This is a genomic window from Pedobacter sp. Bi27 (assembly GCF_918698255.1).
Taxonomy (GTDB): Bacteria; Bacteroidota; Bacteroidia; order Sphingobacteriales; family Sphingobacteriaceae; genus Pedobacter.
Genome location: NZ_CAKKMW010000004.1, coordinates 461,374 through 692,059 on the forward strand (window position 1 = coordinate 461,374; position 230,686 = coordinate 692,059).

Annotated in this window: 201 protein-coding genes, 1 other RNA gene and 1 pseudogene (1 of these 203 cut by a window edge); 87 read left to right on the plus strand and 116 right to left on the minus strand. The window is 37.8% G+C overall.

Annotated elements, in window-relative coordinates:
- Positions 1 to 41: 41 nt before the first annotated feature.
- A complete protein-coding gene (locus tag LQ227_RS15815; RefSeq protein WP_230141314.1) occupies positions 42 to 377 on the minus strand; it encodes a Rieske 2Fe-2S domain-containing protein in 336 nt (111 codons plus the stop codon).
- A gap of 107 nt (positions 378 to 484) precedes the next feature.
- Here LQ227_RS15815 and LQ227_RS15820 point away from each other — a divergent pair, with 107 nt between their 5' ends.
- The 4 genes from LQ227_RS15820 to LQ227_RS15835 are packed head-to-tail and all read left to right on the plus strand — an operon-like array spanning position 485 to position 3,774.
- On the plus strand, positions 485 to 1,108 hold the full coding sequence (locus LQ227_RS15820) for a 7-carboxy-7-deazaguanine synthase QueE (RefSeq protein ID WP_057934199.1): 624 nt from the start codon (positions 485 to 487) through the stop codon (positions 1,106 to 1,108).
- 37 nt (positions 1,109 to 1,145) lie between these two features.
- On the plus strand, positions 1,146 to 3,032 hold the full coding sequence (locus LQ227_RS15825) for an OmpA family protein (protein WP_230149953.1): 1,887 nt from the start codon (positions 1,146 to 1,148) through the stop codon (positions 3,030 to 3,032).
- Between the two features lie 12 nt (positions 3,033 to 3,044).
- Positions 3,045 to 3,335: a hypothetical protein gene (locus tag LQ227_RS15830; protein ID WP_230141319.1), complete on the plus strand. Its 291-nt coding sequence runs from the start codon at positions 3,045 to 3,047 to the stop codon at positions 3,333 to 3,335.
- 22 nt (positions 3,336 to 3,357) lie between these two features.
- The gene (locus LQ227_RS15835) at positions 3,358 to 3,774 is read left to right on the plus strand and encodes a DUF6526 family protein (protein WP_230141321.1); all 417 of its coding nucleotides are present in this window, start codon (positions 3,358 to 3,360) and stop codon (positions 3,772 to 3,774) included.
- Between the two features lie 179 nt (positions 3,775 to 3,953).
- Here LQ227_RS15835 and LQ227_RS15840 read toward each other — a convergent pair whose 3' ends face one another.
- From LQ227_RS15840 to recQ, 3 genes are all read right to left on the minus strand, one after another.
- The gene (locus LQ227_RS15840) at positions 3,954 to 4,670 is read right to left on the minus strand and encodes a YqjF family protein (RefSeq protein ID WP_230149954.1); all 717 of its coding nucleotides are present in this window, start codon (positions 4,668 to 4,670) and stop codon (positions 3,954 to 3,956) included.
- Between the two features lie 2 nt (positions 4,671 to 4,672).
- The gene (gene kdsA, locus LQ227_RS15845; protein WP_025146274.1) at positions 4,673 to 5,485 is read right to left on the minus strand and encodes a 3-deoxy-8-phosphooctulonate synthase; all 813 of its coding nucleotides are present in this window, start codon (positions 5,483 to 5,485) and stop codon (positions 4,673 to 4,675) included.
- Positions 5,486 to 5,553: 68 nt separating this feature from the next.
- Positions 5,554 to 7,743 carry a DNA helicase RecQ gene (recQ, locus tag LQ227_RS15850; protein WP_230141326.1) on the minus strand — a complete coding sequence of 730 codons (2,190 nt, stop codon included), beginning with the start codon at positions 7,741 to 7,743 and terminating at the stop codon, positions 5,554 to 5,556.
- A gap of 91 nt (positions 7,744 to 7,834) precedes the next feature.
- On the opposite strand from recQ, the gene LQ227_RS15855 reads away from it, so the two are divergent.
- Both LQ227_RS15855 and LQ227_RS15860 read left to right on the plus strand, forming a co-directional pair.
- Entirely contained in the window at positions 7,835 to 8,803 is a 969-nt protein-coding gene (locus tag LQ227_RS15855; RefSeq protein ID WP_230141328.1) for an SIS domain-containing protein, read from the plus strand.
- A gap of 14 nt (positions 8,804 to 8,817) precedes the next feature.
- Entirely contained in the window at positions 8,818 to 9,909 is a 1,092-nt protein-coding gene (locus tag LQ227_RS15860; RefSeq protein WP_230141329.1) for a mannose-1-phosphate guanylyltransferase, read from the plus strand.
- Between the two features lie 162 nt (positions 9,910 to 10,071).
- On the opposite strand, the gene rlmB is transcribed toward LQ227_RS15860, so the two are convergent.
- A complete protein-coding gene (gene rlmB, locus LQ227_RS15865; protein WP_230141339.1) occupies positions 10,072 to 10,839 on the minus strand; it encodes a 23S rRNA (guanosine(2251)-2'-O)-methyltransferase RlmB in 768 nt (255 codons plus the stop codon).
- A 200-nt stretch (positions 10,840 to 11,039) separates the two neighbouring features.
- Here rlmB and dnaB point away from each other — a divergent pair, with 200 nt between their 5' ends.
- The gene (gene dnaB / locus LQ227_RS15870) at positions 11,040 to 12,602 is read left to right on the plus strand and encodes a replicative DNA helicase (RefSeq protein WP_108198750.1); all 1,563 of its coding nucleotides are present in this window, start codon (positions 11,040 to 11,042) and stop codon (positions 12,600 to 12,602) included.
- 513 nt (positions 12,603 to 13,115) lie between these two features.
- Here dnaB and chrA read toward each other — a convergent pair.
- Complete coding sequence (gene chrA, locus LQ227_RS15875; protein WP_230141342.1) at positions 13,116 to 14,333, minus strand: chromate efflux transporter; 1,218 nt, start codon at positions 14,331 to 14,333, stop codon at positions 13,116 to 13,118.
- Positions 14,334 to 14,369: 36 nt separating this feature from the next.
- Complete coding sequence (locus LQ227_RS15880; protein ID WP_108198752.1) at positions 14,370 to 14,705, minus strand: tetratricopeptide repeat protein; 336 nt, start codon at positions 14,703 to 14,705, stop codon at positions 14,370 to 14,372.
- Positions 14,706 to 14,836: 131 nt separating this feature from the next.
- Here LQ227_RS15880 and LQ227_RS15885 point away from each other — a divergent pair, with 131 nt between their 5' ends.
- From LQ227_RS15885 to LQ227_RS15905, 5 genes are all read left to right on the plus strand, one after another.
- Entirely contained in the window at positions 14,837 to 15,574 is a 738-nt protein-coding gene (locus LQ227_RS15885) for an electron transfer flavoprotein subunit beta/FixA family protein (protein ID WP_230141344.1), read from the plus strand.
- 61 nt (positions 15,575 to 15,635) lie between these two features.
- Entirely contained in the window at positions 15,636 to 16,604 is a 969-nt protein-coding gene (locus tag LQ227_RS15890; protein WP_230149956.1) for an electron transfer flavoprotein subunit alpha/FixB family protein, read from the plus strand.
- 56 nt (positions 16,605 to 16,660) lie between these two features.
- Positions 16,661 to 17,275: a bifunctional nuclease family protein gene (locus LQ227_RS15895; protein WP_230141347.1), complete on the plus strand. Its 615-nt coding sequence runs from the start codon at positions 16,661 to 16,663 to the stop codon at positions 17,273 to 17,275.
- 186 nt (positions 17,276 to 17,461) lie between these two features.
- Positions 17,462 to 18,841 (plus strand): nucleoside permease, encoded by a 1,380-nt coding sequence (locus LQ227_RS15900; protein ID WP_131031974.1) that lies wholly within the window; start codon positions 17,462 to 17,464, stop codon positions 18,839 to 18,841.
- A gap of 14 nt (positions 18,842 to 18,855) precedes the next feature.
- Positions 18,856 to 19,974, plus strand: a complete 1,119-nt coding sequence (locus tag LQ227_RS15905; RefSeq protein ID WP_230141355.1) for a DUF3667 domain-containing protein — start codon at positions 18,856 to 18,858, stop codon at positions 19,972 to 19,974.
- Positions 19,975 to 20,172: 198 nt separating this feature from the next.
- Here LQ227_RS15905 and LQ227_RS15910 read toward each other — a convergent pair whose 3' ends face one another.
- The 8 genes from LQ227_RS15910 to LQ227_RS15945 all read right to left on the minus strand — a co-directional run bounded on the left by LQ227_RS15910 (position 20,173) and on the right by LQ227_RS15945 (position 26,832).
- A complete protein-coding gene (locus LQ227_RS15910; protein ID WP_057934373.1) occupies positions 20,173 to 21,462 on the minus strand; it encodes a citrate synthase in 1,290 nt (429 codons plus the stop codon).
- 132 nt (positions 21,463 to 21,594) lie between these two features.
- Positions 21,595 to 22,125, minus strand: a complete 531-nt coding sequence (locus tag LQ227_RS15915) for a DUF3347 domain-containing protein (RefSeq protein WP_230141357.1) — start codon at positions 22,123 to 22,125, stop codon at positions 21,595 to 21,597.
- 95 nt (positions 22,126 to 22,220) lie between these two features.
- Positions 22,221 to 22,772 carry a hypothetical protein gene (locus LQ227_RS15920; RefSeq protein ID WP_230141359.1) on the minus strand — a complete coding sequence of 184 codons (552 nt, stop codon included), beginning with the start codon at positions 22,770 to 22,772 and terminating at the stop codon, positions 22,221 to 22,223.
- 148 nt (positions 22,773 to 22,920) lie between these two features.
- A complete protein-coding gene (locus tag LQ227_RS15925; protein ID WP_230141361.1) occupies positions 22,921 to 23,538 on the minus strand; it encodes a hypothetical protein in 618 nt (205 codons plus the stop codon).
- Between the two features lie 18 nt (positions 23,539 to 23,556).
- Positions 23,557 to 24,486, minus strand: a complete 930-nt coding sequence (gene miaA / locus LQ227_RS15930) for a tRNA (adenosine(37)-N6)-dimethylallyltransferase MiaA (protein ID WP_230149958.1) — start codon at positions 24,484 to 24,486, stop codon at positions 23,557 to 23,559.
- Positions 24,486 to 25,268 (minus strand): hypothetical protein, encoded by a 783-nt coding sequence (locus LQ227_RS15935; RefSeq protein ID WP_230149961.1) that lies wholly within the window; start codon positions 25,266 to 25,268, stop codon positions 24,486 to 24,488. Before LQ227_RS15935 ends, miaA begins: the two co-directional genes overlap by 1 nt.
- 54 nt (positions 25,269 to 25,322) lie before the next feature.
- A complete protein-coding gene (locus LQ227_RS15940; protein ID WP_230141372.1) occupies positions 25,323 to 25,685 on the minus strand; it encodes a hypothetical protein in 363 nt (120 codons plus the stop codon).
- 52 nt (positions 25,686 to 25,737) lie between these two features.
- A complete protein-coding gene (locus tag LQ227_RS15945) occupies positions 25,738 to 26,832 on the minus strand; it encodes an MBL fold metallo-hydrolase (RefSeq protein ID WP_230149963.1) in 1,095 nt (364 codons plus the stop codon).
- Positions 26,833 to 27,392: 560 nt separating this feature from the next.
- On the opposite strand from LQ227_RS15945, the gene LQ227_RS15950 reads away from it, so the two are divergent.
- The gene (locus LQ227_RS15950; RefSeq protein ID WP_029275179.1) at positions 27,393 to 28,409 is read left to right on the plus strand and encodes a LacI family DNA-binding transcriptional regulator; all 1,017 of its coding nucleotides are present in this window, start codon (positions 27,393 to 27,395) and stop codon (positions 28,407 to 28,409) included.
- Between the two features lie 21 nt (positions 28,410 to 28,430).
- Here LQ227_RS15950 and LQ227_RS15955 read toward each other — a convergent pair whose 3' ends face one another.
- Positions 28,431 to 29,366, minus strand: coding sequence for a helix-turn-helix transcriptional regulator (locus tag LQ227_RS15955; RefSeq protein ID WP_230141376.1), 936 nt, complete (start codon positions 29,364 to 29,366; stop codon positions 28,431 to 28,433).
- A gap of 297 nt (positions 29,367 to 29,663) precedes the next feature.
- Between LQ227_RS15955 and LQ227_RS15960 the strand changes: the two genes are divergently transcribed.
- Together LQ227_RS15960 and LQ227_RS15965 are read left to right on the plus strand one after the other, a co-directional pair.
- Positions 29,664 to 31,736, plus strand: a complete 2,073-nt coding sequence (locus tag LQ227_RS15960) for a TonB-dependent siderophore receptor (RefSeq protein WP_230149964.1) — start codon at positions 29,664 to 29,666, stop codon at positions 31,734 to 31,736.
- Between the two features lie 26 nt (positions 31,737 to 31,762).
- Positions 31,763 to 32,830, plus strand: a complete 1,068-nt coding sequence (locus LQ227_RS15965; RefSeq protein WP_230141379.1) for an HmuY family protein — start codon at positions 31,763 to 31,765, stop codon at positions 32,828 to 32,830.
- Positions 32,831 to 33,027: 197 nt separating this feature from the next.
- Here LQ227_RS15965 and LQ227_RS15970 read toward each other — a convergent pair whose 3' ends face one another.
- The 4 genes from LQ227_RS15970 to LQ227_RS15985 all read right to left on the minus strand — a co-directional run bounded on the left by LQ227_RS15970 (position 33,028) and on the right by LQ227_RS15985 (position 36,679).
- Entirely contained in the window at positions 33,028 to 33,207 is a 180-nt protein-coding gene (locus LQ227_RS15970; RefSeq protein ID WP_010602585.1) for a hypothetical protein, read from the minus strand.
- A 182-nt stretch (positions 33,208 to 33,389) separates the two neighbouring features.
- A complete protein-coding gene (locus tag LQ227_RS15975; RefSeq protein WP_230141381.1) occupies positions 33,390 to 33,974 on the minus strand; it encodes a biliverdin-producing heme oxygenase in 585 nt (194 codons plus the stop codon).
- Positions 33,975 to 34,044: 70 nt separating this feature from the next.
- Positions 34,045 to 34,464 (minus strand): response regulator, encoded by a 420-nt coding sequence (locus LQ227_RS15980; protein WP_230141383.1) that lies wholly within the window; start codon positions 34,462 to 34,464, stop codon positions 34,045 to 34,047.
- A 1-nt stretch (position 34,465) separates the two neighbouring features.
- Complete coding sequence (locus LQ227_RS15985; protein WP_230141385.1) at positions 34,466 to 36,679, minus strand: ATP-binding protein; 2,214 nt, start codon at positions 36,677 to 36,679, stop codon at positions 34,466 to 34,468.
- A 144-nt stretch (positions 36,680 to 36,823) separates the two neighbouring features.
- Between LQ227_RS15985 and LQ227_RS15990 the strand changes: the two genes are divergently transcribed.
- Positions 36,824 to 37,192 carry a response regulator transcription factor gene (locus tag LQ227_RS15990; protein WP_029275186.1) on the plus strand — a complete coding sequence of 123 codons (369 nt, stop codon included), beginning with the start codon at positions 36,824 to 36,826 and terminating at the stop codon, positions 37,190 to 37,192.
- A 5-nt stretch (positions 37,193 to 37,197) separates the two neighbouring features.
- Here the strand turns inward: LQ227_RS15990 and LQ227_RS15995 are convergent, their stop codons facing one another.
- Genes LQ227_RS15995 through LQ227_RS16005 form a run of 3 tightly spaced genes read right to left on the minus strand, consistent with a single transcriptional unit; the run spans position 37,198 to position 38,562 of the window.
- Positions 37,198 to 38,004 (minus strand): mechanosensitive ion channel family protein, encoded by an 807-nt coding sequence (locus tag LQ227_RS15995; protein WP_230141387.1) that lies wholly within the window; start codon positions 38,002 to 38,004, stop codon positions 37,198 to 37,200.
- 24 nt (positions 38,005 to 38,028) lie between these two features.
- Positions 38,029 to 38,184: a hypothetical protein gene (locus LQ227_RS16000; protein ID WP_230141390.1), complete on the minus strand. Its 156-nt coding sequence runs from the start codon at positions 38,182 to 38,184 to the stop codon at positions 38,029 to 38,031.
- Positions 38,185 to 38,193: 9 nt separating this feature from the next.
- Positions 38,194 to 38,562 (minus strand): STAS/SEC14 domain-containing protein, encoded by a 369-nt coding sequence (locus LQ227_RS16005; RefSeq protein WP_215128884.1) that lies wholly within the window; start codon positions 38,560 to 38,562, stop codon positions 38,194 to 38,196.
- Positions 38,563 to 38,702: 140 nt separating this feature from the next.
- On the opposite strand from LQ227_RS16005, the gene LQ227_RS16010 reads away from it, so the two are divergent.
- Positions 38,703 to 39,821, plus strand: coding sequence for an alpha/beta hydrolase (locus tag LQ227_RS16010; RefSeq protein ID WP_230141393.1), 1,119 nt, complete (start codon positions 38,703 to 38,705; stop codon positions 39,819 to 39,821).
- 173 nt (positions 39,822 to 39,994) lie between these two features.
- Here LQ227_RS16010 and LQ227_RS16015 read toward each other — a convergent pair whose 3' ends face one another.
- Complete coding sequence (locus LQ227_RS16015) at positions 39,995 to 40,765, minus strand: Ku protein (RefSeq protein ID WP_230141395.1); 771 nt, start codon at positions 40,763 to 40,765, stop codon at positions 39,995 to 39,997.
- 129 nt (positions 40,766 to 40,894) lie between these two features.
- Between LQ227_RS16015 and LQ227_RS16020 the strand changes: the two genes are divergently transcribed.
- A complete protein-coding gene (locus LQ227_RS16020; RefSeq protein ID WP_230149966.1) occupies positions 40,895 to 43,165 on the plus strand; it encodes a glycosyltransferase in 2,271 nt (756 codons plus the stop codon).
- Positions 43,166 to 43,516: 351 nt separating this feature from the next.
- Here the strand turns inward: LQ227_RS16020 and LQ227_RS16025 are convergent, their stop codons facing one another.
- Positions 43,517 to 44,983 carry a glycoside hydrolase family 130 protein gene (locus LQ227_RS16025; RefSeq protein WP_230141398.1) on the minus strand — a complete coding sequence of 489 codons (1,467 nt, stop codon included), beginning with the start codon at positions 44,981 to 44,983 and terminating at the stop codon, positions 43,517 to 43,519.
- Positions 44,984 to 45,138: 155 nt separating this feature from the next.
- Here LQ227_RS16025 and LQ227_RS16030 point away from each other — a divergent pair, with 155 nt between their 5' ends.
- On the plus strand, positions 45,139 to 46,230 hold the full coding sequence (locus LQ227_RS16030; RefSeq protein WP_230141400.1) for a sensor histidine kinase KdpD: 1,092 nt from the start codon (positions 45,139 to 45,141) through the stop codon (positions 46,228 to 46,230).
- On the opposite strand, the gene LQ227_RS16035 is transcribed toward LQ227_RS16030, so the two are convergent.
- Positions 46,216 to 47,319, minus strand: a complete 1,104-nt coding sequence (locus LQ227_RS16035) for a metallophosphoesterase (protein ID WP_230149968.1) — start codon at positions 47,317 to 47,319, stop codon at positions 46,216 to 46,218. The two genes, LQ227_RS16030 and LQ227_RS16035, sit on opposite strands and share 15 nt — an antisense overlap.
- Positions 47,320 to 47,579: 260 nt before the next feature.
- Between LQ227_RS16035 and LQ227_RS16040 the strand changes: the two genes are divergently transcribed.
- Complete coding sequence (locus tag LQ227_RS16040) at positions 47,580 to 48,782, plus strand: DUF763 domain-containing protein (protein WP_230141419.1); 1,203 nt, start codon at positions 47,580 to 47,582, stop codon at positions 48,780 to 48,782.
- A 181-nt stretch (positions 48,783 to 48,963) separates the two neighbouring features.
- On the opposite strand, the gene LQ227_RS16045 is transcribed toward LQ227_RS16040, so the two are convergent.
- A complete protein-coding gene (locus LQ227_RS16045) occupies positions 48,964 to 50,259 on the minus strand; it encodes a DEAD/DEAH box helicase (protein ID WP_230141422.1) in 1,296 nt (431 codons plus the stop codon).
- A gap of 348 nt (positions 50,260 to 50,607) precedes the next feature.
- Here LQ227_RS16045 and LQ227_RS16050 point away from each other — a divergent pair, with 348 nt between their 5' ends.
- Positions 50,608 to 50,769, plus strand: a complete 162-nt coding sequence (locus LQ227_RS16050) for a hypothetical protein (protein ID WP_157280218.1) — start codon at positions 50,608 to 50,610, stop codon at positions 50,767 to 50,769.
- A gap of 931 nt (positions 50,770 to 51,700) precedes the next feature.
- The gene (locus tag LQ227_RS16055; protein WP_230141427.1) at positions 51,701 to 52,723 is read left to right on the plus strand and encodes an LD-carboxypeptidase; all 1,023 of its coding nucleotides are present in this window, start codon (positions 51,701 to 51,703) and stop codon (positions 52,721 to 52,723) included.
- A 164-nt stretch (positions 52,724 to 52,887) separates the two neighbouring features.
- Here the strand turns inward: LQ227_RS16055 and LQ227_RS16060 are convergent, their stop codons facing one another.
- Positions 52,888 to 54,204, minus strand: a complete 1,317-nt coding sequence (locus tag LQ227_RS16060; protein ID WP_215128917.1) for a nicotinamide mononucleotide adenylyltransferase — start codon at positions 54,202 to 54,204, stop codon at positions 52,888 to 52,890.
- Between the two features lie 406 nt (positions 54,205 to 54,610).
- Positions 54,611 to 55,045, minus strand: a complete 435-nt coding sequence (locus tag LQ227_RS16065; protein WP_215128919.1) for an Hsp20/alpha crystallin family protein — start codon at positions 55,043 to 55,045, stop codon at positions 54,611 to 54,613.
- Between the two features lie 76 nt (positions 55,046 to 55,121).
- On the opposite strand from LQ227_RS16065, the gene LQ227_RS16070 reads away from it, so the two are divergent.
- The gene (locus LQ227_RS16070) at positions 55,122 to 55,604 is read left to right on the plus strand and encodes a thioesterase family protein (RefSeq protein WP_230141429.1); all 483 of its coding nucleotides are present in this window, start codon (positions 55,122 to 55,124) and stop codon (positions 55,602 to 55,604) included.
- 150 nt (positions 55,605 to 55,754) lie between these two features.
- On the opposite strand, the gene LQ227_RS16075 is transcribed toward LQ227_RS16070, so the two are convergent.
- Together LQ227_RS16075 and folB are read right to left on the minus strand one after the other, a co-directional pair.
- Positions 55,755 to 57,170: an FAD-binding oxidoreductase gene (locus LQ227_RS16075; RefSeq protein ID WP_230149969.1), complete on the minus strand. Its 1,416-nt coding sequence runs from the start codon at positions 57,168 to 57,170 to the stop codon at positions 55,755 to 55,757.
- Position 57,171: 1 nt separating this feature from the next.
- The gene (gene folB / locus LQ227_RS16080) at positions 57,172 to 57,540 is read right to left on the minus strand and encodes a dihydroneopterin aldolase (protein WP_230141442.1); all 369 of its coding nucleotides are present in this window, start codon (positions 57,538 to 57,540) and stop codon (positions 57,172 to 57,174) included.
- A 113-nt stretch (positions 57,541 to 57,653) separates the two neighbouring features.
- Between folB and LQ227_RS16085 the strand changes: the two genes are divergently transcribed.
- From LQ227_RS16085 to LQ227_RS16100, 4 genes are all read left to right on the plus strand, one after another.
- The gene (locus tag LQ227_RS16085) at positions 57,654 to 58,844 is read left to right on the plus strand and encodes an acyl-CoA dehydrogenase family protein (RefSeq protein ID WP_230141445.1); all 1,191 of its coding nucleotides are present in this window, start codon (positions 57,654 to 57,656) and stop codon (positions 58,842 to 58,844) included.
- A 269-nt stretch (positions 58,845 to 59,113) separates the two neighbouring features.
- The gene (locus LQ227_RS16090) at positions 59,114 to 59,494 is read left to right on the plus strand and encodes an SRPBCC domain-containing protein (protein ID WP_230141447.1); all 381 of its coding nucleotides are present in this window, start codon (positions 59,114 to 59,116) and stop codon (positions 59,492 to 59,494) included.
- A 19-nt stretch (positions 59,495 to 59,513) separates the two neighbouring features.
- The gene (locus tag LQ227_RS16095; protein WP_230141449.1) at positions 59,514 to 60,329 is read left to right on the plus strand and encodes a hypothetical protein; all 816 of its coding nucleotides are present in this window, start codon (positions 59,514 to 59,516) and stop codon (positions 60,327 to 60,329) included.
- Positions 60,330 to 60,374: 45 nt separating this feature from the next.
- Positions 60,375 to 60,587: a hypothetical protein gene (locus LQ227_RS16100; protein ID WP_138821201.1), complete on the plus strand. Its 213-nt coding sequence runs from the start codon at positions 60,375 to 60,377 to the stop codon at positions 60,585 to 60,587.
- A gap of 64 nt (positions 60,588 to 60,651) precedes the next feature.
- On the opposite strand, the gene lysA is transcribed toward LQ227_RS16100, so the two are convergent.
- Together lysA and LQ227_RS16110 are read right to left on the minus strand one after the other, a co-directional pair.
- A complete protein-coding gene (lysA, locus tag LQ227_RS16105) occupies positions 60,652 to 61,821 on the minus strand; it encodes a diaminopimelate decarboxylase (protein WP_230141451.1) in 1,170 nt (389 codons plus the stop codon).
- 318 nt (positions 61,822 to 62,139) lie between these two features.
- Entirely contained in the window at positions 62,140 to 63,453 is a 1,314-nt protein-coding gene (locus LQ227_RS16110; protein WP_230141453.1) for an aspartate kinase, read from the minus strand.
- Between the two features lie 269 nt (positions 63,454 to 63,722).
- Between LQ227_RS16110 and LQ227_RS16115 the strand changes: the two genes are divergently transcribed.
- A complete protein-coding gene (locus tag LQ227_RS16115; RefSeq protein ID WP_230141454.1) occupies positions 63,723 to 65,459 on the plus strand; it encodes a phospho-sugar mutase in 1,737 nt (578 codons plus the stop codon).
- Positions 65,460 to 65,582: 123 nt separating this feature from the next.
- Here the strand turns inward: LQ227_RS16115 and LQ227_RS16120 are convergent, their stop codons facing one another.
- On the minus strand, positions 65,583 to 66,314 hold the full coding sequence (locus LQ227_RS16120) for a hypothetical protein (protein ID WP_230141456.1): 732 nt from the start codon (positions 66,312 to 66,314) through the stop codon (positions 65,583 to 65,585).
- Between the two features lie 206 nt (positions 66,315 to 66,520).
- Between LQ227_RS16120 and LQ227_RS16125 the strand changes: the two genes are divergently transcribed.
- From LQ227_RS16125 to rnpB, 11 genes are all read left to right on the plus strand, one after another.
- Positions 66,521 to 66,730: a hypothetical protein gene (locus tag LQ227_RS16125; protein WP_230146627.1), complete on the plus strand. Its 210-nt coding sequence runs from the start codon at positions 66,521 to 66,523 to the stop codon at positions 66,728 to 66,730.
- Positions 66,718 to 67,104 carry a type II toxin-antitoxin system VapC family toxin gene (locus tag LQ227_RS16130; protein WP_230141460.1) on the plus strand — a complete coding sequence of 129 codons (387 nt, stop codon included), beginning with the start codon at positions 66,718 to 66,720 and terminating at the stop codon, positions 67,102 to 67,104. The genes LQ227_RS16125 and LQ227_RS16130 overlap by 13 nt, the downstream gene beginning before the upstream one ends.
- A gap of 86 nt (positions 67,105 to 67,190) precedes the next feature.
- Positions 67,191 to 67,562 (plus strand): hypothetical protein, encoded by a 372-nt coding sequence (locus tag LQ227_RS16135; protein WP_230141463.1) that lies wholly within the window; start codon positions 67,191 to 67,193, stop codon positions 67,560 to 67,562.
- A 206-nt stretch (positions 67,563 to 67,768) separates the two neighbouring features.
- Positions 67,769 to 68,539: an MbnP family protein gene (locus LQ227_RS16140; RefSeq protein WP_230141465.1), complete on the plus strand. Its 771-nt coding sequence runs from the start codon at positions 67,769 to 67,771 to the stop codon at positions 68,537 to 68,539.
- Between the two features lie 27 nt (positions 68,540 to 68,566).
- Positions 68,567 to 69,577, plus strand: a complete 1,011-nt coding sequence (locus LQ227_RS16145) for a cytochrome-c peroxidase (protein ID WP_230146628.1) — start codon at positions 68,567 to 68,569, stop codon at positions 69,575 to 69,577.
- Positions 69,540 to 70,517, plus strand: coding sequence for a transporter (locus LQ227_RS16150; protein ID WP_230141468.1), 978 nt, complete (start codon positions 69,540 to 69,542; stop codon positions 70,515 to 70,517). The genes LQ227_RS16145 and LQ227_RS16150 overlap by 38 nt, the downstream gene beginning before the upstream one ends.
- Before the next feature lie 10 nt (positions 70,518 to 70,527).
- A complete protein-coding gene (locus LQ227_RS16155) occupies positions 70,528 to 70,959 on the plus strand; it encodes a hypothetical protein (protein ID WP_230141470.1) in 432 nt (143 codons plus the stop codon).
- 108 nt (positions 70,960 to 71,067) lie between these two features.
- Positions 71,068 to 71,340, plus strand: coding sequence for a YHS domain-containing protein (locus LQ227_RS16160; RefSeq protein ID WP_230141472.1), 273 nt, complete (start codon positions 71,068 to 71,070; stop codon positions 71,338 to 71,340).
- 133 nt (positions 71,341 to 71,473) lie between these two features.
- Positions 71,474 to 72,124 carry an SCO family protein gene (locus LQ227_RS16165; protein WP_230141475.1) on the plus strand — a complete coding sequence of 217 codons (651 nt, stop codon included), beginning with the start codon at positions 71,474 to 71,476 and terminating at the stop codon, positions 72,122 to 72,124.
- A 169-nt stretch (positions 72,125 to 72,293) separates the two neighbouring features.
- Positions 72,294 to 72,716 (plus strand): cytochrome c, encoded by a 423-nt coding sequence (locus LQ227_RS16170; RefSeq protein ID WP_230141477.1) that lies wholly within the window; start codon positions 72,294 to 72,296, stop codon positions 72,714 to 72,716.
- A gap of 181 nt (positions 72,717 to 72,897) precedes the next feature.
- An RNA gene (rnpB, locus tag LQ227_RS16175) (RNase P RNA component class A) lies at positions 72,898 to 73,279 on the plus strand.
- Here rnpB and LQ227_RS16180 read toward each other — a convergent pair.
- Positions 73,279 to 74,157 (minus strand): polyphosphate kinase 2 family protein, encoded by an 879-nt coding sequence (locus LQ227_RS16180; RefSeq protein WP_230149970.1) that lies wholly within the window; start codon positions 74,155 to 74,157, stop codon positions 73,279 to 73,281. The two genes, rnpB and LQ227_RS16180, sit on opposite strands and share 1 nt — an antisense overlap.
- A gap of 144 nt (positions 74,158 to 74,301) precedes the next feature.
- On the opposite strand from LQ227_RS16180, the gene LQ227_RS16185 reads away from it, so the two are divergent.
- From LQ227_RS16185 to blaB3PEDO, 3 genes are all read left to right on the plus strand, one after another.
- Positions 74,302 to 76,758 carry a transglycosylase domain-containing protein gene (locus LQ227_RS16185; protein ID WP_230141481.1) on the plus strand — a complete coding sequence of 819 codons (2,457 nt, stop codon included), beginning with the start codon at positions 74,302 to 74,304 and terminating at the stop codon, positions 76,756 to 76,758.
- Between the two features lie 172 nt (positions 76,759 to 76,930).
- On the plus strand, positions 76,931 to 80,104 hold the full coding sequence (locus LQ227_RS16190) for a peptidase MA family metallohydrolase (RefSeq protein WP_230141482.1): 3,174 nt from the start codon (positions 76,931 to 76,933) through the stop codon (positions 80,102 to 80,104).
- 25 nt (positions 80,105 to 80,129) lie between these two features.
- Positions 80,130 to 80,987 (plus strand): PEDO-2 family subclass B3 metallo-beta-lactamase, encoded by an 858-nt coding sequence (gene blaB3PEDO, locus LQ227_RS16195; protein ID WP_230141490.1) that lies wholly within the window; start codon positions 80,130 to 80,132, stop codon positions 80,985 to 80,987.
- 93 nt (positions 80,988 to 81,080) lie between these two features.
- Here the strand turns inward: blaB3PEDO and LQ227_RS16200 are convergent, their stop codons facing one another.
- On the minus strand, positions 81,081 to 81,431 hold the full coding sequence (locus LQ227_RS16200; protein WP_029275228.1) for a GIY-YIG nuclease family protein: 351 nt from the start codon (positions 81,429 to 81,431) through the stop codon (positions 81,081 to 81,083).
- Between the two features lie 133 nt (positions 81,432 to 81,564).
- Between LQ227_RS16200 and LQ227_RS16205 the strand changes: the two genes are divergently transcribed.
- From LQ227_RS16205 to bioD, 4 genes are all read left to right on the plus strand, one after another.
- Positions 81,565 to 82,341 carry a LexA family transcriptional regulator gene (locus LQ227_RS16205; protein WP_086546492.1) on the plus strand — a complete coding sequence of 259 codons (777 nt, stop codon included), beginning with the start codon at positions 81,565 to 81,567 and terminating at the stop codon, positions 82,339 to 82,341.
- A 78-nt stretch (positions 82,342 to 82,419) separates the two neighbouring features.
- A complete protein-coding gene (locus LQ227_RS16210) occupies positions 82,420 to 82,872 on the plus strand; it encodes a DUF4890 domain-containing protein (protein WP_230141494.1) in 453 nt (150 codons plus the stop codon).
- 74 nt (positions 82,873 to 82,946) lie between these two features.
- Positions 82,947 to 84,068, plus strand: a complete 1,122-nt coding sequence (locus tag LQ227_RS16215) for a pyridoxal phosphate-dependent aminotransferase family protein (RefSeq protein WP_230141496.1) — start codon at positions 82,947 to 82,949, stop codon at positions 84,066 to 84,068.
- Positions 84,069 to 84,677 carry a dethiobiotin synthase gene (gene bioD / locus LQ227_RS16220; protein ID WP_230141497.1) on the plus strand — a complete coding sequence of 203 codons (609 nt, stop codon included), beginning with the start codon at positions 84,069 to 84,071 and terminating at the stop codon, positions 84,675 to 84,677.
- A gap of 377 nt (positions 84,678 to 85,054) precedes the next feature.
- Here the strand turns inward: bioD and LQ227_RS16225 are convergent, their stop codons facing one another.
- The 7 genes from LQ227_RS16225 to LQ227_RS16255 all read right to left on the minus strand — a co-directional run bounded on the left by LQ227_RS16225 (position 85,055) and on the right by LQ227_RS16255 (position 96,614).
- A complete protein-coding gene (locus LQ227_RS16225; RefSeq protein WP_230141499.1) occupies positions 85,055 to 85,750 on the minus strand; it encodes a GDSL-type esterase/lipase family protein in 696 nt (231 codons plus the stop codon).
- A 27-nt stretch (positions 85,751 to 85,777) separates the two neighbouring features.
- Positions 85,778 to 86,677 (minus strand): glycerophosphodiester phosphodiesterase family protein, encoded by a 900-nt coding sequence (locus LQ227_RS16230; protein ID WP_230149971.1) that lies wholly within the window; start codon positions 86,675 to 86,677, stop codon positions 85,778 to 85,780.
- 154 nt (positions 86,678 to 86,831) lie between these two features.
- On the minus strand, positions 86,832 to 88,241 hold the full coding sequence (locus tag LQ227_RS16235; protein WP_230141503.1) for a calcineurin-like phosphoesterase family protein: 1,410 nt from the start codon (positions 88,239 to 88,241) through the stop codon (positions 86,832 to 86,834).
- A gap of 73 nt (positions 88,242 to 88,314) precedes the next feature.
- Positions 88,315 to 89,904 carry a DUF5689 domain-containing protein gene (locus LQ227_RS16240; protein WP_230141504.1) on the minus strand — a complete coding sequence of 530 codons (1,590 nt, stop codon included), beginning with the start codon at positions 89,902 to 89,904 and terminating at the stop codon, positions 88,315 to 88,317.
- A 103-nt stretch (positions 89,905 to 90,007) separates the two neighbouring features.
- Positions 90,008 to 91,579, minus strand: a complete 1,572-nt coding sequence (locus LQ227_RS16245; protein ID WP_230141506.1) for a SusD/RagB family nutrient-binding outer membrane lipoprotein — start codon at positions 91,577 to 91,579, stop codon at positions 90,008 to 90,010.
- An 11-nt stretch (positions 91,580 to 91,590) separates the two neighbouring features.
- Positions 91,591 to 94,746, minus strand: coding sequence for a SusC/RagA family TonB-linked outer membrane protein (locus tag LQ227_RS16250; RefSeq protein WP_230141509.1), 3,156 nt, complete (start codon positions 94,744 to 94,746; stop codon positions 91,591 to 91,593).
- Between the two features lie 647 nt (positions 94,747 to 95,393).
- Positions 95,394 to 96,614 (minus strand): sterol desaturase family protein, encoded by a 1,221-nt coding sequence (locus LQ227_RS16255; RefSeq protein WP_230149972.1) that lies wholly within the window; start codon positions 96,612 to 96,614, stop codon positions 95,394 to 95,396.
- Between the two features lie 163 nt (positions 96,615 to 96,777).
- On the opposite strand from LQ227_RS16255, the gene LQ227_RS16260 reads away from it, so the two are divergent.
- The 5 genes from LQ227_RS16260 (at position 96,778) to LQ227_RS16280 (ending at position 101,787) form a co-directional block, all read left to right on the plus strand.
- Positions 96,778 to 97,536 carry an ROK family protein gene (locus tag LQ227_RS16260; RefSeq protein WP_230141513.1) on the plus strand — a complete coding sequence of 253 codons (759 nt, stop codon included), beginning with the start codon at positions 96,778 to 96,780 and terminating at the stop codon, positions 97,534 to 97,536.
- 85 nt (positions 97,537 to 97,621) lie between these two features.
- Positions 97,622 to 99,037, plus strand: coding sequence for an NADP-dependent phosphogluconate dehydrogenase (gndA, locus tag LQ227_RS16265; RefSeq protein ID WP_230141514.1), 1,416 nt, complete (start codon positions 97,622 to 97,624; stop codon positions 99,035 to 99,037).
- A gap of 29 nt (positions 99,038 to 99,066) precedes the next feature.
- The gene (gene zwf / locus LQ227_RS16270; RefSeq protein ID WP_029275241.1) at positions 99,067 to 100,581 is read left to right on the plus strand and encodes a glucose-6-phosphate dehydrogenase; all 1,515 of its coding nucleotides are present in this window, start codon (positions 99,067 to 99,069) and stop codon (positions 100,579 to 100,581) included.
- A gap of 105 nt (positions 100,582 to 100,686) precedes the next feature.
- Positions 100,687 to 101,412, plus strand: coding sequence for a 6-phosphogluconolactonase (pgl, locus tag LQ227_RS16275; RefSeq protein ID WP_230141516.1), 726 nt, complete (start codon positions 100,687 to 100,689; stop codon positions 101,410 to 101,412).
- A gap of 9 nt (positions 101,413 to 101,421) precedes the next feature.
- Positions 101,422 to 101,787 carry a DUF5655 domain-containing protein gene (locus LQ227_RS16280; protein WP_230141518.1) on the plus strand — a complete coding sequence of 122 codons (366 nt, stop codon included), beginning with the start codon at positions 101,422 to 101,424 and terminating at the stop codon, positions 101,785 to 101,787.
- 225 nt (positions 101,788 to 102,012) lie between these two features.
- On the opposite strand, the gene LQ227_RS16285 is transcribed toward LQ227_RS16280, so the two are convergent.
- The 3 genes from LQ227_RS16285 to LQ227_RS16295 all read right to left on the minus strand — a co-directional run bounded on the left by LQ227_RS16285 (position 102,013) and on the right by LQ227_RS16295 (position 105,684).
- Complete coding sequence (locus LQ227_RS16285) at positions 102,013 to 102,894, minus strand: exopolyphosphatase (RefSeq protein ID WP_230141522.1); 882 nt, start codon at positions 102,892 to 102,894, stop codon at positions 102,013 to 102,015.
- Entirely contained in the window at positions 102,894 to 104,954 is a 2,061-nt protein-coding gene (gene ppk1 / locus LQ227_RS16290; protein WP_230141524.1) for a polyphosphate kinase 1, read from the minus strand. The genes LQ227_RS16285 and ppk1 overlap by 1 nt, the downstream gene beginning before the upstream one ends.
- 100 nt (positions 104,955 to 105,054) lie before the next feature.
- Complete coding sequence (locus LQ227_RS16295) at positions 105,055 to 105,684, minus strand: hypothetical protein (RefSeq protein WP_230141526.1); 630 nt, start codon at positions 105,682 to 105,684, stop codon at positions 105,055 to 105,057.
- Positions 105,685 to 105,760: 76 nt separating this feature from the next.
- On the opposite strand from LQ227_RS16295, the gene LQ227_RS16300 reads away from it, so the two are divergent.
- From LQ227_RS16300 to LQ227_RS16315, 4 genes are all read left to right on the plus strand, one after another.
- Complete coding sequence (locus tag LQ227_RS16300; RefSeq protein WP_029275247.1) at positions 105,761 to 106,252, plus strand: YajQ family cyclic di-GMP-binding protein; 492 nt, start codon at positions 105,761 to 105,763, stop codon at positions 106,250 to 106,252.
- Positions 106,253 to 106,379: 127 nt separating this feature from the next.
- Positions 106,380 to 106,820, plus strand: coding sequence for a GNAT family N-acetyltransferase (locus LQ227_RS16305; protein WP_230141528.1), 441 nt, complete (start codon positions 106,380 to 106,382; stop codon positions 106,818 to 106,820).
- 69 nt (positions 106,821 to 106,889) lie between these two features.
- Positions 106,890 to 107,486 carry a DUF4142 domain-containing protein gene (locus LQ227_RS16310; RefSeq protein WP_230149973.1) on the plus strand — a complete coding sequence of 199 codons (597 nt, stop codon included), beginning with the start codon at positions 106,890 to 106,892 and terminating at the stop codon, positions 107,484 to 107,486.
- A 155-nt stretch (positions 107,487 to 107,641) separates the two neighbouring features.
- Positions 107,642 to 109,255 carry a S8 family peptidase gene (locus LQ227_RS16315; RefSeq protein WP_230149974.1) on the plus strand — a complete coding sequence of 538 codons (1,614 nt, stop codon included), beginning with the start codon at positions 107,642 to 107,644 and terminating at the stop codon, positions 109,253 to 109,255.
- A gap of 143 nt (positions 109,256 to 109,398) precedes the next feature.
- Here the strand turns inward: LQ227_RS16315 and LQ227_RS16320 are convergent, their stop codons facing one another.
- From LQ227_RS16320 to LQ227_RS16330, 3 genes are read right to left on the minus strand one after another with little or no spacing between them, the layout of a single operon-like run.
- Entirely contained in the window at positions 109,399 to 111,522 is a 2,124-nt protein-coding gene (locus LQ227_RS16320; RefSeq protein ID WP_230149975.1) for a xanthine dehydrogenase family protein molybdopterin-binding subunit, read from the minus strand.
- A gap of 2 nt (positions 111,523 to 111,524) precedes the next feature.
- Positions 111,525 to 112,508, minus strand: coding sequence for a xanthine dehydrogenase family protein subunit M (locus LQ227_RS16325; RefSeq protein WP_230149976.1), 984 nt, complete (start codon positions 112,506 to 112,508; stop codon positions 111,525 to 111,527).
- Positions 112,505 to 113,128 (minus strand): (2Fe-2S)-binding protein, encoded by a 624-nt coding sequence (locus LQ227_RS16330; RefSeq protein WP_230149977.1) that lies wholly within the window; start codon positions 113,126 to 113,128, stop codon positions 112,505 to 112,507. Before LQ227_RS16330 ends, LQ227_RS16325 begins: the two co-directional genes overlap by 4 nt.
- Before the next feature lie 173 nt (positions 113,129 to 113,301).
- On the opposite strand from LQ227_RS16330, the gene LQ227_RS16335 reads away from it, so the two are divergent.
- Positions 113,302 to 113,952, plus strand: coding sequence for a YceH family protein (locus LQ227_RS16335; RefSeq protein ID WP_230149978.1), 651 nt, complete (start codon positions 113,302 to 113,304; stop codon positions 113,950 to 113,952).
- A gap of 263 nt (positions 113,953 to 114,215) precedes the next feature.
- On the opposite strand, the gene fabF is transcribed toward LQ227_RS16335, so the two are convergent.
- The 5 genes from fabF to LQ227_RS16360 are packed head-to-tail and all read right to left on the minus strand — an operon-like array spanning position 114,216 to position 117,605.
- Positions 114,216 to 115,466 carry a beta-ketoacyl-ACP synthase II gene (fabF, locus tag LQ227_RS16340; RefSeq protein WP_230149979.1) on the minus strand — a complete coding sequence of 417 codons (1,251 nt, stop codon included), beginning with the start codon at positions 115,464 to 115,466 and terminating at the stop codon, positions 114,216 to 114,218.
- An 11-nt stretch (positions 115,467 to 115,477) separates the two neighbouring features.
- Positions 115,478 to 115,696 carry a DUF2798 domain-containing protein gene (locus tag LQ227_RS16345; RefSeq protein ID WP_029275254.1) on the minus strand — a complete coding sequence of 73 codons (219 nt, stop codon included), beginning with the start codon at positions 115,694 to 115,696 and terminating at the stop codon, positions 115,478 to 115,480.
- Between the two features lie 13 nt (positions 115,697 to 115,709).
- Positions 115,710 to 116,480: an SDR family oxidoreductase gene (locus LQ227_RS16350; protein ID WP_230149981.1), complete on the minus strand. Its 771-nt coding sequence runs from the start codon at positions 116,478 to 116,480 to the stop codon at positions 115,710 to 115,712.
- 13 nt (positions 116,481 to 116,493) lie between these two features.
- Entirely contained in the window at positions 116,494 to 116,979 is a 486-nt protein-coding gene (locus tag LQ227_RS16355) for a PaaI family thioesterase (RefSeq protein ID WP_230141561.1), read from the minus strand.
- A 38-nt stretch (positions 116,980 to 117,017) separates the two neighbouring features.
- A complete protein-coding gene (locus LQ227_RS16360) occupies positions 117,018 to 117,605 on the minus strand; it encodes a TetR/AcrR family transcriptional regulator (RefSeq protein ID WP_230141563.1) in 588 nt (195 codons plus the stop codon).
- Positions 117,606 to 117,730: 125 nt separating this feature from the next.
- Between LQ227_RS16360 and LQ227_RS16365 the strand changes: the two genes are divergently transcribed.
- From LQ227_RS16365 to LQ227_RS16375, 3 genes are all read left to right on the plus strand, one after another.
- Positions 117,731 to 118,642 (plus strand): AraC family transcriptional regulator, encoded by a 912-nt coding sequence (locus LQ227_RS16365; protein WP_230141565.1) that lies wholly within the window; start codon positions 117,731 to 117,733, stop codon positions 118,640 to 118,642.
- A gap of 82 nt (positions 118,643 to 118,724) precedes the next feature.
- Complete coding sequence (locus LQ227_RS16370) at positions 118,725 to 119,567, plus strand: SDR family NAD(P)-dependent oxidoreductase (protein ID WP_230141567.1); 843 nt, start codon at positions 118,725 to 118,727, stop codon at positions 119,565 to 119,567.
- A gap of 16 nt (positions 119,568 to 119,583) precedes the next feature.
- On the plus strand, positions 119,584 to 120,435 hold the full coding sequence (locus tag LQ227_RS16375; protein WP_230141568.1) for an SDR family NAD(P)-dependent oxidoreductase: 852 nt from the start codon (positions 119,584 to 119,586) through the stop codon (positions 120,433 to 120,435).
- A gap of 227 nt (positions 120,436 to 120,662) precedes the next feature.
- On the opposite strand, the gene arsB is transcribed toward LQ227_RS16375, so the two are convergent.
- The 6 genes from arsB to LQ227_RS16405 form a co-directional block, all read right to left on the minus strand.
- Positions 120,663 to 121,727 carry an ACR3 family arsenite efflux transporter gene (gene arsB / locus LQ227_RS16380; protein WP_230141570.1) on the minus strand — a complete coding sequence of 355 codons (1,065 nt, stop codon included), beginning with the start codon at positions 121,725 to 121,727 and terminating at the stop codon, positions 120,663 to 120,665.
- 1 nt (position 121,728) lies between these two features.
- Complete coding sequence (locus tag LQ227_RS16385) at positions 121,729 to 122,148, minus strand: arsenate reductase ArsC (RefSeq protein WP_230141572.1); 420 nt, start codon at positions 122,146 to 122,148, stop codon at positions 121,729 to 121,731.
- Positions 122,149 to 122,167: 19 nt separating this feature from the next.
- A complete protein-coding gene (locus LQ227_RS16390) occupies positions 122,168 to 122,734 on the minus strand; it encodes a DUF6428 family protein (protein ID WP_230141574.1) in 567 nt (188 codons plus the stop codon).
- Positions 122,735 to 122,771: 37 nt separating this feature from the next.
- Positions 122,772 to 123,101: a helix-turn-helix transcriptional regulator gene (locus LQ227_RS16395; RefSeq protein WP_230141576.1), complete on the minus strand. Its 330-nt coding sequence runs from the start codon at positions 123,099 to 123,101 to the stop codon at positions 122,772 to 122,774.
- 222 nt (positions 123,102 to 123,323) lie between these two features.
- On the minus strand, positions 123,324 to 124,730 hold the full coding sequence (locus LQ227_RS16400) for a DUF6794 domain-containing protein (protein WP_230141578.1): 1,407 nt from the start codon (positions 124,728 to 124,730) through the stop codon (positions 123,324 to 123,326).
- Between the two features lie 151 nt (positions 124,731 to 124,881).
- Positions 124,882 to 127,167, minus strand: a complete 2,286-nt coding sequence (locus LQ227_RS16405; RefSeq protein ID WP_230141580.1) for a GH92 family glycosyl hydrolase — start codon at positions 127,165 to 127,167, stop codon at positions 124,882 to 124,884.
- A gap of 474 nt (positions 127,168 to 127,641) precedes the next feature.
- Here LQ227_RS16405 and mnmA point away from each other — a divergent pair, with 474 nt between their 5' ends.
- Positions 127,642 to 128,733, plus strand: a complete 1,092-nt coding sequence (gene mnmA / locus LQ227_RS16410; protein ID WP_131031545.1) for a tRNA 2-thiouridine(34) synthase MnmA — start codon at positions 127,642 to 127,644, stop codon at positions 128,731 to 128,733.
- Between the two features lie 228 nt (positions 128,734 to 128,961).
- Here the strand turns inward: mnmA and LQ227_RS16415 are convergent, their stop codons facing one another.
- A complete protein-coding gene (locus LQ227_RS16415; RefSeq protein WP_230141584.1) occupies positions 128,962 to 129,276 on the minus strand; it encodes a hypothetical protein in 315 nt (104 codons plus the stop codon).
- Between the two features lie 284 nt (positions 129,277 to 129,560).
- On the opposite strand from LQ227_RS16415, the gene LQ227_RS16420 reads away from it, so the two are divergent.
- A complete protein-coding gene (locus LQ227_RS16420) occupies positions 129,561 to 129,923 on the plus strand; it encodes a response regulator transcription factor (protein WP_230149983.1) in 363 nt (120 codons plus the stop codon).
- Between the two features lie 96 nt (positions 129,924 to 130,019).
- On the opposite strand, the gene LQ227_RS16425 is transcribed toward LQ227_RS16420, so the two are convergent.
- The 13 genes from LQ227_RS16425 to LQ227_RS16485 form a co-directional block, all read right to left on the minus strand.
- A complete protein-coding gene (locus LQ227_RS16425; RefSeq protein WP_230141597.1) occupies positions 130,020 to 130,616 on the minus strand; it encodes an FMN-dependent NADH-azoreductase in 597 nt (198 codons plus the stop codon).
- A 163-nt stretch (positions 130,617 to 130,779) separates the two neighbouring features.
- A complete protein-coding gene (locus tag LQ227_RS16430) occupies positions 130,780 to 132,729 on the minus strand; it encodes a glycoside hydrolase family 97 protein (protein WP_230141600.1) in 1,950 nt (649 codons plus the stop codon).
- A gap of 62 nt (positions 132,730 to 132,791) precedes the next feature.
- Positions 132,792 to 134,444 (minus strand): FAD-dependent oxidoreductase, encoded by a 1,653-nt coding sequence (locus tag LQ227_RS16435; protein WP_230141609.1) that lies wholly within the window; start codon positions 134,442 to 134,444, stop codon positions 132,792 to 132,794.
- Between the two features lies 1 nt (position 134,445).
- Positions 134,446 to 135,195, minus strand: coding sequence for an SGNH/GDSL hydrolase family protein (locus LQ227_RS16440; protein WP_230149985.1), 750 nt, complete (start codon positions 135,193 to 135,195; stop codon positions 134,446 to 134,448).
- Between the two features lie 62 nt (positions 135,196 to 135,257).
- Complete coding sequence (locus tag LQ227_RS16445) at positions 135,258 to 136,382, minus strand: glycoside hydrolase family 105 protein (RefSeq protein WP_230141614.1); 1,125 nt, start codon at positions 136,380 to 136,382, stop codon at positions 135,258 to 135,260.
- Between the two features lie 20 nt (positions 136,383 to 136,402).
- A complete protein-coding gene (locus LQ227_RS16450) occupies positions 136,403 to 137,977 on the minus strand; it encodes a glycoside hydrolase family 28 protein (RefSeq protein WP_230149987.1) in 1,575 nt (524 codons plus the stop codon).
- Positions 137,978 to 137,984: 7 nt separating this feature from the next.
- Complete coding sequence (locus tag LQ227_RS16455) at positions 137,985 to 139,136, minus strand: glycoside hydrolase family 76 protein (protein ID WP_230149988.1); 1,152 nt, start codon at positions 139,134 to 139,136, stop codon at positions 137,985 to 137,987.
- Positions 139,137 to 139,184: 48 nt separating this feature from the next.
- Positions 139,185 to 140,318, minus strand: a complete 1,134-nt coding sequence (locus LQ227_RS16460) for a SusE domain-containing protein (protein ID WP_230149990.1) — start codon at positions 140,316 to 140,318, stop codon at positions 139,185 to 139,187.
- 19 nt (positions 140,319 to 140,337) lie between these two features.
- On the minus strand, positions 140,338 to 142,146 hold the full coding sequence (locus LQ227_RS16465) for a RagB/SusD family nutrient uptake outer membrane protein (RefSeq protein ID WP_230149992.1): 1,809 nt from the start codon (positions 142,144 to 142,146) through the stop codon (positions 140,338 to 140,340).
- A gap of 18 nt (positions 142,147 to 142,164) precedes the next feature.
- Positions 142,165 to 145,470 (minus strand): TonB-dependent receptor, encoded by a 3,306-nt coding sequence (locus tag LQ227_RS16470; RefSeq protein ID WP_230149994.1) that lies wholly within the window; start codon positions 145,468 to 145,470, stop codon positions 142,165 to 142,167.
- Between the two features lie 193 nt (positions 145,471 to 145,663).
- Positions 145,664 to 146,800 (minus strand): FecR family protein, encoded by a 1,137-nt coding sequence (locus LQ227_RS16475; protein ID WP_230149996.1) that lies wholly within the window; start codon positions 146,798 to 146,800, stop codon positions 145,664 to 145,666.
- Positions 146,801 to 146,874: 74 nt separating this feature from the next.
- Positions 146,875 to 147,453 carry an RNA polymerase sigma-70 factor gene (locus tag LQ227_RS16480; RefSeq protein ID WP_230149997.1) on the minus strand — a complete coding sequence of 193 codons (579 nt, stop codon included), beginning with the start codon at positions 147,451 to 147,453 and terminating at the stop codon, positions 146,875 to 146,877.
- A gap of 113 nt (positions 147,454 to 147,566) precedes the next feature.
- The gene (locus tag LQ227_RS16485) at positions 147,567 to 148,250 is read right to left on the minus strand and encodes a DUF4142 domain-containing protein (RefSeq protein WP_230141638.1); all 684 of its coding nucleotides are present in this window, start codon (positions 148,248 to 148,250) and stop codon (positions 147,567 to 147,569) included.
- Positions 148,251 to 148,417: 167 nt separating this feature from the next.
- Here LQ227_RS16485 and LQ227_RS16490 point away from each other — a divergent pair, with 167 nt between their 5' ends.
- On the plus strand, positions 148,418 to 148,729 hold the full coding sequence (locus LQ227_RS16490; protein WP_230141640.1) for a hypothetical protein: 312 nt from the start codon (positions 148,418 to 148,420) through the stop codon (positions 148,727 to 148,729).
- 51 nt (positions 148,730 to 148,780) lie between these two features.
- Here the strand turns inward: LQ227_RS16490 and LQ227_RS16495 are convergent, their stop codons facing one another.
- On the minus strand, positions 148,781 to 149,605 hold the full coding sequence (locus tag LQ227_RS16495) for an ion transporter (RefSeq protein ID WP_230149998.1): 825 nt from the start codon (positions 149,603 to 149,605) through the stop codon (positions 148,781 to 148,783).
- A gap of 34 nt (positions 149,606 to 149,639) precedes the next feature.
- Positions 149,640 to 150,491 (minus strand): SDR family oxidoreductase, encoded by an 852-nt coding sequence (locus tag LQ227_RS16500; RefSeq protein WP_230141644.1) that lies wholly within the window; start codon positions 150,489 to 150,491, stop codon positions 149,640 to 149,642.
- A gap of 194 nt (positions 150,492 to 150,685) precedes the next feature.
- Here LQ227_RS16500 and LQ227_RS16505 point away from each other — a divergent pair, with 194 nt between their 5' ends.
- The 3 genes from LQ227_RS16505 to LQ227_RS16515 all read left to right on the plus strand — a co-directional run bounded on the left by LQ227_RS16505 (position 150,686) and on the right by LQ227_RS16515 (position 153,176).
- Positions 150,686 to 152,035 (plus strand): alpha-L-fucosidase, encoded by a 1,350-nt coding sequence (locus LQ227_RS16505; protein WP_230149999.1) that lies wholly within the window; start codon positions 150,686 to 150,688, stop codon positions 152,033 to 152,035.
- Between the two features lie 127 nt (positions 152,036 to 152,162).
- A complete protein-coding gene (locus LQ227_RS16510) occupies positions 152,163 to 152,414 on the plus strand; it encodes a hypothetical protein (RefSeq protein ID WP_230150000.1) in 252 nt (83 codons plus the stop codon).
- Positions 152,415 to 152,456: 42 nt separating this feature from the next.
- Positions 152,457 to 153,176: a hypothetical protein gene (locus LQ227_RS16515; protein WP_230150001.1), complete on the plus strand. Its 720-nt coding sequence runs from the start codon at positions 152,457 to 152,459 to the stop codon at positions 153,174 to 153,176.
- Positions 153,177 to 153,765: 589 nt separating this feature from the next.
- Here LQ227_RS16515 and cobA read toward each other — a convergent pair.
- Complete coding sequence (gene cobA / locus LQ227_RS16520; protein ID WP_230150002.1) at positions 153,766 to 154,530, minus strand: uroporphyrinogen-III C-methyltransferase; 765 nt, start codon at positions 154,528 to 154,530, stop codon at positions 153,766 to 153,768.
- Between the two features lie 251 nt (positions 154,531 to 154,781).
- Between cobA and nirB the strand changes: the two genes are divergently transcribed.
- The 7 genes from nirB (at position 154,782) to LQ227_RS16555 (ending at position 165,318) form a co-directional block, all read left to right on the plus strand.
- Positions 154,782 to 157,295 (plus strand): nitrite reductase large subunit NirB, encoded by a 2,514-nt coding sequence (nirB, locus tag LQ227_RS16525; RefSeq protein WP_230150003.1) that lies wholly within the window; start codon positions 154,782 to 154,784, stop codon positions 157,293 to 157,295.
- A 35-nt stretch (positions 157,296 to 157,330) separates the two neighbouring features.
- Positions 157,331 to 157,678, plus strand: coding sequence for a nitrite reductase small subunit NirD (gene nirD / locus LQ227_RS16530; RefSeq protein ID WP_029276048.1), 348 nt, complete (start codon positions 157,331 to 157,333; stop codon positions 157,676 to 157,678).
- A 51-nt stretch (positions 157,679 to 157,729) separates the two neighbouring features.
- Positions 157,730 to 158,125 (plus strand): hypothetical protein, encoded by a 396-nt coding sequence (locus tag LQ227_RS16535; protein WP_230150005.1) that lies wholly within the window; start codon positions 157,730 to 157,732, stop codon positions 158,123 to 158,125.
- Between the two features lie 38 nt (positions 158,126 to 158,163).
- Positions 158,164 to 159,531, plus strand: coding sequence for an MFS transporter (locus LQ227_RS16540; RefSeq protein ID WP_230141665.1), 1,368 nt, complete (start codon positions 158,164 to 158,166; stop codon positions 159,529 to 159,531).
- 42 nt (positions 159,532 to 159,573) lie between these two features.
- Positions 159,574 to 163,125 (plus strand): nitrate reductase, encoded by a 3,552-nt coding sequence (locus LQ227_RS16545; RefSeq protein ID WP_230150006.1) that lies wholly within the window; start codon positions 159,574 to 159,576, stop codon positions 163,123 to 163,125.
- Between the two features lie 204 nt (positions 163,126 to 163,329).
- On the plus strand, positions 163,330 to 163,833 hold the full coding sequence (locus LQ227_RS16550; protein WP_230141676.1) for a nitrate reductase associated protein: 504 nt from the start codon (positions 163,330 to 163,332) through the stop codon (positions 163,831 to 163,833).
- A 3-nt stretch (positions 163,834 to 163,836) separates the two neighbouring features.
- The gene (locus LQ227_RS16555; protein ID WP_230150008.1) at positions 163,837 to 165,318 is read left to right on the plus strand and encodes a rubredoxin; all 1,482 of its coding nucleotides are present in this window, start codon (positions 163,837 to 163,839) and stop codon (positions 165,316 to 165,318) included.
- Here LQ227_RS16555 and LQ227_RS16560 read toward each other — a convergent pair.
- Both LQ227_RS16560 and LQ227_RS16565 read right to left on the minus strand, forming a co-directional pair.
- The gene (locus LQ227_RS16560) at positions 165,313 to 165,897 is read right to left on the minus strand and encodes a molybdenum cofactor guanylyltransferase (RefSeq protein ID WP_230150010.1); all 585 of its coding nucleotides are present in this window, start codon (positions 165,895 to 165,897) and stop codon (positions 165,313 to 165,315) included. The two genes, LQ227_RS16555 and LQ227_RS16560, sit on opposite strands and share 6 nt — an antisense overlap.
- Before the next feature lie 315 nt (positions 165,898 to 166,212).
- Positions 166,213 to 166,857, minus strand: coding sequence for a Crp/Fnr family transcriptional regulator (locus LQ227_RS16565; RefSeq protein ID WP_230150013.1), 645 nt, complete (start codon positions 166,855 to 166,857; stop codon positions 166,213 to 166,215).
- A gap of 237 nt (positions 166,858 to 167,094) precedes the next feature.
- Here LQ227_RS16565 and LQ227_RS16570 point away from each other — a divergent pair, with 237 nt between their 5' ends.
- Complete coding sequence (locus LQ227_RS16570; protein ID WP_029276036.1) at positions 167,095 to 167,295, plus strand: hypothetical protein; 201 nt, start codon at positions 167,095 to 167,097, stop codon at positions 167,293 to 167,295.
- 60 nt (positions 167,296 to 167,355) lie between these two features.
- On the opposite strand, the gene LQ227_RS16575 is transcribed toward LQ227_RS16570, so the two are convergent.
- The 3 genes from LQ227_RS16575 to LQ227_RS16585 are packed head-to-tail and all read right to left on the minus strand — an operon-like array spanning position 167,356 to position 172,335.
- Entirely contained in the window at positions 167,356 to 168,663 is a 1,308-nt protein-coding gene (locus LQ227_RS16575; protein ID WP_230141685.1) for a PepSY domain-containing protein, read from the minus strand.
- 36 nt (positions 168,664 to 168,699) lie between these two features.
- Entirely contained in the window at positions 168,700 to 169,947 is a 1,248-nt protein-coding gene (locus LQ227_RS16580; RefSeq protein WP_230141688.1) for a DUF4374 domain-containing protein, read from the minus strand.
- Positions 169,948 to 169,977: 30 nt separating this feature from the next.
- Positions 169,978 to 172,335 (minus strand): TonB-dependent receptor, encoded by a 2,358-nt coding sequence (locus LQ227_RS16585; protein ID WP_230141690.1) that lies wholly within the window; start codon positions 172,333 to 172,335, stop codon positions 169,978 to 169,980.
- 271 nt (positions 172,336 to 172,606) lie between these two features.
- Between LQ227_RS16585 and LQ227_RS16590 the strand changes: the two genes are divergently transcribed.
- On the plus strand, positions 172,607 to 173,188 hold the full coding sequence (locus tag LQ227_RS16590; RefSeq protein ID WP_230141692.1) for a DUF4142 domain-containing protein: 582 nt from the start codon (positions 172,607 to 172,609) through the stop codon (positions 173,186 to 173,188).
- Positions 173,189 to 173,303: 115 nt separating this feature from the next.
- On the opposite strand, the gene LQ227_RS16595 is transcribed toward LQ227_RS16590, so the two are convergent.
- A complete protein-coding gene (locus LQ227_RS16595) occupies positions 173,304 to 173,981 on the minus strand; it encodes a competence protein (RefSeq protein WP_230141695.1) in 678 nt (225 codons plus the stop codon).
- Positions 173,982 to 174,153: 172 nt separating this feature from the next.
- On the opposite strand from LQ227_RS16595, the gene LQ227_RS16600 reads away from it, so the two are divergent.
- From LQ227_RS16600 to LQ227_RS16610, 3 genes are all read left to right on the plus strand, one after another.
- Complete coding sequence (locus tag LQ227_RS16600) at positions 174,154 to 174,372, plus strand: hypothetical protein (protein ID WP_029276033.1); 219 nt, start codon at positions 174,154 to 174,156, stop codon at positions 174,370 to 174,372.
- A gap of 285 nt (positions 174,373 to 174,657) precedes the next feature.
- Positions 174,658 to 176,745, plus strand: coding sequence for a phosphate acetyltransferase (gene pta / locus LQ227_RS16605; RefSeq protein WP_230141702.1), 2,088 nt, complete (start codon positions 174,658 to 174,660; stop codon positions 176,743 to 176,745).
- 1 nt (position 176,746) lies between these two features.
- A complete protein-coding gene (locus LQ227_RS16610; RefSeq protein ID WP_230141705.1) occupies positions 176,747 to 177,943 on the plus strand; it encodes an acetate/propionate family kinase in 1,197 nt (398 codons plus the stop codon).
- Positions 177,944 to 178,088: 145 nt separating this feature from the next.
- Here the strand turns inward: LQ227_RS16610 and LQ227_RS16615 are convergent, their stop codons facing one another.
- Positions 178,089 to 178,472: a VOC family protein gene (locus LQ227_RS16615; protein WP_230141713.1), complete on the minus strand. Its 384-nt coding sequence runs from the start codon at positions 178,470 to 178,472 to the stop codon at positions 178,089 to 178,091.
- Positions 178,473 to 178,585: 113 nt separating this feature from the next.
- Entirely contained in the window at positions 178,586 to 179,062 is a 477-nt protein-coding gene (locus tag LQ227_RS16620) for a DinB family protein (RefSeq protein WP_230141715.1), read from the minus strand.
- A gap of 114 nt (positions 179,063 to 179,176) precedes the next feature.
- Between LQ227_RS16620 and LQ227_RS16625 the strand changes: the two genes are divergently transcribed.
- Positions 179,177 to 180,250: an aminotransferase class V-fold PLP-dependent enzyme gene (locus LQ227_RS16625; RefSeq protein WP_230141717.1), complete on the plus strand. Its 1,074-nt coding sequence runs from the start codon at positions 179,177 to 179,179 to the stop codon at positions 180,248 to 180,250.
- On the opposite strand, the gene LQ227_RS16630 is transcribed toward LQ227_RS16625, so the two are convergent.
- From LQ227_RS16630 to LQ227_RS16655, 6 genes and pseudogenes are all read right to left on the minus strand, one after another.
- Positions 180,247 to 181,221: an L-histidine N(alpha)-methyltransferase gene (locus tag LQ227_RS16630; RefSeq protein ID WP_230141720.1), complete on the minus strand. Its 975-nt coding sequence runs from the start codon at positions 181,219 to 181,221 to the stop codon at positions 180,247 to 180,249. The genes LQ227_RS16625 and LQ227_RS16630 overlap by 4 nt on opposite strands.
- Before the next feature lie 7 nt (positions 181,222 to 181,228).
- Positions 181,229 to 182,380 carry an ergothioneine biosynthesis protein EgtB gene (gene egtB, locus LQ227_RS16635; RefSeq protein ID WP_230141722.1) on the minus strand — a complete coding sequence of 384 codons (1,152 nt, stop codon included), beginning with the start codon at positions 182,378 to 182,380 and terminating at the stop codon, positions 181,229 to 181,231.
- Positions 182,380 to 183,951, minus strand: coding sequence for an ABC transporter permease/substrate-binding protein (locus LQ227_RS16640; RefSeq protein ID WP_230141723.1), 1,572 nt, complete (start codon positions 183,949 to 183,951; stop codon positions 182,380 to 182,382). Before LQ227_RS16640 ends, egtB begins: the two co-directional genes overlap by 1 nt.
- A complete protein-coding gene (locus LQ227_RS16645) occupies positions 183,944 to 184,903 on the minus strand; it encodes an ABC transporter ATP-binding protein (RefSeq protein WP_230141725.1) in 960 nt (319 codons plus the stop codon). Before LQ227_RS16645 ends, LQ227_RS16640 begins: the two co-directional genes overlap by 8 nt.
- Positions 184,900 to 185,289: a hypothetical protein gene (locus LQ227_RS16650; RefSeq protein ID WP_371824744.1), complete on the minus strand. Its 390-nt coding sequence runs from the start codon at positions 185,287 to 185,289 to the stop codon at positions 184,900 to 184,902. The genes LQ227_RS16645 and LQ227_RS16650 overlap by 4 nt, the downstream gene beginning before the upstream one ends.
- A gap of 90 nt (positions 185,290 to 185,379) precedes the next feature.
- Positions 185,380 to 186,330: pseudogene (locus LQ227_RS16655) on the minus strand (FAD-dependent oxidoreductase); the annotation flags it as partial.
- Positions 186,331 to 186,485: 155 nt separating this feature from the next.
- Here LQ227_RS16655 and LQ227_RS25590 point away from each other — a divergent pair.
- A complete protein-coding gene (locus tag LQ227_RS25590; protein WP_256449172.1) occupies positions 186,486 to 186,620 on the plus strand; it encodes a hypothetical protein in 135 nt (44 codons plus the stop codon).
- A 278-nt stretch (positions 186,621 to 186,898) separates the two neighbouring features.
- Here LQ227_RS25590 and LQ227_RS16660 read toward each other — a convergent pair whose 3' ends face one another.
- The 9 genes from LQ227_RS16660 to LQ227_RS16700 all read right to left on the minus strand — a co-directional run bounded on the left by LQ227_RS16660 (position 186,899) and on the right by LQ227_RS16700 (position 198,211).
- Positions 186,899 to 189,460, minus strand: coding sequence for a M1 family aminopeptidase (locus LQ227_RS16660; protein ID WP_230141729.1), 2,562 nt, complete (start codon positions 189,458 to 189,460; stop codon positions 186,899 to 186,901).
- An 11-nt stretch (positions 189,461 to 189,471) separates the two neighbouring features.
- Complete coding sequence (locus LQ227_RS16665) at positions 189,472 to 190,656, minus strand: NRAMP family divalent metal transporter (RefSeq protein WP_230141731.1); 1,185 nt, start codon at positions 190,654 to 190,656, stop codon at positions 189,472 to 189,474.
- A complete protein-coding gene (locus LQ227_RS16670) occupies positions 190,653 to 191,408 on the minus strand; it encodes a 5-oxoprolinase subunit PxpA (protein WP_305800153.1) in 756 nt (251 codons plus the stop codon). The genes LQ227_RS16665 and LQ227_RS16670 overlap by 4 nt, the downstream gene beginning before the upstream one ends.
- Before the next feature lie 2 nt (positions 191,409 to 191,410).
- Positions 191,411 to 192,409, minus strand: coding sequence for a biotin-dependent carboxyltransferase family protein (locus LQ227_RS16675; protein ID WP_230150016.1), 999 nt, complete (start codon positions 192,407 to 192,409; stop codon positions 191,411 to 191,413).
- Between the two features lie 2 nt (positions 192,410 to 192,411).
- Complete coding sequence (gene pxpB, locus LQ227_RS16680) at positions 192,412 to 193,152, minus strand: 5-oxoprolinase subunit PxpB (protein WP_230150019.1); 741 nt, start codon at positions 193,150 to 193,152, stop codon at positions 192,412 to 192,414.
- A gap of 191 nt (positions 193,153 to 193,343) precedes the next feature.
- Positions 193,344 to 194,117, minus strand: coding sequence for a GDSL-type esterase/lipase family protein (locus LQ227_RS16685; RefSeq protein WP_230141740.1), 774 nt, complete (start codon positions 194,115 to 194,117; stop codon positions 193,344 to 193,346).
- 50 nt (positions 194,118 to 194,167) lie between these two features.
- Complete coding sequence (locus LQ227_RS16690; protein WP_230141742.1) at positions 194,168 to 195,451, minus strand: ATP-binding protein; 1,284 nt, start codon at positions 195,449 to 195,451, stop codon at positions 194,168 to 194,170.
- Between the two features lie 95 nt (positions 195,452 to 195,546).
- Positions 195,547 to 196,440, minus strand: coding sequence for a FimB/Mfa2 family fimbrial subunit (locus LQ227_RS16695; protein ID WP_230141744.1), 894 nt, complete (start codon positions 196,438 to 196,440; stop codon positions 195,547 to 195,549).
- Positions 196,441 to 196,594: 154 nt separating this feature from the next.
- Positions 196,595 to 198,211 (minus strand): Na+/H+ antiporter, encoded by a 1,617-nt coding sequence (locus LQ227_RS16700; RefSeq protein WP_230150021.1) that lies wholly within the window; start codon positions 198,209 to 198,211, stop codon positions 196,595 to 196,597.
- A 155-nt stretch (positions 198,212 to 198,366) separates the two neighbouring features.
- Between LQ227_RS16700 and LQ227_RS16705 the strand changes: the two genes are divergently transcribed.
- The 3 genes from LQ227_RS16705 to LQ227_RS16715 all read left to right on the plus strand — a co-directional run bounded on the left by LQ227_RS16705 (position 198,367) and on the right by LQ227_RS16715 (position 201,228).
- A complete protein-coding gene (locus LQ227_RS16705; RefSeq protein ID WP_230141749.1) occupies positions 198,367 to 199,953 on the plus strand; it encodes a 7TM diverse intracellular signaling domain-containing protein in 1,587 nt (528 codons plus the stop codon).
- Between the two features lie 551 nt (positions 199,954 to 200,504).
- Entirely contained in the window at positions 200,505 to 200,822 is a 318-nt protein-coding gene (locus tag LQ227_RS16710; protein WP_230141751.1) for a hypothetical protein, read from the plus strand.
- Positions 200,823 to 200,838: 16 nt separating this feature from the next.
- Complete coding sequence (locus tag LQ227_RS16715) at positions 200,839 to 201,228, plus strand: response regulator transcription factor (RefSeq protein ID WP_230141752.1); 390 nt, start codon at positions 200,839 to 200,841, stop codon at positions 201,226 to 201,228.
- Positions 201,229 to 201,238: 10 nt separating this feature from the next.
- Here LQ227_RS16715 and cysM read toward each other — a convergent pair whose 3' ends face one another.
- From cysM to LQ227_RS16735, 4 genes are all read right to left on the minus strand, one after another.
- Positions 201,239 to 202,111: a cysteine synthase CysM gene (gene cysM, locus LQ227_RS16720; protein ID WP_230141760.1), complete on the minus strand. Its 873-nt coding sequence runs from the start codon at positions 202,109 to 202,111 to the stop codon at positions 201,239 to 201,241.
- An 11-nt stretch (positions 202,112 to 202,122) separates the two neighbouring features.
- The gene (gene epsC / locus LQ227_RS16725; protein WP_230141762.1) at positions 202,123 to 202,935 is read right to left on the minus strand and encodes a serine O-acetyltransferase EpsC; all 813 of its coding nucleotides are present in this window, start codon (positions 202,933 to 202,935) and stop codon (positions 202,123 to 202,125) included.
- A gap of 222 nt (positions 202,936 to 203,157) precedes the next feature.
- The gene (locus LQ227_RS16730) at positions 203,158 to 205,038 is read right to left on the minus strand and encodes a heparinase II/III family protein (RefSeq protein WP_230150023.1); all 1,881 of its coding nucleotides are present in this window, start codon (positions 205,036 to 205,038) and stop codon (positions 203,158 to 203,160) included.
- A gap of 38 nt (positions 205,039 to 205,076) precedes the next feature.
- Complete coding sequence (locus LQ227_RS16735; RefSeq protein ID WP_230150025.1) at positions 205,077 to 207,683, minus strand: c-type cytochrome; 2,607 nt, start codon at positions 207,681 to 207,683, stop codon at positions 205,077 to 205,079.
- 427 nt (positions 207,684 to 208,110) lie between these two features.
- Between LQ227_RS16735 and LQ227_RS16740 the strand changes: the two genes are divergently transcribed.
- The 4 genes from LQ227_RS16740 to LQ227_RS16755 all read left to right on the plus strand — a co-directional run bounded on the left by LQ227_RS16740 (position 208,111) and on the right by LQ227_RS16755 (position 211,339).
- Positions 208,111 to 208,281, plus strand: a complete 171-nt coding sequence (locus LQ227_RS16740) for a hypothetical protein (RefSeq protein WP_230141769.1) — start codon at positions 208,111 to 208,113, stop codon at positions 208,279 to 208,281.
- A 335-nt stretch (positions 208,282 to 208,616) separates the two neighbouring features.
- The gene (locus LQ227_RS16745; RefSeq protein ID WP_230150027.1) at positions 208,617 to 209,702 is read left to right on the plus strand and encodes an acyl-CoA desaturase; all 1,086 of its coding nucleotides are present in this window, start codon (positions 208,617 to 208,619) and stop codon (positions 209,700 to 209,702) included.
- A gap of 254 nt (positions 209,703 to 209,956) precedes the next feature.
- A complete protein-coding gene (locus LQ227_RS16750; RefSeq protein ID WP_230141773.1) occupies positions 209,957 to 210,544 on the plus strand; it encodes a GDSL-type esterase/lipase family protein in 588 nt (195 codons plus the stop codon).
- A 66-nt stretch (positions 210,545 to 210,610) separates the two neighbouring features.
- The gene (locus LQ227_RS16755; RefSeq protein ID WP_230150029.1) at positions 210,611 to 211,339 is read left to right on the plus strand and encodes an esterase family protein; all 729 of its coding nucleotides are present in this window, start codon (positions 210,611 to 210,613) and stop codon (positions 211,337 to 211,339) included.
- A 21-nt stretch (positions 211,340 to 211,360) separates the two neighbouring features.
- On the opposite strand, the gene LQ227_RS16760 is transcribed toward LQ227_RS16755, so the two are convergent.
- Positions 211,361 to 211,885: a hypothetical protein gene (locus LQ227_RS16760; RefSeq protein ID WP_230150031.1), complete on the minus strand. Its 525-nt coding sequence runs from the start codon at positions 211,883 to 211,885 to the stop codon at positions 211,361 to 211,363.
- Between the two features lie 211 nt (positions 211,886 to 212,096).
- Here LQ227_RS16760 and LQ227_RS16765 point away from each other — a divergent pair, with 211 nt between their 5' ends.
- A complete protein-coding gene (locus tag LQ227_RS16765; RefSeq protein WP_029280385.1) occupies positions 212,097 to 212,879 on the plus strand; it encodes an HAD-IIA family hydrolase in 783 nt (260 codons plus the stop codon).
- Positions 212,880 to 213,103: 224 nt separating this feature from the next.
- Here LQ227_RS16765 and LQ227_RS16770 read toward each other — a convergent pair whose 3' ends face one another.
- The 11 genes from LQ227_RS16770 to LQ227_RS16820 all read right to left on the minus strand — a co-directional run.
- A complete protein-coding gene (locus tag LQ227_RS16770; RefSeq protein WP_230150033.1) occupies positions 213,104 to 213,379 on the minus strand; it encodes a hypothetical protein in 276 nt (91 codons plus the stop codon).
- Positions 213,380 to 214,088: 709 nt separating this feature from the next.
- A complete protein-coding gene (locus LQ227_RS16775) occupies positions 214,089 to 215,591 on the minus strand; it encodes an alpha-L-fucosidase (protein WP_230150035.1) in 1,503 nt (500 codons plus the stop codon).
- Between the two features lie 24 nt (positions 215,592 to 215,615).
- Positions 215,616 to 217,205: a beta-N-acetylhexosaminidase gene (locus LQ227_RS16780; protein ID WP_230150038.1), complete on the minus strand. Its 1,590-nt coding sequence runs from the start codon at positions 217,203 to 217,205 to the stop codon at positions 215,616 to 215,618.
- Positions 217,205 to 218,602, minus strand: coding sequence for an alpha-L-fucosidase (locus tag LQ227_RS16785; protein ID WP_230150040.1), 1,398 nt, complete (start codon positions 218,600 to 218,602; stop codon positions 217,205 to 217,207). Before LQ227_RS16785 ends, LQ227_RS16780 begins: the two co-directional genes overlap by 1 nt.
- Positions 218,603 to 218,654: 52 nt before the next feature.
- Entirely contained in the window at positions 218,655 to 220,085 is a 1,431-nt protein-coding gene (locus LQ227_RS16790; protein WP_230150042.1) for a beta/gamma crystallin family protein, read from the minus strand.
- Between the two features lie 217 nt (positions 220,086 to 220,302).
- Complete coding sequence (locus tag LQ227_RS16795) at positions 220,303 to 220,617, minus strand: hypothetical protein (RefSeq protein WP_230141796.1); 315 nt, start codon at positions 220,615 to 220,617, stop codon at positions 220,303 to 220,305.
- Positions 220,618 to 220,763: 146 nt separating this feature from the next.
- Positions 220,764 to 222,554 carry a RagB/SusD family nutrient uptake outer membrane protein gene (locus LQ227_RS16800; protein ID WP_230150044.1) on the minus strand — a complete coding sequence of 597 codons (1,791 nt, stop codon included), beginning with the start codon at positions 222,552 to 222,554 and terminating at the stop codon, positions 220,764 to 220,766.
- 18 nt (positions 222,555 to 222,572) lie between these two features.
- Positions 222,573 to 225,698, minus strand: coding sequence for a TonB-dependent receptor (locus LQ227_RS16805; RefSeq protein WP_230141801.1), 3,126 nt, complete (start codon positions 225,696 to 225,698; stop codon positions 222,573 to 222,575).
- 15 nt (positions 225,699 to 225,713) lie between these two features.
- Positions 225,714 to 227,462 (minus strand): RagB/SusD family nutrient uptake outer membrane protein, encoded by a 1,749-nt coding sequence (locus tag LQ227_RS16810; protein ID WP_230150046.1) that lies wholly within the window; start codon positions 227,460 to 227,462, stop codon positions 225,714 to 225,716.
- Positions 227,463 to 227,473: 11 nt separating this feature from the next.
- A complete protein-coding gene (locus LQ227_RS16815; RefSeq protein ID WP_230150048.1) occupies positions 227,474 to 230,308 on the minus strand; it encodes a SusC/RagA family TonB-linked outer membrane protein in 2,835 nt (944 codons plus the stop codon).
- A gap of 23 nt (positions 230,309 to 230,331) precedes the next feature.
- Positions 230,332 to 230,686 carry the 3' portion of a CHRD domain-containing protein gene (locus LQ227_RS16820; protein WP_230150050.1) on the minus strand. Its footprint extends 113 nt past the window's final position, so only the last 355 of its 468 coding nucleotides appear in the window; the start codon falls outside the window, past its right edge; it ends in the stop codon at positions 230,332 to 230,334.

A 230,686-nucleotide genomic window follows, 5' to 3' on the forward strand; every position in this document is an offset into this window, starting at 1 on the left:
TATAATACATCTGTGTTCATCCTTTTATCTGTGGTTAAAAATCAACTCCAAAGTTTACTCCACCAGCTTTCTTCAAAACCGATATAGAGGCCATCCTCGCGCAACTCAGTTGGATAGATATTGATATAATCACCTTGCCCCTCTGCTCCCCTTCCCGTGGTTAAACTGTATTCGTACCGATGGATCGGACAAACCAGATGCCCGTTTTTACACCAGCCGCCACTAAAATGCCCCCCAGCATGCGGACAATGCGATTGGGTTGCGGTAATTTTCTCTTCATTGTTAATCAAACAAATCTGTTTTCCCGCAACTTCTATTGTTTTAATTGTATCAGGACGGGGAATTTGATTATTATTTAGCGCCTTAAACCACTTCATCCAGCTAAAATACAGCAAATAAATATCAGTCTTATTTCATCTTTACATTAAATTTCAAAAGAGGAACAGCATCACCATATTTTTTTAGGATATTTGCATCCTCAAAAATGAAACAAGACATACCAGAAGACGGCACATTACTTCCTTTAATGGAAGAATTTTATACCATACAGGGCGAAGGATTTAATACTGGTAAAGCAGCTTATTTTATCCGTTTAGGGGGCTGCGATGTAGGCTGCCATTGGTGCGATGTGAAAGAAAGCTGGGATGCCGAAATGCATCCACTTACGGCTTCTGATGTAATTGTTGAAAACGCCGATAAGTTTCCGGGTAAGGCTGTTGTAATTACCGGTGGCGAGCCCTTGATTTATAACCTCGATTATTTAACCAACAAACTAAAAGAAAGAGGCATTCTTACCTTTATCGAAACATCTGGTGCCTATCCACTTTCTGGAAATTGGGACTGGATCTGTTTATCACCAAAGAAATTTAAAGCACCAAGACCGGATATTACACCTTTTGCGCACGAATTAAAAGTGATCGTTTTTAATAAAAGTGATTTTAAATGGGCTGAAGAATACGCGGCTATGGTGTCTCCCACCTGTAAATTATATCTACAGCCAGAATGGTCTAAATCAAAAGAAATTACACCATTGATTATTGATTATGTAATGGCAAACCCAAAATGGGAAATTTCTTTGCAAACGCACAAATTTTTAAATATTCCTTAAAAACAATACATTAGCTTTATAACCAAATGTTAATGTAATGAAATTTCGCTTAGTCCTCTTCTTTAGCATACTGAGTATTTATTGTTTTGGGCAAAGTTCCCCGAATAAAAAAGCACAGTTTTTTTTTGAAAAATCCGGTCCATTTATTGATAAATTAGATTATGCTGCTGCCGAACAGATATTAAAAAGTGCTGTTGAAGCTGATCCGTTATTTCAGAATGCCTATATTGTGCTTGCTGGCGTTTATAAAGCACAAAAAAAGTATACTGAAGCCAAAGGTGCTTACGAAAAAGCCATATTGATCAATAAAACTGTAGCTCCGGCTGTAATTTATGGCTTGGCTGAAACCGAATTCGCAACTCAGGATTATTTAAAGTCGAAACAGCATTTTAGTGAATTTTTGATATTAGATTCTTTATCTGATAGAGCAAGAAGAGCAAAGAAATATCTTTTAGATTGTGATTTTGCTGCCATAGCAATCAAGAAACCCGTAAAATATAGTCCAACAAATTTAGGTGAAGGTGTAAATACAACAGATGCTGAGTACTTTCCTGCAATAACAGCTGATGGTGAAACTTTGGTTTTTACGCGTCAGCTAAATGGTAATGAAGATTTCTGGACATCACAGCTTAAAAGCAGTAAATGGGATGCTGCTACTCCTTTATCCAGCAAAATAAATACTACCCGATACAATGAAGGGGCCCAAACCATTTCACCTGATGGGAAGTACCTTTTTTTTACGGGATGCAACCGACCAGATGGCCTGGGTAGGTGTGATATTTATGTTTCACACCGCGAGGGAAAAGATTGGGGCGAACCTTACAACGTTGGGAAACCCGTTAATTCAGAATATTGGGAATCACAACCGGCAATCAGTCCTGATGGAAGAACTTTGTATTTTATAAGCAACAGACCCGGTGGATCTGGAGGTTATGATATCTGGAAAAGCAGCATTACCGATGAAGCCAAATGGGGACCGGCCATTAACATTGGACCTGATATCAACACGGCTTATGATGAAAATACACCGTTTTTGCATGCTGATGGAAGAACTTTGTATTTTTCTTCTGATGGTTGGCCAGGTTTTGGAAACAAAGATATTTATTATAGCAGAATGGATAATGATGGCAAGTGGCAAAAGCCAATTAATATCGGTTATCCAATCAATTCTTTCGAAGATGAAAGTGGCTTGGTCGTAAGTGCCGATGGAAATTTCGGCTTGTTTTCTTCAAATTTAAAAGGAGGTTTTGGCTTACAGGATATTTATAGTTTTGGAATTCCTGAAGTAGCTAAACCGCTGAAGGTTTCTTATGTGAAAGGAATTGTAAGGGACCGGGATACTAAAAAAACGATAGAAAGTAATGTTCAGGTGGTTGATCTGAAAAGCAATAAAACTGTTTTCGACGATTATACTGATCCAGAAACTGGTCAGTTTTTAGCGGTAATGCCTGTTGGGAGCAATTATTTGTTCAATGTAAATGCCGAAGGCTATATGTTTTACTCCGAAAACTTTGAGCTCAAGGCAGGAGATATCTATAAACCTTACCAGATTGAGGTTTACATCGAAAAAATAAAGCAAGGTGGAAATGTAACCTTAAGAAACATTTTCTTCGATACCAATAAGTTTAATCTTTTGCCCGCCTCTATCCGTGAACTGGATCTACTTATCGATTTTTTGCAAGAAAACGAAAACGTACAGATTGAGATTCAAGGTCATACCGATAATGTTGGCGATGATAAGTTGAATGAAAAGTTGTCTTTTAACCGTGCCAATGCAGTTTACGAGTACCTGATCAAAAATAGTATTGATGCCAAAAGGCTTACCTTTAAGGGCTTTGGAGCAAGTAAACCGATCGCTGATAATAAAACTGAATCAGGTAGGAAAAACAATCGTAGAACATCGTTTGTAATTACTAAAATATAATTGGCAGATTTTATGGAAATAGAAATTGATGACTACGATGTAGAAATTATTATGTTAGCGCAATACAAGCACCTCAATGTTATACTGGAAAGCTGCTATTGTACTGGATGTAAAAAGGTGTCTACCATCACGAATTATAAACCTTATTTAAATAAATTGAATGATATTATTTTAAAAGGCTTTTGTCTTAAATGTGGTGGGCCGGTAAATCGCTATATCGAAACTGGAGAAAATATTCAGAGCGCAGCGGTTGCGATGCACATTAAAAATGTGCTTCAAATTTCAAGGAATAAAAAGAAGTAATACAACTTAATCAAAAATAAAAATGTCTCAGCATTACGGAAACCATAAGAGATTTTATCCACCTTTTCATTTTTTCACAATACCATTAGCGGTTTTAGGATTAGGTTTTGCCATTTATTGTTGCATAGCCATACCTACTATAATTACGGGCTTGCTTGTGCTTGCATTTTTCCTGATTGGCATTATAGCTGTAATGGCACGGATGTTTGCACTTAAGGCACAGGACAGAGCTGCTAGGGCTGAAGAAAAATTACGTTATTATATCCTTGCGGGTAAAGCACTTCCGAGTGAGCTGAGAATGGGGCAAATTATGGCTTTGCGTTTTGCTGGTGATGAAGAATATTTAGCTTTGGTTGATAAAACCGTGGTTGATAAGTTATCTCCTGATGAGATCAAAAAAGCCATTAAAAATTGGCGCGGAGATTACCATAGGATATAATGGTAAATTTGTTGTTCTGAACTTAGTCAAGAAAGCACAGGACTGGAAAGGCTCAATAAAAGATCGTCATCTCGACTGAAGTGCAATCCCGAACTTGGGAGAGAGATCTTTCAGCAAAATTATTAATTGAATTAAAAAGATCTCTCCACTGCGGTCGAGATGACGATTTAGCTTGGCAATTAAAATTGCTTCCCTTTTAGTACCCTTATTTCAGATCCTTCAGCCAAGAATACAGAATCAGGCTTAGCATCATTTAAAAAAGAAAAATCATTTCCGTAGTTAATTCCAAAATCGGCATTAATTTTATAATCTTTTACAGGATAAGCTTGCCAACGTGGATGTTCTACACCATATTCTGATGTTTTATTGGTGCTGATTTTAGTATAACCCCAATAATGTTCTGTAATAAATTCTTCTTCGCTACCAATCTGTATTTCTTCTGCCTTTGAAGAAGCTATAACCGAAAAATTATGCCAGGTTCGGTTCTTCCAGTGATAATCTACCTCAAGCTGATGTTTTTGTTCAATCCAAACATGTTTCATCGGAAATGTTTGGTAATTCTCCTTATAAATGGTGTTGGCTACAAAGGTGATGGCAGGCTTTGGTACAAATTCTTTAATAAATACCACTCCTCTTTTCCACGTATCTCCATCCTTAAATTTAACATAAAACCTTAAATTAACCTCTTCAAAATTAGTGTGAAAAGGAATATTAAAGCCCCGTAGCCTAACATCAACAAACATAAAGCCAACTAAACTCACATAATACTTGCCCTGCCAATCATCCAGTACAGTATGTGCGGGCAAGTATTCCGAAAGTATTTCTTTATCCACAGCATACTGTGCCAAAGCCAGTTTGCGCCATTCGGCAGTGAGAAATACTTTCGGGCTAGTCAAAATTAAAGTATAGCTTGTCTGATTCTTATCAGTTTGGTCAATGTTTCTTCCAATAGGTCTAAATGTAACATATTGGCACCATCCGATTTTGCATTTGCAGGATCAGGGTGTGTTTCAATAAATAAGCCATCTGCTCCTACTGCAATTGCTGCTTTAGCAATAGTCGAAATCAATTCTGGCTTACCGCCGGTAACACCACTACTTTGATTAGGTTGTTGTAGAGAATGTGTGCAATCCATTACTACCGGAACACCGAAACTCTGCATTTCGGGTAAACCACGGTAATCAACAATCAGGTCCTGATAACCAAAAGTATTGCCTCTATCTGTTAAAATCACTTTGTTGTTTCCGGCTTCTTTTACCTTCTCAACGGCAAATTTCATAGAACCTGCAGAAAGGAACTGACCTTTTTTAACGTTTACTACTTTTCCGGTTTCGGCGGCAGCAATTAATAAATCAGTTTGGCGACATAAAAATGCAGGGATCTGCAGTACATCTACATAAGCAGCTGCCATTGCGGCCTCGCCACTTTCATGGATATCGGTAACTGTTGGCACACCAAATTCCCTACCAATCCTTTCTAAAATGCGCAAAGCTTTTTCATCGCCAATGCCTGTAAAAGAACTTCCTTTGCTCCTATTTGCTTTTCGGTACGAACCTTTAAAAATATATGGAATCTGAAGTTTATCAGTAATTGTAATAATCTTTTCGGCAATTCTCATGGCAATATCCTCGCCTTCAATAGCGCACGGACCAGCCATTAAAAAGAAATTTCCCGAATCTGTATTTTTTAATTTATCTAAATAGTTAAGCATAGTTGAGATGTGGGATGTGAGACATAAGATCTGAGTTTATCTCAAATCTAGCATCTCACATCTAATTTTTAATTTCCTAATTCTGACATGAATTTAATCCGCATCAATTGAATTTCTTCGCGGGTATAATCGGTTTCGCCTAATTCGTTAAGTGCTTCATCGATAGAATCGCTTTCGGCTGCTCTGAAATAATCAAATACTTCACCCTGTCTATCATCATCAATTACTTCATCAATGAAATAATTCAGGTTAAGTTTAGTACCAGAGTTTACAATCGATTCTACTTCTTTCAGAATTTCTTCGTAAGTGATGCCTTTCGAATCGGCAATATCTTCCAAACCAATCTGTCTGTCGATATTTTGAATGATCGAAACCTTCATCTGCGATTTATTGGCCTGAGTTTTAATAATCAAATCGATTGGACGTTCGATATCGTTATCCTCGACATATTTTTTGATCAATTCGATAAAAGGTGTCCCGAATTTCATTGCTTTACCCGAACCTACACCAGAAATCTGGCGAAGCTCTTCCGTCGTAATCGGGTAATGTGTACACATTTCCTCTAAAGAGGGATCCTGGAAAACTACGAATGGCGGAACACTTTTCTGCTTCGCAATTTTTTTACGTAGTTCTTTAAGCAATGATAAAAGATGGGTATCTAAAGCACCTGTACCTTGTTTTACATCATCGTCATCGTCATCAGCACCATTCTCTATTGGTTCGTTTAGTATGAATTTAAGGCTATAAGGGTTGATAATAAAATCTCTTCCCTGTTTGGTTAACTTTAATAAACCGTAATTGTCAATGTCTTTAAAAAGGTAATTATTTAAAACAGCCTGGCGGATAATCGATTTCCACATCAGCTCGCCTTCTTCTTTACCGATTCCAAATTCAGGAATCTTGCTGTGTTCGTAAGCAATGGTTTGAGCGGTTTCTAAACCTAAAAATACATTTAACAAATGTGCGTCGTCAAATTTTTCGCCTGATTTTTCGATAAATTTTAAAACGGTCAACAACTGACTTTCTGCATCAAATTGCTTTTTAGGCTTTTTACAGTTATCACACATGCAGTTACAGCCCGTTTCGTTAAAGTTTTCACCGAAATAATGAAGGATCTGCTTACGTCGGCATACGCCAGATTCAGCATAATCGATCACTTCTTTTAATATCTGCGTGCCAATTTCACGTTCCGAAACTGGTTTATCTTTCATAAATTTAGCCAGCTTGTCTACGTCTTTTTGAGCGTAGAAAGCAATACATACGCCTTCGCCACCATCACGCCCGGCCCTGCCAGTTTCCTGGTAATAACCCTCCATACTTTTAGGCACGTCATGGTGAATCACAAAGCGAACATCTGGTTTATCGATCCCCATACCAAAGGCAATGGTTGCAACAATAACCTCAGCATCTTCCATCAAAAATTTATCCTGCGTTTCGGCCCTAACCTTTGGGTCTAACCCCGCATGATACGGCAGGGCACTGATTCCGTTTAGATTTAATGCTTCTGCCACTTCTTCAACCTTTTTACGGCTAAGGCAGTAAATAATCCCAGATTTGCCCGGATTAGATTTGATATATTTAATAATTTCTTTGGTAATGTCTCTTTTAGGGCGGATTTCGTAAAATAAGTTGGGCCTGTTAAATGACGATTTAAACAATGTTGCTTCCGTCATTCCAAGATTCTTCATAATATCCTGCTGTACTTTTGGCGTAGCAGTTGCTGTTAATGCAATAATTGGAATATTATTTCCTAATCCGGCAATAACCTGTTTAATCTTACGGTATTCTGGCCTGAAATCGTGTCCCCATTCAGAGATACAATGTGCTTCATCCACGGCAACGAAAGAGATTTTAATCAGATTTAAAAATTCAATATTATCCTGCTTCGCCAGAGACTCTGGCGCAACATACAATAACTTAGTCTGACCACTTAAAAGATCAGATTTAACTTGAGTAATTTCAGATTTATTTAGGGATGAATTAAGAAAGTGAGCAATACTGTCATTTCCACCAAAAGCCCTTAATTGGTCAACCTGGTTTTTCATCAATGCAATTAGTGGAGAGATTACAATTGCTGTTCCCTCGCTCATTAAAGCAGGTAACTGATAGCAAATAGACTTCCCTCCGCCTGTTGGCATAATAACAAATGTGTTATTGCCTTCTAAAATATTTGTAATGATCGACTCCTGATCACCTTTGAAATTGTCAAACCCGAAGAAATTTTGTAGGTTATCAAATAACGACTTTTTCACGTCCATTTTGTGTAATAAAATATGCGATGCTATTTTTGTATCCAAAATAACATAATTTTACAAGAATTTCAAGTATTAACAGACAATTATTTTCTCTTTGAAAAGTAAAAAATCAATAATCCAATCCGCTGTAAGCACATTAGAGCTTGAGGCAGCAGCAATACTAAATGTTGCAAAGAATATTAACAGCGATTTTGAAAAAGTCGTATCAAGCATTTTACATGGCAAAGGGCGGGTAATTGTCACGGGTATAGGAAAGAGTGCAATCATTGCACAAAAAATGGTCGCAACTTTTAATTCAACAGGTACCCCTGCTATTTTTATGCATGCCGCAGATGCTATTCATGGCGATCTGGGGATGATCCAGGTAGACGATATTGTAATCTGCCTCTCTAAAAGTGGAAACACACCAGAAATAAAAGTGCTTACCCCCTTGTTAAAAACATCTGGCAATCTGCTCATCGGGATGGTTGGTGAATTGAATTCTTTTTTAGCCGAACAGGCCGATCTGATTTTGAACACTTCTTTCGAAAAAGAAGCCTGTCCACATAATTTGGCACCCACTACCAGTACAACGGCGCAGTTGGCATTGGGCGATGCCCTAGCTATTTGTTTATTGGAGTGCAGAGATTTTAATGAATCCGACTTTGCGAAATATCATCCAGGCGGATCATTAGGTAAAAAACTCTATTTAAAAGCCCGGGATTTGGCTTTGTCTAATGAGAAACCTTCCATACATCCATCCGCATCGGTTAAAGATGTGTTAATAGAAATTAGTAAAAACCGTTTGGGTGCAGTTGTTGTTGTTGATAGCGATGATAAAGTACTTGGCATTATTACCGATGGCGATATAAGACGGATGTTAGAAAATAACAATTCTATTGCAAACTTAAAAGCCGAAGATATCATGGGTAGAACACCAAAGAGCATACAATTTGATGCTTTAGCAGTTGATGCCTTAGCTATTATTAAGCAAAACAATATAACGCAGTTGTTAGTTCTAGAACAAAATACTTACTTTGGCATTATCCACTTACACGATCTTCTAAATGAAGGTATCGTGTAATTTTAATTTATAAGATGAATAAAAACTATTATGCATTGATTATGGCCGGTGGCGTCGGAAGTCGCTTTTGGCCAGTAAGCAGAACAGAATACCCAAAACAGTTTATCGATTTTTTCGGTGTAGGAAAAACTTTGATACAGAGCACCTATGATCGATTTTTAAAAATTTGTCTTCCTGAAAATATTTTTATTGTTACTAACGAAATTTATTCGGATTTAGTAAAAGAGCAGTTACCTCAGCTTAGCGCAAATCAGATCTTAGCCGAACCATTGTTAAGAAATACAGCACCTTGTGTTGCTTATGGAAGTTTAAAAATAGCCGAATTAAATCCCGATGCCACCATCGTTGTTGCCCCTTCTGATCATACCATTGCCAATATTGATGGTTTTATACAGTCTATTGAGCAATCATTGGATGCGGCTTCGAAAAACGATTGTTTAATCACATTAGGGATTAAACCAAACCGTCCAGATACCGGCTATGGTTATATTCAACATACTGATTACGTGCTTAATACGGATACCGACCTGCATAAGGTTAAAACATTTACTGAAAAGCCAAACTTAGAATTAGCAAAATCATTTATACAAAGCGGCGATTTCTTATGGAATGCCGGGATATTTATCTGGTCGGCTAAAGCGATTTTAAGTGCTTTCGAAAAACATCTGCCAGATATGTATGAAATATTTAATATCGGCAGGTCTGAATTGAATACTGAAGGAGAAAAGGCCTTTATCAATAATGCTTATTTCCAGTGCACCAATATTTCAATAGATTTTGGGATTATGGAAAAAGCAGAAAATGTTTACGTGCTTCCATCTGATTTCGGCTGGTCTGATTTAGGAACCTGGGCCTCTATTTATGAGATGGCAGAGAAAGATTATGTGGGTAATGCCGTTATCCCTTCACAACAGGTACTGATGTTTGATTCATCAAACTGTATGGTAAATGTTCCAGAAGATAAATTGGTTATCCTACAGGGGCTGCACGATTACATTGTAGTGGAAAATAATAATATGCTGATGATCTGCCCAAGAAATGAAGAGCAAAAGGTTAAAGAATTTGTGGCTGAAGTTAAATCGAGATTTGGAAATAAATTCATTTAATAGATACATGAAATGTAAAATGGATGATGTAGCATAGTCTTCATCATCCATTTTATATTTTCCGTCTTACCCCTTGTGTAAGATCCTGAAACAAGTTCAGGAAGACGCCACCATGGGACGTACTAATTGTTATTCATTTTCTCTTCCTCTTTATATCTGGCTTTAGATCGTTCGCTGTCTAACCGCCTCATATAATATTACGCCAGCAGCTACTGAAACATTTAACGATTCGATTTTTCCGGCCATGGGTATTTTAGCCAGGTGATCGGCTACCCTTAAAAGATCATTAGAAATTCCTTCGTCTTCAGATCCCATTACAATTGCCGTAGGCATAGTATAATCTGGTGCGTAAATAAAGTCACTGGTTTTTTCGGTGCAGGCTACAATTTGCAAACCACTTTCTTGTAGAAATAAACAGGTTTTATGTAGGTTAGCATGGCGACAAATCGGAATGCTGAATAAGGCGCCAGCAGAGGTTTTAATGGCATCAGCATTGATTTGTGCTGCATTTTTTAAGGGAACAACAATAGCATGAACACCTACGCAGGCGGCCGTACGGGCAATAGCCCCCATATTGCGAACATCGGTCACGCTATCTAAAACCAAAATTAATGGCACCTCACCTCTTTCGAAAACGGTTGGTATAATGTCTTCAATATTTTGATAAGTAATCGGCGAAATAACCGCAATTACCCCTTGATGGTTTTTTTGCGACATCCGGTTCAGTTTTTCAATAGGAACCGAGTTTAGAGGAATCAAAGTATCTTTTAAAAGGGCTTTTAATTCTAAAAAAAGATCGCCGCCCAGACTGCGCTGCTGATAAATGGTCTCAATGTCTCTTCCTGCTTTAACGGCCTCTATTACGGCTCTGATGCCGAATACAAACTCATTATTCTCTTTTGCGCGTTGCGGTCTTCTAAAATTATCCATGTTTTGAAATTGTTAGGCAAAAGTATTCAAATAAAATGTTTTAGGCCTAAACAATGTGCGCCTTATTAACATTTAATTGTTTAAAAATTTATACGGCATCATAAATCCAATAAAATTTAATCTGATTATGCTTCAATTTGTTAACAAACAGCTAGTAACTAATTCGAACAACCGCATCAAAATTTCATTACTTTTGTGGAATGAGTATCGATAACGAACAAGGCGGAAAGAACAGTATGACTGCTAGAAAAAGCAGGTTAAGTAATACGATAAGTTCACAGGGGAAAATTCCCCCTCAGGCATTAGATCTTGAGGAAGCAGTTCTTGGCGCATTAATGCTCGAAAAAGATGCACTTTCTGCTGTAATTGATGTTTTGAAACCAGAGGTTTTTTATAATATTGCGCACCAGAAAATTTTTGAAGCGATTCATATTCTATTTCAAAAATCGCGACCAGTTGATATTTTAACAGTAACAGCAGAACTGCGAACATTAGGCTCTTTAGAAATGGTTGGTGGCGCCTACTACATTACCAACTTAACCAATAGAGTTGCCTCAGCAGCGAATATAGAGTTTCACGCCCGTATTATTTCTCAGAAATATATTCAGCGTGAACTGATCAGAATCTCAACCGAAATCATTACAAATGCCTATGAAGATACCACTGATATTTTCGATCTCTTAGATCAGGCAGAAAAAGGACTTTTCGAAATTGCCCAGAATAACCTGCGTAGAGATACACAGAAAATGGACGATATCATTAAACAATCGTTAGCCACACTTGAAGAGCTTCGTACCAAAACTGATGGTTTAACTGGTGTGCCAACTGGTTTTACCGGACTAGATAGAATAACTGGTGGTTGGCAAAAGCAGGATTTAGTAATTATTGCTGCACGTCCGGCGATGGGAAAAACGGCTTTCGTACTAACCTGTGCAAGAAATGCCACTGTCGATTTTGCAAAGCCAACGGTAGTATTCTCGCTAGAGATGTCGTCAGTTCAGCTGGTTAATCGTTTGATTTCAGGAGAAGCAGAGATTGAACAGGAAAAAATCAGGAAAGGAAATTTACAGGAATGGGAATGGCAGCAGTTACACAGTAAAATTGGCCGTTTAACCGAAGCCCCCCTATTAATTGATGATACACCTGCACTAAATATTTTTGAATTCAGGGCAAAATGCAGAAGATTAAAATCACAATACGATATTCAATTGGTAATTGTCGATTACTTGCAGTTAATGCATGGTAAAGGCGAAGGAAAAGGCGGTGGTAACCGTGAGCAGGAAATTGGTAGTATTTCGAGAGCGCTAAAATCAGTTGCAAAAGAACTTGATGTTCCGGTGCTCGCACTATCGCAGTTAAGTCGTGCGGTAGAGAGTAGACCAGGTTTACAGGGAAAACGCCCAATGTTATCCGATTTACGTGAGTCGGGTTCAATTGAGCAGGATGCAGATATGGTATTGTTCTTGTACCGTCCTGAATACTATGGTATTACCGAGGATGAACAAGGAAGATCGCAAGCGGGTATTGGTGAGGTTATCATTGCAAAACACCGTAACGGTGAAACCGGAATTGTACCACTTAAATTCGTGGGTAAATTTGTGAAGTTTACGGATTTGGAAGAAGACTTCAATGCGCCGCCAAGTTCGTTTGCGGCTGATCCTTCAGCTGGAATGTACCCATCACAGGATTTTGAAAAACAAAGCAACGTGATTATCCGTCCTTCAAAAATGGACGATTATAATGATGATGATCCACCGTTTTAGGAAATCCCACACGACCTAAAATGCTCCAAAATCTTCATGTGATACATATGATTTTTGTGAGATAATTATTCCTCTTGAGGCGGCGGACTTCAATAGAATGATCGTCATTGCGAGGAACGAAGCAATCTTAATGCGCAGGCTAGTAGCGATCGTTGTAAGATTGCTTCGTCGGCTGAAAAAGCCTTCTCACAATGACGATAATCTGAGAAGATTTAATCTTTTAAACTCACCTGTCATTAATACAAAAGAGAGTCTCTGCTTCATTTGGAACTGAAAATTATACACTCGCACGGAAAACTGACGTAGTAGCAGGAAACCAGCCAGTCTAAACCCGATAGAACGAATGCTCCCGATCCTTCATCGGAGCAGCAGTGATAGCGGGACTACATTACCCTACAGCGTGCCGTAATTGCTTTCCAATTATATCTAGGCCTTTAACAGTCGCTATCAATAGGCTAAAAACTTACTATTAATGCGTTTCTAAACCAAATGGTCATCTGTTATTCTAATTTACTAAAATAAATATCCAATTAATATACCTGCCAATACAATAACAGGTGGACTAACTTTAGTAAAATTTAACAACAAAAATGTAGCGACCATAATCCCTAAAAATATCCAGTTAAAGCCCATTGGTATTAAGAGTAGCACAAAAGCGGCGATAATAAATCCAACGCTAACCGCATTGATTCCTGAAAGGCTATGACGGATCCGTGAGATCTTTTTCAGATCGTCCCAAAACGGTACAATAAATAAAACGAGGATTAGTCCGGGTAAGTTGATGCCGATCACCCCAATCAATCCTCCTAAAATTTGGCCCCATAACCCGTAACCAAAATTCTTCATGCTTAATGCGCCTAAGTAGCTCGTAAAAGAAAATGTTGGACCAGGTAAGGCCTGCTGTAATGCAAAACCTGATAAAAATCCAGATGAAGGCAAATAATGTTTCATCTCTACAAACTCGGTAAACATCAAAGGAACAAGCACTTGTCCGCCTCCAAAAACCAATATTCCGTTACGGTAAAAGTTTTCGAGCAAACGAATCGGTAAACTAAAGGGCGATGTTCTGTTTATAATTGCACCTACCAAGGCAAATAAAAGTAAAGCACCTAGAAAGTAGACCAGTTTTTTAGGATTGATATTTGAAAAAAGTTTAACCCTTAACTCTGCTTCCTCTTTTGGGGTTTCGATGGCTGAAGAGATCATTCCGCCTATCAATATCGACAATGGAAACACATAAGCATTTCTTAAAACTAATGTAGCAATAACCGAGGCAATGGCAAGGAATATAGAAACCTGAGAGGATAAAACCTTTTTACCAAGTTTCCATGCACCATAAGCCACAATACCCAATGCAATTGGCTGGATATATTCTAAAATATCGTTAAATTTTTGTTTTTGATCTAGTAAAGCATAACTAATTGCAGCAAAGGTCATTATGGTTGCTGTAGGTAAAATCCAGATCAGGAAAGTAATAATGGCCAGTTTAAGTTTTCCAACTTTCCAGGCTATCCCAACCAGGGTTTGGGTGGATGCGGGTCCGGGGAGTACCTGTGCCAGTGCATTTAACTCTAAAAGTTCTTCTTCAGAGATAAACTTAGTGCTCTGAACAAAGTATTTAAGCAACAAAGCAAGGTGTGCTTGTGCGCCTCCAAAAGAAGTAAATGTAAAAAAGATTACGTTTCTAATAAATAACCACTGTTTTTTTGCAGCTATAGGATTTGTTTGCATTAGCTCAGAACTGAAAATTGATAACTGTTAACTGAACTAGTCGTCTTCATAATCTAATCCGGCAGCTGTATTATATGCGCCCTGTAGTTCAGAAAAAGCGTGCATGTCTCTTTTGTTGCGTGCTACTTGCATTCCCTTCTGATAAATGGCTATTGCTTTCTCTTTTTGATCATCTTTTTCAAGCAATTTCCCCAAATGGTAATAAGTGCCAACATAATCGGGGTGTTTATCGGTTAACTGAAGGTAAAAAGAATAAGCTTTTTCCTTATCATTTTGTGCGTTATACTCTGTGGCTAAGGCATATAGTATGAAAGGATCGTTAGGATCGCTTTCTAAAAATTCCAATAACTTACTTAAACGGGTTGATGACATTTTATTTCCTTGCTTTTTTAATTAAATTTGCAGAAAGACCTTATATAATAAACATATAACATATGAAATTATCATGAGCTAAAAATTTCGGCTTGCGATAGCTTCATAGCAATAAAAACCACTATTAACATATGAAAATATTAGTTTGTATCAGTAATGTGCCAGACACAACGACAAAAATAACTTTTACTAATGATAATACCGAATTCAATACGTCAGGAGTGCAATATATTGTTAATCCATACGATGAAATCGCTTTATCAAGGGCAATTGAGCTAACCGAAGGTGGTAAAGGAACGGTAACGGTTATTAATGTAGGCGAAGCAGGCAACGATCCAACCATTAGAAAAGCGCTTGCAATTGGTGCAGATGATGCAGTTAGAGTTAATGCGGCACCGAGAGATGCCTATTTTGTGGCAAAACAGATTGCGGAATATGCAAAAGATAAAGATTTCAATATTATTCTAACCGGCCGTGAATCTATCGATTATAACGGTAATCAGGTTGCTGCTATGGTTGGCGAATTTTTAGACATTCCATCTGTATCAATTATAAAAAAATTAGATGTTGATGGTGATACAGCAACGATTGAAAGAGAAATTGAGGGCGGTAAAGAAGTGCTAACCGTTTCAGGTAAATTTATTGCAAGTTGTGCTGAAGGCGTAGCAGAGCCAAAAATCCCGAATATGCGTGGTATCATGAGTGCCAGAACAAAACCATTGGCTGTAGTAGATGCAGTTGCTATCGAAGAGGTAACCAAGGTTACAAAATATGAAACCCCTGCTCCTCGCGGAACGGTTAAGTTAATTCCTGCCGACCAAACGGAATCGTTAATTGGCTTACTTCATAGTGAAGCTAAAGTAATCTAGTTTTAAGTCATAATAAATCAAATCGTTTACACCATCCTGTTAAGGATAAAGAAATAAATATATGTCAGTATTAGTATATGTAGAACAAGCTGAGGGGAAATTTAAGAAATCTGTATTTGAAGCCGTATCTTATGCCAAAGCCATTGCCGATCAACAATCAACTAATTTAACCGCAATTTCTATTGGCGATGTAGCCGACAGCGAATTAAAGGAATTAGGTAAATACGGTGCATCAAAAGTACTAAACGTAAGTGCCGATCAGTTAAAAACCTTTGTAAATCAAGCCTATGCAAGTGTTATCGCTGCAGCAGCAGAAAAAGAAGGTGCTGATATTGTAGTTTTATCTAACTCTTTCTCTGGTAAAGGTTTAGCACCTCGTATTGCAGTAAAACTTAAAGCAGGTTTAGCTGATGGTGCAGTAGAATTACCGAGTACTGATGGTAAATTTTCGGTTAAGAAAACGGCTTTCTCAGGTAAAGCATTCGCCATTACCGAATTAACATCGGCCAATAAAGTAATTGCTTTAAATCCGAATGCTTTTGGCGTTAAAGAGAACGCTACAGATGCGACAATAGCGGCCTTTACTGCTGATGTTAAACAATCAGACTTAGGAACTGTTATTAAAGAGATTGTTAGGGCAACTGATAAAGTTTCATTACCTGATGCAGAATTGGTAGTTTCGGCTGGACGAGGTTTAAAAGGGCCAGAAAACTGGGGAATGATCGAAGAATTGGCTGGTTTGTTGGGTGCTGCTACAGCATGCTCTAAACCGGTATCGGATGCAGACTGGAGACCACATTCAGAGCACGTTGGTCAAACTGGTATTGCCATTAGTCCTAACCTTTATATTGCTATCGGTATTTCTGGTGCTATCCAACATTTGGCTGGTGTTAGTTCATCAAAAGTGATTGTAGTAATCAACAAAGATCCGGAAGCGCCTTTCTTCAAAGTGGCTGATTATGGTATTGTTGGCGATGCTTTTGAAGTTGTACCAAAGTTAATTGAAGCATTAAAAGCACATAAAGCATAAAAATAAACCTTTAAACCTCGCAGGTTTTAAATGCCTGTGAGGTTTGGAAAACAAATATGAAAAAAGTTAAATTAGATATTGTAGGTTTATCTTACAGCCAGACGCAATCTGGTGCTTATGCCCTTGTTTTAGGAGAAGTAAATGGACGCCGCCGCTTACCGATAATTATTGGTGCATTTGAAGCACAGGCCATTGCGATAGAAATTGAGAAAATGACTCCTAGTAGGCCATTAACACATGATTTATTTAAATCAATGGCTGACACTTTTCATATCAATATCCAGGAAATTATCATCTACAATCTGGTTGATGGTGTTTTTTACGCAAAGTTGATCTGCAGTGATGGTAAAAACACACATGAAGTTGATGCCAGAACATCTGATGCCATTGCTTTGGCCGTTCGCTTTAACGCCATGATTTATACCTACGAATTTATTTTGGCTTCTGCCGGAATCGTAATAGAAGGGAATGATTTTCTTTTTCTCGAAAATATGGATTCTATTGCAAAAGAGCCCGAAGCGGATAGCTTGCCTACCTCAACTACCCAACAAGGTTTTGGTGATTTAACATTAGAAGAACTTCAACAAAAATTACAGGAAGCCATTGCCGAAGAAGCCTATGAAAAGGCCGCAAGATTAAGAGATGAATTGAATAAACGCGGAACATCATAGAATTGTATCATAAAAAATGTTTCTACGTTCAAAAAATGTCTAAATTTTTTCTCAAATTCCCTCTATAAAAAGCTAAATTCTAAAATGAGCCAAATTGTTTAAAATAATTTAGGTTCATTTTGAATTATCATTCAAAATAGTTCTATATTCAGCTTTTACTTTCAATAATCAAACTAAACTATTATTATGAACGTTAAGTTTCGCTTAACTATAATGAGTTTCATGCAATTCTTTGTATGGGCTGCCTGGTTAATTACGATTGCAAATTATTGGTTCGGAACCAAACAATGGGACGGTGCAGATTTTGGAGTAATTTTCTCTACAATGGGCATTGCATCGCTATTTATGCCAACCATAACAGGCATTCTTGCAGATAAATGGATCAATGCAGAAAAGTTATATGCTATTTTACATATCCTGTACGCAGCCACCATGTTCTATCTGCCTCAAGTAGAAGATCCGCACACTTTCTTTTGGGTAATATTGGTGTCTATGTGTTTTTATATGCCAACCATTGCATTAAGTAACTCAATTAGCTACACAACATTAAAAAACGGCAACTTCGATGTGGTAAAAAACTTTCCCCCCATCCGTGTTTGGGGAACAGTTGGTTTTATTGCCGCCATGTGGCTTACCAATTTAACCGGGAATAAAGCAAGTGCAAATCAATTTTACATTGCTGGTATAAGTGCTTTATTTTTAGGTATATACTCTTTCACTTTACCTGCCTGTAAACCTTTAAATTTAATTAGTGAGAAAAAAACATTCGCACAGAAACTGGGCTTAGAATCATTCAAGCTGTTTGCTGATTATAAAATGGCATTGTTTTTCATCTTCTCTATGTTTTTAGGGGCTGCACTGCAATTAACCAATGCTTATGGCGATGTTTTTCTGGATGAATTTAAATTATTCCCTGTATTTGCCGAATCTTTTGTAATCCGCTATTCCACGATCATTTTATCCATCTCTCAAATATCAGAAACACTATTTATTCTTGCTATTCCATTCTTTTTGAAAAGATTTGGGATTAAATGGGTAATTGCAATTGCCATGTTTGCCTGGGTACTACGTTTCGGGTTATTTGCCTTTGGCGATCCTTCTACCAATTTATGGATGATCATTACCTCTTGTATTGTATACGGCATGGCATTCGATTTCTTTAATATTTCCGGTTCACTGTTCGTAGAAACATCAACCACACCAAAAACACGTTCATCTGCTCAAGGTTTATTTATGATGATGACTAACGGTTTTGGAGCTGTGTTTGGAAGTTTAGTGTCAGGTTGGATGATCAATAAATATTTTACTACCTATTATAGCAGCATTGATTCATTATCTAAATATGTAAAGAGCGAAGCAGACAATAAACATCTCCTTCAATTTTTGAAAAATAAAGGAATCAGTGTATTAGAAAATGGAAATTTAAGCAGGGCATTAGATGTGAAAGACTGGCACAACATCTGGTTATCTTTCACCATTTATGTGCTGGTTATTGCCATAGTTTTTGTAGTCATATTTAAACACAAACATACACGAGCAGAAGTAGAAGCCATTAACCATTTATAATTTCGATTTATCCCATGTCAGCTGGTAAATATAGAAAAGAACACAATTGCTTAAACTGTGGCGCTCATGTTGAGAAACATTATTGTAGCGATTGCGGTCAACCAAATTTAGAGTTAAAAGAAAGTTTCTGGGCTTTTATTAGTCATAGCATAGCCCATTATTTTCACTTCGACAATAAATTCTTTCAAACCCTCTCTCCTCTTTTAACAAAGCCCGGGCAGGTTACACTCGATTATTTAGCTGGTAAAAGAGCAAGGTATATTAATCCGGTGAGTATGTACATCTTCGTATCCATCGTATATTTTTTGGTTGTGTATTCGCCAAAACATGTAAAAAAAGATACTCATGACTCAACTAAAACCGAAAAACGAAGAGATGAAAGTGTTACCGACAGTGTAAATAAGGCGCTAAAGCTTTCAGGAATACCTAAAAACATTGCAAATAAGGCAACAACATCGATCAATAAAGCAATCAAGAAAAAAGAATTTATCAAACTTGGTTTTGCTGATCAGGAAAAGGAACTGAACAGGCTTAGAACTGAAAATGCTAAACTAGCGTCTGATTCTATTGCCGACATGATCGAAGATTATAACGATATCCATATCGAAAGAAACGATAGCACTTATGCTGCCTACTTAGGAAGGCAAAAGAAATTGCCACCCGCGGAGCAAGACAATTGGTATGAGCGGATGATCAAAAAAAGGGCAATTAATATCGGAGAAAAATCGGAAGTAATTCAAGAAACGCTAGAGCATAACCGACCAAAACAATACTTTTTGTTAATGCCTTTATTGGCACTTTTTATTATGTGGAATTTCAGGAAAAATCATATTTATTATTTAAATCACCTGATTTTTGCCATCCATGGAATGACTGCATATTTTATTGTGCAAATTTTTACTGATCCAATAATTAAGCATGTTTTTGATAAGAAAGGCATTATTACCACTATTATTGAACTAGGTGTTATAGTTTGGATCTGTTGGTATATGTACAGCGCTTTAAAAGTATTTTATCAAAGAAAACCTTGGAGTATAGTTTTTAAAATGTTCTGTATTTTTGTGATGTATTGGATAGCATTTAGTGTATCTGAAGTGATCATGGTAAACCTGATCTATTACGTAGCTACTTAAATTATGTCATAATTTCGACCGCGCATCGTTAAAAAAGTGCCGTCATCTCGACTGGAACGCAGTGAATGGAGAGATCTATCTCTGCAGATCTCTCGACTACGCTACACTTCGCTCGAGATGACGGTTAGTGGATAAAAGCAACGTCCATAAAAAAAACCACCCGATATTATCGGGTGGTTTTTTTTATGCTTAATGAAATTATTTTCTATCCTTAAGCTCAACAAATTCTCTATCTGTTTCACCTACATAAATCTGGCGAGGGCGACCTATCGGCTCTTTATTCTCGTGCATTTCTTTCCATTGTGCAATCCATCCTGGTAAACGGCCTAAAGCAAATAGAACGGTAAACATTTCAGATGGGAAGCCTAATGCGCGGTAAATAATACCTGAATAGAAATCTACATTTGGATATAACTTACGGTCAATGAAGTATTGATCAGTTAAAGCCGCTTCTTCTAATTTCTTAGCAATTTCTAAAATCGGATCATCAATACCTAGGTTTTCCAGAATATCATCACAAGCTTTTTTAATGATTTTAGCTCTTGGATCGAAGTTTTTGTAAACCCTATGTCCAAAGCCCATCATACGGAATGGATCGTTTTTGTCTTTCGCTTTTGCGATCCACTTCTCTGTATCACCTCCGTCGGCTTTAATCAACTCAAGCATATCGATCACAGCCTGGTTAGCACCACCATGTAGTGGGCCCCAAAGTGCAGCAATACCAGCAGCAATGGAAGCATATAAATTACAATCAGATGAACCTACGATACGAACGGTAGATGCGGAACAGTTTTGCTCGTGATCTGCATGCAGAATAAGCAATTTATTCATCGCATTAACCACAATCGGATTTACATCATAATCCTCTGTACGTTGTCCAAACGTCATCCAAAGGAAATTGGTTACATAATCATATTTATTTTTTGGATAAATAAGCGGATGACCTAATGATTTTTTATAAACGAAAGAAACAATGGTTGGGAATTTAGCCAAAAGTTTGATGATGGTTAAATCTTGTTCTTCTGCGGTTTGATTTGGTTTTAAACACTCAGGATAGAATGTAGACAATGAGAAGATCAGGGAACCTAATTGACCCATTGGATGAGATCTTGATGGGTAGCCATCAAAAAATTTCTTCATGTCCTCATGGATCAAAGTATGCTTGCTTATGTCAGCCTGTAGATCTTCAAGTTGTTTTTGTGTTGGCAGATCTCCATAAATGATCAGATAAATAACCTCTAAAAAACTCGATTTTGCGGCAAGCTCTTCGATTGAATAACCTCTATATTTTAAAATGCCTTTTTCACCATCTAAAAAAGTGATTTTACTCTTGGTAGAACCAGTATTTTTAAAACCAGTATCTAAAGTAACAAAACCTGTTAGATCTCTTAATTTTGAAATATCAATGGCCTTTTCATCTTCTGTTCCTGTAATTACTGGCAATTCTACTGTCTTACCATCAACTTTGATCTCTGCAATATCTGACATATTATTGTATTGTGTTTATAGCTTCTAAATTATATAAAATTAATATACATGCATAACAAATCTGTTAAATTAATATGAATAATTAGTCAAAATGACGTAACAATCGTGCTTAATTAAACAGGATCTGAAATCTTATTTTGCTTTGATTTCTTCGGCAACTCTTCCACACTCCAGCATTTCTTTGCCGTAATAAGGGTTTTTAATTTCCTTTTCGGTTGATAACCAGTCACCTCCATCTCCTTTATTCGCCATAGGGCAATGCTGAACATAAATTGTGCCTTTTTCTATTTCCGCATTTTTTAATAACGCAATTATATCTGCGCTTAAAACCGTGAAATCTTTTCTTTGCGAAACAAGATTATTGCTTGCCGCGATTTTGCCAGCAACAGCAGCAGTTGGCTCACAACCTTTATAAGCAGCTAAACTACTTTGTAACTGTGCTGCAGATTTTTGTGCATTAGCTGAATCTGATTTTACCAATGCATTTTTTAAATCTACATATTGGTTAAAGATTTCAGATTTCTGCCTGTCTTTTATAGAAACCTCATTTCTAACCGATGCTGAATCTGTTTTTGTTGAATCTTTAGTTTCTGTAGATTTTTTTTCTGCCTGGTTACAGGCCATTAAAGCGGTAAGTATTACTAATCCGAATATTCTTTTCATTGTATTTGGTTTTCGGCTCAAAATAGCAATTAAAATGGTAAATAAATAAAAAAGTCCCGATTTTCATCGGGACTTTAAATTAAATGATGTTCTAATTATAATTTGAAATTATATCCTAATCTCAGGTTAAATTGACCGGTTTTCATGAAATAGAGATCAGAAGCGCTATTGTTTACATAACCTTCGTATTTTATGCCCAGATCTAAACCATTTTTCCATTCGTAACCTAAACCACCTGTATAAATAAAGTTCATGTTAGCGCCATCTTTTATGGCCAAACCTGAACCTAACTCAGTACTTAAATACATTCTCTCGATCGGAAACACTCTAACGCCTCCTAATAAAGGGATAAATTCGAATTTTAGCGGGCTTCCCTTCCATTTTAATCTGGTATAACCACCCGAAGCAGTAAGGGCCACATAGGGGCTTAAATCATACTGAAGTCTTACATCTGCACCATAACCATAATCCATTTCAGACTTGTCTGGAAATAATCCACCGTTTACGCCTACGCCAATTTTAAAAGCCATGCCGCTTCCTGACGTCATTGGTTCAGAAGAACCCATCGTTTGTGCTTTTAGATTTGATGTGGTTAAAATTGCAAGGGCCGTTAATGTCGTTGCAAAAAGTTTAGTAACTGTTTTCATTTTAGATATTTTAAGTTATTAATTAAGGGTTTAGTTTATATACGTTAAAATACCAAAGGTGGATTTTCAAATTTTCATTTTTTTCAGAATGTTATGAAATAAAAAAGCCCCCTAAAAAAGGAGGCTTTCAATATTATCTGTGGTTAGCTTATAGGTTAAATCCGTATGCTAAACGTAGGCCAACATAACCGGTACTGTTACCATCTTTAGCTAAGCCTTCGTATTTCACACCTAAGTCTAATCCGTTACTCCATGCATAACCCAGAGCTGGTGAATACACAAATGATGTTCCGCTACCTTCGTTCGTACCGAAACCAGCACCAAGCTCTGCTAAACCATAAATACCAGAACCTGAATCATTAAAGAAATATTTAACACCAGCTTTTACAGGAATGTATCCAAAATCTGGAACATCTACGCCAGTATTGCCAATTTCTTTACCTAAGAAACGGGTATAACCAGCAGTAACAGGAATCGATAATTGTTTATCGATATCAAATTGATAACGTAAATCTGCACCAAGCGCCACGCTATATGCATCGCTTGTTGGTATACCGCCAAAAATTCCTATTCCTAATTTTTGAGAAGATTGCGCGTTAGCATTTGTAGTAAAGAATAAAGCCACGACAGCTGCTGAAGTAGCAATGATTTTAGTAATTGTTTTCATTTTAAGATATTGTTTTTGAGTTAAACTAATATGTTGCAATAAATACAAAGGTTGTGCCAAAAGGGCTTTTTTAATGCCATTTAGCCCTAAATCCAACATTCAAATGACCAATAAAAGTTAATTTTCGCTAAGTGAAACTTTTTCAATTACCAACTGTTGTAATAGGTTTGTAGGTGCTGATGCATCGAGCCAAATAACCTCAACATTGTCTTTTTCCATTTTCCTAAAAAAGGTGTTTTGCCGTTTTGCATATTGGCAAATGGCGATACCAAGTTTTAGTTTCAGTTCATCAAAAGTGAATAAGCCATCCAGGTAATTAACAATGAATTTATATTCTAACCCATAGAATACCAACATTTCTTTACTAATACCTTCTTTAAGCAATTGTACTACTTCCTCAATTAAGCCTGCCTTAAATCTTTGATCGAGCCTTGCCAGGATTTTGGCACGTGTTGTTTCGACTTCATTCTTTAATCCAAAAATAATAGGTTTGAGCGCAGGCCGATCGATTACTTCTAGTTGATTGTGTTGGAGGTAATGGGATATTTCCAGTGCCCTGATCAATCTCTTTTTTGAGGATAAGTCAACATGATCAATATTCTTGTTATTATCACTTTGTAATTTTAAAATCAACTCTTCTTTTGATAATAAATTTAGTTGATCTCTTAATTCTTGATTTATGGGAATAGCAGTAAAAGTTTGATTTTGCAAAAGGCTATGGATATACATTCCTGTTCCGCCACAGAGAATGGGTATTTTGTTTTTTTCTGTTATAGATGCAAATGCCTTATAGAAATCGTTTTTAAAGGCATCTACATGATAACGTTCACCAGGTTCTAAAATATCGATTAAATGATAAGGAATTGTTTTACCATTAATTTGATATTCCTGCAAATCTTTACCAGTACCAATATCCATCCGTTTAAATATCTGACGGCTATCGGCACTAATAATTTCGCCATTTAACGCATCAGCAACACTTACAGCAAGTTTCGTTTTGCCCGATGCCGTTGCCCCCAAAATGATGATGAGATTATGCTGATCCATTAAAATTTGAGGATAAACTTTAAACTTCCTGTATTAAACACTTCCTGTGCCAAAACCTGATTATTCTTTTTAAGCTGACGATTTAGATTTTTATCCAGAACATAAGTCTGTGACTCCAAAATTGACGTTTGCTTAAAACCCAATTTAATATAGGCTTCTCCTGCCGACCAATCACGATCTGCATAAGTCATCAGATCATTAGGTTTATACGTTTCAGCGAAAAAAGCAATCAACTTGCTAAGCCCTCCAGTAATAGAATAGCCAGCTTTAACGGCAAACCTGATCAATTCAGCTGATTTATAATTTTCAGTATGGTTCATTTTGCGTAGTGCCGAAAAAGTAGCAACTGCTACAAGGACTTCTTTTTCGAACAAACCAATTTTATAACGGCTACTTACTGAGCCCTGCAAGTGATTTTCAATTAAAAAAGAATCAGCCACGGGTTTAGTAATTTTGAATACTTTGGTTTTTCTACCGTGAATACGGATATTTTTTCCAAGCAAAGATTTAATTCTCGCTAAAACCTGATCTGGTTTTGATTGCCACAGATCTTCCCAAAGATGAATGAGTTTAATGCCTTCCTGCTGATATTTTTCCTGTAGCCCAATGAGATGTTGTGGGGTAAATTTATTGTTTAAACTTACCAGATGAATGATCAATTGAGGATCAATCTGTAATAATCGAAATTCATGTTCTATAAAAAAAAGGCACCAAATTTTGTTATTATCAAGTGCTAAGCTTAATTGATGATGCCAGTTAACGTCAGAAGTTAAATTATTCAATCAGTAGAAGGTTTTTTAGAAAAATTATCTACCGCAAATTTAACCATCAGATTGTTAAATCCATTCTTTTTCTTTAAAGTTAGTATGGATAATTTCTACCAGCGTTTCTACTTCTTTTAATTTAGAATCATCAAGTGCTGAAATTTTAAAACCTGCTTTATTTTTACCAAAATCGCTTAAATTATGATTTGTAGTAGAAAATTCATCTGTATTGATTTTAACTTCTACGGCATCCCCATTGATATAAACGCCAGAAAAAAATCGTTCGGTCACTTTTTCACCGTTTAATTCAATGTTTTTTTCACTATAAAGATCATACCCGTTTTCCGAATTTTCGTGTACCGTATATCCACGGGTGGCATAGGGCTGTATTCCGGCTCTAATGGTCTGGAAAATTTCAACAAGATCAGTTTTCATAATTGTATTTGATTTTAGAATTAAACACCATAGTACAATTATTGTTTAGTTTTTATTCGTCAAGCCACCAGTTTTCCGTCGGTAAATATTCATTTAAAATTATTGTTTCACCCAATTTTGGGGTAACCAAAGGAAACTGCTTTGCGGCTGCAGCTAAAACCACTCTTTTAACAGGCTCGTTCCAGGGGTGCATGGCTAAGCTAAATTTACCCCAATGCACCGGCATTAAAACTTTTGCTTTTAAATCGATAGCGGCCTGTACTGTTTCTTCGGGAAACATATGGATGTACGGCCAATAGGCATTGTACTGTCCACATTCGAGCAAGGCTAAATCAAAAGGGCCAAACTCCTCACCTATTTTGGCGAAGTGTGTATCATAGCCAGAATCGCCTCCCAAAAATAATTGGTAGTTTTCAGTTTTCAATACAAAGGCCGACCAAAGGGTTTGATTTCTTTTAAATTTTCTTCCGGTAAAATGTCTTGCCGGAACCGCTGTTAACTTCAGGCTATTAAATAATGTTAACGATTCGTTCCAGCACAATTCATTGATCTTATCAGCTTTAATCCCCCATTTTTCTAAGTGTTCTCCTACTCCCAACGAAGTAACTATGGTTTTAACTTGTGGTGCAATTTTTAAAATACTATTGTAATCGAGATGATCGTAATGATCGTGTGTGATGAGCAGGATATCGATATTCTTAAATTCTTCAGCTTTTACAACATCTGTACCTAAAAAAGCCTTACTCCCAATAAATGAAAATGGAGATGGGGTTTTGCTAAAAACTGGATCAACAAGAATTCTTAAACCCTCTACTTTGATGAGGTAAGATGAATGTCCAAACCATATAATTTCAGGAGCAACGCTTTTAGGGCTTCCATTTAGGTTAGGTGTAATAAAATGAAGCACTTTATCTGGAGCTTTATTGGGATGTTTTTCGAAAAAAAATGCCTTTAAAACCTTAAAAAAGCTAACGCCTTCGGGCTGCATTAATGTTATCGACTGATTTTGCAATGCACCATCACGATAGTTAGCCAAATGGTGGATTTTTTCCAATCGTAATCCCTTGGGTAAACGGCCAAAAACAGGAAGGTTCGTTATAATGAAGAGCGCGATTAAGATGAAAAGTAAAATGTATACAGCTATCATTTTTAAAATAATAAAACCAAAGTAGGAATATGATTTTAAAAAAGAAGGCTGAGTGAAATATATGACGAATGGATTACTTCTTAAGGATTTAAGTAGCAATGCCAGAACTGACTGCGCTATTAAAAACTTTAAAATAATTAGAATAAGGCACTACCTTATTTATAACATGCGTAAATTTTATACCTTTGAATAAGGGTTAAACATATAGCTTAGATAACTTTTGTGCCTGCTTGCAGGAAAATAACCCAATTTGGCGGGAAGTGGTACGAACACTTCTCGTCTTTTTTGTTTAAATACCCCTCCAAATTGAGGGGTACTATTGTTAATCGTTGGGATATAATTTATAACTGTATATCAATTTTGTTTTTTAAGGGACTAAAATTGCTTTCTATTTATAATTTTTCTATTATTATTTTTCAGAACGTATGGTCTTTAGCTTTTCCGAAAGTATTGATATTTATATAGCAGAGGAAAGAAATGAGAAAAAAAAACAGCGCAAACGTTTGATTAATTTTGTATTATTACATATTGAAGAAATTTAATGTAGTTTAGCACTCAGAATGCAGTCGAAACCAACAACCATCAAAGAAATAGCCAGAATCTTAAACATTTCTCCATCCAGTGTTTCCAGGGGATTGCACGATCATCCGAGCATTGGAGCGGTAACCAGAGAGAAAATTAAGCAGTTGGCAAAGTCTCTAAACTATGAGCCTAATAATGCGGCAATTCTTTTTCAAAAAGGAAAAACATATACTATTGGCGTAATTTTACCTGAGCTATCTGAACACTTTTTCTCTATTGCTATTTCTGCAATTGAAGATGAAGCCATTAAGAAAAACTATACGGTTATTTTTGCGCAGTCGCACGATAATTATGATCAGGAAGTAAAGCTCGTTGAAAAAATGAAAAATCAACGGGTAGATGGTTTATTGGTATCCATCAGTAAAGACACTTCAAAGTTTGATCATTTCGAAAAACTCAATTCATTCAATATACCTGTCGTATTTTTTGACCGGATACCTCCTTTTAAAAACGTGCATTATGTGGCGTGTAGCTTAGAAAGTGCAACAATTAAAGCAGTGAACTATCTTTTGAAAAAAGGGCATAGAAGTATTGGGATGATTAATGGGCCAAGTACCTTGTACGCAAGTGAGGAACGTAAAGATGGCTATATGCAGGCGATTACTTTTAACCGCTTAAAATTTGATCCATCGTTAGTGGTGAACTGTGATTTAACTGAGGAAGGTACCATCGATGCTGCCAATCAATTTTTGAATCATAAGCGTAAACCTACAGCAATTGTGGCCTTTAACGATTATGTAGCACTTTTCCTGATTAAATATTTCAAAAAACTGAATGTAATTAATGATTTCGACATAGTGAGTTATGCAAATCTGCCTATTATCAGCTACTTGGATAATTCGCCGGTAGCTTCAGTTGAGCAATACCCCTATTTACAAGGACAAAAAGCAGCTAATATTTTGTTAGATCTTATTCATAGTCCTAATTCTGAGAACCAAGCCTACTACAACACCATTGTAGAGTCTGATTTGATTGTAAACGAGGTAAAAGAATAAACAAACGTTTGCGCTAAATTTCTAGCTTTTGTTTAAACTTCCAGGTAAAACATTAAACTGTTTTTTAAAAGCAGTGATAAAATGTTGTGCATTTTTATAACCTACAAGAAAGGCAACTTCATTCACCGTTTTCTTTTCCTTGGATAGAAAATAGTGCGCTTTTTCCATCCTGATTTTATATAAATAGCCAAACACTGTATGTCCGGTAAGTTCTTTAAATCCTCTTTTAAGTTTATAGTCATTAATCCCAGCCTTACGCGAAAGTTCCATTAATGAATTAGGCCTTTGCAGATCATGCTCTACCAATTGTTTGGCCAACAGAATCTTTTCTATATCCTCCTTTTTTAAAACGTGTGTTTGTTTCTCTGGTTTTTGATTAACATAAGCAATAATCAACTCAAAGATCCTGGCTTCAAGGAACAGACGTTTTACCCTACCCTCGTGTTTAGGATAAATTATCTGCTGCAATATCGACCCGATTTCCGGACTGATCGACTTTTGGGTTCCGGTTTTAAGATCGCTACCAAGTTCTCCTCCTGTTACCTGCTTAAAATAATCTTCTGTGAGCTGTATATAAAGGCATCTGGTTTTCTCTGTGATATTAAATTTGATCGAATTAACGCCAACTGCATTAAAATCCTGCTCGTTTTTAGCTAATGATAATAAATTATCGTGCTGATGATTAAAATAATAGTTAATCGTACCGCTCAGACAAAATAAAAAGCCAATATGTTGCTGAGAAGATTCAAAGCAAAAATTCTCTTCCTGATTCGGATGGATCTCAATAATGCCAATGTGGATCCCCCTAAACCACATTTCCTTTATTTGGTACTTTACATCGTTCTCATCTAATGTTATAACTGCCTCATCTATGTCGTTTATGCTTTCAAAATTATCAGGATAGGCATTCTTGTAAATGATATTTCCTTTAGGATAGCTTGAGAGTTTAATTGTCATCTGTATAAAAGTTATTAATTTATTGCTCATTGTTTTCAATGGCATTTTTCACTTGCATTTATTTTCTCAATGGTGTTCAAGAGAACGCTTCGCTTAGTTAATGAGCTTGCAAAAGCTCGTTTTTTTTTAAAAGGTGCTGAAGCGATCATGATATTTCATCCCGTTGTGTGATTTGAAAAATCATGATGGCTCCATATTCACTTAATCCGTTTGGCGGTATTAATTATCCGTTTAGCGTTATCTGTTTTTTCTGATTATCTACAAATTTGCATAATTATTTATAATTAGTCTAAATAAATGAATATATATTTATCAATTGCTTTATCACTTTGTGGATTTGTTACTGTGGCTCAAGAAATTAAAGTTGATACTACAAAGGCAAATGATTTAAAAGATGTAGTGGTTACAGGGCAATACGGGCCGCAAACCCTGAAGAACTCCGTATACAATGTAAAAACAATAAGTGCAGATCGGATTAAGCTAAGAGCTGCCACCAATGTGCAGCAGATTTTAAATACCGAACTCGGTTTCCGTTTTAGCAACGATTTAACTTTAGGTACAACAGACGTTTCTTTAATGGGAATGACTGGCCGGAATATTAAAATTTTATTGGATGGTGTACCGATGGTAGACCGATCTGATGCCCGCGAAAGTTTAAACCAAATCGATATTAACACCATTGAAAGGATAGAAATTGTAGAAGGTCCGATGTCTGTTGTTTATGGCACCGATGCGCTGGCAGGAGTAATTAATATTATAACCAAAAATCCCGGAAAGCAATTGTTAAGCGTTAATGCACGTGTACAGGAAGAAAGCGCAGGAAAAGAATATAACCTACTCAATGGTGCAGGCCAGCATAATCAGAATTTAAGTATTAGTTGGCAGCAAAAAGGCTGGAGTGTTTTGCTTTGTGCATCGCATAACGATTTCGGTGGCTGGAATATGGCTCCTAAAACAGCATTTTTAGAAGAGTTTAACAACTATAAAAATCAATGGAAACCTAAGGAGCAATGGCTTGGTAATACTAAAATTGGGTACAGAAATCAAAACTTTAGTATATGGTATCGCCTAGACGGGCTAAACGAGGATATTGATTCTCGTTTTGGAATAAATCCATCGAGTTTCGAAGGGAAGCTGTCTACCTATACCACCAAACGTTATACGCAACAATTGCAGTCTGAATGGAGGATAAACAATAAATTACAGATAACGGCCATAGGAGGATATACCGATTTACAACGATCAACCCACACCGTTATCCATAATTTTACAAACAACACGGAACGATTAAGTGACGATAAGGGCGAACAGGATATAGCAAAATTCAACTCAGCTATTTTTAGGGCCACTGCAATTTACACCTTAAATAAATCAGTTTCATTTCAGCCAGGTATCGAATACAATAGAGATGCTGCTAGCGGGCAAAGGATTAACGGTGCGCCTGTAATTAATGATTATGCCGCCTTTATTTCTGCCGAAATTAAACTTGCTAGTGGAATAAGTGTAAGACCAGGATTGAGGTTTATTAAAAACTCCATTTACGATGCCCCTCCTGTAATTCCATCATTAAATACAAAATTTACTTTAACCAAAGATTTAGATCTTCGATTGGCTTACGCTAAAGGTTTTCGTTCTCCGGCACTGAGGGAACTATATTACGATTTTGTAGATGCGAGTCATAATATTTTGGGTAACCCCAATTTAAAAGCCGAAGAATCGAACAGTTTTAATGGCTCTTTGGCCTGGGCAGGCATACATCAAAAAGATCTGCAGTTCCGTTCTACGCTATCGGGTTTCTATAATTTGTTTAAAAACAGGATTAATTTTGCCCAGTCACCAACAGATAACTCCATAACCTCGCTATTTAATGTAGATAAGTATAAAACAACAGGTGCTACGTTAGACAATACATTGATTTATAAAGATATTCGGGCTACACTTGGCGTATCGTATATCGGCCGATATAATGATTTAAGCGTGAGCAATCCAGACTTGGAGACTCCTGAATTTGCATGGGCTACTGAAGTAAACTCCAATATAACTTATACGCTTCCGAAAATTAATGGGAGTATCAGCCTCTTTTATAAATATACGGGGAGCTTACCAAACTATAAACTTACAGCCGAAAACGATCCCAACTCAGTAAAACTGACGAAAATTGGCGATTTCCATACCGCAGATTTAATGCTGAACAAAAATCTATTTAAATCTTTAACCATTAATGCAGGTATTAAAAACCTATTTAATGTTACACAATTGAGCAACACTTCAACTGCAACTGGTGGAGCACATAGCACAGGTGGCGATGTTCCATATAGTTATGGCCGATCGTATGTGCTTGGGCTGACCTATAACTGGAATAAACTATAACAATAAACAACATTAATTATAATAACATGAATAAACTGAACTCATTAATCGCTATCGCGTTTTTAGCTGCAACACTTACGGCCTGTAAAAAGAATACAGAAGAGCCTATTTTTGTTGCTCCACCATCTAATGGAAGTACTTTAACACTTAACGGATTAATAGGTGCTGAAGCTGGAAGTGCTGCAGGAAATAGTGTTTATGTAGATTTCAGTACTGATAAACAAACTTCGATAGAACGGGATAGCTGGGATTTAGGCTTTTATTCTGGAACTGATTTTAAAGTAATCTTAAATTCGAGCAATGGAGCTTCTGCTTTAGTAATCAATAAAACAGATTTAAATACCGTGACAATCGCCGATTTTGATCCTAATGCATTAAAAGTTGGTCAAGGCCTGGGTAATTTTTCAATAGTTGATGATGGCAGGGAAGCTAATATCTTAAATAAAACTGCTATTGCAGCTATCTCTTCAACTGATGCTGAAAATAAGGTATATATCATCAATAGAAAAGGTGGTGCAGCAACCGTGCTTGCTAACGAAGAACTTTATAAAATCAGGATAATCAGAAAAGGTGCAACTGGCTACACTTTACAATATGCTAAAGTAACCGAAACTACATTTAAAACATTAGATGTGATTAAAAATGCTGAAGCCAATTTCCAATTCGCCTCCTTAGTTAAAGGAACAACTGTTACTGCCGAGCCTGCAAAAGCAAACTGGGATATTGTTTGGGGTTACAGTATGTATTGGACAAGCACGGTCCCATACGCCTTTTCAGACATGGTTTTCATTAACAATATAGCTGGGGCATCTGCGGCTTCTGTTGCGGTTACCGATACAAAAAATTATATAACATTTTCAGAATCTGACATTGCAAGTATAACTTTTTTAACTAATAGGGATGTGATTGGATCAAAATGGAGGACCTCGCCTAATTCACAAGGTGTAGGAGGTGCTGTTGAATCAAAAGTTTTTTATGTGATTAAAGATGGCTCCGGAAATGTGTACAAATTAAAATTTGTAAGCTATATTTCCGCAGATGGTGGTACACGCGGTAAACCAGTAATTGAATATAAATTGGTAAAAAAGGGATAATTTAAGCTAAGGCTTACTAAAAAAATATGTTTTGTTAGTTGGATATAGGCTCTCCGCGATGGGGAGCCTTATCTTTTTATAGGTGGCCAGACTTACGAAGTCTATAGGCCACTTGCAGATAGACTTCGTAAGTCTACCCAAAACGCAAAAAGGGCCCTGGCATACCAGAACCCTTTTTGTTTCTTACTCGCGAAATATTATTTTCCAGAGTTTTTCTTGTCAGTTACTTCTGCACGGATTTCTTGTGCTAAAACTTTAAGATCTTGCATTGCTTTACGCACACGAGTACCAGCAGCTGCATTGCCAGCATTATAAAATTTTTCTACATCTGCTTCAATAGCAGCAACAGCAGCTTTAACTTTTGAGAATTTTTCCATCGCTAATTGATGTTTTTAAGGTTTAAAAAATTTATTTTTTCAATAATACATATTTACCTTGAATTAACAACAGAAAGCAAATATTTATTTGAAAGAAGTTTTGCACATTTACACAATCAAAAAAATGCCCTGGCACTATTATAGAGGTATTTTTTTGGATTTTGAGATCAAAATCTGGCAACTTAATTCAGTTGTTTCGATAAGTTGATCAGGTTATTGAAGGTTAAATTGGCGCTATTTATACAGCGTTTATAATCTGCCTCAGCAACCGTCTGGTTTATTACAGAGACAAATATTTTCCATTTCGTACTCAGCTCATCGCCATAAACACCATAATAATTTAGGCCTCCTTCCTGGTCTTTAAAATTTGGATTGGCTAAAATATGCCTTTTAATTACGTTTCCGCCCAATGTAGCCCCTTCTAGCACATACAACGCACCTAAAACTTCGGCAGTATTTTTTTCTGGAACAAACAATTCAAAATCTAAACCTGGCAATGTTAAACTATCTATATTCCAATATTTTAAATCTTCTTCTAAAGCAGTGAGTTTCAATCTGCTTTTCATTTCCAATTGTTCGGCAATAGCTGCATCCAGCATATTCGCGAGCGTATTCTCTAATTTTTGGTGAATAATATAATTAATGGTTAACAGCTTTTTATACTGATCAATGCTTAAAGAATTGTTCATAATCTCGTTCACAAACATTAAGGATTCTAATGTTCTATGGTTTTCTGCTGTTTCAGCTCTCAATAAATTGGCAATCATATATGGATTTTAATTATTAAAAGAAAAGATCCGGTTAATACCCGAATCTCTCCATATGGTTTTATAAAATTTAATTTAACCTCAAATGTTGGTTAAACCAAAAATCGTGTACAGAATGTACACATTTAAGCAAGCTCTCGTAACCATCAGGTTTGGTAAGATAGGCGTTGGCACCAAACTCAATTGATGCTTTTACATCATCAGGATTATCAGATGTAGAGAACAAGATTACAGGTATCGTTTTGAGATAAGGAATATCCCGTATAAATTTTAACAGATCTAGTCCCGATAAGCCGGGCAAATTCAAATCAAGCAAAATTAATTTTGGTTTGGTTTTACTTTCAGCAAAATGCTGAAGTTTTTGTAATGCCTCTGTCCCATCTTCAATTATAGTTAAATTAAGTGTATCCTTAACCTCTTGTACAGCACTTTGCATAAAAAATGCATAGTCTATATCATCCTCAACATAAAATATATCTGGTGTTTTCATCTTATCTGTTTTTAAAAGCTACAAAAAAGGTAGATCCTACATTTAACTTACTCTCAAACCAAACCCTGCCATTGTGTTTTTCTACAACCCTTTTTACAATTGCTAGTCCCACTCCTGTTCCTTCTATTTCCTTAACATTATCCATGCGCTTAAAAAGCTCAAAAACCCTATCGTAATAACGGTTGTCGATTCCTATTCCATTATCTTTAACAGCGTAGATAGTCTCCCCTCCATCAATATACGCAGAAACCTCTACCTTCGGTTTGTCCACCATGGCAGAGTATTTTACCGCGTTACCAATCAAGTTTGTGAAAACCTGCGCTATCATGGTCTTATCTCCTTTTATATTTGGGAGTTCCCCCAAAACTAATTCGGTACGGTCTGCTTTAAAGGCCGACCACACTTCGCTTCTTATTTCTTTTAACAGCGATGCTACATCAACTGTTTCAAAATTTATTTCAGAACGGCCAACTCTTGCTAAATTTAGGATCTCTTTAATTAAGAAATTCATTTTATCAGCGCCTATTAAAATTCTACTCAACATTTTTTGGCCATTTTCATCAATGCTCTTATTTTTAAGCATAAGCTCAGCGTAAGTTTTTATCGAAGTTAATGGTGTTCTTAAATCGTGCGAAATCGTATAGCTAAAAGTATCTAATTCTTCGTAAGCGGCCTGTAGCTTTTCGTTAAGTAGCCTAATTTCGTTCGCCTTTTTATTGATGTCGGTAATTATAATTTCTCGGATCCTTAAAACCGAGGCAATTTCCTCAGCCATCCATTTTTCAGATGTATTATTTACAACCTGCGACCAAATTTCGAAAGATTTACGGGGAGATAGGCTCAATAAGCCATTTTCTGAAGGAACTACAGCTTTTTCAGGATTTCCAGCCCAATTTACAGTGGCAATGATTTCGGGTTTAAACCAGATGATCATTTCACCCATTTCTTTATTTAGCATACATGAAAGAATTCCAGCGGATATTGACTTGTATTTTTTAGCTGGAGAATGGATTTCAGGCAATCGATGGGTATAATATATCGATTCATCATTGGTTGTTTTTAACCATTCAACAAGTTCTTTTATTTCCTCTTCTGATGGTACATTTCCGATAGTTTTAAGCTCATTTTCGAAAATAATGGCCACTCCCGAAGCTTTGGTTGCATCTAAAATGGTTCTTTTATGGGAAGTTACGGCCTCAATTAAATATTTATCACGGTTTAAATGTTCTAAAAGAACATTCGCGGTACTTTTAAATTGTTCAATAATGGCTGCATCTTCTTCTTCCTGGCGGTATTCTAAAGCTGAAGAAAGAATCTGCCCGATTAATTTAGCGCCTTCTCTGGCTTTATAGTCTATAAACTTAGGACTATAGTTATGGCAGGCAATTAACCCCCATAATTCGCCATGAGCGATTAAGGATATGCTAAAACTCGAATGAACACCCATATTCTTCAGATATTGAATATGTATGGGCGATACGGCGCGTAAGCCACCATTGGTTAAATCGAGTGCCTCGTTTTCTTTAAAAGTTAGAATTGGCGAGTCAGTCATGTTTACATTGGCAATTAACCTGGTCAGATTGAGTTTATAAAGCACCCGAGCCTGTTTAGGAATATCAGATGCGGGGTAATGCAATCCAAAAAATGGTTCTAAATCTGGTTCTTTTTCTTCAGCTACAACTTCGCCATGACCATCCTCTAAAAATTTATAGATCATAATCCGATCGTAATTGATCAGTTTTTTTACCTCTTGAGCAGCACCTTTTAACAGCGCTGAAATGCTTTTCCCCTGAAGCATAGAGGAGGCAGAACGACCTATAGAACTTTGAATATCGAATTGTAAGGTTACCGGCTCAAATTCCAAAAGCCAATCACTTTCTGATGAAGAAATAATCAGATAAAAAGAAAGGCCATTAATTTCAACAGGATAGGGACTAATTGCATCAAAGCTTTTACGGATGATACCTAATTTAAGTAATTCTTCGATATTAAATGCTGGATCTTGTTGTTTGATAAATTGGTTTAAGACCGAAAGTTGTTTGTTTAATAGGCTCTTAGCTTCTTCCGCTAAAAAAACTTCTACATTTTCGCTAATATAGGTAATGGATAGGCTGTTCTTATCAACCGCTAATAGAAAGCCATGCGATTGAATTTTACCAGGAATATGAATGGGTTCTTTATCGCAATTGCTTAGGTCTACAGAAAATTTAGTCATATGTATTTTGATGTTGCGGCGTATTTAATTTCACGAATTAACAAATATTAAGCCTCTTTTTAGAATGTCTCTATTTTGCTAAATTCGGTTTTGAGATTTATTTTTTATTATATATTTGTTTGAAATTTAAAATCCATCTCAACCTTGGCAAAGAAGAATATTTTGGTTATCGAAGATAATCATGCAATCCTTGATGTTATAACCCTTATTTTAGAAAGCGAAGCTTTTAACGTTGAAGGACTAAACAAAGGTGCTGATTTTATTAACCATGTTCAGAAATTCAATCCAGATGTAATAATCATGGATATTATGCTCCCTGACACTGACGGAAGGCTGCTTTTAAAAGAACTTAAAGATACCGCAGCTACACAGCATATTCCCGTTTTAATGATTTCTGCCCGTTATAATGCTAACAATTATACTTTAGATGGAATAGAAGCAGATGACTTTATGGCCAAACCATTTAATATCGACGAATTGATGGATAAGATTTATGCATTATTAAGAAAGTAATTTTTTTATTCGGGCATACCAGGTAATTTTATTCCTCCCAGTTTTAAGTTTTTCATCAGCACTTCCAGAAAAGAAAGTTTAGTATCAGTAAAACCGTGTGCTTTAACCCAAACATTTAAACTTACTTTAAATCCACTATCTTCTAAAGCAGACACACCAATTCTTCTTTCTGGTGTTTTGAGACAATCTTTAAATTCATCGACAGTTTTATTGAAAACAGTTACGATCTGTTCATAATCGATACCATAGCTAAACTTCATTTCAATGTCCAACCTCCTGCTGCCTTCTCTGCTGATATTGATAATCACTTCATTTGATAATTTGCCATTTGGAATAACTACGGTTCTGTTATCGAATGTTTTAACAATAGTATAAAATATCTGGATAGATGTTACTGTCCCTTCCTGACTTTGTGCAATAATATTATCGCCCACAACGAAAGGTTTCAACAGTAAAATCAATACACCACTGGCAAAATTTTGCAGTGTACCGGATAAAGCCAGGCCTGCCGCAACTCCAATACCACCAATAAGTACCGTTAAAAAAGTAAGCTGAATGCCAATAATCTGCATTACGGTAAGTACCAATAAAACCCTTAAGGTAATGAGTATTAAACTGGTTAAAAATGGACGCAGTGACGGATTTATATCTTTACGGTGCATACCACCCTGCATCCATTTCCCTAGTAGCTTAATTAGCCATAAGCCTAAAATAAGCAGCACTATACCTAAAATTACCGATGGTCCTTTATCAATTATCCAATCGTAGGCTTTATTATAAAAATGCTCGATGTTATTGGCATCAATCTTCATAAACAAGGATTTTGCTTCTAATTATTAAGGTTTTTTATGTTTAACGGGCGCATCTTTAGTTACATTTACTTTCTTGGCATCTTTGGCTGATGTTACTTTATCATCAGCACCTTTAGCTTTTGCATTTTTCGGTGCGGTAGCCTTGCTACTTTCTGCCGGTGTTTTAGAATTTTTCATCATTTTTAATCGTTAGTCTTCAGCATTCAGCCAGGCCTTAGCTTCTTCTATCTCTTCTGGTTTAAAACCTTTTGATTTACCTGGCGTAGCCACCGTGAAAACATCAGTAAACCACTCTACTCCTTTTTCGGCGCTTACCACGGCTATTTTTTTCCATTTGGTAAAATTTTTCAAACCTGCTTTAACATCTTGTACCCAGGCACCAGCTGTAAAATTTTTCACATCAGTTTCTAAAACGAGCAGATACCTGATTTCCTTAAATCGCTCAGCGGTTCTTTTCAAACCGGCTAATAAAACATTCTTTACATCATCGCTTGTCACTTCTCCGGTAGCCCTTACGCCAAAAATATGATCTGGTAGTCCTGTTATTTCTGTTAGCATAATTATTTCATTTATTTAAGAACACACTAATTCATCAAGATGTTTGCCATTTAAATAAATTCTGAAAAGTTGAGTGCCAACAAAAACACTATCCTATTGATACTGTTATACAAACAACTTTTATAAAATAAAACAATCCTATGAAAACTAACTGGTTAAAACCTGCTTCATTTATTTGTGCTGTGGCTGTTTGTATTGCTGCTTGTACAGGCGGAACAAAAACGACTACAATTACAAATTCGACCATAACCGACTCTTCAGTAACTGCAGCATTAAAACCTGCAGGGCCTGCTCCTGAATGGGGAAAAACAATAAAACCAGAAATGCAGGCTGTAATAGAAAAATTAAATAGTTATGGAGATAAGCCTTTAGAAACTTTAAGTGCTGCCGATGCACGTAAAAATCATACACCAACTGATGCGGTAATGGATTTGGCAAAACAAAACAATATTACCATACCAACTACTAAGGTAGATACTATAGGGAAAGATATTGATGTTAGCGGAGGCAAAATCCATCTGCGTATTTATACGCCAAAAGCAGGCAACGGACCTTATCCGTTAATTGTTTATTACCATGGCGGTGGTTTCGTTATTGCCAATTTAGATGTTTATAATGCATCTGCACAGGCATTAGCAGAGCAGGTTGGTGCAGTTGTGGTTTCTGTTGCTTACCGCTTAGCACCCGAAAACAAGTTCCCTACTGCGCATAACGATGCTTTTACAGCTTATGAATGGGCTGTTAAAAATGCAGTAAATTTAAAAGCCGATCCGGCTAAGATTGCAATTGTTGGTGAAAGTGCGGGTGGAAATTTAGCAGCAAATGTATCTATTATGGCGAGGGACAAACACATTATGCTTCCTGTGCACCAGGTTTTGATTTATCCCATTGCTCAGGCAGATATGAACACCGAATCTTATAAAATGTATGAAAAAGCAAAACCGCTAAACAAAGCAATGATGGGGTGGTTTACAGAGAAATATCTGACTACAATGATTGAAGCACAGGACCCTAAAATATCATTGGTTAATGCCAATTTAAATGGGCTTCCATCAACAACTATTATTACAGCCGAAATAGATCCCTTACATGATGATGGTGTAATACTCGCTGATAAATTGAAAGCCGCTGGGATAAAAGTTGACAGTAAAAATTATGAGGGTGTAACACATGAATTTTTTGGTATGGCGCTGCTTGTACCAGAAGCGAAGGCTGCTCAGGCTTATGCCGCACATCAATTGAAGGCTGCCTTTAAATAAGCGTTTTAACCACAGATGAGCACAGGTAAACACGGATCTTGATATCTGTGTCCATCCTTCATATCTGTGGTTAAATTATTTTTAGAATTTGCCTAACTACTACATTGCCTCAAGCCCAAATGCATTTCTGATTGTAGTGCAACCCTAAACCCTTTACGCTAACCGATACCTAACTATGCGCCTTTCTTTGAGCCCAAACTCTGCATCAATTGATCATACAGGTCATCGCTTGTCGCTTTTTGTGGTTTCATCTTTTTAACCGTTGCGCGTTTGCCTTTAGACTTTGCTTTAATAATCTTCAAGAGTTCGCTACTGTAATCATCTTTAAAGGCGCTCAAGTCGAATTTAGAACTGTATTGTTTAATCAAGGCCAAGCCCACATCCATTTCTTTTTTGGTGATGGTAATATCATCAACCTTGTTAATTTCTGATAAACTCCTTATTTCCTGCTCAAACCTGATTTTAGTAATCACAATTACATGTTCCATGGGATGGATAACACAAAGATTTTCTGTATTCCGTAGTACAAATCTGGCCACTCCAGCCTTACCTGATTTTTCTAAGGCCTTTAGCAATAATCCATAAGCTTTTTTACCCTGCTTTTCAGGCTCGGTATAATAAGAAGTTTCATAATAAATAGGATTAATATCTTTTATATCAACAAAATTCTCTAATTCAATAATTTTAGTTTTTTCAGGCGCAGCCTCTTCAAAATCGTGCTTATCTAAAACAATGTATCTGTCTTTTAAGAAATAGCCTCTAACAATCTTCTCATAAGGCACTTCTTTATGGGTATTTTCATTCACCCTTAAAAATTTAATCTTTGCATGATCGCGTTCATCAAGCATATCTAAATCGATATTACTATTCTGGACAGCAGAAAACAACTTAATTGGAATGTTTACCAAACCAAATCCAATAGAACCTTTCCATATTGATCTCATAGTTAAATATTTACTTACTAACAAGCGTCTAAATCAGATTGTTTTGGCTTTATTAAGCGTAAATTGAGGAAATCACAAACTATTTAGATAATACAATGTTATTTAAGTATCAAACCTATTTGAATACATATGAAAATCGCCTACATTTCAACCTATCCTCCTCGTGAATGCGGTTTAGCTACATTTAATCAAAATTTGGTTAATGCCTTAAGTTTAAATCCTGCTTATAATTCACACAAAAGCTTTGTTGTTGCATTAAATGAATCGGATGATGTTAATGAACACGATTACCCAAGAGAAGTGAAATTCGTCATCCGTCAGCAAAATCAAAAAGATTATATTGATGCTGCAGATTTCATTAATAACAGTGATGTAGATAGTTGTATTATTGAACATGAATTCGGTATATATGGTGGCAACAGCGGCGTATTCTTATTGTCCCTAATCAATAGATTAAAAAAGCCATTCATTACCATTTTGCATACGGTTTTAAAAGAACCGAACTTCATGCAACAGACCATTATTAAAGAGATTGCAGTTAAATCTTCTAAAATAGTGGTGATGAGCAAAAAAGCAGTCATGTTTTTGACCAGTATTTACCAAATTCCAAAAGATTCAATTAAGTTAATAGAGCATGGTGTTCCAGACCTAGAACCTATACCCAATAACAAAATTGCACAAAGTGAGCTTTTTACCAATCGAAAAGTGCTTTTTACATTTGGCTTAATTAGCAGAAATAAAGGCTTAGAAACCGTAATTAAAGCTTTACCAGAAATTGTCGCTCAACATCCAGATGTTTTATATGTTATTCTGGGCAATACTCATCCTGGCGTTGTAAAACATAATGGCGAAGAATATCGCGATAGTTTGAAAGCGCTGGCAAAAGATTTAGGCGTAGAAAACAATATAACTTTTGTTAATAAATTTGTTTCTGAAGAAGAATTGCACCAGTATTTAACGGCCTGTTCTTTATACATCACGCCTTATTTGAACGAAGCACAGATTACCAGTGGTACTTTATCATATGCCATTGGTGCCGGTGCAGCGGTAGTTTCTACCCCATATTGGCATGCACAAGAACTTTTAGCTGACAATAGAGGCAAATTATTTGATTTTAAAAATAATGCGCAACTGGCAACCATTGTAAACGAACTTTTAAGCGATAAAGATAAATACCAGAAACTGAAGCAAAATGCCTACGAATATGGATTGAACCTTCGTTGGCCAGCCATTGGAAATGTTTATCTTAACGTATTAAATGAAGCTTTGGCTGTAGGAAAAAAGCCAGAAAGAGTTACCCCTCCTATTATTGATGTAGAAGGTATGCCGGCACTTAATTTAAACCATATTTCATTGCTTACAGATGATACCGGAATCATTCAACATGCCCGTTTTGGTATTCCAAATTTGAAGGAAGGCTATTGCATTGATGATAATGCCAGAGCGCTGATTATGGCATTAATGGCTATTGAGCGGGATAAAAACCCTAGAGCTTTAAAATTCATGCCGGTTTATCTCAGCTTTATCCAGTATATGCAAACAGATGATGGTAATTTTAGGAATTTCTTAAGTTTTAACCGTAATTATTTAGATGAAATAGGCTCAGAAGATTCGTTTGGCCGTACCATCTGGTCATTGGGTTATTTAGTTTGCAGTGCACCCAACAATTCTTATCGTGAATTTGGTAGGGAATTATTGTTCCATGCTATTCCACATTTTAAAGAATTAAAATATCTCCGTGGAAAAGCCAATACGATTATTGGTCTATCTTATTATCTGTGTGCACACCCTGGTGATGAGTTGATCACAAAAGAAATCAATATGTTGGCCAATTCGTTAACGGCATCATATCAAGACAATAAAGATGGCGATTGGCATTGGTTTGAAGATATTCTTACCTACGATAATGCAATCCTTCCATTGGCTTTGCTTCATCATTACGAAGCTACGGGGAATGCAACATCCTATAAAATTGCGATGGAGAGTATTGAGTTTTTGAATAGTTTCTCTTTCGAAAATGGATATCTAAATCCGGTTGGAAATGCAGGATGGATGAAAAAACATGGAAAAAATCCTATCTATGACCAACAGGCTATAGAAACGATGGCAATGGTTTTACTCTATGCTAAAACATTCGAGGTAACCAAAGATGACAAATATTTAAATTTAATGCATATCAGTTATGAGTGGTTTTTAGGAAGAAACAGCCTGCATATTCCTTTATACGATTTTGAAACACATGGATGTGCAGATGGACTACAGTTTAACAGTGTAAACAGGAATCAAGGTGCTGAGAGTACATTGGCCTATTTCATCTCCCATTTGGCTATATTAAAGGCGGCAGAAGCGGAATATGAAACACTGTCGTCTCCCCTGATGGAGGCAGATAAATGTAGCTAAAAATTAATTTGTCTTGGAAATATAAAAAGGCTGATTCACTTCTGAATCAGCCTTTTTATATTAATCGTCATTTGCGAGAAGGAACGACGAAGCAATCTTATTTTAGGAGAATAATATCTTCATTTCGACTGAAGCTTACCGATTTAAGTATTTGTTTTTATTTACGAATGGTATGCTTGCTTGTTTTACAGGTTTCATCGGTAGCGTATGCAGAACCCGAAGGCGCTGCGAAGCAAAATCTTTAAACTTTTCGGTAACCTAGTCCAAAGATCTCTCCACTCCGCCTTGCTTCGGTCGAGATGACGATTTTTCTACTGGGGTCTGTCAATCGTAGCTGTTGAAAGATCCGTTTTAATTATTCTCCAGTAATTTAGTCAGCAACAACTCCAGATTTACGGTTGCAAATGAAGAACTATAATCAGATAAACCATAAGGAATAATTAATTCGCCATTACTGATAATCGATCCACAGGAATATACCACATTGGGCACATAACCTTCACGTTCATCATTATTGGGAATAATCAATGGTTCTTTTAAATGGCCTATTTCTATACTTGGGTTTTCAAGATCCAATAAACTTGCCCCAATGCAGTACCGCCGCATTGGCCCCACCCCATGTGTAATGATAAGCCATCCTTTTTCCGTTTCTATCGGAGAACCACAATTGCCAATCTGTACCAGCTCCCAATCATACCGTGGTTGTTTTAAGAGAACCGGGTTTTCCCAAACATTAACTTTATCAGAAAACATCAGGTAGTTATTCCAGCCATCTATCCGGCTCATCATGACGTATTTCCCTCTAATTTTTCGTGGGAATAATGCCAGGTTCTTATTTTGTGCCCCATCTCCATAAAGTGGAATCACTTTGAACTCGTAAAAATCTTCCGTTTGTACTAGTTTAGGAATAATTAATGACCCATCAAATGCAGTATAAGTGGCATAATATAATACTTTACCATCGTCTTTAATAAATTTAACAAAGCGGGCGTCTTCAATCCCCTTACGTTCAAATTCTGAAATAGGAAAAATTACACGATCAGAAATATCGGTATCTTTTGAAAAAGTTATGGTATGATAAGTATCTGATAACCAAAGTATTTTATCATATTCGATTAAACGTGTTGGATTTTCTTTATGTAAACTTTTAGAATCTTTAATGATATTACTCAAACTGGTATATTCAAATTTATCATCCAGTTTTGATTCAATTTCTTCTAATACGGAAGGATCAATCTGCGCGTAGGCTGCTTTTTTTAAGAATAGTTTTTTTACGTAAATGGCATTCTTCACCACCTCAGCCTCATCAACATAATTTCCAACAGGTAAAACCTGGATATTATTGTCTTTATCAATTAAAGCTCGGCGGAAAACAATAGAAGAAATGTGACCTTCTCCGACAGCCCTAAAACTGATAATTACCCGTTTTTCGCCTTCTACAAGATCGGTTTGATCGGGATCGTCTACAATACTGGGATTGAAAAAAGCGGCAGATTCTATTGAATATTCATGTGTAAAGTAAGCACCGATCAGCAATCTGGTGTATTCATCAATATCTTCGAATTCGGTACCTAAGACCGCAAACTGTTTTTTTAATTTTTTACAGTGCCTGGTCAGGATTTTGGTAATATTCCGGTGTCTTTTAGAATATTCCTGTAAGATAGGCGATATCAACGAAAAAACTTTTTCATCAGAAAACTCTAAAACCTTCCTGATTACTTCTAATGCTCTCTCCTCTCCGTTAAAAAAAAAACGGGCAATAACTCTTTTAGTATCCGGGTTAACCTTAACAGGTTTACGTTCTATGTATAATCTCATTATTTATGCTGTTTTGTAGTAATTTAAAGCCTTCGTCACCATTTCTTCCAACTTTATATTAACGAAATTTACGACTTAATTGTTTATATTATCTACAGTATTTGCACATAATTTTTACCTTTAGTTATTCACCCTTAATGGTAATTAAACATTAAATGCATTACGAAAAAGCAGATAACATGATTCCATCAGATGAAACCTTGCGTTTAGGAAAATTAAGATACTACGAGATTTTAAGTACACCTGCAGAAAGTGCTTTTGATCAGATTGCACAATTGGCTGCTGAAATATTTGATGTTCCGAACGCAGGTATCACTTTTCAGACGGATGGGGAGATTTTTATGAAAGCTCAAGTGGGATCATCAATCGGGTTACCTATAAAAAGTGAAGCATTTACTTTTTTTGCCTCTACTCCAATCAGCTCGCCTGAAGGTTATCATATCGGCCTGATTTACGTTGCTGATACTAAATTTAAAACAGCCGAAGAACAACAGCTAAAAATGCTGAAGCATTTAGCGGGTATGGTAATGGAGAAACTGGAGTCTAGAATTGCAGCTAGAAAAGCTTTCAGGGCCTACGATGATCGTTTACATGTGCTTATTCATGATCTTAAAAACCCGATGACGACCATTTCACTTCAATCTGAATTGCTGGGACGAATTCCTGGGATTGATGACAAAGCAGCATTAATTGCCGGTAAGATTAATGCGCAATCGAAAAGAATGATTGATAATCTGAACGATATTTTAAGCGTTGCACGGAAAGAAGCGCACTCATTTAAGCCCCAAAAAACGAAAGTTGACCTTAAAGAAGTGCTCGACGAAGTAAAGTTTAATATGGATTTAACACTTAAACAGAAAAAACAAACCCTTTTGATCGATATTGAAGTTCCGGTAGAAATCTTTGGCGATGCGGATAAACTCAAGCTAGTTTTTAGTGAATTACTGGACAATGCCATTAAGTTTTCTCCAAAAGGAAAGGAAATTAAAATATCACATCAAACTGCAGAAAATGAAGTAACCATTGCAATAAAAGATAACGGTGTGGGTTTAATAGAAGAAGATCTTGATAAAATTTTCTTAAAATTCGCAACATTAACGGCTCTGGCTACAGATCATGAAAACACTTATGGTTTGGGGCTAATCACTGCAAATGCCTTAGTAGATATACATAAGGGAAAGTTGTGGGTAGAAAGCGAAGGGAAAGATTTAGGTACAACTTTTTACGTAACGCTACCCATTAAATAAATTTAAATCTAATAAATCACTGAGTTTCATTTCTTCAAGCAAAATTCTTTCAGGAATAGCATTTCTATGGTACGACCATTTTATTAATCTTATAAAGCCATTTTCGATTTCTATACCAGTCATGTCGCCATCACTAAAACAACAACATCCGCTATTAAAGTAACCCGGTTTATATTTGCCAAAACGTGGCGTTTTATCTCCTTTTTTTATCAGTTTATAAAGTTCTGCATTTAAAACAGCAAGATCATCAGCATTCTTTTCTTTTTTTGCTTTTTTAAGTTTTAAATAAATCCGTTCCAGGTGTGTTAATGATGCGAAAACTGGCTGATGTGTATGTCCGGTAATTAAAGCCAGGTTCTTTTTTGTAGCAACCCAGCTGTACATGAGTGCGTTATGCGCTGTTTTAAGTTGGTTGCTGTAGGCTGGTGTATTCGGGTTAATTTGAAGGTATGATTGCAGTGGTGCCCATATTGTACTCACAAACCATTTGCTAAACCAGTTTCCGTCACTCTGTAAATCGCCCTGATGGCCGTGGGTTAAGAAAATATCAAGCTTACTTTCCCCCACTGTCATCCGTAATATTGCACCTTCGTAAATATGGATTTTAGTTCCGTAAATTCTATTGAGGTTAAATCCCGCTAAAGGATCATTATCCCAGTACAAATCATGGTTACCAAATATTTTAGTGAAATGGTTTTTTGAAATAAAAGCTTTTTCGGCTTCGAAAGTAGCCTTATTGTGTTTAATTACAGATTCTAGCAAATTCTCCCAAAGTTCTTCGCTATCGCCCAAATTAATATAATGAAAATCTTGTTGGTTATAGTATTCGAGCGCCTTTAAATAATTCTTTTCAGCTAAAGTAAAATCATCGGCATAATCGCGTGCGCCCTTATGCTGGTCAGATAAAACGATAAATTTATCAGTATTGGTAACATCAAAAATAAGTCCACGCTTACCGGGTGTTGTGTTGATGGTTTTGTACAATTTATTTAAAGCCGCATGGATACGTTTACGGTTGGGCCTTGACCCAAACTTATTCGACATGCGAATAATCCAGGCACTAAGTAAACGTTGTAAGAATTTCCGCATGTATAAAATGAGCCTTCGCTATTGAATAGTTTCTCAAAATAACAAAAAATATCACCAATCGTTTTTTCTGAAAAGCAATAGTTGTAATTCTTAGGTTAGGTTCAGCCTTGCTTTCCGTTTTATGCCGATGAAAAATCGGCATGCTCACTCCAATTAAGTTTAGTTTACACCGGTTAATCGCTTTTATTAAAGTCAGGTCCTTTCTATCGCCAATAAAATAAAGTCTTTTTTTAAATAATATTTTACTAATTTTGTTAGTATTGAAAAGATCAGGAAGCGCAGATTTACCCCTACATTATGGCCATGTACCACCATGGCTGGCGCAGCGTATGGCAACACTTGGCCTGGCTATAACGGAAGCGATATTATTAGAATGTGGTAAAGCAGAAGTAATACGCCGCTTAAGCAATCCTTTTTGGTTTCAGAGTTTAGGTGCTGTAATGGGTATGGACTGGCATTCGTCTGGAATTACGACATCAGTAATGGGCGCTTTAAAGAAATCGATTAATCCCTTATCGAAAGAGTTGGGCATTTACATTTGCGGAGGCAAAGGAAAACACAGCAGAGAAACGCCAAATGAACTTTTAAAAATTGCCGACAAAACGGGTTTAAATGGGACGGCGTTGGTTCGGGCAAGTAAACTCAGTGCAAAAGTAGACAATACAGCCATTCAAGACGGTTTTCAATTGTATCTTCATAGTTTTATTTTAAGCAGCGAAGGCGATTGGGCAGTGGTGCAACAAGGCATGAGCGATAGTAGCTCGACAGCAAGAAGATACCACTGGCATTCTGAAAACCTAAAATCTTTTGTCGAAGAACCACATACCGGCATCTGTGGTATTAATCAAGGCAAGATCTTAAATCTAACGGCTAATGATGCTGATCAAACGAGGCAGAGTATGATGAGCATTACAACTGAATCACCAGTGAGAATGCTTAATGAAATACAAAAACTGGTCTTGCCCGATCATCATGACGTAAAATCAAAAGATGTAGATTTAAAACGTTTAGGAAGTATTCTATGGCTTGCACAGGAAAAGCAGCCAAGAGATTTTGAGGAACTATTATTACTCGAAGGCATGGGGCCAAGAACCTTACAATCGATGGCTTTAGTGAGTGAGGTGATTTATGGTACACCTTCCCGATTTAGCGACCCTGCCCGTTATTCTTTTGCACATGGCGGTAAAGATGGACATCCCTTCCCTGTTCCGGTAAATGTTTATGATGAGACCATAAGTGTTTTTCAGAAAGCCATTGAAAAAGCGAAGATTGGAAATACAGATAAACAGCAAGCCATTAAATCATTGCATCAAATTGCACGAAATGCAGAAAAAGACTTTGTTCCTAATATGGATTTTGAAAAGGTAATTCAAAAAGAACGTGCCGAAAGCTGGAAATATGGCGGCAGAACAGTTTTTGGGAAAGAAAAGCCACCAAAGAACGAGCAGTTGAAGTTATTTTAAATCGGATTTGTTTTGCCACGGAAATATGGCACGCACGGATCTATTTCCAGATTACAGAATGATGTAGCTTATAGGTGCAACCTGAAAATAAATCTCAGGTTGGAGAATGCACATTTTCTTTTAAGTTGCACCTATACGGCTTTTATTAGCAGATCTGATATAACAAGGCTAGCATATGTTATTAAGATAATCCTTTCTTATTCTTATAGGTCATTTTGGCTTTTGTGCCTGCACTATAATTGTAATTTTTTAAGTTACTGGCCTTTTTTTCGTGAAAAGCTGCACCACGGTCAGCATCCTCATCTTCTTCAGTTTTCTTTTTCTTTGGTTTAGCGGCTGCATCAACTACTTTCAAATCTTCCGGTAATTCCATTACCTCCAGTTTTTGCCCAATGGCCTGTTCAATTTTTTTCACCTCAATCAATTCGATATCAGTAGAAAAAGTAATTGCGACAACATCTTCATCACCATGTTTAACAATGCGCTGAATTAACGTTTCTTTCTGCTCTGGCAATTCAAAATGCAGGATAAAAGGAATTCCCTCAATATTAAGTTCGCCTAAATTCTCATTGGCAACAATTAAAACTCTTGCATCAGGGTTATCTTTAAAGTCTTCAATATCGTCATAACCTTTATCATCAAAAAACAGCGAGCGATAGATACTGATCTCGCCTTCTTTATGCTGATTAAAGTTTTTATAAACTGTTTGTGCGGTTAAACGTGTATTTACAAAAACCACAACTTTATCAAAAACCTCGGTATCGTTTAATAATAAGGTTAACAGGTTAAGCTTTGTTCTGAAATTAGGCACCTGATAAAGCATCTGCTGATAAACTTCTGCCTGCTTTTCGCCTATTTCATCTACCTCGATGGTTGTGGTAGAATCTTTCATGAAAGGAGAAATCATCAGATTTAATTTCTCATGTATTACTTCGGTAAACACCACATGTTGAGATTTATAGGCACTGTTTGCCAATTCTACAACGGGTAACTGCAGGCCTTTTTTAACAATAAGCTCTGCATTATCTACAATAAACAACTGTATTTTATTAGTATTTAGTGCTAGTTTTAAATATAAAGCACGAGCCCGATCGGGTACAGCAACAATAATATCGCAACCATCCGTTATTTCGTTCATCTGTGTATCAACAGCGCCACGGCTATCAATTCCCAAAATCCTGAAGGTATTGTTGCGGTTCAATAATTTAAATTGTTTCAGAACATGGTCAACATGTTCTGCATCAGGTACTAAAATTAAAGCCCTTGGTGCTTCCTCAAACGCGTATTTCAACTTCATTAAAGTAGCTAAAACATAAGTTGTTGTTTTTCCCGAACCCTCTGGTCCCACCGCTATAACATCTTGTCCACCTAAAATGCGCGACATTGTTCTGGCTTGGATTTCTTTTGGCGTTAAAAATCCTGCATCAGTCATGGCCGCTACAAGTGGTTTGCTAAGTTTTAATTTATCTAAAGACACAATTACTATTTTAATGTTTGAACTGCAAATATCCTTAAAATAATTAGCTTTTCTGAAATTGAATTTAATCGCTTGGAAATGAATGTTGCAAGTTCTTGCCTACTACAGTTCTACTGCCCACTATTAGCTGAAGAAAACAAGGCCTGTTTCTATTCAGTTTATTTAATTCAGGGCAGTACCTCCAATAAAACCGTGGCTCTTATAAAAATTATTTTACTGAAAATGAAACAGTTGTAATATTTCTTAAAATAAAAACTACTAAATCTATAGATATTATATACTTATTTCTATATTTGCTCAACATTAATCATTAACAAAAATATGTTGAACAATTAAAACACTAAAATCATGTCGATTTATTTTCAATACCCAGCTATAGATGAATATCCGAAACTGATTTATCCGTTACAAAAAGAAACAGATGAACCAGTGCTTGCAAAGGATGAAGATAGTTTAAATAAAGAACAGATTTTAGAACTAAGAGATTATTTGGCATTAAAGCAATTATAAAACAGGGCCAGTTGACCGATTGGAAGGTTGGAGTTTCATAAACTCTCTACAATGGTTCGAATCCATTACTAGGCCGCAAAGTGTATCTCATAGCACTTTACCCTGATTCTGCTCAATCAGGCAAGATTTGGTTATCTTATATTTGTTTTGTTGTTAGCAAAGGCTATCCGCGATGGGTAGCCTTTACCTCTTTACGTAAATGCTGTCATCCTGAGGGTTAATTAATTGTTTAAAATCAATATGAGTGACGTACAATTATTTTTTCTTGGCCTACGGCGCAGCCTTGCCTCGGCTCGCCGCCGCCGAAGGGCTCTTTCTTTTTGGCATCAAAAAGAAACAAAAAATGCCGGCTGAAAATTTTTCTTTCTAAGCGAGTACGTTGGCTTGGACAGTGCAGCCCGAAAAATTTGTTAGGCCGGATTTAAGTAGAACGGGGATACCGTGCTATGGCCTAGCTGGATGGAAATGTGAAAGAAATTAAAATGTTGATTAATAGCAACTTGTAGAATAACGTCAATGGTAGCAGCGAAGGTTCTTGATCAAATATCCTGTCTTTTTGATTATTTAGAAGCGCAGTTTCAGTGCTCATCGTACAGTTCTGCTCCTGTTGTGCACTCCAATCTTTTTGGAAAGCTTTCGAAAATACAATATAACGAATCCAAAAAGTATTTCCGTTTCCATCAGGGCTATTTAGCAGATATGGTAATTTAAAATTTAATTCGTAGTCGAATATGATATGATTTATTTTTTTTAAAAAATCTCAAAACTTTTTATTTCATTCTGGGTTATTTATATAATTCACATTATACTAATCTTTTACAGATTAATTTGTTTGGTTTAAAAAAGGGATTTATGGATATAAATCCCTTTTCTTTTATGCGAATATTTTAAATCCTATATTAGCCCAATCAACATCACATCCATATTTTAGATGAACAGAAAACATTTCCTTTCTTCATTTATTGCGACTGCAACTGTACTTCCAGCATTTAAAACACTCGCCAATACCGTTGAAAATGAAAGTTCATCATTTAAGATCCCTCCTTATTTAAAACCAGGCGATACCATCGGGATTACGAGTCCTGCGGGATATATTACACAAGAACAGATCCAGCCTTCAATTTTACAGATGCAAAGCTGGGGTTTTACGGTAAAAGTTGGTGATACCATTGGCAAACGCGATTTTACCTACGGCGGAACAGATGAGGAGAGACTAGCTGATTTTCAGCAAATGCTAGATGATCCAGCAATTAAAGCGATTATGTGCGCCCGTGGTGGTTATGGTTTTGTACGGATAATCGATAAACTCGATTTCTCTTTGTTCAAAAGAAATCCAAAATGGATTATTGGCTTTAGTGATATCACCGTTTTGCATTGCCATTTGGCCAGAAATTATGGTATTGCCTCTATCCATTCCAAAATGTGCAATAGTTTTCCTGATGACTGGAGTAAAGCCGAACCTATGCAGATTGAAACGATTTTATCTATTAAAAACGCTTTAATTGGTGAGCAAATGGGTTATACTGCTCCTATCAATATGAATAACAAACAAGGAAAAGTTGATGGCATTTTAGTGGGCGGAAACCTGAGTATTATCGAAACTTTGGCAGGTAGCTGTTCGGATTTAGACACAAAAGGTAAAATCCTTTTTATTGAAGATACTGGCGAATACCTTTATCGTATTGATAGAATGTTGTGGAATCTAAAACGCAGCGGCAAACTTAAAAACCTTAAGGGATTAATTGTTGGGGGCTTTAAAGTTAAACCTGATGATGTCGGCGAAGAATTCGGCAAAACCATTTATGATATTGTTTTGGAAAAAATAAAGGAATACAATTACCCTATAGCTTTCGATTTCCCCGTGGGGCACCAACGAAATAATTTTGCTTTAAAATGTGGTGTAAACCATACCTTAATCGTAAACGAAACCGGATCAACGCTTATAAGTATTTAATTTTTAATATTTTAAGAGAAATAATTTTAAGAAAATTGCAAGCTTACACTGCTTTAAAACTTAGACCTGCTTAAAATATCTCAAGTGGTTCAATCGATAAAATATTACGCTTGCTTGCCGATAACTTATCAATCACCTATGGCACCTGGGATCATCTTAGACGGTTACACAGTCTTCACTTCATCCTCACTATAATCCTTAATATCAGTAATATATCCATTTATCAAAAGGAAATCGAATAAAGGTTTTGCTTCTGGCGTAACTGGCATATTTTCCGTTGTAATTACCTGATTGGTCTTTTTATCCAGGAAAGGATAAGCAAATAACCGCACATTGGTGTTAAACATATCGTTCACATAGCTCAATAACTGACCTGAATAATTTTCTCCGGTAAAATTTTTAGAATTGAATACAAATTTTAAGTTGTTGATGTTTGTTGCCAAGCCAACACTTTTAGGTTTGCACCTTGCCAAATATTTCGCCAGGCGGTTGTGGCGGGTAAAGTTAGATACGATTACGATGTTACCCGTATCGCACATTTCCTGTGCTCTTTTAGCCACTGTTTCCAAATCGATATCATCAGGAGTCTCTTGTCCATCCGTTAAAACGTTGGTTAACAAAACCTCTATCATTACCGCTAGGTTCCCTTCCTCCACCTTGTTTGTACGTTTAAACTGATCGGTAGCTTTATTAAACAGATTAAAGTTAGGCAGTGATTTCTGACCATATTTGGTCCTTAAAATCATAATATCCTTTTTATACAAAAGATCTTTGGCCTGACGGGGATGTGCATCGGCATCGAAAATTGCTGCTGCCGAGAAATCCTTCATAATCATATACAGATTAAGCAGGATATTATCTACACCTGGAAAAGCTGGCCCTTTTACCGAAATCAAGTCGATTTCTACAGATCCGATGGTTAAGTTATCAGCTAAAGATTCTACCATCAATTTTGGATCCTGATAGTGGTAAAATGCAGCATAAAGCAGGTTAACACCAATTATCCCTAAAACACGCTGTTGCATGTTTACATCTGTATCCAGCAAACGTACGTGGAAAAATATTTCATTTGGTAAACCACCTGGCTCGCTTTGGAAACGAATACCAACCCAGCCATGAGGCTCGTTGGTGCGTTTATAATTCAGGGTAGTAACGGTATCAGCGAAGGCAAAAAACGTACGGCTTTCGTATTTTTCGCCAGATAAACGCTCATTAAGTAAACCGAATTCGTGATCGAGCATCTGCAAGAGGCGATTCTGACTTACATAACGGCCATTGGTTTCTGCTCCATAAATAGCGTCGCTAAAAGTCATGTCGTAAGCCGACATCGTTTTGGCAACTGTTCCAGATGCTGCGCCAGCATTAAAAAAGTTTCTCGAAACTTCCTGTCCTGCTCCTATCTCGGCAAAGGTGCCGTAAATTCTCGGGTCAAGGTTTATTTTAAGTGCTTTACGCTTTGTATCCAGAATTTCTCTCTCCATGCCGCAAAAGTACGAAAAATGAGATTAAGGTGATTTTAAGAATGTAACTTAAAATCAATCTAAATACCTAAGCGGCGGCAAGGCCTTAAGTCAACGTCATTTCGATCCGATTAGCTATCGGATGAAGCGCAGTCCCGAATTTTCGTGAGAGAAATCTAATATCTTTATTCAACTAAACAGATTTCTCCTCCAAAGGAGTTCCTTTGGAACACTACGGTCGAAATGACGACCACACTAAAAAATAAGGTTAATGCCATCCAGCATTAACCTTATAAAACCTAAACTTAAACTATTATGAAACCTGCATCAGTATCAATCACAATCCCTCAAACTCAGCTGATGCAAGATTCATAACCTTTGAAAAAACTAAACTATTATGAAAAATCCTCTCTCGAGAATATCTTTATTACGATACTACAATTTCTTTATGTTGTAATTTAGCATCGTCTTTTTTGCTGATATTGATCGATAAAATACCGTCTTTGTATTCAGCAGTAATATTATCACCATCGGCACTATCAGGTAAATTAAATGATCTAGCAAATGAGCTATAATCAAATTCTTTACGTGTAAAATCTTTAGCTACCTGGGTTTCGTCTTTTTTAACTTCTGCCCAAACAGAAAGCGTGTCTTTTTTTAAATTGATCTGAAAATCTTCTTTCTTTAAACCTGGAGCAGCCAACTCAATTACATACGCAGTTTCATTTTCGTAAATATTCACATTTGGTGATTTATCAACCATTTTGTTTTTAGTTACTGCATCACTAAACAATGAATCAAAAACATTGTTAAAGTAAGGAGCTGTGTTACGGGTTCTGTTGTTAAAATTTACTAGTGTCATATCGCTTATTCTTTATTTTTTTAATTTTTAAATTGATAATACACCATATTCAACTTACATACCAAAGCAAAAATTTATGATATTCAAGACATTTTGGCAAAATAAATTCAAATCAAAAGACAAATTGGCAGAAATAAAGGATTTTTCAGACAAATTCAACTACAAAACCAATATCCATTTGCGCTTTATTGATTTCGATATGATGGGTCATGTAAACAATTCAATTTACTTTACCTATTTAGAAATTGCCAGAACAAAGTATTGGGAAGAAATTATAAAATGGGATTGGAAGAAAACCGGGATCGTAATCGCCCATGCTGAACTGGATTACATTTTACCTATCGTAATGAACGATAAAATCGCTATCCATGTAAAAACATCGAGGATCGGCACTACAAGTTTCGACCTGGAATACCAGATCGTTAAGATAAAAGGAGCAGAAGAGATCATCTGCAGTAAAGGAAAAACGGTTTGCATTGCGGTTGATTACGCCACAAGCAGACCAACTGCTATCCCAGAAGAGGAAAAGCAAAAAATGCTGGGTTTTGAACAGCTGTAAAAAAACGCAGATCGTCATCTCGACTGAAGCGCAGCGGAATGGAGAGATCTAAATTAAAAGTACTCCTGAAAGAGATTTTGCTTCGCAGAGCCTTCGGGTTCTAGACTGCGTTGCACTCCGCTCGAAATGACGATAATTTTTTAGCGTTTCCTAATAACTAGAACCATCAGGCATAATTTTGCCAGGATTTAATATCCCATTTGGATCGAAAACTTTTTTAATACCCCGCATTAAATTAAGATGAATTTCAGAATACTTGATCGGCATAAATTCCTTTTGCACCAAACCAATTCCATGTTCACCAGATAACGTGCCACCTAAAGCAGTTGTTAATTCGAATATTTCGGCAATACCAAATTTGAGTTTGTTTTTCCAGTCTTCATCGCTCATTCCAGCTTTAATGATATTTACGTGCAGATTTCCATCACCGGCATGACCATAACAAACACTTTCGAAACCGTATTTAGCGCCAATTTCTTTGATACCATTGATTAATTTAGGTAAAGCCGCACGCGGAACAACGGTATCTTCTTCTTTGTATACGGAATTGGATTTTACTGATTCGGCCATCGTTCTTCTCATCCTCCATAGTTCTTCTTTTTGAGAAGCAGTATCTGCAAACAAAACTTCCGTACAGTGATGCGCTTCTAAAACAACATTGGTTTTCTCGCAGTTTTTAAAGATATCATCCAAATCATCTCCATCAAACTCAATCATCAATAACGCAGCAACATCATCTTTTAAATCGAACTTAATATCATCAAATTTAATTACCCATTCCACCCCTTTCCGCTCCATAAACTCTAAAGCCGATGGCGTTACCCCTGCCCTAAAAATTGCAGAAACCGCTGCGCATGCATCTTCATTCGTGCTAAATGAGCCCATCATTAAAACCGATTGACTAGGTTTAGGCAATAATTTGGTAACGATTTTAGTTACCACTGCCAAGGTACCTTCCGAACCGATCATCAGCTGGGTTAAATTATAACCTGATGCATATTTCAAAGTATTTGCACCTGTCCAAATGATATCACCGTTAGGCAAAACCAATTCGAGATTGAGAATGTATTCACGTATCGTTCCATACTTCACTACTCTTGGTCCACCAGAACCATGAGCTACATTCCCACCAATAAAACAAGATCCTTTACTACTTGGATCAACTGGGTACAGAAGTCCTTTTTCAGCAACAGCATTGATGAATTCTTCGGTAATTACGCCCGGTTCAACAGTTGCCTGTAAGTTTTCGGTATCAATATCTAAGATAGCTTTAAATTTTTCCATTGATAAAGAAACACCACCATAAATAGGCAGAGCGGCGCCGCTTAAACCAGTACCACCACCACGTGGCGTTACCGGAACATGATGCGCATTACAGATTTTAAGTAAAGCGGAGACTTCTTCTGGAGAAGTTGGTTTCACCACAATTTCAGGCTGATAGCGTAAGTCTTCCGTTTCATCGTGACTGTAATTATCTAAACTTTCTACATCAGTAAAAACTTTATCTACTCCTATTGCAGCCTTAATTTCTGCTAAAATTTCGGGATTGATCTTCGTAAAATTCATTTTATTTTGCTGATATATAAGATAATTTAACAAAAGAATGCCCAATTTGACCAGGCATAGGTGGATTTAGTTTTTTCATACTCACGTTAACCATTTCAACAAAAGGATACAATTCGATAACTTTCGAAATGATATTCTTCAAAACCGTTTCTAAAAGCTTTTGTGTATGCTTCATTTCTTCCATGATGATGTGATTCAGGTCTTCATAATTAACCGTCTGTGCCAGTTCATCATCAAAACCCTGCGGCGTAAATTCTGTTACTAAATCTACAACAAAATGATTTCCAATAAGTTGCTCCTCTGGATAATAACCATGTAGGGCAAAGCATTTAACATCTTTTAAGGCTACGGTTTGTTTAAAATGGCTCATGTATGTTCTGTAAGCTGCAAAATTAAATTTTTATTCATGAATATAATGCCCATTGCCGTAAATTGTTACCTTTGAAATGAACGCGATTTCTTAACCAGATAACACGAAATTACATGAGCAAATCAGCAAAAAAGGACCTTTACGAGGCACCAGACTATTATTTATTGGACGAATTGTTAACCGATGAGCATAAATTAATTCGTGCAACGGCCAGAGATTGGGTAAAAAAAGAAGTAAGTCCGATTATTGAAGATTATGCGCAAAAAGCAGAATTTCCAAAACACCTCATTAAAGGTTTGGCTGATATTGGTGCTTTCGGACCAACTATCCCTGTTGAATATGGTGGTGCTGGTTTAGATTATACCGCTTATGGGATTTTGATGCAGGAAATTGAACGCGGTGATTCTGGTATCCGTTCTACAGCTTCTGTGCAGGGTTCGTTGGTGATGTACCCTATTTATGCTTATGGTACTGAAGAACAACGTAAAAAATACCTACCAAAACTGGCGAGTGGCGAAATGATGGGCTGTTTTGGATTAACAGAACCTGATCACGGCTCTAACCCGGGCGGAATGGTAACCAACATCAAAGACGCAGGGAGCCACTACGTTTTAAACGGTGCCAAAATGTGGATCAGTAATGCACCTTTTGCAGACATTGCTGTGGTTTGGGCGAAAGACGAATCTGGAAAAATAAGAGGATTAGTTGTGGAACGCGGAATGGAAGGATTTTCTACCCCTGAAACACATAACAAATGGAGTTTACGTGCTTCAGCTACAGGCGAACTTGTTTTTGATAATGTAAAAGTGCCAAAAGAGAATATTTTTCCCGAAATCAGCGGATTAAAAGGTCCATTGGGTTGTTTAAACCAAGCTCGTTATGGCATTGCATGGGGCGCTTTGGGTGCAGCAATGGACTGTTATGATACCGCTTTGCGTTACTCAAAAGAGCGTGTACAATTTGGAAAACCTATTGGTGGTTTCCAATTACAGCAAAAGAAACTGGCAGAAATGGTAACCGAAATTACCAAGGGCCAGCTGTTGGTTTGGCGTTTGGGCGTATTAAAAAGTGAAAACAGGGCTTCTGCAGAACAAATATCGATGGCCAAGAGAAACAGTGTAGAAATTGCACTGGACATAGCCCGTAATGCCCGCCAAATGCTTGGCGGAATGGGAATTACCGGAGAATACTCCATTATGCGCCACATGATGAACTTAGAATCGGTAGTAACTTACGAAGGTACACACGATATACATTTACTGATCACCGGAATGGATGTAACCGGATTAAACGCATTTAAATAGATTCCTATATGTTTCAAAAGAACGTTCTCAAAATTTTCTTTCTGTTTGCGCTTATTGCTTTATTTTTAGATTCATCAGCACAGCGCAAAAATTTTTCGACATCTAAAACCGAGCCTACATGGCTTCGGAAAGTAGTAACGGTAAATAAAAACCTATCCAAAAACATTTATGGAATATGGCTTTAATACAATATTTATCTAAAAATTTCCACAACAATCATATTCCAAATAATACTTCTAATTTTGAGGCTCAACATAGAATAGAAGAAAATGAAAGATTTTAAAAAATATACCTATATACCTGCCCCACCTGAAGAAGTTTATTTAGCCCTTACGAAAGAAACCAGCATTAAACTATGGACTGGTGCTGAAGTAGAGTTTGAAGAATTGCCAGAAACAGAATTTTCTTTCTGGGATGGAGATATTACGGGCAAAAACATTGAATTTGTTTACGGTAAACAGATTGTTCAACAATGGTATTTTGGAGAAGAAAACGAACCTTCTATCGTAACCATAAAACTTCACGAAGATAAAAAAGGAACTTCACTGGAATTTAAACAAACCAATATCCCTGATGAAGATTATAAAGATTTTACCGAAGGTATTCAAGAATATTTCCTGGGAGGTTTGGTAGATTTCTTTGACGAATAAATCAACTTAACTTAAAAAAATGAAAACTAAAATTAATGCTCTCTTTTCTTTTTTGCTTGTGGTTACTTTAACCAGCTCTTGCAGAACGTACCTTACACCTGCCTTGCCAGGAAATAATATGGGCTATCTGCCTCGTCCGATGGAAGCCGACAGTGTTAAATCTTTAACACATGCATCAGCAAGTTTTGCCGGGGCCTCTTCTCCAGGAAATGGTAGCGTCTCATTTGAATTGGGTATGTTGAATATTAACCGTGCCCATACGTTTAAAGGATTTAACATTGCATACGGTGTTTTTGGTTATTTAGGGAGCGCAGAAAATACCTACCAAGATGATGCTAATAATGCCAAAGCAGATTACCCACCTTCTTTTAACAAAAAAATGTATGGCTTTGGCTTGAGAACTTCTATAGGCTTCCATAGCACGTCTGCTAATGGAAATACAGATTTTAGATTTATAAATTGGGAAAACGCTTTAAGTACCGAAAGTGGAGCGTATGCTGATTTTAGAGAAGAAGTTTATAATGGTAAAGTTTACAATTATGCAGGTGTTTCAAATAGGAAAAGATTTTGGACCACTGGTTTATCGACAGAAGTGATCTTTAGAGGAATGCGTAATCATGACATTAAACACGCTTTTAGGCTTTTCATTGGCGGAACACCAGGACTAGCTAACAGTTTTAAGTACGGAGATTTCGCAGACATTGATAAAATAATTAAAAGTTCCGGAGCATGGAATCTTAGCTACTTTTTAAATGTAAAAAAAATCACACTTTCATTTGAAATAGCCGAAAATATAAATTTAGCAAGTAAGATTTCTTTAGGTTATAAGTTCTAATAAAACTTATCGCAGCTATTACTGTTCTGATATAAATATAATATTATGAACAGAACATTAGGAATTATATTAATCGTTGTGGGTATTGCTATGCTCATCTGGACTGGCTTCTCTTACACTAAAAAAGAAAAAATTGTTGATGCAGGTCCCATTCAAATATCTGCCGATAAAGAAAAATCCGTCAATTGGCCTCCTTATGCAGGTGGCATTATTCTGGTGGCTGGTGTGATTGTATTCGTAGCGTCGAAGAAAAAATAATTGATTTGTCATTCTGAGCCTGTCGAAGAACTTTGAAGCATTTCGACAGGCTGAATGTGACAATTTATATCTCTGAACTATAAACCGATCTTATCGCATCCCTTAAGTTATACTTCGAAGCCATCACCTCTCCATAGGCACCAGCACTACGGATGGCAAAAATATCGCCCCTGAACGATTCAGGTTGCTCTACTTCTTTACCAAAACAATCGGTACTTTCACAGATTGGGCCTACAATATCGTATTTAACGACTTCGGACTTCGAACCCGTTACTCCAGACTGACTAAGATTTTCGATTTTGTGATAGGCTTGATATAAGGCTGGGCGCATCAATTCAGTCATACCGGCATCTAAAACCACGAAATTTTTCTTCTTTCCGTTTTTGATGTAAAGTACACGGGTAATCAATGAAGCCGATTGACCAACCAATGCCCTACCCAATTCAAAATGTACTTCCTGGCCAGGTTTAACAGTCAAAAATTCATTGAAAATCTTAAAATAAGATTCAAAGTCAGGAATCTGATTATCGGGATTGTAATAATCGATGCCTAAGCCGCCACCAACATTTAATACTTTTAGGTTAAAACCTTTATCTTCAAACCAGGCTGCAAATTCGTTTACACGCACACAAAGGTTTTTGTACACATCCAAATTGGTAATCTGCGAACCAATATGAAAATGGATACCGATAAATTTCAGGTTTGGAGATGCTTTTAAAGTTTCCGCGCACTCTGGCAAATCCCAGGAGTTGATCCCAAATTTATTTTCGTCTAAACCAGTGGTAATGTTGTGGTGTGTATGTGCATCCACATTAGGATTGATGCGGATAGCCACCTGAGCTGTTTTACCTTTTTTACCGGCAAGTTCATTCAGCACCTCTAATTCCTGGATAGATTCTACATTAAAGCAGAAAATGTCAAGATCAAGGGCTTCGTTGATTTCTTTATCCGATTTACCTACTCCGGCAAAAACGATTTTTTTGTGATCAAAACCTACTTCAACTGCTCTTCTCACCTCTCCTGCACTCACGCAATCTGCACCGAAACCAATTTCTTTAATCTGGTTTAACAGCACAGAATTAAAATTTGCCTTTAGTGCATAGTGAATGTGAAATTGGTACGGAGCCGCTGCATCTGCACAGGTGCGCAAGGTTTTTTGCAACAGATCGGTATCATAGTAGTAAAAAGGCGTTTCTATATTGTTAAACTTTGATATATCTTTATCGGCGAACATGTTCAAATTCCTTATTATAATTTTAATTTTATTCTTTGGGCTAATTTATTTGGGTAACTACCTGGATTTAAAGCATGGAAGAATTACCCAGAAACAATACAACGGAAAAGTCCGGTTTTTTATCGTGTTACTCTTCATTGTACTGTTCCTCTTATTTATCAAAAAATGAAGATAGCAGCCGCCATATTTATTATTCTCATTCTTTCTGCAGGATTGTATAACTCTTACAAAAAACATAAAAACGGGTTACTACCGGCAAGTTTCTTGGCTTTTCACTTCCTTATAGGCTTTCTAGTGGCGGTAGGTGCTTTTTTCCTCTTATTCGAATAGTCTATTGTGCAGGCTTCTTAAAGCTTCGGTTTTATACTCACTTAATATTAAAAGCGAAACGTTGTAGTTGCTTCCACCGTAAGAAATCATACGGATCGGAATGTGTTTTAAACCTTCTAAAACCCTGCTGGCGAAACCATGCTTCTCCGAACCGAAATCGCCCACTACACATACAATGCTGTGGTTGGTATCTACCTCTACCGTTCCGAAACTTTCCAATTCTTCGATAATCTGCGGCAAATGAGCTGTTTCATCAATTGTTAACGATACGGCAACCTCAGAAGTAGTAATCATATCGATAGGTGTTTTATACCGTTCAAAAACTTCAAAAACCCTGCGTAAGAAACCATAAGCCAACAACATACGGCTCGACTGGATACGGATTGCCGTGATGCCATCTTTGGCTGCTATTGATTTAATTTTTCCTTTTTCGCTATCGTGGGTAATCAAAGTACCTGCAGCTGAAGGTTCCATCGTGTTTAACAAACGAACCGGAATTTTATATTTCTGTGCTGGGAAAACTGATTGAGGGTGCAAAATCTTTGCGCCAAAATAAGCCAACTCAGCTGCTTCATCAAAAGATAACTGTGCAATTGGTTTAGTGCCTTTAACAATACGTGGATCGTTGTTGTGCATGCCGTCAATATCCGTCCAGATTTGAACTTCTTCCGCCATAATTGCTGCACCTAATAATGATGCAGTATAATCACTACCACCGCGACGTAGATTATCTACCTCGCCAAAACTGTTGCGGCAGATGTATCCTTGCGTAATGAACAGTTTATTGTCTTTATGCTGCTCCAAAAGGGGCATTAAATGTTTCGTTGTAAAAGGAATGTCAGGCTCATTATCTTCATCCGTTTTCATGAAATCTAAAGCCGGCAATAATACCGAGGGTACGCCGATAGACTTTAAATAAATATGGTATAAAGTTGTAGATAACAATTCTCCTTGAGCCAACACTACTTTCTCCTCAATAGGAGTAAAAATATCGTTCGCTAAGCCAGCTAAGAAACCAAAGTGATAATCGATCACTTCATTTCCCTGCTCTTGAAACTCGGAAGCAGGCAACAATTCAACAACAAAAGCTTTATATTTCTGGTATAAATTCTCGACGCACTCGCTTCCCTTCTTCTTATCTCCAGCTAAAAAATAATTTGCAATTTCCACTAAACTATTTGTAGTACCAGACACGGCTGATAATACTACAATCTGCTCTTCATTTGGATTAACGATATCCAACAACTTCGTCATGCGCTCAGGACTACCTACTGAAGTACCCCCAAATTTTAATATTTTCATTTAATGCTTATTGTTTTTAACGGTAATGAAGCTATCATAATTTATTTATTTACTTTTGGCTATGGAAAATTATGATGGTTTCACTTTTTAATACCAGAATATGTAATTTTCTTTATTATTGTATCGGGGCGTGAAATTAAACAAAAGCAGCTTAAAATCAACACCCTCAACAAAATAAAATTTGGACGGGCTGAAATAAATGCGTTTCAACCAAACATCATTCAATAAAATTTGTTCAACACCAGATATTAAATTTAAAAAACAGCTCAATGCAGGCAATTGACCAATCAACACAAGCCACAATTAATCAGTGGTTAAGTGGAAATTATGATGAAAATACCAAGGCAGAAATACAGGCCCTTGTGGATAAAGATGCAACTACCGAATTAACAGATGCATTTTATAGAAGTTTAGAATTTGGAACTGGTGGCCTACGTGGTATTATGGGTGCAGGTTCTAACCGGATCAACAAATACACTATTGGAACGGCTACGCAAGGATTGGCCAATTATTTAAACAACAAGTACCCTCACGAAAAAATCAAGGTTGCCATTGCACACGATAGTCGCAATAACTCTGATTATTTCGCTAAAATTACAGCAGATGTTTTTTCCGCAAACGGGATCCATGTTTATTTCTTCTCTGCATTAAGACCAACTCCAGAACTTTCTTTTGCTGTGCGCCATTTTGGTTGCAAAAGCGGTGTAATGCTAACGGCCTCGCATAATCCTAAAGAATATAACGGTTATAAGGCCTATGGTGCAGATGGTGGTCAATTTACTTCTCCTGATGATAAATTGGTGATCGATGAAGTAAATAAAATTAAAAGTATCGACGAAGTTAAATTCGACCGTGTTGAGGCGAATATCGAACTCATTGGAGAAGATGTAGACGAACTGTATTTAGACGGAATCACTGCACTTTCTATTTCTCCTGAAGCGATAAAAAGACAGCACGATTTAAAAATTGTATATTCTCCTATCCACGGAACTGGAATTACCCTGGTACCAAAAGCTTTGGCTCAGTTTGGTTTTACAAATGTAACCCTGGTTGAAGAACAAAGCACACCAGATGGAAATTTCCCAACAGTAGTGTATCCTAACCCAGAGGAAAAAGACGCATTGACTTTAGCAATGAACAAAGCAAAGGAAATTGATGCTGATTTAGTTTTGGCTACCGATCCTGATGCTGACCGCGTAGGTATTGCGGTAAAAGACAACAATGGCGAATGGGTATTGCTTAACGGTAACCAAACGGGCAGTTTATTAATCAATTACCTGTTATCAGCCTGGCAAGACAGCGGCAAATTAGATGGCAATCAGTTTATTGTGAAAACCATTGTAACCTCTAACCTGATCGAAGAAATTGCCAAAAAGAAAAATGTAACTTACTACAACACCTTAACCGGGTTTAAATACATCGGTCAGTTAATGACGGAATTAGAAGGTAAAAAATACTTTATCGGTGGTGGTGAAGAAAGTTATGGCTATTTAATCGGCGATTTAGTACGTGATAAAGATGCTGTAGTTTCTGCGGCTTTTATCTCTGAAATGACCGCTTATTATAAAGATAAAGGTGCAAGTTTATACAATGCATTGCTAGATATGTATGTAGAATATGGCCTTTACAAAGAAGATCTGGTTTCGATAACCAAAAAAGGCAAATCAGGTGCTGAAGAAATTAAAGCCATGATGGTTAAATTCAGGGAAAACCCTCCCGCAACATTGGGCGATTCGAAAGTTTCAGTACTTAAAGATTACGAATTAAGTCAGGAAACTGATTTGGCAACCGGAAAAGTAACTAAACTGGATTATCCTACTTCTGATGTTTTACAGTTTATTACCGAAGATGGCAGTATTGTTTCAGCCCGCCCGAGTGGAACGGAACCGAAAATTAAATTCTACTGCAGCGTAAATGCACCTTTAGCAGATAGAAAAGATTTTGACAAGGTTAATGCACAACTTGGAGAAAAAATCAAAGCGGTAATGACTGATTTGCAGGCTTAATTTTAACCACAGATAATAAGGATTAACACAGATGAATAGCTTTCATCTGTGTTTTTTTGTTTTTAACCATATTAGTGTTTAGCCAAGCCTGTCAGCTGTTCAGGCGGGGAAATTTGTGAATGATTAATCAATCAGTTGCTGTACATTTTTCTTAGAAATATAAATAATAGCAGCCTCACTTTTCTCAGCAGATAAGTATTTACCAGTTTTTTTATCATGAATGCCTCTTCCGGCTGAAACATAGAGTTTACCTGATTTATCTACATGCACATTATTGATCTGGTTCTCAAACGGAACCTTCAATATTTCTGAAAATCCGTTTTTAAAAACCTCAATATCACTTTTTAATACATAGCTCGACATAGAACTTCCAACTATGGGCTCTAAATTCTCTTTGAGTTTAACTTTCACTTGATCATCCAGGTAAACAGTGGCAAATTCCTGGAATCGTTGTTCTGAAATATTAAATTTGCTGCACCAATCCCACGTAAAACCTTTATCTAGACTAAAGTATTGGCTAAAAGTGGCCAACTGCAAATTTTCTTTAGTCCGTAAACTGTTTGACTGCAATGCGAAAATAGTATCCTTAACAGCGAGAAAACCATATATAGGCTGATGATTTACTTTGGTTTTTTGCCAGGTCTTGCCTTTATCCGTAGTTTGATAAATTTCTGTTAGGGTTGATACCATTAAAGTGTCATCAATACTGCCATAAACGGCATGGGCTTCTCTCCCATTTGCAATTTCAATTCTTGTCCAATTTGGATTGTTAAAAGTAGGTGGTACCTCTGGTACCTCTTTTTTGGCACATGAGGATAATACCATCATCAATGCGATAGTTTTAAATAATTTCATAGGTTTCATTTTTTGTGTAATGCAAGATAAATAAAAATCTGATTAACTAAAAACACAGGTGAAATTATAGGATTTAGTTGCTGAAGACGAGCGAATAATAAATTTTCTGTATCCTTTGTGATTCTGTGGCAAAAACAAAACATCAGATGCAAAATTCATCAATAAAAATAGATTGCGTATATTTACATATATTAAAGAATGGACTTATGACTGAGATAATTTTAAAAGATAATGTAGAACAAAGTAAAATTGACGCGTTGTTAGCTTTTCTAAAATCATCGGACATTGATGTTGAATTAAGAACCGTATCGCCAAAGAAATCAACTAAAACAATGAAATTTTCTTTATCTAAAGGCATTTGGAGTGACTATAATATTAACTCAACGGAACTTAGAGATAAAGCTTGGAAAAGGTAATGGTTTTATGTGATACAAACATTTTTATCGAAATTTACAAGGGCAATGATTTAATCATTGAAGCCTTTGAAAAAATTGGCCAAGATAATGTTGCTATTTCTGATGTTACTTGCGCAGAATTACTTTATGGAGCAAGAAATAAAAGAGAATTGAATCTAATCAGAAAAGATATAGATAAATTAATTGTTCTACCAATTTCTTCACCAATATCTAATCAAGCAGTAAGGCTGGTTGAGCAGTTTTCTTTGTCACATAACCTTAATCTTCCCGATGCTTTAATTGCATCTACATCGATATTTCATGATCTGGAACTTTACACATTAAATCTTAAGGATTTTAAATTTCTGGAAAATTTCAAACTGTACAAAGCTTAAACCTGCCCCTAAAAGTAAGAAATTGTGTCTTTCTTATTTTTTCTTTGCTGCAACCAATTTCTTTAATACTTTTGCAGCGCAATACCATGTTCAAAAAAATCTTAATATATCTTATCATTACATGTACCGTTTCTAACGGCGCCATGCAATTGGTAATCTATTCTGGTTATAAAATGAACAAAGAATACATTACAAGTGTATTTTGTATCAATAAAGAACATCCAGAATTACATTGTGATGGACAGTGCTTCCTGGCTAAAAAACTAAAAGAGCTTGAGGGTAAAAACAAACAGGCTCAGGAAAACTTGAAAAGAGTTGTAGAGGCCGAACCCAGATTTCAGACTATTGCATTGAATCACACTCTTCCTTATTTCATCATCACTTCAGAAAATCTTTATATCGAAAAACCGGTTAAGGATCTTTCCATTTCTATTTTTCATCCACCGAAAGCAGTTTAAGTCTTTTTTTATGGTTTTTTATGCGAAAGCTTATGCTATTGCAAAGTATGGCTATCTGTCATTTTGAGCGAAGCGAAGAATCTCATTTATAACAACCACAAGGCCTGCCATTTTCTGTAATGTCAATTTCTGCTTAAGTGCCAGAGATTCTTCATTGCATTCAGAATGACAGCAAATTAATTTTTACTTATCTAATTTTTCTTAAAATGAAATTATCACAATACTTTCTGGCATTGTTATGCCCTATTATATTATTATCTTCTTGTAAAAAAAATACCGACGAAGTTGCCGCAGATACCAAATCTACTTTTTCTATTGAATTCGAAAATCAGGTAAACGGAAGTCCCTTGGTTTTAAACACTACAACTTACAAAAATGCCAAAGGCGAAGATTTTAAGATCAATGTATTTAAATACTATGTAAGTAACATCAAATTAAGCAAAGCTGACGGAACCACTTATCTCATTCCTGAAAGTTATTTCTTAATCGATGCTTCGAAAGCAGAATCGACAAATATTACGCTAAAAGATGTACCAACGGGTGATTATATCAAAATAGAATACACCATTGGTGTAGATTATGCCCGTAATTTTGCCGGTGCACAAACTGGTGCGCTAGATCCGATCAACGGCATGTTCTGGACCTGGAACAGCGGTTACATATTCGTTAAACTAGAGGGAACTTCACCGCAATCAACAGCAACCGGAAATGCAATTACCTTTCACATTGGTGGAGTTACCGATCCAAACAATACCATTAGAACTTTTACCACGGAGATTAATGCGGCAAATCCACTTCGAATTAGAACCGATGGCAAACCGAATATGCACTTTATTGTAAATGCAGCTGCATTATTTACAGGTAAAACCGATGTGAGTTTTGCTACTTTGAATATGACAATGGGTGGAGCAAATTCTGTAATTGTAGCCAACAACTATGCAAATGGCTTATTTCGTTTAGATCACATCCATAATTAAATGTTAAGGAAAATAACCGTCTTCGTAATGCTTTTTTTAAGCATTGCGTTGATGTATGCCTGTAGCAAAAATGAAGATGAAGTAACGCCTGAGGAAAAGAAAATTACCTTTTCGGTTCCGGCCAACTTCCCTGCTCCGGTATACAGTTTCGAAGACAATAAATTAAGCAATGCAGGTTTTGCGCTTGGTAAGAAATTATTTTACGAAGCCCGCTTATCTGCAGATAAAAGTGTTTCATGCGGAAGCTGTCATCAGCAATTTGCTGCTTTTACACAACTTGATCATAAAGTAAGTCATGGTGTAAATAATTGCCAGGGAAAACGGAATACGCCTCCACTTTTTAATCTGGCCTGGCAAAAAGCGTTCTTTTGGGATGGCGGTGTAAAAAACATCGAAACGTCGCCACTAAACGCCATTACCGATGCATGCGAAATGGGTACTGATATACAAACAATCGTTGCGTTCCTGAAAAAAACGGCTCCATATCCCGATTTATTTAAACAGGCCTTTGGTTCAACAGAAATCAATTCGCAACTGATTTTAAAGTCGATTACACAATTTACGGCAGTACTGGTTTCAGGAAATTCGAAATACGATAAAGTAATGCGCAAAGAGAATGCTGTTTCCTTTACCTCTGCAGAATTGGCGGGTTACAATCTGTTCAAAGAAAAATGTACATCCTGCCATGCAGAACCATTTTTTACTGATTTTTCTTACAGAAGTAACGGATTAGATCTGGTAAGTATCGATGAAGGGCGTTCACACATTACGGGGGTAGCTTCAGATTTAGGAAAGTTCCGTGTGCCTACCTTACGCAATATCGAATATACGAGTCCATATATGCACGATGGTCGCTTTTATAGCTTAGATGAGGTCTTGGAACATTATAACTCTGGCGTAAAAGCCTCAGCAAATCTCGACGTTCAACTAAAAAATGGCATCCCTTTAAATACCACAGAAAAAGAGCAGATCAAGGCCTTTTTAAAAACATTAACAGACAATGAATTTATCAAAAACACACTATACAGCGAGTCGTAAATTATTGATTTTAATTTTCGTACTCATGAGCAGTCAGGTTTTCGCCTGCGATATCTGCGGTTGTTTTATGGGCATCACCCCCTACTACAACCGCAATAGCATCAGCGTTTTATACCGTTACCGTTCGTTTAGCGGCTATGAAGGGCAATCGCATTCATTATTCCCGAATGGAGGAAATTTCTTTATCCCAGCGCGAAGTCAAGATTCACCAATAACCAATCATGCTGGCAATGCAAATGATTATGAACTTTACCGTTCTTTAGAGGTTAGAGGTAAATATTTTATCAACAGTAAACTGGAAATCAATGCCATTTTACCTTATGTTTCCAATAGCGAGCGTTATAATGGATATACCTCCTCTATTTCGAGCGTGGGCGATATTAATTTGTATGCAGGTTACCATCTCGTGCAAAAGCTTGAAGATAATTTTAAACAACAGTTGATTGCCGGGGCCGGTATAAAATTGCCAACAGGTAAAAACGATTTTAAAAACACAGCTGGCATCCGTTATTCCTCATTGATGCAAGCCGGAACAGGAAGTACCGATGGTTTTGTATACCTAAACTACATGGTAGGCTTAGGAAAATTTGGGGCAAGCCTAAATACCTCTTACAAGGTTAATGGAACCAACAGCCGCGATGAAGGTATTGCTAATAGCACGACCAGTTTCCTTAATATTTTTTATACCCAAAGAGTTGGCAAAGATATTCAGGTTATGCCATCAGCACAGTTTTTTTATGAATATTCTGGCGGAGAAAAATACCAAGGACAAAAAACCGGCGAACACGTCATGAATAACCTGATGGGCGGTGCGGGTATAGATGTTTTTTATAAAAATGTAGCACTAAACGCTGGAGTACAAAAAAACATTTGGGAAGCTGAAACCGATCACCCAATGAGTGCCGGAAAGGTTTATATTGGAATTACTTATAATTTTTAAATCACAGCATATGAACAGATTAAACATTTTGTTGTTAAGCATAGCAACAGCATTTCTTTTTTCCTGTAAAACGGAACCTGATTCGAAAGCGATACGCCAGGAAGTACTTAACATCCACGATAAATTAATGATTGATGGGGAAAAAGTAGTAAAGAACAAAATGAAATTAGATAAACTATTGGTTTCAGATCAGATTAACCTTGCTCAGGATTCGGTACTACAAAAACAAAAAATAAGCGATTTAATTATACGGTTAAATGCAGCTGATGAAAAAATGATGGATTGGATGCACTTCTTTAAAGACGATTTTAAAGGAAAAACCGAACAGGAAGATCTTGATTATTATAAATCCGAAATGGTGAAAATTAGAGCTGTGGAAGATGGTTATATCAAGGTTACCAGAGAATCAGATTCGTTGATAAACGGATATCAAGTTAAATAAAACAGTCAGGAAGTCAGATGTCAGGAGTCCGAAGATGCAGAGCTTAACAATTTAAGTATCTAAACCTCGGTCTTCGAACATCCGGCCCTCGACATTAAACAATTCAAAATGAAAAAATTAAATTTCGCAATAATCCTAATTGGATTAATAACCTTGTCATTAAAATCAAATGCGACACCAATAATCAACGGATCAAAAACAAGGCCTATCGATTCTGCAAAGAAAGCAATGGTAGATCCGGTTTGTAAAATGAAAGTAAAAGCTCAGACAGCTAAAACTGCGGTTTATAATAAGGTTACCTATAGTTTCTGTTCCGAAAACTGTAAGCAAAAATTTGTGGCCGAACCAGCAAAGTATATAAAAAATAAGTCGAGAGACTAATATTCGTCAACCTGTCCCGATTTTTCGTATCGGGATCAGGATCTTGATTCTGGGTAGTAGATGCTGAAATAAATTCAGCATGACGATAACCCAAACAAATTACCTTGTATATTTACACTTTTAATATAAAATCATGAATAAAATTACTGCTTACATCGCAACCTGCCTGCTAGTTGTTTCCATATTTACCGCTTGTAAACAAGAAAGAAAACTTCCCTTTTATGGCGAACGTCATGCCGAAACCGTTAGAGATGCAGCAGGTATAGAGAAAATTGATACCGTTTACCAAACTATTCCAAACTGGTCTTTCTTAAACCAGGATAGCATAGTAACAACGAACAAGGCAACAGATGGTAAAATCTACATTGCTGATTTTTTCTTTACTTCTTGTACCACCATCTGTCCCACCATGCACCGCAACTTAATGTCGGTTTACAATGAATTTAAAACCAATCCAGATGTGATGTTTGTATCACATACCATTGATTTTAAATACGACAGACCAAATGTTTTGAAAAAATATGCTCAAAAACTAGGTGTAGACGGACCAAAATGGCAGTTTCTTTATGGAAGTAAAGACAGCGTATATACCCTGGCAGAAAAGAACTATTTAGTGGCTGTTGGCGAAGATAGTACCGCTAAAGATGGGTATATACATCAAGGATATTTGGTTTTAATCGATAAAGACAGACGGATCCGCGGTGCTTATGATGGTACTAAAAAAGAGCAGGTAGAACAATTGAAAAATGATATTCCGGTTTTATTGGCCGAGTACAAAAAATAAAAATTATTAGTCACGGAGACACGGATCTATACGGAATAAAAAGAATTTGTCTCCATGATTTGCTCTATAGCCAAACTAGTTTTACCACAGATATATAGGATAAAGACAGATAAATAACTAAATCTGTGTTTATCTTTCCTTATCTGTGGTTAATATTAACAAAACATCAATGCGCAAGTACATCATCAACTCCATCTTTTCCCTTTTCATTATAGGCATCATTGTATCTTGCCAAAATCAGGAAACAATCGATCTGCAGAACTACATGTCGAACGGAAAAGATATTTATAAAACCAAGTGCCAGAATTGTCACGGCGAAAATGGCGAAGGATTGGGTGAGCTTGCACCTCCATTAACCGATTCGGTATTTTTAAAAACAAACAAATACCGTTTAGCTTGTTTTATCAAAAACGGTGCGAATGAATCTTTGATCGTCCACGGAAAAGAATACAAAGAAAAAATGCCTGCTTTCCCTGAACTGGCTGATATTGATGTAGCGCAGGTAATGGTTTATGTCACCAATTCGTTTGGCAATAAGCAGGGTTTTGTGCCTTACTCGGAGGTTTCAAAAGATTTGCAGAATTGTAAATAGGCAGATTCTAATTATTTTCTATTTCGGCAATTTTTCATTTTACTGCGTACATCACCCTGAATTTATTTCAGGATCTTAAATATTAATACAGATGCTGAAATAAATTCAGCATGACGATAGCCAGAGATAAATCTTCGTGTTCTTTGTGCCTTTGTGGTCAAAAAACCCCATCTTTGCGCAAAATGCAGGTTGTTCTATCGCTGTCTCGGGTAAAATCGAGAGAGAGGAAAGTCCGGGCAACGCAGGGCATCTCGCTTTCTAACGGAAAGGGGTTCAGGAATGAAAACCTGAATTACGGATTAGTGCAACAGAAAATATACCGCTCTGGCTTATGTCGGAGTAAGGGTGAAAACGTGCGGTAAGAGCGCACGAGCATTACAGGCAACTGTAGTGGTTTGTAAACCCCGAGAGTTGAAAGACCAAATAGGCTAACGTATGTAGGGCTGCCCGTCCGATGTTAGTGGGTAGGTCGTTAGAGATAAACGGCAACGTTTATAGTGGATAAATGATAGGAATCCTGAGCAATCAGGAAACAGAACCCGGCTTATAGACCTGCATTTTTTTATTCACTTAATAAAATACTTTTTGTTTCGTCGAGTTTGGCCACTTCTGCTTCGCCCAAAACAGGAAACTTCAGATCCAGACTTTTTAATTTGTCTTCAATAATTTCACTTATTGCCAATCGGGCAAACCATTTTTTATCGGCAGGTATGATATGCCAAGGCGATTCTACTGTGCTTGTTTCGTTAATCGCGTCCTGATAGGCTTCCATATACTTATCCCATAACGCCCTTTCTTTAATATCGCCCGAAGAGAATTTCCAATTTTTAATAGGATCATCAATACGTTCTAAAAAGCGTTGTTTTTGTTCATCTCTGCTCACATTTAAAAAAAACTTTAAAATTACCGTTCCATTGGCCGTTAAATGCTCTTCAAAATTTCTGATACTCTTATAACGCTGCTGCCAAAAGCTTTTATTGATCTTTTTTACATCGTTAAAACCTGGGATGTTTTCGCTCAAAACATATTCGGGATGCACCTTACAAACCAAAACGTTTTCATAATGCGAACGGTTATGAATACCTATCCTGCCACGTTCTGGCAAAGCTTTATAATGTCTCCACAAAAAATCATGCTCATATTCTTCTGACGTTGGCACTTTAAAAGTATAAACCTGGCATCCCTGTGGATTTAGTCCGCTCATTACATGTTCGATTGCACTGTCTTTCCCTGCGGCATCCATTGCCTGAAAAATAATCAGAACGGAATGTTTTCCCGATGCATATAGTTTCTCCTGTAGATGATTAAGTTCTATTTTCGAATTCACCAATGCATCTTTAGCTTTTTCTTTATTATAACCGCCAATAAAATCAGTTTTGTGGTTTTTTAAAGAAAATTTCTTATCGCCTTGTACAATTAATCCTTTAAATTCGTTTTTCATAATCATGTATTGGTTTTAGATAAATCGATGCATCAATAATTTAAATATAGAACTAAAAAATAAGTAAATTAAATACGTTAATTTGCATATAGAGTTTTTTATATTTAACGCCACAGCTTTTACCTAAAGATCATCTTATCCAATATGTTTAAAGAGATAAAAAACAAGTACTTACGTTATTCTACAATATTTTTATTTTTTATAATAATTTTCTTTTCTGCCCTTCAATTAAACTTTTTGTGGCTATTTGGCTACTCACCAAGTATTCGAGATATTAAAGCGCCTACCCTTCGTGTAGGTTCGGAACTTTACACTGCCGATGGAAAACTGATTGGCAGATACTTTAAAGAAAACAGAACGCCTGTAAATTATAATGAAATTGCGCCAAGCGTAGTGCAGGCTTTGGTCGCTACCGAAGATGTTCGTTTCTACAAACATTGGGGTATCGATGTGCAAGCAGTTGGCCGTGCAGTTGTTGGTTTAGGAAAAGATGGCGGGGCCAGTACCATTACCCAACAATTGGCAAAAAACCTTTACCGTACGCGTTATAATAAATCGCAGGGATTATTGATCAAAATACCTTTGGTAAGAACTTTAATTGTAAAATTAAAGGAATGGATGACGGCTGTAAAGCTTGAAGCCAATTACTCTAAAAATGATATCATCACCATGTACCTGAATACCGTTTCTTTCGGTAACAATACTTATGGGATAAAAACAGCCAGCCGGATTTACTTTGATAAGGAAGCAAAAGATTTAGCCACTACAGATGCAGCCATGCTTGTGGGTATGCTAAAGGGCACAACATTATATAATCCAACCAAAAACCCGGCAAAAGCATTAGAAAGAAGAAATGTGGTGCTTGCACAAATGAACAAGTACAAGTACCTAAGCAAAGATAGTTTGACAGAATTATCAAAGGAGCCGATTAAACTAAAAGAAGGCAAAATGCAGGATGGCAGCGATGGTGACTCCTATTTAAGGGCTGCTGTGGCAAAATACTTGGAAAAATGGTGTACTGATAATGGTTACGACCTTTATGAAGATGGATTAAAAATTTACACTACTATAGATTCTAAACTTCAAAAATATGCTGAGGAAGCAGTTGCCGATCAGATGAGGATTTTGCAGCGCAGGTTCTATAATGTTTGGGGCAACGAAGATCCTTGGTACGATTCTGAAAAACAAAAGGTTAATTATCCCGATCGGGCGATGAAAAACTTGCCGATTTACGCACTTTTACAAAAGAAATTCCCTAACAATCCAGATTCTGTTACCGCTTATTTTAATAAAAAGAAGAGGATGCAGATCTTCACTTACAAAGGCGATCGTGATACTTCATTCTCTACTTTGGATTCTATCCGTTATTATGGTAAAATCATGAATACCGGAATGATGACCATGGAACCCGCAAGTGGTAAAATTAAAGTTTGGGTTGGTGGTATCGACCATAAATTTTTCAAATACGATCACGTTAATCAATCTAAACGCCAGGCAGGTTCTACTTTTAAACCTTTTGCTTATTTAACGGCATTAGAACAAGGCATGAGTCCATGTGATAAATTTACAGATAAACCTGTTAAAATTGCTTATCAGGACAAAGGTGAAACGAAATATTGGGAGCCAAAAAACGCTGATTACAGTGTTTCGTACCGCGAAATGAGTTTAAGGTGGGCAATGGCGAAATCAGTAAATACCATTACCGCTCAGGTAACCGAAAAGGTGGGCTGGGATAATGTTGTAAAATATGCGCACGAGTGCGGAATTGATAGCCATCTGGAATCTGTTCCGTCTGTAAGTTTGGGTTCAAACGATGTTACCGTTTATGAAATGGTAAAGGCTTATGCCACCTTCATGAATAAAGGCATCAAAACTGATCCCATTTTAGTTGAGAAAATTACCGATCAGGATAACAATGTAATTGATGAGTTTAAACCTAAAACAAAAAGGGTTTTAACAGAAGAAATTGCCTGGTTAATGACTTATATGTTCCGTGGCGGCATGGAAGAGCCGGAAGGTACATCGCAGGCATTATGGGAATGGCCGGATCTATTTAGAAAGAACAATCAAATTGGCGGTAAAACAGGTACATCTTCTGATTATGTAGACGCCTGGTATATGGGTTTAACCAAAGATCTGGTAACTGGTGTTTGGGTAGGTTGTGATGAAAGAACAGCACACTTTAAAAACGGCGAACAAGGAGAAGGCTCAAGAACGGCACTACCCATTTTCGCTAAGTTTATGGAGAAAGTTTACCTCGATCCAAAATCCGGATATACCTATGGTCCATTCCCTAAAGCAACAGTTGATATTACGAGAACCTACAACTGCCCCAGCCCACGGATTATAAGAGATACCACATCAACCGATAGCTTAGCAGTAGATTCAACAGATTTTACTGTTCCTGAAACACCAGAAACGGTTATTCCTGTAACCATTGAACCTGAAGTAAAAAAAGAAGAAAAGAAAGTTGAACCTGTTCAAACTCCTCCAGCAGCTACTGTTCCTTTAACCAGAAAGGAAGAAAGAGAACTGAGAAGAAAACAACGTCAGGAAGAAAAAGAAAAGAAAAAGACCGAGAATGAGAACAATCAACCTTAGTTTTTATTGCGATAAATAACCAGATACCTCAACTATCTGCGCTTTTGACTAGAAAAAAATCTAAAAAGTGTTAAAATTTTAATACTGTTTTAAACAATTGCTATTTTTATTTCCCAAATCTCGTACAATTTCATTTTCGCAAATTATTGAACTTCATTAAAAAACCACACATATGAAAATAGGCTCTACTTTATTAAAGCGATATTCTTCTTTATTGCTTCTGCTTATTCTTTCTTTTTCTGTTAAGGCCCAATATTTCGGACAAAACAAGGTAAGGTATAAAAAACTCGACTTTAAAGTTTTGCAAACACCCCATTTTGAGATTTATTATTATATCAAAAACGAGAAACTTTTAAAACGGTTTTCGCAAGACGCCGAAACCTGGTACAAAATGCATCAGGAAGTTTTTAGAGATACTTTTTTAAAGAAAAATCCTATTATTCTGTATAATAACCATCCTGATTTCCAGCAAACAACAGCCCTTAACGGAGAAATTGGAATTGGTACAGGTGGCGTTACAGAGGCACTAAAAAACAGGGTGATTATGCCTGTTATGGAGCTAAATAGCCAAACAAGACACGTTTTAGGTCATGAGCTAGTTCATGCTTTTCAATACCACCTTTTGCTCGAAAAAGATTCGATTAGCTTAGAAAATGTTGGGCAAACACCATTATGGATGGTTGAAGGTATGGCTGAATACTTGTCAATCGGAAAAAAGGATGCATTTACTTCCATGTGGATGCGCGATGCCATGTTGAACCGTGATATCCCTTCATTGAAAGATTTAACCAACTCTAATAAATATTTCCCTTACCGTTATGGCCAGGCATTTTGGACTTATATAGGTTCTCAGTATGGCGATACCACCATCGTTCCGTTGTTTAAGAATACTGCAAAATATGGTTATGAAAATGCCATCAGGTATACTTTTGGCTATGATGACAAAACACTGTCGGGTTTATGGAAAAATTCTATCGATGCGCATTATAAACCAATGTTAAAAGCAGATAGTTCGCAGATCAAAATTACGGGTACAAAAATCATCGATAATAAAAACGCAGGCAATATGAACGTTGCCCCTGCCCTTAGTCCAGATGGAAAATATTTGGCTTTCATGTCAGAAAAAGACCTTTTTGGCATTGATTTATTTCTTGCAGATGCCAAAACCGGCAGAATTATCAGGAAGCTGAGCAGTCAGATTTCTAACGGCCATATTGATGATTTCAACTTTATAGAGTCAGCTGGAGCATGGTCGCCTGATAGTAAACAGTTTGCCTTCAGTATATTCAGCCATGGTAAAAACCAGATGATGATTATCAATGTTTCAAACGGAACTACGGTTTCTCAAACAGCTATGGATCAGGTGCAACAATTTGGTAATTTAACCTGGTCGCCAAATGGAAAAGATGTGGCTTTTTCGGGCATGGTTGAAGGACAAAGCGATATCTTCTCTTACAATTTAGACACCAAAACAATTACTCAAATTACTAACGATGTATATTCTGATTATGCACCCAGTTACTCTCCAGATGGTAAAAAATTGGTGTTTTCATCAGATAGAGCGGCAATTCAGGCGAATGTAGTTAATGCAGTATTGCCTATAAACCTAGCTGTTTACGATATCGCTTCTAAAACGGTGAGCAATTTAAATGTTTTTCCAGGAGCAAATAACCTAAATGCACAGTTCTCTTCAAACAGTCAAAATATCTATTTCCTTTCTAACAGAGATGGATTTAGGAATTTATATAAATACAATTTCGCAGATAATACAGTAGATCAGCTAACTGATTATTTTACAGGAATTAGCGGGATTACCGAGTTTTCGCCTGCAATTTCAGTGTCTACAACTGATGATATTGTATACAGCTATTATCGCTACCAACGTTATACTTTGTATAATGCGAAGTTAAGCAGCTTTAAACCGAAACGAATTGGTAATCAGGAAGAAAATTTTGATGCTGCTATCCTTCCTCCGATGGAAAACATCGGTGTAAACATCATCAATTCTAATTTAAATAATTTTGATCGTTTCGAAAAAACCATAGCCGATTCGATGAAAACGGTACCATACAAACCGAAATTCAGGTTAGATTATTTAGCAAATAGTGGCGTTGGTGTTTCTACCAGCCGTTTCGGAACCGGTGTTTCAGGTGGCATTGTGGGTATGTTTAGCGATATATTAGGCACTAATCAAATCATAGCAAATCTATCCGTAAATGGAGAAATTTACGATTTTGGTGGACTAGTAGGTTACATTAATCAAAAAAGCAGAATAAACTGGGGTGCAGCTGTTTCCCATATCCCTTATGTATCAGGGTTTAGGTCTTACGGATACGAAAATATCCCTACAGGTGATAACCAAACTGTTAATGCCTTAGCAGACAGAACAGATATTATTAGAACTTTCGAAGATCAGATCCAGGTTTTTGGGGCTTATCCATTCAGTAAAATACATAGGTTTGAATTGGGTGGTGCATTTTCGCATTATAGTTATAGAGTTGATCGATATAGCAATTATTACAATTCGGCGGGTTACTACATTGGTTCAGACAAAAGCAGGATTTCTAACGACGTTGCTTCTCAAGACTACGGTATTCCATTTAATTCTTTTACACTTTATCAGTTAAACGCTGGCTTTATTGGTGATAACTCTATTTTTGGCCTTACTGGTCCGCTTGATGGTTTTAGATACCGTGTAAGTGGAGAAAAGTATTTTGGCTCTTATAATTTTGCTGGTGTAACTGCCGATCTTCGTAAATATTGGAGAGCTAAGCCAGTAACCTTTGCCGTAAGAAGTTATAACACCTTAAGGATTGGGAAAGATGCAGACAGGCTTTATCCAATGTATCTGGGTTATCCTTATTTAATTAGAGGTTACGAATCAAACTCAATTTACAAAAGTACATCGGCTCAATCGTCAGAATCTTTCGACATTAACCAGTTAACAGGAAGTAAAATAGCCGTTTTTAACTTCGAAGTACGCTTACCTTTTACAGGGCCTAAAAAGTTAGCTGCAATACCTTCTAAATTTTTATTCTCTGATCTGAATTTATTCTTTGATGCAGGATTGGCCTGGACAAATGACACTAAGGTAAAGTTTAAAGGTGAGCCAACTTACACGACAGAACCTGTGTTAGATAACAATGGTGTTCCTGCTAAAGATGATAAAGGAAATCCAGTTACCTATCAATCTACTACAGAACGTGTGCCGGCAATGAGCATTGGTATATCGTTACGGGTTAACGTTTTTGGCTATTTTGTATTGGAACCTTATTATGCTATTCCTTTCCAAAGGAAAGATGTTAAAACTGGAGTGTTTGGTTTAACATTCGCTCCAGGATGGTAGAAGGAAATTAATTGCGAAATTACATATGAAAAAAATATTTTTAATGGTTTTATTGTCTTGCGGTCTGTTGGGTTTTGCTCAAACAGTAACAGAGCCAGCTAATAATCCAAAAGAATGGTCTCAAGCTACAGCGCCATTTAGAATTGCAGGTAATTTGTATTATGTTGGCACTTATGATTTGGCTTCTTATTTAATTGTAACAGAAAAAGGAAATATATTAATAAATACAGGTTTAGCTAATTCGCTTTCAATAATAAAAGAAAATATAAAAGCTTTGGGATTTGATTATAAATCAATCAAAATTTTGCTATTAACCCAGGCCCACTTTGATCATTTGGGCGCAATGGCTGAGATTAAAAAAGAAACCGGTGCAAAACTTTATGTAGATGAGAAAGATGCGGAGGCTCTTGAAACCGGCGGAAAATTGGATTATGAGCTTGGGAAATATGGCATAAGTTTCAAACCTGTAAAACCTGATTTCCTATTGAAGAATAATGATAAAATTAAGTTGGGCAGCACTACTTTAACAATGCTTCATCATCCTGGGCATACTAAAGGATCGTGTAGTTTTATATTTGATACAAAAGATAAAAATTCTAGCTACAAAGTTTTGATTGCCAATATGCCATCCATAATTGTTGACAGAAAATTCTCAGAAATAGCATCGTATAAAGATATCCAAAAAGATTATACTGAAACTTTTAAAGCAATGAAAAAGCTTGACTTTGATCTTTGGGTTGCCTCTCACGCAAGTCAATTTGATCTCCATGATAAACGTAAATCAGGAGACTCTTATAATCCAAAAGTCTTTATGGATAAAAGTAAATTTTTCAAGAATCTTCAAGATCTGGAAAATGTTTTCCTCGAAAAAATAAAAAATTAACCTTTTCCTAACTTGTTAAAAGCGATTAAAATATAAATAATCGCTTTTTTTATGGAGATAGTTTAATTTCTTTTAGTTTAATAAAAGTAACAATTAAGACAGACTCGTAAATGATAGTTTTACCTGATTGCTTATATTCCGATGTAAAAGAATATTTTCGAAATCGAGCCCTATAGTTAAATCAATCCAATCTGGATTACAAGATCTTACCAAACGTTCTTTTTGCATGCGTGTAAACCGACTAATTGATTTAAAACGCAGCAAAGCCTGTGCTTCTGTTTTAAATTCTTCAAAATAAACCAGACGGGTTAATTGCTGCCCGTTATCAAAAAATAAGTTTGGCATCTGTTTATAGAAATCCAGTGTCTTCATTAAATCAGAGCTCATGCCCACGTGCATACTTGTACGATTTCTGTCGGTAACGATATAAACAAACTTTTTCATGATCTTATGTTTAAAACTTAAAACTAAACTATTTAGTATACCCTCTTGCAATTCAAAATAATATTACTAACTTTATGAGCATAAAATTACTAACTATTTTAGTAATTCCAAATTTATTTTAAAATTTATTTTTATGTCAAATATTTCAAATAATTTAAAGTACCTCAGGAAGAAAAAAGGCCATACACAGCAAAATTTCGCTGATATAATGGAAATCAAGAGATCGCTCATCGGGGCTTACGAGGAAGACCGGGCGGAACCTAAATATGATTTGCTAAAAAAAATAGCCGAATACTTTGATCTTACCATCGATGAATTCATCAATGAGAAAATATCTGACAGCTGGAAACCGAAGCCAAAAAGCCAGGGATCTAACCTAAGGGTACTAAGTATTTCTGTTGATCAGAACGATCGCGAAAACATCGAATTGGTTCCGGTTAAAGCAAGCGCTGGTTATTTGAACGGTTTTTCTGATCCTCAATATATTAGCGACCTACCGAAATTTCAACTTCCCTTAGCTGCATTAAGACAAGGCACCTTTAGGGCTTTTGAAATTATGGGCGATAGTATGTTACCTGTTCAACCAGGCAGTGTGATTATTGGCGAATATCTGGATAACTGGAATGAAGTAAAAACTGGTGAAACCTATATCGTAATTAGTAAAAACGAAGGTGTAGTATATAAAAGAGCAGGTAACCGTTTCAGAGAGAATAAAGATTTAAAGCTGATATCGGATAATAAGGTATATGATGCCTATACAATTGCTGCCGACGACATTCTGGAAATCTGGAAAGCTAAGGCATATATATCTACCTCATTACCAGAACCTGCACCAGATCCAACAATGGAAACCTTAACACAGATGATGGCGCAAATGCAGAAGTCAATCTCTCAGTTAAATAAAAATTAACATTTTTTAACAAGGCCCAATTAAACCGTTTGCATTTTTATGTATCTATTGATTTAACGAACACATAAAAAACAAAACATGAAAAAGGCAATTTTAACAATAGCAATTGCAGTAATGGGATTAACCGCTGCATTTGCTCAAGACACTACAAAGAGAGTAAGACGGGCAATGCCTAAAATGACTGCCGAGCAAAGGGCAGAAAAGGTAACCGCCAGATTAGAGAAACAGCTAAGCTTAACCGCTGATCAAAAAACCAAAATTTACGCCATTGAATTGGAAAACGCAAAGAAAATGGAGGCTTGGAGATCTGCTGATCAAGGCGATATGAAAGGCAAAATGAAAGAACGTAAAGCCGCTTTTGATGAGCAAAAAGCTAAAATAGATGGCATTTTAACTGCTGAACAAAAAACCAAAATGGATGCTTTCCGTGCCGAAGCCAAAGAAAAAGGGGAGAAAATGAGAAAAGGAATGGGTGGAAGAGGTAAAAAAGACAAAGCACCTGTAGTTTCTAATCCTCCTGCACAAGGATAAATAGCTCAAACATTAATTAATTATATTTTTGAAAGCGTTCCGATTATTCGGGGCGCTTTTTTTACTTTTGATCGATGAGCAAAATTGAACAGTTTCTTAACGGCAAACTTCAGGAACGAAAAGATAACCTTTCGATCAGGAATTTATCGACGAACACCCCTCCTTTTGATTTTTGTTCTAATGATTATTTAGGTTTTGCCAGATCTAGTGAACTAAAAAAACTGATCGACGATACCATAGCCACACTCCCTAATTACCTGAATGGAGCTGGAGGTTCGCGACTGTTAAGCGGAAATACCGCACTTACCGAAGAAACAGAACAGTTTATTGCCGATTTTCACCTGGCTGAAAGTGGATTGATCTTTAATTCTGGTTATGATGCCAATGTAGGGCTCTTATCAAGCATCCCGCAGCGCGGCGATACCATTATTACTGACGAATTGATCCACGCCAGCATTATAGATGGCTGCAGGTTAAGCCACGCTACGCGTTATAAATTCCTTCATAACGATATAAACGATCTTGAAACCAAACTGAAATTGGCAAAAGGAAACGTATTTGTAGTCGTTGAAAGCGTTTATTCTATGGATGGAGATATTGCACCATTAATAGAAGTATCTAACCTTTGTGAGCGCTACCAGGCCAACCTGATTGTAGATGAAGCTCATGCTACGGGAGTTTTTGGTGCAAGTGGCAGCGGATTGATCAACCAGCTTAATCTGACCAGTAAAGTATTTGCACGAATTGTAACCTTTGGAAAAGCCTTGGGCGTACACGGAGCCATTATTTTAGCAAGTAAAAACTTACGACATTACCTTATTAATTTTGCAAGATCGTTCATTTACACCACAGCTGCTCCCATTCATAATATAGTTGCGGTTAGATCGGCATACCAACACTTAAATAAGATTAATCATCAGTTGATTCATCAAAAAATTGCATTGTTTAGAAAAATGTTAAAGGAGCAAAATATTAATGCACTTGATAGCGAAAGTGCTATTCAAGGTATTTTGTTTTCATCAAATGAAGCGACCAAATTAGCCGCTACGGCGCTGCAAAGCAAAGGTTTTGATGTACGGGCAATATTAAGCCCAACAGTAGCTTTGGGCAAAGAAAGGCTCAGAATCTGTCTTCACAACTTTAATACCGACGAAGAAATTATTTCGTTGGTTAACAATCTTAAAGAATTGAATTAAATGGCTAAATATTTTATCACAGGCATTGGAACAGGCATCGGAAAAACATTAATCAGTGCCATTTTAACCGAAAAACTAAAAGCCGATTATTGGAAACCGATCCAATCGGGAGATTTAGATACCAGCGATAGCATAACGTTAGGTAGTTTAATAAGCAATAATCAAACGGTTATCCAGCCGGAAAGCTACAGATTAACACGACCCCTATCACCGCATTTATCAGCAAGATTAGATGGCATGGACATTGATCTGAAAAAAATCAATATGCCTTTAACGGAGAACAATTTGATTATTGAAGGCGCTGGGGGTTTAATGGTACCCTTAAACGAAAAAGAGCTGATTATCGACCTGATTAAAAAGTTGAATGTTGAAGTGATACTGGTTTCACAAAATTATTTAGGCAGCATTAACCACACACTTTTATCTGTCAATCTGCTTAAGCAATATGAAATTCCGATTAAAGGCATTATTTTTAATGGCGATGAGAATGTGGAAACGGAAAGATATATCCAGCAATATACCAAAATAAAAAAGCTGGGCAATGTACCTAGCTTCAGCGATATCGATAAAGAAAAAGTGAAAGCAGCTGGACAAAACCTTTTTATTTAGTAAAGCCCATAAGCCAATTATAGTCTGTTTTTTTTGGAAAGCAGTTGCCGTACTGCTTTTAAAGTTCGTCCTGTTTTTTGCTTGTAGTCCCAATTTGAAGAAAATCGGCAGCTACCGCGTCAACCAGGTTTAGAGATGTAAAGTCTGTGCAACTATTAATGGTTTAATAGCATAATGCAGAATTTTATTTATTTCTTGAATCTCCACCTCAAATAGTAGTATTGTCACTGCCACCTAAACCCGATCAAAGCGGGATGCTCCCGATTTTTCCATCGGAGCAGAAGCGAGAGCGGGATTGCTGTTAACTAATGCCTCCATCTCTGCTTTCCAAACACATGGTCATCCAACAAGGCAGCAAACAACTATCGCTATAAAAGTTATCGCTCAGTTAAATAACCAGATTTTTTAAGAAAATCGGCCCAAACCTGGTATCCGGCTGGAATAAGGTGTAAACCATCTTTGGTAAGTTCTGCCCTTAAATGTTTGTCCTGATCGGTAAAATTTGGATATAAGTCAATAACTGTTACATTTTTAGCCGTAAATTTTCTGATTTCATCATTTAACCAAAGAATATGTTCGTCTTTGCCATAATGGTTTTTAAATTTTTCGAAAGCACTGTTCACTGGCAAAAGCGTATTGAAATAGATGTGTGTTTTCTTAGAACCTTTTCTGATTCTGGCAATCATTGTTTTATAATTTCTTAAGATCACACTATCTGGAATATTCCGGGAGATATCGTTTATACCAATCAGGATAAAAACCTTTGTCGGTTTGCCATCAATTACATCTTGTAAACGTTCTAAAACACCAAAAGTAATATCGCCTGAAATTCCCCGGTTTTTTGCCTGAGGCAGATCTAAAAGTTTAGCCCAATCCGTGCCAGCAGTAATGCTGTTACCCAAAAAGACAAAATCTGTCTTAGATGTTGGATCGGCTTTAAACTTCGCTACCTGCTCAACATATTTCCCAGGGCGATGGGTACTGTCCCATTTTACTACCTGAGCCGTAGCTGCTGTAAAACTCAACGTAAATACAACAACGGTTACCAATAACTTATTAAAAAGTGCTTTCATATTATACTTTTATAAAGGCCTAAAATACTATTTTGCCTGAACTAAAATATCCGGATAATCAGAAATAATACCATCCACATTTAAGGCTTTTAATTTCTGAATATCGGCTAAGGTATTGGCAGTCCAAGGGATTATTTTTACACCATCTGCATGTGCTTTTTTAACCAGTTCTTCGTTTACCATTTGCCAAACCGGGCTTAAAATAAAGGGGTTATAACCTAAATCGGCAATATTTTCTTCATATGTTTTTTTATTGGCAACCAAAAAAGAGGTTTTCATTTTAGGATACTTTTCGTGAATAATCTGGATCGTCCTTTTATCAAAAGATTGGATTACTACAAAATCAGCGATTTTTTTCTTCAAAATCACATCCATTAAAAGTTTAACAAACTCTTCGGGTTTAGGGTTGGTAATCCCATCTTCTTTTTCGTTACATTTGGTTTCGATGTTATAAAAAAACTGCTTGCGCTTATTTGCCTTAATATCGTGCTGAACAGCATCAATAAGTTCTGAAAGTAAGGGAAGGTATGTTTTTTCTTTTTTCTGCTGAGGAAATTGCTCATAATACTTGGTACCTAGATCAAACTGTTTAATTTCAGCGTAATTCATTCCAAAAATCGGATATTTTTTGGCATCTGTTATCGGAATATCTTTCCCTTCTGGTGTAAGCATAAATGCCGGACTTAGATAGTCATCGTGCGTTACTACTACTTTACGATCTTTAGAGATATGGGTATCCATTTCTAAAGTGGTAATTCCTTCTATTTTCATGGCATTTAACATCGCTAAAATGGTGTTTTCGGGCATAAGTCCTCTTCCGCCACGATGTGCTTCTGCGCTAAATACCGGAAATTTAACTTCCTGGCTAAATGATTTAACCGCAAACGCAGATAAGAAAATAAAAATTACTGTTGTATTAAGTTTCATATTTAGAAGGGATTTTATAGTGGCGTCAGGTGTTACCATCTGACGCTGTTAATCTATAATTAGTTTAGTTTATGAAATTATAATCTGTCAGATGGTAACATCTGACAGCACAAGATATGGTAACATCCGACAGCACGGAACAGGCATAAGGATGTTAAGCATTAATTTCCGCCTCAAATTTTTCTCCGAAGCGGTCGGTGGCCACAACCTTTACTTTTTTAACCGATGGTTCGAAATGTGCTAAAAACAAATGATCTGTTGATCTTGGCTCTACAAACGGCCTTGGATTTGGAAGCTTATCGCCTTTATACAGCTTTACTGCCAGTGGATCATAACCATCTTGTTGAGCTAATACACCCATTGCTTTTCCATCCAGAAAATATTCTACCTTCCATTCAGGATCATAATTCCAAACGTTGGCAATTAACCTTTTCTGATTGGTTAAGGTATCTACATAAATATCAAGTTGTTCTTTCCTATCTCTTCCGGTAGATTTGTAATACCATTTCAGATTGGTTCCATCTACCTCGTAAACGCCGTAGCCACGAGGTGTACCATCTTCACAAATGGGACCTGTCCACCAGCCACCACAAACGGTACCATGGTTATGTTCGTAAATGCCGTTTTTGATTACATTTTTATTAAAATGGGTATGACCCGACATGATATGAACGTTTTCGAAATCTTTTAATACGGCATAAAAATCATTGTTATTTTTAACTGCATTATGTACCGGAATATGAAGGCAGATAATCAGTAATGCATCTTTAGGCACCAGTTGCAGATCTTTGGCCAGCCATTCCAACTGCGTTGGTGTAATATATCCGTCGTAAGTTCTTTCTACCCCTAAATAACGTACATCATCTAAAACTACGTAATGCGCCTTACCCCTGTTAAAAGAATAATATGTTGGGCCGTAATGTGCTTGAAAAGTCCGGTCAGAGGTATCATCACCTCCTTGCCTGTAATCCTGATCATGATTTCCTAATGCCTGAAAAAATGGAATCCCGATTTTGGCAATCGCCTCATCATATGCAGGAAAAAGATCAAAATTATCCCAAACTAAATCGCCTACGCCGATGCCATGAACAGGAGTTTTCCCCATTGTTTTTACAACTTCTCTTGTATCAGGAACTGAAGTTTCCATCATTTGCTGAACATCCTTTTTATTCTTCACCTGAGGATCTGCCCAAATAATAAAATTATGTCTGTTATCATTTTGTTTTAGCGGTTTAAGATCAAAGTTTAATTTACCAGCTGTGTCTGGTTTATAATAATGGCGGGCAATACTGCTTTCTGTTTTAAACTCATAACCCGAAGGTGTGCTGATCCAAACAAAACGGGCAAGCTCGTGGAGTTGGATCTGATAATTACCCATTTTATCGGTCTGTACCACGCTGTAGCCATCTGAAATCACTACTCCTGAAACAGATTTACCTTTGCTGGTTACCGTTCCGCTCACCAATCCATCAACAGCGAATAAGGAAGATGGAAAGGATTTTAAACTAACAAATAAGGTTGTGGTTAATAAAGTTGATTTTTGTATAAATGATCTTCTATTCATTTTTGCTGAGTACCTATTTTAACTAACAAAGGATAGCATGCTACTATTCTTTGTTATATTCATTTATTTTTAATTAATTTTTTAAAACAGTAACGCCTGCTCCGGTTTGCAAATCAGAAATAGTAGCAGTTGTAGACATTACAATATTAGTGAGTAATCTACCTTTTTCCCATCTTCCTGTACTTGTTATATATACACCGCCAAGTTGGATAAAACCACCTCCACTTGTGCCGGTCTGCTCAACTTGAAAACCTAAGCGGTTGGTGTTGCTGCCAGCGGCAAAGAAGTTTTGCTGTAAGCGAGAAGAAGGATTTATTGTAGTGTAATAATCTGTATTTGTAATTCTATAACCAAGTTCTGGTGGGCCTGCAGCATATACATTTCCAGAATTTGGATTTCCTCCGCCATACATAATCACATCTACCGGCATCGTACTTGCATTAACTGTGGTACCTTCAAAAAGAGCTATACCTGCTACATTACCGCTATTTGCTAATAAATTCGTGTTTTTAGTTCCAAAGTTTGCACCATCATTATTTGCGTAATCTACTGCGGCCACCCAGTTTGCTGATGAAATATTTGTTGAGCCAAAACCCCATATCAATTTACTGTAACCACCAACATAAATAAAATCACCTTTTTTAGCAGTACCAGATGTAATGTTAATTTTATAGGTACGTACGCCACCAGTTGCCCATCCATTTGCAGGAGCCGGATTTGCAGAACCTGCATTATTAGTAGTAACCAAAGAGTATGGAGTAACTGAAAAGTCGATATCTTTTGTTACCAATAATTGTACATATTCATATGCTCCCTTTTGAGTTCCGCTAGTTACAGCTTCACTACCTCCCGGATTGGTTAAGTAGCCAGAAATAATTATAGGAGAAGGCTTTACTAACGGCAATGCAAATATATCATTCGCATTACGCACCCATAAAGAAAGCTGGGGCTGGTTGTTTTGTGTTTTAAAATATGCAACTCCAGTAAAATTTGCAGCAGAAGGTAATTGATTACCAGAAAAATTGGCTGTAGCTTCGGTATGTAGTTTTGCTTTACCAAAACCGTCGTTAATGGTTTTATCGCCAGAAAAAGTATCGCCCTGTACCGGCTCGGGTTCTACTACGGCATTACTTACGGTAACCAATGTGTTTTCGTACACTAAAGGTTGAGCAATTAAATTAGCAATATTTACAATTGGCACTTTAATGTTTTTACCAGAAGCAATTTTGTTAACTGCGGTGCTATTTACACCTTCAATTTGAAGCACACCATCTACACGCTTTAAAATTCCACCTTCTACTTTAATGTGCACCGAATCGCCTACTGTATATTTAGCTGCATCTGCACCAATATTTATGGCTATTCCTCGTACCGAGTCAATACCATTACCAACAATTCTTGAGTTTTGAACAACTAATAAATTTTTTGGTGTATTCCCCGCCACAAAATCAGATATTACTACTCCTTTTATAGAGTTGGCACCTTTCATAACAGTTGTATTAAGTACCAAATCGGTTTCCTTATAAGATTTCTTTAAATCAAAATTAGAGATAAAAGGACTTATTGTACCTAACACAAATTCATCTTTTTGTTTATCACATCCTACGATTAATATACATGCAATAACAGCGAAAGCATTTATATATTTTAATGTATTTTTCATCTGTATATAATTTGTTTTTTAATGGTGATGAAGCTATCATGATTTATTCATGTCACTATGTGCTTTTGAAAATCATGATGGTTTCATATTAATTTAACTTAAATTAAGGTTTTTGCCACCAAACTTGTGTACTGATTGCATCGGCACCTTGCGACGCTACCGCATTTTTATAATTGGTAGGATTTGCTGATTGAGTAACCACTGGATAAAATAACCGGGCTGGCATTATCCCATTGTTAAGCAAACCTAAACCTTTTGGCAAAATTGGGTATGCACTACGACGGTATTCGAACCATTGCTGAAAATCTACCAAAAACAATGCATAATATTTTTGTTGATGGATTAACAACATTTTACTCATTGTGTTAGGCGATGCGCTGTTTAATGGTAATGCATTATTCCATTCAATATCAGCCGCATTAACATAAGCTGTTACTGCTGGATCGGTTGCACCGCCAGCCATTACTGTAGGTAACCAATAATTTATCGCATCTGCAATTCCTTTGTAATAATAAGTTTGGGCACTTCCACTTATCCATCCTTTGGCGGCTGCTTCTGCTAAAATAAAATCTACTTCGGCAGCATTCATAATTATACCTGTATAAGGATCGGTTTGAAGAGATAAAACGGCATTATCACTTGCCGAATAAAAACTAGATTGTTTTGCAGGCTCGTTACCTGGTACATAACCACTTGGCACACCTGCATATCCATTAGTACCCGGCCTAATACGGAAACGATTAATACCACTTGTGCCGTAAGATTGAAGTATGCGGGGGTCATTCCATACTACCAGATTATTTATAAAAAACTCACCAAGTGCAGGCACGTAAAAATCATTAACGCGTACATTTGCCATAAAGGGCGATGTAAGTAATGCATTGCTTACATTTGAACCTGTCCATTGTAATTTAGCTGTATGCTGATTATTGACCATGATTGGATAATTAGCAGAATTAACATCAACGATATCCTTTATTTTAGCAATAACAGTTGGTGAAACTTCGGCTTTGCCCGATACGCGAAGCAATAATCTTAAATACAATGAATTACCTAATCTCCGCCATTTACTTACATCTCCGTAAAAAACCGGATCGCTGGTAACAACAATTGGTGTTCCATCTTTCAATAAATTATTAGCTTGTTCAAGTTTCTCGAACATTCCTAAATAAATATCTTTTTGCTTATCAAAAACCGGTTGGTAATTACCTTCTTTTCCTTTATTAGCTTCAGTAAAAGGTACATCGCCATAAGTATCTGTAAGTAAAGAATATATCCAGGATTGCAGGATAAGAGAAATACCTTGATATGATTTATTTAATTTTTCTGGTTTACTCGCAATATCCTGAATATCAACAACATTGGTTAAATTTAAATACCAATTGTTCCATGTGTTATCAGCAGCGCTTCGTCTAATATCATATCTAAACGTTTTTCCTTCGGCATCGCCTAAATCAACAGTAACCTGCATTAACTCGTTATTAAAGTTACGGTTACGCAACATATTGGTCGACATTAGGTTTACTAATGTTGGCGCTAATAGCTGATCGGCATTTACTTCTGTTTTTCCAAGCGGATCGGTATTAACTTCATTAAAATCTTTTGTGCAAGAGGGTGTTGATAAACTCAATCCTGCCAAGATGATATATATAATAATGTTTTTATTCTTTTTCATAACTATAATTTTTATAAACCGACAACTAAGCGCACTCCATAATTTCTTGTAGAAGGGAGTTGACCGGTTTCAAACCCTTGTTGAATATCTGAGCCAGCTAAAGTTCCAAACTCTGGATCGAATGCAGGCCAAGGTGACCAAATGAACAGATTACGACCGTAAGCACCTACTGTTAGTTTACTAAAGCCAATTCTGCTCAGGAATTTTTTATTAAAAGCATAAGTAATATTTGCTTCTCTAAATTTTAAATAATCTGTACTAAAAATACTTCCTTCTGCCTGGTTGTAATATAAAGAATTGTAATATCCCTCTATGTCTGTAGCAATAATATCGTTTTTACGATAGGTACCTCCACCGTTATCTACAACTCCATCACCAATTATACCATTATATCTACCAGGTAAAGTAATTGTTGACTTACCCAATGAAGCCATACGGGCAAAAGTAAACGAGTGACCAACAGCACCTAATTGTGCATCGAATAAAACACTCATACTTACTTGTTGATAGGTCACACCAGTACCAAAACTAAACCTAAACTTAGGTAAAGTATTACCTAAATATTTTACTTCTGCAGTTGGTTTAGCATAGCCTGTTACTGAATCAAAAATTATTTGACCATCAGGCGAGCGTAAAAAGCCAGTTCCATACAAATCTCCCATACTGCCGCCAACTGCCGCAACCACTTGCCCCGAGTTGCCAAAACCACCTGTACGCAAAATCACCGAGCTATCTGCTAATTCTTTAATTTCGTTACGGTTAGCGCTAAATGTACCATTCAATGTCCATGTAAATTTCTTAGTTTTTAATGGCGTAGCATTAACTGACATTTCTAAACCTTTGTTATTTACCCTACCAACATTAAAAATACCAATATCATAACCCGATGATTTATCGAGTACACGACTAAGTATTTGATTTTTTGTATTACCACTATAAACGGCAACATCAAAATTTAACCTGTTTTTAAATAATTTCAAATCCAATCCCAATTCAATGGTTGTCGTCATTAATGGTTTTAAATCTGGATTAGGTAAAATCCTTGGGTTCGTCATTGCATTACCTGGGTAAACACCATTGGCAGCTATTAAGTAGTTGTAAGCAGTACGATAAGGAGTTGTGCTACCACTTCCTACTTGTGCATAAGATGCCCTTAACTTTGCAAAACTTATTGCTTTTGGCATTTTCCAAAAATCTGACGCTACAAAAGCTAAACTTGCCGATGGATAAGAAAAACCAACATTATCTTTTCTTGTTAAAGTAGCCAATGTACTGTTCCAATCCTGACGGATAGTTAAATCTAAAAATAAATAGTTTTTGTAAGCCAGTGATGTCATGGCATAAAGACTGTTAATTCTATAACGGGCGGTATCTGGCACATAAACTAATTTGTTAATGTTATTGGTTAAGCTATAATACCCTGGTATTTTTAAACCATCTGCACGGGTTTCTAACTTACTATATTCGTTACGCATTTGGCTACCACCAACACTCGCTGATAAATTAAAATCTTTTGTAAGTTTTTTATCGTACTTCAACATAAAATCGGCATTAATTTCATACGATTTAATATCAGCTACGCGATATGATCCTTGTGCAAACATACCGCCTGACGAAGTATCCCAAGGGCGCATGGTTTCGCGTATATCTTTATTATAATCTCCAGATGCACGCACCATTAAACTCAATTCATCAGTAAATTTATAGGTAGCTTGTATATTTCCTAACCAGCCGTTACGTTTTTGTCCATTTAAATACTGTTCTGAAATAGCATAAGGGCCTTCTGGAAAAGAGGTTGTTAAATTTGAAAACTGTTGTAGTTCTTTACCTGGAGCCCAATAATCCCGGTACCAATCTGGATTAATGTTAGGCTGTGCAAACATAAACCAATACATTAACGATTGATTGCCATAACCCGTGGCAGGCAAATTATCACTGTTCCTGTTACTATATTGTACTTTTAAATTTAAGCTTAATCTTTTGGTAATATTCGTATTCGCGTTTAGCGAAACATTTGTTCTTTCCATGCCGGTATTCGGTACAATCCACTCATTATTACCGTGGCTTGCCGAAAAACGAAGACCTACATTTTTAAGTGTTCCATCTAAACTAACCGAATTGGTAGATTCGAAACCTGTGGTAAAAAAACCATCAACAGGGTCTCCATAGCCTACCCATGGTGTTTTGGTTAAGCCTTTTGCCTTAGTTGCAGGATCATATTGGAAAAACATATATCCATCAGCGAAAGCGGGGCCATAAGTTGAACTTGTATTACCTGTACCAAATTGATAACTTGTTGTACCATCTGTACCAGCTCCAAATTCATTTTGTCTGGCAGGACCACGATTAACATCCTCCCAAGAGCTATTGGAAGTAAAAGAAATTCCTAACTTCTTTTTATTTTTATTAGCTGATTTAGTGGTAATCATAACCGCTCCATTGGCGCCCCGTTGCCCATAAAGTGCAGAAGCTGCCGGACCTTTTAACACCGTTACACTCTCTATATCATCAGGATTTAAATCATTAATACCACTACCAAAATCTACCGGCATAATATCACCCGATGTACCATAAACTCCCCCTCCGGTAGCTGCCGAACGTTTAGAACTACTGCTGGCTACTACACCATCAATAACAATTAGCGCTTCATTATCTCCGGTTAAATTGTTTTCGCCACGCAAAATGATTTTGTTTGAACCAGCAGGGCCACTATTTCTTACTAAATTTAAACCAGCTACTTTACCAGATAAAGCATCTGTCCAGTTACTTGAAACCGCGTTTGTAAGTTGTGTGCTATCAACCTTTGTTACGGCATAACCCAATGCTTTCTCTTCGCGTTTTATTCCCAGCGCCGTAACCACTACTTCACTTAACTGGCTGGTAGATGAGGCCAGTCTTATCGTTGCATTGTTTTCGCTATTATTAAACGTTTTCCGCAAGGTTGCATAGCCCACCATATTATAAAGAACAGTAGTTCCTTTAGCAATAGTGATGGTATAATTTCCCTTCTCATTTGTTACCCCCAAAAACTTCTTATTGTTATCCGTTATCGTTGTTCCAATTAATATTTGCCCATCCTGATCATCTAACACCGTACCTTTAATTACAATATTTGGTGCCGGAGTTTGTGCAAAACTTTCATTAATACAAATTAATTGTATCAGCATAACACAAACGAAAAAACTAAAGCGTTTTAGTCTACCCTTAAAAAAAGTTCGATTTTCCTTTTGGTGATTATCAGGACTGCTTTGCTTTACATGCAGAACGCATTGATGCCACGAAATCTGTTGAGTAAAATTTTTGATCATAATTATTATAGTATATCCGGTTAGTAATAGGGTTCATATCTGCGATTTATTTTGTCCGGATTTGCGGGCAAAATAAGCCTGTTTATGTTAAAAATATATTAAGCAAACATTAACCTATTGAAAAGCAACCTAAACAGATTGCGATTTATTTAGTTTCACTTACTATATATTTCGTTAATTAAAATTAGCAAAACAAATCGAAACTAAAAACAATAAAATAAATTAGCAGGAAATATTTTTTAATTGAATGTTTAAGCAGACAGAAATATCGATGATCGTAAGAAGAATGGGATAAACAAGTTATACCTAAACATAGCAAAAAATGGCTCTACTAATAGAATATAGAGAAAAAATAAGGTACCAATGAATTAACTCATCAACACAAATGCATTACGTAATAATTTTATTACAAGGCAGGGTAATAGGAAAATAAATAGAGCAACAAAACGAAACATCGCGTTGTAACATTTATATATCAACCTAAACCGAAAGATAAAGAAACATAGCTAACCTACCTTTGCATACTCAAATACATGCTTCATGTAAAGTTTGCGTAAAGAGAATGTCCGTTCAAGTGCAATTAAGATAATCACCGGAAATATTAAAAAACCGAGCAGGTTAAAAGTGTAGAAAAAATAGCCAAAAATTAATATGAACCTGAAACATTCGAGGTAATAGATCCATTTACGTTGTTCCAAAAGCGCACCGATATTGATTAAAGTAAGCAAGATAAAGACAAGTATTGCAGCTTTATTGAATGGTGTTAAAAAACTGTAAAATAAGGTCGTCCCGGTAAGCATTGCAACTACTGTTATCAACTGTATATTTAAATAGGTTTTAAACTTAGGTTTAGCAACACGTTGTATTTTATTCTGAAAGTAACGCTCTTCTAAAATGGGTCGGATGTTTTGATCCATCAACGCCGGACTCCCGAATATGGCATTCCATTTAGCCTTAAATCCATTTGCACGCTTGTATGCCTCTCCTATTTCTAAATAGTAGTGAAAATGCTGCCAAAGGAAACTATAACTTTTAATAGGATGTGTTAAACCATATTTAGGTGCCTCTTCTTCGGCCTGAAAAGTACCGAATAGTTTATCCCAGAATACAAAAACATCGCCATAGTTTTTATCCAGGTATTTTTCATCAGAAGCATGATGAACGCCATGCAAAGAAGGCGTGATGAATATATGTTCCAGCCAGCCCAGCTTACCGATTAATTGTGTATGCGTAAAAAATGAATAGGCTCCATGAGCCAAAAGTATGGTAATAATCATATTGGGATGAAAACCAATTAATGGTAATATACACCAAAACACATTGCGGAAAATGGCTTGAATGGTCGTAATCCGCGCAGCAGCGGATAAATTAAACTCTTCGCTCTGGTGATGAACGATATGTGCAGCCCACAAAAAATTAATTTCATGGCCTAGCCTATGGTACCAGTACCAAACAAGATCTGTCGACAAAAGCAATAATATCCATACATACCATTTTGTAGAAATATTAAAAATTGCATAATTTAAATACACCCAATCGTACACCTGATAAAAACTCGCCGCAATAAATAAGTTCAATAACCTTTCGGCAATACCTACGCTAAAATTTGCAACCGTACTTTCATATTTAAATATTTTCGCCTTTTTTTGGTACTGAGCGATCCTAAACTCAATAAATACAAAAATAAAAAATGCTGGAATAGCAAATGCAAGGTAGTTTACCGTCATAACTTTTGTGGTCGTTTTTAGTTTAACGGAACAAACTTAAATATATTCTATTAAATACATAGATTTTATAGAATATATTATTACACCTAAATTACTCCGATCTTCATTTAATGTTTGTTGTTTTAATTTATTTGTAGAACTTCGAAATTATAAATACACAATTATGGCTACAGATAAAAAAGCTGAAAACAACAATATATTATCTATTGATATAGGCGGTACAAGCATTAAAACGGTTCTTTTGGATGAAAGCGGAAACATGCTTACCGAATATCTAAAAAGCAAAACCCCGCCCGAAGCTACTCCAAAGGATATTGTTTCTGGAATTATAGAGTTGATCAAGCCTTTTCCTGTTAGCTATAACCGCGTATCGATCGGTTTTCCAGGATATGTTAAAAACGGAATTGTTAAAACCGCCCCTAACCTGGCAAAAAACAAATGGACAGATGTTGATCTCGCGCAGCGTGTTGCTAACGAGTTAGGTAAATCGGTACGTTTGGTAAATGATGCCGATCAACAAGGCTTAGGTGTGGTTGAGGGCAAAGGCTTTGAAATTGTTTTCACAGTAGGTACGGGTTTTGGAACAGCTTTATTATTCGATGGAGAATTACTACCGCATTTAGAACTCGCCCATTTCCCCATCAGCAAGGAAGAAGACTATGACGATTATATCGGAAATAAGGCTTTCGAAAAAATTGGATCTGAACGCTGGAATAAAAGGCTCAAAAAAGTAATCGAAATCTACAAAACGGTTTTCAATTATGATACCTTATATATTGGTGGTGGCAATTCTAAACAAATAGACTTTAAACTCGAAAGCAATATCAAAATTGTAACCAACAGAGACGGGATTAAAGGTGGTGCTAAACTCTGGAAACTGGCCGACAAGTACAACATCTTTACTGTTGAGCCTAAAAAATAATAATCTTTATTACAATCTTTTAACAACAATAGCTGCAATATTAATTTGTAAATCCTAATTTTGGGTGCATTAGAAAAAATAAAAAATGGCAAATAACGATTCGAAAAAATATAAATTGGGAATGATCGGTTTAGGCACAATGGGCCGGAACTTATTATTAAACATGGCTGACAAAGGCTTCTCTGTAACAGGTTACGATAAAGACAGAAAAATGATCTCGAAACTTGAAGAAGAAGGCAAGAAACACAACTTAGAAGGATTTGACGATATTGAAAGCTTTATTTCTAGCTTACAAACACCACGTACATTAATCTTATTAGTACCAGCCGGACCAATTGTAGATAGCGTTATTGCAGAACTAAAACCACTTTTAAGCAAGGGCGATATTATTATCGATAGTGGCAACTCACATTTTACCGATACCAACCGCCGTGTTGACGAACTGGAGAAAGATGGTTTACATTTCTTCGGAATGGGTATTTCTGGTGGCGAAGAAGGCGCACGTTTTGGTCCGAGTATGATGCCGGGTGGCGATAAACAAGCTTATAACGTAGTTAAAGATGTTTTTGATGCCGTAGCTGCAAAAGTTGGAACCGATCCATGCGTTACTTACATTGGCCCAGGTGCTTCCGGCCACTTTGTTAAGATGGTACATAATGGAATCGAATATGCCATCATGGAGCTTATAGCTGAGGTTTATGGCATTCTTAAAAATGGCTTAGGCTATTCAAACGATGATATATATAAGGTATTCAAAAAATGGAACGAAGGCAGGTTACAATCTTTCTTATTAGAGATTACTGCCGAAATTTTTGTTTTTAAAGATGCTGAAACTCAAAACGATCTTTTAGATCAGATCAAAGATGAAGCACGTTCAAAAGGTACCGGAAAATGGACTTCGGAGGTTTCAATGGAACTTCAGTTACCCGTACCAACCATTAATGAAGCTGTTTCTAACCGTGATTTATCTAAATTCAAAAAACTAAGGGTTTCTTTAGAAGAGGCTTTTGGCAAAAAAGACACCAAAATTGCTGTTACTATTGAGGAACTGGAAGATGCATTTTACTTCTCTATGATCAGTGCTTATGCACAGGGTATGCATTTACTGGTTCAGGCTTCAAAAGAATACCAATACGATTTACAGTTACAGGAAATTGCTAAAATCTGGCGCGGTGGCTGTATCATCAGGGCTAAATTTTTAGAAGATATTTATCAGGCATACGATAAAAACAACGCTTTAGAGCATTTATTTGGCGATGCCGGTATCCAGAACATTATCAAAGGTACTTTAGCCGGTACACGCAAAACAATTAGTGCATGTATCAATTCTGGTTTGGGTATCCCCGCATTTGCGTCTACCTTAACCTATTTCGATACCATTACCACAGCCAGGATGCCTTCTAACTTAATCCAGGCACAAAGAGATTTCTTTGGAGCACACACCTTCGAGCGTATCGATAAAGATGGTGTTTTCCATGCTGATTGGAATAAATTATCATAACCTATTAGACTTACGAACAAGAACATAAAATGAAAACCAAAACCGCATTAAACCCTACCATTTTTGTAATATTTGGTGGAACAGGTGATTTAAACAAAAGAAAATTAGCACCTGCCCTATATAATTTATTTATTGAGGGTTACATGCCAGATAAATTTGCCATTATTGGTACAGGTAGAACCGAATTTACCGACGATAGCTACAAAGCTGCTTTAGAAGATGCTGTAAACCAGTTTTCGCGCAGCGGAAAAGTAAAAAAAGATAAATGGGACGATTTTGCAAAGACGATGAACTACTGTCCTACCGATTTTGCCCAGCCAAAAACTTTCGAAAACCTAAAAGGAGCTGTAGAAAAATACCAAAAAGAATTTGGAGCCGGAACACAGGTAATTTTCTATCTGGCAGTTGCACCTAATTTCTTCCCGATTATTGCTGAATGTTTGCAAAAATATAAACTAACGCAAGATGAAGACAATAGCCGTATCGTTATCGAAAAACCTTTCGGCCATGATTTAGAATCAGCAAAAGAGCTGAACACATTATTGAGCACCATTTTTACCGAAAAGCAGATCTATCGCATCGATCATTATTTGGGTAAAGAAACCGTACAAAACATGATGGCTTTCCGTTTTGCCAATGCATTGTTCGAGCCGTTATGGAACAGGTCTTATATCGATCACGTTCAAATTTCGGTAACCGAGCAGTTAGGCGTGGGCGATCGTGGAGGTTATTATGAAGGTTCTGGTGCTTTAAGAGATATGATTCAGAATCACCTGTTGCAATTGCTTTGTTTGGTTGGAATGGAAGCGCCAATTAATTTTGATGCCGATGAAATCAGGAACCGTAAGGTGGAGGTTTTAAGAGCAATGCGTCCTTTTTCTGCTGAAGATATCCGTTTCCATACTGTTCGGGGTCAATATAGTAAAGGTTGGGTTGAAGGTAAGGAAGTGCCTGGATACCGTCAGGAAAAAGGTGTTGATGCACATTCTAATACTGAAACTTTTGCTGCTGTTAAATTCCATATCGATAACTGGAGATGGCAAGGTATTCCTTTCTATTTAAGAACTGGAAAACGTTTGAACCAAACTTCATCTTTAATTACCATTCAATTTAGAGATGTTCCGCATCAGATTTTCTCATCAGGTGTAACCGAAAACTGGCAGCAAAACAGGTTAGTAATCAGCATACAGCCAGAAATGAGTATCCGTATGCAGGTACAGGCCAAAAGACCTGGATTGGATATGGTATTGAATCCTGTTGATATGGTTTTCGATTATAAAGGAACTTACGAGGGTGATACCCCTGAGGCTTACGAAACCTTATTATTAGATGCCATGATGGGCGATCAAACCTTGTTTATGCGTGGCGATCAGGTGGAAGCAGCATGGGAACTTGTTATGCCGATTTTAAATACTTGGGAAAGCAAAAAATCAATCAACTTCCCTAATTACCCTGCCGATAGCTGGGGACCAGAAGAAGCTGAAGCACTTATTGCAAGAGATGGTTTCCACTGGTTTAACTTGCCATTGAAGAATAAGGAATAAATTTTTACTCAGGTCGTCACCCTGAATTTATTTCAGGGTCTTGTTCGAGATAGATCCTGATCCCAAATATTCGGGACAGCATGACGGCTCTTATTAGTTACAAAAATGAATCTACTCATATACAAAACATTAGAAGAACTGAATCAGGATCTGGCAGATTATGTAATTAAAATTGCAGAAATGTCTATCGAAGAAAACGACCGCTTTAATTTCGTATTAACTGGCGGCAGTTCTCCTAAAGCACTTTATCATCTTCTGGCAACAGAAGGTCAGCACAGACTTGATTGGGAAAAAGTATACTTCTTCTTTGGCGATGAGCGCAACGTTCCTGCCAATGATGATAACTACAACGGACTAATGGCCAAGAAAACCATTTTAGATCCACTAGGCATTAAAGAAGATCATATTTTTTACGTTGATACCACTTTGGCTCCAGAAAAGGCCGCTATCGAATATAAAAAAGCAATCGACAAGCATTTTAATGGTGAAGATCTGATTTTCGATTTAATCCTTTTGGGTATGGGCGATGATGCACATACGGCTTCGATTTTCCCGCATACTACTTTGGTCAAAGATGAAGAAGTAAATGTGGCTTCGGTTTATGTAGAGAAATTAGATACTTATCGCATCAGTTTTACAGCACCGTTAATCAACAAAGCCGATAATGTAGCATTTTTGGTTTTTGGAGAGAATAAAGCCGAAGCGCTGAAACATGTTATAGGCGATACCGAAAAAAATGTCGATTTATATCCTTCCCAATTAATTGATCCGATTGATGGAAAATTAACCTGGTTTACCGATGAGGCTGCAACAAAATTATTAGAAGATTAAAAAATTATGATGTCTGAAGAAAAACATTTATCAGACTTTTTAAACGGAAAAACGGAATATACCTTAGGGTTATTCCGTTTTTTTGTTGAGCAATTGACCGGATTAGGAGAGATAAATCTCAACCCTACAAAATCCATGATTGCGATCGAATCAAAAAACAGTTTTGCATATATTACGCAATTGGGGAAAAATTTTATTCATGTGGTTATTCCTTTCAATCAACCTTATGAAAACAATCTTTGCTTCACTAAGATTGCGCAGGTGCCAGGAACGGATCAATTTAACCACCATTTGAGGATTTATTTCGAAGAAGATGTTAATGATGAGGTGAAAGGTTTTTTAAAAATGGCTATGAAACAAAATACGTCATCCTGAACTTGTTCCAGAGTCTATAATGTGCTGCGGTAATTTTCAAGGTATAGGTGCTGTTGGATGTTACCATCCGACAGTTTAATAAAAATAAATTTTAGTGTCAGATGGAAACATCTGACACCACACCAAAATCGATTAAACTAGGTGCGTCACCCTGAACTTGTTTCAATGTAGCAACTCCATTGATAGATTTCTCCGCTTCGGTCGAAATGACGACCAGTCACATCTTTAATCCAATTTCTCTTCAATCAACAGCTTAATAATCCCATCGGCCATTCCCACTTTAGGTACGTAAATCTGTTTTATACCAGTCCACTTCATTAAGGTTAGGTAAATTTCGCATGCTGGAATAATTACGTCTGCACGATCGGGATTTAAGCCCAGCGTATTAATTCTTTCTTTCAATGAATAACTGGTTAATTTATTATACATCGAATTTAGCTTCTGCAACGATAAAGGCGCGTTTTCCTTCTCATCCGACATGCGGAACAATTTATTGATGTTACCACCGGTGCCAATACCTGCCAAATGTTTATAGGCTTTTGTATGCTCTTTTACCCAATCTTTCATTTCATCCCAGGTTTCTTCCTTGTCCTGGTTATCGAGCATCCTGATTGTACCAATATTGAAGGATCTTGATGCTTCCGGAGCACCTTTTACAAAAACTGACAGTTCGGTACTACCTCCACCCACATCAATATATAAGTAATTTTTATTTTCGTCTAACTCTTCTTCAATATGGTTAGCATAAATAATATTTGCTTCCCGCTGCCCCTCAATAATCTCTAAAGTAACGTCTGCTTCCTTTTTAATCAGCTTAACAATATCTTCTCCATTACGGGCCTCACGCATGGCAGATGTTGCACAGGCTAAATATTCCGAAACATGATAAACATCCATCAGATTTTTAAAAGCAGTCATGGTTTTTACCAGATCTGCAGATTTTTTTTCCGAAATATGTTGATCTAAGAATGCGTCATCTCCCAACCGGAGCGGCACACGTATAAGGGTGTTCTTTTTATACTTATATTTTCCGTCTTGTTTGCTAATATCAGCAATGAGTAACCTCACCGCATTCGAACCGATATCTATAGCTGCGTATCTTAACATTATGATTGATGCTTGGTTTTTAAATAGTTGTAGATGTCTACCTGCGCCCTTATCTTTTTACTTAATCTGTTTTTATGGTATTTATTATTGTTCAAAGCATTGATCTGCCTCGATTTGGTATTGTCCTGCAATTGCAGATCGATAATATCCTGTATCTCCTGTTTCACATCATGATCTAAAACCGGGAATCCTACCTCTACACGGTGTTCGAAATTCCTGCTCATTAAATCTGCAGATGATAAATACATATCGTTTTTACCGTTATTACCAAAAATATAAACCCTGGCATGTTCCAAAAACTTATCGATAATACTGATGGCGGTAATATTTTCACTAAAACCCTTTACTCCAGGTACCAGACAGCAGATGCCACGGATAATCAGCTGAACTTTAACCCCGGCATTGCTCGCATCGTAAAGTTTGGCAATAATCCCTTCATCTGCTAAACTATTTACCTTTAACATGATGTAGGCGAGTTTGCCCTGTTTAGCATTCCTGATTTCACGGTTAATAAAATTGACCAATTTCGAACGGCTCTCCAACGGCGAAACAATCAGGTGTTTAAATCCCTTCGTTACGGTACGTTTGCTCAAAGCATCAAAAAGTTTTACCAGATCGTTGGTAATCTCTTTCTTTGCGGTAAAAATACTATGGTCGCAATATAAACCTGCGGTTTTCTCGTTAAAGTTTCCTGTTGCTAAGTTTGCGTAGTAAACCGGCTTGTCTTTTTCAATCCGTTTAACCAAACAAATTTTGGAGTGTACTTTGTAGTCGGTTAAACCATAATTTACCTTAACACCCTCCTCCATTAAGCGGCTAGTCCAGTAAATATTAGCCTGTTCATCAAAACGGGCTTTAAGTTCTAATAAAACGGAAACTGCTTTACCATTTTTAGCAGCGTTGATTAATGCATTGATTACTTTTGAGTTTTCGGCTAATCGGTATAAAGTAATCTGTATTTCGGTTACTTTCGGATCAATTGCAGCTTCACGCAAGAACAAAATAATATAGTCATACGATTGGTAGGGTAAATTCACCAAATAATCGCGCTGGGCAACTTTATTAAACATACTTTGGGTTCTGTGCAAGTCGTGAACCTTCAGTGGCACATTCGGCGCATATTCCAATTCTTTTTTACCTACATTCGGGAAGGCAATAAAATCGCCAAACTTATGGTAACGGTTACCCGGAATTAAACTTTCGGCCTCAAGCTTAAGTTTATTCACCAGTACAGTAAGCATATTTAAAGGCATCGCCGAATCATAAAGCAAACGCATTGGTTTCCCTTTTTTACGTTTTTCTAAACTGCTTTTTAAATCTTCGATAAATTTATCATTAATGTTTTTATCAATATCTAATTCGGCATCCCGTGTGAGCTGGATCGAATAAGCCTCTAAATTATCGTAAGTAAAAACATAAAATATATCGTCTAAACAATACCTGATAATGTCTTCGGCAAGAATAATAAATTTTAGATCGTTTGTTTCAGGCAGTACCAAAAACCGCGGCAAATTAGGCGGAATTTCAATGAGTGCATATTTCTCTTTAATTTTTGTATCCTTTTTCGAAAGTTTAACAAAAAAGTAAAGGTACCGGTCTTTCAGTTCTGGAAAAGGTTTATCCATATCCAGCATAATGGGAACCAGATTGGATAAAATCTTATCCCTGAAATGATTTTTAACAAATTCACCTCTACTTACATTCAGTTGGGTATCATTTAAGATAAAAATCCTGTTTTGAGCAAGTTCGTTTATTAGGGTAGCCTGAAAAAGCTGGTCGAATTTTCTTTCTTGTTTTACAACGATGTTTTTAATCTCATTCAGAATTTTCTTTGGATTAAACCCCAAAAGCGCTTTAGCCTTATCATTAAGATTGGTTAGCCGGGTCATGGTGGCCACTCGCACACGGTAAAATTCCTCTAAATTTGAAGAAAATATAGATAGAAATTTAATCCGTTCAATCAGCGGAACCGTTTCATCGGCAGCTTCTTGCAATACACGTTCGTTAAAGTAAAGCCAACTGATTTCGCGGTTTAAAAAAGGGATCTTCTTATTGCTCATTTAAAAAAATAAAAAATCCCTGCCAAAACAGGGATGCTCAAAACTGCACATTAATTTGTTAAATTGATGTTAATTCATTTACACGTTAACGTTAACAAATTTATTTTTTAGTAGGTGTTTTCGTCTCTTTATTAACCGATGTAGCAGTTTTAGCAACCGTTTTTTTAACAACAGGAGATGCTTTTGCAGAAGTAGCGGCCGGCGTTGTTACTTTTTTAACTGCTGTAGCAGCTTTTGCTGGTGCTTTACCTGCGGTACTTGCCGCTTTTTTGGCAACTGTTGTAGCATCTTTTACTGCTTCTTTTGCTTTTATAACTGGTTTTGCCAATACCTTTTCTGCCTTTTCTTCTGTTTCTATTGCAGCAACCTTAATGCTTTGTACTACTGGTTTAGCCTTTGCAACGGCTTTTTTAACCACTTTTTGAGCAGTTTTTTCAGATTTACTTACAGCTTTGGCAACTGGTTTCTTCGCTGCTTTTGCTTTCTCTTTTGATGCATGTAACAAATCATCAATTTTCTGTCCCACATCTGCCTTTACGATGGTGAACTTCTTAGTTAATTTTTTAGCCACACGCTTACTCGCTTTCCCTACCTCCGTACTAATTTCCGATACATCATGACCTAAACTTTTGATCACATCCAAGAACTTATCCGTAATCGACTGCTCCAACTGTTTCTTCACTTCTTTTTTTGTGATCTTTTTTTGAGACTTCGGTTTAGTGGTTTTCATATTATTTTTCGTTTTTTTGTGAGGATGGATTAATTTCTATTAAATCTACTTATTTTTTTACTTTAAAGCTAAAACCATGCCTTCTTTTGATATTGTAAGTAAAGTTGATGCGCAAACATTGGACAACGCAATTAACAATGCTAAAAAAGAAATCCTTAACCGATTCGACTTTAACGGATCGAAAAGCACCATCGATCTCGATAAAAAAACAAACGTAGTAACCATTGTTACTGAAGATGATATGCGATTAAAAGCAATCGAAGGTTCCATTATCTCGCGGATGATGAAGCAGAATTTAGATCCGAAAAGTTTAGATTTTGGCGATGAGCATCAGGCCTCCGGCAACATGATCAGAAAAGAAATCAGTATTAAAGAAGGATTAGATAAGGAAGCAGCAAAAAAGGTTGTGGCAAAGATCAAAGCCAGTGGATTAAAAGTTCAGCCTGCCATTATGGACGATCAGGTTAGAGTAACCGCAAAAAAAATCGATGATCTGCAAGCTGTGATGAATCTTTGTAGAAATGAAGATTTTGGCCAGCCATTGCAGTTTATTAATATGCGCAATTAGAAAACTTAACTGTTTAAACTGGTTAATCGGTTAACTGTGGAAAGGCTTAGAAAACTTAGCTAATTCTTTAAGTGGATTTTGAAAGAATTCACTCATTTAATCATTCAAAATTCAATCATTAATCAAAATGGAAATCAGCGAAAACGGTTTTATATTTTCCGATAAAAAAGAGCTTTTAGATCTCGAAGCCGTACATCATTATTTGAGTGTAGAATCTTATTGGGCAAAAGGCATCCCTTTTGATACCGTAAAACGTTCTATTGAAAACTCGCTTTGTTTTGGCATTTACAAAGGACCAGAACAGGTAGGTTTTGCCCGTTGGGTAACCGATAAGGCCACCTTTGCATGGCTTTGCGATGTGTACGTTAAAGAAAGTTACCGTGGTTTGGGCTTATCAAAAAAACTGATGTCGTTTATGGTCTTCCACCCTGATTTACAGGGATTAAGAACTTATCGGCTCGGTACCTTAGATGCACACGGATTGTACAAACAATTTGGTTTCGAACCAATTGAAAATCCGGAGCGTTTAATGGCTATTGTTGTTAAAAATCCATACGGAGCGGAATAATCGACATTCAGCAGCTAAAACCTTTTTTCAACTCTCTTGTTTTTCATACACATCAAAATTAGAGAAAACATGAAAAAGATATTTTTATTATCCACTGCTTTTGCCCTGGTGCTTTCATTTCAGGCTTGTCAAACTGCAGATAAGAAATCGGCAACCACAAAAGACAGTGTTGCTGGCGACACCAATATGGTAAATGGCAACCATGCTACAGGAGCCGAAAGTACAGAATCGGGTGTTGATGAAGCGGGTGCAACTTTTTTAAGAAAAGCTGCAATTGGAGGTATCATGGAAGTTGAAGCCGCTAAGATTGCGCAAAAAAATGCAAAAAGTGCTGAGGTGAAAGATTTCGCCGCTAAAATGTTGACTGATCACACAAAAGCCAATACAGAGCTGAAAGCTTTGGCTGTAAACAAAAAAGTAATCACCCCAGACGCATTGCCGGCCGAAGATCAGATTCATTTGGATGAAATGAAGAAAATGACGGGTACGGCTTTTGATAAACATTATATGGCTATGATGGTTGCCGATCATAAAAAAACTGTAGCCTTATTTAAACAGGGGACGCAAAACCGCGATCAGGCAATTAAAAGCTGGGCTGGCAACACTTTAAGTGTAATTGAATCTCATGATGAAATGGCTAAAAAAATCGTTATCAACATGAAATAAACAGCGGCGAATTTTGCTTTAAAGATCAAAATCCTGAATAATGAATTTCAGGATTTTTTTGTTACTAAAATGTGTGAAAAACATCATTTTTAATACAATTTCGTCCAATAAAAAAATTAAAATTAACTTTCGGCGTTTAATACAAAAATACATAAATGAATAAGAGTAGAATTTTTAGCGCGCTGTTAAGTGTTGCGCTTGTGAGTGCGGTACCAACTTTGGCCAATGCGCAAAAAGCAAATTGGCAAAATCTTGATCTTAAAAGTGATAGTACATTCGGAATCAGTACCGAAAAAGCATATAAAGAACTTTTAAAAGGTAAAAAATCTGTTAAAGTTATCGTAGCGGTTAATGATGGCGGTGTAGAAGCTACCCATGAAGACTTAAAACGAATTATGTGGGTAAATACCAAAGAGATAGCCGGCAATGGCAAGGACGATGATAAGAATGGTTATATCGACGATATAAATGGCTGGAACTTTATTGGCGGGCCTAAAGAATCTGTAAACTTCGAAACTTTAGAATTAACCCGTTTGGTTCGTCGCGATCAGGCCCGTTTTGCCAATACTACAGATGCAAATGTAGCAGAAAAAGATAAAAAAGATTTCGAAATTTTTAAAGCTGAAAGAGCCGATTTAGAAAAACAATTGGCAGAAGCCAGGGAAAATCTGGCAGGTATTACCGGTTTTAAAACAGCTTTAGACGCTGTGGTGAAGAAAATCGGTAAAGAGAACCCAACCGTTGAAGATTTTAAAAACTTCAAACCTTCTACAGAGGTTGAAGGCAGGATCCAAAATGTACTGAGCCAGCAATTGGAAAAAGGCAGCTTCAAAGATTTTTACGAAGATCAGATTGTAGAAGGACTGGATTACTATACGCGCCAGGTCAATTACAACTTAAACCTTGATTACGACCCACGCTCAATAGTTGGCGATGATCCAAACAACGTTAAGGAGAAATTTTATGGCAATAACGACGTTGCAGGTCCTGATGCGACGCACGGCACACACGTAGCCGGTATCATTGCGGCTGATAGAACCAACAAACTTGGTATTTTAGGTGTAGCGGATAACGTTGCCATTATGGGTGTTCGTTGTACGCCAAATGGTGATGAAAGGGATAAAGATGTTGCCAATGCTATTCGTTACGCTGTTGATAACGGTGCAAAAGTAATCAACATGAGTTTTGGCAAGGCTTATAGCTGGAACAAAGCCATCGTTAATGAGGCTATGAAATATGCGGTATCTAAAGATGTATTGATCGTTCAGGCAGCGGGTAACGAAAACAAAAATATCGATGTAGAAAATAATTTTCCTAACCACAAAGATTTAGATGAGAAGACTATTGCATCGTGGATTACCGTCGGTGCTTCAGGTCCTAAAGATGATGAAACATTAAAAGCCAGTTTTTCTAATTTCGGCAAAACCCAGGTAGATGTTTTTGCTCCAGGCGTTCAGATTTATTCTACCGTACCGGGTTCTAAATACAAAAATTTAGACGGAACCAGTATGGCCTCTCCTGTTGTAGCTGGCTTAGCAGGATTAATCCGTTCTTATTATCCAAAATTAACTGCAGCACAGGTAAAAGAAATCATCGTTAAATCAGTTACCAAAGTTAACCATAACGTAGAATACGCTAAAGGTGAAGAACCAGGCGCAGAAAAAGTTTCTGTCCCATTCTCTGATCTTTGTATCAGTGGCGGAATTGTTAATACTTACAATGCATTAAAGTTAGCAGCAACCTACTCGGGTAAAGCGGTTGCGAAATAATTTTTCTGCTTGTCATTCTGAGCGAAAACGAAGAATCTTCACAAAAAATGCGTCCTGATATAAAATCGGAACGCATTTTTGTTTAGAATATTTAGAGAAGTCAAGTTTTAAAAACTTGACTTCTCTGGATTTGAACGGAATAATTATGCCAGTATCTTATCCGGCGTAATCGGCAATGTTCTGATCCTTTTTCCTGTAGCATTAAAAACAGCATTGGCTACAGCGGCAGAAAAACCGATCAATGCAATTTCTCCCATTCCTTTTGCACCCATTGGATTAATATAAGGATCGGGTTTATTGATAAAATTAACATCAATTTCTGGTACATCGGCATTTACCGGAACATGGTAATCGGCAAAATTATTATTGATATATCTTCCATAACGGTGGTCGATAATAGATTCTTCGGTTAAAGCCATGCCAATACCGCCAACAGCACCACCAAGCATCTGGCTTCGGGCCGTTTTTGGACTTACAATGGCACCGGAATCGCCTACAGAAACGATTTTACTCACTTTTACTACGCCTGTAAGCGCATGAACCTTTACCTGTACAAAGTGAATCGAGAATGAATACATAGAGTAATTATCCCTTTCCTTCCCCCCCTGGCTTTCTTTGGTTACTTCTATTTGCGGAAGATTATTCTTATTTAAAACATCAACAAAATTAGCCGTTGCATCCATATTAGAATTTGCAGCCAGTTCCGCAATCGCAGATTTTAATGCCACACAAACATCATTCACTGCCGAACCTACTGTAGATAATGTAGCTGAACCGCCCTGACTAGGCGCGGGCGGCAAAGAAGAATCACCCAATTCGAATGTAATTTTATTTACAGGGATCTTCATCAGTTTATTGGCGATTAAAGTCATGCCAGTTCCTGTTCCCGGGCCAATATCGCTGGTTGCACTTTGTAAAAGCAGCGATCCATCAGCCTTTAAAACGCCCTTCACACTGGCTTTACCTCTATTAGCATTAAAAACGCCAACACTTACACCATAACCTATTTGCCATGGCCCTTCAATCAAACTGCCAGGCTTATTTTTCCGGTTGCTCCACCCTATTTTTTCTGCCCCGATTTTATAAGCTTCTCTTATATTTTTGCTCGAAAAGGGTTTGTTTTTTTGCTGATCGGTTTCAGGATCGTTTTTGATTCTGAAATCCAATGGGTCCATATCCAAAGCATGTGCCATTTCATCAATAGCACTTTCAAGGGCAAAAGCTCCTGTAGCCTCCCCCGGACCACGCATCCATATTGGAACGCCAAGATCTACCGGAACAATGGCATAAGCCGTATTTACGTTATCGCATTGGTACATAAACTTCGCCATGTTCACCACGCCTTCGGTAAAGTTCTCGTAAGTAGAAGTTTCGCCGTAAGCCCTGTGTGTAATCCCCGTTAATTTACCATCTTTATTTGCGCCCAAACCAATGGTTTGTATCGCGGCCGGCCGATTGCCGACCATGGTAAACATCTGCATCCTGGTAATCACTACTTTTACAGGTTTACCAATATGTTTAGAGGCCATCACCGTTGCAATTTCCAACGGCCAGGTACGTAAAGCCATACCAAAACCACCCCCAACAAACTCCGAATTTACCTGAATATTCTCCATCGGAATTTTAAAGACATTTGCAATGGTGCCCTGAGTAGCTTTTACACCTTGTGTTTTGGCATAAACAGTAAGCTGGTTATTTGGCCTCCAATCGGCGATAATTCCGTGCAGTTCCATCGGGTTATGCGTTTCGATAGGCAGAAAATATCTTTCTTCGAGCTTCACCTCTGCTGTTTTATAAGCGTTTTCTGTACCGCGTTTATAGTCGGCCTGACCTTGAAGTTTCTTTGCTTTGGGATCTTTTAAAGCTTTTTCAAAATCGGTGTTAAAATCCTCTTTAGCATAAGTTGCTTTAACCAATGAAGCCGCATGAGTTGCCCTTTCGAAGGTATTGGCAACTACAATTGCGATTGGCTGTCCATTGTAGAAAATTTTGTCGGTATAAAAAATCTTCATCTGCGGACCACCTTCCTGCTCGTAAGCAGCTGCTGATGGCTTATTTAAATGCGAAATCACAGCAATTACACCTGGTGCTTTTTCAGCCGCTTTGGTATCGAGCGCTGTAATTTTTCCTTTGGTAATGGTACTGGTTACCAAAACACCATAGGTTAAACCCGGCAGTTCGTATTCCGCAAAATATTTAGCTTGCCCCGTAACTTTTAAAATTCCATCTACGCGGTCGTTGTCATCTTTTAAAATTCTCTTTTCCATAACTAAGCTTTAGATTTTGCAAGATTCAACGCCTCGATTATTGTATTGGGTGCCAGTTTAAGTTTAAAGTCATTTCCTCCAAAACCTTTCGCATCTTTCATGGCCAGTTGGGCTGCCTGTTCAAAATTCGATAAGGTGGCTTCTTTTCCTTTTAAGAAATTTTCGGATGCCGTTAAACGCCAGGGTTTATGCGCTACTCCACCCATTGCCAAACGAATATCCGTAATTTTATTATTGCTGAGCTCAAATGCTGCAGCTACAGAAACGAGAGCAAAAGCATAAGAAGCCCGATCCCTAACTTTAAGATAATGATAGTTTTTGGCCAGGTTATTTACCGGAATTTCCAAGCGGATAATCATTTCGTCTGCTTTTAAGTTATTGTCTAACTGCGGAGTATCTCCTGCCAGGCGATGAAAATCTTTAAATGGCATTTTACGTCCTCCTTTGGCATTGGCTACCACCACCTCAGCATCTAAAGCCGTTAATGCTACACACATATCGCTTGGATGAACGGCAATACATTTCTCTGAAGTCCCGAAAATGGCATGCATGCGGTTAAAACCTTCCATGGCACCACAGCCTGTACCGGGCTGGCGTTTATTACAAGGCATTTCGGTATCGTAAAAATAACCACAACGTGTACGCTGCATCATATTACCACCAACAGTAGCTACGTTTCTCAGCTGGGCAGATGCGCCCGCCTGTAAAGCCCAGGAAAGTAACGGTAGTTTCTCTTTAATCAGCGCATTGTCTGCAACTGCCGAATTAGAAGCCAAAGCACCAATATGGATTTTATTTCCAATCTGCTCGATCTGTTTTAGCGGAACATGATTGATATCGATGAGTTTTTCTGGTGCTGTAACACCTCTTTTCATTAGATCGATCAGGTTTGTTCCACCTGCCAGAAATTTTGCGTTTTTATCTTTTACCAATAAAGCAATTGCTGATTTTGCCGTGGTTGTTCTTAAGTATTGGAAATTGATCATACCTTTTCGCCTCCTTCCTTAACTTCAATAATCGCATCAACTATATTAGGATAAGCACCACATCTACAGATATTTCCACTCATATATTCACTTATTTCTGCTCTCGAACCGGTATGCCCTTCGCGTACACAGGCTACGGCCGACATAATCTGTCCTGGCGTACAATAACCACATTGAAAACCATCATGCTTGATAAATGCAGCCTGCATGGGATGCAAAGTTTCGCCGTTGGCCAATCCTTCAATCGTGGTAATTTTCTTTCCCTCATTCATCACAGCTAAACTGAGGCATGAATTTACCCTTTGTCCATCAACATGAACGGTGCAAGCGCCACACTGGCCATGGTCGCATCCTTTTTTAGTCCCTGTTAGGTGTAATTCTTCACGCAAATAATCCAAAAGCGTTACCCTGGGCTCAACCGTAGTTTGATATGCTTTATTATTTACCGTAAGTTTTAATGGGATTTTCTCAAAAAGTTGAGCGAAACGTTCATCGGCATTGCTTTCTGCTGCTTTAACCGCAACGCCAGGCGTTAGTGCAATGGCTGTAATTACCGAACTTTTTTTGAGGAAATCGCGCCTGCTATCACCCTGATTTGGTTTCTGATCGGAAGATTTCATAATTGGATATTTAGATATTGGATGTAGTCCTAAGTTCGTAATTCTAAAGCACAGAATGTAGCAATTCGGAAATTTAGAATTATTCTATCGTTAATATTTTTACATAACTCACTAGAAATAAATCATTAACAAAATAATTTTCAAAATGTTCAACCAATTTATACTTTTATAAAATGGACAATGTAAAACCACTACCCGATTTATCAGCAGAAGAACAACGCGTTTTAGGCGCATTAATAGAAAAAAGCCGCACAACACCCGATTATTACCCAATGACTCTGAATAGTTTAACAGCTGCATGTAATCAAAAAAGCTCAAGAAATCCGGTGGTAAATTACGATGAGGAAACCATAACTTTAACACTAAACCAACTTAAAATAAAAGGTTTAATTTCCACTGCTACAGGAGGATCAAGCCGTGCAACTAAATATAAACATAATCTAGCTATTGTTTATCCGCTAGTACCTTCGGAGCTGGCCATTATCTGCTTATTGCTTTTACGCGGACCACTAACACCTGGTGAAATCAATAGCAATTCGGGAAGATTATATGAATTTGAAAGTATAGAAGAAGTTTTAGAACAACTTCAGAAATTATCAGATGAAGAACCTGCATTTGTAAAACAACTGGCAAAAAAAGCTGGACAAAAAGAGGCCCGTTTTGTTCATCTTTTAGGCGAACAGGCCGAAACCACTTCAGAACCTGAAACCGAAACAATAAGCACACCACAATTTGATCCTACTGAACTGGAAAACAGAATAGAGAAACTAGAAATGGAAATTGAAGAATTGAAAGAACTGGTTAATTTATTAATGGATAAGTAATGGGTTCATTTGTTCAATTAGGCATTGGTTCATTGGTTTCTAACCCATCGCATAACCCAAAGCGATTGTCGTCTGAGCGTAGTCGAAGACCGTGGTTACTGGCATAGCTTTTCAGGCGGTCGTCATTCCCACGCAGGTGGGAATCTTAAACTTATTGCATTACAATTCCCAATCAGTCCAGATAGCACCGATCACAACCATACTAAAACAAAAAAGTGTTTGGTGAGCACCAAACACTGAATAATAATCAAGTATGAAACTGACTAAGCCTCATACTTTTTAAAAATAGTACTTGCGGTGTGGCCACCGAAACCAAATGTATTATTTAAAACATAATTGATCTCCTTTTTAATACTTTCTCCCAACACAAAATTCAATCCTTTTGGAATGTTTTCGTCAAGATTTTTGGTATTAATAGTAGGCGGCACCACATTATCTCTGATCGATAAAACACTGATTACACTTTCTACCGCTCCTGCAGCACCAAGTAAATGACCCGTCATTGATTTAGTTGCACCAATTACGACTGGCAAACCATTGAATACAGTGTTAATCGCCTGTAATTCACTTAAATCACCCAACCCAGTTGAAGTGGCGTGTGCATTAATATAATCTATTTTATCAGCTGTAATTCCAGCATCTTTTAGCGCTTTTGTCATACCCAAAGCCGCACCAATCCCATCAGGAGGAGTTCCCGTTAAGTGATATGCATCAGCGGCCATTCCACCACCAATAATTTCGGCATAAATGTGGGCACCACGTTGTAAAGCGTGTTCTAAATCTTCCAACACCAATGCCCCTGCACCTTCGCTCATCACAAAACCATCTCTGTCGGCATCAAAGGGTTTAGAAGCCCCTTGTGGATCCTCGTTGTTTTTAGATAAAGCCTGAGCGGCATTAAAGCCACCTACTGAAGACTTGGTTAACGCCGCTTCAGAACCACCAGCAATCATTACACTTGCTTTCCCTAAACGGATGGTATCGAAGGCATTGATAATGGCAGTATTAGATGATGCACAAGCAGATACGGTACAATAATTTGGTCCGCGCAATTTATGACGGATGGAAATTGCTCCTGCAGCAATATCGACAATCATCTTTGGAATGAAATAAGGATTAAATCTTGGTGTTCCATCACCCGCATGAAATTCTTCCAACTGTGCTTCAAAAGTACCAATTCCACCATTTCCGGTTGCCCAGATTACGCCAATTTCAGCCAATTGATCATCGGTCATTGCAGTAAAATCTAGTCCTGCATCCTTTATCGCCTGATCGCTCGATCCGATTGCATATTGGGTAAAAAGATCGTACTTTTTAATTTCTTTTTTCTCCAGGTATTCTTCAGGATTAAAATCCTTTACCTCACCCGCAAAGCAGGTTTTGAATTTACTGGCATCAAATTTTGTAATGGGACCAATGCCACTTTTTCCAGCCAAGATCTGTTGCCAGAATTGCTCAACGGTATTACCAAGTGGTGTTATAGCACCTAAACCTGTTACTACTACTCTTTTCATTTTAATAATTTTTAGTCAATATTCTTGAATAAATAATCGACCAACGATTGTACCCTTGGAGCAATAATTAATATAGCAGGAATGGCTACGATATAAGAAATGCCCCATGATTTCAACCAAACTGTGATAAAGGTCGATGTAAATCCAAGATTTACACTTATTGCTGCGAAAGTAACTATTCCTGTAGTGAAAACCGCCATAATAGATGCAAAAGCTACCTTCTTTTTCATTCCGGTTATCTGATTAATTTTGAACAGAATCGATCCAGGCTTTTCTATTTGCATTCATCACATTTAAAGCATCAACCGGCGATTGTCTGAACAGCTCATAAATCTTTGCGGTATCGCCTACCCTGATTTCAAACTCATCACTGGCTAAAGCCGCCAACAGATCATCCGCAACAACCGAAGGTTTAATACCATTATGGCCACCTATTTCCTTTGAAAATTCTGTATCCACCAATGGCGGCATCAATTCGAAAACCTTAACAGCAGTTTCTTCTAAACTTAACCTTAACGAAGTGCTGTAAGAATGTAATGCTGCTTTACTGGCCGCGTAAGTTGGCAAAGTAACCCCAGGAACATAAGCCACAATAGATGAAACATTTACGATAGCTGATTCGCGCTGTGCTTTTAAAACAGGCAGCAATTTTTGATTGATCCTGATAATCGATAAATAATTGGTTAGCATTTCATCTTCTGCATTGGCAAAAGCATCCTGATTGGGGTCAGCTAAATTGTACAGGATTGCTCTTCCTGCATTATTAATCACGATATTCAATTGAGGGAAATCGACTTTGATACGGGCTACCAATTGATCTACATCCTCAGCCTTGCTTACATCAGAAAGAATGGTGGTTACATTTTGTAATGATGCAGCAGCTGCATCCAGTCGCTCCTGATTTCTACCAGTAATAATTACATGATTATCTAAAGCAGTTAACTGTTTTGCAATTTCTAAACCGATACCAGCTGTTCCGCCGATCAATAAAACGGTATTTTGTGAAGTTTTCATTATATGTTTTTTTTTAAAATTTTAAGATTAAACAAGTGCTCACCGCGTGAGCATAAACGCTATTATTTTCATCAACTAATTGCGCTTCTACCAGGGCGGTACGTCCACCAAGGTTGATCACCTTCCCTACGGTTTTTAGTTTCCCGGTTTGGATGGTAACGGCTTTCAGGAAATTTACCTTCAGCTCTAAAGTGGTATATCCTTTTCCGGCAGGTAAAAGTGAATGGACCGAACAGCCCATGGCCGAATCTAAAATAGCAGTGATTACCCCGCCATGCACAGTGCCAATTGGGTTGTAATGAAACTCCTGAGGTGTAAATTCAAAAACCACATTGCCCTTTTCGATCAGACTTACACTAAAATCCAAGGTATGCAACAATGGCGGCAGCGGAAATTTATGATCGCTCATGGCCTGCAGATAATCAACACCATCCATCTGCATAGCTTCCTTCGCTCCTTTCATTGGGTCTTCCCAAGTTATTGTTCTGGTCCTTTTCATAATAAAATACCAATCGGTATATTTTAGTTTAAAAATTTTTAGCTGAGGCTATTGATATATTTTTTTAACGAATCCATAATTAAATTCCAATGTGCAGGTTTTGCAGTCAACCTCGAAATCATGATGCCACCTTCTATTATAGCAATAATTGTTAATGCAACCTGCTCTGGATTGTGATCTGCATTGATTTCTTTGGCAGAAATACCTGATTCAATCAGTTTAGCAATTTTATTTTTCCAGCCTAAAACTGCTTTCAAAACTTTTTCCCGCAATTCGGGATGGGTATCATCAGCGTCAACTGCAGTATTTAAAACAGGGCAACCTCCTTCTGATACTGAACCATCGATAAATTTTTGGTAAATATTGATGTACACCAAAAGCTTATCCTTTATGCTGACCTGTTTGTTCATGTCAGCATCTATCCTCGATGAAACATTTTTCAGGTTATAATCAAAAGCCGCCAGCGCTACTTCATCCTTATTGGCGAAGTTACCGTAAATACTGCCTTTGGTTAAACCCGTGGCAGCAGTAATATCATTTAAAGAAGTGCCTGCATAACCCTTCATATTAAAAATAGGTGCCGTTTTCTCTACAATGAAATTTCTTGTTTTTTCTGCCTTGGTCATGTTCTTTTAAATTGACGATGCAAATATATACCAATCGGTATATTTAATGCAAATATTTTTATCATCGAAATCTCCTTTTAATTACAACAATTTATTTTAGGTTTGAATTTTGTAACTTTGATTTTATGAACAAGCCAGAAACCATTGAAGATTTTTACCAGAACAAATTTAGTTTCTTACCAGACAACCTACGGAACGGTGTAGGGCATTTTAACGTTTTCAAGTTAGAAGATTGTTTGAGGGATGATCATAAGCCAATGAGTTATAACCGAAGGGATTATTACAAAATCTGCCTTACCCGCGGACATAACGTTTACCACTATGCTGACAAAAGCATTGAGATTAATGGCACCGCTTTAATCTTCTTCAATCCACTTGTACCTTATACCTGGGAGCTGGCCAGTGGTAAACAAAGTGAGGTAACAGGTTATTTCTGTATTTTTACGGAAGCTTTTTTTACCGAAAAGATCCGCGGAAACATTGGTGATTTACCCATGTTCGTACCTGGCGGGAAACCAGCGTATATTTTAAATGAAAAACAAGATGCTCAAATAGAAAGCATTTTCGATAAAATGTTCGAGGAAATCAATACAGATTATATCTATAAATACGACCTGCTCAGAAACTATATTACTGAGATTACACACTTTGCACTAAAAACACAGCCATCTGAAACGCTATTTAAACATACCGATGCCAATACAAGGATCACTTCTGTTTTTACAGAGTTATTAGAGCGTCAATTCCCCATCGAAACAACTACGCAAAGGCTTACCATGCGCTCAGCCAAAGATTATGCTTCGCAACTTTCGGTACATGTAAACCACTTAAACCGTGCAATTAAAGAAACCACTGGCAAAACCACCACACATTATATTACCGAGCGTTTATTAAGTGAAGCTAAAGCTTTACTCAAGCATACCGACTGGAATATATCAGAAATAGGTTATTGCCTTGGTTTTGAAGAGCCTACCCATTTTAATAACTTTTTTAAAAAACTAACTAACCACACCCCTACTTCTTACCGAATTGTTTGAATTTCGTAATCATAAGTTTGATTAACGTAATAAAGCGAATTCATTTGCACTGTAATTTTGTCTTAACAAAAAGGAAAAAACTATGGGCAAGAAAAAAGTTTGGTTTATTACCGGAGCTTCAAAGGGCTTAGGATTAAGTTTGGTTCATCAGTTGCTAAATGCTGGCCAATATGTTGCGGCCACATCAAGAAATGTCAGTGAACTTAAAAAAGCAGTAAATAATGATAGCGGAAAATTCCTTCCTCTAGCCGTTAACCTGGCCGATGAGCAAAGCGTCGAGGATGCGATAAAGACGACTATTACAAAATTCGAAAGAATCGATGTGGTCATCAATAATGCAGGTTATGGAATTGGAGGCAGTATAGAAGAGCTTAGCGATGCAGAAACACGCAACAGTTTTGATGTTAACGTTTTCGGAACACTGAATGTCATCAGAAAAGCTTCACCTTATTTAAGGGCACAACGAGCCGGACATATCATCAACATTGCATCAATTGCAGGTATTGCAGGCGCAACAGGCTGGGCAGTATATGCAGCGGCAAAATCGGCTGTGATTGCATTGTCAGAAGTATCGGCAGAAGACCTAAAAGAATTTGGCATAAAAGTTACTGTTGTGGCTCCTGGCGCATTCAGAACCAGTTTTTTAACGACTGATTCGCTGATTTTGGCTGCCAATCCAATTGCAGAATACGAAGAAGTGCGGGCAATACACAGCAAATACCTAAAAATGGACGGTCAGCAGATTGGCGACCCCGAGAAAGCTGCCGCTGCAATGATCTCATTGGCAAGTATGCCTAATCCACCCCTTCATTTACTTTTAGGAAACGACGCTTTTCAAAGAGCAAACAACAAGTTAGAATCACTACAAAAGGAATTTAGAGACTGGAAAGCCATTACAATTTCAACAGATTTCGACGAAAATTAATTCAAACAAAAACATTATGGAAAATCAAAAAGTATGGTTTGTAACAGGCGCATCAAAAGGCCTGGGACTTATATTAGTAAAAACATTATTAAGCAATGGTCTTAGCGTTGCTGCAACTTCAAGAAACCTGAATGATTTAATTAACGCAGTTGGTGAACACCAAAACTTTTTACCACTAGCTGTTGATTTGATCGACGAAAGCAGTGTAGAAGCAGCAATTAGCCAAACGATCAGCAAATTCGGTCAGGTAAATGTGGTGGTAAACAATGCAGGCTATGGCATGCTTGGTGCTTTAGAAGAATTGAGCGACAAAGAATCACGTCAAAATTTCGATGTGAACGTTTTTGGTTCGTTAAACGTCATCAGAAAAGTACTTCCTCAATTGCGAAAACAACAATCAGGTCACATTTTTAATATTTCTTCAATCGGTGGCTTTTCAGGTAACTTCCCTGGTTTCGGAATATATTGCGCTACAAAATTTGCAGTGGTTGGTTTTACCGAATCGTTAGCGGCTGAAGTAAAATCGATGGGAATCAAAGCAACGATTGTAGAGCCGGGTTATTTCAGAACAGCATTCCTAACTGAAGGATCATTAGCGGTACCGAATAAACCAATTGATGCCTACAAAGAGGTACGCGACTCGCAAGCGGCACACCAAAACGACATCAATAATCAACAACCAGGCGATCCGGCCAAAGCAGTTGAGGTGATTATTGAAGCTTCGAAAAGTGAAAATCCACCACTTCATTTATTCTTAGGCCCTGATGCCTATCAGGTAGCTGATGCAAAAATTGCAGATGTACAAAGGGATATGGCCAATTGGAAATTTCTGGCAACTGCTACTAATTTCGATGAGGTTGGCGCATAGTAACTAGGGCAATCGTCATTTCGAGTTTTATTTATAACACAAAGCTCAATATAAATGACAGAAGGTTTTTAGCAGGGTTTATTGCTGCGAGAAATCGTCATTGCGAGAAGGCTTTTCAGCCGACGAAGCAATCCTACAACAATCGCTAGTAGCGTGAGCTTTAAGATTGCTTCGTGCCTCGCAATGACGATTTTTCTATAAAAATCTGTCAATAGTAAAGGTTGATCTTATGTTCTAAAATATCTCCTTCTAAACCATTGCGCCAAGTTAACCAATGCAATTAATGCGGGCACCTCAACCAACGGACCGATTACACCGGCAAATGCTTGCCCTGAATGAATACCAAATACACCTATAGCCACAGCGATAGCCAATTCGAAGTTATTACCAGTTGCCGTAAACGCAATAGCGGTACTTTTGCCATAATCCGCACCGAAATACCTGCCTGCAAAAAAACTGATCACAAACATGATCACGAAATAAATCATTAAGGGCAAAGCAATTCGCAGTACATCAAACGGAATCTGCACAATCAATTCTCCTTTCAGACTAAACATCACTACGATGGTAAATAATAAGGCAACTAAGGTTATGGGAGAAATCATCGGTACAAAAGCGGAATAAAACCATTCTTCGCCTTTCCACTTGATCAGTACTTTTTGACTTAAAATACCGAGCACAAACGGAATCCCAAGATAAATCCCTACACTCTTTGCAATTTCTGCAATGGAAATTGATACAGAAAGGCCTTTTAAACCAAAAACGGGTGGTAAAACCGTAATAAAAAAATATGCAAATACACTGTAAAGCAATACCTGAAAAATACTGTTCAGGGCAATTAAGCCCGCGGCATACTCTCGGTTTCCATCAGCAAGCTCATTCCATACCACCACCATGGCAATACACCTGGCCAGGCCGATCATAATTAAGCCAACCATGTATTCGGGATAGTCGTGTAAAAATGCAATGGCCAGAAAAAACATCAGAATCGGGCCAATTATCCAGTTTAAAAAGAGCGAAGCGCTCAATATTTTTACATTTTTAAATAATCTGCCTAAATTCTGGTATTTAACTTTTGCCAAAGGTGGATACATCATCAGGATCAATCCGATAGCCAAAGGGATGTTTGTACTCCCGCTCGAAAATGAATTGATCAAGACCGCTGATGAAGGGAATAAAAAGCCTAAGCCCACCCCCAATAACATGGCTAAAAAAATCCACAGCGTTAAATAACGATCTAAAAAACCGAGGTTTTTTCTTTGAGCTGCCGGGGCACAAATATCTGCTGACATATTAGCGTTTTAGGTTTTTGTTTACAAAATCTTCCATGTAAACCTTCACCAGATCTCTTGTCTTTCTAAACTCGGCCATGATTTCTTCATCGGTACCTACGGCTTTTGCAGGATCGGGAAAGTTATGGTGCAGTTTTATAGCCTGCGTTGGGAAATATGGACAGCTTTCTTTTGCGTGATCGCAAACGGTAATCACATAATTGAATGGAACATCAAAGTACTCCTCGATATTGTTAGAGGTTTGTCCTGAAATATCAATTCCATCTTCGGCCATTACTTTTATTGCCCTTGGGTTAACGCCATGAACTTCGATACCAGCACTGTATATTTTGGCTTTGTTTTGAGCAAAATGTTTCAAATAACCTTCTGCCAGTTGACTTCTGCAACTATTTCCGGTGCATAACACCAATACATTTTTCATTACTATAAATTTTGAATCATTAACAACATCCACTTCCTGGAGAACAACTATTTTGATTAGCTACTAGATTAACCAGTTCGACTTTTTGCTTTATCGGCTGAGCAGGCGCACAACATTCTTCGCCGGCTTCGGTGGTACCACAGCTTCCGCCACGATTAATTGCTTTACATTGGGTAGCATCAGGTGTAAGATCCAAAACCAGGTTCTCCCCATCAATTTTAAATTCACCTGGAAACATCTGCCTTGTATCGAACGCCGAATTGCCAAATTCAATTTTCACAATTCCATTGGGGTTCAACGGCAGTTTACTTTCTACCAGATTGATAATGGATAGTGCTTTTTTCACTTGCATCGCCCTACCCGTTTCTTGTTCGGTAGGTTCCCATAACTGTACAATAATTTCAGTCCAGGCGTTCATCACACCTCCACAGTCTACCGAAACAATCGGTGCCTGTTTAATTTCGGTGATGTGATAATTGGCTTTTACCCATTTACCTGGGGAATATTGAAACTGTAATACCAATTCTGGATATTGCTGAAGCTCAGCCTTAAAGCTGCTCCATTCTGTAGAAGATGTATTGATCATAATATTGCAATTTAACGATTGATTTAAGTAAAAAATTTTAACAGCAGTTCTGCCCGCCTTTATATGAGGCAAAGAAATTGCCCAGCTGTGTTTGTAATAACTTCCAGGTTTTAGGTTCTATACAATAGCAAATACTCACCCCCTCGATAGTGCCTTGTATAATACCTGCATTTTTAAGTTCTTTTAAATGCTGAGAAATGGTCGCCTGAGCTAAGCCGAGTTCTTCAACCAAATCGCCACAGATACAGGTATTCGATTTAAGGATGCGCTGAAGAATCGCAATCCGTGCAGGATGTGCCATCGCTTTTAATAAAGCTGCCATCTGGTTCTGTTCTTCGGTGAAGATTTCTGTTTTGGTAAGTCCCATAGTTTTATATCGCAATATTACGATAGATAATTAAGATATCAAAATTTATTTTAATTTTCTGTTTTCATCAGAAACAGATTATCTACAGAATTGGATAGTTTATTAGCCTTTTTGATTTTAAAAGAACCAATCGACACGAAAACACTTATTTGTGGAGATTTGATATTGCAGGGAGTTTGTTGATTTTACTTTAGTCATATTTCGCGACTGCATTATTTATCATTATTTCTTTAAGGGATGCTTTAATTCAAATTTGGTCCCTGCTTCCTGATTTCCGTTAAGCCAGCCGTAATATTCATCTAAAATGATACTGGATATTCCATCTGGTTCAGAAAACCCCCTTTGCGCAAAGTAACTTTGTAACCTGGAACCTCCCCATAGTCCCCAATTATTTCTGATCCACATACCCAATCCATGATGTAAGCTCAATACGTCGCTTCTTTCTTTAAAGTTTTTAATCGTCTCCCTGTCAATTGGTTTTAAAGTTTTATTTAACTGTAGAAAGCAATCGTTAAGATTAACGGGGATATAAACATGATTAATAGAATCTAATGTTAACCGCCTGGCACGTTCCTTCTTTTGCTCTTCTTTCTCTACCAAAAGTTCCTGTTTAGCTAGAGAATCAACAGGGTTTCTGAAACCGCCCAAAAAGAATTTGAAATATTGTTTTTCTGTTTTTTCAGACAAAAAACTGGCATCGAAAGTATTGGCCGTCATTATTGCCCTAATTTTATTTTCATCAATTTCTTTGGCACAGCTTAATGTGTCGATTTCAAAATTACCGCTTCTTGTAAGGTAGCCCGCTAAAACGATCCGATGTATTTTATAATTATAAAAGTCGCTGGTGTTTATCCCCACATACTTTAACCCAGTCTTATTTTCTATCTCAACTGCAAGTTTTTTATTGGTTTTCTTGATAACAAAATCTGGAATGTATTTATAGGCATATTCGAAAAAATCGGTTTTTGGCATCTCGCGTTTAAGGTTTTTGAGCTTCCCATAAACTGATCCGAACGGAACTTTTTTTATAATCTCACGCTTTCTAAGATCGTATAGCGTTACCATCTTCTTTGTATCTACACAGTAAACAACATCATTATAATTAAGCACATACTGCTCGTTTAAAAACTTCTCTTCATCGCTTGTACCTTCTTTAAATACGACAAGCTCTGGCTTACTTTTTTGATAATCGATTACCATAGGCGAATTATCGTAAAACAGATTACATTTCTCTACATCAGAATTACAGCTTGAAAATTCCTTTGTACTATAAGTTTCTTCCCTTTTTCCATCCTTGTAGATAATAACATTCTTAAAACCATCATCACGATTAGTCGCGTTTGCCAGATAAGCTATCGTGGAGCCATCATTCGAAATGGTTAAGAAATACCGGTCAAAAGTATATACATCAAATGAACGGTTGATTTCGTACATTACTTTATCGGCCTTGTATACTATAGATCTGCCTCTGGTTGTTGGAAATTCATCATCGTATGAATAAGATTTAACCGAAAATTTTCCGTTGGAAGAAAAAACTTCTGTGATTGGAACACGAGAGGTTGAGAACTGGCTAAAAGTAGGAGTGCCTAGTAGTAGAAGAAATGCGAATGTGAGCGTTATTTTTGTCATACTATTAAAATAAATAAAAATAGTTAATTGGTTAGATTATAGATGTTAAAAGACCTTAAATTCCACAGGTATTAAACATAGTTTTCATTTAAAATAAAAAACCGTTAACTAAAATTAATCAACGGTTTAATTTGTACAGGGATGAGAAAAATTATTTCTTAGGTTTTGCACTCATGTAAAAAGTAAGCTTTCCACCGTTGGTGATATCGGCATGTTTGATTTTATGATCGGTAATTTCTTTGCCGTTCAATAAAACTTTCTCTACGTAAACATTTTTATCGCTTTGTTTAATGGCCTCAACAGTAAAGGTTTTACCGTTTTCCAAATTAATTACTGCGTTGTTAACCAGTGGACTGCCTAATGAATATACATCAGAACCTGGTGCTACCGGATAAAAACCTAACGAAGAGAACATATACCAGGCACTCATCTGCCCGCAGTCGTCATTTCCACCCAAACCATCAGCAGTAGGTTTGTACTGCATGTTTAAGATGTGACGGATCTGCGCCTGAGTTTTCCATGGCTGATCGGTCCAGTTGTAAAGGTAAGCGATATGGTGTGCAGGTTCGTTACCATGTACATATCCACCAATAATACCTTCGCGGGTAATGTCTTCTGTATGCGCAAAAAACTCGTCAGGTAAATGCATGGTAAACAAAGTATCTAAACGGGTTGCAAATTTCTTTTTACCGCCCATCATTTCAATCAGCGAAGCCGGATCCTGCGGAACAAAGAAACTGTAGTTCCAGCTGTTTCCTTCAATAAAACCTTGTCCTTCGGTATCTTTTGGATCGAATTGCTTTTTAAAAGAGCCATCCGCCAATTTAGGGCGCATAAAACCAGAAGCACTATCGTAGTTGTTTTTCCAGTTATTAGAACGTTTGATAAATTCGTCGTAAACATCCATGCGGTTTAATTTCTTAGCCAGTTGCGCAATCGACCAGTCATCGTAAGAATACTCTAAGTTATTGGAAACTGAAATGCCTGATTTTTCTGCAGGGATATAACCTTTATCCATATAATAGCCAATTCCTTCATAATCGCGGTGTTTAGCTGTTGCAATGCAGGCATCCAATGCTTTGTTCGCATCGCCATTGTAGGTACCTTTTATAATCGCATCAGAGATTACAGAAACACTGTGGTAACCACTCATGCACCAGTTATCATTGGCATAATGCGACCAGATCGGCAACATGTGCAAACTACTCTGATCGTAATGCGCCATCATCGATTTCACCATATCATTACTGCGGCCTGGCTGCATGATATTAAAGAATGGATGTAAGGCCCTGTAAGTATCCCAAAGCGAGAATGTGGTGTAATTGGTAAAGCCTTCGGCTTTATGTACCCCTTGATCTAAACCTTTATACTCGCCATTAATATCGGTATAGGTTGTTGGATTGATAAAAGCATGATATAAAGCGGTGTAAAAATTGATTTTATTATCGTTAGAAGTAGTTACCTGTATTTTATTCAATTCTTTATTCCAGGTAGCCTGCGCCTGAGCCTTCACTTTTTCGAAGTCCCAGCCCGAAATTTCTGCACGCATATTTTGCAAAGCATTTTCCTGGCTAACCGGCGATAAAGCAAATTTAATTTTAATCTTCTCTCCTTCCTGGGTATCGAAATCGAAGAACATTTTCAGTTTTTTACCAGCAATTTCAGGAAAGTTCTGTTCCTGGTTAAACTTGCCCCAAAAACCTCTATAAGCCTGTTTAGCATCGTAACTTTTACGTCCGTAGCTTTTAAAAGGTTTAGAAAAGCTCATGGCAAAGTAAACGGTTCTGGTTCTGGCCCATCCGTTGGTTTGGCGGTAACCGGTAATCAGGGTATCGTTCACTACGCGAACGTAAGTCCACACGGTTTTTTCTTCATAATTGTAAATACCGGCCATCAGATCCAAAATAATGTGCGATTGATCTGATTTAGGAAAAGTATATTGGTGCATCCCTACCCTTGTTGTTGAGGTTAATTCGGCGGTAATGTTATCATCATCTAATTTTACTTTGTAATAACCTGCCTCTGCAACTTCATTGGTATGCGAAAATGCCGAACGGTAACCACTTTTCGGATCTGATGCAGTACCAGGATTCAATTGTAATTTACCTTGTGTAGGCATAATGAGAAAATCACCCAAATCGGAGTGACCAGTGCCGCTAAAATGGGTATGACTAAAGCCGGTAATGGTTTTATCCTCATATTTATAACCCGCACAGTATTTATAAACATCGCCATTGTATTTTCCATTTACTTCGTACGATAAAGTATCCGTTTCGGGACTTAACTGTACCGAACCAAATGGGACTGTTGCGCCAGGATAGGTATGCCCCATTTTAGATGTACCAATAATGGGCTTAACATACTGCACAAGATTCTGCTGCGCCGATGTAAGCAGGGCTGATAGCAAAAGACAAGGCAGGATAATTTTTTTAATCATATCTTTTTAAAATTTAGCTTGTTTCGTTGAAAATTCTAAGGTATTAATTTATCTTCAAATATGCATAAATCAGAACACTAAAACGTTTAAGTAAAACAAAAAATACATTTTATAAGCTTGAAGATACAATTTATTGTAATTCGAACCTTGCGGGTTTTAAAAACCTGCGAGATTATGCGTGCTTTTGTAGTTGCCACTGGCCACAGACTTTATGATGTAAACCTGATAGAGCGGAAAGCCCGGAGGTGAGGTATCCGATTCATCGGGCAGGACTTGAAGGGATAGCAGGACTGCTGACAGCCACTAATACCGGACCAGCCATTTTCAGAATAAAATATTAATGACCACCTGAGTCACTTTAGCCCACCTAAGTGATAAGCAGAAGCAATTTAACAACCGCTTTTTACAAGTAACTGACTTGCTTTAAATAATTTCAGCTAAATAAACCTTATTTTTGCATCCAATATTTTTAAGATGAGTAAACACGGTAGAATTCTGGTTGCCATGAGTGGCGGGGTTGATAGTTCGGTAGCGGCTGTAATGTTGCATGAGCAGGGTTATGAGGTTATTGGCTTAACCATGAAGACCTGGGATTATGCTACTTCTGGTGGAAGCAGTAAGGAAACTGGCTGTTGCTCATTAGATAGTATCAATGATGCCCGTACACTTGCCGTAAACTATGGTTTTCCCCATTATATCCTTGATATCAGGGATGAATTTGGTGATTATGTGATCGATAATTTTGTTGATGAATACCTTGCCGGAAGAACTCCAAATCCATGTGTTTTGTGCAATACGCATATTAAATGGGAAGCACTGTTAAAACGTGCCAATAAACTCGATTGCGAATTTATCGCAACAGGGCATTATGCCAATATCCGCCAGCAAGACAGCGGCCGTTATGTAATTTCAAAAGGAAAAGACGAAAATAAAGATCAATCTTATGTGCTGTGGGGCGTTTCGCAAGAAAACCTTTCGCGTACCAAATTCCCTTTGGGCAGTTTCGCAAAATCTGAAATCAGACAGATGGCTTTGGATATGGGACAGGAAGAACTGGCAAAAAAATCGGAGAGTTACGAAATCTGTTTTGTTCCGGATAACGATTACAGGGCTTTCCTAAAACATAAAGTAGAAGATTTAGAAGACAGAGTAGCCGGCGGAAATTTCATTTTAAGTAATGGGATGGTTGTTGGGCAACATAAAGGTTATCCTTTTTACACCATTGGTCAACGTAAAGGTTTAGGCGTTGCCTTTGGCGAGCCCATGTTTGTAACGCAGATCCTCCCAGAAAGCAATACTGTAGTTTTGGGTAAAGCTGATGAGCTTGAACGCCGCGAAGCCATGGTACGCAATATTAACCTGATAAAATATGCAAGCATTGAAGAACCAATGAATGATGTGATTACCAAAATCCGCTACAAAGATGCGGGTATGTTAAGTACAATTGTTCAGGAAAAAGATAAAATGCGTGTGGTGTTCGATCATAATGTTTCAGCAATTGCACCAGGACAATCGGCGGTATTTTACGAAGGAAATGATTTATTGGGCGGAGGATTTTTAGTTTAACGTCCCCTACCTTGTAATAAAAAACGAGTTGCCAATGGTAACTCGTTTTTTATTTGATTATCAGGTTATAACTAGACAATTAGTCATGCTGAATTTAGTTCAGCATCTTTCATACCATCTACTTATTTTTAACATCTATACTTCTATTCATCATAATAGTAAATTTATCTAATTAAGATTCCCACTTACACGACGACCGCGATAAAATACACGATAGAAGTCTTTTTTTTATTCACTCCCTTTAAAAACATTAATAGAAGCTGTTTTCCAGTGGATATAACCTAAATTACCACAGGTTTGGGCTACAAAGTTTTCTACATCCTCTGGCACATCGTTAACAACACGCCATCTTATTTTATATTTTGGATTATAACTTATATATACCACTAAATCATCACTACGTTGCCCAATGGCTTGTAAATGTTGTAAATGAATATCCTGCAGATCTGCAGCAGCAATCCTCAGTCTTTCATTCATGATTTTACCTAATGAAAGATCTGGTCTAAAATCTGTTTCGAATATGGCTAAAACGGTAACGGTCATAGAAAATAAATATATCAGCAAACAAACCAAGCAAGTAGCTTTTTGTTTAAAATCATCAATTAAATACATCAGATTATCTTAAGGATGTATCCTGTCTCTTCAAAAGCAAATCTATACTAAAAAAATTAGTATCAAAATTTATTTTTATATTTTTTTTAGTCAGCACAAAAATTATAGAAACGCATGACACGGCGTACTAAAAGGTTAATAACTCCAGTATTGTGCATAACTATCTTAAACATCTGATAGCTAGACTAGTTATCTATATAATAAAAATAGAGCTTATGAAAAAGTGCATCTATGTAGTGGAAGACAATCCGAGTATCAGGGAAACCATCGAATTTTTGTTAATCGAAGAACTTTACGAGGTAAAGACCTGCCCTAACACCAACGATTTTTGGTTTCAAATGAGTAAACACCGGCCAGATATGGTAATTCTTGACATTATGTTACCAGATGGAAACGGGTTGGACATCTGCAATACCCTAAAGCGAAATATTAAAACACATGATATTCCGGTCATGATGATGTCGGCTAATAACCACTTGAACACAGTTAAGGCCAAATGTGATGCTGAAGATTTCATCAACAAACCATTCGATCTGAATGATTTTGCAAGTAGGGTTGAGAAATATTTAGTAGCATAATTTTTTAGTCCAAAGTCATTAGCCCCCAGCCCTTAGTCGATTTGAACAATCAACCAATTTGCCAAAGAACTAATGACCAATGAACTAATAAACCACTTAAATGGCTATACTTTCGATTGCTTTATCCAAAGCCACATCCTTTAAATCTGGGATGCTTAGGCCTTCTGCGCGATATGCGGTAATATCAGTCATACCCATAAAACCAAGAACCGATCTTAGATAAGATTCTGTAAAATCATAAGGTTTCATCGGTCCTTCTGAATACACACCTCCGGAAGAAATCGCCAGATATACTTTTTTGTTTTTTACCAAACCTTCGGGGCCTTTTTCTGAGTAGCTAAAGGTTTGACCGGCACGTGCAATATGATCGATCCATGCTTTTAAAGTAGAAGGAATACCGAAATTATACAACGGCGCACCGATTACAATCACATCAGCATCTTTTAGTTCGGCAATGGCCTCATTTGAATGTTTTATTGCTTCCGAAAATTCTGCCGTGTGATTTTCTTGCGGTGTAAAAAAAGAATTGATGTGTACCTCTTCCAAATGTGGAAATGGGGTATTGGTAAGATCATGTGTAGTTAAAGTGCTTCCGGGGTTTGCACCCTGTAATTTTTCTACGATGGCATTTCCCAATTTAATACTGAAAGATGCTTCACCCCTTGGGCTTGATATAAGATGTAATATTTTCATTTTTTTGCCTTTTTTATGTCTGGCAAAATTATAGATACGAAGTATCAAAAAGCTATTACTATACCAGAGGATAGTGCTATCCTTTGGTATAGTTGCTACTTCATCTCAATAAAAAAGGAGCTTATTTAACTGATAAGCTCCTTCAACAAAAACATTAATTTTGTTATTTAACCTGCTCTATTACAGCAACAAAACCACCATCTTTTACCATATTGATACCGATCGTTTCTCCTGCTTTAATTGGTTTTACGATGCGTTTAAAATCCATTGCCTGAAAATCGGCATTGATGCCATCTTTGATCAGGGTGATCTGGTAATTTGCATTTGGTTTCAAAAAACCGGTTTCAACTTTCAAGTCGTGTTTTTGATCGTTGCCCATAGCACCAATAAACCATTTGTCGCCTTTACGTTTAGCTGTAACGATATATTCGCCAACGCTTGCATCCAGGATTTTGGTTTCATCCCAGGTTACGGGAACGCTGGTTATAAACGAAGTGGTTTCGGGCTCTCTTAAATAGTTAAAAGGATTATCGGCCAGCATTTGAAAACCACTTTCAAAAACAATATACATAGCCAGCTGATGCGCCCTGGTACCAATGCTCATGGTATTTACCCAACTAGGTTTATAATCCTCTTTATGTGCCGAACGCATGGCCCCAGGCGTGTAATCCATCGGCCCCACTGCATTACGCAAAAATGGAAGGAATAAGTTGTTGTTTGGCGTGGCCAAACCGCCTCCAATATTTTGTTCCATACCTATAACGCCTTCATAAGAGAGCACATTGGGATATGCTACTTCCAAACCAGCTGGTTTAAATGCACCATGAAAATCGACCAATATATGGTGTTTAGCCGCCTCTTTAGCTACACGGGTATAGTAATTTACCATCCATTGATCGCTTCTATCCATGAAATCGATTTTCACCCCTGCAATTCCCCATTTTTCCAGGGTTTCGAAAATGTTAAAGTTATTTTCGACTGCCAGCCAGGTAAACCAAAGTACAATTTTTACATTTTTCTGTTTGCCATAAGCAATTAGCTCTTGCAGGTTAATCGTTGGATTAGGTTCAAAAGGGTTAAGTGTTGTTTTTGCCCATCCTTCGTCCATAATGATGTAAGGAATGCCAAACTTTGAAGCGAAATCGATATAATATTTATAAGTATCCTGGTTATAGCCAGATTTAAAATCCACGCCATATACATAGGCATTATGCCACCACTCCCAGGTTACCTGGCCAGGTTTTATCCATTTGGTATCTTGTAACTGGTTAGGTGTACTTAACTTATAAACCATTTCGTTAGCAGCCAATTGTGTATCCTTATCGGTAATAACTAAAAAACGCCATGGAAATGATCTTTTGCCAGCTGTTTTAGCAATATAACCGGCTTCTTTTAAAATTTTCTGACTTCTGTCTCCATCTTCTCCAAAAGCCAATGGTACCTTTGGAAAAATAGCATCAACAGTTTTATCATCTGTTGCTTTTATAAACAAACAAGGATAATCGTATAGATCTGCTTCTGATAAAAGTGCTTTATATTTTCCTGTGTTAAACAAGATTGGTAATACACTCATCTTCTCTTTATTCACTTTTTCCAACTCGTTTTGGCGGTATAAAATCTCATATGAAGTTTTAAAACCACCTGTTTCTAAATAAGCTGCTTTAACCGGATCGTTAAAATTAAGATGCACATCCTCGCTGTTTACAATGATCGAATCTTTTTTATTGGTAATAAACCGGTAAGCTATCCCATCGTTATAAGCTCGAAATTCTACACTAAAATCGCCTTTAAAATCTAACCTTAACAAGTTATAATGGTTAATCACTGTGGCATTTTTAAGCGGCACAACAGGATTTGAACTGGTGTTTATGGATGAAAATGTTTTTTTGATCAATTTTGCATGCTCACCAAGCTTTGCCTGAGCCAGATTTAACTGCAAATAGGAATCGGCTAATAAAGGATCACCATTAAATGTAACCGTGTAGCCAATTTTTTCTTTAATGGCTACCGATATTTTGATCCGCTTATCTGGAGATAGGAGCTCTATAGGGGCACTAAAGAGTTTTATTGTAAAAACCAGCATTAAGGCGGCAAGCGACAGATATTTTTTCATTTTAAAGTTTGTTTGTTTAATAAAAATTTTTGGTTCTTACATTTTAAGGTTAATAAATCGTTTTAGTTTGCTAAAGTTAAACACTGCTTTTGATTTAACAACAAGTTTTTTAATTCATTATAGTTTACATCCTGAATGTTGATTTTATGATCGATAGCCAAAGATGCAGCAGTGGCAGCTGATTCCCCCAGGATCATAAATACAGGCTCCATGCGTACAGATCCGTACGCAATATGAGATGATGACAAACAAACGGGAACCAATAAATTTTTGCATTCGGTTTTCTTAGGCACGATGGCCTGATAGGAGATACTGTAAGGTCTTGGTGCTTTAACCCCGACATCACCTTCATTTTGCACATAACCTTCAGGCGTAACATAACGTTGCACATTATGAGAATCTAAAGCATAAGACCCCATCCCTATCGGATTTGGCACTTCTTTTTTGCCAAGAACTTCATGCTCGGTCATTACGAAATCTCCTATCATTCTCCTCGCCTCCCGTACATAAAGCTGATATGGCCAGTTTCCGTTATCCTTAAATTCATCTTTCGCCAAACCCCATTTTTTAACCTGCTGCTGAATTTTTTCTGGCATCCTCGGATCGTTGGCCATAAAGTACATTAATCCTTTTTGATAATTTTCGTGAGCTTTGATAATTTCTTTCCGTTTTGTGTAATCTGCTTCAGGATAGGCATAATTCATTCCGATAAAATCGGTACTAAACGGTCCATGGTTATTAGTATCTGTTTTATGGTTCGGAATAGGATCATATTTATTAAAAAGTTCATCCCAACCGGCATTAAACACCCTTAACAACAATTCGTAATCCATGGCATTGTAGCGGTCTGGTTTTGGAAACGCTATTTTGTTTTCGGCTTTATTGGTCAGGCACATCCTATAGCAATAGGCCTGAAGTTTATGGTCTGCCGTTCCGTTCGGTCCAGGTTGATCAGTAGAAATACCTGTCAACAGGCCGCTTTTTTTATCTCCTGGAATTTTATACGGATCGATATTATTTTTAAAATAATGCGCATGCTGAAAAACCAAGGCCTGTACCCCATTCCACTGTTCGTTATAGGTATGGTTTGCTTCTCTGCCCACATGGTAGCTTACTTTAGCAGCAGCCATTAAATCGCCTTCATAAGTAGCATCGATATACATTTTTGCACTAAAAATTTTGCCAGATAAGGTTTTGATACTGATAATCTTCCCATCTTTCATCTTTACGCCCTGTTTTCGCTCCAACCATTCATCACGGTAAATTTTTAATTTATTCTCTTTGACAAAATCTTCCATAACCTGTTCTGCAACATGAGGTTCAAAAATCCACATGGTTCGGTCCGTTCCATCAATAGCAGGTGTACCTTGTCCTTTGTTACCGTACTGCTCTTTTTTCTGCCATTTCCAGGCACTAGCTTGCTGGTAATGCTGATAAACCTTTTGATAAAATTTTCTGGCGAGGCCACCAATTACGGACTTGTCTCCCGTATCGGTAAAGCCCAATCCTGAAGATGATAAACCACCTAAATGCCTGTCGGGTGAAACTACAATAACGCTTTTACCCATTTTTGTGGCTTGTACGGCTGCCATTATACCGGCTGATGTTCCGCCGTAAACAATAATATCTGCCTTATACAACTGGCCAAGTACCGTTAACCGTGTTAGGAGGAGCATTATTACACACATCGAGGTTTTCTTAATTGAGACTTCCATATTATGGTGCAGTTAAAAGTTTAATTAAATAAGCAGGGTAACTATCTTTATCTATTGTTCCATCGCCTTTGGTAATGCTATCTCCAAAACAAACAATATTTGTTTTTGGCAACCGATGGTCAATTATATAATCGTAAACAGTGACTGCAATAAACCGGTAACCATTGGCTGTAGGGTGTATGCCATCTGTTTTATTGCTGTTGGCTATATTTTGAATCAACGAATCTTTATCCGTTCCGATTTTGCCTATCGCTGAAAACCGATGCCCAAGATCGAGAAAGTGTGTCTTTTGTTGTTCAGCAATTTTTCTGATTACATTGTTTATCTGCATTCTTCGACCTGCTACACCTTCGGGTTGGTAAAACTGAGCTGGGTGGCGGGTAAGCAAATGCACTTCGTAAACGGGCAGTATTGTCATTAACAATACTTTACACCCCTTTGATTTTATGTTTTTTACCAGGGTATCCAAATTACGTTCATATTCATCAATAGGAATATGTTTAACGCTATTCATATCATTGGTGCCCACCATCAAAATAGTCAGTTTAGGATGTAGACGTAAACAATCTTCTTCTACCCTGTTTAAAAGATCGGCGGTATTGTTACCTCCTACGCCTGCATTTATAACTAAATATGCCGATTCTTGTTCTTCTGCAGTATAATTTATAGCGTAAGTAGGTGCTGCTCTAAAGAGGGATGTTGAGAGCAAGGCTATGCTGCCTTTTATCACCTGTCTTCTATTAATTTTCATAAAACACTTATTTCTATATTTGCACTCATAATAAAGTTTTTATCGCAATCTCTTCTGTTAAATTATTTGATTAACAAAGCAAAACTACACCATAAAACCGGGGCCTGGCCATGCATATCTCCGGTAATTCTCTGCCTATCTAAATAATATTGCCTGCTGTTTTCCTTATTTGTACCCTGACAAACTTCTCTCACATCCCCATCAGTATTGATGTACTTAGTTAACGCAATCCAGGCTTTGCGTGCCAATGGACCAAATTCTTCTTCATTCAGCCAGCCGTTTTTTACTCCGGTAATAAAGGCAAAGGTAAACATGGCGCTTCCGGAAGTTTCGGGCCAGCTAGCCTGATCATCAACCAACTGTAACCACATTCCTTCTTTGGTTTGATACCGTTTTAAACTTGCCATCATGTTTTGGTAAGCCTTTAATATCTTCGGCCGGTCGGCATTATCTTTGGGCAAAGCACTAAGCAATTCGGTCATTCCTGCCGCCATCCAGCCGTTTCCTCTTCCCCAAAAAAATGGTACATCCGGTGCATGGTAAAACAATCCGTTAGGGCGCTGTATAGAATCGAGGTAAACGGTCATCTGATGCGCTGCACGATCAATATATTTCCGATCGCCTGTTGCGCGATAAGCCTGCGCCTGAATGTTGGTAACCATATACATATCATCAATCCACATCCGGGTTTGCCAAGTTAAACCTTTATCCAAAAGCACTTTATAAGCTTGCTTTGCTTTTGAAGGCATTGTCCACTGCTGATCTGCAAACCATTTTCCCATATCCAAATAAACAGGGTTTTTAAATTGCATGTAAAGTTCTAAAGGAAGGGTTCCAAAAATATTCGGATCAACATGATCTGGCCTGGGCTGAAGATTTTTTTTCTCATACAACAAAGGCCGAAAACGCTGCTCCAGCAAATCTGACAGTAATTTATTACGGGTAAAAGATGCAAACTTTAGTGCGCCATACCAGGCACAAACTTCGGAATAGGTAATCGAGCTTGGTGGGGTCGAAAAACCAAAATTAGTGTGTGGTGTTTCCAGGTAATGTTTACTTAATTTATTTCCTATTTCTAATGGAGAAGTACCATTTGGCCAATTTTTAAAATATTTGTTTTGGGCAAAAGTTTGCGTACAAATTGAAACAGTAACAGTGATTAGAAATATTAGATTAATATTTTTCATTGGTTTAAATTCGTTATGTATTACCGGGCTGATACTTTGATGTCATCAGCAAAAGCAATATCTGTCATTTTTAATTCTTTTAAATTCTGCGCAGGTGAACCCAGAACTGGCATTTGTATGTTTGTGAATGTTAGGCGACTGAAACTATTCACTTCACTTACTCCTTTAATTTTACCCGGAGATTTACCTGCATCTCTAACCAGAATATTTTTAACCATAATGTTCGAAATTGGCGCACTTCCTTTCTTATCGCCATTTTGCATAAAAAATATGGCCCAGGTGCGGTGGTCATCATTTTGATAACTTAATCTCTCGATATCAATGCCATCAAAAACTACGTTTTTAACAAAAGCAGTTCCCCATTTGTGGTGTATTCCAATGCCAACGGCAGCATCGTAAACCACACAATTTTTAAATTTAATGTTCGTTTGTGGCTGCATCACCCCTTGCCCTATTTTAAATCCGTAACAGTAAGTCCAGGAGATGCAATCATCAAAAACAATATTCTTTTGTGCTTTAGGCTTGCCGGGCCATTTTCTGCATAAATCTGTATTCTGATCCCAGGTTTTGGTAGAGAAAGGATCATCAAGCGCAATGCCGATGGCATGTTTAACCAACACATTTTCTGATTCGATTACATCTACACCATCATTTTCGCCCATGTCGAATCTATTAAACAACTTAAAGTTTTGGAGCAGCACGTTTTTAGAACGGGTTGGGATAATTGCCCAGGCACCAGAATTGCGGATGATCAATCCATCAAGTTCAAAATTCTCGGCACCCATAATGGCAAGAATATGGTTCCCGATATTCTGTTGTTCTGTGGCGTACTTTCCATTTCCATCAAGGGTTCCGTTTCCAAACAATCTGATATTTTTGGCGCCCATACTGGTAAAAAACCACCAGGTAATGTTTCTTTTCTGAGATTCTTTTCTAGCATTTATGGTATAATCTTCGGTTTTATCAGAAAAAAGCAGTACTGCGCCTGCTTCCAGATAAATGGCTGTATTGCTCTTAAGTTCGATATTAGCTACCTTATATACTCCCACAGGAATGTAAACTGTTCCATTTTTATATCGAGAAGCATCATTTATTGCGTTTTGTAAAGCTTTGGTGCTTATCGTTTTCCCTGTCGAATCGGCTTTATAAACCTGATCCATTACGTTAAAAATACCCTTCCCTACGGGTTTAGGTCTATTTTTTATTTCTGCATCGGCTGTAATAACCAGTTCTTTATTGTTATTGATTTTTACGATGAGGTAACTACCTTTTCTGATTGAAAAAACAAGTTGTTTCCCTTTGCTTGTTGCTGCAATATTTAATTTTTTAGGACTGATATTAAAACTTACCACATCTTCTTTTAGCAAAGCCACAGTTATAAGCAGTTGTTCTTCATCCATTACAAAGTGCGCATAATCATACTTATCGTTATAGCTTATAACTGGTATATTAACCGCAGCTGATGACAATGTGTATACCATCGATTTTGTATAAATTGATGGCAAAGGATAGGTTGATAACGCATTTGATTTAATGCTGCCTGCAACAAGTGCAAACAACATTAAAAGCATTATATTTAATTTCGATTTATTCAAGATATTTTTATTTAAGAATTCCTGCTCTTTTCAATTCATCAAGGGTTTCGAAAAGCATTACCCCACTTAATTGCACCGAACAATCGCCAACTTTGGTATTTGGTTTAGTGGCCCAGTCTGAACCAAAAATATTCTCAGGCGTTCTTATCGCTTTCGTATATAGGCTTTGTCCATTTTGCTTCAGGTATTTCAGGTATAACTCTTTAGTATAATCATCAACCACGTTTTTTAAAAGTAGTTGTGCCATATAACGGATATAGATACCCTTAAATAATCCGCCATCTCCAGAGTTTTCACCTTTTAAAATCCCATTTGGAGAAAATTTGACAGCATCATTCATTACATAATTGGCATTGCGCACAGCATCGTCCAAATAGCTTTGCTCCTTTGTAATAAGGTATAATTCTAAACCGGCACCAAGCCAGGTGCCTTGATTGTAAGTATAAAGGGCACCCTCACTGGTGTTCCCGTAGGCATCCCAAACCACTCCACGGGCAGGTTCAACTACGTAAGTTTTCATCCAGTTGTAAATCTTTTTTGCCCAAATCAGATCATCGGCTTTTTTATCTAACTGGTACATTCTTGCTGCAATTATTGCCGCTGGAGCATTGGAACAGGCGTTTTTAGAATCAGGAGATCCCGATGCCCACATAATGCCCCCATTTTTAACAGTAGTCCATCCTACCTTAATCCAACCCCAAAGTTGATCTGCAGCCTGCTTATATTCGATATCACCAGTTTCATCATACGCTCTTAAACAGGCTAATGCCCACCATTCCATGTCATCGTAAAAAGTATTTTTAAAGGTATTGCCATTTTTAACATAACATCCATTTAGTAAAGCTTTCATTTTGGTGAGGTACCTGGAATCTTTGGTTCTTTTATAGGCGTCGATATGTACATCTAAAGCATGTGCATTCCACCAATAGTTAAATCCAAGGTGTCCATCATTGTTTTGGTTATAATAATTTTGGGTATTGTTGTAAAATTGAACATCAAGTGCAACTTGTGCATCATCGGCCGCTTTTCCCCAATTAACCACTACCGGCGGAGCAACAGGTTCAGGTGGTGTTACCGAAATTTTATCTTTTTTACAGGCAAAAAAGCACATTGCAATGAGGAGCGCACCAAGTATTTTGTATTTTGAAAATAATTTCATGGTATAAAAAGTTATAACGGTTAACCGCATGGAAAACCGCCGTTAATTTTATTTAAAAGTTACTTTGTGTGTATAATCTGCGGTTGATTGCAACCTAAATTCTATATCGGTTTTTTGTGCTTCTGCAGCAAATTTGTAGGTATAATCGTATTGAGAATTATCGACTTCTTTAAGCAGAAAATAACTCGCCGGACTAGTAGATGTCGCCCTCACATTATCTTTAACAGCAGATCCCCAGTTCTTTATGGTAATATTACCAGCAGCATCTTTTTCGGTCACCCTAAATTTGTAACGCTCATCTTTACCCCAGGGTTCTACTTTCCAGGCAATGGGTACGTCAACTCCTTTCCAAATGCCCGCTGCATCGTAGGTTAAAGTGGCCTGAATTTTATTATAACCCGAAAACCACAAACCTACCGATTGGATTTCTGTAAAGGTTGCTGTTGATTTATTGAAATCTAAATTAATACGGTAAGTGGTTTTGGTAGTAGCCGGACTACTTACTTCAGTACCCTGTTTAATTATACCTGCATCAATTACAAAGTTTAGGGGCGTTCCAGTCGTTTTATCAACCATTTTATATGTTCCTGCATTAAGGGAAGTATAAAGTTCGAATACACCATCTGAAAGTTTCTTGAAAGATTGAGCCTTGAGTAAGTCAGCGCCTCCCTCAGTTGCTGAACCCGTTATAAAAACGGCTGCAGGGTTTTCTGCAAAGCCAGCCGGACGCTTAAGCTCGAGTATCCCGGAGCCAGAAGTTGCTGTAATAACACCATTTGAAGCGATAACCTGCCATTTCACCTTACCACTGCCGAGTTCGGTGATACCAGCCGCAGCAGCAATTTTGTTCATTTCCTTATGAGATAGCGACAATTTATTATCGATACCGACCTTAGCAGGAATCCCGGTGTAAACGGGTTTTGAAAAATCGCCATTTTCTTTGTCGAAAATAACTTTATAAAATGGCAAGGTATAATTTCCTGTTGTTGCAGGGTTCCATTCAAACGTAACTACTGCATTGCTTGATGGACTTAGATTTACCAAAGTATTATTTGATGGGGCACTAAGTGTTGGCTGGGATATGGTTGTGGTTACATTATCTATCCGATCCTTTTTACAAGAGAATAAGAATAACAGGCAAAGCATGCCCACAGCATATTTATTTTTAAATATTCTTTTCATAACTTTCTTTTAGAAGCTGTTACCAGCCGGGGTTACCTACAAGGTTTTTATCTTTGTTCAATTCTGACTGAGTGATGTTCCACAGGTAGTTTTTCTTTAAGAAAACCCTATTCTCGAACACTACCCTCTTTTGAAAATCGGCTGAAGTGGTCGCATTGATATCCATTCCATAAAAAGGCCCGCCATCGGTCTGATCGGCTATTTTCCATCTACGGGTATCGAAATATCTAAAACTCTCGAATGCAAGTTCTACCCTTCTTTCTTTACGTATGGCTTCGCGCCAGGCGGCCTGATTTGTAGGTTCGGGTACCTGATTAGCCGCAGAACCATATTGCGGAATTCCTGCACGCTCCCTGATCAGGTTAATGTACTTTTTAATATCGGCGTTTCCTGGTGCATATTCGTTCAGTGCCTCTGCATAATTGAGGTAAATTTCACCCAATCTGAAAATGATTTCTGCCCTGTCTGCAATTTGATCGGGCCCTACTTTACTGTTTGGATTAACCATTTTACGAACAACATAACCTGTTCTAGACCAGTTTCGACCTGTGTATTGCCCACTATTTCCACCTTTATACAGTTGAATCGTTATTGGAGAAGATCCGGTTCCACTGTTGTTGTTACTGGCGTTATTGATCCATTTGCTCAGATTGAAAGTAATGTTCACATAAAAACGCGGTTCCCTGTTCACATACATATTTGAGGTACCGGCTGCATAATAGTTATTCGCAGTGGAAGTAGTTCCAACTTCGGTATAACCTGAGGCGGGATCATCTATCGATCTTCCGTTAGCTGTAAAAAATGCATCAACGGCTTGTTGTGTAGCTCCCCACGATGACCAACCGCCAAGAATATAAGGCGAACCGTTTTTATCAATGGAATACAGTTTATCATCTACCAAACGGCACAGGATAACTTCAGAATTCCAATCTTTTAACCAAAGATTTTTAAGCGATTCATAAGGCTTTATATTCCCATTTGCATCCAGCTCTTTGTACAAGCTATAATCGGGCATATCTATCAATTCTTTAGCTGCATCGGCAGCTCTTTTCCATTTGTTTACATCAATTGTTTGATTGATTAGCACCTTTCCATCTAGATTTTTAAAACCAGCATAATCAGTATTTCCATTGTACAAAGGACTTGCCGCATACAGCAATGTGCGCGATTTAACAGCAAGCGCCATTCCTTTTTTCCACCTTCCAAACTCGCGTGTATTGCCTTGCGAAGCTGGTAAATCAGCAATAGCCTTATCTAGTTCAGAAACGATAAAATTAACGCATTCATCGTAGCTATTTCTTGGAAAACTAAAATCATCTATAGAAGCGTCTGGTGGAATAGGCAGATCTGGCAATATGATTACAGGCCCGTATTGAGCTATAAGACAAGCATAAAAATACGCTCTTAATGCCCTTGCTTCTGCGACATATTGTTTGATTAACTGTGGTTCGATTTCGGGATTCTCTGGCACACGTTGCATAAAATAAGACGCCCTGCGGATTCCCTGATAATAATAGCCCCAATAATTATAATCGCCACGGTTTTTATCCCAGTTACCCAAATTCATCGAATAAGTTGGGTAATCGTTATAGGTTACATCAGCCTCATCAGATAAACCTTCCCATGGAGTCCCTAGATTCCAATCGCTATTTGACCGGATATAGGTATAAACTCCGGCCAGATATTTTTCCGATTCGATTTTCTTTTTGAAAACATCGTCAATGGTCTGTTTGTCATCAGGAACCTGATCGAGGAACTTTTTACAGGCAGTTAAAGAGCAGATCAACACTAAAATGAGCGCTGCTTTAAAAAAAATATTTCTTTTCATATCCTAAGGATTTTAAAATTAAAAAGTAGCACTTACACCTAAACTGTAAGTTTTAATATTGGGATAGGAAGTTCCTGAACTTCGAGCTCCGGAACCTGTACCCCCTCCTAACTCTGGATCCCAGTATTTAAATGGGCTTATGGTGAAGAGGTTGTAGCCTATGAAATAAAGTCTGAGCCTTTGCAAACCCATAAATGCAATCGTTTCCTTTTTAAAGGTATAGCCGAAATCAAGGGTTTTAAGTCTTAGAAAACGTCCATTGATTAAAAAATGACTATTTGTATTATAGTTTTGGTTGATATCGGCACCGTACGAAAGACGCGGATAAAAAGCATTTTGCCTTGGGTTTTGGGGAGTCCATCGATCTAAAACATTGGCATATAAACTTCCTTTCGCCGAACCGTTTCTAAAAGGCATAAACTCATTAGCGAAATAGAAATCAACTGATCCTGTCCCTTGAAAAAATGCACCTAATGAAAAACCTTTATAGCCAAATGTTCCACCAAAACCATATAAAATCTGCGGTACCTGATCTTTACCAATGAAAGTTATATCATCGGCGTTGATGATACCATCCCCACTTAAATCTCTAAATTTTAAATCTCCTGCTTGCACTACGCCAGTTGTTCGGGCTATGGCAGGATTATCTATTTCTGCTTGTGTATAAAATCCATCAGCAATATACCCGCTTCTTGTAAAAACAGACTGGCCTCTCGATTCCTGCCATGGAAAGGCCGGAGCAGGAGAATCATCTTCGATCACTTTATTTTTATTATAGGTGAACGTACCTTGCAGAGACATTGAAAAAGCACCGAAATTTTTATCAAAATTCCCTGTAAAATCAATTCCTTTTGCCTCTGTTTTGCCTAAATTCCCCAAGAGGTTATTTCTAACACCTACAAAATCAGGAACACCCTTTCTTACCGTAAAAATATTCTCCCGTTTGCGGCTAAACACATCAAATTGGAGACTCAGCGCATTGTTCCAGGTTTTAAGCTCTAAGCCCAGGTTTAAATCTTTTTCAGTTTCCCAGGTGGCATCAACAGGGTAATCAGCAATATCTATCCCTTGAAGCACATTATCTCCTCTAACCTGACCATATTGATATGCACCGTTTGTATTACCTACAGTTCCGATATAAGAAAAACGCCTTCCACCAATGTTACTGCTGCCTACCGTTCCATACGAAGCTCTTAATTTTATTAACTGGAAAATCTGGTTAGCATTACCATAAAACTTTTCGTTAGAAACTACCCATCCAACAGCATAAGAAGGAAAGAAACCATAACGTTTATCAGGTGCAAAATTTTCGGCGCCGTTATATCCAAAAGTAACTTCGGCTAAATAACGGTCATCATAAGAATAAGTGGCACGCCCAACTCCACCTAAACTCCGGTAAGGGATAGAGCCTATTAAATCTCCAGCTGTTGCACTTACCTTATCACTTTGGTAGTACAAGGCAAGTCCGCCCAACTTATGTTTCCCAAAAGTACGGGCATAGTTTATAGCGCCTTCTAAATAAAACTGGCGACTCCCTCCGTTTGATCTTGAAAAGGAAAGATAATCCTGACCAGGGTTAATGCTGCTGTAAACCAGGTTACCGGCAGCATCTCTTGATGTAGCGTAGTAAGTTGTCGGCGTCTTTCCCCTGGTAAGCGTATTGGTGTTGGTTGCATCAAATGAGTATAGCAAATGCGACGACAAGCCTTTGACCAGGCTGCCCAAATCTTGCGTAACCCTGATATCAGACATGATCTGGTTTTCATAAGTTGTAGAATAGCCCCTGTTGGTAAGCAATCCGTAAGAACTATATAAACCACCACCTGTAGATAAAAAGGGCTCTCTATTATCCGGATACATTACCGGATACAAAATTGGATATGTTCTTAGCGAATTCGCAAAAATATCACTCGTACCGGTGCCAGGATAATTTCCGTTAGATATCCAGCCTTTAATCCCTAAATCAATCGTGGTACTTTTCGTTGCTTTTAACGTTAGAGCTGAACTGAAATTCACCCTCGAATATTTAATAGAAGAGTTATATTGCTGTAATCCATCGGTTTTAAATAAACCTGTTTCATCATAATAACCTGCAGAAACATAATAGGTAGATTTTTCGCCACCACCTCTGATGCTTAAGTTTGCTTTGCGGTTGTGGCCAAAATCATTAAAAATTTCGTTAAACCAGTTTACATTTGGATATAAATAAGGATCTGCCTGTGTAAACGTTTTATTGATGAGGTCTTCAGAATAAATGGGATTTCCACCCCTGGTGGTATTGGCCTCATTAGCCATTTGCATATAGGTTACACCATCTGCTGTTTCAGGTACACGTGTAAACTGGGTAAGCCCCTGGTAGTAATCTAAATTAATATCGGTACGTCCGGCTTTACCTCTTTTGGTGGTAATTAAAATTACACCGTTTGCACCTCTAACGCCATAAACTGAAGTAGAAGATGCATCTTTCAAAATAGAGAAGCTCTCTATATCATTTGGATCGATGTTACTAAAAGCCCTTTCTACCCCATCGACCAAAATTAAAGGTGTGTTATTGCCCGTTGTGATTACGCCCCTGATCCATAAATCGGCCCCATCTCTACCTGGTTCCCCACTTCTTTGAATACCTACCAAACCCGAAACACGGCCTGCCAAAACCGTAGAAATATTAGCTACAGGCTGTTTTAACGATTCTACATCTAAAGTAGCCTGGGCACCCAAGGTTTCAATCTTTCTCTGTTTTTGCCCGAACGCCACAACCACAACCTCATTTAGAGAATTGTTTACAGGCTTTAAGATAATGGTTAAATTTGTTCTTTTCTCGATCGGCACTTCCTGTGGATCGTAACCGATAAAACTGATGAGCAAGGCTGCATCTTCCGGTGCTTTAATGGTAAATTCTCCATTCGGATTGGTTGCAACAGTTAATGTTCCGCCTTTAATTTTTACCGTTGCACCCGGAATGGCCTGGTTGGTTTCATCAAGTACCCTACCTTTTATGATAATTTCATCTTTTTGGGCAGATGGATTTGTCTTTCTTTTACGCAATACGATTGTTTTCTGTTCGATTACATAAGTAAAGGGCTGTCCTTCAAAACATTTCTCCAAAACACTTAAAAAAGGTTCGTTTATGGCCGTTAAGGTAATGGGATGGGCCGATTTAATCAGCGCATCTTCGTAATAAAAATTGTAATTGCTCTGCAAACGCAAGGCCTTTAAAACTTTATCGATAGATGCATTATTTACGCTTAAATTGATGTTTTGAGCATGGGTACTGGCATTGAGCTGTACCACAAAAGCAAACATTAAAATCAATATAAATTTCATGCGGATGAGAAATTTAAATGACATGAGGGGTTGCCCACAGCATGTAGTTGTGTTAAAAAATTTATACATTTGGTTAGTAAGTTAAATGTAACTTGTGTCGAAATAGGTTTATTTGATTTGCATTTTGGCTTGTCCAATCGACCTGAAGTGGCTCAAAACACTTCGGGTCATTTTTAAGCCGGATGGGTAGCTGTTATTTCATAACAATGATCCTCCTTCCTACAATTTTAAATTTTACCGAGCCGGTTAGTTCCATTGTTTTCAGTACATCGGTAACTTTTCCAAATTTGGAAATCGTTCCGCTATAATATTGTTTTCTAAAATCACCCTCATAATCCACCTCAACATCGTACCACCTCGAAATCTGGTGCATGATTGTATGTAAATCGTTATGATTGAATAAGAAAAGGCCGTTTTTCCAGGCGATACTTTCAGTAGCATCTGTCATTGTTCGGAGTTCTAAAACCCGCGATTGATTAGCATTGATTACCTGCTCTCCAGGTTTCATCATTTTACTTTCAGCACCTTTACTCACCAATACCTTTCCTTCTAATAAAGTGGTTTTGGTTTCTGTTTCATCGGGATAAGCATTGATATTGAAATGCGTACCCAAGACCTGCACATCTTGTGTTTGGGTGTGTACCACAAAAGGCATTTCCTTATTTTTAGCGACTTCGAAATAAGCTTCGCCAGCCAGTTCTACATTTCTTTTGTTGCCATTAAATATTACAGGGTATTTTAAAGATGACGATGCATTTAACCAAACATTTGATCCATCGGGCAAAATAACCTTGTACTGGCTGCCGCGAGGGGTTTCTATCGTATTAAAAGCATTTAAATTAGCCGCAGTTTCTTTAACATCAAGCACCTCGTAAACCAGTTCTCCTTTTGCAGTTTTTTTTATGCGGATTCCGGCAAGGCTATCTAAAAGCAAAGTTGATGTATTTTTATCTAGCGTAATCTTACGGCCATCGGCCAAGGTTAAAATGGCTTTATCCGTACCTGGCAAAATCTTTTCTGCCGGGTTCGCTATTTTCGCAGTAAATTCTTTCTTTGGGCGAATCGTAAAATAAATTGCGATTGATGCCACAATGACCAATACTGCCGCTGCAGCAATCATCTTTTTAAATAATGGAAATACTTTGGGTTGCTTCTCTTTTGGCAGGTTGGCTGCTATCGCCGCTAAATCATCAGCTATTTCATTTTCTGTTAAAGGAACGGCATCAGTATGATAATCCAGATAAGAACTTTCTACCAAAGCTTTTTCTTCTTCAGTACATTCTCCAGCCAGGTATCTTTTTAGTAAATCTTTAATTTGGTTATTTTGCATGGTTTAACAGCATTAATTTCTTATGCTCATTAAACTATAGACGGGCGACTAAACCTTATGGGGTAGAAAAAAAATTATTTTTCGAATAAAAAAACCAAAACGAATAAAACGCTCAATTTAGGACGCATAATTTTAAGTGCATTCTGAATTTGTTTCCTTACTGTTTGCTCTGAAATACCCAGTTCGACAGCAATTTCTTTATGGCTTAAATGTTCTTTCCTACTAAGTTCGAAAACCTGACGCATTTTTTCGGGCAAGGCGGCAATTTCTTGTTCGATAAACTGCATCAATTGTTTATGCCTGATTAAATGATCGGTTAAATCATTTGTGCCCTGTGTGTAGTTTTCAAGATAGGCTGCATATCCCAAAGATACATTTTGATGTGCAATATGATCTAAAATCCTGTTTCTGAGCGCTGTATATAAGTATGCTGATGGAACCGTTTTTATGATAATTTCTTGTCGTTTTACCCAAAGTGTAGTAAATAAATCCTGCACTAAATCTCTCGACAACTCTCTATCACCTACCTTTTTGTAGGCATGAGTAAATAATAACCTGCTGTACTTACCATAAATCTCTGTATATGCGGCATGATCATCCTGTTGTAAACGGGCGAACAGTTCTACATCTGCATCATGGCTTATTGAGGACATATATTTGGTTAGGACTAAACAAATATATTAAATATTTAAAATTATCAAATTAATATAAATCGATTTAGAAGAATATAAAAGCAAGTTTAACCCCACTAAATAACTTAAAGCTATTATTTAGCCAGGGCTTGAATATGTTTTAAATGTTTTTTCAATACAGGTAAATATTTATTGGCATATGCCTTAACATCATTATCGGTAGATTTCGATGCTTTCTCAAATAGTGCAACTGCATTTTGATGATCAACAACCATCATCTCTACATAAGCTTTATCAAATGAAGCCCCGTTTAAATTATTTAATTTTTCAATCGCATTGGTCACCTCAGCTTCAGTAGCACCATTAGCGTTTTTTTTCGCTAGTCCGGTATTACCTGCCTCGCCTTCCGCATTTTTGGTTCGCGAGGTGTCTTTCATGTTTTCAGGTGATGAATCTACCCTGCCATCTGGTCGTAGTTCACCTTTTGGCCTACTCATTGGCAAATTTACTTTCTTAAGTTTCGCCAACGATCTCAATTCTTCATTGGCCTTAGTGTGATCATCAACCATCATCTGGCCAAATGCCTTTATCTTTTGATCTGTTGCTTTCTCTGCCGCAAGTTTCCCGGTCGATACCTCTTTCATTCCGGCAATAGCCGCCTGTTGCAAAAATTGCGCGGTGGTTAAACTATCTTGTTGATTAATGTATTCAAATGATCTTGCATAATGCCAGTCAGCTTTTGCAACCGCATTAAATGAAGTAGCTGAAATAATCATTCCCACTACTGCTATTTTCCTGGTATTGAAATGGTTTTTCATGGTTAAGTAATTAAGGTAATGCATAAATAAAACCCCGTTAACATTTAAAAAGTTTGAGCAAATCATATCCATCTGTTAAAAACTTTACAACATCAGTGGTTTAAGATTTTAAATTTTCTATAAACTTAATCTGATCTATATCTGTTCTACTATAAAAGACTTTTACTATGGAAAATCTAGAAAACAATCAACCAGAAGAAGAAATTCAGAATATCGAACAGTTCCAGATCAACCGTTCGGAAGGAAATGCAGCCGATGGTCACCTCACGCCTGAGCCGTCCGAAGACAATGAATATACAGATGATGAAGTGCAATATGCTGATGGCGAAGGCACACAATTAAATGAAGAAATTGAAGGTCCGGAAGACGAAGAAGATGAGGATGACGAAACAGAAACGGATGACTATAACGAATCGGATATAGAAGAGCTGGATAAAGATCCGAATGCATACGATGATGAAGACAGCGAAATGTTATAAGCCAATTTATTCCGTTATAAAAGATGCCAGGTTAACCATTATCTGGCATTTTTATTTATACAAAGAAGAGCCACAATATTTGCAAAACAAGGCATCGTTATCATGCCCTTCCCTACTACAACTCGGACAAGATTCGGGTAATTCTTTTTTCTGTCTGGCCGCAACAGCAATATCATGGGTAATGATCCCTGTAGGCACAGCAATAATGGCATAACCAATCAACATCACTACAGAGGCCACAAATTTACCCAGTGGCGTAATGGGCGAAATATCGCCATAACCAACAGTTGTGATGGTTACAATGGCCCAATAAATACTTTCGGGGATATTCGAAAATCCATTTTCGCGCTTTTCTACCAAATACATAATAGAACCAAGAATTACAGTGATGGTTAAAACGGTTAACAGGAATATGCTGATTTTCCTCACACTGTTTTTCAGTGCCTGGGTTAAAAAATTAATCTCTGTTAAAAAATGCCCAAGTTTGAATATCCTGAAAACACGAAGTAGCCTTAGTGCCCTAAAAACCAGTAAAGATTGTGCGCCAATAAAAAAGATACTCAAATAAGAAGGTAACAATGCAATCAGATCGATAATACCTAATGGACTGACCACATAACTGATCGGTTTTCTGATACTCACCAATCTCAAAATGTATTCGACTGTGAAAAGTGCAGCGAAAATCCATTCCATAATATTAAACAGTTTGCCGTATTGCTGATGGATACCAATAACGCTATCTAGCATAACCACAATGATACTCGAAAATATGGCAATCAATAAACCAACATCAAATGCTTTACCTGCAGGTGTATTCGATTCGTAAATAACTTCATGAAGCTTAAAACGCCAATCATTAGGTGGATCTGATGCCATGGAAATGGTTTAAATTTCATTAAAGGTAAAGAAATTAACCGTTTACCACTTCACCGCCATTTACATGGATTACCTGTCCGGTGATAAATGAAGCATCGTCTGATGCCAGGAAGACATAGGATGGCCCAAGTTCTGAGGGTTGACCAGCCCTTTCCATGGCTGTTTCAGATCCAAATGACTTAATCTTTTCTTCATCAAAAGTAGATACAATGAGTGGTGTCCATACAGGTCCCGGTGCCACAGCGTTCACCCGGATACCTGCTTTGGCTAAATTAGTTGCTAGTGAACGTGTAAAAGAAGTTATTGCGCCTTTTGTTGAAGAGTAATCGATCAGATTTGGCGAAGAACGATAAGCCGTTACCGAGGTGGTATTGATAATGGTATCACCTGCCTGAAAATATTCCAATACCTCGTGCGCAAAGTAAAAATAGCCAAATATGTTAGTACGGAAGGTATCTTCCAACTGTTTATCATCGATTTTTTTGGGATCTTTCTGCGGAACCTGCATGCCCGCATTATTGACCAAAATATTGATCTTTCCAAACTCTTTAACTGTTGTTTCTACTGCTTTTCTACAAAATGAAGGATTTTTGACATCTCCTTTAATCAACAAACAATTTTTGCCTTCAGCTTCAACCATTTTTTGAGTTTCTATCGCATCAACGTCTTCGTCCAGATAAACTATAGCAACGTTGGCACCTTCCCTTGCAAAATGAACGGCTACCGAACGACCAATGCCACTATCTCCACCGGTAATTAGGGCAACCTTATCATCCAGTTTCCCTGCTCCCTTATAGTTTGCTTTAATTACTTCAGGTTTTGGATCCATCTTTGCCTCTATTCCTGGTTGTTTGTTTTGTTTGGCAGGTGTTTTTTGAGTTTTCATCGTTTCTTTTGTCAAATTAAGTTCCACAATACTGCCAATTAAACAAGAATGGCATCTTCAAAGTTTTAAGAAATTCAACCATCTCCGTTAAAACTTAAACCAATTTAACTTAATATTTTGCTCATATTCCATCATTTTGAAAGGATATACCTCAGTAAATTAGACCTTTAAATGCTAACCAAAAGAAACCGAAAATGAGAAAAACAATTTTATCAGCTTTGTTCATAGTGGGCTTAACCTTGCCTGGCTTTGCTCAAAAACGATTAGGCAATGAAACCGCTGCCCAAAAAACCAAAAGAATGGAATGGTGGACCGATGCACGCTTCGGCATGTTTATCCACTGGGGCCTCTATGCATTACCAGCCCGTCATGAGTGGGTAAGAAATTATGAGCACATTACCAACGAAAACTATCAGAAATACTTCGATCAGTTTAATCCTGATTTATTTAACCCTAAAAAATGGGCCAGAGAAGCTAAAGAAGCAGGCATGAAATATGCCGTTTTAACCACCAAACACCATGAAGGTTTTATTTTATTTGATAGTAAATTTACTGATTATAAGGCCACCAAAACACAAGCCAAAAGAGATTTGGTTAAAGAATTTGTTGAGGCTTTCCGTGCCGAGGGTATAAAAGTAGGCTTTTATTATTCGCTGATTGATTGGCATCACCCCGATTTTCCTGTTGATAGGTACCATCCTTTGAGGCCTGATAAAGATCATGAAGATCAATATGCAGTATTAAATAAAAACAGGGATATAGCAAAATACCGCAAGTACCTGTACGATCAGGTAACCGAGCTACTTACTAAGTACGGCAAAATCGACATTCTTTGGGCAGATTTCTCTTACCCTGGTAAAAACGGTAAAGGTCGTGATGATTGGGGTTCGATAGCACTACTTAAGCAGATTAGAAAACTGCAGCCACAAATTATTGTTGATAACCGCCTGGATCTTAATGACTATGAAGATGGTACGGATTTCGAAACACCAGAACAGGTTAGTCCGAAGGAATTGGAAAAATACCGCGGTAAAGTTTGGGAAACCTGCCAAACCTTTTCAGGCTCATGGGGATATCACCGTGATGAAAACACCTGGAAAAGCAACAGGAAATTATTAGATCTATTGATTACTTCAGTAGCCAATGGAGGAAATTTATTGTTAAATGTTGGGCCTACTGCGCGTGGTGAGTTTGATAACAGAGCAAACATTGCTTTAGATAGCCTAGGCCTTTGGATGCACGCCAATTCGAAATCTATTTACCATTGTACTTTCGCCCCAACCGAATTTAAAGCACCCGAAGGCGTAAAACTCACTTACAATAACGACACCAAAAAACTGTATGTGCATTTGTTCGAATATCCTAATACAGGCTACATTACACTGGATGGATATAAAGACAAGGCAAAATATGCGCAGTTTTTACATGACAACTCTGAAATACAGATTGATACTGAAAAATCGACCGGGAATACCTTGGTATTAAAACTACCAAAGAAAAAACCCGACTTCGAAATCCCGGTAATCGAATTGACCTTAAATTAATCTACCCATATTAATTATTGGCCTGCAAGTTAAACCTTGCAGGCTTTTTTTGTAGAATAATGATGAGTGTTCAAAGCCGAATAAAACATATTCCGATTCTCATTTGTATAAAACTTAAACAAGAGAAATGAGAATAAAAGGCAGCTTTATTTACACGCTTAAAACGGGCGAAAATGCGTTAATCTTGCTAACAGAAAATAAAATTGATCAGGATAAACTTTACCATTATTTAACGGTAGATGCTTATCGGTTTAAAAAAGAGATTGTGCAAGAAGAACCCGGGATCGAACTGATATCTGCAGGTTATAAAAATGAAAAGGATGAAGTAATCTGGAACCATGAATATATTCCTGTACCCAAATGGTACGATCAGAATTAAATCAGACTAAACATATTAGGGGCAGCCGATGTTAAAATAGCTATGAAGCTTTTTGTGCCTTTACTTTTACTCTGTTCTTGTTATGCGAAATCCTTTGCTCAATATAGCGATAGCACCAATTACCATATATTGCTCACTTCAACAGGATCAATTAACCGAACGAATGAAGACCGTGCCTATTTGTTGAATAATGCGTTCAATTTTGGCCTTAAAAAGAAAAGTTTCGTATTAAATTCTACTTCTGCCTGGTTTTACGGCAAACAGAACAACAATTTAACCAATAACGATTTTTCTACCACGTTAAATTTTAACCTGTATAAAACCTTTTCTCATTTTAATTATTGGGGTTTGGTGAATTATAATACCAGTTATTCCTTAAAATTAAAAAATCAGCTGCTAGCTGGTGGTGGAATTGCCTATAGCATATTAGATAAAGAAAATGCATACATAAACATCAGCAATGGGGTACTTTTCGATCAGAGCAGTTTAATTGTTGGTGATAGTTACCATACTTATAGAAATTCGTTACGGTTACAATATCATTTTATAATCAAAAACCTGATTACTATTGATGGAAATCATTTTTTGCAGAATTCCTTCTCTAGAAAAGGCGATTACATTATCCGTTCATCAGCAACCATTGGATTAAAACTTCGCAAATGGATCAGTTTAACTACAGCATTAAACTACAACAAACTGAACATTACCAGTAGCGAAAACCTAAACCTTACTTATGGGTTAACACTTGATAAATATTTTTAGACAAGTCTGGAGTCCGAAATTTGATCTCAATATCATAGTCCAAAGATCCCTCCTCCGAAGGAGTTCCTTCGGAACACTCCGCGGCTCTTCGGTCGGGATGACGATCTTTCTATGGGTTCTTTCAATAGAGGAATATTATAATTCTTTTTTTCTGGAAAGCAGAAGCAGCAGCATTTGGGTTTATACAGTCCTGCTCTGCGTTCTTTCCGATGAAGGATCGGAACCACTGCGATCAGGTTTAAGTGGGACAGTCAGCAGAACGATTAATGGTTGAAGTGAGCAGGAACAAATTTTTTTTCGGAATTATACTAATTTAACCCTCAATAGCAGTAAAAGCCTTCCGATTTTAAACCTGATTGACGCGGAAATCCTTTTTTGTCACCTGAGCGAGCTTGTACTGAGCGCAGTTGAGGTGAGGGGCAAAAAAAGATTGAAGCAAAAAGCAGGACGAACATTAAAAACAGCTACAACAATTGCTTTCCAAACAATACCAGGAGTATTATAATTCTTTTTTTTTATAAAGTCGGAGGACTATTTAAATGGAGTCAATTAACAAATTAAACCAATGACCATTGAACTAATGAACTATCTATGCCGACAACAACTCTCCCTGATTTAAGTTCGCATAAGCTTTAGCCTGCACCACATTGCCTATAATAATAATAGCAGGATAAGTTAAGCCCGCCTGTTCAGCAGATTCCTGTAAATTTTGCACTGAACATACCACTTGTTTTTGATTGGGCAAGGTAGCATGCTGAATAACAGCCGCAGGCATATTACCTAAGCCCGCATCACAATAAGCTTTAGAGATTTCGCCAACTTTTTTCATACCCATATATATAACAACTGTAGCCGAACTTTTCATGGCACACTTTAAATCGTTGGTTAAACTTCCGTCCTTCTTGGTTCCGGTAAGGATCCAAACACTTTCACTAATGCCACGGTGTGTTAAAGGAACATCAATAAAGCCTGCGCCCTGCATACTACTTATACCTGGAATGTAATGACATTTGATGCCCCTGGCCTCCGCATAAATCAATTCTTCGAAGCCTCTGCCAAAAATAAAAGGATCTCCACCCTTTAAACGCACCACTACTTGATAATTTTGGGCATTTTCAACAATTAATTCATTTATTTTCTCTTGTGGTGTGTATTTTCCATAAGGTTGTTTGCCAACATAGATCATTTTGCAATTTTTCGGCGCAATTTCTAGCAATTTTTCATTACTTAAGTTATCATAGAGAATAACTTCTGCTCTTTTTAGCACATTATAAGCTTTCATAGTGATCAATTCAGGATCTCCAGGACCTCCACCCATTATAAAAAGTCCAAAATCGTTAGTTTTTTGATTCATAATTTTAATGATTTAACTATTTAAACATAAAAGTGATGAAAATTTATTAAAAAATTAAATTTTTTATGATAAAAATCACACAGAAGCAACTTTTAATTGAATTTTAACCTATATTTGAATATCAAAAATCATATAAATATTAAAACATGAATTTTTGAATCGATTATTATCAATAAAAAACAACAAAACAAATAATTCGAAACAAAAAACAACCAACAGAAACCAACAAACACAAAATACCTTTAAGATTTATGAAAGAACCACAAATAATCGTAATAGGAAATGGAATGGCGGGATATAAATTCTGCGAAAAGCTAAGATCAAAAACCTCTTCTTTTAATCTTATCGTTTTTGGCGAAGAACCCCGCAGGGCTTATGACCGTGTTCATCTAAGTGAATATTTTAACGGAAAAACTGCTGATGATCTTTCTCTTTCTACTGAAAACTGGTATCAAGAGCAAAATATTACCCTTTTCTTAAATAATCCAATCGTTAAAATAGATCGCGAACTTCAAAAAGTTTATACGGCCAGTGGCCTTGATTATCATTACGATATTCTTGTTTTTGCTACCGGCTCGGGGGCTTTCGTTCCCAATATCCCTGGTATTGAGAAAGAAGGTGTTTTTGTTTACCGTACCATTGAAGATCTTGACCTGATTAGCGGTTATGCCAAAAAGGCCAAAACAGCTTCGGTTATCGGTGGTGGTTTACTGGGATTGGAAGCTGCTAAAGCATTAATAGATCTGGGCATCGAAAAAACGAGCATTATCGAATTTGCACCGCGCTTAATGCCAAGACAAATTGATGCTGCAGGTAGCGATATGCTTAAATCTAAACTCGCCGATCTTGGTTTACAGATCCACTTAAATAAAAACACAACAAGTATTGAAGGCGATGGCCGTATTACCGCATTAAAGTTTAGCGATGATACTGCTTTAGATGTAGATATGCTTGTCATCTCTGCTGGTATAAAACCACGTGATGAACTGGCAAAGGCATGCGGTATCGAGGTTGGTCCACGCGGTGGGATTGTTGTGGACCAAAAAATGCAGACCAATGATCCGGCTATTTTTGCCATTGGCGAATGCGCTTTGTACGATGGAATGATTTATGGCTTAATTGCTCCTGGTTATGAAATGGCCGAAGTGCTGGCTGCAAACCTTTGCGAAGGTGAAAAAACCTTCACAGGGTTTGATATGAGTACTAAACTGAAACTGATCGGTATCGATGTGGCCAGTTTTGGCGATAATTTTATTACCGAACCCGATTGCCGCACCATCATCTTCGAAAACAAACACAAAGGCGTTTATAAAAGAATAAATGTTAGTAATGACGGGCAATACCTTTTAGGAGGTATATTGATTGGAGATGCAACAGCTTACAACCTGCTGTTGCAGACCTCTAATAACCGGATTGTATTACCAGAAAACCCTGAAGAACTGATTCTGGGTGCGCGTGGCGGAAGCGAACCTGCCGGCGGAGCCGGAATTACAGGTTTACCAGACGGTGCATTGATCTGTAGCTGCGAGGGCGTGAGCAAAGGTGATATCTGCGCTGCAGTTGCCGATGGCTCTTGCGAAAACATTGATGACTTAAAAAAATGCACCAAAGCAGGCACAGGCTGTGGTGGATGCTTGCCAATGGTTAAAGACTTGATGACTTATACCTTAAAATCACAAGGTAAGTATATCAAAAATGTAATTTGCGAACACTTTAACTATAGCCGACAAGAACTTTTTGACCTTATTCATATCCACGAACTAAAAAGTTATGATGAAGTATTGGATGCTTTAGGTAAAAATGACGGTTGCGAGGTATGTAAACCATTAGTGTCATCGCTCCTCGCCAGTCTTTGGAACGAAATGATCCTTAAAAAAGGAAATGATGTAGCCCAAGATAGCAACGATCGTTTTCTGGCCAACATTCAAAAAGGCGGCTCATACTCAGTGGTACCAAGGGTTCCGGGTGGCGAAATTACACCCGATAAATTGATCGTAATTGGCGAAGTAGCTAAAAAATATAACCTCTACACCAAAATTACCGGAGGTCAGCGTATTGATATGTTCGGCGCACACCTTAACGATCTTCCTATTATCTGGGAGGAATTAATCGCTGCAGGTTTTGAAAGCGGACATGCTTACGGAAAAGGCTTAAGAACGGTTAAAAGCTGCGTAGGTAGTACCTGGTGCAGATTTGGCTTGCATGACAGTGTAAGTTTCGCCATCCGGATCGAAGAAAGATACAGGGGTATCCGTGCACCGCATAAGTTTAAATCAGCTGTAAGTGGCTGTATCAGAGAATGTGCAGAAGCACAGAGCAAAGACTTCGGCATTATTGCTACCGAAAAAGGCTGGAACTTATATGTATGTGGTAATGGAGGTAGCAAACCTCAACATGCCCTTTTACTGGCAACAGATTTAGATAGTGAAACCTGCATTAAATACATTGATAGATTTTTGATGTTTTACATCCGCACTGCCGATCCACTTACCAGAACAGCAACCTGGCTGAACAAAATGGAAGGTGGAATAGATTATCTGCGGAATGTAATCATTAACGATAGTTTAGGAATGGCCGCCCAATGGGAAAATGAAATTGAAAACTTAATTGCCTCTTACAAATGCGAATGGAAAGAAGCTGTAGAAAATCCTGCGATCAGAAAACGCTTCTCTCATTTTGTAAATGCACCGGAAGACAAAGATCCAACTATAGAATTTGTTGAGATGCGCGGACAAAAAAGAACCGCCGAATGGAAAACAGTTTAATAATAATCTTTACAAACCTTATAAAACCCAAAATTATGAATGAACAATCAAATTGGCTAGCAGCCTGCCGAGTCGAGGATGCCATTGAGAACGGTGGCGTTTGCGTAAAACATGGTGAAGATCAGATTGCACTTTTCTATTTCACCAGAAGAAATGAGTGGTACGCCACACAAAATGAGTGCCCGCATAAAAAACAGATGGCATTAAGCCGTGGAATGATTGGATCTACTACCGATGAACCTAAGGTAGCCTGCCCATTCCACAAAAAAACATTCTCATTGAGCACTGGCGAATGTTTAAGCGGCGATGAATGCGCAATAAAAACCTATCCTGTAAAGATAGAAAACGGAACCGTTTACATTGGTACAACACCAAAATCTTAACCTGACCCAGTAAGATTAACTATATTCGGTATAAACTTAAACCAAACAAACATGAAAATTCAAAATTATGCTGCAGTATCCTGCTGCCTTGCACTTACCTTGTTCTTTTTTTCGGCTAAATCACAAACTAAAGCTGTTTTATTCGATGGTACTATCGTTGCCGGATATGTTGATCATGGTGCTTTTATAAACTGTACAGGCCCGGGCATCAAATTCAGCAAAAAACCTTATACCGTTTTATTGGGATTGTTACCCAGCTTAAGAATCAAAGAAGATAAAGTTGCCGCCGGAGCGCCAAAAAATGCAGTCCTCACTCCTAGCCTTGGTTTTGGCTTAACAACGGTATTTCGCCATGTAGCCTTACAAGTACCACTATACTATAACCCTAAAACCGCAGTTAAAAATGGCGAATGGAACGTTGGCGTAGGCTTAGGCTATAAATTTTAAAAGAACCCATTTATTTATTTACGCTTAAACAGATCGTTATGACACTAAACTCCATTACTAAACCGCTAGATAAATTAAATATATTTTCGTTCAAAGGTGTTCAGATGAAAACCTTTCACATCACCTGGCTAACTTTCTTCTTTTGTTTTTTCGCTTGGTTCGGCATGGCCCCCCTAATGAAAATTGCAAGAGAGCAATTACACCTTACCAAAGATCAGGTGGGCAACATTCAGATTGCTTCAGTATCAGCTACTATTATTGCCCGTTTACTGATCGGACGGCTAATCGATAAATTTGGCCCCAAACTTATTTACACCTGGCTTTTGGTACTGTGTGCCATTCCGGTACTGTTAATCGGAACCAGTCATTCTTATACTTCATTTTTGCTTTTCCGCTTGGCCATTGGCGTAATCGGCGCTTCATTTGTAATTACCCAATTTCACACCTCCATTATGTTTGCTCCGAACATTAAAGGAACCGCAAATGCAACTGCAGGTGGCTTCGGTAATGCAGGTGGTGGTGCTGCGAATTTATTTATGCCATTAATCGCATCTGGCATTACCGCTCTGGGCTTTTGTAGCACTGAAGACAGCTGGCGTTATGCTATGATTTTCCCTGGTGTAATGCTTTTAGTATGTGCATTTTTATATCACCGTTATACTTTAGATACCCCACAGGGAGATTTTAAGGATTTAAAAGACGAAACCATAAAAAGCACCAAAAACACATTTTTAATCGCCGCAAAAGATTACCGCACTTGGATTTTAACCATTGCCTACGCTGCCTGTTTTGGTGTAGAAATAACGGTTGATAACTTCGCACCGATCTTTTTTACTGATTCATTCGGCGCAACAATCGCCATAGCCGGAATGGTTGCAGGTATTTTTGGCTGGATCAATGTTTTTGCCAGACCATTGGGTGGAATTGTTGCTGATAAAATCGGTAAAACCTGGGGATTTGATGGCAAAACACTTTTACTTGCACTATTGCTTCTGATAGAAGGAATCGGCCTGATCTGGTTCGCAAAATCGGGCAATATTGGAATGGCTATTTTTATGATGTTCGTTTTTGGTCTAAGCTTAAAAATGGCCAACGGAGCAACCTATAGCCTTGTTCCTTTCATTAATCCACTTGCAGTTGGTAGTGTAGCAGGTATTGTAGGTGCTGGCGGAAATATCGGCGCTATGCTTATTGCATTTATGTTTAAAGCCAAAGCTGGTCATGCGACTAAAAATGTAATCGAAAACGGGCATTCTATTCAAAAAGACCTGATCGATTATACCAGTGCATTTACCTTTCTAGGCTTTATCATTCTCGGAATTGGCATTGCTGTATTTATTTTCAGAACCATTATGGCACAGAAAAGCGCAGTAATAGAAGATCTTGTACTTACACCAAGCAAGTAGTCATACCAAAAGTAAAAATCTACCTACAATACCGTTGATCATTTGAAAGAAGAAAAGAATATATCGCTAAATAATACAACAACATGCTGCTACTGCGGAGTGGGCTGTGGTATTGTGGTAAATAAAGATATCCATGAGCGGATAACAGTTGAAGGAGATAAAAACCACCCTGTAAATAAAGGCATGTTGTGCAGTAAAGGCATGAATCTGCATTACACCGCGAATGACAAAAGCGACAGACTGCTTTACCCCGAAATGCGTTACAACAAAAACATGCCCCTCCAAAGGGTAAGCTGGGATACCGCACTAGAAAGAACAGCAGCCGTTTTCAAAGCATTGATTAAAAAACATGGACCCGATAGTGTGGCTTTTTATGCAAGCGGACAATGTTTAACGGAAGAATATTATGTAGTAAACAAATTGATTAAAGGTTTTATCGGTAGCAATAATATCGATACCAACAGCCGCTTATGTATGAGCAGTGCGGTTGTTGGTTATAAAATGAGCTTAGGTGAAGATACTGTGCCCATTAGTTACGATGATATTGAAATTGCCGATTGCATTTTTGTTGCGGGCGCAAATCCAGCATGGTGCCATCCTATCCTTTGGCGCCGTGTTGAAGCCGCAAAGCAAAAAAATCCAGACCTAAAGATCATTGTAAGCGACCCGCGAAAAACGCAGACCTGCTCGCTTGCCAATGTCCATTTGCAACTCAATCCAGGCACCGATATTACCCTTCACCACGCCATCGGCCGATGTTTAATTGAAGATGGAAAAATCGACGCTGATTTTATCATCAACAGTACCAATGGTTATGAAAAATACCATGCTACCGTTTTCCAAACCTCACTGGCCGAAGCAGCAGTTATTTGTGGAATAAAAGAAAGTGATATCCGCCTGGCTGCATCGTACATCGGCAATGCAAAAGGTTTCATCAGCATGTGGACGATGGGACTTAACCAAAGTGTGGTGGGCACTAATAAAAACCTTTCGTTAATCAACCTAAACCTGATTACCGGCCATATTGGCAAACCTGGAAGCGGACCTTTTTCACTCACCGGACAACCAAATGCCATGGGCGGACGAGAAGTTGGTGGTTTAAGCAATTTATTGCCGGCACATCGCGTTTTAGCCAACGAAAGTCACCGCAATGAGGTCGAAAAATTTTGGCAGATCCCATTGGGCACCATACAATCTAAACCGGGCTTAACTGCAACCGAAATGTTTGATGAACTGAATACAGGAAAGCTCAAAGCGGTTTGGATTTTATGCACCAATCCATTGATTAGTCTACCTGATGTTCGTGTAGCCGAAGAAGGATTAAAAAAAGCGAAATTTGTAGTTGTTCAAGACATTAGCAATAAAGTAGAAACCTTAAAATACGCTGATGTGGTTTTACCTGCAGCTGCCTGGGTAGAAAAAGAGGGCACCATGACCAATGCAGGCCGCTATATTTCTTATCTCAGTAAAGTAACCGAAGCACCTGGAGAAGCCTTACCAGATTCGGAAATTATCTGCCGGTTTGCAAAAAAAATGGGCTACCACGGTTTCGATTTCAAAAGTGCTTCCGAAATATACAACGAGCATGCAGCCCTTACGGAAGGAACCAACATTGATATCAGCGGACTTAATTATGAGATTTTAAGGGAAAAAAGAGCCGTTCAATGGCCTTATCCGAAGCAAGAAAAGGCCTTCGGAACAGCCAGGTTATTTACCGATCACCAGTTTTACACACCAGATAAAAAAGCTAATATTTTATCATTTGATGACCAAAACCAATCCGAAGCTTTAACACCGGAACATCCATTGATTTTAACCACCGGAAGGATCAGAGATCAATGGCATACCCGAAGCAAAACAGGCAAGGTAAATAAATTGAACCAGCATATCAGCGAATCTTTTTTAGAGATCAACCCAATTGATGCCGAGATTCGGCATATTAAAGACAATGATATTATCGAAATTTCCAGTTTACGTGGAAATGTTCGTGTAAAAGCAAAATTTTCGGAAGATATTAAACCCGGAGTGGTTTTTATGCCCATGCACTGGGGAAAAATCTTAAAAAGTGACCTAAACCGGGTGAACAACCTCACCAATAACCTGGTTGACCCACTAAGCAAAGAACCCGATTTTAAATTTAGCGCTGTAGAAGTAAAATTATATCAAAAAGCCCGGCAAAAGATCATTGTTATTGGAGCTGGCGCTGGTGCCTGTGGTTTTGTTAAAAGTTACAGGGCTTTAAATACCGAAGATGAAATTGAGATCTTTAGCAAAGAGAATTTCCCTTTTTACAACAGGGTACTTCTCCCCGATTATATTATTGGCACTTTACCCTGGCATAACCTCATTAAAATGAGCGATAGTGAGGAAACCGATTACAGAATTAAACTGCACCGGGGACTAGGTATCGAAAAAATCAACAAGGAAAATAAAACTGTTATCGATAGTAATGGAGAAACCCACCATTACGACGTTCTGCTCCTGGCTACTGGAAGCAGGGCTTTTGTGCTTAAAGATATCCCAAAACTAAACGGCATATTTACCATGCGCAGCCGCAATGATGCTGACAGTTTTAAAAAACATGTGGATACCACAAATGGAAAAGTAGTAATTGTTGGTGGCGGTTTATTGGGAATCGAATTGGCCACATCTTTGGCTGAAACAGGATCAAAAGTGACGATTATCCAACGGATATCGAGATTAATGGGTCGCCAGTTGGATGCATTAGGCAGTCAGTTACTACATGAAGAACTGACCAGCAAAAGCATTGAGATTTTTTATAATGATGAAGTAGACCGGATTATCGGAGAAAAAAATATTTCAGGCATCCGTTTAAAAAGTGGTTTATTGATCGATTGCGAATCTTTAGTAATTGCCATAGGTACTGTTCCGAATACTGAACTGATTAAAGAAGCAGGCATAGAGTGTAAAAGAGGTGTTGTGGTTGATGAATACCTGAGAACCACCGAAAAAGACATTTATGCCATTGGTGAAATTGCCGAATTTAAAGGCCAGATGTACGGCATTACCGCAGCAGCAGAACAACAGGCAGAAATAGTGGCACGATTTCTTTGCGGAGATATTGCTAAATTTTACCAGGGCAGCCTGCTCATGAATATCCTTAAAATGCACAGTTTAGAACTCTGTTCATTAGGTTTGGCCGAAATACCAAACAACGACCCTACTTATGAGGAAATTGTTTTTATTGATAAAGCCAAACGTTACTATAAAAAATGTATTGTACACAACGATAAATTGGTTGGGGCGATATTAATCGGCGATAAAAGCGAGTTTTTGGAGTTCCGCAACCTGATCGAAAATAAAATGGAGTTGAGCGAAAAGCGGCTTCAATTATTAAGAAGTGGTAAAACAACCGAACCTATTATAGGCAAAACCGTATGCAGCTGCAACAATGTTGGCGAAGGTAACCTGATCAACAAAATTAAAGATGGCTGTAAAGATCATGTGCAGCTTTGCCAGTTAACTGGCGCCGGAATGGGCTGTGGCAGTTGCAGGCCCGAGGTAAAAGCCATATTAGATTCTTTTGTAAATGTATTAAAAACGGAAGCTAAGCAGGTTTTAGTAGAGAAATGATAGATTTTCGTGATTCTTCATAAGCTTGTATCATAGTACGAATTGTCATCCTGTCCAAAGGAATCCTGCAGAGAGCTTGTCGAAGGACCATACTTAAATACACTTTGATGTGTTTCGACAAGCTCAACATGACAGAATAAGAAGAGTAAGTTCTCTATCTTTAATGTAAGGTTCAGAGTATAATATTTAAAATTAAAGAAAGTGATGAAAGTAAAAATAGGTCCTTCAGAATTTAAAAACCTAAAAGGGATTGAATATTTTAAGTTCGAAGAAGATTTTATTGAAGAAAATGTGCGCTGTATCCCGATGATCGTGCGTTTTAAAATGGATGCCGCAGGAATAAAACTAAAATTGGCTGAATGGAGCAAATTTCATCCATCGGAACGGATCCAACTGGCATTACTACCCGTTTCAACTCAGGAACAAACAGATAAGTACCATCAATTTCTGATTGGCCTGATTACCAAATATACTGGAAATCAAGCCACCACGCTAGCTATCGACCCGCTACCCGATTGGGGAAACCTACATCAAATCCCTACGATGCTAAAAGAAAAGGCGACAGAATTAGCTTTGCAGCTTTCCTTAAACCAATGGCGAAAACTCACTAATATCCAAAGGTTTGCGCTTTTAAAATTATGCAGACCAGGACACGAAAACAAAAACTTCCCAAAGGCAGTAGTAGAATTTGGACTTTTAAATAGCTAAGCCATGTATCAAACCATCATCATCAACTTTCCAGGCGGCATCATATCACCGGGCAATTTGTATAATATCCTGGTTGCGGCAACAAAAGCGCGGATCCAATATGTTCGTTTTGGCCTACGCCAGCAGTTATTGATTGATACTACAACCTACAATATTACCATATTTACGTGTGAAATGGATAAACTTGGAATCGATTATGAAGTAGACACCAATAATTTCCCGAATATTATCAGTTCTTATCCTGCTGAAGAGATTTTTATCCGCAAAACCTGGCTTACCGAAGGTGTATATAAGGATGTTTTAGACGATATCGACTTTAGACCTTCCGTTAAAGTCAATATCTGTGATAGCGACCAAAGTTTTACCCCCATGTTAACGGGTAATATCAACTGGATTGCCTCTTCACAATCCGAACATTATTGGCATTTGATCATCCGGTTTCCAAAAACCAATGTAACTTATGAATGGAATCAGCTTTGTTACACCAACCATATTGCACAGGTTACCAAAGCGTTGGAGGGTATTATCAAAAACAATCAGTCACAGTTTGTAGATAATCCACAAGCCAATGGCGAAGCGCTCTTTGCACTTTTGGATCAGGACAATTTCATTCTTAAACAAGCCGAAAACACCGTATCGCTATCTTCATTTAACCTACCTTATTACGAGGGCTTAAACCGGTATAACAATAAATATTGGTTGGGTATCTACAGGCGTGATGAATTGTTCAGCATTCCATTCTTAAAGAAACTCTGCCAGCTTTGTTTAGATACCAAACTCGGTCAGTTGTGCTGTACCTCCTGGAAAACCATTATTATAAAAGGAATTGATGAAAAAGACAAAAACCTTTGGAATGGCTTGCTCGAAGAATTTGAGATCAATATGCGGCATGCGGCCAACGAACTTAACTTTCAGGTGGAAGACAATTGTAACGAAGGCTTAGCATTAAAAAATTTTCTTGTTAAACATTTAAGCATTGATGATACCAGGACGTTTGGAATATGCTTTGGCATTAAAACACGCAAAAAAAGTGAGGTTTTCAGTAGTATCCTCATCCAAAAACGCCACTTGATTAATGTATTGGGTTTAAAACTACTCCCCGTTTACGATATCCTTTGCGCTAAAGATTTTAACCCCAACGAGCGTACCGGCGAAATTTTTAGCAGGAGTAATCCTAGTTTTTTATTACCAGAACAAGTAAGGCGTTCGATATTTAAGTTTTACAAATACCGTTTAAATGCGATAAAAACCGGTAATCAAAAACAGAGCTTTCAAACTGAAGAAGCGATAAAAAAAGATGGCGAGTTTTTATACCAGTGTAACAATTGCTTTACAGTGTACAACGAGCGCATTGGCGAAATTGAAAACAACATTAACCCAGGTACGGCATTTAAAGATTTACCGGAAGGTTATTGTTGCATGCTTTGCGAAGGAGAGAAAGACAATTTCACTAAAATTGATCAATCGGCCTTGCAATTGTTATAAGCCGTTTATTTCTGCATGCGAGTTAAAATTACTGAAATAACGATAATCTTGGTCCTCAATGGCAATTTCGCAAACTCGCAAATAACTTAAAACGTATTTCATGCTGTGTTTGGCCAAACCATTGGCTTGAAGCAGGTGTACAATTTTTTTCAAACCCTCAAATTTATAAATCCCGCATAAAGGTTCTTGCTGACCATCTTTGGTGAAAATATAAGCCTCGAAAGAATCATCAGCTTTAAGTGAATGGATTAGCTTTTCCAACAACCTGATTTCCATCAACAACATATCGCAGGCCAATAGGAACAGATCTTCCTCTGGATTTGACAAATGCGCAGAAAGCACCCCCAATAATGGTCCCTTGATATCAAGCAAAGAATGATCAACTATCAGGCATTCATCCCCAAAATACCCTGCATAGGTTTCTTGCTGCAATGGATTAACTGAAAATTTTACAGGGAGATCAAGCGCACTTAAGCTATCAGCTGCCATCTGTGCCCATAATTTATCCTGATGGCTGAGCAAACCTTTATCAGTGCCCATCCGTAAGCTCTGCCCGCCACATAAAACGATTCCTAGCATATAATGTTAATCATTTAAAAACTGGTTATTAATTAAGCTGAGCGAAATAAATATTTGAAAAGATACTTCGACTACACTACCATTGACAGACTCCAATAGAATGGCCGTCATCTCGACTGTAGCGCAGCGAAATGGAGAGATCTTTGTACCAAGTTATTTAAATCAAATTTAAAAGATTTCTCCACTGCGGTCGAAATGACGATATTTCAAGACCATTCGCCTGTTTTATCCATCTGTCATTTATATTGATTTATATAATTAATTATCCCTCAGCAACAACAATAAATTTTAAAAAATTAAAAGCATGAACATTAATTACTTATTACTCAAATCTGTTAGTCCAGCCTCGTTTAAAATACCAATTTGCTTTCCTTTCACTATTATTGACTTTTCTGCTAACAGCTCGTTCATGGTCCTAAAAACGGTTTCGTAAGTGGCACCGGTAAAAGCAGCCAGATCCTGACGGCTTAGTGCTAAATTTAAAAATCCTTCGGCATCTAATCCAAATTGATCTCTCAATCCTAAAATAGCCACAGCAAGCCTTCCTTTAACCGACATTAAAGCTAAATTACGCATTTTCTTTTCTGAAGCGTGTAATTCATCGGCATAAAACATCAACAAACCATAGGCAAATTCCTGGTTTACTTTTATGGTAGTTTTAAAAAAATCGATATCTACAAAACAAAGTTTAGTGGTTTCTAACGCAGTTGCCGATATGGGATAAGTAGAAATACTGCTGCTGATTCCCCTATGTCCAATTATGGCTCCATCGTTTGCAAAACGTAAAATCAGTTCTTTGTCGCCCCATTGTTTATGCACTTTTACATTACCCGAAGTAACAAAATAAACACCACTAACCGGATCGCCCTCTTTGATAATTACTTCCCCTTTTTTAGCGATAAAATTTCGTTTATGGCTCTCGATAGCAGGATGCCACTCTTTTAATGTGAGTTGGCACATAAAACAGGTTTTAAGATCGCAGTTATTATTTTTCTTCATATTTTATTGGGGATGTTGGGTAAAAATAGCAAATCATTGCTCAATTATTGGGTATCGTAAGCAAATTCGATGATTCTTCACTATTGTTGAAAATTTTATAAGAATAAAACTCATTGAAAGAGAACACTTAGCATTTTTTACAGGCATCCTTACCACAAAGAAGTTTAAAGATATGCCATCAAATCATAATTTTGTGTTATGGCAAATACAAACGTTAGAAAATCAATTCAGAATAAGATCGAATCATTGGGTAAGGAAATCGAAAGCTTACAGGCAGAACTAAAAAGATGGGAAAAAATTGCAGCCGATTATGAAACCAACTCGGAAAGCATTGATTTGATTTTATCGATACAATTACCTGAAAAACCAGAACCAAAAACTAAAAAGGTAAAATTGTAAGACATTAAAACAAGAAAACCCGGACAATGTCTGGGTTTTCAATTAATCATATCCTGAATATTAATCCTGTTCTATAACTTCTTCCACTTTTTTTACCGGAATTTTAACTCTCGGCTTAAAATCAGTAGGCTTATTATCACCTTCGGTTAAAACGGGCGATTTCTTTACAGCTTTCTTTTTGAATTTCCTACCATACCAGATCAGAAAGCCGGTTATAGGTAAACTTGCCCCTATTAGTGATGCTAAAAAAGCCATTACTTTACCTGGGAAACCCAAAATACTCCCCACATGGATATCGTAATTCATTTTGCGAAGTTTACCGCCAAAACCAGCTTCTTCGTAAGCAATAGCATAAACACCTTCGCGTTTAAATTCTTTTAAAGTATGCTGATCGAAGGTATAGCCCTGGTTATTGTAAAACTGACCTGTATTAGGATAAACCGTAATATTAATCGTGGCTTTTGCTTTTGAAGTATCGGGAAAATTATAGAAAAAACCCTGTGATTTTGGATGACGGCGAATTACTTTTTGCCAGACCAGATCCATCGCTTTTTGAGGTGTGTAAAATTTCCCAACGGCTAATGAATCTGATTCCAGGCGTTGGAAATCGCCTAATTTATCACCTCCAGAGGTTACCCAATACAAACCTTCGCTGTACCATTTAATGCCATAAACCATTCCTGTCAAGGCAATAAAAAGCAAAAAGATTAAAGAATAAAAGCCAAGTACATTGTGTAAATCGAGGTTTATCCTTTTAAATGAGGCTCCCCATTTAATTTTGAAACTCTTATCGCGGGTTGATTTGTTCCATTTTTTAGGATACCACCAGATTAATCCCGTAATTAACAAAACCACAAATATCATGGTTCCGTAGTTTACAATCGGTCTTCCGATGGCATAAGGCAACCACAAGAAACGGTGACCGTTGAGGATAAACCTAAAAAAATCGACCTCTCCTTTTTTATGTACCACTTTGCTGATTACCTCTCCTGTATAAGGATTAATTTTTAAACTGGTTCCTCCTCCGCGCCGTCCTTCATCCTTTTTTCCCCTTAAATTTAAACTTATCGCCCTTCCCTGTTGATATTGTGCATACGAAGGAATCTTTTCAGGGTAAAGCTTAAACGCAATGGCACTCAGTTGCGATGGTGTAATCACAGGCTTATCCTGCTTTTCAATTTTGGTTTCAGGTTCCAATAAACCTGTAATTTCTTCATTAAAAACCCAGATACAGCCTGTTATACAAACAATGAGAACAATGACACCCGATATTAGGCCAAGCCAGAGGTGAAGCCATTTATTGATCCTGTTAAATAACGAATCTTTATTTTTTTTCTTTGCCAGAGTAGTTTTATTTACCGTTGCCATTGTTCTGTTTTTAGTTTTTGAGATAATAATTTGTTGTTATTTCAAATGCTGAACGGCAGTGATTACCCCACCTTCTACTTTTAAGCCTCTTGTAGCTGTTGCTGTAGCTGCATCAATTTTATACACATAGCTTGTACCATCACTTAAATTGAAGCCCAGGTAAGCCAGTTTTCCATCTTTTGGCGTATAGTTATTTGTAGTGATGCTAGAGATAGCGGTTTCGGCGGGAAGCCCCGTAACTTTTTTGAAGGTTTTATCAACTACATTTAATACACCTATAGTCTTACCTACTGTATAAGCGCCTTTGTTGGCTTTTAATATCGCATTTACAATGAAATTATTACCACCGATATAAATCCAATTGGTAATTACATAACCACCAGATACAGATTCAAAATCTAGAAAATAAGTTAAATCGAACGCTGTTGTGCCTGCTTTGATTTTGGTAATTGCTGAAGGTTTGGTAGAGGTTATTTTCGAATCTGTAAGCACATCAGTAGTTTCAGTATTATCGTCAACAGCCACTGAGCTCGAAAATGCATAAACATCTCCATTTTCTACTACGCCCAATCCATCAGTAAAATATCTTCCGATAAAACTTGTACGGTCATCTTCAATTACTTTCTCTAATTTCATTTCCGGATAAGAATAAACGGCTATCCAGGCTGTGTTAGGGTATTTTGTCCAGAACCTGCTGCCGTTGATACAGAAAAACGGCGCATACACTTTATTTCCTACCTGTTTAATCCAGCTAAAATGCGCGATTTCTCCGTTGTTTGCAGGAGCTGTGGCATCTAATGTTCCTTCTCCAGAGATTAAAAGGCTATTGGTATTTACTTTATACCAGCTTGCTGTTGGAGCGGTTAAATTTCTTGGGATTTTAATCAATAACAGATCGTCGTTAACTGGCGCAAAAGCCTGAACGGTTTCAGTCTGAAAATTAGAAACCTTATTTAGTTTGCCTGCTAAAATATTGTAGGTAGTTACCGCACCCGGATTTCCCTGACCGTAAAGCATACTGAAAAACTTATTGTTATGCGTAACATAATAGCGATAAGTTCCATCTTGTTCTACTCCGTTTCCAGCGGTAGAGATTGTGCCTTTATCCAGATCACTGGCAGTAAGCAAATAATCGGCAACACCTGTAGAAGCCACTGGTGTAACGGCGAGGATAAAGTTTCCTGGATTTTCCGGAACACTTTCGCTCTCTTCTTTTTTTGAACACGAGGTAAGTACAGCAGCGAAAGCTAAAGCGATAAACGCTTTGGTAAAGTTTGTTTTCATATTACTTTTTTTATGTATTAATTATTGATTTTAATTGATGAAATACCTCAGGTTTAGGTAGAACGCCCTACCTGGTTTTTGAAGACTAAAATTATCGAAGAGGTCGGCATTGGTGATATTTTTGGCTTCCAATCCAATATTATAGCGGCCTTGTTTTAAGCTGTACACGAAGTTTAAATCATGATTGAACTGCTGTGGAATCACTTTTTTATCGCCAGCTGCGCCCTGACTTGGCCAGTACAGCCAAAAAGCATGCACATATAACAAGTTATAACCAATAGATAAATTATTGCCTTTACGGCCCAGATCTTTTAATGCAACCGAAACATCTCCATTGCCATATAGGTATGGAATATTGGGCATCTGATCCAGGTACACATTGCTTACATTGGTGAATTTTTCGCCCGTACTTGGATTAACTTCGTATTTCTGAAGATTTTTAAGGTTCTGATAGGTAATTGTGGTACCAACACTTAACCAGTTTTTATACGAATACCTGATTTCGGCATCACCACCTATTGTTCTTACCCCGTCGCGGTTATCGGCAACGAGTTTTGATTGATTTTGATTCAATCTGTTATAGATAAAATTGGTCGCATTGCGGTAAATACCATTGACCGTAAAAGAGAAATTATGTTCCCGGTCAATAGCGAAACTGTAACCAAGGCCCAAATTAAAATTGTCGCTTTTTTCGGGCTTTAAACTTGGGTTGGCATCCTGGTTTTCTACATCACCAAAAATCTCCTGAGCCTCAGGCATACGGTTGGTAAGCTCGTAGGAAGCTTTTAACTGCGTGTTCCGGTTAATAAAATAAGTAGCTGCAGCGCCATAACCTAACCTATCGGTACTATTTTTACCAGCAGTGCTGCCGCTTCCGTTAACATTGCCCTGATTGATATATTTCCCGAAAACTGTTGCGCTCCATCGGTCTTGTACATCGAAATTATAACCTAACCCCAGAACATTTTTATTGGTTTTCTTTGGCCTTTCGTAATCTGCATTGGCAGGATTTAATTCATCGCTACCTTTTCGGTTAAAAGTGGTAAATACATTGCTTACCGCGACCGATTGATTGTCGTCTATTTTGTAATTCAACATGGTTGTTGCCAAGCCATTGTTGTTTTTGTATTTGTACAAACTCCTGGAGCGTTCGCCATTCGTTCCATTCGGTTTACTGTTTCCGTACCAGTCGTACCTAACATTTAAAGTATCAATATTCTGTTCGTTACCTAAATTGTAGTTGGCATTAATGGTTACATCTAAACCTTTGATCAGGTTTTCTTTCTTATATTTTAAGGTGGGCATCAATATGTTACCCCTACGGTGCCAGCCTCCGAAAACCGAAACCATCCTGGCACCGGTTTGTATTTCTTTATAATTCTGACCAACTGTAATCCCAAACAAAAGTTTATCCGCATAACTTTTATCCACCACACCCACATTTGCGATTAAAGTTTCATTGTGATATTTATCGTTAAACCTCTTCAAAGATGCAATTGGTGCATAAGCTCCGGTGTAAATATCAGAGGCCTCTACATTTACCCTATAATCATTGTCCGAATAATTCTGAAAGGCATTTAATTGAAAAGTTAGCCCATTTGCTGAGGTAGCCGCTGCATTGATTACACTTCTATGCGTATTAAATGATCCGAATGAGTAAGAAACGTCAACATAATTGCGGTAACGATCGCCAGTTACAATATTGATGGCGCCGCCTAAGGCATCAGCGCCCAGCCACATTGGTACCACACCTTTATATACTTCGATCCTATCTGCAATGTTGATGGGAATATTGTTGATCTGGAAAGATGATCCAAAATTATCCATCGGGATACCATCAATAAAATACCTCACATGATTACCCGAAAAACCATTTAAAGAAAGGTTAAAGTTTGAGCCAACCCCTCCCGATTCCCTTACCCTAATGCCCGCTACCCGATCTAAAGCACCAGAAATATCAAGCGTAGTATTGTAAAGTTTTTTGGCATCAACTGAAGTTACATTAAAAGCCTGCCGGTTAATTTCCTGATTGGCCGTTCTCCCAATTACATTAACGGTTTCCATTTGCTCGGTAGATTCTGACAAGCTAAAATTGAAACCACCTGACTGACCATCAGCTACACTGATCTCTTTTTTTTGTGTTTTAAAACCAACTGCAGATACCTGTATGGTGTACTTACCCAGAGGAATATTGGAGAGTTTAAAATTCCCACTTTGGTCTGTTAATGTACCATAATTGGTTTTGTGGATTTTAATGGTAGCCCCGGGAAGCGGATTACCATCATTGGATTTGATTTGCCCCGAGATACTCAACAGTTGGTTTTGGGCAGAAGTAAAAATTACACAGGCACATAGCATGCCCAATAGCAAAATTTTCTTAATTTGCATGGCTTTTAATGGAGATTAAAGGTGAGCCGGATTTCCGGTTTAGCCACATGGGTCTGAACCGTGTGGCATTTTTGTTTTCGGCAAATATAACCGCTATTTAGATCAAGTCCAAATAAGAATTATTAAATCATAACCCTTCTCCGTCACTCCTGCTAAAAAAACCGGCTTACTCAGTTGAGCATCTGACATTTACCCTACCCGATTATTTTAAAAGCTTAAAACCGTTTTAGTTTAAAACATGTTTATGTAGATACAACAAAAAACAAAGCATATGAAAAAGTTAATTTATGTATTCGCCATTTCTGTATTAGCATTTCAGGCCTGCAATGGAGGAAACAAGGATGCCAAAGAAAGTGCCGATAGTTTAAACATGGCTAAAGACAGTTCAACCAATGCAGTTGCCACCGGAGGAATTGCAGTAGATGAAGCTGACGCGAAATTTACTACACAGGCAGCGGTTGGCGGTATGGCTGAAGTAGAACTTGGAAAACTGGCCCTCGAAAAAAGCAGCAATTCACAGGTTAAAGAATTTGCAACCATGATGGTAAAAGACCACGGCATGGCAAACACCGAATTAATGGCCATTGCGAAACAAAAAAACATTACACTGCCTAGTACTGTAGATGATGAGCACAAGAAAAAAATGGATGACCTAAGTAAAAAAACAGGTGCAGATTTTGATAAAGCTTATGTTGATGCAATGGTGAGTGGACATAAATCTACCTTAAAATTAATGGAAGATGAATCAAGAGATGGAAAAGACGCAGATCTTAAATCTTTTGCAACGAAAACAGCACCAATTGTTCAAAGCCATTTGGTAATGATCAATAAAATTAACGACAGTATGAAATAATGCGGTTTAGCGTATTAAATTTCTTAGGTAAAGGGATTTAATACGCTACTTTCCCTTACTTATGCGCGCTCCTAATTTTATCATTAATTGCTGAATTTATTTTTCGAAGTTATACTTAAAGCTCTGGCGGGGTATGCCAATTGATAAAGGTTTTCCTACTTAACATTTTCAGGTAAGGATAATTTCCATTTAATTGGTTACGCTGTTTTAGCTCATATAAAAAATGCCCACCTAAGTCTACAATTATTTTTGCTGTAGCTAAATACCATACACTATGTGGCTGTTTCCAACAAAAAGAATATAGGTTTGAGGTGAGTTTAATACCTTGAAGTTCGGGATGGTAAAAATTAAGTATTTTTGGATTGGGCAGCCCCTGCATTACCTCCGATTTCCTGACCATCGAAAGGTGATCGGAATGGCAAAACTCGTAATCCTTTAGCCTTGGGTCATCTACATCAGGCAAGTGTTTTAATATTTTAAATCCCTTAAATTTTTTGCCATTCAATACCCATATTAAATTTGGATAAAACGCCTCTCTGCTATTAAGCTCGGCCAATGTGATCGGAGAATTTTGAAACTCAATGGTATAACCGGATGGAGTAAATACATCAGCACGGTGAATATCAGCATTGGCTGCATCATAAAAAGCAACTTCTCTAAATGACGGCGGGAAGGCCAATTTCCAATCTCGGTGCCAAGCGGTCTCCTTTCGGCAATATTCTTTTTTAAGTGATGAAATATCCTGAATCATATCTGAACGGAGGATATCCTTTTTCATTTCACTATTGTTCATTCTCTTTCAATGTGATTAGAACACTAAAACAATTAATTAGGGAAAACAAATTTAAACTAAAATTTTTAGTACATACAAAATTTAAAAATAATTATGACTGAGCATTAGCCAGATACCACCTGTTAAAAAAAAATATTTCAATCAGCTCAAAATAGAATGATAACTTTGCAGTATGACCATTCAAGAAATACAGCAGCTAGAAGATTTTTTTACCCAGGCAGGAAAGCAAGAGGTCCCAATTTATCTTAATCAGGCTACTGTAATTACCGATTATGCCCATTTTCTAGAAAGTCATTTTATGCCTTTAAAGCTTAATCCTGATGCAAAAGTGAACCTACCACTTATACACAGGCTGAAAATGTTAAAGTTATTGATTGAATCAAATGCATAAAAACGATTTAATTTAGCTGTTACAGCTCAACCATTGATAAGAAGGGGCCAATTTGAATCGCAATACAAATAAGCAATAAATTACTTCTCCGGATGATATTCTATATTTGTCATACAGCTACTTCCTGCCTTTGCTATTTATGTTTACGACTGTCAGAATAGCTGACTCCGGTTTTCTAATCATTCTAATCATGCAATTAAAAACTTAACCTCTTTTAGTTTTTAAAATAGATATTTCCAACTATATTGGCCGTGATTGGTTATTCCTATACATTGACCCTTATTTATGACTAAAAATATATTTATTGCTTCGGCCGAACCCTATACCGGAAAATCAGTAATTGCTTTCGGAATGATCAATATGTTATTGGCTAAAACACAAAAAGTAGGTTACTTTAAACCCATTATTGCGCAAGACGATCAGAATAAAAAAGATGAACATGTAGAAGCCATGTTGGATTATTTCTCACTCCCTGTTAAATATGAGGATGCTTTTGCCTTTACCCGCCAAGAAATGCTGCATCAAGCAGAAGATAGTGGAGCAATTATTAATACCATTATCAGTAAATATAAAAAGCTAGAAGACAACTATGATTTCACAGTAATCGAAGGCAGCGACTTTTTAGGCGAAGGCATGGCATTTGAGTTCGAATCGAATGCCTTAATGGCCAAAAACTTAGGTGCACCAGTTTTAATAGTGGTATCGGGAAAGAACAAAACTGCAAGTCAGCTTTTTAAATCGGCCATCAACATTTACCGTAACTTCCTGTTGCGAGATGTGCAGGTATTAGGCGTAGTGGCCAACATGGTGAACCCAGAGGAGGCAGACCGTATTAAACAGGCTTTAACCAATCAATTGCCAGCCGAATTACTTATCGCCGTTATTCCCACTGAAACAGGCCTGCAAAGTCCAACCATGAAAGAAATTACATTGGCACTGGGTGGTGAGGTCCTTTTTGGATCTGAATTATTGGATAACCAGGTTGATAATTTTGTGACCGGTGCCATGATGCTGCCCAATTTTTTAAGGCATATAAAAGATAACCTGCTTATCGTTACTCCCGGCGATCGTGGCGATATCATTATTGGTGCACTTCAGGCCAACTTATCAGCCAACTACCCAAAAATTGCGGGCATTGTTTTAACCGCAGGCAGTTTACCGGATGAGCCCATTATTAAATTGGTTGAAGGTTTACAAACCATTATTCCAATAATAGCGGTTAAAAAGGGAACGTTCGAAACCACTACAACCATTGGCGGTATCCACTCCAAAATCACAATCGAAAACAAGAAGAAAATTGCAGTCGCGATAGAGCTTTTCGAAAAATATGTCGACATTAAAGCGCTTGATGATAAAATTATCACTTTCAGCTATCAGGGAATTACACCACATATGTTTCAATATCAACTGGTTAAATGGGCTAAACGCGATAAAAAACATATTGTTTTACCAGAAGGAAATGACGAACGCATTTTAAAAGCAGTGGAGAAACTCATTACCCAGGACATTGTAGACATCACGCTCTTGGGCGATCCAGCCGAAATTACCAACACGATTAAAAGACTTGGATTAAATCTGGATCCCAATGCTATAAAAATACATAATCCTGGCCAATCGGCTCATTATAACGATTATGTAGATACCTTGCACGAACTACGTAAAGCCAAGAATGTAAACCTCGAAATGGCCAGGGATATGATGACCGATGTTTCTTATTTCGGAACCATGATGGTTTACAAGGGTGATGCCGATGGGATGGTTTCGGGTGCGGTTCATACCACGCAGCACACCATCAGGCCTGCTTTACAGTTTGTTAAAACCAAGCCAGGCGTATCGGTGGTTTCATCCATTTTCTTTATGTGCCTGCCAGAAAGGGTGGCCATATTTGGAGATTGTGCGGTTAACCCCAATCCTACTGCCCAACAGCTGGCAGAAATAGCAATTTCTTCAGCAGAAAGCAGTGCCAAATTCGGCATTGAGCCACGCATTGCCATGTTATCTTATTCTTCTGGCACATCAGGAGAAGGTGAAGATGTAGAACGCGTGAGAGAAGCCACTGCCATAGTTAAAGTAAGGCATCCGGAATTAAAAATTGAAGGTCCGATACAATATGATGCTGCTGTAGACCCCTTGGTAGGCAAACAAAAATTACCAGGCTCTGAGGTAGCAGGTAGAGCAAGTGTATTAATCTTCCCCGATTTAAATACCGGAAACAACACCTATAAAGCGGTACAGCGCGAAACCGGTGCACTGGCTATTGGCCCAATGTTACAGGGCTTAAATAAACCAATAAACGATTTAAGCCGTGGTTGTACGGTAGATGATATTTTTAATACCGTTGTAATTACAGCGATCCAATGCCAAGATATTTAATATGAACATTTTAGTAATCAACTCCGGAAGCAGTTCCTTAAAATACCAACTTTTTAACATGCCAGAAAAAGCTCCGGTTTGCAGCGGTCTGGTAGAGCGTATTGGCATTGAAGGCTCATTTGTTAAACACACAGTTTATCACAACAACGAAAAGCATAGCATAGAACAATCAGGTTTTATTGCTAACCACGGCGAAGGCTTAAAACAGGTTTTAGCTTTACTCACTGAGGGAGAATACGCGGTAATAGCCAGCCCTGATGATATTGCAGCCGTTGGCCATAGAGTAGTGCATGGAGGTGAGCACTTTACAGGTGCAACCCTTATTACAGACGAGGTAAAACATCAGATCAAAAAGCTGTTTTCTCTTGCGCCGCTGCATAATCCGGTTAATTATAAATGTATTGAAGTAGCCGAACAGACTTTTGTAAACGCGAAACAAATTGCCGTTTTCGACACAGCATTTCATCAAACCATACCAGAACAGGCTTATCGTTATGCCATTCCAGAATGGTATTACAAAGAACATGGCATCCGGGTATATGGATTTCATGGCACCAGCCATAAATATGTAAGTGAGCAGGCCATTAAATGGTTAAATAAAGTTGATACAAAAATTATCAGCATCCACTTGGGCAACGGCTGCAGTATTACGGCCATTAGAAATGGTAAATCGATAGATACCAGTATGGGATTTGGCCCATTAAGCGGTTTAATGATGGGCACACGCTCTGGAGACATCGATCCATCGGTTATTTTTCATTTAATGGAGCATTCTGGATATACTTTAGAGCAGTTGAGCACCCTGGTTAACAAACAATCGGGACTGTTAGGTGTAGGTGGTTCGAGCGATATGCGCGACATTAGAAAAATGGTAAGCGAAGGCAATGTAGCTGCAATTTTGGCGCTAAAACTTTATGCTTATAGGATCAAGAAATTTATTGGAGCTTATGCAGCTATTTTAAACGGTATAGATGCGATTGTATTTACCGCTGGTGTAGGCGAAAACGACAGTAACATGCGTGAGTCTGTATGTTCGGAGCTGAATTATTTGGGTATTGAATTAGATCCAGCTCAAAATACAGCCTATAATGGAGAATTGAAAGAAATTAACAAGGCAAGCGCCAAAGTAAAAATCCTGGTTATTCCAACCAACGAAGAATATGAAATTGCTCACCAATGTTTTGAGCTTATAGGTTAATAGTAAGATTATCTTTGGATGGTAAGCCACCAGCCATGGAATTTCACTTTTAGTGATAAAAACTTTTGAAGTTTGGCTGGGAAAAGACTTCCGAAGTTTGCGCCAATGGCAATGCTCATGGCCAACTTCGGAAGTCCAGTCAGGCCTAATCGGTTTCCAAAATAGACAAAATATTGCCGGCAGGATCTCTAAACCAGGCAATGTTTGGCCCTCCGTTTCCTCGGGAAATGCCTTTACTGTCCGTTTTGAGATACTCTTCATTATAAATCTCGAACTTTATTCCTTTAGCAATAAGTTCGTCGGCCGCTTGATCTATATTTCCGACAGGAAAATTAAGTACCGTAAAAGTTGCCGGAACATGATTTGGTTTTGGATAAAGTAATACATTTGCTGATCCGGGAATAACCAGTTCAATTACGCCCATCGGGTTATCTTTCACTTCGATACCCAATACGCCTTGATAAAAATCTTTTGCTTTCTGTATATCGTCTACAGAAAATGAGCTGAATGCTTTTGAGTTTTGTAACATAATCTTTTTTTTATTCAATTTTCACGAGAACGAACAGTTAAATTTAACGGATTAAAACAATAGTAAAAGGCTGCATAAGCGGCAAAGTACGGGCCTAAACAAGACAACTTCCTTTAGCTTTTCCAGGCACCCAATAAACGCCTGATAACTACAATTTCGGCAACGTGGTAGGCATTATGATCGGCAATCTGTAGGGCTTCGCGTAATACACTTTGTCCATCGCCATGCGGGATTGGCACATATAAATCTGAAGAATCTAACAAAGCAATAAATTCTTTCAGATCGGCATCAATCTGTTTTAGTGTATTGTTCCAGGCATGTTCATCTTTAGGCGCCAGTTCTTTAGGCCAGTATTCGTCTGGCCATTTAGGCGATCGATGCGATCCATCTTTACTGAATTCGAGCATATCCCACTGAGCGATTCTAATGTGTTCGACCAATTGCCAAATGCTGTAAGGTAAGTTGTAAGGCTTTTCGCCCAATAGATTAAAAGGCAAATTGGCAACAGCATCTTTAAACCCTACATGCGCTCCACCCCCATTTAATAATATTTTAAGTTCCGTAACCAGTATTGATGTTTGATTTTCCATATAACATTAGCAGATTGTATAAATCTAACAAACGTGATTCTCATAGGTTTGTATAAAAATCAATTTCGGTGGCAGCATCTATTTTTTTAACGCACAATTCTTTTAAATTTGGGCATGAACCTATCTTTTCCGATCCTCACCGCATATACCTATCTCAACACCGCTAATTCTGGCATTTTATCTACCAATCTGGCAGAATGGAGAACTAAACATGATCAAGACTTTATAACCGGAGGAAGTATTTTCAGAACGGAAAGCCTGCCCATCATTACCGACCTCAGAAATAACATTGCTAAACTTTTCAGCTCAAAATCCGAGAACACCTATCTTGTTCAGAATTTTTCAGTAGGTTTTAATACTTTATTGAGTGGGTTGAACAAAAACCATCGTTTTCTATTGTTGGAAGAGGAATATCCATCTGTGAGTTATCCTGTAATCAGTATGGGTTTTGAGTACCATAGCATAGCCATTGATGAAAAGCTAGAAGAAAAGATCATCATTGCCATTGAAAAATTTAAGCCTACTGTGCTGGCATTTAGCATGGTACAATACATTAGCGGATTAAGGATGGATGATGAATTTATCCAGAAATTAAAAGTTACATATCCTGATCTTTTGTTGATCGGTGACGGCACTCAATTTTTAGGTACAACAAATTTTAACTTTGAAAAGTCAGGCCTGGATGCTTTGATTGGAAGTGGCTATAAGTGGCTTTTAGCCGGATACGGAAACGGTTATGCATTTCTTTCCGATCGGATGAAAGATGCGATTTACAGCAAAAACAAACTGGCCGAATTGCCTAAAGCACCTTTCTTAAAAGGTAAAGACCACCTATCTATGTGTTTCGAACCAGGCCATTTAGACACTTTAAATTTCGGCACATTAAACGAAAGCTTAAATGAACTTGGCTCAATTGGTTTCGATTGGATTGAAAAAACTGCACAGGCAATTTCCAACAAAGCCAGGCTAGCATTAAATTCAAGGGGATTAATTCCAGATTGGACATTGGAGCGAAAACATCAATCTACCATCATGAGTATGCCATTGGATCCAAAAACAGTTGACAAAATCGCTGCAGCCAAAATCCTTTGCTCACCACGAGGGGCAGGCACAAGGATTTCATTTCACTTTTATAATACAGAAGAGGATTTAAATCAACTGTTACAGGTTCTGGATAATCGTAACTAGTCTACCTTCCAGATGGCATCTACAAAATACTGATGTTGATCGAAGAAACGTTGAAGCGGTTTAAATCCGGTTTTTTCTGCAAGCTGATCGATATCATTAAGCGAATACTTTTGTGATATTTCCATAAAAATATGCTCATTTTCTGCAAAATGAATGGCATTTTGACCAATATTCACAATCTGTTTCTTTAAACTGATGAGGTAACTTTTACAGGCACCAGATGCCGGATCGTAACAAGCATAATGCTCAAAATTGTTCAGGTCGAAATTGCCCTCTAATTCTTTATTGATCCGTTGAAGCAGATTGAGGTTAAATGACCGGGTAATTCCGCCTTTATCATTATAGGCAGAAAGAATCTGCTGGGGATTTTTTTTTAGGTCAAATCCAATGATCAACAAATCCTTAGGAGAAAGCAGTTTTTTTAATGACGAGCAGAATTTTCCGGCATCGGCTATGCTCATGTTTCCGATATTTGCCCCCATAAAAAGCACTACTTTTCTGCGGCCAGATTGTTCTGTAGCACTTTTGAGCATATTAAAATAATCACCATTTAAACCTTTCATGTTTAACCCGGGAAGTTTTTTAGGCAAACTTTCTTCCAGATCTGAAATTACATGCGCGGAAATATCAATCGGGAAGTAACTAAATTCCAACTGATTATGCAACAATGATTTGAGCAGGTGAATGGATTTTGTGGCATCGCCAGCACCCAGTTCGATTAAATCAAAAGCGCTCCCATCGGCTGATATTGCCTGAGAAATCTGGTTGGCCTGATATTGCAGAATTTCCATTTCTGCTTTGGTTAAATAATATTCCTCCATTTCCATAATCTGCTGAAAAATGCGGTCTCCGCTAGCATCGTAAAAATACTTAGAGCGCATAAATTTTGGCTCGGAGTGTAAGCCAGCCAAGGTTTCTTGGAGGAACTGTGTTTTGTTGTCTGTTGCTGTTTCGATAGTGGTGGTGGTCATATCTATACTATTTTACTAATCGGATGCCTGTATATTGCCACCTTAAATGTGGGTGGAAGAAATTTCTATAAGTAATACGTGAATGATTTTCAGGCGTGGCAATTGATGCACCGCGAAGCACTTTCTGGTTAACCATAAACTTTCCGTTGTACTCGCCAATGGCGCCCGGTGCTTTACTAAAACCGGGATAAGGCAAATAGGCACTTTCGGTCCACTCCCATCGTTCGCCCCAATTAAAGTGTTTGGCTGCTATTTCCCACTCAAATTCAGTGGGTAAACGCATGCCTTTCCAGCTTGCAAAAGCATAAGCCTCGTAATAGCTGATATGGCTTACCGGTGCGGTTAAATCGATAGGTAAAAGACCAGCTAAAGTATAATTAAACCATTTTCCGTTAATTAAATGCCAGTACATGGGTGCACTAATGTTGTTGTTTTTCACCCAATCCCATCCTTCAGCATGCCAGAAATTAAAATTTTCATAACCGCCTGCACCAATGAATTCGATAAATCCTGCATTGTTGACCAATGTTTTACTGATTGAAAAATCGTGCAGGTAAACTTTATGCCTGTTTAATTCATTATCAAAGCTGAAATCCTTTCCATCATAACCGATCTCATAAATTCCTTCTGAAATTTTGATAAAGCCAGGTTCTATTTCACTTACGGTTAAAACTTCTTTTTGGTTTTTCGAATAAGTTGGAAAAAGCGGGTTGTTTCCTAAAATGTATTTAATATCGGTTAGTAAAAGTTCCTGGTGCTGCTGCTCGTGGTTAAAACCCAAAATCAACAGCTCTTTTACTTCATCTGTTGGTGTCGTCGCCAGGAATTTCACCATGGCTTCATCTACATAAGCCCTGTACTGGTAAATTTCATTTACGCTCGGTCTACTTAAATTACCACGATCTGTCCGGATTACCCGATTACCAACCGTTTCATAATAACTGTTAAAAACGAAATTATATTCATCGTTATATACCTGATAATTAGCAGAAAACGGCTTTAATATAAAGGTTTCGAAGAACCAGGTGGTATGTCCCAAATGCCATTTTGGAGGACTAACATCCACAATTGGTTGTACCACATAATCTTCTGTTTGCAGCGGTTCGCAAATTTGTTCTGAGTATTTCCTGATCTGCAAGTATTCTTCTACCAGTGTCATTAATTTTTATCTAAATAGTTTTTAAGATCTGTGATGGTATTAACATTCAGATCTTTTGATTGTTTTTGCCGCATCATTAAAGCATAAGAATTATTGAAACCTATAGGTTTAAGCCATTTGATCTTAAACTTTTTTTCAAATTCTGTGGAGACATAATCATAAGTTTTGTCTTTATCATGCGCCATTTCCTTAGCAATTTTTGGATCGGGCTGAAGCAAAACCAACAGGCCTGTTCCTGTATATTCTGGATAAAAATCGATCTGATCATTCATCAGTGCATCAAAACAGATTTTTGTTCCACCAAGTCCTGTTTTGGTAGATACCTCATAATCTGTATTTCCTCTAATCAGCATGCTGTACATTTCGGCCAGAATATATTGTTCCCCAAAAATCTTGGATCCTATCCTCACTACACCCTTATGTCCGTTTTTTGGTGCTCTATACAAACCGATACTGATAAGGAAATCTTTTGCTACGCGTTCTGGTGTTTGATGCAAATAATCTGTTCTGTAATTAAGATCGGTCATAACCGAATCCGTAATTTCACCAGCAAGTAGATTCAAAGTTTCTGCTAATTGGGGAAATTGCTTCAATGCTTCATCCCGAACAATTGGCGCAGCATAGTAGGGTGGAAAAATACTTTTATCGTCTTTTAAAATCTTTAGATCAAAGGCTTTCAAACGGCCATCAGTAGAGTAACCGCTAATTACATCCAATTCTTTTGAAAAAGCGGCCTTGTACATAACCGCATCGCTGATTACAATGGTATGAATTTTTAAGCCGTAGGTAGATTTCAATCCAAGATCACCGTCTTGCCTACCCATAAATTCAGGGGTAAATCCAGCGGTTAAGGTAGAACCATAAGCCGACGGAAGTGCATAAAAACCACCTAAAATTAAAATCACAACTGGCAAAATGTACAATGCTTTTCTCAGCTTTTTAAAATTCATTTTCTGAACGAGAGAAAGCAAGGCATCGAGAATAATGGCCAATAAGGCAGCAGGAATAGCTCCAGCTAAAATCATGTTGGTATTGTTGAGCGAAATGCCTCCAAAAATAAACTCTCCTAATCCACCCGCTGCAATAAAAGAGGCCAATGTGGCTACGCCTACATTAATTACCGTTGCAGTACGGATACCTGCCAAAATAACGGGCATAGCTAAAGGTAATTCTACTTTTAACAGTATCTGGCTCTTGCTCATCCCCATTGCCCTGGCGGCTTCTTTCACATGCTGATCGATGCCAATAATGCCTGTATAGGTATTGCGGATAATCGGTAACAAGGCATAAATAAGCAGCGCCACAATTGCAGGTTTTGCACCAATTCCTAAAATGGGGATCATAAATCCCAATAAGGCAATGCTCGGAACCGTTTGCAATACGCCGGCAATTCCTAAAACTGTCCCTGATAGTTTTCTTTTTCTGGCAATCAATACACCAAGTGGTAAGCCAATGGCGATGGCAAAAAGTAAGGAAATAAACGTTAATCCAACATGCTGCAGGGTTTGGGAAAACAATTTATCAGATTGCTCATGCATAAACTGCCATAAAGTTTGCTGATGCTCATTCATGCGCCTGCGCGTTTTGAAATTGGTTAAATCCTTTGGTTAACTGTTCGAAATTAACGGCTTTGCTTTCTTTATCGGCACCAGAAACAAGAAGTTCGCTCCGATCAGAACTCCGCAACAACTCCATCGCATCCCATACATTCAAATCAGCAGATAGGCTTCTCCCATCTTGTAGTGCCCCTTTAGGTAAATAAGTCCAAATATCCTGTATTTTAACTACTTTAAATTCGAGGGCTAACCTTTGTCCGGCTAAAAATTTCCTTGCAAAATCATTTACCGGTTGATAAAGCAATTCTTTGGGTGTTCCGATCTGGATGATTTTCCCCTTATCCATTAAACAAATGCGATCTGCCAATTCAAAAGCTTCCTGAACATCATGTGTAACCATTACAATGGTTTTCCTTTTTAGTTCTTCTAATCCCTTAAATTCTTTTTGGATACTGGTTCGGGTAACGTTATCTAAAGCGCCGAAAGGTTCGTCCATTAACAATACAGAAGGGTCTGTAACCAAAGCACGGGCAAGGCCTACACGCTGCTGTTGTCCACCACTCAACTCATGTGGAAACATAGATAAACTATTTTCAGGAAGATGGAGTTTTTTGATCAGCTCCTGCGTTCGGACTTTAATTTTTTCTTTATCCCATTTTAAAAGTTTCGGTACAACTGCAATATTCTCAGCGACGGTATAGTGTGGAAAAAGCCCAATATTCTGCATCACATAACCAATTCCCGTTCGTAAAACATCAGGATCTTGATTGGTTATATTTTCGTCATTGATAAAAACCTGGCCTGCATCGGGTTCAATTAACCGGTTGATCATTTTTAGCGTGGTGGTTTTACCACAGCCACTTGTGCCCAACAATACCAGCGTTTCCTTTTCTTCTACCTTAAAAGAGATTTTATTTACCGCTTGGGTATCTCCAAATTTCTTACTTATCTCTTTTAATTGGATCATAATTCGCTATCGATTTTCATAAATAGATTATTTAACGATTCGGAATAAGTAGGATGTGCAAATACACAATATCTGATCCTATCGTAAGTAATCCCACCTTCCATCGCCATTTGAAGAACAGACATGATTTCTCCACCTTCTGAGGCCAGGATAGCAGCTCCCAGTATCTTTTTGCTATCTGCATCTACAATTGCTTTCATCAGCCCTAAAGTTTCGTTTGTTTCAATACCGCGCGCAACATTCGACATGGGCAGAACGGCAACTTTATAATTCAATTTCTTTTCTTTTGCTTCTTTTTCAGAAATACCTATCCGCCCAAGTTGAGGGTCGGTAAACATGCAATATGGCACCGGCCGATCTTGAATAGAGTAATTTGTGCCCTCCATGAGGTTCCGATAAATAATGGTATAATCGTTATAAGCAATATGTGTAAATGAAGGGCCACCTTTTACATCACCGAGTGCATAAATCCCTTTTATATTGGTTTCGAGTTTTTCATTAACAAGAATATGCCCTTTGTCATCCAATTTTACGCCACATTTTCCAAGATCTAAACCTGCAGTCTGAGCAGTACGGCCTGCAGCTACCAATACGTGACTCGCTGTTATTTCTTTTTTGATTTTCCCAGATTCCAGCGTAATGCTAATCTGTTTTTTATCCTGCGCTATCTTCTTGATTTTAACATCAGTGATCAGTTCGATGTTTTCGTCGGTTAAAATTTCAGTAAGTGCTGATGAGATATCCTGATCTTCTCTCGCTAATATGCCTGATGATTTTTCCAAAACGGTTACTTTACTGCCAAATCGATTAAACATTTGTCCAAACTCAAGCCCGATGTAATTTCCGCCAATAACCACTAGGTGTTCGGGAACAGTTTTAAGATCTAAAATTGTTGTCGATGTAAGATAGTTAATTTCACCTAATCCTTCAATATCCGGTATGGTAGTTTTTGCACCAGTATTGATAAAAATCCATTCGGCAGTTACTTTTTCTTCACCGCCATCGTTGAGTGCAATGGACAGTTCTTTTTCACTATTAAATCTGGCTGTTCCAAATATAAGCTCAAGTCCCTTAGTGTTTTTAAGGCCTTTTTCAGATGACGACCTGAACTCGTTTACTATATCGTCCTTCCGTTGCTTTATCTTTTTAAAATCAATTTTGATCGCTCCAACTTCTACGCCCAGTTCAGTTGCTCTTTTGGCTTAATACACTGCCCTTGCAGAAGCGATCATTGCTTTTGTTGGTGTACAACCATCATTAATACATGTGCCGCCAACATATCTTTTTTCTATAATCGCTGTTTTTTTACCTGCTTCGGCAAGCCTTTTGGCCAAAGGCGTTCCGGCCTGCCCTGCACCTATAATTATTGCATCGTAGTGTTTCATCGCTTTCCAGATTAATAGAATTTGTTTTGTTCTGAAAGACATAACCTAAATACTAGCCCAATGTTTGGTCTATATTAATTTATACTATGCCCAATTGAGACATTACAAGTTCGAATAAAAAAGTTACAAACTATATTCTAAAATCGACGTTAGATAATTGTAGACATTTAATTGACAAACATAAACCGCAGCCTGATATGCAACCTCAAACAACAGAAAATACGAACCTTACCGTTTTTATCCAGGATGATTCTTCAATTGAAGATAAAAGAGATATTTTATTAAACAGTTTGTTAGACGATCTGAACAGTCAAACAGAAGCTTTTAATTAATAAGTAATAAGACTTCAAATCTTGATCGCTAAACTCAGGTGATCTCACATTTCTCAGGTGGTAAAAAATGAGCAGATTCAATTTGAACATTAAGAAATTAAGCGCATTAAGAACTTAAGTTTAAGTCCTTAGCAATAAATATGTTTTATAAATAAACATAAAAAAAAGAAAAGGGCAAACAAATTCATGTTTACCCCTTTCAATCTAAATTAACGCTCTCGCGACAAAAGTATAAATTCTTCTTAGACCTGTATGTAACAAATTTATTTACATTAAAGTTAATGTAAAATGATCTGTGAACGGCGAAGATTATCTGTAGTCTGCAAAATTTTATCCTTTAGTTTCGGATTGTAAGCAGGATGTGTTTTTAAGAAATCCTGTACCACTGCATTTGCTTCTTTTTTGTTATAACCCGAAAATGTAGCCGCCAACCACGATTGTGGAAAAAATATATCTCCTGTTTTCTGTATTTCTTCCAACAAATCTAAACTTTCTTTCAGATAGCGAATAGAACTTGTTTGCCTGATGGGATGGTGCAGGTAAGATAAAGCTGTAGTTACCCAGGCCTCTTTCTGTCGGTTTTTCCGGTCTTTTAAGCCGTTAAAAAAATTATCTCTTTCCTTAACATCTAAAGATAATGCGGGCATTAAATAAATAAGCCGGTTTTTACGATCTTCATTTTTGGTCCGTGCCAATTGATCTTTTAAGATGGTATTTGCAGTATCTGTTTTAAGGGCTAGCGTTAATGCTAATGCGCTATAATCATCTTCTAACAATTTAACTCCATTTGGTGCGGTTTGCTTGAGCCAGATATTATACATGCGTTTTCCTGCATCCGCACTCAGGTATACATTTTGATAAGCATTGAACAGAATCTTTTTGTTATTTTGTGTTTGCTGTTGCTCCATTGCATTCCATATTGTTTTCTCCATACTTTCATACATCGCATTCCGTGCTTCAGCAGTAAGAAATGTCCAGTAAATATTGGTTAGGTATCCCGTAATCAGCCTGAGGTTCATCTCGTTTTTCTCGACCGACAATCCTTGTAAAAACACAGCCAGAAGTTCTTTAGGCTTAGTGCTTTTTCCCGAAAGCATATTTTCGTAAGCATTGATATAGGCCGATGCCCGTTCTAACGGGTCAACAAGATCATAAAGATTTGCCATCATCTCTTTGTCTATCGGGAAAAGGCCATAGCCCGCACCGTTTGCATTAAATAAAATATACAGTGGTTTTGGAAGACCTTTTGCTTCAATTAAATCGGTCTTAGCAAGCTTAGCATCTACAACTAAAATCTTACTCGCTGTTGGGTAAACCAGCTTAACTGTAAAAGATTGCGGCCATACCCGTGGCTGCCCCATCTCACTACTTTGATTTAAGCTTAAATCGCTTATTTTATCTCCATTGTATTTAATATCGTAACTAAAAACCGGTCTGCCAGGTTCGTTTACCCAAACTTTGTTCCAACTCTGGAGATCACTTTTACTATATTTACTTAAAATGGCAATCAAATCATTCCATGTAGCGTTGCTGTAACTGTACTTTTTTAGATACTCCCTTATACCCTGTTGAAAATTCTGTTTTCCCATCAATAATTCCAATTGACGCATCATGATCGGTGCTTTATGGTAAATAATATTTCCATACATCGACCCAGCCTCTTGTAAGTTATCCAGTTGCTGGCGAATGGGATTGGCGCCCAGTGTTCTATCTACTCCGTAAGCTGCCGGATAATGGTCTTGCAAAAACTTAAGGTCGAAAGTACTTTTACCCATTAACTTTTCAGTCACCTTATCAGCCATAAAATTGGCAAAAACCTCTTTCATCCAAACATCGTTAAACCATTTCATGGTTACCAGATCGCCAAACCACATGTGTGCGGTTTCATGCGAAATCAGGTTAGAACGCGAAATGAACTGATCTTTGGTTGCACCTTGATCTAAAAACAATGCTGATGCTTTATACTGTACCTCCCCAGGATGTTCCATACCGCCAAACTGGAAATCTGGAATACTAACAAAACCCACTTTTTGAAAAGGATATTTTATAGCTGTCCAGTCTTCCAAAAAATCGAGCGCATCACGATGTGCTACAAAAACAGAATCTACACTGAGCTTAATTTTGGCTGAATCAGTTTCGCGGTGCAAAAATTCCATTTTATTATTTTTCATTTCCCTATTTATCAGGGTGTATTTACCCGCAGTGAAGGAAAATAAATAAGTGGGTAGTTTATCCGAATTATTGAAATGATAGGTAGTAGAATTTCCTTGAGCAAACGAATATTTTTTAATGGCATTAGCCATTACCTGCCAATCAGTTGGAACGGTTAATGAAAGTAAAAATTTAGATTTTAAATCGGGTTGATCAAAGCACGGGAATACCGTTCTGGCATGATCAGGAACAAAAAGTGCATACAAAAAGTCCTTGTTTCGGTTTAATGATTCGTTGCCTGCAATAAACCCAATCTCGATATGGTTATCGCCTACTTTTAAATACTCCTGTTTTACTAAGATATGTTCGGCTTTAAAATCAATCGGTATCGTTTTGCCATTAACCGATACTCGCTTTATATGATCTGCACTCTGCTTAAAGTCAACCTGCAGATAAATTAACCTATTTAACTTAAAATCAATATTTTCAGTTGATTGAATTGGCGCTGTTTGTTCTGCTGGAATGATAAAGTGAAGCTTATATTGAATATTACTTATGGCTGCACTTCTGGAACTTGCCAGTGCAAGAGAAACTCCAGGTTCAACGGCTACGGGATTAGTAACCTGTTGCGCAAAACCGGTAGCACTTAATAGGAAGAAAAAGCAAAAATATTTGGCAATCGTATTCATTGTATAAAGATTTATTCTCCTTTTATCATTTGTATAATGGTACCATAACTCATCCAAACCATGGTTAATACCACAGCTAAACCTGTTAAGGTTAACCAAAACGGTTGTTTGTAATTTGCAATAATTTTGGTTTTATAAGCGGCAATAAGCATAATACCTAGTGCAATGGGTAAAATAAAACCATTAATGGCACCTACTGTAAGCAGTATTTTAACGGGTTTACCGATGAGGATAAATATAATGCAGGAGATGGTTATAAAGGCTATGATAATCTCTCTGTTAAACTTTAATATCAGTGGGTGAAAACTCTTAATAAATGAAATGGAAGTATATGCTGAGCCCACAACAGAAGAAATCCCTGCAGCCCATATTACCACACCAAAAATCTTATAACCGATTTCGCCGCTGGCCAATTTAAAAACTGAAGCAGCTGGATTCGATGGGTCTAAGGTAAAACCTTTGCTTACCACCCCTAAAGCTGCAATAAACAACAATAAGCGCATAATAGACGCCAAACCAATGGCACTTAATGCACCTTTATTTACGGCACCTAAATTATGGATCCCCGTTTGCCTGGCATCCAATAAACGATGAGCGCCCGAAAAGGTGATATAACCACCCACTGTCCCACCAACTATGGTTAATACTGCCGTAAAACTAAACTGCGTAGGATTTACAGCCCTTAATGCGGCTTCTGCCAATGGTGGCGAACTGGTGTAGGCAATAATTAAGGCGAGTACAATTTTAATCAGTCCCATAGTTTTGGCAAAAACATCCATTGCCTTGCCGGCTTCTTTGTAAATAAAGATACCTATTGCCATAATTGCGCTTATTACAGCACCCTGCCCTACACTAATGCCGAATAATACATTGAGTCCTAAGCCAGCGCCAGCAATATTACCGATATTAAAAGCCAAACCACCTAAAAAAACCAGGAAAGAAATAAAGTATCCCAAACCTGGAAATACCTTATTGGCTATATCTTGAGCAGGTTTATCGGCAACAGCAATAATCCGCCAGATGTTTAACTGTGCAATGGCATCTAATATGATGGATAGCAATATCACAAACGCAAAACTTGCGCCTAATTGCTGGGTAAAAACTGCGGTTTGGGTTAAAAATCCAGGACCAATGGCTGATGAAGCCATTAAAAAAGCTGCCCCTAAAAGTACACTCCAATTGTATTTTGGCTTCATATAGTCGGGGCTTTTATAGCTATACCTTCTTTTTTTAACCTTTCGGCTATCAATTTAGCAAAAGCAACAGCGTGTTCACCATCGCCATGCAAACAAACCGTTTCGGCTTTAACCACAATGCGATTTCCATTTATGCTATTTACTTCCTGGTTTAAAGCAAATCCCAATACCTGATTGATGGCATCTTCTTCATTGGTAATTAAAGCATTGTCTGCTGACCGAGGGGTAAGTAAACCATCATCCTGATAACTACGATCGGCAAAAACTTCTGATGCGGTTACAATCCCCCTTTTTTCAGCTTCATCAATCATCTTACTTCCTGCTAAAGCATATAAGATCAGACCAGGGTCGAAATCGTAAACGGCCTGCACAATGGCTTTTGCCAAAGCAGCATCCTTTGCAGCCATATTATACAATGCGCCATGTGCTTTAACATGATGTAATTTGCTCCCTGCGGCTTTGACAAAACCACTTAATGCACCCATTTGGTATAAAGTAAGTTGATAGGCCTCATTCGGGCTAATCTTCATTTCTCTACGACCAAAGCCCTGCAGATCGGGCAAACCAGGGTGCGCACCAATGGCTACTCCTTTTTTTAAGGCTAAAGCTACAGTTTGCTGCATTACAGCCGGATCGCCGGCATGGAAACCGCAGGCAATATTTGCCGATGAAATATAATCCATCAGTTTTTCATCATTGGGCATGGTATAATTCCCAAATGCTTCTCCCATGTCGCAATTAAGATCGATCATTTTCATGTTTTAATATATTTAAGGCCTATTGCCATGGTAATCAACGATAAATCGTGTTCACGTTCAAGGTAAAGTGCTTCTGCCTCATCTCTCGAAATTTCGGAAAAATGAATAGTATCGCCAGGTTTTAACTGGGCACATAAAGGTAAATCGACCGCTGCAACGTGGGCGATACGCGGATAGCCACCTGTTGTTTGACAGTCGGCCATGAGTATCACCAAATCGCCACTTCCGGTTACCTGAATAACGCCAGGTGTTACTGCCGTACTAAGCAATTCTTTTTTAACTTTCCTCACCAATGGCTTTCCCGACAAATGATAACCCATACGATTACTCCTTCTATCAATAGTATAAGAATTGGTTAAAAATGAAATAATGGATGTTGCGTCAAACCAGCTGATTTCATTGGCAAGTACAACTCTAATGGTTTGTCTGTTCTCTGGCAGTAAGCTTTCGCGCGAAATGCGCCAATTTGGATAGGTTAACGATCTTTCAATCAAATGATTCAATATTTCATCTGATACTTCGCTAAGTAAAGTACCGCTAACCAAAACATCTGCCTTTTGCAATGCTCTCCCCTTAAAGCCCCCAAAAGCAGCAGTAAGATAGGTGCTTTTACTTTCCATTACATCAGGTACATCCCATCCACCAGCAATAGCCAAATAGCTACGCACCCCAATCGCATTATGGATCAGCTTTATAACTGAACCTGCCGGAAAAAACAATGGCTTTTCTGCAGGCATTATTTCATTATTGCAAACTAAAGTTGCACCATCACCAGAATAAGAAATTAGAACAGGTGTTTCAGCTTTAAATGAAGCATCGGCATAGGTAAACTCAATGGTAGCATTATGATCATCGTTACCAACAGCTTTATTCGCTAACCGGTGGGCCAGCTCATCCATTGCGCCCGAAACAGGTACAGCTTGCGAAAGGTATCGGTATCGTCCCATATCCTGAATGGTGCTTAATAAACCTGGCTTAATGATGCTGATCTTCATACTCATATTTCAGCATAAGCATTAAACTCCTTTATACCAATGGCTTTAAAAGTAACCATATCGCCTCCCTTTAAAAGTGATGGTTGTAAGCGGTTTACATCAAACATTTTTAATGGAGTTCTTCCAATAATCTGCCACCCGCCGGGTGTTTCCATAGGATAAATACCGGTCTGATTGCCTGCAATACCCACAGATCCGGTGGGTATTTTAGCATTGGGAACCTCTTTTCTAGGGGTGGATAATCTGGGATCCATTCCGCCCATATAGGCGAAACCCGGCACAAAGCCGATCATGAAAACAGTATATTGCCCGGCAGTATGTACATCTATTACCTCAGTTTCGCTAAGCTTGTTTGTGCGGGCTACCGTTGAGAGATCCTGTCCGAAATCGCCCCCATAATATACAGGAATAATCAATTTATCAGGTATTGTGCTAGATTTTTCTCTTTTTATCTGTACAATTTTATTTAAATGTGCTGATATTTTTTCGAAACAAACCTGCCCCGGAAGATCTGATAACATCACAATTAAGGGATCAAAAAAAACAGTTAATGTAGTATAAGCCTGGACTGTGGTTATTAAACCAGAAAAAGGGTTTTGCAGCAGCAATTGGTTAAAATCGGTGATCAGGGCCAGCAAATCGTGATCGATTGTCGTTCCGAATCCTACAGTAACCGATTTTTCACTCAACCCGTAAATTTTTATGGGAATATTTGTTCCACAATACCCTAGCTGCTCGTTCATAGAAAAACAGTAAGATTTAACAATGATTGATCTTCATAAACTGGGCTTAACAACTAAACTGCTGCTATAAAAATGATTATATAATATTAAAATCACAAGTTTTGTGAATAATCATAGTTAATTATGCGCAAAAAACCATATAGAAGGTATTTTCAAATAGTAATCCATTAAAATGAATCACCAGGCAAGGCTTAAAAATTCTTTTTCACTATCCGTTTAATCGCTTTGCCCCAAAATTCGCCTAAAGATGCGGCGCCTAATTTATTTGGATGCAGGTAAAAAGTACCAGCCTGCCCTTTCTCAGGAATCAACTCGGTAAGGTGGTGTTTTTTAAAATAACCGAATGCTTTTTTATCTCCTACAAAAACATGTTTTGGATTAGTTAAACCATAATTTACCACAAGACTATCAATTTTTGGAATATAAGCCTGTAACCTCAACAAGCCCTCTTCCATATATTTTGAGCTATTATAGGTGTTTGTGCTATACCAGATAGGATGATGCAACACCACAATGGCCGTAGGAAAATCGGCCAATAGCTTATCCACAATAGTTTTTACATTTTCAATATATTGATCAGGCGAAACCGGAGCTCCACGCGGTCCTTTTATAGCGCTATCGTTGGTACCAAGCTTTAACGAAAAAACCAGTAATGCTTCTTTATTGGTGAATGCGTTGGCTGCTTCTTCAACTTTGTTAAAAGTACGGCCAGCACTGGGTAAAAAATCAAGAGTGGTATAACCGCTATGGCCTTGATTGCTGAATTTAACTTCGTTTATTCCTTTTTGCTTAAGCAAATAAGCTACGGCTATAGCAGGCGGAGCATCAGCAGCATTGGCAATCTGGACGCCTTGCGTGATACTATTACCGATAAAAACAATATTGAGATTACGCTTTTTATGTTGTGCAGATAATAGTGTGATGTTAATTAGTAAAATGCCAATCAATAATAGGTATCTTTTCATCTAAAGCTGTTTTTATCGGCAACAAATTACTAAAATTACTTATTATAAATCTAATTTTTCGCTGGTTCAAGGCCTTTTATCGATTTCAATAGCTCATCTTGCTCTTCGGCTTCCAATTCGATCATGCCATTGAACATTTCAAAAATCTCATCACGCAAGTTAGCGCGCATTAAAAGATCAATCAAGCGTACAAAAGTTTTCTTCTGATCGGTATTTAAACTACTAAACAATTTAGGTTCTACTTCATATAATCCCTTAATTAAATTAACCAGCGCTGGCTTCCTTAATTCTTTTTCTCTTTCGGTAGCATAAACGGGAAATATATCATCTTGCTCGTAACTTTCAATCAGGCGGTTCGCATATTCTTTTAAAAAAGGTTTACGTTTACTTTTAAGATATTCTGTTAACGCTTTAATTAGAAACCGGTACTCCGCCGAAGATTTAGCGGCTCCAAATATGGCCACCTGTCCTTCATTTTCAAAACTCTTAAAATCGAAATCACGAAAAAAATCACTATCGATATAAACACTGTGGAAATAATCGTCGCTCTTTTTATTTAGGGTGGTGTAATCTTTATAAATTTCTTCACCACCTGCCAAAAAATAGTATTTAGACAGTTCTTTATGCAGGTTTTCTTTCCAATGAACGTATTTAATCTTAAAAGTAACGGCTGTATCGGGGTAAAAAAGATTAAACTCTTCTAAAGTTTTAACATTGCTACTAAAATCCAATGTTTTGCCATTTACAATGACCGAATAATTTTTATCCCTGTTCAATTCAATAAACCAACAGAATTCGTTTATCAGAAAAGGAAGTACCGTTTCTTCTACATCTTGCTGACTGATCCTTAGATTAGTAAATGAAACCGTGGTTCCAGTCTCACCAGAACTGCTTGGAGCGGTGGTAAAATCGTGACTATAGCTGTTTAAACCACCGGTACTAATGTGTATTTCGCCATAACGAAACCCTTGTTCTGATTGGTAAGTGGTGTGCCAAACGGCATCATGTGCAAAAGTAAAAAAAGTAAGCCTCCCTACTCCATTACGGCCATGCATTTTTGAGGTATGCTTCGGCGCTACAATCTGAATGGATTTTTCAGATTCGAAGAAAGGATCGAATTTTTGTTGTAAGCGATCAAAATTAATACCATAACCGTTATCAGCAATAGTTAACTGCTCTAAAAGGCCAAGTGAATTTGCTTCGTAATCTACCCGTATGGTGTTCGCATTGGCATCAAAACCATTCCAAATGTACTCCGCAATAGCCTGCCTTTCATTATAATTTTTAAGAACCTTTTGTATTCCCTTTGAAGTAATATTAACCTTTACCGACATACTTACTAAATTAATTAGCAAATATATGATTATATTTCAATCATTGCAGTTGTTTAACATCCCATTTATACACATGCAAAATCCAATAAGTCGCATTAAAATGTTACGAGTGTAGTATCGGCCAGCCATTTATCATTAATTACAAAGCTAAACCCAACTTTACCAATAGGTTCCAATAATTTGCCCTTTACTACTGTCCTTTTATTTTTATAAACAGGTACAGAAAGCGATCGCCTTTTTCCACCTCCGCTTACTTCAATTTCTAAAGGCTTATCTGTGCGGAGAATATAAATACTAATAGGACCTTTTGTGTTATTTACGATATAACCGAAATCATTTTCAATACTGCCAAATGACGTTTTTGCAGCAAATAGATAACCTGTTGCTTCGTTATTTACATCAACTTCATAATTCGCCACATCCTCTACAATTACTTCCAATTTACCTACAATCCTATCCATGTTTAAATTAATAGTCTGGTTGGCATTTATAGTATTCATAATGGTTGCCACAAATGTATCATCTGTTTTATACAATTTTTCGGATGGGGACTGATTGGGCTGCCAATATTGCATGTTTCCATCATTAAAGGGCAAAATAACGGTATTGGTAGCACCTTGATAAAACTGATTGATTCCAAATAACGACCGTGAACCGATGGCTACAAAATTATAGGTATTGAGCGGGAGATCTAAACTAAGCTCACCAAAATTAGGATCGGTAGCAAGTTGGGTAATCCGGGTATACTCTTGTCCGGTAAAAGATTGATAGACTACAATGGTTAATTGCTTAATCAGATTCTTAAGCGGCACATTTGCCTCAGTGCCCAATGCTCCAAGGTCATCATTAGCTCCCTTAACCATAAATTTCACGGTTTGTTTTTTACCGCTATCTTCTGGATGCTCGTTGATATTTTTCTTACAAGAAGCCATTGTCAGGCCCAAGAACATCAATAAAATGATTCTTTTTAAAAAGTAGTTTATTTTCATAGCTTTATTTCATCAGGTGAACGACCTCCGAAATTACAGCTATGTAGTGTAAACATGTATGTATAACGCCGCACAATGTGGATACATCACTCCATTATTATTATACATTTAATTGCATAAACTGAGAAATTGTATAGTAAAAGAAGTCTGATGATTATATATCCCGATGACTAAAATGCCTGCGAAGTTTTTCTTCTTCCAGATCAAGCAGCTCTAATTGTTCTCTAATCAGCTCATCATTAATCTGCTCTTTTTTATTTAGTCCTTTCAACAAAATACGCTGTTCAGCCATAATATCTTCAAGTGCAATGCGATAGTCGTGATAAAAGCCGTCAGACCTTGAAATGTTTTCTTCTTTTTCCCAATCTCTCAATAATTCCATTTCTGCCTCAATGCGAATTTTTATCGATCTGATCATATCGTTATGCAATAAGGCATCGTGATACTTTTCATCCAGGATTTTAAGTGACAACATGGATAATTTCTTTCTCACCATTTGTTTTTGTTGCTCGAAAGGAACGGTATAATCGGGATCGGGCATATCTACCCATTTTATCAATGCGGGTAAGGTTAAACCTTGCAAAACTAAAGTAACCAATATTACACTAAAAGTGATAAACAAGATTAAGTTACGCTGAGGGAAAGCTTCGCCTGATTTTAATGCTACCGGAATAGAAAGCGCTGCAGCCAAAGAAACCACTCCTCTCATTCCTGCCCAGCCAAAAAGCAAGGGTGCCTTCATGCTTGGATTGGGATCGGCAGTGGTAATATAACGACTAATGAATCGCGTAAAGTATAAAGCGCCATAGGTACTGGCCAACCTCGTAACAATTAAAACTGCACAAATAATGGCACTGTAACGGATGGCTGGTAAAAGCCCATCGTTGCCCAAACCACGAATAATTACTGGAAATTCTAAACCAATTAACAAGAAAACAAAGCCATTCAGCACAAAAGCTACCGCTTCCCAAACATTTATCCCCTGCAACCTGCTTCGGTGGGTAAGAATCTGGTCTCTGCGGGCCGAAAGAAACAAACCGCCACTCACTACAGCCAATACACCAGAAAAGCCAAACTCCTCTGCGGTTATATACATTACATATGGCGTTAAAAAAGTAAGGATAATATCAATATTTGTAGTGGTTGGCAACCATCTGTGCAAAGCGTAAAAAACTAAGGCTACTGCAATTCCGACCAAAATTCCCATTACAATAACAATTACAAAATTACCAGCAGCCTTACTAAACACGAAACTTCCGGTCATTACTGCGGCTAAAGCAAAGCGGAACACCACTAAACTGGACGCATCGTTTAATAAACTTTCGCCTTCCAATATTGTAGTGAGCCTTTTAGGCACTTTAACATTTTTAAGTATGGCTGATGCTGATACCGCATCTGGCGGAGAAATAATACCACCCAACAAAAAACCCAGGGCCCATGTAAAACCCGGAATCAGGCTTTGAGAAATTAGCGCAACAATACTTGAGGTAAGAATAACAATTGGAAAAGCAAAACTGCTGATTACCCTACGCCACTTCCAGAAATCTTTCCATGAAGTATTCCAAGCAGCTTCATACAACAATGGAGGTAAAAAGATTACAAAAATGAGTTCTGGTTCGATCTCGATATTACGAAGTACGGGTAAAAAACTTAAGGCTAAACCTGCAATTACCAATAAAATAGGATATGCTATACGGATTTTTTGTGCGAGCATTACCACAAACAGAATAATTGCAAGCAAGAAAGCGTATTGTATAATCAGCTGGTGCATATAATTTGGGGCTTGGTCTAAAATACAAATTTGAAGCGAATGCCAAACCATTAACATGATGTTCTTTTTTCAGATAAAATTTGGAATTTCTATTATAAAGCTATAATTTCTCCCCTGTAATAAGTCATCCCAGCTTTTTTACATTGGTTTAATTAATGAAGACCATTTTTATTCTTATTGCTTTTTTGATAGAAAGCAGTCTTTGCATAGCTCAACCGGTGATCCCGGTGGAGAAACAAACTTTTGTTAACATTGGCAAAGCGGGATACTTTTGGCAGGACACGCTCGAAACAACATCTGTTGAAGAGGTAGCGCAATTTAAGCCAAAACGTTTTTCAAAAGGTAAATCAGCAATTTTTAACGGTGGCACCAGCGGTAAAGTATGGTGGATGAAGCTCCGTTTTAACAATAATAATCAAACCACTCCTTATCTGTTTATCGATTATGCAAACATCGATTCTATTACGGTATTTTATCACGATGAACGCGGGATGATAAACCAGATAAGCGCTGGCATGTTCAGCCTGAAACAAAATGATAACATTCTGGGTACCGGCTATGTATTCCCCTTAAAACAGGTAAAAACACCAATTGGCGAAGTGTACGTAAGGATGCGGGCGATGAATACTTTACTTGTACCCGTTAAACTTGTTACCGAATCGGTATTAAACCATGCTTTATTTAAAGCACATAGCGTGCAACCTATTTATATGGGTATTGCATTGATGATTCTCATTTTTCATGTTTTTATGTTCGTTGTTACACGGAGTAAACTCTTTGCGCTATATATAGCAAGGATCATTTTGCTTTATTTCATTGTAATGGTCTGTTATCTGCAAGGTTATAGCTTATTGCTTGGCCCTTCGATAGCCAGGTTTATTTTAGTGCACGCCCACTTTTTTATTGCGGCTGGTTACATTGCTACGATTTTGTTTAACAGTTATTTTTTAAAACTTAAACGCCAACTTCCGCAACTCAATAAATTCTTCAAAGTATTAATGTTTGGATGGGGTTTAATCCTAATCTGCTCTTTATGGGATGCCAGAAGCATCACCAATTTACTTACACATCTTTTATTTTTATTAACCTCATTACTTTTTCTGTTCAGTAGCGTTAAAGTGATTATCATCCGCGGCTATGCTAAAAAAAATCCTCTTATCTGGTGTTACGTACTGGGATGGATCCCCGTTGCCTTAGCTTCTATTTACCTTGTTTTTTGTTTATCTGAATTAATACCCTTTCAATCTTACAGTTATAATTTACTCACTTTAGCGGGAATAATTGAAGGAATACTCATCAGCCTCGGTCTTTATGGCCAACGATTAAGGTTATTGACGCGACATAATGCGCATTTTCGGAGGCAACGTATTATGCTTCAAGAACAGGTGGAGGGTTACCGTAAACAGCTCGATGCAAAAACAGAAAAACCTGTTGAACATTTTTCTTTAAAAGCACTTATTGAACTTGCACACGCCAGAGACCCTTCATTTATGAAACGGTTTAGTGAGGCTGAATCTACCTTTATCGAAAGATTACTTCAGATTTCGCCACAACTACTACCGGCTGAATTAACTCTTTGTGCTTACATCATGTTAAATTTTGATACTAAAGAAATTGCCCGAACCTGCAAACTTAGTGTACGTGCTGTAGAAAGCCGCAAATATAGAATTCGTAAAAAACTGGGGATAGATGGCGAAATGAATATGCATGCCTGGATGTTAGATCTCACCAAATCGTCCTAAATAATATACGAAAATAACTTACTTTTTCTTCGCCTTTATTTCAAAACTAAACTAGCACAAACCAGTTAACATACTTTATTACAACAACTTGAATACCTGTGCGTAGAAATGCGTATTGCGAAGATCCACATGCCGCACCCTCTTTGCATATAGCTGTATAGAGTACAAGCGGTGCGATACCGTTTTTTTAACAATCAGGCTTAATGCATTTTGTCTGTATTGTACTCATATTTTAACCATGCCGACAGAAACGGTCTTTTCCGGGATGATTTGTTACACGCCTGGCGGCATGGTTTATTTAAAACGCTAATTCATCAAAAACTATATATAATGAACCGAATACCAATTACATTTTATTTTACTACCTGAAATCCAAATATTTAAAGTTTGTGCGTATTAATGCGTAGACAAAAATTTTGATAATCTTTAAACGCTCTATTTCTTTGTCCCTGTTCCCTTAACGAAAACTTTTAAAAATAAAATGCTGTGCCGCAGGAGGTTTAGACAGGGGACGGTTTAGTCTTCCGCACAAACAGCATCTGGAACCAACCATGAAACCGAATAACACCCCTACTAAAATTATCGAGAGCATCCAAGAATTTTACAACGGCCGAGATCCTGAAGAAATTTATAATGCATTAGCAATTGACAAAAACTGTTTTGAAAGCTGGATTAGAGATTTTGGGGGCATAGCCAATGAGCTTTTGGAGCTACGAGATGAAAACGATAGCCTAAGAACGATGTTTACCAATTTAAGCCTGGTAAACCAGAGCCTGCGCAATTCTCTTGATAGCCTCACCAGAACAGACTCGAAAATATTTGAGTTATTGCTTAAAAAGCGAGGTACTGGTAATCTTAGCTTTCCTTAATTCATAAACCAAAGAAATGTTCTCTTTATCCCAACCGAAAATATTAATTATTGAAGATCACCCTGCAACACTTGATGCCATAAGGATGATCTTCGAATTTGAAGGATACATTACGATGAATCTTTCCAGTACGATGGATTTACATGCCAAAGTAGCTTCGTTCCAACCTGATGTTATTGTAATAGATATCTTGCTTGGTCTGACCGATGGAAGGGCAATATGTACAGAACTAAAACTATCCATTCATGGATCCATTCCTATCCTGCTCATGTCATCAAGAAATGGCATACATGACAGTGTTTACTACAAAACGCATTGGGATGATTACATAGAAAAACCATTTGACATGGAAATCATTATTCAAAGGGTTGGTATGCTTTTATCAAAAAAAGCCCAACAAGATTAGTGATTTATGCTCAACCAAAAAGATCGCTGCTCAGGTAGCGGTCTCCCCGATCACAGGCGATAAAAACAATGGTTCCTTTATCTAGTTCACCAGCAAGTTTCAAAGCAGCTGCGCAGGCACCACCAGAGCTCATGCCTGCAAACAAACCTTCTTCTTTAGCCATTCTTCTCGACATTAAGGTTGCTTCTTCCTGCGCAATATCCATTACCCGATCTACCCGTAGCGGATCGAATATTTTTGGTAAATATTCTTCAGGCCAACGCCTGATACCTGGAATAGAAGAACCCTCAGTAGGTTGACAGCCTACAATCTGAATATTATGATCTTTTTCCTTAAAAAATCGGGAGCAGCCCATAATGGTCCCCGTTGTTCCCATAGAACTTACAAAATGCGTAATCTGCCCTTCTGTATCTCTCCATATTTCGGGTCCGGTTGTTTTATAATGGGCCATGTAATTATCAGGGTTTGCAAATTGATTTAATAAAAAATATCCCTTTGAAACGCCTTTTTCTTCTGCATAATCCCTGCATTCTTCTATACTTTCTAATAAGGTTACTTTTGCACCAAAGGCCTCCATCGTTACCTTACGTTCGCGCGTAGAATTGGCTGGCATAACCAGTTCAATTTCCAAGTTATATAAACTTGCAATCATAGCCAATGCAATTCCGGTGTTACCACTTGTGGCCTCTACCAGTTTAGTTCCAGGAGTTATATCGCCACGTTCTATCGCACTTCTGATCATATTAAGCGACGCTCTATCTTTAACACTCCCCCCAGGATTGTTTCCTTCTAATTTGGCAAATACCCTTACCGCCGGGTTAATATTCAGCTTTTGAAGTTCAGCCATTGGCGTATTTCCAATCAGATCGATTATTCCTGCCATATTTTAATATATTAATTGGTTTCTTTATGGTTTCTAATGGTAATTATTGGAGAATGATAAGCCGTAGAAAAAGCTGGGATACTTTCAGTAAGCCATACGTTCCCCCCGATAATGCTATCGTGCCCAATGGTGGTTTCACCGCCCAGTATGGTTGCCCCAGAATAGATTACTACCCTATCTTCTACTGTTGGGTGGCGTTTGCTGCCCGCTAATGTTTTTTTAACACTCAAAGCGCCAAGTGTTACCCCTTGATAAAGTTTCACATAACGGCCTATTGTACTGGTTTCGCCAATAACAATCCCAGTTCCATGATCGATATGGAAGTATTCGCCAATACTGGCTGCCGGATGGATATCAATGCCGGTTTTAGAATGGGCATATTCGGTAAGAATTCTCGGAACCAGTGGTATACCGAAATTATAAAGCATATGGGCAATTCTGTAGAAACAAATGGCATAAAAACCGGGATAAGTTCTGATTACCTCAAACCTGCTCTGTGCAGCCGGATCGCCTTCATAAATGGCTACTATATCGGTGTTCAATACACGGTAAAGTTCTGGCAGTTCTTCAAAAAACTGACCTGCTGCATTTTTACATTCGCTATTTTTAAGCTTACAACTCGCCGATATGATATCATAAAGTTCAAGCTCCAAAACAGCAACATATTCCTTTACATCTATAATTGTTGAAAATACTTTAGGAGAATTTTCAGGAAAAAGCACTTGAATTAGCTTTTCTGCCCAAAGGGATATTACTTCATTGGGTGGAATATTTGGTTGTTCAAGAGGGTTCTTAATAATTTGTTCAAAAAAATGGTCTTCCATAACTGGTGGTAATACCTGCCCGATCTGCTCATCGACTAGGTATATAGATTTAATCGCTAAATGTAAGTTTTGTTTTTTTAAACCAAAACAACTGATGCATTTTTATGATAAAAATTGCTCGGTAATAACAATAAAATTCAGGAGTATAGCTTTTAGAAAGAATTATCAATAAAATCAAGCCTTAGGAGGTAAAGCTGAAAACACAATAGCAACCAAGCTTATTTATTTTTTAGGCCAGCTGGCTATCGGTTTAGCAGAAAATTTCTTTTGTGATGGTTTTGCGGCATCTAGAAAAACTGATATGGCTTGTTCGCTATCAGCTTTGAGCCTTACTTCGAATCCTATAATAGAAGTCCCCGGATTTTTAGCATCATAATCGGTTCCCGGATCTGTTGACCAGGTTTTCATTTTAATTTCACTTTTGGTATCTACAAAGAGATAACATTTTTTGTTTTTATAACTTAATTCGACGGTATGCTTATCAATAATGTGTACCGTAGCAGGTGTAACCATCGACCACCGAAGGGTTACATCGTTGTTTCCTACGGTTATTTCATCGCGGATCTGCACCGTTTTTTTATTGATCAAAGCCACTCCTCTAATTGATTTTTTTAGTTTATCAGCATATAAGCTGCTCAGATCGGCAACAGCATTCATAAACAGGCTGTTATCAGCGCTACTGATGAAGGCAGCATTGCCCTTAACAAGCTGAAAAGTACTATCAATTGAAAGGGTATTGTGTGCGAGATTATTGTAGCGGAATATTTTCCAGCGCTCTGCATTTTGTTTACTGTCCCACAGGTTAATGCCCTTCGATTCGAGCGATTCGTATTCCTGCATTCCAAAATCCATTGCCCAACGCAGCCCTTGCGATTCCACGATGAAAGCGCCTACATCCATATGACCATGGCTAACACCGGGTGAGCCACCTTTAAAGCCCACAAAAGTAGCCAGCGGATCTGTCCATGAACTCCGCATCAAAGCAACGGGGTTAGGGCCATTTCCGATCCAAAAGTGTGCAGTTTTAGGCTGAATGTTATTAAGCGATAGTTTTGCTCCCCACAACATTGCCGATGGCAGTAACCTATTCTCTAATGGCATTTGCTCATCGAGCTGTTTTTTAGTTACCCAAAGCAAACCACGATCATTCAGTTTCGATGCAAACCAAAAAAGTGCGGGATTAAATTCTGCCACCGCCCTGCTATCCGAATAATTAAAAGGTTTGCCCGAAGGAGCTGTCATATTAACCAGATAATCAGCTGTTTTAAGGAAACCTGGCTGAGCACTTAAATTAAAATCCTGATAAAAAACACCTTCCAAAGCACTGATTAACATCACATTAAAAGAAGTGCCGTATTCCCAATATCCATAACCTTCCGGATAAGCACCATCGGGAGCATATTGTTGCATGGGTAGGATTACACTTTTTATTGCCCGGTTAATCAGTTTAGCAGACAAGGCCGGATGCTCTTCAAAAGTAGCTATTGCACCAAACGAGATGCCTGCATTACAAACCTGATTCCAGTTATTGGTAACATTTAACCAGTTATTGTATTTATTATTTGTTGAAGGCTGTATTCCCTTTTCGAGAATGGCAAGGGCAACTATACTTCTGGTTGATTGGGGTAAATCCTGATATAACCAATCATATCCTATTGATAAAGCCATTGTCATTTCACCAACATCAAGAAAATGACTTGGATTCCAATCTTTAAAACCAGAAACTGCCAACATTTCTTTTTCTGCTCTGGCTACATACTTTTTATCATGGTTAAGCCTAAAAGCATAAGAGAGGTAATAAATCCTTTTAAGTGCCTCTCTAGATACATCAAGCAAACGTTTACCGATCATCACCCGCTCTAATACGGGTTTATTTAAAACATGATCTGCTTCTGATAGTATGGCTTGGTGGATTTGTTTAAACTTCGCATCGCGCTTTACATTTTTTAAGATCTGTTCTTCAAGCTCATGGCTTATCAATAACCTTGGATGCGAAGGCATCTTAAAAGTCGAATCAATTTCCTTGTTCTGCCCTACTGCAAACGTTGAGCAAAACAAGGTTATGATGGTACATATAATTGTGATAAGCTTATTTTTTTTCATGGGCTATGGATCACCATTCTCAAATTTTATATGAGAAACTATTTCTTTTGTTCAGATAAAAAAGAAACTAACGAAGCCAGTTCTTCATATGACAATGAATTGGCCAAACCTTCTGGCATCATCGAAGTTTCCATTTCTTTCCTCGACAGGATATCGCCGGCCTTAATGGTAAAAACCTCTCCCGCAATATTACGAACCACCACTTTGGCAGCTGTTTCTTCTGTAATAAAGCCCATATAAGTACGGTCGCCCTTGGCAGTAATCATTACCGAAGCAAATCCCTGAGAAATGGAAGCATTAGGTTTTAATATCGATTCTGCAATCTGCTCACGGTTCATAATAGAGCCAATCTGTCCCATAAAAGGACCTTTCATTTTCTCACTTTTACTTAAACTATGGCAGGCTACACAACCCTGACTATTGAAAATATTTTTTCCTTTCAACGGATTGCCCTGTAACTTATTGATAGCCAACAGTACATCTTCGATAGATGATTTGCCCACCTGGCCTTTTTTATTTTTGATTTTATCCAGATCAATTTTTGGTTCTTCCGCTGCAGCTACTTTTTCTTCTTCGGCAAATTCAGGGATATCCATCCTTTGACGCGCATTTAAATCAACGTAAAACTGTTTTCCCTGTGCTCCGGCTTTCGTAGCCTCTTCTTTCAGGAATTTTTCGATAATAGGAGAACCTTCCCATGAAACTGCTTTAAAATATGGGCCATGTGAATCGGGACGTGTACCCCACCACCAAGAAGCATCGTAGACAGTTTCTTTTTTATACAAACGGCCCAAGGTAACCAGGATCTGCTGTTTTAATTTTTCATCTGTCGATTGTTTGTAGTTTTCGATCAGCCCGTTAACCGCTTTTTCGGTATGTATATAACGTAATGCCCAAAGCGCAAGGGTAGAATTTTCAGTTTTAACTGCAGCAAGCAAAGCATCTACCGCCTGAAGATCAACTAAAGCCCTCACAGCTAAGTGAGGCAAAATAATGGCTGAATTTGGTGTTGCGTGAGGACCTTCGGTACCTTTGGCAGGTGCAGTAAATGAAGCAGGTACCTTGGTTTGTAAAAGCACATTGGCAACTTCTGCCCTGCCCAAACGGTTCAAACCAATTATCGAAGCAGCCTGAACACGAAGAGAAGGATCCTTTAAACCCTCTAAGAATGGCTCAACTGGTACTTTGTCTATATTGGCTTTACGATCTGCAAGTGCTTTTAAGGCAAATTCCTTAACTGCTTTATCTTTAGTAAATTCAACTAAAGTTGCAATACCGTTTTCTTTGGTGAGTTGTGCATAGGTATAAATACCGGCTATACGGACATCAAGCGCTAAACTTTGATCGGAAGCCACTTTTAAGGCCGTTGCAATAGCTTGTTTATTGTTGCGCAAAACCAATTCCTGCGAAGCGGTTAAACGGCCTACTGCACTATTCGATTTAAGCAGTTCGGTTAGTTTTTTAATTGAAGCTTTTTTAACATCAGGAAAAGCTTTGTATGTCCAGTTATTTGGCACTGCACGAACAATATAGCCTTTATTAGGGCTGCCAGAATAACCAGCGCCATCCCAAGCCGATAGATAAAGTCTTCCTGAACCGTCTACATCAAGGTCAGTAATCTGAGGAAGTTTAATAAACTCTTCATCTTTCTGCGTAAAGGTTGGGCCATCAGTGGTAACTCTATGAATATAAAGCATGCTTCTGCCCCAATCGGCCATCATTGGTACATGGTTATATTGTTCAGGCCAGTTTGGTTCATCCATAAATAATGCACCGGTACCCGATCCTCCACCTAAATCTGCAAGTGCAGGAATAATTTCGTCGGTAAAATTCTGAAATAACACAGGGTAACCATATTCTCCAGATTGTATGTGGTGCGAGAAACGAACGTTCCATCCACCGCCATCATTAGTATTTTCTCTGGTAAAAACGTTCATGTAAGGATCGATAGCAACATCATAAACATTACGTGTACCATGTGTATATACTTCCATTTCAGTTCCATCAGGACGAACACGCATAATTCCACCCCCTAACATGGTTAGTTTTTTACCTGAACGGTCTACCGCATCATGGAATCCAAAATCTCCAACGGAAATGTAAATCCATCCATCAATTCCCATTCTGATACCGTTAGTAGCATGGTCGGTACCACGTTCGCGGATATATTTCGCATTACTGATATGCTCTATAAGCGGTTTTTCAGGTCCATCGGCTTTTCCATCGCCATCTTTATCTTCGAAAACAACTAAATTCATGCCCGTAGCCTGTTTTGTTTCTTTAGAAAAAGTGGTATGTAATACATAAACCTGGCTGCCTTGAACAATAATACCGCGTGGATTATCCACTTCGGCAAAATCTACATGTTCGTCCATTTTGCCATCGTTATCCTTATCTATTAATTTAAGAATATGGCCTTTACCAGGATCTTTACCTAAAGAGCCGATCATATCAACACCAACATATACTTCTCCGGTTGGTGCTACGGCTAAACAAGCTGGGCTGGGTGTAACATCAGGTCCTGCGAAATTGGTTATCGTTAAATCAGGGGGTGATACGCGTTGTACTTTTGGTTCGCTAAAGAAGTTTCTTAATCCAAAAAAAACTAGTGTAAAAGAAATTAAGCTTAAAGAAAATTTAATCATTTGTGTGTTATTGGTTTCTTGGTGGTTGTGCCGCGTAAACTTACAAAAAAATATAAATTCTCTTGTGCCACAATTTTGTGCATTTCAAGTTAATTCTTAACCATTTGACACTTTTACTTACTAGGCCGCTAAACTTATTTACTTCATTTTAAAGTAAAACAACTCCACACACGTTATCCTGATAAAGATCCGCATTAATTAAAGCAACAATTCAAACTAATTACTGTGGATAACTAAATAAGCTTCAAACCGCTATAATTACGCACAAAAACAAGTAAAACACAAATTAAATGAAGAAAAAACACCTTATAAATAAGATAAAAAAGCGTTTTCATCAGAATCAGGTAAATTATTTCGTAAAACACTTGCCCCAAAGGAGATATTTTATTATATTTACTAAATCCAACATTCATTAAATCAGTACGTTATGAAAAATATTCTTTATTTCTTCCTGACTGCCCTGATCTCCTCCATTGCGCTGTTAATTACCAGGGATTCATTTGAACCCGAATTGGTTTATAGCACAGTGGTATTAATATGGAGTTTTTACATTTGGTACCATATTTATGCTGCTAGTAAGAGGAACTACAGTGAGTAGTCTGTATCTTAATTAAATTGAATTCTCCGATTGAATATAGTCTGGAGCTAAAATATTAGTGTCCAATATTTTATCCTTACTTTTTGCTTTCACCTCATTATTAATTTGTTGATACAACCATTGTCTGTAAATTAATTTACTTTCTTGTTAAGAAAGTTGTAATTATTTAAGATGATTGCCAGATGCTTCACGGTTAATTTATTATCTTCGCCGAAAACTAAAACACAGTAGTTTACGTTTATAACAAAGCTTGGCCAATTGGCCAGGTTATACATAAAGCTTAATGAACTTGGAGTTATCGACCTCGTACATGGGGTAGATTAGCGCACAGGATCATGAAATCAAAAGCAAAATTCCCATGTTTAGCAGGGAATACATTTTACTCGGAAGTTCGCCGCAGAGTAAACAACGACTTTAAAGAAAACAATAGAAGTATCAATGCTAATGTGCTGATGTGGTTCAAAGCCTTTCTTTTCCTTACTATATTTCTGGCACTTTACTTTTGCATACTCCTTTTAAACGTGCATAGCACTATACTTTTGGGACTTACCGTTTTACTTGGTGCAACTTGTGCATTTATTGGTTTTAATATCTGCCACGATGCCATTCACGGTTCGTTTTCGAGTTCTAAACGCATCAATTCTTTTTTCAGTTTTCTTTTTAATATGGTTGGCGCCAATCCGTATGTGTGGAACATTACCCACAATGTGGTACACCATACCTATACCAATATACCGGGCCATGACGAAGATATAGAAGTGGCACCAGGCCTTATACGCATCTGTACAGAAGATGAATTAAAACCACACCAGCGTTTCCAGCAATGGTATGCTTTCCCTTTATACAGCCTGGCTTCGCTTTCCTGGGTGTTTCGTAAAGATTATAAAAAGTTTTTTCAAAAAAGTGTAGGTGCCTGCCAGAACAAGCATCCGAAGGTTGAATACTTTAACCTCTTTTTCTATAAGTTTCTGTACTATTTTATTTTTATTGGTTTACCGATACTGGTTATGCCGCTTGCCTGGTGGCAGATTGCAATAGGTTTTGTGGTGTTACATATGGCTCAGGGCTTAACTATGGGATTGGTTTTCCAACTTGCTCATGTGGTAGAAGGAACCACTTTCCCAATAACCAATGCAGAAGGCAATATGGAAGAAGCCTGGGCCGAGCACCAAATGCGTACTACAGCTAATTTTGCAACTCAATCGCCTATATCAGCATTTTTTCTTGGTGGATTGAACCGACAGATAGAACACCATCTTTTCCCTAAAATATGTCATGTGCATTATGGACGGATCTCCACAATTGTAAAACAAACTGCGTTAGAATTTGGATTGCCTTACCATGAAAACACTACCTTCTTATCGGCACTTCGCTCCCACTACCGCATCCTAAAAAAAATGGGGCAACCGGAAACAATTTAGCGGCTATTAAGTTAAGGGCGATAATTCAAACTTAATATTCTTGTTGCCTTAATGGTAAAACCCTTAAAGTCTTATTTACTTCATCATCAAGAAGTTGGTGACATTAAGTTTTGAGCGCCTGTAAAATTGAGCGATGCGCATGAACAAATGACCAATGAACAAATGACTAATGAACCAATAAACCAACACCTAATAACATAAACTTAACATACAATACATTCCTTCAACAGGCAGATCTTTTTATCTTTAACCATATGTACTGGTACGAAGAAGAAGTTAAACAATTGGAAAGGGCACATCGCTTAGATCGGGAGCATCCTGGTATTATTTTCTATGGCAGTTCATCTATCCGATTATGGAATAGTCTCGAAGATGATTTTGATGACATGAAAGTAACCAATTTAGGCTTTGGCGGCTCTACGTTAGCAGCATGTGTATGGTTTTTTGAGCGGATTATGATGGACTACAGACCAAAGGCGCTTGTGGTATATGCAGGCGATAACGATCTTGGCGATGGCAGAAACCCTGAGGAGATATTTATCTTTTTCCAGCAGCTCATGGTTAAAGTTAACCAACGGTTTGGCATATTGCCCTGTTATTTTATATCGCTAAAACCCAGTCTCACCCGCTGGCAAATGGCCGATCAGTTTAGATATACCAATAACCTTATCGAAAGCGAAATCATTAAACTCAATAGCAATTGGAAATTTATTGATGTATTTAAGAAAATGCTCAACAAAGAAGGCAACCCAGACCCTGCACTTTACGATCACGATGGATTGCATCTGAGTGAAGAAGGTTATCGTTTATGGGCAGCTACTGTTAAAGAGAAATTAGGTTAATCATTACGCTTAATTAATATCCCGATAACATACATGCCTTAATTTTCCGCAAAAGAATTGAAGTCAATGAACAGGGAATATCATAAATGGTTCAGCAGTAATCTTCAACGGGATATGGAACTATTGGTTTTCGGCCATGCCGGAAGAGCAGTTATCTTTTTCCCCACCCGTATGGCCAGGTTTTACGATTACGAAAACTGGGGAATTATAGCTTCATTAAGTACACAGATTGAAAATGGTGAACTCCAAATTTTCTGCGTGGATAGTATAGATGGAGAAAGCTTTTATAACGATGAGGTATTTCCATCTGTACGCATAGACCGGCATTTACAATATGAAAAATATCTCCTCGAAGAAGTATTATCGCTTATCTATCAGAAAAATGATGGCGATTACGTAGAAACCGCAGGCTGTAGCATGGGCGCTTACCATGCCATAAACCTGGCCATGAAATATCCCTGGTTATTTAAAAAAGCCGTTGGTATAAGTGGTAGATATGACCTTACAGACAATATCGGCGATTTTAGAGACCTACTGAACGGGTTTCACGACGAAAAAGTTTATTTTAATATGCCAGCGCAGTATATTGCTAACTTAAACGATGATCGATTGCTGTCAGCAGTTAGAAATATGGAAATTATTCTTGCTGTGGGCGAAACTGATCCGTTTTTGAGTGGAAATCAACATCTAAGCAGCCTGTTATGGGAGAAAGGTATACCCAATCAGTTTCATACCTGGGAGAGCAATGCACACCGCCCCCATTATTGGCGAAAAATGGCGCCTATGTACATTTAATTATTACATAAGCGCCTCATCTTATTTTACTGCTAAATTAAAATATTGTTTAATGTGGATGGTATCTAAAGGTATTTTAGATTTTTCGGCTGCTACAACAATATAAGCATCCAGCAACCATCTTTCGCCTGAATTATTAGCGTTAGCCAATTTAATTCCTTTAACTGTACCTGCAATTGGAGTTAAGTTGAAATAATCACATGAAGCGCAAGAAAACAGATGTTTTACCTTTCCAGCCAGAATATCAGCATCCGTTAATAAAAATTTATCACCTTGCATAGGCGCTTGGATATATACCCGTGTGGTGCTGAAACTATTACTCCTGGTAGCCAGAAAAATCCGGTATTGGCCAGTGGTAAGTGCCATCTGCTGATCGGCCATTGCTGCATAATTTACATACTCAAACAGGCAGCTTCCTTCTGTACAAGGCGTTAGATTCTGTGCATCAATAGTAAAATCCATTGGGTTATCCGTTTTCTTTTTGCATGCACTCAGGATGGTTAATATCATCAACAAGCCGGCGGTTAATTTAAAAGCGTTTTTCATAATTTAATTTTCTATGAATACGGTAGAAATTGAGGATATGCTACAATTCGAACATTATTTTTTTATTAAATAAATAAACAAGAAAAAAATACTATTTAAACACAAAGGGATTAATTTAGGCAAAAAACTGACTGTTCAAAAGACTTTATTTAACATTGGTTGAACAAGAAAATATTAAGTTTGCACGTAAACAGATTAAATCTACAAAAACATGAAACAAGGATTATTAATAGATATGGATGGGGTGATTTATAGCGGGGAAGAATTGATATTTGGTGCTGATAAATTCATTAAAAACTTAATTGATGAAGATATTCCTTTTGCATTTATGACCAACAATAGCCAGAGAACAGCTTTGGAGGTGGTACGTAAACTTAAAGGATTAGGTATAAAGGTAGAAGAAAGCCATGTATACACCAGTGCGATGGCTACAGGTAAATTCCTTTCCGACCAAAGCCCAAATGGTACCGCTTATGTATTGGGAGAAGGTGGTTTATTAAGCAGTTTACACGATCATGGTATTACTTTGGTAAACACCGATCCAGAATTTGTGGTACTGGGAGAAGGTAGAAACTTTACGCTCGAAATGGTGCAGCGTGCTGTTGATATGATTCTTGCAGGCGCTAAATTTATCACGACCAACAGAGATCCATCGCCAAAAAAACCAGGATGGAATAATTTAGGCATTGCCGCAACCACGGCCATGATTGAGGAAGCAACCGGCAGAAAAGCGTTTGTTACAGGCAAACCAAGTCCGGTGATGATGCGCTCGGCACGTAAATTTTTAGGATTAGAAACCAGCGAAACTACAGTTATTGGCGATACCATGGAAACGGATATACAAGGAGGTGTACAAATGGGCTATAAAACCATTCTGGTACTTTCGGGCATCTCAAGCAAAGATACTTTAGGGCATTATGCTTTTAAACCCGATATGATTGCAAGCTCCGTTGATGAGATTAAGTTTCCTTTGGCCTGGTGGGAAGGTAAGTAATTTGATTTTCGAACTTAAACGTGCCGCCAGATGTTACCATCTGGCAGTGAGAACCATTTAGAAACTGGAATAAAGGATCAAACAAAGTGTCAGATAGAAATATCTGACACCATATGATCTGTCTCCTTTTCAGACATGAAAGCGACTAATGAACAAGGGAACTAATAAGCCAAGTCTAGTTATAATAGCGACCTCCTTTTAATATTTTTCTTAGCGCAGCTGCGTTACTTTATTTTATGAACTGTAAATAAGGGAGCTGAGTTGAGATATATAGGCTTAAAAAAACTCAACCGATAATCAGTTGTAAATACAACAGGTGCACCCTCAAATTTAGCAGCCGTATCAACATGATTAAACAATTTTAATGAGGCTGAATCATTTACAATATACTCATCCAGCTGAATATCAGGCCTTTTATCTTCAGTAAATTTATCGGCTTTGGTTAAAAGTCCAATTGCTGGTATAACCATTAATAGTGCTACGCAAGAAATCAGTCTCATATCATTGTGCTTAAATTATCCTATTATTTGATTAGGGTCTTTTAACAAAGATGAACCGATGTTATTAGTAAGATAGTTAGCTAGCGTTATGAAATTGTTAAAGTTACGATGCAGTTTTAATTCAATATTAAATGTATCAGGCCAATAGCGCGTTTTATGTTACTGCACTCGTGATTTATATTACCGTACCCGTGATTTATATTACCGCACCCGCGATTTATATTACCGCACCCGTGATTTATATTATTGCACCCGCGATTTATATTATTGGACCCGCGATTTATATTACCGCACCCGTGATTTATATTACCGCACCCGCGACTTACATTATTACACCTGTGTTTATATTAAGATATGGGGCTTAAGGATTGTTTGATTTGATAATTATGATATGGATGTATTACCATTAGGTTAAAATTAAGATTGCGTAGAAACATCCATCGCTACGCAATCATTAACTAACCAAATAAATGTATTTACCAGGCGCAACATCAGATAACCAGTCTAATGCACGATTAGTATAGAAGGTAAAATTCGGGCACTAATCAACCGATTCATTACCATGTCGTTTACATTTAAATCTTAAATCAAAACCGGTTATAGACTTTCGGCTAATGCCTCCTTTTATCGTGAAGCTCGGTTTGATCGCTAACAACAGCATAGTTTGCTTAAACCTTTGGAGTAAAAATTTAACGAGAGGCCAATCTGACTACATTTTTGCATCCATTAACTTTGCTGCTTTTCCTTTTGGCGCCACCAGTTTCATTTTAATTACAAATGCTTTGTTCGATTGAAAATCTTTTGGCAGTATTACATCGTAATAGGTATTTTTATCAAGATCCAAACCAAGGTCTGCTTGTTTTAAGGCTAATTTCTTACTGTTCACTAAAAGTGCAGCTGTACCTGGAACCTGTTTGGCATTTTTAGGCACCGCAATGCGCACAATACCATTTACGGGTTGGTTAAAAACAGTTAAATAAAGATTATCATCTTTTTGAGTAAAGTAGCCTAATTTAGAAGGACTTAATGCAGCGTGGCGCACCCCATATACCGCCTCGGCATTTATTTTTATCCATTCGCCAATTTCCTTTGCAATTTTATCCTCTTCGGGATGCATATTTCCATTGCCATCGGGCCCAAAGTTTAGTACAAAATTGCCATTCATTGATACCGAACGCATCAGCATATCCAATAAATCGTCGGTGGTTTTGGTATAAATCCCGGACCAATCTTTCATATATCCCCAACCGTTTGGCGGGATAGTCATTACCGCATCCCAATCGTTACCGTTTAACCACTCAAATTCTACAGGCAACTTACGCTCCCAGCCTTGTTCGTAATCTCCTAAAATATTACCATTCGAATCGAAATGTCTTGAGCCATGTTCATCGTTACGGAAACGCGAGCCGATAATTAATCCAGGATGTTTTTCCCGGAGTTCTTTTTCTAAATTGTAGGTAAATTCGTAGGCACTTTTCCACGAGGCATCCCAGGTACCATCAAACCAGAAACCTTTAATTTTCGGATAGTTATCCAATTGCTCTAAAAGCTGGTTTCGGGTATAAGCTAAAAATTTACCGAATTTTTCTTTCTCTTCGTCTGTTTTTGGAGCTTTCCCCATATAATTTGGGTTATTCCATTCTAAAATCGAGAAATAGAGATATACATCAATACCTTCGGCGGTATAAGCATCTACAATCTGTTTTACAATATCTTTTTTATGCGGCGATGCAGAAACATTATAATCAGAATATTTGGTTGGCCAAAGTGCAAAGCCATCATGATGTTTGGTGGTAAAAATCACATATTTCGCGCCCATATCCTTAGCTTGTTTAGCCCAGCGTTTGGCATCGAAGTTTTTCGGGTTAAACTGTTTGTACAGATTATCGTAAGTTTTGGCCCAATCTTTTGGTGCTGTAGGCCCGCCCCAAGAGCGGATCCATTCTGATGCTGCTGCACCTCCCCTTGCACTTACCCCATTCCATTCGTTACCCGCGATAGAATAAATTCCCCAATGGATAAACTGCCCTAAACCATAACTGCGAAAGGCTTCCATGTCAGCATCGGTACGGTGTGGCGGTGTTAGGGTTCCGTATTTAACTTCAACTTCTTTTGTAGGTTTGCTCTTCGGCCCTGTCCACTGCGCATCTGCAGGGTGTTCTACAACTATAACAGCAAGGGTAACCAAGGCAAACTTTAATATATTCTTCATATTCAAATTTTATTCGTGTGCGTGTTAATCTTTATAATTTAATGGCTTCTTTCTCTTAACCGGTATTTCTGGGTTTTGTACAGGTTTTGAGGGATGATAATAATAAAGTCCTGCTTTGCCATAAAGCGCCAGATGTTGGATTAGATTATTACTGAAGGTTTTAAAATCTTTGTGATTTTGCGGCGTCCATGCAGCTTCTGCCAGGGCAGCAATCCGCGGAAAAAGTAAATAATCTAAACGGTTGTCATTATCTACTGTTTCTGTCCAAAGGTTCGCCTGAATACCTAAAATAAGTTGCTTTTCTTTTTTATTTTCGGTAAAAGACTGCGCATCGAACTGGTATACCTGCTCAATCGGACTATATAATTTATTCCATTTTCTACCATATTGATGGGTACTATCCTGAACAAAATCGAAATACAATGGCAAGCGTGGGCATAAAACTGTTTGATAACCTTTGCTTAAAGCAGTGCGAAGCTGAGCAGGTTTTTCCTGACGCCACCAAAACATAATGGTTTTCTCTTTGGGTAGGTCGGCTTCGGCCATTTCATCCCAAAAAATAGCCCTGGCATTTAATTGGTAGAGCGAATCGGCCATACGTTTCATAAAATAGTGTTCTACCGCAGCATCGTCCTTAAGCTTTTCGCGTTCGCGGAGTTTTAAAATATCTGGATTGCTTTTCCATTTTTCATTTCCGTAACTCACTTCATCTCCCCCTAAATGAATTAATCCGGCAGGGAAAAGCACATTGGTTTCTTTTAGAATATCGGTTAAATAAACGTAAGTTTTTTCCAGGCCAGGGTTAAAGGTAAACGCTGGATGCCCTATTGAACCGCCTCCTGAATATTCTGGATAGGCTTTATTGGCCGCAGTAGCATGTCCGGGCATATCAATTTCCGGTATAACTTTAATGTAGCGCTTGGCAGCGTAGGCCACAATTTCCCTAATATCGGCATGTGTATAAAACTGTGCTGGCAAATTGGGGTTAAAATAATCACCAATGCCGCCAATAAGGGCCAAATTTGGATATTTTTTGATTTCCAACCGCCAGGCAGGTTCATCGGTTAAATGCCAGTGAAAGGTATTCAGTTTATAAAAGGCCATCCAGTTTAAAATGGATTTTACTTTTTGTTTGCCAAAAAAATGACGCGATTCGTCGAGCATAAAGCCGCGCCAGCCATAAGCCGGTGCGTCACTTATTTCTGCAGCAGGAAGCAGGCTGTTTTTATTGGTTAGCGCCAATTGCAACAGTGAAACCACTCCATAAAAAATGCCATTGGGATGTGTACCAGAAACGATAATCTGGCCAGGTTTGATACTGATCTGATAAGCACATGAATCTGCATGTTTCTTTCCTGCTTTTAACACCAGCATAATATTTGCCGATTTTCCTTTCTGTTGAATGGTAATTCCTTTTTGGCTTAATAATTCGTTCTGAAAATAATAGGCTATTGTTTTTAATTGTTCATTATTGTAACCAATACTACTGTAATTGTTAAGGGCAAAGTAGCCACTACCTTTTACAAATTGCGCTGGCATAGGAATAATTCCTGGTTGCTGCGCAAATGCAGTTGAGTAAATAATTAGTATAGATAAAATATATAGTAATCTCATTAATTGGCTGTTATTTTTAATACATAAACAGGAATTTGATTTCCTTTGTTATAATCGCTTGGCAAATCAAGGCTAAGCCCCTCATTATTTACTGTCCATTTAATTTTTTTATTGTTTCCCAGGAGTTCAATATTTTTAACAGACAGTATGCTTTTGTTTATCTGCTTTAACAGTACATCTGGCTTTTGCCAGCTTCTTAAAAAAGCGTATACAGCCTTATCATTTGCGGTATAGTAAACATCTGGTGTTAAAGATTTTGGTGTACCATCAAAAACGGCATCTTTAATGGCGTTTTTGCTTTCTTCGATGGAAATATTGTCGGTCTTTTCACTCCTATTTTCTTTTATAGCTAACCATGGATGGCTGGCGTAAATGGCCTCATGATTAATATCCATCCATTTACCTATTGCTTTTAATCGGGCAGTTGCCCAATCCGGAAATGCACCATCGCCTTTAGGGCCAATATTTAACAACAGGTTGCCACCATTAGCTACTACTTCTACCAAGTGCCGTACCAGCATTTCTGGCGATTTCCAAAGGCTATCGTGTTTGTTGTAACCCCAGTTTTGGCCAATGGTTAAACAAGACTCCCATGCTTTTTTAGATGATGGTGACAAAGACTGTTCTGAAATTGAAAAATCGCCATAACCATTCCCGATTCTATTGTTAACCAAGCAGTTTGGCTGTAATTTATTAACTAACGCTTTAAGTTCTGCGCTCTCTGTTTTACTGATAAGTTCAGGCGTATCGAACCAAAGTGCGCCAATTGGGCCATAGTTACTTAAAAGTTCCGTGATCTGTGGTTTAACCTTTCGTTCGAAATAGCGGTTAAAAACCTTTGCGTCTTCATTCGGATAATCCCAGGTGTTGCTTCTGCCAGCTTTTACAGGCCAATTGGTTGGCACATCCGGATCTTGCCAATCTCTCCCTAAGGAATAATAAAGGCAAAGTGTGATTTTGTATTTTTTGCAGGCTTTTGCCAGCGCTGCAATTGGATCGCGCTTAAAAGGGCTTCTTTTTACGATATTATAATCGCTGCTGGCTGAGTTGTACATGGCAAATCCATCATGATGTTTGGCCGTAAAAACGATATACTTCATCCCTGTTTCTTTTGTTTGTTTAACCCAGGCATCTGCATCGAACTTTATGGGATTAAATTGATCCGCAATGGTTCCGTACTCTTGTACCGGAATACGTTCGTAAAGCATAAAATGCTCTCCTCCTTTAACCTTATGGCCTTTCCAATCGCCAGCAGTTTGGGCATACAAGCCCCAATGTAAAAACATGCCGAATTTTTCTGTCCTAAACTGTTCTAATGCATTATTTTGTACTGTTTGCCCAACCAATAGCTGGACAAACAGTACAAATAACAGACTTAAAAAAAGCGGTTTTCTCATTTTTGATTTGGTTTGAAACATTAAAGATAAGCCTGTTTATAACAAATAATAATTAAAGGGCAATCACTTTTATGGATGATGCCTTATCGTTAAAAGTAGAAACGTAAGTACTTGACGAAGTTAATTCAATGCTACTTCCTGTAAAGTTATCTCCATCATACATAATTACTTTAACACCAAGACCTAAATTAACAGATGATACATCGTTATTGCTAATACCGCGGCTTATTAAATCGGCGGTGGTATACTGGCCAACAGGTAATGATACGCCATAGCCACCATAACTGGAATTCTGGTGAAATTTAGCAGAACCATTTGCACCGATTTGTGGCACACCATTTAAAAATGAGAATGAATAAGTTTTGCTCACATTACCGCCATTTTTCAATAGCAATTTCAACCTGATGTTGTAAGCTTCGTTATTTTTATAATAAAGCTCGCTAAAGGGAATAGTTGCCGAAATTGTATTTCCAGTACCTGGGTTCGATCTCCATGCCACAGCATTATAATCAGCATCGCTACCACCCAAATCTGGGTCCATGTAAATCAGGATATCATTTACTTCTTTATTACTTGTAAATGAACCTGTAACATTGAAAGCCTGTGTTGTTGCATTGTAGGCAAACTGCGCATTAATCGTGGTGGTGGCTGCTTCGTAAGGTATTTCTGTAGGCAAAGGATTCTGGAACACTTCGTTACGGTTTAAAATGGCGGCATCAACCTCGGTTAAGAATGTTGGTTGACCTTTGCTGAAAGTTACATTTCCTGATCCCATTAAAGAAGTACCTAAGATCGGTTGTTCTGAAGCATATTTAGCATGATCGTGTGGCAAATTTAAGCCATGTCCCAGCTCGTGCAGCATACCACCAAGTAAATTTGATGTTGCATTAGGGATTTTATCAACTGCCATGTTCGAATTGTCAGTAGCGAAGCAATTTTTACCGTAGCCGTAAAAAGGCTGATCAAAACTACCATCGGTACGCTGGGGTAATAAGATCAGCGTATGGCTTGAATTTGAAAACTCTGAAGCGTGTGTGGCTTTGTAGGCCGCAATTTCGTTCAGGATTTTAGTTGCAGAAATACTGGCATCGTAAGGATAGGCCGATTGTGCAAACTGTGCTGGTATTTCGATAAAACGCACCAATCCGGTTGAATCGATTTTGGGCAATCCCATGTATTTATCATAGCCATACCTTAACATTTCGGTATGGAACCAGCCCTGAAAATGAACCAATAAAGAGGTTAAGCGGGTTTTGTAATCAGCAAGCGCCGGATTATCGGTAGGCACAAACATTACAATATTCAGGTTTTTGGTATTGGTAACAAAACTCGGCGGAGTGGTTCCGGAGCTTAGTGCCAATGTAGTTGGTTTTGTGCCAAGTGTTTCTGGTTCTGAAACAGGTGCTTTTTTACAGGCAGTCATTAAAAGACCGCTTGAAATCATCAAAAGCAGTGCAAAGCAAAGTTGTTTTTTGTTTTTCATTGTTTAATGGTTAAAGGTTTATGGTTAATTGATTTTTATTGGTTTATTAGTCCACTTGTCATTAGTTCATTAGTTGATGCTCCATTGCCCAATCCGTCATTGCGAGGCCAGATAAGCGGGAGCCGAAGCAATCTTTATTGGTTAATTAACTTCAAACTATTCCTTTCGACTCCGAGGGCTTTTATCAGTAATTGACTCTGAACTGCCGACTCAAGACTCAAAAAGTAACTTTCAACACACGCCCCATATCCCCACCACTTTTTTGTAATCCTTCGGGTACCGAAATCCTCAGTCCTTTATGATCCTGTTTCCACTCGAGTTTTTCATTTGTTTCTTCTAACAATACCTCTTTCACTAAAAACTGATCATTAGAAAGTGAAATAATAATCAGTTCTCCATATTCGGTTTCGTTTAAAAAAACCTGTAGTTCATCATCCTTCCCCGAATAAAACATAATGGGCTCAAGTGTTCTGATATCAATTGAGTTTTTGAGTTTAGCTAAAACCGGGCTTTCTTGTTGATCGGTAGGCATAAGTAGATGTTTAAGATGATCGTATTGATATTGTAACGGTGTATAGAAGGTTTAAGGTTTTTACCCGACCATGATGTTGCCTACCTTGTTTTGGCAGGCAACTGGTCTGGGACTAACTCAACTAAAAAAATTGTTTAAGCTTATGATTACCAACCTGGGTTTTGCATTAATGTTGCCGATTTATCAATCTCTGTTTGAGGAATTGGTGCGAGATAAGCGCGCTGTTGCCAATTAACCGATAATGCCAGCTTTGTTCTATCGTAAGTAAAAGCTCCATTAGCTTCCTTTGAGATGTATGTCTGCATAATATTCTTGCTTTCGGTTAGCTCTGCTGTTCTCCACCTGCGGGTATCGTACCAGAAATGCCCCTCTGAGAAAAACTCGGCAACAGATTCTTTTTGCAACAATGTTCTAAATGCAGCTTGCGGTATGCCTGCAACAATGCCATAACGGTTATCCGTTCCTGCGGTGATCCCGGCGCGTTTTCTGATTTTGACAAGCCATGAAACAGCCTGTTCTGTTTGACCCAATTCGTTTAATGCCTCTGCATAACCCATATACATTTCTGCCAGGCGGATCACCGGCAAACATCTTTCAATACTGGCTGAAGTACCGGTAGAATCGTTAGCCATTTTCCTCGAATAGTATCCCGTTTTGGTATAATAAGCTTGTATCCCATCAGCAGCCAGTGCATTTGTGGCCTTGTTAAAATAGATATCAACCGGAACCAATGTAGTGCCCGAACCACTTTTCCATAAAGGCGCCTGGTTGTAAATGATAGAGAAATAAAAACGTGGATCGCGGTTTATATAAGGATTATTGGGATTGTAGCCCGAAGCAGGATCATCAATGGCCTTTCCCTCTTTAGTTCCAAAATTTTCTACCGCAGATTCGGTCGGGTTACAAAAGGTATAAGTGGTAGATTGTCTGCTTCTTGGAAAACGGTAAGATTCAAAATTTGTTCCGCCCAAAAAGCTCACTGCGCCCGAAGAAACCACGAAAGGTGTAATTACTTCGGTATTTTTTCTGCCTTTGATAAACATTTTCCAAAAACCATGGCCAGGACGGGTTATATTATCTTCTACCAATGCATAATCAGGCAGATCAACCACTGCTTTCAATGCATCAGCTGCTTTCTGCCAAAGTATTGCATTATAAGTTGCCGAATAGGTAATATAAGGCAATAAGGAAGCATCTGTACTATGCGATTTACCATTAAAAAGCGGACTCGCTGCTGTAAGTAAAATCCTTGCCTTAAGGGCCAATGCAGCACCTCTCGTCGCATGTCCGTATTCTGCGGCTTCTTGCGCCAATGCACTAGGCAAACCTTTTGCTGCTTCATCAAGTTCTGCAACAGCATAATCAACACATTCTTTGTAGGTATTGCGTTTGGATATTAAAATTTCATCTGCATTGAGTGGAACATCGGGCATTAACTGTACACCGCCATAAAAGCGGATCAAACCGATATAAAAGAATGCCCTAAGGTAACGCGCTTCAGCAATCAACCTATTCTTACGAACAGCTGAAATCGGCGTTTTACCTATATTCTGCAAAAACAGCGATGCCTGTCTGATTTTTTTATAATAAGTTGTCCAGTAATTGTTCAGCGAGTAATTGCTAGCGGTATAGGTACCCTGAATTACCCCAGTTTGTGGTGTACTATAGTAACTTAGTGCCAAACTTGTCTGTTCATCAAAACAGGCCCAATCGTTACCATTGGGACTGGTAATATAACCCGCCCGCTGCAAAACAATGTCTTGTCCGGTATAGGCATACATATCATTTACAAAGCCGATGGTAAGCGCGCTATCTGCAAAAACCTTTTCCTCTGTTAAAGTTTCTGTTTTCCTATCCAAAAAACTAGATTTTTTACATGCAGCCAGACTAAAAAGTGCTACTGCAATGATATTGATGATATAAAATTTCTTTCTCATTTCTTTATCTTTTTTGAATTATAGCCCAAACTGGATCCCAAAATTGAATATGCTCTGTTGCGGGTATTCGTTTACATCGCCAAGGTTTGTGGTGCTGGCCGTTCCGGTTACCGATTCTGGATCTATAAACACAGGCAACGCCGTGTAAAGCAAGCCAAGATTGTAACCATTGGCATATACTCTGATGTTGTTCATGTGGAGTTTTTTAGCAAACGAAGTGGGTAAACGGTAACCTATTTCTACGTTTTTCCACCGGATGTAATCACCACGTTTTGTCCAGTAAGTAGAAAACACGCCACTTTGCGAACCACTGCCTGCCAATACAGGGAATGTAGCTTCCTGACGGGTAACAGGTGTCCAACGGCCCAGGTTATAAGGAATAGATTGATTTTCAGGGCGACTATAACCGATTACACCACGGTTGATATTGATGAAATATTTAAATGAACTTTGGAATAAGGTACTGAAATCGAAGTTTTTGTAAGAGAAGCCAAAACTTAAACCCGCAATATACTCGGGCTGATTGGTTCCGACATAACCTAAATCGTATTGATCGATAATACCATCGCCATTTAAATCAACCAGTTTAACACCACCGAGCGATAAATTGCTTAAAGGGGTGGCGGTGATCAATTTCGGACTGTTATATAAATCAGCCAGTGATTGGTAAAGCCCTGCATCCTGGTAAGCAAACAGGGCACCAACAGGTTTTCCGGTTAAACCTAACCAAGGGTAGCGCACGGCACCTTCATCACGGAAAATTACTTTGTTTTCTGAATGACTGATCTGCGTATTAACAAAATACGATAGTTTGTTAGCGAAAAGATTGTCTTTATAGGTTAACTCTACTTCATACCCTTTGTTATCAACAATGCCCAGGTTTACGAAAGGCAGCGAGGCGCCAAATGCAGTAGCAACTGATGCACGCTGCGTTAAAATATCTTCACGGCGTTTTTTGTAAAAATCAACATTTAAACCCAATCGGCCTTTAAACATCCTAAGCTCAAGCCCAATATTGGCATCACGCTGGGTTTCCCAGGTAATTTCGGTATTGGCCAAAGTGGGTTCAATTAAACCACCATAGGTTGTATTACCTGTTTCTCCAAAAATATAGCCTTTACCACTTCCACCAACATAGGTTTTCTCGTAAGAATATACAGATGATCCGATACCATCGTTACCCACCATACCATAAGATCCCCTGATTTTTAAATTATCGATAAAATTGATATTGTTTTTAAAAAAAGGTTCTTCACTGATGTTGTAAGCCACACTTAGCGCTGGGAAAAACTGGTACTTTTTGCTCGACTGAAATTTATCCGATCCATTGTATGCACCTTTAAAATCGAGCAGGTATTTCTGTTTGTAGTTATAGCTGAAAGATGTAACAATCCCCCTTACATTGTAGGGATCATAAGCAATAGCACTCGTTTCTTCAGTTTTTGTAGTTTGGTTAAGCAACACAAAAGCATTTATATTATGGCTGGCAAAACTTCTGTTGTATTTTAATGAGGCCTGTAAATTGGTTAAACGGTTCGATCCGGTATAACCGCCGCTCCTTGTTAACTTACCCAAACGGTAGAGGTTGTTTACAACTGGCAGGTAACTGCTGGTATTGGCATCATAGTAATAAGTAGGTATTTCGGAGGAGCTTCTTTTTAAAGAGCGGTTGAAACTATAATCGCTGGCATACGATAACAATGCGTTTGCGGTAAGTCCTTCCGTAATGAAATTCAATTTTTGATCTACCTGTGTTACAAACCCAAGGTTATTGGTGTAATCGCGGCTATAACCCGACCATCTTAAATTGGCTATTGGGTTTATTTTTGTCGACCCGCTGGTAGAACCACCGTAAGTGCCGTTTGCATTGTAAGCGGGAAAGCCAAAAGCCGATAATTGCCCGTTCCATAAATATTGCAGGGTTGGTGCACCACCGTTCCCGGGCGAATCATTTGGTGAATTGGTTACCCCGAATCTTCCTGATAAATCGAAACGGATATGCAAATTTTTATTGGGATCTAAATCTACATTTGAGCGGAAATTGTAACGGTCGAACTGATAATCGCCATTATAACCTTCATCTTTGGTAAAATCTTTGTACATCCCACCCTGACTGAAATAACCAAGCGAAACAAAGTATTTCGTTTTTTGAGTACCACCGCTGATATCAAAGTTACTACGGTTTTGTATGCTGTAATCTTTTGTCAGTTCATCCCACCAATCTACAAATGGATAATTGTAAGGGTCATCCTGCAGGCGGTAATGCTCGAGGTTATTCCCGCCAAAAAATTTAGGGTATTGCGTGGCCGGATCCATGTACTGCTCGGTGGTGTACTCGTTCAGCATTTTTAAGGTGGTATAACCGTTGTTGGTTTTAAAATTCACAGCCGATCGGGTTAAACCGGTTTCCTGTCTAAAGGTTAACTGTGGCTTGCCTGATTCTCCCCTGCGCGTACGCACCACCACAACACCATTGGCACCACGCACGCCATAAACGGCTGTTGTAGAAGCATCTTTTAAGATGGTTAAACTTTCGATCTCATTCTGATCGAGCATATTGATCTGATCAGCAGTTACCTCAATATCATCCACAATAATTAAAGGAGTGGTTGTTCCCTGGTAGGTGCTGATCCCGCGGATCTGAAAAGCTGCACCATCTTTACCTGGCTGACCGCTTCTTTGCTGGGAGAAAAACCCTGGTAAACGACCTGCCAATGAGTTTTGAATGCTCGCTGTAGGACTTTGTCTTATTTCTTTACCCGAAATAGAACTCACCGCCCCAGTATTGGTAATTTTTTTCGCTTTTTCGCCGAAACCCAATACAACCACTTCTTCCAGCCCTTTGGCGTCTTCCTCGAGGGTAACATTTATACTGGTTCTGCTGCCTGTGCCGATTTCTCTGGTTAAATAACCTATTGATTTAATGATCAGTACGCCACTGGAACCTTTAAGGCGCAAGGTAAATTTACCATCCTGACCGGAAGTGGTACCATTGGCCGTGGCTTCTTTTTCGTAAATGCTGGCACCGGGTATCGGGCCGCGGTTATCGGAAATTACACCCGAAACCGTTTTTCCTACCTGCCCATACACGGTTTGTACCAAAAGGGCTGATAGTAATATAATATATGTTAAAAATCTTTTCATCATGTTGTTGATTAGCTACCAGTTTGGATTTTGAACCATGTTGCCGTTAGATGCCATTTCTTTGAATGGTATTGGGTAGAGGTACATTTTAGCTGCCTCGAACTTGGTAGGTGCTGCCGTTACAATAGAATAACTTACCGTGGTACCACTTAGCGTTCCCTTAATCCCGTGTAACGTTCCGTTTAAAACATTTTCGGCAATTTTCCAGCGGCGGATATCCCAGAAACGCTGTTCTTCGAAAGCCATTTCTACCCTGCGCTCGTGGCGGATCCTATCGCGCATCTGTTGTTGGGTTAAACCCGTTGGTAAAGCCGGCATATTTACCCTTGCCCTAATGGCGTTGATACTTTTATATACATCGGCATCCGGCCCTACAGCTTCATTTTGAGCCTCAGCAAAGTTGAGGAGGATTTCAGCATACCTGAAAATGGGGAAATTATGGTTCTGCGCAGTGTAGGCACTTTCACTGGTGGTACCTGTCATAAATTTACGCAGGTAGTAACCTGTTCTGGTTTCATCCGATACGGCATTACCATATCCTTTAGGTCTGTCTTTACCTCCATCGTAAGTTTGAACATTACGGTTAAGCCAAAATAAGCCATCAAATGAAACCGTTCCGGCCAATCGTGGATCGCGGTTGTAGTATGGTGCAGCAAGTGTATAACCGGAGCTACTTTCCTGGATGGTTTTGCCGGTAAAAGTTTCAAACTCATCAACCAGTTCCTGAGTGGGGTTAGTTAGGCCCTGTCCCTGCCGGGTATAACCCACGGGTTCATTGTTCTGCTCTATATCGGTAGTGGTAGCCCTTAAATAAGGCAATATGATTTCGGCATTATATCTTGAAGAAAACACATTTAAAAATTTATTCACCCCAGCCACGTAATTACTTAAGGAAGCAGATGGCGCCAGTGCACTCATATTCGTGGTGCTGTAATGTGCCGTTGCTGTTGAGGTTGATAAGGCATAAACAAATTTGCCCGCAGCAACACTATCCATCACTGCTTTGGCAGCCAATGCGGCCGCCGTCCACTTTGAGACGTCATTACCCGCATTATTTAAAGGGCTTGCTGCATACAATAGTAACCTCGATTTTAATGCCATGGCGGCACCGCGTGTAAAACGTCCGAAATAGATGGTGGTATAACCACTTGTTGCATTTGGACCCAACAGATCGGGCATAACAGCATCAAGTTCGCTATTGATGTAGTTTACACAGTCCTGATAGCTATTGCGCGGAAGGTTTATCTGATCGTTCAGCTCGAAAATTTTATTACCGATTAATGGAACACCACCCCAGCGTTTAACCAGTTCGAAATAAAACATGGCCCTTAATGCCCGTGCCTCTGCTTTAAAGCGTTTTTTAAATCCTGTGGTTTTAATGGGCACCTGATCGATGTTCGCCAGAAAAATATTTACTTTTCTGATGCCCGCATAATTGGCATCCCAGGTATTATCGGGCAAAGCCACCTGGTTAAAGGCGCCATTTGAATAGAACTGCACCTGTGCGGAGGTTGAAGATGGAATAGCATCATCAGTACCGGCATCGAGCATATTGGAAGATATCCGATTAAAACCATTTGGCAGGCTCGAATAGGTGTTATTGAGGAAAGCTTCGGCATAAACGCCAAGTGAATCAGTTGGATCGAATACCAGGTCTTTATTGGCATTTTCTAAAGGCCCATCCTCAATCATTTTTTTACACCCGCTGGCAAGTAACATGGCAAACAGGGCATATATTAGGGTAATTTTATTAATATTCTTCATCTTGGATACGCTTATAGTTTAAGTGATAAACCACCATTGATAATACGGTAGTTGGCAAAGCCAGACAAACCTGTTTCGGGATCGAAATAATCGAGTTTGCTCCAGGTTAAGAGGTTGTAACCGTTAACAAAAAACCGCAGCTTGCTGATTTTTGCCCTCGCCAATAATTTAACCGGCACGGTGTAACCTATTTCTACATTTTTAAGGCGGATATAATCGGCCCTTCTGTACCAAAAGCTCGAAGTTTGGGTATTGTAGGTGTTGTTACCGAGGGTTAAACGTGGCAGGGTTGCGTTTACCGGGTTTTGCGGTGTCCAGCGGTTTTCAGTGGTATAATCGAGCACATAACCGTAACCGTTGTTAAAGGCGAGCATTGATGATGGGCTGTAGTAGATCTCTCTTGGTAACCTGCCTTCAATCAAAGCATTAAAATCAAAACCTTTATAGACAAAACCAAAGTTTAAACCAAAAATGAAAAGCGGACGGGTATTAAGCGCTTTGGTATCTAAAAAGTTAATTACGCCATCGTTATTTAAGTCTTTGTATTTGATGTCGCCCGGACTTGGCGTGTAACCAGGGATATTTGCAGTTTTGCTGATATCCTCGCCTACCTGATAAAAACCGATGGCCTCGTAACCAAAAGTGGTACCAGGTTGGCCAGCACGGTACATCCACGGGTAAGGATAATTACCTTCCTGTAAACTGATCACCTTGTTTTTGGCGTAAGTAAAATTGCCTTTAACAAAGTATGAAAAATCTTTGCTCTGATCGGCAAACTGAACGCTTGCTTCTAGCCCATTGTACCTGGTGCTACCGCCGTTAACGGTTGGGTAACTTTGCCCGATAATGCCCGAAGCATAACCATTTGCAGGGGTAATCAGCTCGTCGGTATATTTATTATTGTAATAGTTAACCTCTACATTTAAACGGTTTTTTAAAAATTGCGCTTCAATTCCGGCATCAACTTTTAAAGCTTTCTCCCAGGTAATGTTGGGGTTTTTCAAAGCATTTTCTAAACTGCCCGAAACTGCTGTAGCTGTAGCGCCGAAGTTATAACCGGTTGATCCGATAGCATAATTCTGTAAATAAGTATAATAGTTTCCAGGATCAGCCCAGGCGGTTTCACCTATACTTCCGCGTATTTTTAAGAAATTAACCACTTTACTGTTAAACCAATCTTCTTTAGAAAGCACCCATCCCAAACCTGCCGAGGGTAAAAAGCCCCATCTTTTGCCTGGTGCATAACGGTTGTATCCGCTGTAAACCATCGAAATTTCGGCAAGGTATTTTTGATCGAAATCGTAATTGGCACTAATGCCCGCATTCTGGTAAATTTGGTTTAGCTGAGTATAAGAATCAATCAGGTTGGTTAAGTTATAAGTACCCAGCACGTTCAATGTGCTTTTGCCAAAGGTTTTATCATAACCCAACAAACCATTAACAAAAGTCTGTTTGTTCTGCGTGCCTAAGGTTGGTGCGCCACTATTGGCAATAATGGTACCATCGCTGCCCACTTTTGTATAGTTGGTACCCGTACTGGTGGTGACAGGATAATAAATGGCAAAAGTTTTATTACGAGAAATGGTTTGCAGGTAATAATTATTGATTGATAACAAACCCTTGGCCCACAATCCTTTTGTAATGTCATCCAGCTTAAATTTTAAACTTACATCGGCATTTAAAGAACGTTCGTTAAAACTATTATACCCCGAAGCAATGGTACTGGCCAAAATGTTGTTGCTGTACTGACTGCTGCCACCATAAGTGCCATCCGGATTTTTTTCAGGGTAACCAAGTGGCGAAGTTTGAAAAATGCTGTTCATGATATTTGAACCCAGGTTGCCAGGTTCGTTACTATTTTCTATCGATGCAAAAATGTTCAGCCCTAATTGGATGTTATCGTTAAAATCGATCTGGGCATTGGTCCTTAAGTTGTAGCGCTTGTAGTAATTGGTGGTTTCGTAGCTATTATCGGGACCGGAAATAAAGTTTCCATCCTGACTGAAATGCTCCACAGAGGTATAATAGCGATAGTTTTTGCCATTTCCTGCCGCATTGATGGTGTAACGTTGTTGTGCAGCGTTCTTTTTATAAATACTGTTGTACCAGTCGTTATTGGGTTGTAAAAAGGGATTATTGGTGCCGTTTTTATAAGCGGTGATTACATCAGCCGGATAGGTTGGCGTGGCCCCCGGAAAAGTATTCTTTTGTGCTTCGTTATATAGCTCGGCATAACTACCACCTGTAATAAAATTTGGTCTTTTAAACTGGTTCAGCACGCCATACTGTGCCGAAAAGTTCAGTTCGAAGGGTTTTTCCAGCGATTTATCTTTGGTGGTGATGTAAACAATACCGCCCGACGATCTTAAACCATACATATTGGCCGAAACCGCATCTTTTAATACGGTAATGCTTTTGATATCGTCTAAATTGAAACTCGTAAACGAACGCACAACGCCATCTACCACAATTAAGGGCGATTGACCACGAAGCGTAAACGAAGAAACATCGAACAGTGGCCCTGTGCGGCCCGAACTTCTGTTGCTGTATAAACCTGGGATTCTTCCAGATACGGCATTGGTAAGGTCAGAAACCGGAGTGGTATTTACATCTTCGTTATAAATGGTGGTGGTACCGGCAACATTACGGAGTTTTGATATGGTTTTAAACCATTGGTCTACATGCCTATCCTGTAAAGGTAATTTTGCCATCACAGAATCTTTCACCAACGAGTCGCCTGTTTTTTGGGCGTAAAGCATGTTATTGCCCAATGCAAAAAGCAAACAGCTTATGCAAAGTGTTCTAAAACCCGACACCCGATTTTGAAAAGTAATTATTTTAATCATTTTGTTTGGTTTAGGTTTCCTATTTAATTAAGCTGTCCACGCACCAGGCCATTAGGTTGCTGAGCAGAAGAAATCTGCAGATATATTTTTTCGCTCTGCAGTTTTGTGGCCGTTGCCGCATCAACCCCTACCAATCCTGAAGTTTCTCGGTTGGCATTAAAGGCAGGTGTTTTTAAATCGATAAAAACTGTACCCAATGTGGTTTCAGTACCGAGATAGATTTTGGCACTTCCAGGGGTATCACTGTTTTCGAGTGCCTTGTCGAAATAGATGTCGTAATGCACTTCCATATTATCTATCAGGTATACCATCGCGACGGCATGGTCTGTTCTCCCGCTAATGGCTGGCAAAACTTTTGAGGCCGATAGGTCTACCTTC

Coding starts and splice junctions, on each gene's coding strand:
- LQ227_RS15815 (WP_230141314.1), bottom strand. CDS start 377: ATGAAGTGGTTTAAGGCGCTAAATAATAATCAAATTCCCCGTCCTGAT.
- LQ227_RS15820 (WP_057934199.1), top strand. CDS start 485: ATGAAACAAGACATACCAGAAGACGGCACATTACTTCCTTTAATGGAA.
- LQ227_RS15825 (WP_230149953.1), top strand. CDS start 1,146: ATGAAATTTCGCTTAGTCCTCTTCTTTAGCATACTGAGTATTTATTGT.
- LQ227_RS15830 (WP_230141319.1), top strand. CDS start 3,045: ATGGAAATAGAAATTGATGACTACGATGTAGAAATTATTATGTTAGCG.
- LQ227_RS15835 (WP_230141321.1), top strand. CDS start 3,358: ATGTCTCAGCATTACGGAAACCATAAGAGATTTTATCCACCTTTTCAT.
- kdsA (WP_025146274.1), bottom strand. CDS start 5,485: ATGCTTAACTATTTAGATAAATTAAAAAATACAGATTCGGGAAATTTC.
- recQ (WP_230141326.1), bottom strand. CDS start 7,743: ATGGACGTGAAAAAGTCGTTATTTGATAACCTACAAAATTTCTTCGGG.
- LQ227_RS15860 (WP_230141329.1), top strand. CDS start 8,818: ATGAATAAAAACTATTATGCATTGATTATGGCCGGTGGCGTCGGAAGT.
- rlmB (WP_230141339.1), bottom strand. CDS start 10,839: ATGGATAATTTTAGAAGACCGCAACGCGCAAAAGAGAATAATGAGTTT.
- dnaB (WP_108198750.1), top strand. CDS start 11,040: ATGAGTATCGATAACGAACAAGGCGGAAAGAACAGTATGACTGCTAGA.
- chrA (WP_230141342.1), bottom strand. CDS start 14,333: ATGCAAACAAATCCTATAGCTGCAAAAAAACAGTGGTTATTTATTAGA.
- LQ227_RS15880 (WP_108198752.1), bottom strand. CDS start 14,705: ATGTCATCAACCCGTTTAAGTAAGTTATTGGAATTTTTAGAAAGCGAT.
- LQ227_RS15885 (WP_230141344.1), top strand. CDS start 14,837: ATGAAAATATTAGTTTGTATCAGTAATGTGCCAGACACAACGACAAAA.
- LQ227_RS15890 (WP_230149956.1), top strand. CDS start 15,636: ATGTCAGTATTAGTATATGTAGAACAAGCTGAGGGGAAATTTAAGAAA.
- LQ227_RS15895 (WP_230141347.1), top strand. CDS start 16,661: ATGAAAAAAGTTAAATTAGATATTGTAGGTTTATCTTACAGCCAGACG.
- LQ227_RS15900 (WP_131031974.1), top strand. CDS start 17,462: ATGAACGTTAAGTTTCGCTTAACTATAATGAGTTTCATGCAATTCTTT.
- LQ227_RS15905 (WP_230141355.1), top strand. CDS start 18,856: ATGTCAGCTGGTAAATATAGAAAAGAACACAATTGCTTAAACTGTGGC.
- LQ227_RS15910 (WP_057934373.1), bottom strand. CDS start 21,462: ATGTCAGATATTGCAGAGATCAAAGTTGATGGTAAGACAGTAGAATTG.
- LQ227_RS15915 (WP_230141357.1), bottom strand. CDS start 22,125: ATGAAAAGAATATTCGGATTAGTAATACTTACCGCTTTAATGGCCTGT.
- LQ227_RS15920 (WP_230141359.1), bottom strand. CDS start 22,772: ATGAAAACAGTTACTAAACTTTTTGCAACGACATTAACGGCCCTTGCA.
- LQ227_RS15925 (WP_230141361.1), bottom strand. CDS start 23,538: ATGTTGGATTTAGGGCTAAATGGCATTAAAAAAGCCCTTTTGGCACAA.
- miaA (WP_230149958.1), bottom strand. CDS start 24,486: ATGGATCAGCATAATCTCATCATCATTTTGGGGGCAACGGCATCGGGC.
- LQ227_RS15940 (WP_230141372.1), bottom strand. CDS start 25,685: ATGAAAACTGATCTTGTTGAAATTTTCCAGACCATTAGAGCCGGAATA.
- LQ227_RS15945 (WP_230149963.1), bottom strand. CDS start 26,832: ATGATAGCTGTATACATTTTACTTTTCATCTTAATCGCGCTCTTCATT.
- LQ227_RS15950 (WP_029275179.1), top strand. CDS start 27,393: ATGCAGTCGAAACCAACAACCATCAAAGAAATAGCCAGAATCTTAAAC.
- LQ227_RS15955 (WP_230141376.1), bottom strand. CDS start 29,366: ATGACAATTAAACTCTCAAGCTATCCTAAAGGAAATATCATTTACAAG.
- LQ227_RS15960 (WP_230149964.1), top strand. CDS start 29,664: ATGAATATATATTTATCAATTGCTTTATCACTTTGTGGATTTGTTACT.
- LQ227_RS15965 (WP_230141379.1), top strand. CDS start 31,763: ATGAATAAACTGAACTCATTAATCGCTATCGCGTTTTTAGCTGCAACA.
- LQ227_RS15970 (WP_010602585.1), bottom strand. CDS start 33,207: ATGGAAAAATTCTCAAAAGTTAAAGCTGCTGTTGCTGCTATTGAAGCA.
- LQ227_RS15975 (WP_230141381.1), bottom strand. CDS start 33,974: ATGATTGCCAATTTATTGAGAGCTGAAACAGCAGAAAACCATAGAACA.
- LQ227_RS15980 (WP_230141383.1), bottom strand. CDS start 34,464: ATGAAAACACCAGATATATTTTATGTTGAGGATGATATAGACTATGCA.
- LQ227_RS15985 (WP_230141385.1), bottom strand. CDS start 36,679: ATGACTAAATTTTCTGTAGACCTAAGCAATTGCGATAAAGAACCCATT.
- LQ227_RS15995 (WP_230141387.1), bottom strand. CDS start 38,004: ATGAAGATTGATGCCAATAACATCGAGCATTTTTATAATAAAGCCTAC.
- LQ227_RS16000 (WP_230141390.1), bottom strand. CDS start 38,184: ATGATGAAAAATTCTAAAACACCGGCAGAAAGTAGCAAGGCTACCGCA.
- LQ227_RS16005 (WP_215128884.1), bottom strand. CDS start 38,562: ATGCTAACAGAAATAACAGGACTACCAGATCATATTTTTGGCGTAAGG.
- LQ227_RS16010 (WP_230141393.1), top strand. CDS start 38,703: ATGAAAACTAACTGGTTAAAACCTGCTTCATTTATTTGTGCTGTGGCT.
- LQ227_RS16015 (WP_230141395.1), bottom strand. CDS start 40,765: ATGAGATCAATATGGAAAGGTTCTATTGGATTTGGTTTGGTAAACATT.
- LQ227_RS16020 (WP_230149966.1), top strand. CDS start 40,895: ATGAAAATCGCCTACATTTCAACCTATCCTCCTCGTGAATGCGGTTTA.
- LQ227_RS16025 (WP_230141398.1), bottom strand. CDS start 44,983: ATGAGATTATACATAGAACGTAAACCTGTTAAGGTTAACCCGGATACT.
- LQ227_RS16030 (WP_230141400.1), top strand. CDS start 45,139: ATGCATTACGAAAAAGCAGATAACATGATTCCATCAGATGAAACCTTG.
- LQ227_RS16035 (WP_230149968.1), bottom strand. CDS start 47,319: ATGCGGAAATTCTTACAACGTTTACTTAGTGCCTGGATTATTCGCATG.
- LQ227_RS16050 (WP_157280218.1), top strand. CDS start 50,608: ATGTCGATTTATTTTCAATACCCAGCTATAGATGAATATCCGAAACTG.
- LQ227_RS16055 (WP_230141427.1), top strand. CDS start 51,701: ATGAACAGAAAACATTTCCTTTCTTCATTTATTGCGACTGCAACTGTA.
- LQ227_RS16060 (WP_215128917.1), bottom strand. CDS start 54,204: ATGGAGAGAGAAATTCTGGATACAAAGCGTAAAGCACTTAAAATAAAC.
- LQ227_RS16065 (WP_215128919.1), bottom strand. CDS start 55,045: ATGACACTAGTAAATTTTAACAACAGAACCCGTAACACAGCTCCTTAC.
- LQ227_RS16070 (WP_230141429.1), top strand. CDS start 55,122: ATGATATTCAAGACATTTTGGCAAAATAAATTCAAATCAAAAGACAAA.
- LQ227_RS16075 (WP_230149969.1), bottom strand. CDS start 57,170: ATGAATTTTACGAAGATCAATCCCGAAATTTTAGCAGAAATTAAGGCT.
- folB (WP_230141442.1), bottom strand. CDS start 57,540: ATGAGCCATTTTAAACAAACCGTAGCCTTAAAAGATGTTAAATGCTTT.
- LQ227_RS16085 (WP_230141445.1), top strand. CDS start 57,654: ATGAGCAAATCAGCAAAAAAGGACCTTTACGAGGCACCAGACTATTAT.
- LQ227_RS16090 (WP_230141447.1), top strand. CDS start 59,114: ATGAAAGATTTTAAAAAATATACCTATATACCTGCCCCACCTGAAGAA.
- LQ227_RS16095 (WP_230141449.1), top strand. CDS start 59,514: ATGAAAACTAAAATTAATGCTCTCTTTTCTTTTTTGCTTGTGGTTACT.
- LQ227_RS16100 (WP_138821201.1), top strand. CDS start 60,375: ATGAACAGAACATTAGGAATTATATTAATCGTTGTGGGTATTGCTATG.
- lysA (WP_230141451.1), bottom strand. CDS start 61,821: ATGTTCGCCGATAAAGATATATCAAAGTTTAACAATATAGAAACGCCT.
- LQ227_RS16110 (WP_230141453.1), bottom strand. CDS start 63,453: ATGAAAATATTAAAATTTGGGGGTACTTCAGTAGGTAGTCCTGAGCGC.
- LQ227_RS16115 (WP_230141454.1), top strand. CDS start 63,723: ATGCAGGCAATTGACCAATCAACACAAGCCACAATTAATCAGTGGTTA.
- LQ227_RS16120 (WP_230141456.1), bottom strand. CDS start 66,314: ATGAAATTATTTAAAACTATCGCATTGATGATGGTATTATCCTCATGT.
- LQ227_RS16125 (WP_230146627.1), top strand. CDS start 66,521: ATGACTGAGATAATTTTAAAAGATAATGTAGAACAAAGTAAAATTGAC.
- LQ227_RS16135 (WP_230141463.1), top strand. CDS start 67,191: ATGTTCAAAAAAATCTTAATATATCTTATCATTACATGTACCGTTTCT.
- LQ227_RS16140 (WP_230141465.1), top strand. CDS start 67,769: ATGAAATTATCACAATACTTTCTGGCATTGTTATGCCCTATTATATTA.
- LQ227_RS16145 (WP_230146628.1), top strand. CDS start 68,567: ATGCTTTTTTTAAGCATTGCGTTGATGTATGCCTGTAGCAAAAATGAA.
- LQ227_RS16150 (WP_230141468.1), top strand. CDS start 69,540: ATGAATTTATCAAAAACACACTATACAGCGAGTCGTAAATTATTGATT.
- LQ227_RS16155 (WP_230141470.1), top strand. CDS start 70,528: ATGAACAGATTAAACATTTTGTTGTTAAGCATAGCAACAGCATTTCTT.
- LQ227_RS16160 (WP_230141472.1), top strand. CDS start 71,068: ATGAAAAAATTAAATTTCGCAATAATCCTAATTGGATTAATAACCTTG.
- LQ227_RS16165 (WP_230141475.1), top strand. CDS start 71,474: ATGAATAAAATTACTGCTTACATCGCAACCTGCCTGCTAGTTGTTTCC.
- LQ227_RS16170 (WP_230141477.1), top strand. CDS start 72,294: ATGCGCAAGTACATCATCAACTCCATCTTTTCCCTTTTCATTATAGGC.
- LQ227_RS16180 (WP_230149970.1), bottom strand. CDS start 74,157: ATGAAAAACGAATTTAAAGGATTAATTGTACAAGGCGATAAGAAATTT.
- LQ227_RS16185 (WP_230141481.1), top strand. CDS start 74,302: ATGTTTAAAGAGATAAAAAACAAGTACTTACGTTATTCTACAATATTT.
- LQ227_RS16190 (WP_230141482.1), top strand. CDS start 76,931: ATGAAAATAGGCTCTACTTTATTAAAGCGATATTCTTCTTTATTGCTT.
- blaB3PEDO (WP_230141490.1), top strand. CDS start 80,130: ATGAAAAAAATATTTTTAATGGTTTTATTGTCTTGCGGTCTGTTGGGT.
- LQ227_RS16200 (WP_029275228.1), bottom strand. CDS start 81,431: ATGAAAAAGTTTGTTTATATCGTTACCGACAGAAATCGTACAAGTATG.
- LQ227_RS16205 (WP_086546492.1), top strand. CDS start 81,565: ATGTCAAATATTTCAAATAATTTAAAGTACCTCAGGAAGAAAAAAGGC.
- LQ227_RS16210 (WP_230141494.1), top strand. CDS start 82,420: ATGAAAAAGGCAATTTTAACAATAGCAATTGCAGTAATGGGATTAACC.
- LQ227_RS16215 (WP_230141496.1), top strand. CDS start 82,947: ATGAGCAAAATTGAACAGTTTCTTAACGGCAAACTTCAGGAACGAAAA.
- bioD (WP_230141497.1), top strand. CDS start 84,069: ATGGCTAAATATTTTATCACAGGCATTGGAACAGGCATCGGAAAAACA.
- LQ227_RS16225 (WP_230141499.1), bottom strand. CDS start 85,750: ATGAAAGCACTTTTTAATAAGTTATTGGTAACCGTTGTTGTATTTACG.
- LQ227_RS16230 (WP_230149971.1), bottom strand. CDS start 86,677: ATGAAACTTAATACAACAGTAATTTTTATTTTCTTATCTGCGTTTGCG.
- LQ227_RS16235 (WP_230141503.1), bottom strand. CDS start 88,241: ATGAATAGAAGATCATTTATACAAAAATCAACTTTATTAACCACAACC.
- LQ227_RS16240 (WP_230141504.1), bottom strand. CDS start 89,904: ATGAAAAATACATTAAAATATATAAATGCTTTCGCTGTTATTGCATGT.
- LQ227_RS16245 (WP_230141506.1), bottom strand. CDS start 91,579: ATGAAAAAGAATAAAAACATTATTATATATATCATCTTGGCAGGATTG.
- LQ227_RS16250 (WP_230141509.1), bottom strand. CDS start 94,746: ATGCTGATACAATTAATTTGTATTAATGAAAGTTTTGCACAAACTCCG.
- LQ227_RS16255 (WP_230149972.1), bottom strand. CDS start 96,614: ATGACGGTAAACTACCTTGCATTTGCTATTCCAGCATTTTTTATTTTT.
- LQ227_RS16260 (WP_230141513.1), top strand. CDS start 96,778: ATGGCTACAGATAAAAAAGCTGAAAACAACAATATATTATCTATTGAT.
- gndA (WP_230141514.1), top strand. CDS start 97,622: ATGGCAAATAACGATTCGAAAAAATATAAATTGGGAATGATCGGTTTA.
- zwf (WP_029275241.1), top strand. CDS start 99,067: ATGAAAACCAAAACCGCATTAAACCCTACCATTTTTGTAATATTTGGT.
- pgl (WP_230141516.1), top strand. CDS start 100,687: ATGAATCTACTCATATACAAAACATTAGAAGAACTGAATCAGGATCTG.
- LQ227_RS16280 (WP_230141518.1), top strand. CDS start 101,422: ATGTCTGAAGAAAAACATTTATCAGACTTTTTAAACGGAAAAACGGAA.
- LQ227_RS16285 (WP_230141522.1), bottom strand. CDS start 102,894: ATGTTAAGATACGCAGCTATAGATATCGGTTCGAATGCGGTGAGGTTA.
- ppk1 (WP_230141524.1), bottom strand. CDS start 104,954: ATGAGCAATAAGAAGATCCCTTTTTTAAACCGCGAAATCAGTTGGCTT.
- LQ227_RS16295 (WP_230141526.1), bottom strand. CDS start 105,684: ATGAAAACCACTAAACCGAAGTCTCAAAAAAAGATCACAAAAAAAGAA.
- LQ227_RS16300 (WP_029275247.1), top strand. CDS start 105,761: ATGCCTTCTTTTGATATTGTAAGTAAAGTTGATGCGCAAACATTGGAC.
- LQ227_RS16305 (WP_230141528.1), top strand. CDS start 106,380: ATGGAAATCAGCGAAAACGGTTTTATATTTTCCGATAAAAAAGAGCTT.
- LQ227_RS16310 (WP_230149973.1), top strand. CDS start 106,890: ATGAAAAAGATATTTTTATTATCCACTGCTTTTGCCCTGGTGCTTTCA.
- LQ227_RS16315 (WP_230149974.1), top strand. CDS start 107,642: ATGAATAAGAGTAGAATTTTTAGCGCGCTGTTAAGTGTTGCGCTTGTG.
- LQ227_RS16320 (WP_230149975.1), bottom strand. CDS start 111,522: ATGGAAAAGAGAATTTTAAAAGATGACAACGACCGCGTAGATGGAATT.
- LQ227_RS16325 (WP_230149976.1), bottom strand. CDS start 112,508: ATGATCAATTTCCAATACTTAAGAACAACCACGGCAAAATCAGCAATT.
- LQ227_RS16330 (WP_230149977.1), bottom strand. CDS start 113,128: ATGAAATCTTCCGATCAGAAACCAAATCAGGGTGATAGCAGGCGCGAT.
- LQ227_RS16335 (WP_230149978.1), top strand. CDS start 113,302: ATGGACAATGTAAAACCACTACCCGATTTATCAGCAGAAGAACAACGC.
- fabF (WP_230149979.1), bottom strand. CDS start 115,466: ATGAAAAGAGTAGTAGTAACAGGTTTAGGTGCTATAACACCACTTGGT.
- LQ227_RS16345 (WP_029275254.1), bottom strand. CDS start 115,696: ATGAAAAAGAAGGTAGCTTTTGCATCTATTATGGCGGTTTTCACTACA.
- LQ227_RS16350 (WP_230149981.1), bottom strand. CDS start 116,480: ATGAAAACTTCACAAAATACCGTTTTATTGATCGGCGGAACAGCTGGT.
- LQ227_RS16355 (WP_230141561.1), bottom strand. CDS start 116,979: ATGAAAAGGACCAGAACAATAACTTGGGAAGACCCAATGAAAGGAGCG.
- LQ227_RS16360 (WP_230141563.1), bottom strand. CDS start 117,605: ATGACCAAGGCAGAAAAAACAAGAAATTTCATTGTAGAGAAAACGGCA.
- LQ227_RS16365 (WP_230141565.1), top strand. CDS start 117,731: ATGAACAAGCCAGAAACCATTGAAGATTTTTACCAGAACAAATTTAGT.
- LQ227_RS16370 (WP_230141567.1), top strand. CDS start 118,725: ATGGGCAAGAAAAAAGTTTGGTTTATTACCGGAGCTTCAAAGGGCTTA.
- LQ227_RS16375 (WP_230141568.1), top strand. CDS start 119,584: ATGGAAAATCAAAAAGTATGGTTTGTAACAGGCGCATCAAAAGGCCTG.
- arsB (WP_230141570.1), bottom strand. CDS start 121,727: ATGTCAGCAGATATTTGTGCCCCGGCAGCTCAAAGAAAAAACCTCGGT.
- LQ227_RS16385 (WP_230141572.1), bottom strand. CDS start 122,148: ATGAAAAATGTATTGGTGTTATGCACCGGAAATAGTTGCAGAAGTCAA.
- LQ227_RS16390 (WP_230141574.1), bottom strand. CDS start 122,734: ATGATCAATACATCTTCTACAGAATGGAGCAGCTTTAAGGCTGAGCTT.
- LQ227_RS16395 (WP_230141576.1), bottom strand. CDS start 123,101: ATGGGACTTACCAAAACAGAAATCTTCACCGAAGAACAGAACCAGATG.
- LQ227_RS16400 (WP_230141578.1), bottom strand. CDS start 124,730: ATGACAAAAATAACGCTCACATTCGCATTTCTTCTACTACTAGGCACT.
- LQ227_RS16405 (WP_230141580.1), bottom strand. CDS start 127,167: ATGATTAAAAAAATTATCCTGCCTTGTCTTTTGCTATCAGCCCTGCTT.
- mnmA (WP_131031545.1), top strand. CDS start 127,642: ATGAGTAAACACGGTAGAATTCTGGTTGCCATGAGTGGCGGGGTTGAT.
- LQ227_RS16415 (WP_230141584.1), bottom strand. CDS start 129,276: ATGACCGTTACCGTTTTAGCCATATTCGAAACAGATTTTAGACCAGAT.
- LQ227_RS16420 (WP_230149983.1), top strand. CDS start 129,561: ATGAAAAAGTGCATCTATGTAGTGGAAGACAATCCGAGTATCAGGGAA.
- LQ227_RS16425 (WP_230141597.1), bottom strand. CDS start 130,616: ATGAAAATATTACATCTTATATCAAGCCCAAGGGGTGAAGCATCTTTC.
- LQ227_RS16430 (WP_230141600.1), bottom strand. CDS start 132,729: ATGAAAAAATATCTGTCGCTTGCCGCCTTAATGCTGGTTTTTACAATA.
- LQ227_RS16435 (WP_230141609.1), bottom strand. CDS start 134,444: ATGGAAGTCTCAATTAAGAAAACCTCGATGTGTGTAATAATGCTCCTC.
- LQ227_RS16440 (WP_230149985.1), bottom strand. CDS start 135,195: ATGAAAATTAATAGAAGACAGGTGATAAAAGGCAGCATAGCCTTGCTC.
- LQ227_RS16445 (WP_230141614.1), bottom strand. CDS start 136,382: ATGAAAAATATTAATCTAATATTTCTAATCACTGTTACTGTTTCAATT.
- LQ227_RS16455 (WP_230149988.1), bottom strand. CDS start 139,136: ATGAAATTATTTTCAAAATACAAAATACTTGGTGCGCTCCTCATTGCA.
- LQ227_RS16460 (WP_230149990.1), bottom strand. CDS start 140,318: ATGAAAAGAATATTTAAAAATAAATATGCTGTGGGCATGCTTTGCCTG.
- LQ227_RS16465 (WP_230149992.1), bottom strand. CDS start 142,146: ATGAAAAGAAATATTTTTTTTAAAGCAGCGCTCATTTTAGTGTTGATC.
- LQ227_RS16470 (WP_230149994.1), bottom strand. CDS start 145,470: ATGAAATTTATATTGATTTTAATGTTTGCTTTTGTGGTACAGCTCAAT.
- LQ227_RS16475 (WP_230149996.1), bottom strand. CDS start 146,800: ATGCAAAATAACCAAATTAAAGATTTACTAAAAAGATACCTGGCTGGA.
- LQ227_RS16480 (WP_230149997.1), bottom strand. CDS start 147,453: ATGTCCTCAATAAGCCATGATGCAGATGTAGAACTGTTCGCCCGTTTA.
- LQ227_RS16485 (WP_230141638.1), bottom strand. CDS start 148,250: ATGAAAAACCATTTCAATACCAGGAAAATAGCAGTAGTGGGAATGATT.
- LQ227_RS16490 (WP_230141640.1), top strand. CDS start 148,418: ATGGAAAATCTAGAAAACAATCAACCAGAAGAAGAAATTCAGAATATC.
- LQ227_RS16495 (WP_230149998.1), bottom strand. CDS start 149,605: ATGGCATCAGATCCACCTAATGATTGGCGTTTTAAGCTTCATGAAGTT.
- LQ227_RS16500 (WP_230141644.1), bottom strand. CDS start 150,491: ATGAAAACTCAAAAAACACCTGCCAAACAAAACAAACAACCAGGAATA.
- LQ227_RS16505 (WP_230149999.1), top strand. CDS start 150,686: ATGAGAAAAACAATTTTATCAGCTTTGTTCATAGTGGGCTTAACCTTG.
- LQ227_RS16510 (WP_230150000.1), top strand. CDS start 152,163: ATGAGAATAAAAGGCAGCTTTATTTACACGCTTAAAACGGGCGAAAAT.
- LQ227_RS16515 (WP_230150001.1), top strand. CDS start 152,457: ATGAAGCTTTTTGTGCCTTTACTTTTACTCTGTTCTTGTTATGCGAAA.
- cobA (WP_230150002.1), bottom strand. CDS start 154,530: ATGAATCAAAAAACTAACGATTTTGGACTTTTTATAATGGGTGGAGGT.
- nirB (WP_230150003.1), top strand. CDS start 154,782: ATGAAAGAACCACAAATAATCGTAATAGGAAATGGAATGGCGGGATAT.
- nirD (WP_029276048.1), top strand. CDS start 157,331: ATGAATGAACAATCAAATTGGCTAGCAGCCTGCCGAGTCGAGGATGCC.
- LQ227_RS16535 (WP_230150005.1), top strand. CDS start 157,730: ATGAAAATTCAAAATTATGCTGCAGTATCCTGCTGCCTTGCACTTACC.
- LQ227_RS16540 (WP_230141665.1), top strand. CDS start 158,164: ATGACACTAAACTCCATTACTAAACCGCTAGATAAATTAAATATATTT.
- LQ227_RS16550 (WP_230141676.1), top strand. CDS start 163,330: ATGAAAGTAAAAATAGGTCCTTCAGAATTTAAAAACCTAAAAGGGATT.
- LQ227_RS16555 (WP_230150008.1), top strand. CDS start 163,837: ATGTATCAAACCATCATCATCAACTTTCCAGGCGGCATCATATCACCG.
- LQ227_RS16560 (WP_230150010.1), bottom strand. CDS start 165,897: ATGCTAGGAATCGTTTTATGTGGCGGGCAGAGCTTACGGATGGGCACT.
- LQ227_RS16565 (WP_230150013.1), bottom strand. CDS start 166,857: ATGTGCCAACTCACATTAAAAGAGTGGCATCCTGCTATCGAGAGCCAT.
- LQ227_RS16570 (WP_029276036.1), top strand. CDS start 167,095: ATGGCAAATACAAACGTTAGAAAATCAATTCAGAATAAGATCGAATCA.
- LQ227_RS16575 (WP_230141685.1), bottom strand. CDS start 168,663: ATGGCAACGGTAAATAAAACTACTCTGGCAAAGAAAAAAAATAAAGAT.
- LQ227_RS16580 (WP_230141688.1), bottom strand. CDS start 169,947: ATGAAAACAAACTTTACCAAAGCGTTTATCGCTTTAGCTTTCGCTGCT.
- LQ227_RS16585 (WP_230141690.1), bottom strand. CDS start 172,335: ATGCAAATTAAGAAAATTTTGCTATTGGGCATGCTATGTGCCTGTGTA.
- LQ227_RS16590 (WP_230141692.1), top strand. CDS start 172,607: ATGAAAAAGTTAATTTATGTATTCGCCATTTCTGTATTAGCATTTCAG.
- LQ227_RS16595 (WP_230141695.1), bottom strand. CDS start 173,981: ATGAACAATAGTGAAATGAAAAAGGATATCCTCCGTTCAGATATGATT.
- LQ227_RS16600 (WP_029276033.1), top strand. CDS start 174,154: ATGACCATTCAAGAAATACAGCAGCTAGAAGATTTTTTTACCCAGGCA.
- pta (WP_230141702.1), top strand. CDS start 174,658: ATGACTAAAAATATATTTATTGCTTCGGCCGAACCCTATACCGGAAAA.
- LQ227_RS16610 (WP_230141705.1), top strand. CDS start 176,747: ATGAACATTTTAGTAATCAACTCCGGAAGCAGTTCCTTAAAATACCAA.
- LQ227_RS16615 (WP_230141713.1), bottom strand. CDS start 178,472: ATGTTACAAAACTCAAAAGCATTCAGCTCATTTTCTGTAGACGATATA.
- LQ227_RS16620 (WP_230141715.1), bottom strand. CDS start 179,062: ATGGAAAATCAAACATCAATACTGGTTACGGAACTTAAAATATTATTA.
- LQ227_RS16625 (WP_230141717.1), top strand. CDS start 179,177: ATGAACCTATCTTTTCCGATCCTCACCGCATATACCTATCTCAACACC.
- LQ227_RS16630 (WP_230141720.1), bottom strand. CDS start 181,221: ATGACCACCACCACTATCGAAACAGCAACAGACAACAAAACACAGTTC.
- egtB (WP_230141722.1), bottom strand. CDS start 182,380: ATGACACTGGTAGAAGAATACTTGCAGATCAGGAAATACTCAGAACAA.
- LQ227_RS16640 (WP_230141723.1), bottom strand. CDS start 183,951: ATGAATGAGCATCAGCAAACTTTATGGCAGTTTATGCATGAGCAATCT.
- LQ227_RS16645 (WP_230141725.1), bottom strand. CDS start 184,903: ATGATCCAATTAAAAGAGATAAGTAAGAAATTTGGAGATACCCAAGCG.
- LQ227_RS16650 (WP_371824744.1), bottom strand. CDS start 185,289: ATGGAGGGCACAAATTACTCTATTCAAGATCGGCCGGTGCCATATTGC.
- LQ227_RS25590 (WP_256449172.1), top strand. CDS start 186,486: ATGCAACCTCAAACAACAGAAAATACGAACCTTACCGTTTTTATCCAG.
- LQ227_RS16660 (WP_230141729.1), bottom strand. CDS start 189,460: ATGAATACGATTGCCAAATATTTTTGCTTTTTCTTCCTATTAAGTGCT.
- LQ227_RS16665 (WP_230141731.1), bottom strand. CDS start 190,656: ATGAAGCCAAAATACAATTGGAGTGTACTTTTAGGGGCAGCTTTTTTA.
- LQ227_RS16670 (WP_305800153.1), bottom strand. CDS start 191,408: ATGATCGATCTTAATTGCGACATGGGAGAAGCATTTGGGAATTATACC.
- LQ227_RS16675 (WP_230150016.1), bottom strand. CDS start 192,409: ATGAAGATCAGCATCATTAAGCCAGGTTTATTAAGCACCATTCAGGAT.
- pxpB (WP_230150019.1), bottom strand. CDS start 193,152: ATGAACGAGCAGCTAGGGTATTGTGGAACAAATATTCCCATAAAAATT.
- LQ227_RS16685 (WP_230141740.1), bottom strand. CDS start 194,117: ATGAAAAGATACCTATTATTGATTGGCATTTTACTAATTAACATCACA.
- LQ227_RS16690 (WP_230141742.1), bottom strand. CDS start 195,451: ATGTCGGTAAAGGTTAATATTACTTCAAAGGGAATACAAAAGGTTCTT.
- LQ227_RS16695 (WP_230141744.1), bottom strand. CDS start 196,440: ATGAAAATAAACTACTTTTTAAAAAGAATCATTTTATTGATGTTCTTG.
- LQ227_RS16700 (WP_230150021.1), bottom strand. CDS start 198,211: ATGCACCAGCTGATTATACAATACGCTTTCTTGCTTGCAATTATTCTG.
- LQ227_RS16705 (WP_230141749.1), top strand. CDS start 198,367: ATGAAGACCATTTTTATTCTTATTGCTTTTTTGATAGAAAGCAGTCTT.
- LQ227_RS16710 (WP_230141751.1), top strand. CDS start 200,505: ATGAAACCGAATAACACCCCTACTAAAATTATCGAGAGCATCCAAGAA.
- LQ227_RS16715 (WP_230141752.1), top strand. CDS start 200,839: ATGTTCTCTTTATCCCAACCGAAAATATTAATTATTGAAGATCACCCT.
- cysM (WP_230141760.1), bottom strand. CDS start 202,111: ATGGCAGGAATAATCGATCTGATTGGAAATACGCCAATGGCTGAACTT.
- epsC (WP_230141762.1), bottom strand. CDS start 202,935: ATGGAAGACCATTTTTTTGAACAAATTATTAAGAACCCTCTTGAACAA.
- LQ227_RS16730 (WP_230150023.1), bottom strand. CDS start 205,038: ATGAAAAAAAATAAGCTTATCACAATTATATGTACCATCATAACCTTG.
- LQ227_RS16735 (WP_230150025.1), bottom strand. CDS start 207,683: ATGATTAAATTTTCTTTAAGCTTAATTTCTTTTACACTAGTTTTTTTT.
- LQ227_RS16740 (WP_230141769.1), top strand. CDS start 208,111: ATGAAAAATATTCTTTATTTCTTCCTGACTGCCCTGATCTCCTCCATT.
- LQ227_RS16745 (WP_230150027.1), top strand. CDS start 208,617: ATGAAATCAAAAGCAAAATTCCCATGTTTAGCAGGGAATACATTTTAC.
- LQ227_RS16750 (WP_230141773.1), top strand. CDS start 209,957: ATGTACTGGTACGAAGAAGAAGTTAAACAATTGGAAAGGGCACATCGC.
- LQ227_RS16755 (WP_230150029.1), top strand. CDS start 210,611: ATGAACAGGGAATATCATAAATGGTTCAGCAGTAATCTTCAACGGGAT.
- LQ227_RS16760 (WP_230150031.1), bottom strand. CDS start 211,885: ATGAAAAACGCTTTTAAATTAACCGCCGGCTTGTTGATGATATTAACC.
- LQ227_RS16765 (WP_029280385.1), top strand. CDS start 212,097: ATGAAACAAGGATTATTAATAGATATGGATGGGGTGATTTATAGCGGG.
- LQ227_RS16770 (WP_230150033.1), bottom strand. CDS start 213,379: ATGAGACTGATTTCTTGCGTAGCACTATTAATGGTTATACCAGCAATT.
- LQ227_RS16775 (WP_230150035.1), bottom strand. CDS start 215,591: ATGAAGAATATATTAAAGTTTGCCTTGGTTACCCTTGCTGTTATAGTT.
- LQ227_RS16780 (WP_230150038.1), bottom strand. CDS start 217,205: ATGAGATTACTATATATTTTATCTATACTAATTATTTACTCAACTGCA.
- LQ227_RS16785 (WP_230150040.1), bottom strand. CDS start 218,602: ATGAGAAAACCGCTTTTTTTAAGTCTGTTATTTGTACTGTTTGTCCAG.
- LQ227_RS16790 (WP_230150042.1), bottom strand. CDS start 220,085: ATGAAAAACAAAAAACAACTTTGCTTTGCACTGCTTTTGATGATTTCA.
- LQ227_RS16795 (WP_230141796.1), bottom strand. CDS start 220,617: ATGCCTACCGATCAACAAGAAAGCCCGGTTTTAGCTAAACTCAAAAAC.
- LQ227_RS16800 (WP_230150044.1), bottom strand. CDS start 222,554: ATGAGAAAGAAATTTTATATCATCAATATCATTGCAGTAGCACTTTTT.
- LQ227_RS16805 (WP_230141801.1), bottom strand. CDS start 225,698: ATGAAAAGATTTTTAACATATATTATATTACTATCAGCCCTTTTGGTA.
- LQ227_RS16810 (WP_230150046.1), bottom strand. CDS start 227,462: ATGAAGAATATTAATAAAATTACCCTAATATATGCCCTGTTTGCCATG.
- LQ227_RS16815 (WP_230150048.1), bottom strand. CDS start 230,308: ATGATTAAAATAATTACTTTTCAAAATCGGGTGTCGGGTTTTAGAACA.